Genomic DNA, 225601 nt, shown 5'->3' with positions numbered 1-225601 from the left:
AACGGCTGGAGGAGGCCAACCTGCCGCTCGCCAGGGCCCTCGCGCTCACCAGCCTCGGATTCATGCTGCGCGAACGGGGTGACACGGCCGAGGCCGTGGACGTCATCACCTCCGCGCTCAGCATCGCCCGCTCGTGCGGCGCGCGGTTCACCGAGGCGTACGCCCTGCGGGGACTCGCCGGCGCGCTGCGCGCCTGCGACCGGCCCCGGCAGGCGCAGGAGGCGGCCCGCGAGGCCGCCGCGATCTTCGAGCAGGTCGGCGACCTGATCGGCACCGCGCAGAGCCTGCGCGTGCTGGGCGAGGCACTGGCGCACGAGCCGCACCGGCTGGAGGAGGTCAAACAGGCGCTGACCGCCGCCGCCGCGCTGTTCCGCGACCAGGGACACCGCTGGGGACTGGCGCTCACCGAGCTGAGCCTGGGCGAGATCGAGGCCCGCCAGGGCAACCCCCATGCCTCCGCCCGCCTGCGCCGGTCCCTGAGGTACTGGGTCGACGAGCAGGTTCCCGCTCTCCAGGCGCGCACGCTGGTGGCGCTCGCGGACGCCGGCGAGCGGCAGGGCGATCCCGCCACGCGGGAGCTGCTCATGGAGGCGTACCAGATCTACCAGGCGCTGGAAGCGCCCGCCGCGGCCGAGCTCGCGGGCCGGCTCGGCCTCTCCGAAGGCAGCGCGCCGGCCACCTGAGCGGCCCTCGCGAGGGCCGGCGGGAGTCATCGAGCGTCAGGTCGAACGTCAGGTCGAACGTCCTGGTTCGCGTCCCGGTCCCGGGTTTCGATGAGGTCGTCCGATCCGCGCCAGGCTGCCGTCCCCCATGAAGGGGCGGATGCCGGGACCCGGGTGAGCACCGCTCCCGCCGGCCGCGGACTCCGTCGCGTTCCCGGTTCTCCTGACGGCGACGCCGGCCCCTTGGAGGAATGTCATGTTCAGAAGCACGCCCGTGAGGGCGGCCATCACCACCACACTCATCGCCGCCTTCGGCCTGGTCGCCGCGGCGACCCCGGCGATGGCCGCCCCCAACCTCCAGCTCCCCTTCCCCTGCGGCCAGCAGTGGAGGCTGGACACCTGGGCGCACGCTCCCGCGCTCGACATGGTGAAGGAACCCGACCAGCAGGGGACCAACGGCGCCCTCCTCGTCGCGCCGGCCGCCGGAACGGTGAACCAGTCCTTCTACCACAGCAACGCCGGGAACGTGATCCAGATCAACCACGGCGGCGGCTACTACACCACGTACCTCCACCTGCAGTCCCGCAGCGTCTCGGTCGGCGCGAAGGTGCGGATGGGATCGTCGATCGGCAAGGTCGGCGCGACCGGCCCGACCAGCAACGGTCATCCCCACCTGCACTTCGAGCTCGGCTACGACGCCGACGGCAGCGGGTCGGCGACCTGGGGGTACGCGGGCTCCGAGCGGGTCAGGCCGACCTTCAACGGCGTCACCTACGGCTCGGCCAACGGCCAGACCTGGCGCAACGTCAGAAGCAACAACTGCGGCCAAGGGTCCTCGGCGACCGACTTCAGCGGTGACGGCAACGCGGACGTGATCGTCCGTAACGCCGCGACGAAGGACCTTCACCTCTACCTCGGGAACGGGAGCGGGGGCTTCAAGGCGGGGACCGGTGACCAGATCGGCACGAACTGGGGTGCCTTCGATGTCATCTTCTCGCCGGGCGACTTCAGCGGCGACGGGAACGCGGACGTGATCGCCCGTAACGCCTCGACGAAGGACCTCCACCTGTATCTGGGGAACGGCAGCGGCGGCTTCAAGGCCGGGACGGGTGACGCGATCGGCAACAACTGGGGTGCGTTCGACAAGATCTTTTCGCCCGGTGACTTCAACGGTGACGGCAATTCGGATGTGATCGTCCGTAACTCCTCGACGAAGGACCTCCACCTCTACCTCGGCAACGGCAGCGGCGGGTTCAAGGCGGGGACCGGTGACGCGATCGGCAACAACTGGGGTGCGTTCGACACGATCTTCTCGCCGGGCGACTTCAACGGTGACGGTGACGCGGATGTGATCGTCCGTAACGCCTCGACGAAGGACCTCCACCTGTATCTGGGGAACGGCAGCGGGGGCTTCAAGGCGGGGACGGGTGACGCGATCGGCAACAACTGGGGTGCGTTCGACACGATCTTCTCGCCGGGCGACTTCAACGGTGACGGTGACGCGGATGTGATCGTCCGTAACGCCTCGACGAAGGACCTGCACCTCTACCTCGGCAACGGCAGCGGGGGCTTCAAGGCGGGGACCGGTGACCAGATCGGCAACAACTGGGGCGCGTTCGACGTGATCTTCTGACCGGCCTCGCCCGAACCTCTCTTCGACCAGGGGCCGGCGCGCGTCGCCGGCCCCTTTGGAGGACTCCCATGCGCAAGACTCTCGCTTCCCCTCTCGGCCTGACGGCCGCGGCCGTCATCACCGCTCTCGGACTGACGGCGTACCCCGCGACGGCGGCCGAACCGGAGCCGGAGCCCACGCCGGCCGTGAACATCAACGCCGCCTACCAGCTCGCCCCCTGCGACTCCAACGGAACGACCTCGACCGACGCGGCGCTGGCCACCCAGCTCAACAGCACGCTCAAGGCCAAGATGCGCGGCTACATGTCCGCCTACCGGGTCTCCTGCGCCCGGATGGTCATCAAGGCCGTGCGTGACCGCGGCCTGGCCCCCAGGGCCGCGGTGATCGCCATCGCCACGATCATCGTGGAGACCAGCATCCAGAACATCAGCGAGATGGTCGACCACGACAGCCTCGGCCTGTTCCAGCAGCGCGCCTCCTGGGGAACGAGCACGCAGCGCCTCAACCCGACGTGGGCCACCAACGCCTTCCTCGACAAGATGATCAGGCTCTATCCCAACAACAGCTGGGCGACGGCGCCCATCGGCCAGGTGTGCCAGGCGGTCCAGGTGTCCGACTACCCGGATCGCTACCAGGGCCAGGCCGGCGACGCCCAGATCATCGTGGACACCATCTCCGCCGCGCTGTCGAAGCCCGACTTCAGCGGCGACGGGAAGGCGGACGTGATCGTCCGCAACGCCTCGACGAAGAACCTGCACCTGTATCAGGGGAACGGGAGCGGCGGGTTCAAGGCGGGGACCGGTGACCAGATCGGCACGAACTGGGGTGCCTTCGACGTCATCTTCTCGCCCGGTGACTTCAACGGTGACGGCAAGGCCGACGTCATCGCCCGCAACTCCTCGACCAAGGACCTTCACCTCTACCTCGGCAACGGGAGTGGCGGGTTCAAGGCGGGTACCGGTGACCAGATCGGCACGAACTGGGGTGCGTTCGACGTCATCTTCTCGCCGGGCGACTTCAACGGTGACGGTGACGCGGACGTGATCGTGCGTAACGCCTCGACGAAGGACCTTCACCTGTATCTGGGGAACGGCAGTGGCGGGTTCAAGGCGGGGACGGGTGACGCGATCGGTAACAACTGGGGTGCGTTCGACACGATCTTTTCGCCGGGTGACTTCAGTGGCGATGGGAAGGCGGATGTGGTCGTGCGTAACGCCTCGACGAAGGATCTGCACCTGTATCAGGGGAACGGCAGCGGTGGGTTCAAGGCGGGGACGGGTGACGCGATCGGCAACAACTGGGGGGCGTTCGACACGATCTTCTCGCCGGGTGACTTCAGTGGTGACGGGAAGGCGGATGTGGTCGTGCGTAACGCCTCGACGAAGGATCTGCACCTGTATCAGGGAAACGGGAGCGGTGGGTTCAAGGCGGGGACGGGTGACGCGATCGGCAACAACTGGGGTGCCTTCGACACCATCTTCTGAGCCCGTTTGCCGAGGTCGGACGGGGTAGCACCCCATCACATGAGCAGGATCGAGCAGGTGACCGCCGCGGCCTACCGGGTGCCGACCGACCTTCCCGAAGGGGACGGCACACTCGCCTGGGAGGCCACGACGCTGGTCGTCGCCCTGGTCCGCGCCGAGGGCATGACGGGGACGGGCTGGACGTACGCGCCCGCCGCCGCGGCCGGGTTCATCGGCGACGTCCTGGCGGAGGTGGTCACGGGCAGGGACGCCCTCGCGATCCCGGCGATCTGGTCGGACATGGTCCGCCAGGTGCGCAACGCCGGGCGTCCCGGCCTCGCCGGTTACGCCGTCTCCGCCGTGGACGTCGCCCTGTGGGACCTCAAGGCGCGGCTGCTGGGGACGTCACTGGCCGGGCTGTTCGGCCTGGCTCACGAACGGGTGCCGCTGTACGGGTCGGGCGGCTTCACCACCTATGACGACGACGCGACCGCCGCGCAGCTCACCCACTGGGTCCACGACCTGGGCATCGGCCGCGTCAAGATCAAGATCGGTGAGTCGTCCGGCGCGAGGCCCGCACGGGACCTGCGCCGGGTGGCGCTGGCCCGGCGGGTCATCGGCGACGACGCCGAGCTGTACGTGGACGCCAACGGCGGCTACACCGCCAAGCAGGCCGTCCGGCAGGCCGAGAGGATGCGCGAGCACGACGTGCGCTGGTTCGAGGAGCCGGTCTCCTCCGACGACCTGGCCGGCCTGCGGCTGGTCCGGGGGCGGATCGGCGCCGACGTGGCCGCCGGCGAGTACGGGAGCGACCCGGCGTACTTCGCCCGGATGTGCCAGGCGGAGGCGGTGGACTGCCTCCAGGCGGACGCCACCCGCTGCGGCGGCTACACGGGCTGGTTCGCCGCCTGCGCGATCGCGGCCGGGCACAACCTCCAGGTCTCCGCGCACTGCGCGCCCAACCTGCACCTTCCGGCCGCCGCCGCCACGCCGAACCTGCGGCACATCGAGTGGTTCCACGACCACCAGCGCATCGAGGCCGAGCTGTTCGACGGGGCCGCCGACCCGAGCGGCGGGCTGGCCGCCCCCGCCACCGGGGAGCCGGGTCACGGCCTGACATTGCGCGCCGCCGCCGCCGAGCCGTACCGCACCGCCTGAGACCGCCTGAGACCTGGAGGTGACCGGGGATGCGGAGGATCGAGGACTACGCCCTCATCGGGGACATGCAGACCGCCGCGCTGGTCGGCCGCGACGGCTCCGTGGACTGGCTGTGCCTGCCGCGCTTCGACTCTCCCGCCTGCTTCGCGGCCCTGCTCGCCGAGCCGGGCGCGGGCCGGTGGCTGCTGGGCCCGGCGGGGAGCGGCCCCTGCTCCTCCCGCCGCTACCTGGACGGCACGATGATCCTGGAGAGCACGTGGGAGTCCGCCGGCGGCGCGGTGCGGATCCTGGACTTCATGCCGCCGCGCGGGCAGGCGCCCGACGTGGTCCGCATCGTGGAGGGCGTGCGCGGCCGGGTCGAGATGCGCATGGAGCTGATGCTCCGCTTCGACTACGGGCACGACGAGCCCTGGCTGCGCTACGAGCACGGCCTCCTGGCCGCCGTGGCGGGGCCGGACGCCGCCTGGCTGCGCGCCCCCGTCCCGCTGCGCGAGGACGCGGACGGCCGGCGCACCACGGCGGAGTTCACGGTGGGGCCGGGCGACCGGGTGCCGTTCGTGCTGACCTGGCAGCACTCGTGGCTGCCGCGCCCGCACGCCGTGGACGCGCGGGAGGCCCTGGAGGCGACCGAGCGGATGTGGCGCGACTGGATCGGCCGCTGCGACCACCCGGGCGGCGACGGCTCCGCCGTACGCGACAGCCTGCTGGTGCTCAAGGCCCTCACGTACGAGCCGACCGGCGGGATCGTCGCCGCGCCGACCACGTCCCTGCCCGAGCAGCTCGGCGGTTCCCGCAACTGGGACTACCGCTACTGCTGGCTGCGCGACGCCACGTTCACCCTCCAGGCGCTCATGTCGGCCGGTTACGACGCCGAGGCCCGCGCCTGGCGGGACTGGCTGCTGCGCGCCGTCGCCGGTCACCCCGCCGACATGCAGATCATGTACACGGTCGAGGGCGGCCGGCGCATCCCCGAGTGGCCCGTGGACTGGCTGCCCGGCTTCGACGGCTCGTCCCCGGTCATCGTCGGCAACGCCGCCTCCGGCCAGTTCCAGCTCGACGTCTACGGCGAGACCCTCGAATGCCTGCATCTCGCCAGGCGGTCGGGGCTCGCGGTGGAGGAGGAGGCGTGGGACCTGCAGCGCAGGATCATGGACTATCTCGAAGGCGCCTGGCGGCGGCCCGACAACGGGTTGTGGGAGATGCGCGGCCCGCGCCGGCAGTTCACCCACTCCAAGATCCTCACGTGGGTGGCCGCCGACCGGATGGTCCAGGCGGTGGAGACGTCCGGGCTGGACGGGCCGGTGGACCGGTGGCGGGCGCTGCGCGCGGAGATCCACGACGAGGTGTGCGCGCGCGGCTACGACGCCGACCGCAACACCTTCACCCAGTACTACGGCTCGACCGGGCTGGACGCCGCGCTGCTGCTCATCCCGCGCGTCGGGTTCCTGCCGGCCGGCGACCCGCGCGTGGCGGGCACCGTGGACGCGATCAGGCGCGAGCTGATGGAGGACGGCTTCGTGCTGCGCTACCGGCCCGAGCACGAGGGCGTGGACGGGCTGCCCGGCCGTGAGGGCACCTTCCTGGCCTGCTCGTTCTGGCTGGCCGACGCGCTGGCGATGCTGGGCCGCCACCGTCAGGCGCGCGAGCTGTTCGACCGGCTGCTCGGCCTGCGCAACGACGTCGGGCTGCTGTCGGAGGAGTACGACACCGCCCGCCACCGGCAGGCCGGCAACTTCCCGCAGGCCTACAGCCACGTCTCCGTGATCAACACCGCCGCGGCGCTGGCCGGCCCCGCCGCCCAGGGCTGAACCCCTGGGAAGTCTTTCCCCATTCGTCAGCGTTCCGCTCCGACGGCCAGGGCAGGACCGCAGTCATGACCCGTATCGTCGCAGAGACGCTCATCGAACGGCTGGTCGCCTGGGGTGTGGACACCGTGTTCGGCCTGCCGGGCGACGGGATCAACGGCATCATGGAGGGCCTTCGCCGCCACCGTGACGCGGTCCGTTTCCTGCTGGTGCACCACGAGGAGGCGGCGGCGTTCATGGCCACCGCGCACGCCAAGGCCACGGGCCGGCTCGGGGTGTGCCTGGCCACCTCGGGGCCGGGCGGCATCCACCTGCTCAACGGCCTGTACGACGCCAAGCTGGACCACCAGCCGGTGCTGGCGATCACTGGCATGCAGGAGACGAGCGTGCTCGGCACCGGCTACCAGCAGGAGGTCCACCTGGACCGGCTGTACGAGGACGTCACGGAGTACAACCTGCTCGTCGACAACCCCGCGCAGTTGCCCGGCGTCGTCGACATCGCGATCAGGGCCGCCTACGCCCGGCGCGGGGTGGCCCACCTGACGATCCCCAACGACGTCCAGGTCGCCCCCGCCGACGCCGACCCCTATCCCGGGGTCGCGCCGGCCCGCCCGCCGGCGACCGCGCCGATCTATCTCCGTCCTCCCGGCGTTCCCCGTCAGGAGGACCTGGAGTCGGCCGCGAGGGTGCTGAACGCCGGCGCGCGGCCGGCGATCCTGGCCGGCGCGGGCGCGCTGCACGCCAGGGACGAGGTGCTGGCGGTGGCCGACGTGCTCGGCGCGCCGGTGATCAAGACGCTGCCCGGCAAGGCCGTCATCCCGGACGACTCGCCCTTCGCCGTGGGCGGCATCGGCCTGCTCGGCACCCGGCCGGCCGAGGAGCTCATCGAGGACTGCGACACGCTGTTCATGATCGGCACGAACTTCCCGTACACGAAGCACCTGCCGGAGCCTGGCCAGGCCCGCGTGGTGCAGCTGGAGGCGGACCCGATCCGGGCGGGCGTGCGCATGCCGACCGAGGTGCCGATGATCGGCGACGCCAAGGAGGGCCTGGCCGCGCTCCTGCCGCTGCTGGAGCCCGCCGCCGACCGCCGGCACCTGGCCAGGTACGCCAGGGCGATGGAGGGCTGGCGCGCCGACATGGCCGCCCTGCAGGCGCCCGACCGCCGTCCGATCGCCCCCCAGTACCTGATGGCCTGCGTGGACGAGGCCGCCTCCGACGGGGCGATCCTGACCTGCGACTCGGGCACCATCGCCACCTGGGCGGCACGCCACTGGACCATCCGCGGCGAACGCGGCTTCTACCTGTCGGGGAACCTGGCCACGATGGCGCCCGGCCTGCCGTACGCGGTCGCCATGCAGCACGCCTTCCCCGGCCGGCAGGTGATCGCGTTCGTCGGGGACGGCGGCTTCGCGATGCTGATGGCGGAGTTCCTCACCGCGGCCCAGCACGGCCTGCCGATCAAGGTGATCGTCAACAACAACAACGCGCTGGGCCAGATCCTCTGGGAGCAGATGGTGCTCGGCTATCCCGAGCACGGCGTGCGCTTCGCCGAGCCCGCCGCCGACTTCTCCGCCTGGGCCCGCTCCTGCGGCGGCTACGGCCGCAAGGTGAGCGACCCCGGGGACCTCGCCGAGGCCGTCGGGGAGGCGCTCGCGCACGACGGGCCGGCGCTGGTCGACGCCGACGTCAACCCCGACGAGCCGCCGATGCCGGGCAAGGTGACGTACGAGCAGGCCAGGAAGTTCGCCGAGGCGTTCCTGAAGGGCCAGCCGCACCGGGCGTCGATCGCGACCACCCTGTTCAAGGACAAGATCTCTCAGATGGGCCGGTGAAGGTGATGACCCGTCCTGCCACGCTTCCCACGCCCGCCCTGCGGCGCGCCCAGCCCTACGTGCGGGTACGCGACCTGGAGCGGGACCTCGCCGCCAAGGTCGACGGGGAGGTCCGCTTCGACCCCGGCAGCCGGGGCGCCTACTCCACCGACGCCTCCAACTACCGGCAGGTGCCCATCGGCGTCGTCGTGCCGCGCACGGTGGAGGCCGCGGCCGTCGCGGTGGCGGTCTGCCGCGAGCACGGGGCGCCGATCACCTCGCGCGGCGGCGGGACCAGCCTGGCCGGGCAGACCTGCAACACCGCCGTCATCATCGACTGGTCGAAGTACTGCCACCGGCTGGTCTCCGTGGACGAGCGGGCCCGTACGTGCGTGGTGGAGCCCGGCATCGTGCTGGACGACCTCAACCGGCGGCTCGCGCCGACCGGCCTGATGTTCGGCCCCCGCCCGTCCACGCACTCCCACTGCACGCTCGGCGGCATGATCGGCAACAACTCGTGCGGGTCCACCGCCCAGCTCTACGGCAAGACCGCCGACAACGTCGTCCGGCTGGAGATCCTCACCTACGACGGGACGCGCATGTGGGCAGGCCCCACGAGCGACGAGGAGTACGACCGGATCGTCGCCGGAGGGGGCCGCCCGGCCGAGATCCTGCGGAGGCTGCGCGAGATCGCAGGCGAGCACGCCGACGAGATCCGCCGCCGCTACCCCGACATCCCGCGCCGGGTCTCCGGCTACAACCTCGACCAGTTGCTGCCCGGCGGCCCGTTCGACGTGGCGCGCGCCCTGGTCGGCTCGGAGGGCACCCTGGTCACCGTGCTCCGCGCCGAGCTGGCGCTGGTGCCCGTGCCGGCCGCGCGGAGCCTCGTCGTGCTCGGCTACCACGACATCGCGGCGGCCGGCGACGCCGTGCTGCCGATCGCGGCCCGCCGGCCGCTGCAGCTGGAGGGCATCGACGACAAGCTCGTCGGCTACGAGGCGCGCAAGCACATGCACGGCAAGGCCGTGGCCCGGCTGCCGGAGGGCGGCGCCTGGCTGATGGTGTCGTTCACCGGTGACAGCCAGGAGGACGCCGACCAGCGGTCCCGGGCCCTCGTGGCGGAGATCGGCCGCGACGGGCACGCCCCGGACGTGGCGTTCTTCGACGACCCCGAGTCCGAGCTGCAGCTCTGGGAGCTGCGCGAGGCGGGGCTCGGCGCGACCGCGCGCGGGCCCGGCATGGCCGACACCTGGCCCGGCTGGGAGGACTCGGCCGTCCCCCCGGAACGCCTCGGCGACTACCTGCGGGACCTGCGCCGCCTGCTGGACGAGTTCGGCTACGGCGACGCCGCCCTGTACGGCCACTTCGGCCAGGCGTGCGTGCACACCCGCATCCCGTTCGACCTGCTCACCGCCGACGGCGTGGCGACCTTCCGCGCCTTCCTCGACCGGGCCGCTGACCTGGCCGTCTCCTACGGCGGCTCCCTGTCGGGCGAGCACGGCGACGGCCAGGCGCGGGCCGAGCTGCTGCCCAAGATGTTCGGCGACGCGATCGTGGACGCCTTCCAGCAGGTGAAGGCGGTGTTCGACCCCGACGACCGGATGAACCCCGGCAAGATCGTCTCCCCGTACGGGATCACCTCGGACCTGCGGCTGGGCAGCGCCTGGACGCCCACCGACCCCGAGACGGAGTTCGGCTACCCCGACGACCAGGGCAGCTTCCAGCGGGCCGTGATGCGCTGCGTCGGCGTCGGCCAGTGCCGCAGCCACGAGGGCGGCGTCATGTGCCCTTCCTACCGGGCCACCGGCGAGGAGGAGCACTCCACGCGGGGCCGCGCCCGGCTGCTGTTCGAGATGCTGAACGGCCACCGCGACTCCGCCGTGGCCGACGGCTGGCGCTCCACGGCCGTCCACGACGCCCTCGACCTCTGCCTGGCCTGCAAGGGCTGCAAGCACGACTGCCCGGTGGAGGTGGACATGGCGACGTACAAGGCCGAGTTCCTCTCCCACCACTACGCGGGGCGGCTCCGGCCGGCCGCCCACTACAGCATGGGCTGGCTGCCGGTGTGGGCGCGGCTGGCCTCGTTCGCGCCCGGCCTGGCCAACGCCGTGACCCACGCGCCCGCCCTGGCCCGGGTGGTCAAGCGGCTCGGCGGGCTGGAGCCGGCCCGGCCGCTGCCGTCGTTCGCGGGGATCCGCTTCAGCGACGCCTACCGCCGCCGGGGGCCGCGCGGCACCGGCGAACGCGGCGACGTGCTGCTGTGGCCGGACACCTTCACCGACAACCTGGCCCCGCGCATCGCGGCCGCGGCCGTCACCGTCCTCGAAGCCGCCGGGTACCGGGTGCTCGTCCCGCCGCGCACCCTGTGCTGCGGGCTGACCTGGATCTCCACCGGGCAGCTCGGCGTCGCCCGCCGCGTGCTGCGCCGGACCCTGGACACGCTCGCGCCCCTGCTCCGGCGCGGCATCCCGATCGTCGGCCTCGAACCGAGCTGCACCGCCGTCTTCCGTGACGACGCCGCGAACCTGCTGCCCGGCGACCGCGACGTCACCCGGATGGCCGAGCAGACGAGGACCCTCGCCGAGCTCCTCACCCGCACCGACGGCTGGCGTCCGCCGCGCATCGACCGCGCCGCCGTCGCCCAGCCGCACTGCCACCAGTACGCCGTCCTCGGCTACGAGGCCGACCAGCAGCTGCTCCAGCAGGCCGGAGTCCAGCTACGGACCGTCGGCGGCTGCTGCGGCCTGGCCGGCGACTTCGGCTTCACCGCCGGGCACCTGCGCACCTCGCTCGCCTGCGCCGAGCACGAGCTGCTGCCCGCCGTCCGGGAGAGCGGCCCCGGCACGCTCGTCCTGGCCGACGGCTTCAGCTGCCGCACCCAGCTCGAACACACCGGGACCGCGCGCCGCCCGCTCCACCTGGCCGAACTCCTCGCCAGGGCGGGCGCCCACGACGGCGGGCGCGGGCCCACGTCATGAGGCTCGCGGACGCCCACGTGCTGGTCACCGGGGCCTCCTCGGGGATCGGAGCCGCCCTCGCGCACGCGCTGGCGGGCGAGGGCGCCAGGTTGACGCTGACGGGGCGCGACCGCGAGCGCCTGGCCGCCGTCGCCGCGGCGACGGGCGCGAGCACGGTGGTGTGCGACCTCGCCACGCAGGCCGGCGAGCTGGCCGCGCGGGCCGGCCACGTGGACGTCCTGGTGAACAACGCCGGGGTCGGGTGGGCCGGGCCGTTCGTGGAGATGCCGGCCGGCAGCGCCGAGCGGTTGCTCGCCGTCAACCTCGCCGCGCCGATCGCGCTGACGCGGCTGCTGCTGCCCGGGATGCTGGCGGCGGGCCGCGGGCACGTCGTGTTCGTGGCCTCCATCGCGGGAGCGGTGGGCGTGGCGCGGGAGGCGGTCTACTCGGCCACGAAGGCGGGGCTGACGGTCTTCGCGGAGGGCCTGCGTCACGAGCTGCACGGCACGCCGGGCGTCGGCGTGTCCGTCCTGCTGCCCGGCGTGGTGGACACGCCCTTCTTCGTCCGGCGCGGCGCCCCGTACCCGCGCCGCCGGCCGGCGCCGATCCCGCCGGAGCGGGTGGCGCGGGCCGTCGTCGCGGCGATCAGGCACGGCAGGCCCGAGTCGTACGTGCCGGGCTGGCTCAGGCTGCCGGCCCGGCTGCGCGGCGCGGCGCCCGGCCCGTTCCGGCTGCTCGCCCGGCGCTTCGGCTGACGCCGCTCACCCGCTCCTGATGGCGCGCAGCGACTCCTTCAGCGAGCCGAGCGTGGCGAGGACGGCGGTGGGCTCGTACCCGCAGTGCGCCATGCAGTTGTCGCAGCGCGGGTCGCGGCCCCGGCCGTACGCCGACCAGTCGGTGTCCTCGATCAGCTCGCGGTAGGTCTGCGCGTAGCCGTCCGCCATCAGGTAGCACGGCCGCTGCCAGCCGAACAGCGAGTACGACGGGATCGCCCACGCCGTGCACGGCAGCTCCGTCCGGCCCTCCAGGAAGTCGAGGAACAGCGGCGAGTGGTTGAACCGCCAGCGCCGCCGCCGCCCGCCGGTGAACGCCTCGCGGAACAGCGCGCGCGTCTCCCGCACGCCCATGAACCGGTCCTGGACGGGCGCCTTCTCGTAGGCGTACGCGGGCGAGATCATCATCTGGTCCACGGCGAGGTCGTCGTTGAGGTAGTCGAGCACCTCGATGACGGTCTGCGGGCTGTCGGAGGAGAAGAACGTCGTGTTCGTCGTGACCCGGAAGCCGCGCCGCTGGCATTCGCGCACGGCGGCGACGGCCGCGTCGAAGACGCCCTCCTTGCACACCGCCGCGTCGTGGCGTTCGCGCACGCCGTCGATGTGCACCGTCCAGGCGAAGTACCGGGAGGGCTCGAACTCGTCGATCTTCTTCGGGATCAGCAGGGCGTTCGTGCAGAGGAAGACGTACTTCTTCATGCCGACGAGACGGCGGACCAGCTCGCCGATCTGCGGGTGCATGAGCGGCTCCCCGCCGGCGATCGAGACCATGGGCGCGCCGCACTCCTCGATGGCGGCGACGGCCTGCTCCACCGGCATGCGCCGTTTCAGCACGTCGGCGGGGTGCTGGATCTTGCCGCAGCCGCCGCACTTGAGGTTGCACGCGAACAACGGCTCCAGCTCGACCAGCAGCGGGAACTTGGTCCGTCCCCTGAGCCGCTGGCCGAGGATGTAGCCGCCGATGCGCAGGCTTTGCCGGAGCGGGATCGTCATGGCAGCGGTTCCTTCGGTAGCGAGAAGGGCACGGGTTCGCGGGGGGTGGTGTGGCGCGGGCCGGCGGACGCCGCCCAGCGCACCAGGACGGGGCCGACGGCGCCGAGCGTGCGGCGCGCGGCGAGGCCGCGGGCCAGCGTCGCCGGGCGCAGCAGCGGCGCCCGCGGCGTGTCGACGATGACGCGCACGGCGGCCAGTGGCCGGTCCGTGGCGGCGCGGGCCAGCGGCCCGCTCTCCATGTCCACGGCTTGCGCGCCCTGTCCGGCGAGGCGCCGGCGTTCGGCCCCCCTGACGAGGTGGTCGACGGTGAGCAGCGGCCCGACCTCGACGGGCAGGCCGGCGCGGGCCAGCTCCTCGGCGAGCAGGGCGGCCCACGGGCAGGGATGGACCCGTCCCCTGAACCGGACCTCGTCCGCCACGAGGACGTCACCCGGCCGCAGGCGCGCGTCGAGCGCGCCGCCGAAGCCCACGACGGCGACGGGCGTCACCGGCTCCCCGGCGAGGCGGGCCGCCGCGCGGGCGGCCCGGCGCGGGCCGATCCCGGTGGCGACCACCCTGACGTCCGGGAGGTGGGCCGGCAGGCCGCGCCTGATCGCGTGGGCCTCGACGCCGAGCGCGGCGCAGATGAGCAGGCCGCTCATCGGGCGTCCTGCGGGGTGTCGCGGCGCAGGTAGCGCCCGAGGGCGCTGATCGGGAAGACGAGCCGGTACAGGTGGTAGTTGATGAAGAAGTCGCCGGGGAAGCCGGTGCCCGTGAAGTGCGGCTCGTCCCAGTTGCCGTCCGGCCGCTGGTGCTCGACGAGCCAGCGCACCCCGTTCTCCACGGCGGGGGAGCGTTCGCCGGCGGCCAGCAGGGCCAGCAGCGCCCAGGCGGTCTGCGACGGCGTCGAGGCGCCGCGGCCGATCCAGGCGGCGTCACGGTAGGAGCGCAGGTCCTCGCCCCAGCCGCCGTCGTCGTTCTGGTGCCGTTCCAGCCAGGCGACGGCGCTGCGGACGGAGGCGTGTCCCGGGCGGACCCCGGCGGCGACGAGCGCAGGCACCGCGGCCCCGGTGCCGTAGACGTGGTTGGCGCCCCAGCGGCCGAACCACGAGCCGTCCCGCTCCTGCGCCCTGAGCAGCCAGACCACGGCCCTGCGCAGCGCGGGGGAGTGGGGCCGCTCCTTGGCCAGGGCCTCGACGACGTGCGCGGTGACGTCGGCGGACGGCGGGTCGATCACCGCGCCGAAGTCGCAGAAGGGCAGCTTGGTGCAGAGCGCGCGGTCGTTGTCGGCGTCGAACGCGGCGAAGCCGCCGTCCGAGCTCGCCATGCCGGTCATCCACTGGACCCCGCGCTCGATCGCCGGCCGCACGCCGGGGACGTCCAGCCGGCGCAGCGCCAGGATCACCTCGGCGGTGTCGTCGATGTCGGGATAGCCGTCGTTGTCGAACTCGAACGCCCACCCGCCGGGGGACAGGCCGGGCCTGCGTACGGCCCAGTCGCCTTTCGTGGTGATCTCCTCGCGCAGCAGCCAGGCGGCGGCCCCGGTGACGGCCGGATGGCCGGCGGGCGTGCCCGCGTCGAGCAGCGCGTTGATCGCCAGCGCGGTGTCCCAGACGGGGGACTGGCACGCCTCCAGGCGGCGTCCGCTCCCGTCGCGGATGGTGAACCGGTCGAGTCCCTTGATCGCCCTGCTCATCACCGGATGGTCGAGGGGATGGCCGGTGAGGTGGAGCGCGATCACCGAGTAGACCCACGGAGGCTGGATGCCGCCCCAGGACCCGTCGGCCTCCTGGCGCGCGGTGATCCAGTCGACGGCGCGGCGCAGCGCGGCCCGCCGCAGGGCCGGTGAGGGGCGCCGCTCGTACTGGTGCAGCGCCCTGTCCAGGACGCCGAAGGCCGCCTCCCAGCCGCCGCCGGCGGCGCGGTGCGGCTCCCGCCCGGTCCGCAGCTCGGCCAGGTCGAACGGGAGCCGGCGCACCGGCCGGTACGCGGTCACGACGGTCAGCGGCACGATCGTCTGCCTGGCCCAGCAGGCCCAGTCGTAGATGTTGAGCGGGAACCACGACGGGAGGAACATCAGCTCGGGCGGCATGACCGGCAGCCGCCGCCACGGCCACTCCCCGAACAGCGCCAGCCAGATGCGCGTGAACACCCGGGTCGCCTCGACGCCGCCCATGTCCAGGATCTGCCGGCGCGCGGCGCTCATGTGCCCCGCGCCGGGCGGGTCGCCGGCGAGCCGCAGCGCCGCGTACGCCTCGACGGTGGTGGACAGGTCGGCGGGTCCTTCGTGGAAGGTGGCCCAGGTGCCGTCGGCCCGCTGCTGGGAGCGGATCCACCGGGCGGCCTCCGCCGTCTCCCGCTCGGTGCGGATGCCGAGGAACTGCCGGAGCAGCAGGTCCTCGGCGTCCATCGTCACGTTGGTCTGCAACTCGCCCTTCCACCAGCCCTCCGGCGACCGCAGGCCCAGCAGGTGGTCGCAGGCGCTCTGGAGGGCCTGCTCGGCTCCGGTGAGCAGGCTCCGGGTCTCAAGAGTCGTCATGTCAGTGGTCCCTGGTTGCGATGAATCGGGCGAGGTGCAGGAATTCCGCTCGTACGTCCGCGGGCAGGTCGGCCTCGTCGAGGTGCCGCGTCGCGGCGTCGAGCCGCCGTCCGGTCTCGGCCTCGGCCCACGCCCTGCCGCCCGCCTCCTCGACCAGGCGGGCGGCGTCGTGCAGGTCGGACTCCGCGAGCGGTTCCGGCCGGGCCAGCAGCTCGGCGAGGCGGCGGCCGGCCGCCGTCGGCCCGGTGAGCGCGGCGACCACGGGCAGGCTCTTCTTCCGGGTCCGCAGGTCGGCGAGCACCGGCTTGCCCGTCGCCTCGGTGCTGCCCCAGATGCCGAGAAGGTCGTCGGCCAGCTGGAAGGCCAGGCCCGCCTCGGCGCCGAACGCGGCCAGGGAGCCGGCCAGGGACGCGGGACCGCCGGCCGCCGTGACGCCGATCGAGCAGGCGCAGGCGAGCAGCGAGGCGGTCTTGCACCGCGACATCCGCAGGCACTCCTCCCTCGTCACGTCGTCGCGGCCCTGGAACTCCAGATCGAGGGCCTGGCCCGCCATGAGCGAGAGCGCGGCCTCGTTGAGCGCGCGGGCCGCCGCCGCGCAGCCCGGGGTCTCCTGCTCCAGCAGGAGCTCCCCGGCCAGGGTGAGCAGGGCGTTGCCGCAGAGGAGCGCGTGGGAGCGGCCGAAGACCGTCCAGGCGGCCGGCCGGTGCCGGCGTACCGGGTCGTCGTCCATGACGTCGTCGTGCAGGAGCGAGAAGGCGTGCACGAGCTCCACCGCGGCGGCGGCGGGCAGGCACCGCTCGACGTCCGCACCCGCCGCCCGGCCCGACAGCACCGCGAGCGTCGGCCGCAGCGCCTTGCCGCCGCCGGCGCACGGCCGGTCGTCGCTGTCGGCCCAGCCGAAGTGGTAGCGGGCCACCCGCGCGGTGAGCGGGTCGAGCCGGGCGACGGCCTCCCGCAGCACCGGCTCCACGAGCTCGCGGGCGGCCTCGGCGGCCGGTAGGGCCAGGGTCATGGCGCCGTCTCCTGACGTCGTCGCAGGTGCCGCCTGACCAGGCCGGCCGCGTGCAGTCCACTGCGTACGGCCCCTTCCATGGTGTCGGGCCAGCCGGTGTCGGTCCAGGCGCCGGCGAGGTAGAGGCCGGGCCAGCGGGTGGCGCTGCGCGGGCGGAGCGCTCCGCTGCCGGGCGCCTGGCGGAACGTCGCACGCCGTTCCCTCGTGACGAAGAAGTCGGTCAGCCTGGCCTGCCGCGCGGCGGGCAGGACCGATCGCAGCGCGGAGACGAACACCTCGCGCAGGTCCGCGGTCGGCCGGTCGATCCAGGTGTCGGCGACCGACACCGACACCGCGAGGTACTGGCCGCGGCGCAGGCCCGCGACGCGGGTCTTGTCGAACACCCACTGCACGGGCGAGTCCGTGACCGCGACGAACGGCGCCGGCATGACCGGCCGGTCGTAGACGGCGTGGATGTTGACGATCGGGCTCGCGTCCAGGCCGGCCCAGGTGTCCCGGCCAGGAGCCGCGTCCGCGGGCACCAGCTTCGCGGCCTGCTCGTGGCGCGTGGCCACGATGACCGCCGACGCCCTGACCCTGGCGCCGTCCACGACGACGGCCGGCCCCGGCTCGACGGCGCTGACCTTCGCGCCCACGCGTACGTCGCCGCCGCGTCCGACGATGGCCGCCCTGGCGGCGGTGTCGTGCAGCTCGCCGAGCGGGACCAGGGGGATGCCCAGGTCCGCGGCGTCCGGCCGGCCGAGCAGCGCGGTCTTGAACACCTTCACCGCAGGGCCGAGCGCGGCCTCCTCGACCCCCGTGTTGAGCGCCGCCACCGCGAGCAGGTCCCAGAGCGCCTGGCGGGCCGGGGCGCGCTGGCCGTGCGCCGCCAGCCAGCTCCCGAACGTCACCTCGTCGAGACCGGGGTCCGCCGGATCGAGCCTGCTCAGCGCGAGGGAGCCGCGCAGGGCGCGGACCCGGTCGCCGGGAGCGAGCAGGCGGTAGCCAGCGAGCGCGGGCACGAAGTGCAGCGGGCCGGGCAGCGCGGCCCTGCGCAGCCGGCCCGACCGGCCCGCCGCGCTCAGCACCCGCACGTCGAACCGGCTCTGCAGGTCCACCAGCGCGGTGCCGCCGATCCGGTCCAGGAGCCCCCGGTAGGCGGTGCAGCAGCGGAGGAAGACGTGCTGGCCGTTGTCCACCGTCAGCCCGTCGCGCTGGAAGGAGCAGGCGGCGCCGCCCAGCCTCGGGCGGGCCTCGTACAGCGTCACGGGGCAGCCGGCCTCGGCGAGGGCGATGGCCGCGGAGATGCCGGCCAGGCCGCCGCCGATCACCGCCACCGGCGCGGGGTCGTGCTCCGGCCTCATCGGAGTCGTCCCACGGGAACGCCGGACGTCATCGCCGCCACCTCACGCGGACGAAAGGCGTTGGAGCGCCGCATCGGGCGATCTCGTGGTCATGAGGACACGCGCCCACGCCGCGACCAGGCGCGGCCGGCGCGGGCGCACGGCCCGGCCCAGAACGTCGTAGCCGCCGCCCGCCAGCGCGGCCAGGGTCGCGTGGCCTCCCGCGACGTAGCCCGCCACCGCCGTACGGGCGAAGCCGGACAGCGAGGCGACGATCGCCTCGCCCTCGCCGAGCAGCTTCGCGGCCCGCGCGGCCTGCACGGCGACCACCGCGCGCAACGGCGGCGAGGTGGTCGCCGCCGCGAGATGGCCGGGCGGGCAGCCGGCCCGCCGCAGGTCCTCCTCGGGCAGGTAGACGCGCCCCCGGCGGTGGTCCTCGCCCACGTCCTGGCAGAGCTCGATGACCTGCAGCGCCGAGCACACGCGGTCCGACAGGGCCAGGCGGAGGCCGCTCACCTCCCCGAACACGTGCAGCACGAGCCGGCCGACCGGGTTCGCCGCGTACGAGCAGTAGCCGAGCAGGTCGTCGAACGTCTCGTAGCGGGTGACCGACTGGTCGCGCCGGTTGGCCTCGATGAGATGGTGGAACGGCTCGGCCGGGATCGAGCACTCCCTGACGGTGCGGGCCAGCGCGCGGACCGGCCGCAGCAGGGGCTCCCGCCCGTCGTAGAGCCGGACCAGGTCGGCCTCGTACGCGTCCAGCAGGCGCGGGCGGTCGTCGGGGTGGGCCTCGTCACCCACGTCGTCCACGGAGCGGGCGAAGCCGTACACGGCCATGAGATGGTCGCGGTGCCGGCGCGGCAGCAGCCGCGAGGCCACCGGGAAATTCTCCCGGCGCGCCTTTTCCGCCAGCTCCTGTGAATAGCCCCTCCGAGACAGCACGACAGGAAATTATCCGCCGCCGGGCAGCGCAAACCTGACGGCAATTCGTTTTCCTTTGATTGCCCCGGCATTTACTCTGCGGCGTCGGTGAATCGGCGTTTGAATGCATTGGGAAAGGGGACTGGCCTGATGCGGAAGCGCGGCGCCGGCGTTCGGCGGCGGCCCGCCGCCACGCCGTGGTCGCGCAGCGGCCCCACACTCAGGCCCATGAGCCGGCAGCGCTCCACGAGCGCGGGGAGGGCGTCGAGCGCCGCCCGCCAGGAACCCGGAACGGAGGCGTGGTCGGAGTCATGGAGCAGGACGGTCGCCCCGCCGCGCAGCCCGCCCGCCATGGTGGCCAGCACCGAGCCCGGCGTGGCCGCCGCCTCCCAGTCCCGGCCCCAGACGGTCCACAGCACGGGACGCAACCCCCGCGCGCGGGCGGAGACCAGCGCCTCCAGGCTGAGCGCCCCGTAGGGCGGGCGGTACCAGACAGGCCGGACCCCGCCGACCGCCCGCACCAGGTCGGCGGCGCGGCCGATCTCGGCCGTCAGCCGTCCGGGCGGGGCGATCAGGGCGTTGCCGTGCCGCCAGCCGTGCACGGCCAGCTCGTGGCCCTCGGCCGCGATGCGGCGGCCCAGGCGCGGGTGGCGTTCGAGCAGCTCGCCGAGGACGAAGAAGGTCGCGTGACAGCCGAGGCGTCCCAGCTCGTCCAGGAAGCGCGGGGTCGAGCCGGGGTGGGGGCCGTCGTCGAAGGTGAGCGCCACGTGGCCGGGGTCCCCGGCGCCGGCGAGGGCGGGCATCCGCCGCCTGACCTGTGGCAGCCAGGTGGCGGCCGGAGCCGCGTGCAGCAGGGACAGGCCGGCCAGCCCGAGCGGCAGGGCGATCCTGCTCATCGTCCCGCCCGTTCGTCCGGGAGCGACGGGAGGCGGCGGCGGGTGCTCATCCTCAGCGCGTCGATGGGCGGCGGCCACGACGGCGTCGCCGCCGAGCTGGCCGCGCGGCTCGCGGCGGAGAATGCCGACACGGAGATCATCGATGTCCTCCCGCTCTTCCCGCTCCGGCTGGGACGGGGGCTGCGCCGCGGGTACCGATGGATGATCCTGCGCGTTCCCTGGCTCTACGAGCTCATCTACCAGGTCTTCTTCGTCGGCAAACGGGCGCCGGGGACGTCTCCGCTCACGGTTCTCGCGGCGGCCCGCCTGCGCCGGCTCGTCGCCGCCCGCCGGCCCGACGAGGTCGTCTCGACGTTCCATCTGGCCGCGCAGATCACGGGACGGCTGCGCGAGCGCGGCGGGTTGCCCTGCCCGAGCACGGTGCTGGTCACGGACTTCGCGGTGCACCGGTTGTGGCTGCACCCTGGCAACGACCGGTACCTGTGCCCGAATCCCGACGTCATTGGATATATCGCCGCACGCACCCGGCGGCCGGCGCTGCGCTGCGCGCCGGTCGTCCGCCCCGTGTTCGGGCAGGCGGCGGCCGATCCCGGACGGGTGGCCCGCAGCGTCGGCGTGGACCCCGGCGACCGGCTCGTCCTGGTGTCGGGAGGGTCATGGGGGGCCGGGGAGATCGTCGCGACCGCGCGCACCCTCGCCGGGTCGGGGCGGTACACGCCGCTCGTGCTGTGCGGGGACAACGACGGGCTGCGCCGCCGCCTGCGCGCGGCCGGGCTCGGCCCCACGCTCGGCTGGCGCGACGACGTCCCCGAGCTCATGGCGGCCGCGTACGCGCTGGTCGACAACGGCACCGGCCTGACCTGCGAGGAGGCGTTCGCCGCCGGGCTGCCGGTCGTCGTCCACCGGCCCATCAGCGGCCACGGGCGCGACGGCGCGCGGGCGATGGCCGCGGCCGGGGTGAGCGCGCACACCGGCGACGCGGCCGCGCTGCTGGAGGCCCTGGACCTGCTCGGCGACGCGCGGGCGCGCGAGCGGCTGACGGGCCGGGCCTCCGCCCTGTTCTCCTCGATGCCGGCCGAGGCGGGTCTCGTCTCCTCACCGAGGGGGCGCGTTCTGGGCCTGGATGAGCGGCGAGCGGGCCAGCCGGATGACGCCGTAGGCCATGCTCCCGATGCCGATCGCCTCCAGCACGATCCATGAGCCGGAGCGGATGGGCTCCCCGAACAACAGGCCGCCGAACAGGATGCCGGCGATCGGGTCGCTGATCGTCAGCGCGGGCTGCGCGACGACCAGAGGGCCGCTGTGCAGCGTGTGCTGCAGGAGGACCAGGCTGCACAGGCCGGCCGCCACCATCGCGTACAGCTGCCAGGACCGCGGCAGCGCGCCCATGTCCTCCTGCGCGATGGCCGTGCACGTCTTGATGAGCGTGGCGGTGAAGGCGAAGCCGATGCCCGTGGCCACGCCCAGCACCGCGGGCCGGACGGCCCCCTTCGCCAGGACCCCCACCGCGACCAGCGTGGCCATGACGGCCGCGGTCACGACGGTGGCGGCGATCCACCCGATCGCGTCGGGGACCCACCGTCCCACGTCGGGATCCGCCGCGACGAGGAAGATCGCGAGCCCGGCCGACAGCGCGCCGATCGCCAGCCAGGTGCTCCTGTCCAGGACGATGCCGAACGCCATCGACAGAATGATCATGGTGAACGGCAGCTCGACCACCAGGACCGGCTGGACCAGGGCGATGGCTCCCTGCGACAGCGCGGCGGCCTGGAAGAGGAAGCCCCCGATGAGAGCCGCGATGCCCCACAGCCACACCGGCTTCCTCACCAGCGCCAGGATCAGGCCCATCCGCGCCGGCGGATCCTGTGGCACCGTCAGCGCCGCGCGTCGCTGCAGGACGGACGAGGCCGCGTTGCACAGCCCCGCGAGCACCGCCAGCAGCGCGGCTGTGATCAACGGAACCCGGCACGATCGGCCGGCCGGCCCCTCCCGCGCCCGGCCCTGGCGAGGGCGCGCACCGCGACCACGGACTTCTCCTTCGTCGTCAGGGAGAGCCGGCCCGCCACCGCGCGGTGGGGATCGGCCGTGATGCGGTCGAGCAGACACCGGTAGATGCCGGCCATGGTGGCCGTGCAGGCGGCGCTGCGCGCGTCCAGCCTGGGCAGCAGGCGCATCCCGGTGGCGAACCAGTCGCGTGCCCGGTCGGCCTCGAACCGGACCAGCCCGGCCAGGCGCTCCGGCGGGTCGAGGAACCGGCCGGAGGCGTCGACGTCCAGGGTGCAGCCGAACCGCGCGAGGTCCTCCGCGGGCAGGTAGATCCGCCCGGACCCGCGGTCCTCCCGCAGGTCGCGCAGGATGTTGGTGATCTGCAGGGCGACGCCGAGCGCGTCCGCGAGCGGCGTGGCCTCCTCGACGTCGTCCGCGCCGAACACGCCCAGCGAGAGCCGCCCGATCGAGCCGGCGACGCACCTGCAGTAGCCGACCAGGTCCTCGAACGTCTCGTACGTCCTCCCGCGCACGTCGGCGACGCAGCCGTCGACGAGATCGGCGAACGCGCCGAGCGGAAGCGGATAACGGCGCGCGGCCTCGGACAGCGCCACCAGCACGAGGTCGTGCGCCTCGGGGGCGGCCGCGTCGAGCGTCGCGCGAACCGCGGACAGCCCGGCCAGCCGTTCCCCGGCCGGGGCGTCCCCGTCGGCGATGTCGTCGATCCTGCGGGCGAGCGCGTAGACGGCGCTCAACGCACGCCGCTTGGGGACGGGAAGCAGCCGCAGACCGTACGAGAAATTACGGGCCTGACTGCGCATGATCTGCTCGCAGTGCCGGTACGCCTTCTCGACGGCGTCCTTTTCCCCGCGTTCGGCCGTCATGGCAGCGACGGCCGTTCGCGTATTTTCCCCCATGGCATGAATGATGGCTGTCCGTTCGGTCACGGCGATAAACGCGAACCCTGGGGCCGGGGAAACTGTTTACGCGGGGATGAACAATTCCGCCGTCCATCTGTCTCGCGCCGGACCGCGCCCGAAAAGATCTTGAAAAGATCTTGGGGCCGGGTGTCGAAGCCGGCCCTCCTCGTTCGCTGTGTATCCAGAAGGCCCGGATGCGCCGGTCCCGCCGACCTGAGGGAGACGACCATGACCCAGCAGCTTGTCCACGCCCGCCCGATCTCCACCCAGCGCCTGCTCCTCGGCTGCGGGGTCGTCGCCGGGCCGTCGTACGTGATCGTCGCCCTGGCCCAGGCGCTCACCCGGGAGGGCTTCGACCTGGCCCGTCACCCGTGGAGCTTCCTGGCCAACGGAGAGCTCGGCTGGATCCAGACCGCCAACTTCGTCCTCACCGCCCTCGCCACCATCGCCGCCGCCGCCGGCCTGCGCCGCGCCCTGACGCCCGGACGGGGAGCCCGCTGGGCCCCGATCCTGGTCGGGGCGTTCGGCGCCAGTATGATCGGCGCCGCGATCTTCCCCGCAGACCCCGCGATGGGCTTCCCCGCAGGAACCCCGGAAGGTCCGGGCACCGTCACCCTGTCGGGAACCCTGCACATGGCCGTCGGCGGCGTCGGGTTCATGTGCATGGCGGCGGCCTGCTACGTCATCGCCTCCCGCCAGGCCCGCGAGAGCCGCGGCGGCTGGGCTCTGTACTCCCGCGTCACCGGCACGCTGTTCCTCGGCTCGTTCGTCGGCATCGCCTCCGGCGCCGGCGCCGCATGGACCAACCTCATGTTCGTCGCCGGCATCGTGGCGGTCTGGAGCTGGTTGTCGCTGATGTCGCTGAACCTGTTCCGCCACGCCGCCTAGACCACCTGTACCAACTCCTCACGAAAAGGAAATCGCCATGCGTTATCTGGTCACGTTCAAGGCCACCGCCGTGCCCGCCGGGCCGCCGCCGGCCGACCTCATGGAGGCCATCTTCAAGCTCGGCCAGGAGGCCACCGAGGCCGGGGTCATGCTCGACAACAGCGGCCTGGCCCCCAGCTCCGAGGGGGCGCGGATCGAGGTGAGCGGGGGCAGGCTGACCGTCAGCGACGGGCCGTTCGCCGAGGCCAAGGAGCTGATCAGCTACGCGCTGTACGAGGTCAGGAGCAAGGAGGAGGTCGTGGAATGGACCACCCGCTTCGTGAAGCTGCACCGTGACCTGTGGCCGGGATGGGAGGGCGAGTCGGACGTGCTGCGGCTGTTCGGGCCCGAGGACTTCGCCCCGCCGGCCTGATCGGCCACTCCACCAGGCCGGGGACGCGCGTCCCCGGCCTGATGATATTCAGGACACATGACGGTAGCTGCTGCGCATCGGGCGGTGGAGGCGGTGTGGCGGATCGAGTCCCCCCGCGTCATCGCGACCCTGGCCCGCATGGTCAACGACATCGGGCTGGCCGAGGAGCTGGCGCAGGACGCGCTCGTGGCCGCGCTCGAGGAATGGCCGCACAAGGGCGTGCCGGACAATCCGGGCGCGTGGCTGACGCTCACGGCCAAGCACCGCGCCATCGACCAGTTCCGCCGCCGCGACACCTACCAGCGCAAGCTGCAGGAGATCGGGCTGGATATGGAGCTCCGCCAGGAGTCGGCGCAGGCCGACCTCGACGACGCCCTCGACGACCACATCGGCGACGACCTGCTCCGCCTGATCTTCACCGCCTGCCATCCCGAGCTCCCCGTCGAGGGCCGGCTCGCACTCACCCTCCGCCTGCTCGGCGGCCTGTCCACCGCCGAGATCGCCCGCGCCTTCCTGGTGCCCGAGCCCACCGTCGGGCAGCGCATCTCACGCGCCAAACGCACCCTCGCCGACAAGAGGATCCCGATCGAGCTGCCACCGCCCGCCGAGCTGCCGGCGCGGCTGGCCTCCCTCCTGGAGGTCATCTACCTGATCTTCAACGAGGGGTACGCGGCGACCGCGGGCGACGACTGGACGCGCCCGTCGCTGTGCCAGGAGGCCATGCGCCTCGGCCGCGTGCTGGCCGGGCTCATGCCCGGCGAACCCGAGGTCCACGGCCTGCTCGCGCTCATGGAGATCCAGGCCTCGCGTCTCCCCGCCAGGACCGCCCCCGACGGCACCCCCGTCCTCCTGCTCGACCAGGACCGCAGCCGCTGGGACCGGCTCCTGGTCCGCCGCGGCCTGGCGGCGCTGCGCCGCGCCGAGGAGCTGGGCACGCTCGGGCCGTACGGGCTGCAGGCCGCCATCGCCGCGTGCCACGCCCGCGCGCTCACCGCGGAGGCCACCGACTGGGAGCGCATGGCCGCCCTCTACCGGCTGCTGGCCCACCTCACGCCCTCGCCGGTCGTCGAGCTGAACCGGGCGGTCGCGGTCGGCATGGCGTACGGGCCGGAACGCGGGCTGGAGATCGCCGACGGCCTCCGGGACGAGCGGGCCCTGCGCGGGTACGCGCACCTGCCCGCCGTCCGCGGGGACCTGCTGGCCAAGCTCGGGCGGACCGAGGAGGCGAGCGCCGAGTTCCGCCGCGCGGCCGAGCTGACCAGGAACGCCCGCGAGCGGGACCTGTTCCTGGAGCGCGCCGCCGCTCTCGGCACCCGCGCGGTCTGAACTCGTGTGACTATTGTTCTCCCCATTCCTCGGCGTGCCCGCTCGGTGAGCGTCTCAGGCCGGGTCACCATGACTCGCGTTGACCTGCTGCCACCTGATCCGAGGTGCTTTCCGTGCCGTTCCACCGGCGAACGACATCCGTACTGTCCGCGCTTGCCCTGGGCGCGAGCGCGCTGTGTCCCGCGGCGGCGGCCACGTCCCCGCCGCTGCAACGACTACCCGCACGCCTTCGACCTGCGGCTGCCGTACCGGGCGCGGGTGCGGCAGTTCGAGCGCCGGCTGGCGGCCTTGCCGAGCCGGCAGTTCGACCCGTTCAGCCCTCGGGGAGCAGTGGTGGGGTACAGCGAGCCGGAGTGGTGCCTGCTCTGGCCCGAATTCACGGGGCGCACCCAGTCCACCGCGCGGCCCGCGACCTCCGCCCCGGTCCTGGTGCTGAGCGGCGACCTGGACACCTACACCGCCGGCGCGTTCGGCCGGGCCACCGCCCGGCAGTACGCGAACGGCCGGTGGGTCGAAGCGCCCAACACCGGCCACACTCCCGATGACGAGCCGACCGGCTGTGTCCGGGGGATCGTCCGCACCTTCCTCCGTGACCAGCGCACCGGCGACACCGACTGCCTGTCGCGTATCCCGCCGGTGCGGGTCCTCGGCCCCGTGGAGCCGGTCCGGTGACGCGGTCCGGGCGATCCCGCTGATCTCACCCCGGCGCCGGAGGCGGACGGTTCTCGCCGCACCGCGTCACCGCCTGCTCAGCCGCGGCGCGTCCCCCGAGGCGCCGCGGCCGGCGGCAGCAGGTGCGAGGCCGTGACCTGGTGCAGGTGGATCAGGTTGTCGTACGCCTGCCGCAGCGCGAGCACGTCGTCCTCCTGCGGGTAGGCCCCGCCGATGTTGCGGACCGGCCGCTCCTCGTCCAGCCAGTCGCGGGCCGGCTGTGCGATGGTGCGCATGTCGAAGTAGAAGTCGCGGTAGCGCACCCGGTCGAGCACGGTCTCGCTGTTGATCCGCGGCGGCGGGCCGACGGTGAACTCCTGCAGCGGTCCCTGGAGGGTCGAGTCCGCCGGCCAGGCGTTGAACGAGCCCTGGTAGAAGGTGAGCCCGAAGTTCGTGTAGCCGTCGCCGAGCATGTCGCGCAGCCGGGCGCCCTGCCGGTAGATGTCGTGCTGGCCGGCAAAGCCGACATAGCCGATGTGGGCGTTGTGCGCCGACAGCAGCGACTTGCTGTGCATGTTCCGGTACCACCAGGCGGTGTTCTCGGCCATGCCCTGATCGCGGAAGTTGGAGATGGCCTGGGGGTCGTCGGTGGAGGACAGCCTGGCGATCCGTACGACGACCGCCGCCTGCTGCTCGGCCCAGACGGCGTCCCTGTCCTGGGGTCCGCGCCGCAGAGTCCGCAGCAGCGTCAGGGCCCGCTCGGCCTGGCGGAGCAGCCTCTGGCGCACGGCCAGCGGCTGCGCGTCGTAGCGACGCTGCCACTCCTTCACGTCCCCGACCGGGATCAGCCCCCGGTACAGCGCCCGGAACCGGGGCAGCAGGCCGGGCCGGCGCTCATGGACGTAGGAGAATATCTCCTGGAAGATCCGCCTGTGGGAGTAGACGACGTCGTCGCCCACGTACTGGAGCTTGTCGTGGTGGGTGGCGTTGTAGGCGCGCATCCACCGCAGGAGGTTGTAGTACTCCTCGTTGTTCCAGAGGGCGTACTCGTTGATGAACTCCTCCCGCATGATCTGCCGCAGGTCGCCGGTGCCGTGCAGGACGTAGTCGTTGAGCCGCAGCCCGCTGCCCCAGCCCACCTCCTGGATGAAGCTGGAGAAGCCCTTGCTCTCCACCAGGAAGCGGAAGATGCGGTGCTTGTTGGTGAAGAACTCGTGCGAGCCGTGCGTGGCCTCGCCCACCCCGACCACTCCGGCGTCCCCGACCATCCGGCCGAGCGGCCGTAGGTCGTGCAGGTCGGTCCTGGGGTCTGTGGACCGCAGCGGGTACGCGCTCCGGTCGAGGACGTGGACCACCGCCGCGTCCTGGGACGGGACGGCCTGGGCCGGTGCGGGGGCCAGGAGAAGTGCGCCATTGGCCACGAAAGCGGCGAAAAGCGCCAGCGATTTCCGGCCTTTGTCAGGAAGCAATGGCATGTGTCGAGATCTCTCGTCGCAGTCGAACGGGAACCGTCCACGCGGCCGACGCGGCGATGCCGCCGCGCAATGCCGTCCGGGTGTGCCGTGGACTCGTGATTTCTTCCCGCTCACCGTGGCGGATCAGTGTCGTGGAAAGGCAAAGATCCGCCCTCACGCCGACCGCCAGAAAAATACCCTGATCATGGCTTATGTCCGATATTGCATACAAGACATCGCATGTCGAGAAACTCATTGTACGGCATTCTTGTCGCTTTTATCGGATCAATCTTTGCTGTCCTCTTAGGCGGCCGGAGATTGCGAGTCCGGAGATGGCGGGAATGTAGCAGCCGATCACTACATGCGGGTACGTGACCGTCCATATCGGTACGCGGAAGGGAATTTCGCGTCGAGGACCATGACGTCGTCGATTCGCTGGTGATCAGTTCTCATTCGTTCGCCATCCAGGATCGACAGGAAAACCATGCGGGACAACCGACGGGGCGCCATGCTGGCCGCCGCGATATGCACGATGTTGGGCGTCATGGGCGGCGCGGGCGGCCTGGCCGCCCGCGCCGAGAGCGCCGTCCAGCCCGAGATCCGGCTGGTCCAGCAGCCGGACGTCCAACCGACGCCGACGCCGGCCCCGGGCAAGGACAAGCCGGTCAAGCAGCCCGCCGTGCGCCCGCCCGGCAAGGTCTGCGGGCCCCCGTACATCACCGGCGACCCCGACCTCGGGCCGACCGTCCTGCCGAGAGCCGGCTATCTCGGCGCGATCCTGCACGGCTACGTGCCGCTGGGCGGCCTCTCCCCGCAGCACTTCCTCGCGCGCTACTGGGACTACGCCACGAACAACTACCGTTTCCCGCCCGACTCCGGCTTCGGCCGTTCCGGGAACTTCCCGAACGGCCGGCTGCTGCTCAAGACGACCATCCTGCAGCCCGGCATGATGCTCGACCGGTTCGGCAGCAACGCGGGCTCGTTCCTGGCGCCGATGGGTGACCTGTTCATCAGGCGGGGGCTGCCGCCGCGGAACCTCAACACCAACGCCGCGGACCCCCTGAGCCTGTGCAACTACCACGCGTTCCAGGTGCTCAAGCCGTTCGGCGTCGAGGTGGGCCCGGCCGCTCCCGCGTTCCAGATGCCGGGCGGCGGCACCCAGTACCACGTGATCAGCAGGCTCGTCCCCGGGTTCCCGCAGACGAACGACGAGGTGCCGGTGAGCGTGCTGCTGGACCAGAAGTTCCTGCGGGAAGTCACGGTGGTCCCGTCCGCCGACGTCGTGACCCCCGGCAAGTGAACCGGCCGGCGTGGAGGCAGACGTCTGGAGGAGGCGGGTACGCCGATGTTCGTTGATCGTCACGATGCGGGTGTGCGCCTGGCCGCACGCCTGGCCGGGCTCTTCGCCGAGGAGGACGTGGTCGTCCTCGGGCTGCCCAGAGGTGGCGTGCCCGTGGCCTTCGAGGTGGCCAGGGCGCTGGACGTGATCGTGGTCCGCAAGCTGGGCGTGCCGTTCCAGCCGGAGCTCGGTTTCGGCGCCGTCGGAGAGGGCGGCGTACAGGTGATCAATCCAGAGGTCGTCAGGATGGCGGGCGTGACCCCCGCCGAGATGGCCACGGTGGAGAGCACCGAGCGGGGCGAGGTGCTGCGCCGGGCGCGCCGCTTCCGCGGCGACCGTGAGCCGGCCGACCTCGCCGGCCGTACGGTCATCGTCGTGGACGACGGGATCGCGACCGGCGGCACGGCCCGCGCCGCCTGCCAGGTGGCGCGGGCGCGCGGCGCGGCGCGCGTGGTCCTGGCGGTCCCGGTCGGCGCGCCGGAAACCGTCGCGAGCCTGCGCGAGGACGCCGATGAGGTGATCTGCCTGGAGACGCCCGCCGCGCTCTGGGCCATCGGCGTCTGGTACGACGACTTCACCCAGACCACCGACGAGCAGGTGATCGACCTGCTGCGGCGGGCCGCCGCACCCGGCGGCGACAGCCCGGCGCACGGGACGGGCGGCGGCGCCGGGGGATCAGGCCGGCGGGATCGCGTCGACGAGGTGATGGTGAACGTCGGCCCCGTCCGTCTGCCGGGACAGCTCGTCGTCCCCGAGGAGGCAGACGGGGTGGTGGTCTTCGTGCACGGCAGCGGCAGCAGCCGGCACAGTCCACGCAACCGGTACGTGGCCGCGGTGCTCAACCAGGCGGGCCTCGCGACCCTGCTGTTCGACCTGCTGACCGCCGACGAGGAGTACGACCGGGACAACGTGTTCGACATCGACCTGCTCGCCGGACGGCTCGGGCAGGTGACGACCTGGCTCGGCGACCAGCCCCAGGTCGCCGGACTGCCGGTCGGCTACTTCGGAGCCAGCACCGGGGCGGCGGCCGCGTTGCGGGCGGCGGCGGAGCCGGGCAACCGGGTGACCGCCGTCGTCTCCAGGGGCGGGCGACCTGATCTGGCCGGGCCACGCCTGCCCGACGTACGCGCGGCGACGCTGCTGATCGTGGGCGGCCAGGACGAACTGGTGCTCGACCTCAACCTGGCGGCGCAGGAGCGGCTGCTCTGCGAGAACCACCTGGAGATCGTCCCTGACGCCACTCACCTGTTCGAAGAGCCGGGAGCGCTGGAAACCGTGGCCGGGCTGGCACGCGACTGGTTCACCGACCACATGCGGACCAACGCGGGCTGAGCGTCCCAGCGCAGCCGGCGCCTCCTCGTCGTGCCTGACAGGAGGCCTGATAGGAGGCAGGGCCGAAGGGTAGGGGCCCGGGGAGAGGCCAGAAAGAGGGCACCCGAGAGGGGGCAACCATGACGACGGCACGGGACATCATGCACCCGGGCGTCGAGTGCATCGGTGAGCACCAGAGTCTCGCCTCCGCCGCGCAGCGCATGCGCGAGCTCGACGTCGGGGCGTTGCCGGTCTGCGGCGACGACGACCGGCTCCACGGCATCATCACCGACCGGGACATCGTGCTCAAGTGCGTCGCCGCAGGAGGCGACCCGAACACCGTCACGGCGGGCGAACTGGCTCAGGGCAAGCCCGTCTCCGTCGAGGCGGAGGCGGACGTCGAACAGGTGCTCCAGACCATGGAGGAGCACCGGATCCGCCGCCTGCCGGTGATCGACCAGCACCGGCTCGTCGGACTGATCAGCGAGGCCGACCTGGCCCGGCACCTGCCGGAAGAGACGGTGGGCCACTTCGTGGAGGTGATCTGCGCAAGTCCGTGACCCGGGCGGTCGCGCCCCGCGACGAGCGAGCGGAGGTGGACACCGATGACGCTGCGGATCGTGGCGGGAAGCGCCAACCGCGCGCTGGCCGGCTCGGTCGCCGACCTGCTCGGCGCCGCGCCGGCCGCGGCGGCGGTGGAACGGTTTCCCGACGGTGAGCTCAGGCCCGTCGTGGACGGGCTGAGCGGCGCGGACGTCTACCTGGTCCAGCCCACGAGCCCACCGGTCAACGAGCACGTGATGGAGTTGCTGCTGCTCGTGGACGCCTGCCGGCGAGCGGGCGCGGCGCGGATCACCGCGGTCATGCCGTACTTCGGGTACGCCCGCCAGGACCGCCGTGGCCGGCCGGGACAGGCGATCGGGGTCCGCGTCGTCGCCGACGCGCTCGCTTCCGCGGGGACGCGGCGGCTGATCGTGGTCGATCCGCACACGACCGCGCTGGAGGCCATCTGCGCCGGCGCGGTGGAGATGCTGACGGCCGTGCCGTCGCTCGCGCGGGCGCTCGGCGACCAGGTGCCGGAGGAGGCTGTGCTGGTGGCGCCCGATCTCGGCGCGGTCAAACTGGCCGAGCACTACGGCGCTCTGCTGTCCAGGCCCGTGGCGGTGGTGCGGAAGACCCGGCTGAGCGGGACACGGGTGGTGGCCGAGGAACTCGTCGGGGACGTACGGGACCGTCCGGTGGTCGTCGTCGACGACATGATCAGTACCGGCGGCACGATCGAGGCCGCCGCGGAGGTGGTGGCCCACCACGGCGCGGTTCCTGAGGTCGTCGTGGCGGCGACGCACGGCCTGTTCGTGGGCCCGGCGGCCGAACGCCTCAGCAGCGCGCGGATCAGGAGGATCCTGGTCACCGACACCGTCGCCCAGCCGGCCGCCTCGGGGATGCCGATCGCCGTGTGTTCGGTGGCTCCGCCGCTGGCCGACGCCATAGGGCGGCTGCACCGTGACGAGCCGCTGGACGACCTGCTGGCACGGACGTGACGCTCCCGCACGGACCGGCGCGCGAGGTGTCCTGGCGCAGGAGCCCAGGGGAAGGGAAACCGCATGTCCGAACCGATCATCGTCGGCGTGGACGGCTCACGGTCGGCGCTGGCCGCGGTGCTGTGGGCGGCCGACGACGCGGCCAGGCACACCCGCGACCTGCGGATCGTCCACGTGGCGGCGCCGCTCGTCCACGGGGGGCGGCCGTACGAGCGCGCGCTCGACGACGCCGTCCGTGAGGAGGGCGAGCGGATGCTGGCCGAGGCCGCCGCGCTGGCCGCCGCGTCGCGCAAGACCGTCCAGGTGAGCACCGAACTGCTCTACGGCGACACCACCGAGGTCCTGCGCGCGCAGGCCGCGGACGCGGCGGCCGTCGTGGTCGGCAGCCGCGGCGTGGACGGATTCGCCGGGCTCCTGCTGGGCTCGGTGGGGCTGGGCCTCGCCGGGCACGTGGCGGGTCCTGTGGTGGTGGTCCACGGCGCGCCCACCATTGTCCAGGGCGAGGTCGTGGCCGGGTTCAATCCCGACGACGCCGTGCACCCTGCCCTCGACTACGCCTTCGAGGAGGCGGGGTCACGCGGGGCGCGGGTGCGGGTCGTGCACGCCTGGGACGCGCCGGCCACCAGGCTGGGCCAGGAGACCATCGCCGAGGTCGTGCGGGAACGGGTGCGCGACCTGCTGGAGCCCTGGACGACGCGGCACCCGGGGGTGAAGGTGATCGTCTCGGTCGCCCGGGGGAATCCCATAGCGGCGTTGTGCGAGGCGTCCGCGCGGGCCGACCTGGTCGTCGTGGGCTCCCGGGGCCGGGGAGTGATCCGCTCGGCGGTGCTCGGCTCGGTCAGCCACGGCGTCCTGCACTACGCCTCCTGCCCGGTGGCCGTCGTCCGCCCACCGCTGCGGGCCGGCTGAGGCGGCAGCTTCCTGTCCGCCGGCCTGAAATGCCAGGACAGTGCCGTGAGCGCCAGCAGGAAGATCGCCGGAAGCAGCTGAATCCAGGGGTCGCCCGCGGCGACATGCGAGAACATCCCTCCCGTGAGCAGGAAGAAGAGGCCCGCGTACGCCCATTCCTTGAGCAGCGGATATCTGGGGAGAAGAATCGCCACCGCGCCCAGAATCTTCCACACGCCGAGCAACGTCAGAACATAGACGGGATATCCCAGCTGCACGATTCCCCAGGCATAGGGCGGCGCCATCGCCCCTTCCCCTTCTATCCTCAACAATTGCTGGACCCCGGAACCGACCAGCCCCGATGCGAGCACGAGGGTGGAAAGCCAGTACGTGATTCTGCGCCCGTTCGCCATGTCGCATCGACTCCTTGCCGACGTGGTCTCGTCCTTGATGCGGTGCACTCGTCAAGCTATGGCGGGCTCGTTCGTCGGCGCTTCTCCATTCCTGACCGATCCGGCCACGCCGCACCGCGGCGCTCATCCGTGAGGCAGCATGAAAGGGTGAAGTTACGCGCACATCCGATGATGCGCCTGATGATGACCCTCATCGGACTGGCGTGGATCTGCTGCGTCCCGTACCTGCTGGCCACCGAGCTCGTGCTGGCCGCCGTCATGGCCCTGCCGCTGACCGTGTTCGGCGTCGCGTTCGCGGTGCGGGCGCCGATCTGGGGCGTGACGTGCGATGAAGAAGTCATCAAAGTGCACCGGTTCTTCTCGACCCGCCGGGTCCCGGTGGGCAGGGCGACGGGGATCCGCCGCACCTGGTCGGGCGGAGCCGAAATTCTCTGGAGAGACGAGCGCAGATGGCCGAAGTGGGCTCGGATCACCGCGTTCTCCACCGGCCTTACCACTTCGCGTGCCATGGCAGGATTCCTCAGGGAGCACAACGAAGCGAGCCTTGACGCCCTGAAGCTCTGGATGGAGCGGCACGCGACCGCCCCCCGCCCAAGGTAGCCGTCTCATAGGGCTGGTCGGCAAGGTCATCCGCGCCGCCGACGACGCGGTCGACGGCGTCAGCCTCACCGTGGCCGAGATCGTCCGGGACCGCCTCTCGGTGGCGCTGATCCCGTCCACGCTCGCCGGCACGACCCTGGCCTCGCTGTCCGCGGGCGACCGGGTCAACTGCCGCTCGTCGACATCGACGATCTGCGTACCTGGCTGTGACGTCGCGAGGCAAGGTGGTGGGCAAATCCTGTTGGGGTGGAGCGGGCTTTCGTCGCGGAAGCCCCGGTTCCCGCTCGGATGGATCACCAAGAACCGCTAAGTGAGGACGTCACCTAGGGGAGCGATCCACCTACTTGTCCCGAGACGGCGTGGCTATACACGAAGAGTCACGTACGACCAGGGACAGGAAGGGGCCATCCGCCGTGGACGCGAACGGCATCGACGCCGCGCCCGGGTTCCGGGCGGCGCTGGCGGTGGCGGACGCCGTCCTGTACGAGGGCTACCTGCTGTACCCCTATCGCCGTTCCTCGCCGAAGAACCAGGTCAGATGGCAGTTCGGCGTGCTGCTGCCGGAGCCGTGGGCGAGGGCGCACGGGCTGGAGGGCGGCGGGGTGGCGGGCTCCGCCGAGTCGTGGTGGCAGCAGACCGAGTGCCTGCTCGTCGCGCCCGCCGACGCCGTCGTGCGGGGCCGGCTCCGTTTCCTGCAACTGCGCCGCCGTACGTCCGAGGAGCGGCTGCCGGACGGCGGCCACCGGGAGGCGGACCGGGTCGGCGAGGCGCTGAGCTTCGACGAGGCGGTGCCGCGCGAGCTGGACGTCCTGGCGTCCGTGGCGGAGCTGCTGGCCGGTGAGAAGCGGCTCGACCTGCGGGTTCCGGGCTCCGAGACGGTCACCCCGCTGCCCGGCTCGGCCGGGCGGACCCGGTGGCGCGAGTGGCCGTTGAGCGCGCGGGTGACGCTGTCGCTGACACCGTGCGAGACAGCGGCGACGACGGCGGCGGCGCCGCTGCCTGCGGGGGAGACGCTGTTCAGGCTCCGCGTACGGACCGAGAACGCCGGCCTGGAGCCGGCGCCGGAGACGCCCAGGGAAGAGGCGCTGCAGTACGCCCTGATCGCCTGTCACACCCTGCTCACCGTGCCCGGCGGCCGGTTCGTGTCGCTGCTCGAACCCCCGGACTGGGCGCGGGACGCGGCCGGCGCCTGCGTCAACGCGCACACGTACCCGGTGCTGAGCGGCGACCAGGTGGTCCTGTCGTCGCCGATCCTGCTCTACGACAACCCGCGGGTCGCGCCGGAGAGCCCCGGCGACCTGCACGACGCGGCGGAGATCGACGAGATCCTGTCGCTGCGCACGCTGACGCTCACCGACGCCGAGAAGCGCGAGGCACGCGCCACCGACCCGCGCGCCGCCGCGATCCTCGACCGGGTCGAGGCGATGACGCCGGAGGACCTGGCCCGCCTGCACGGCACCACCCGGGACCTGCGGCCGGCCGGTCCGGTGCCCTGGTGGCATCCCGAGGCGGACGCCTCCGTGTCGCCGGACACGGACGCCGTCGAGGTGGCCGGGACGCTGGTGCGCAAGGGCAGCCGGGTGCGGCTGCGGCCCCGGCTGCGCGGCTCGGACCCGCAGGACATGTTCCTCGACGGCAGGACGGCCCTGGTGGAGGCGGTGCTGCTGGACGTGGACGGCGCCCGCCACCTCGCCGTGACGGTGGAGGACGACCCGGCGGCCGAGCTGAACCAGTGGTACGGCCGGTACCGGTACTTCGCGCCCGAGGAGACCGAGCCGCTGGACGGGCCGCTGGACGGGCCGCTGGACGGGCCGCTGGAGGGGGAGCCCGCATGAACCGGGTGCTGGTGGCCGGGATCGGCAACGTGTTCCTGGGCGACGACGGGTTCGGCGTCGAGGTGGTCAGGCGGATGGATCCCTCGGCCCTGCCCGGGTCGGTGGTGGTGGCCGACTACGGCATCCGCGGCGTCCACCTGGCCTACGAACTGCTCGGCGGCGCGTACGACACGCTGATCATGGTGGACGCCGTCGAGATCGACGGCCCGCCGGGCACCGTGGCCGTGCTGGAGATCGACGACGAGCCCGCGCCGGACGCCCTGCCGCCCGTGAACGGGCACGGCATGCATCCCCAGGCCGTCCTCGACCTGCTCAGGAAGCTGGGCGGCGGGGTGGCCAGGGTGCTGCTGGTGGGCTGCCGGCCTCAGACGATCGACGAGGTCATGGGCCTTTCCGAGCCGGTCGCCGCCGCCGTCGAGGGCGCGGTCGCCGCAGTGACGGCGCTGGCCCGTGACGAGACGTACCGACAATCCGACAGGGAGCGCGCCGATGCATGAGACGGGAATGTGCGACGAGATCGTCGAGGCGGTCCTGCGCCGGGCGGAGGGACGGCAGGTGGCCGCGGTACGCGTCCGTGCCGCCTTCGCCGGGCACCGGCCCGATCCGGCGGTCGTCGAGCAGGGCTTCCGCGTGGCCGCGGCCGGGACCCCGGCCGAGCACGCGCGGGTCGAGCTGGTCACCGAGCCGCCCGCCGTGAGCTGCCGCGACTGCGGCGCGAGGACGCCCGCGGCCGACGCGCTCGCGCTCGTCGCCTGCCCGCGCTGCGGCGGCGTCGACGTCGAGATCGCGGGCGACACCGGTGTCGTCGTCGAGTCGATCACCTACCAGCCGGACGTTGTCACCACCGAGGCCAGCGAGGTGCGCACATGACACAGACGCAGCAGCAGGGCGGCCCGACCGCCGGCTACGACGAGATGCACATCCTGTGGATATCCGAGGGCATGAGCTGTGACGGCGACACCGTCTCGGTCACCGCGGCGACCCAGCCCGCGATCGAGGACGTGGTCAACGGCACCATTCCCGGTCTGCCGAAGGTCCACCTGCACAACAAGGTGCTGTCGCCCAGCCTCGGCGGCGAGGACTACCTGGCTCCGTTCCGTGCCGCCGCCCGCGGTGAGCTGGAGCAGCCGTTCATCCTCGTCATCGAGGGTTCGGTGCCCAACGAGAACATCAACGGCGACGGCTACTGGACGTCGTTCGGCAACGACCCGGAGACCGGCCAGCCGCTGACCCTGAACACCTGGATCGACCGGCTCGCCCCGCGCGCGTGGGCGGTCGTCGCCATCGGCACGTGCGCCACCTACGGCGGCATCCACGCGATGGCGGGCAACCCGACCGGCTGCATGGGCCTGGCCGACTACCTCGGCTGGGACTTCCGGTCGGCCGGCGGGCTGCCGATCGTGAACGTTCCCGGTTGCCCGGTCCAGCCGGACAACTTCATGGAGACCCTGACCTGGGTGCTCTACCACGCCGCCGGGAGCGCGCCGCCGCCTCCGCTGGACGAGATGCTGCGGCCCCAGTGGCTGTTCGGCAAGACGGTCCACGAGGGCTGCGACCGGGCCGCGTACTACGAGCAGGCCGACTTCGCCCACGACTACAACTCCCCGAAATGCCAGGTGAAGGTGGGCTGCTGGGGCCCGGTGGTGAACTGCAACGTGCCGAAGCGCGGGTGGATGAGCGGGATCGGCGGCTGCCCGAACGTGGGCGGCATCTGCATCGCCTGCACCATGCCGGGGTTCCCGGACAAGTTCATGCCCTTCATGGACATGCCGCCCGGCGGCAACCTGTCCTCGACGCTGATCAAACCGTACGGCGCGTTCATCCGCCGCATGCGCGGCATCACCAACCACACCGCCAACAAGGAGCCCCGGTGGCGGCACAACCGTGAGGCGCTGACCAGCGGCTACGACCCGCGCTGGCGCCCGTAGAGCCGTCGGCGCGCACGAGAGAGGGGAGCACGGCCGATGGCCATCGAACAGCAGGAGAGAGCCACGCCCAAGCCGGGGCAGCTCGTCGAGATGTCCTGGGACCCGATCACCAGGATCATCGGCAACCTCGGCATCTACACCAAGATCGACTTCGAGAACCAGCGCGTGGCGGAGTGCCACAGCACGTCCTCGCTGTTCCGCGGCTACTCGGTGTTCATGAAGGGCAAGGACCCGCGCGACGCCGGGTTCATCACCAGCCGCATCTGCGGCATCTGCGGAGACAACCACACGACGTGCTCGGTCTACGCGCAGAACATGGCGTACGGGATCAAGACCCCGAAGCTCGCTGAGTGGATCATGAACCTCGGCGAGGCCGCCGAGTACATGTTCGACCACACGCTCTTCCAGGACAACATGGTGTTCGTCGACTTCTGTGAGGCGATGGTCAAGAGCACCAACCCGAGCGTCCTGCGCCGGGCCACGACCACCGAGGCGCCGAACGCCCGCATCCACGGCAAGCGCACGATCGCCGACATCATGCAGGCGTTCAACCCGTTCGAGGGCGACGTCTACAAGGAGGCGCTGACCGTCAGCCGCGTCACCCGGGAGATGTTCTGCCTGATGGAGGGCAGGCACGTGCACCCGTCGACGGTCTATCCCGGCGGCGTCGGCACGATGCCGTCACCGACGATCTTCACCGACTACCTGTCGCGGCTGATCAACATCATCGACTTCGTCAAGAAGGCCGTCGCGCTCAACGACGACGTCTTCGACTTCTTCTACCAGGCGCTGCCCGGCTACGAGGAGGTCGGCCGGCGCAGGGTGCTGCTGGGCTGCTGGGGTGCGTTCCAGGACCCCGAGGTGGTCGACTACCGCTACGAGACGATGAACGAGTGGGGCAAGGCGATGTACGTCACCCCCGGTATCGTCGTGGACGGCGAGCTCATCACCACCGACCTGGTGGACATCAACCTCGGCATGCGCATCCTGCTGGGCAGCTCCTACTACGAGGACTGGGTGAACGAGAAGCCGTTCGTCACCCACGACCCGCTCGGCAACCCGGTGGACATGCGCCACCCGTGGAACCAGACCACGCTGCCCGCCCCGCAGAAGCGGGACTTCGACGGCAACTACAGCTGGGTGATGAGCCCGCGCTGGCTCGACCAGCGCACCGGCGACCACCTGGCGCTGGACACCGGCGGCGGCGCGTTCGCGCGCCTCTACACCACCGCGCTGGCCGGCCTCGTGGACACGCCGTACGTGAAGTCGACCGGTTCGAGCGTGCAGATCAACCTGCCCAAGGGCCCCGGCCTGCCGGAGATGACGCTGGAGTGGCGGATCCCCCAGTGGTCCAACGCCATCGAGCGCAACCGGGCCAGGGTGTACTTCGTGGCCTACGCCGCCGCCATGGCGGTGTGGTTCGTCGAGCGGGCGCTGGAGCGCGTGCGCGGCGGCGACACCAAGGTGTTCCAGGACTTCGACGTGCCGGACCAGGCCATCGGCGTCGGCTTCCACGAGGCGGTGCGCGGCGTGCTGTCGCACCATCTGGTGATCGAGAAAGGCAAGATCGCCAACTACCACCCGTACCCGCCCACCCCGTGGAACGGCAGCCCGCGCGACCGCTACGGCACCCCGGGGCCGTACGAGGACGCCGTGCAGGACATGCCGATCTTCGAGGAGAACGGACCGGAGAACTTCAAGGGCGTCGACATCATGCGCACGGTCCGCAGCTTCGACCCGTGCCTGCCCTGCGGCGTCCACATGTACCTCGGCAAGGGCCGCACGCTGCGCAAGCTGCACTCGCCCATGTTCGGCGGCGGCCATGACTGACCCGCCGAGGCTGGACGAGCGCACCGTCGCCGGGCACCTGGAGCTGCTGGAGGAGCTGCTGAGCGGGCTGGAGGCGACCCCGGGGCCCACGGCGGAGCAGGCGCTCGACGCGATCGCCACGCTCGCCGGGGTGTACGGGGAGGCGCTCGCCCGCGTCATGGAGCGCGCCACCGCCGCCTCTCCGGAGTTCGGCGCGGCGCTGGCGGACGACGTCCTGCTGGCGCACCTGTTCGTGCTGCACGGGGTGTCCACCGGCAAGGCTCCGGCGGCTGAGCCGGGAGCGGCGTTCATCCCGCTCGACACGCTCTCCCGGCGGTCCGCCACCGCCAGGGCGGCGCCATGACCGACACCGTGCCCGACACCGTGACCGACACCGTGACCGCTGTGGCCGCGGGCGCGCTCGGCCGGGTGATCAGACGGCCGGTCGCCCGGCAGCGGCGGGCCGCCGAGCCGTGCGAGCTGTGCGGCGAGCCGCTGCCGGGCGAGCACGCCCACCTGCTGGAGGAACGCCGGGACCTGGTGCTGTGCGCCTGCCGCGCCTGCGCGCTGCTGTTCGAGCGGGGGGAGACCTGGGCGGGCCGGTTCCGGCTGGTGCCTCACCGGCGGCTCCGCCTCACCGGACCGCCGCCGTCCGAGCTGGGCGTGCCGGTGGGCCTGGTGTTCTTCGTCCGCCGCTCCGACGGCGCGGTCGTGGCCCACTACCCGAGCCCGGTGGGCGCCACCCGCTGGGAGGTGGACGCCGCCACGTGGGACCGGCTCGTCGGCCGGTACGAGGAGCTGGAGTCGATGCGGCCGGCGGTGGAGGCCTTCCTGGTCGCGATCGTGCGCGGCATGGACGAGCGCTGGCTCGTACCCATCGACGACTGTCACCGGCTCGTCGCCCTGGTACGCCAGGAGTGGACGGGCATGTCCGGCGGCCCGCGGCTCTGGGACCGGATCGCGGCCTTCTTCGCCGAGCTCGACAGATGAGGAGGACGACATGGCAGGAATCCGCGTAGGCAAGCCCGACGTGCGGCCCGACACGCCCTCGCACGTCAAAGGCGTGCGGCAGGGCAACGCGAAGGGCGCGTACCGCCATCAGGCAGGCCACCACAAGGACGACACCGCCGACGCGCGGCGGTCCACGGGCGTGTGCCCCGGCAAGGAGAACCCGATCCTGCCGATCATGCCGAACCTCTCGCCCAGCTAGACCGAGAGGAGGTGGAGGTCGACATGCGGCAGCCAGGCAAGTTGCTGGCCCTGTTCGCCGGGGTCGTGGTCATCGCGATGATCTGGCGGGAACTGCCCGCCATGAAGCGCTACATCACCATGCGAAGAATGTGAGAGGAGCGAGGCAGCCGATGTGCCTGGGCATTCCCGGCGAGATCGTCGAACTCATCCCCGGACAGCCCGAACTCGCCAAGGTCGAGGTCGCGGGCGTCCGGCGGGCCATCAACGTCGGGCTGGTCAGCCAGGACGGCATCCGTCCCGGCGACTGGGTGCTCGTGCACGTCGGCTTCGCCATGTCCAAGATCGACGAGCGGGAGGCGGCGGCCACGCTCGAACTCCTGCGCGGTCTGGGACAGGTGTACGCCGACGAGCTCGACGCGCTCGCGGAATCCGACATCACCTGAGAGGCGGGACAGTGCGGTTCGTCGATGAGTACCGCGACGCGGGCGAGGCCAGGAAGCTGGCGGCGCGGATCCGGGACCTGTGCGAGCCCGGCCGGCGCTACACCTTCATGGAGGTGTGCGGCGGCCACACGCACACGATCTACAAGCACGGGCTGGAGGACTACCTGCCCGAGTCGGTGTCGCTGGTCCACGGCCCCGGCTGCCCGGTCTGCGTCATCCCGATGGGGCGGGTGGACGACGCCGTCGCCATCGCCCGCGAGCCGGGCGTGATCATGACGTCCTTCGGCGACATGATGCGGGTCCCGGGCGGCCAGGGCTCGTTCTTCGACGCCAAGGCCGCGGGCGCGGACATCCGCATGGTGTACTCGCCGCTGGACGCGCTCAAGATCGCCCGGCAGAACCCGGAGCGCACGGTCGTCTTCATGGCCATCGGGTTCGAGACCACCGCCCCGTCCACGGCGATGACCGTGCTGCGCGCGGCCGCCGAGGGCATCGGGAACTTCGCGGTCTTCTGCAACCACGTGACGATCATCCCGGCGATCAAGGCCATCCTGGACTCGCCCGACCAGCGGCTGGACGGCTTCATCGGGCCCGGCCACGTCTCCACCGTCATCGGCTGCCGGCCGTACTCCTTCATCGCCCGCGACTACGGCAAGCCGCTGGTGTGCGCGGGGTTCGAGCCGCTGGACGTCCTGCAGTCGGTGTACATGCTGCTGCGCCAGCTCGCCGAGGGCCGGTCAGAGGTGGAGAACCAGTACACGCGGGTGGTGCCGTGGGACGGCAACCCCCGGGCGCTGTCGGCGATCTCTCAGGTGATGGAGCTCCGGCCGCACTTCGAGTGGCGCGGGCTGGGCTTCATCGCGCACTCCGCGCTGCGGATGCGGGCGGAGTACGCGGCCTACGACGCCGAGACGCGCTTCCCCGTTCCGGGGGTGCGGGTGGCCGACCCGAAGGCGTGCCAGTGCGGCGAGGTGCTGAAAGGCGTGCTGAAGCCGTGGGAGTGCAAGGTCTTCGGCACCGCCTGCACGCCCGAGACGCCCATCGGCACCTGCATGGTGTCCTCGGAGGGCGCCTGCGCCGCCTACTACAACTTCGGCCGCTTCACCCGGCGCCGCGAGGTCGCGCCGCTGCCTGGACTGAGGAGCGGCGGGAGCGCAGCGACCAGAGCGACGAGGGAGGGCGGCGGGCTTGAGCGACCGAGCAGCCTCACGAAGTGAGGCCATGAGCACAGCGTTTCGCGAGGAGCAGGTGCTGGAGCGGATCGAACGCGTCCGCCGCCGCAAGCCGAAGATCACCGAGGAGCGGGTGACGCTGGCGCACGGCGCGGGCGGCAAGGCGTCGCGGACGCTGATCGAGGCCGTCTTCGTGGACGCCTTCCGCAACCCGGTGCTCCAGTCGCTCGACGACGGCGCCACGCTCGACCTCGGCACCGGCCGGCTGGTCTTCACGACCGACTCCTACGTGGTCTCGCCGCTGTTCTTCCCCGGCGGCGACATCGGCGACCTCGCCGTCAACGGGACCGTCAACGACCTGGCGGTCTGCGGGGCCAGGCCGATGTACCTGTCGGCGGCGTTCGTCCTGGAGGAGGGCTTCCCGATCGCCGACCTGCGCAGGATCGCCGCCTCGATGGCGGCCGCGGCCGAGCGGGCCGGCGTGCGGGTGGTGACCGGCGACACCAAGGTGGTCCAGCGCGGCAAGGCCGACGGCTGCTACGTGACCACGGCCGGCGTCGGGGCCCTGGAACGGCCGGTCACGCTGGGCGAGTCGCAGGTCAGGCCCGGGGACGCGGTGATCGTGTCGGGGCCGATCGGCGAGCACGGCATCACCGTCATGATCGCCCGGGGTGATCTGGACATCGAGGCGGACCTGACCTCCGACACCGCGCCCGTGCACGACGCCGTCGCCGCGCTCCTCGACGCCGTCCCGGTGCGGATGATGCGCGACGCCACCAGGGGCGGGGTCGCGACCGTGCTGAACGAGGTGGCCCGCGGCGCCGGGGTGGCCGTGACGGTGAACGAGCGCGCGGTCCCGGTGCGCCCGATCGTGACCGGCGCCTGCGAACTGCTCGGCCTGGACCCGCTGTACGTGGCGTGCGAGGGCAGGTTCGTGGCCGTGGTCGACGGCGACCACGCGGAGGCCGCGGTGGCGGCGCTGCGCCGGCATCCGGTGGGGGAGGGCGCGGCGGTGGTCGGCTCGATCGTGCCGGGGCCTCCGGGGATGGTGCTGCTCAACACCGCCTTCGGCGGCACCAGGATCGTGGACCTGCTGGTCGGTGACCCGCTGCCGCGCATCTGCTGACCCGTAGGGTCGGGCTAACGGCGGTCGTTCGCCGCGGCGACGACCGCCTGCCCGAGCGCGATGCCGCCGTCGCCCGGCGGGACCCGGGAATGGACCAGCACCAGGAACCGCTCCCGCTCCAGACCGGACACCACGGCCTCCAGCAGGACGGTGTTCTGGAAGACGCCGCCGGACAGCGCCACCGTCCGCAGGCCGGTCCCTTCGGCCAGCACCCGGACCGCGCGGACCACCGCCGCGGCCAGGCCCCGGTGGAACCGCGCGGCGATCCGTCCCGCGTCCACCCCGGCCGCGACGTCCTCGGCCGCGGCCCCGACCAGGTCGCCCGCGGCGATGACCAGGGGCTCGCCCTCGATCAGCCGGGCCGGGTACGCGCCCCGCTCGCCGGGATCCACCCGGGCCTCCAGCTCGGCCGCCGCCTGCCCCTCGTACCCGATCACGTCGCGGACGCCCGCGACCGCCGCGACCGCGTCGAACAGCCGCCCGGCGCTGGACGTGAGCGGGGAGTTCAGCCCGGTCCGCGCCATCCGGACGACCACCGGCCACTGCTCCCGATGCCGCTCGGCCACCGGCAGGCCGGGCGGCGCGGCACCGTGGATCCGGTCCAGCCAGGCCGCCGCCATCCGCCACGGCTGCCGCACCGCCGCCGCGCCGCCCGGCATCGGCACCGCCTCCAGGTGCCCCGCCCGCCTGAAGGAGACCAGGTCGGCGACGAGCAGCTCCCCGCCCCACAGCGTGCCGTCCTCGCCCAGGCCGAGCCCGTCGAACGCCACCCCGATGACGGGCCCGCCGTGACCGTGCTCGGCCAGGCAGGAGGCGATGTGCGCGTGATGGTGCTGGACCCCGACCAGGTCCACGCCCTCGCGGTCGCGCGCGTACGCGGTCGACAGGTACTCCGGGTGCAGGTCGTGGGCGACCACGGCCGGGCGGACGCCGAAGATCCGGCAGAAGTGCTCGACGCCCTCGGCGAAGGAGCGCAGGGTCTCGTAGTTCTCCAGGTCGCCGATGTGCTGCGACAGGAACGCCTGGTTCCCCCTGGCCACGCAGAAGGTGTTCTTGAGCTGGGCGCCGCAGGCGAGCACCGGCCGGGGGAACGGCCACGGCACGCCGACGGGGGCCGGCGCGTACCCCCTCGATCGGCGGACGACCAGCTCCCGGCCGCGGAAGACCCGCACCAGCGAGTCGTCGGCGGGCGCCTCGATCCGCCGGTCGTGCACGAGGAACCCGTCGGCCACGCCCGCCAGCCGCCGCAGCGCCTCCTCGTCGCGGTGGGCGATGGGCTCGTCGGTGAGGTTGCCGCTGGTCAGCACGTACGGCGCGGCCAGCCGGTCGGCGAGCAGGTGGTGCAGCGGCGTGTACGGCAGCATCACCCCGAGGTCGCGCGCCCCGGGCGCCACGGCGTCGGCCACCGGCGCGTCGCGGCGGCGCGGGGCCAGCACGATCGGACGGCCCGTCCCGGTGAGCAGCCGTTCGGCCGCCGGGTCGAGCTGGACCAGCGTCCCGGCCGCCGCCAGATCCGGCGCCAGCACGGCGAACGGCCGGCTCTCGCGGCGCTTGCGGGCCCGGAGCGTGGCCACGGCGGCCGCGTCGGCGGCCAGGACGGCGAGGTGGTAGCCGCCCAGCCCCTTGATCGCCACGACCCGGCCCGCCTCCAGCCACCGCGCCGCCACCTCGACCGGATCCCCGGCCACGGGCCGGCCGTCCGCGCCGAGGGCGCGCAGCGCCGGCCCGCACGCCGGGCAGCACACCGGCTGGGCGTGAAAGCGCCGGTCACCGGGGTCGCCGTACTCCCGCGCGCAGGCGGCGCACATCGCGAAGTCCGCCATCGTCGTGGCGCACCGGTCGTACGGCACGCCGGTGACGATGGTGAACCGCGGCCCGCAGTCGGTGCAGTTGGCGAACGGGTACCGGTGCCTGCGGTCGCCCGGGTCACGCAGTTCCCGCAGGCAGGCGGCACACGTCCCCGCGTCCGGCGACACCAGCGCGCCGTCCGGGAACTCGCCGCGCCGGCTGGGCACGATGCGGAAACCGGACCCGCCCACGGGCTCCGCCGGCTCCACCGAGACGCGCTCGACCAGGGCGAGCGGCGGCGCCTGACCGGTCAGGCCGGCCGTGAACGCGTCCAGCGTGGACGGCTCGCCCTCCGCCTCGATGAACACCCCACCGGGGTCGTTGCCGACGAACCCCGACACCCCGTACGCCCCGGCCAGCCCGCACACGAACGGCCGGAACCCCACCCCCTGCACCAGCCCCTCGACCCGCACCCGGATCCGGCGCGCCCCCGTACCGGACATGCCCGTCACGTCTCGCCGGTCAGCACCCGCTGGGTCAGCTCCCACAGCACGTGGCAGAGGGTGATCTGCGCCTCCTGGATGCGGTGCACCGACGCCGACGGCACCACGAACAGGTACGCGACCCGATCCTCCTGCGCCATCGGCCCGCCGTCGTAGCCGACCAGCCCGACGGTGAGCATGCCGCGCCTGGACGCCTCCGCCATGGCGTTGAGCACGTTGGCCGAGCCCCCGCTGGTGGACAGCCCCACCGCCACGTCGCCGCGGCGGCCGAGCGCGGCCAGTTGCCTGGCGAACACCAGCTCGTACCCGACGTCGTTCGACAGCGCCGTGAGCAGCGCGACGTCCTGGGCGAGCGGCACCGCCGCGACCGCGCGCGCCGGCTCCGGCGGGGCGGCGAACACCTGCGCGACGGCCTGCGCGTCCGTGCTGCTCCCCCCGTTGCCGAAGGCGAACAGCCGGCCCCCCGCCTCGAACGCCGCCGCCATCGCCCGGGCGCACGCCACCAGGCGCTCGGCGTGCAGGGCGACCAGCGAACGGCGCAGCGCGACGATCTCGTCGGCCTTCCTCCTGGTGGACGCGCACAGGTCGGTGACGACGGCTTCCCGGTCGACCGGCGCCGGCGCGAGGAACGGGTAGAGCGCCTCGATCCCGCCGGGCTCACCGACCGTGCTCACGGCTCTCCCCTCCGTACGTGCCGATCGCGATGGCCTCCTTGGCGTGCACCAGGACGACGTCGCCCACCTGCGCGTCCACCAGCGCCACGCTGACCTCCTCCGGCCCCGACTCCGTCTCCACCAGGGCCAGCCCGTCCTCCAGCAGCCGCAGGACGCGCATCGGCACCGCCGCGTCGGAGCACGTGACGCAGACCTCGTCGTGGCACGGCTCCGTCATCGGACCGCCTCCAGCTCGTGGAAGACGTGCACGAGCTCCCACAGCACGTGGTAGATCGTCACGTGCACCTCCTTGACGATCAGCGGGTCGTCGGAGCGGACGGCCAGCACGTGGTCCGCCTCGGGCGCCGCCCGCCCGCCGGTGAGCGCCACCGTCAGCAGCCCCAGCGCGCGCGCCGCCGCGAGACCGTTGCGCACGCCGGCGCAGTCGCCGTCGGCCGACAGCCCGAGCGCGATGTCGCGCGGCGCGGCCAGCAGCCGCAGCTGGGCGGCGAAGATCCCGTCCAGGCCCTGGGTGCGGGCGATGCCCGTGGCCACGGCCATGTCCGTGGTGAGCGAGACGGCCGGGAGCGCCGGCTTGCCCATGATGACCGGATGCGCGAACTCGACGGCGACGTGCTGCGCGTCGGCCACCGACCCGCCGGTGCCGAACACCAGCAGCTTGCCGCCCTCGCGGAACCGCTCCGCCATGGCCTGGCAGGCGCGGACGATCCGCTCGGCGTCCTCCCCGACGGCGGTCGCCGGTCCCGTGCGCCGCTCGAACGCGGCGGCCACTGCGGCCACCGCGGACACTGGGGACACCGCGGACACGTCCGTCATCGCCGGGTCCTCACCCATGTCGCCTCCTCCCACCCGGTCGCCGGGCCCTCCTGCACGGCCGGGACCGGCTCACACGAGGCCAGGGACTCCTCACCCGGCCCGGCCGGCCCGCGCCTGGCCGGGAGCCCGCGCCCGCCCTCATCCTGACCGCCCGCTTCCTGAGTGATCCGCGTCCATCTGGCCAGGCAGGTCTCAAGGAGCTGGCGGACCTCGGTCAACCGGCGCATCCACGCCTGCAGCTCCGCCATGCCGCCGGTGGTCAGCTCGTAGCGCCTGCGTGCCGGCCCCGCCTCGGAGGCCACCCAGGCGGAGGCCAGGTGGCCCGCGCGTTCGAGCGAGCGGAGGGCGCGGTAGACCTGGCCGGGCTCCGCGTCGGACGCCCCCATCCGCGCCAGCCGCTCGATCAGGTCGTACCCGTGACCGGGCCGCTCGCAGATGAGCAGCAGCAGGAAGGGAGGAAGCAGGCCGCGCACGTCACTGCCCGACATGGGTCCCCTCCTCCCGTGCGGTCATGGCCGGTCGTCAGGACAGTAGACCGCCGCCCGGCACGGAGCCGGGCGGCGCGTCAGCCTCTTGCACGAGTCATCGCCGTAGCCACGCCAAGAATCTCCCGAGGGGCCGGTCAGGCGCAGGTGTAGCCGGACGGCACGGCCGTGTCGCCGCTGGGCCTGCTCGCCTGGAAGCCGAAGCTGGTGGTGCCGGCTCCCGGCGCGAGCGTGCCGTTGTGGCCGACGCTCCTGGCCGTGACGGTCTGGCCGCTGGTGGTGACGGTGGCGTTCCACGAGCCGGTCAGGGTGTGCCCGGCCGGCAGGGTGAACGTGACGGTCCAGCTGGTGATCGTCGAGGTGCTGGTGTTGGTGACGGTCAGCGGCTGGATCACGTACCCGTTCCCCCACTGGGACTGCACGGTCGGGGTGGCCGAGCAGGCGCCTCCCGTGCCGCCCTGAGTGGTGATCTGGACGGTGCCGGAGACCGGCGAGACGTTGCCGGCGGCGTCGCGGGCCCGGACCTGGTAGCGGTAGGTGGTGCCCGCGGACAGGCCCGTGTCGGTGAACGAGGTTGTGGTTGAGGTGCCGACCTGGGCGAACGTCCCGCCTGTCGCGCCGGGGGCGCGCAGGATGTCATAACCGGTCACGCCGGTGTCGTCGGTGGAGGCCGTCCAGGTCAGGCTGGTGCCGGTTGTGGTGGTGCCCGAGGCGGTGAGCCCGGTCGGGGCGGTCGGCGGCGTGGTGTCGCCTCCGCCGGCGGTCGTGGTGAAGGTGACCAGCCCGGAGTTGCCCGACAGGTTGCCCGCGCCGTCACGCGCCCGTACGTACACCTGGTACTGGGTGCCGGCGCTCAGCCCGGTCAGGGTGATCGAGGCGGTGGTGGACTGGCCGAGCTGCGGGTCGGTGGCGCCCTGCTCCCGGTACACGTTGTAGCCGGCCAGGCCGGAGCCGCCCTGGTCGGTGGACGCCGTCCAGGTCAGCGTGGCAGTCGTGGCGGTCACGCCGGACGCGACCGGCGTGCCCGGCGTCGTCGGCGGCGTGGTGTCGGTCTGGCTGCCGGTCAGGCCGAAGAACTCGACGGCATAGCGGGCCATGCCGCTCTGCGGAAGGACATGCCCGGCCCCCTGGATGCTGTACGCCTCGACCTGAACGGTGCCGGACGCATTGGCGTACCGGCTGCGGTTCCAGCCTGCCTGCGGGGTGTCGGTGCTGGTCGGGGTCTGGCTCAGCCCGAACACGTTGGTCCACTGCTCGATCGACTCGCGCAGCAGCGAGTAGGGCACGAGGGTGTCGCCGGTGCCGTGCCACAACTGCACGCGCGGGCGGGGTCCGGAGTATCCCGGGTACGCCTGGCGGACCGCGTCGCCCCACTGCTGGGGTGTCCGGTCCATGCTCCCGCCGGTGCACCTGCTGCTTCCTGGCGGGTAGTCGGAGGCGCCGGCGAAGCAGTTGAAGGGCACCCCCATGAAGGAGGCCCCGGCCTTGAACACGTCCGGGTGGACGGCGAGCATGTGCTGGGTCATCATGCCGCCGGACGAGCTTCCGGTGGCGTAGACCCGGTCCGGGTCTCCCTGGTAGGTCCGCTCGGCATAGTCGATCATCGAGAGGATCGAGACCGGGTCGCTGCCGCCGCCGCGCTGCTTGGCCGCGTCCGACCAGGTGTCGAAGCAGTTGCCGAACCCCGCCGACTGGGTGGCGGTCGGGTAGATGACGATGAAGCCGTACCGGTCCGCCAGCGAGGCGAACTCGCTGCCCTGGTAGAAGCCGGGACCGGAGCCGCCGCAGCCGTGCATCGCGACCACGATCGCCGGCGAGGCCGGGCGCGAGTCAGGCACGTAGACGTGCATCCGCATGTTGCCCGGGTTGTTGCCGAAGCTGGTCACCTCCACCAGGCTGGCGGCGACGGCTGGCGATCCGAGTGCCACGGTCATGACGGCAAAGAGCGCCGCGGCGCAGGCACCGGCCAGCACTGTGGTCAAGCGTCTCATGCGCGCCCCTCCTCTCCATGTCCGCGGCGCGCCGCCGATCGGTCCGCCGCGTATTGACGTCGGTCGCTGGAAAATAGAAGGGCCACGGTTCACCGTCAACGCACGCCTGGTGGGCGTGCCCGCCGGTTCACCTGGCAGAGCGCCGTTTCCGCTGGTTATCAAGCAACTTGTTATCAAGCTCCTTGATAAGAGGGTGGGAAACTTTCATCGGAGCCCGTTCCCGCGGGGGCGCGATATCGTCTCCTGGTGACCGATCCGGGTGCCCCCGCGGCCGCTGCGCCGGACGCCCCGCCGCCCCGTGTGAGCTACCTGGTGTTCCGGCTGGAACGCCGCATCCGCGCCTGCCTGGACGAAGCGCTCGCCCGGCACGGCATGACGACCACCGGATACATGGCGCTCAGCGAGCTGCGCCTGCGCGACGCCCCGTCCTCGGCCGACCTGGCCCGCATCGCCTTCGTCACCCCGCAGGCGATGAACCTGGTCATCCGCGACCTCGAACAACGCGGCCTGATCCGCCGCGACCCGCACCCGAACGGCGGCCGCGCCCTCCGCACCCGCCTCACCCCGAAAGGTCTGCGCACCCTCCGGCGATGCGACCGCTCTCTCGACAGCATCGAAGCCGTCATGCTCGCCGAGATCGACGACCCGGACCGCACGACCCTCGCGGAAGCACTCATACGCTGCGCCCGAGCCCTCCACCCGGACACACGGCCCTGACCCGGCCCCCGTTCGGATACGCTCGGGGGTACCTGGTCCACGGTGGGCGAGACAAGCGGAGGCAGGAATGCGGGGGAAGCGGCAGGGCGCCATCGGCGCTCCTCTCGCGCTGCTGACCCTGCTGGCCGCGCTGTTCTGCGTCACCGGCGCCTCCCTGGCACCGTCAGCGATGGCGGGCTCCGCGACCGCGGTCACCGCGGCCCACGCTGACGGGGGAGAAGCTCATGAGTCGCTGGGAGCTACCGACGAGACGGCGCCCGCCGTCCCGGCGGGCACCCGGTGCCTGAAGAAGGCGCAGCCCGAGCAGCAGCACCCGCGCATCGGCGCCCTGCCCGCCCGCGCGCTGCCGGTGGAGAACGACGCCCTGGCGCCGGCCCGGGCGCCCACGCGCACCGGCGCCCCGCGCCGCAATCCGACCGAGTCTCCGCCCGACCTCACCGAACTCTCCGTACGACGCGTGTAGGAACGCGCGGTGTCCGCGTGTTCCTGTCACTTCCCCGTACGAGTGGAGAGTTTCCCGTGTCCTCTTCCCGTTCCCCACGGGCGGCCTGGGCCGCCCTGAGCCGCTGGCCCCGCCGGCGCCGGCTCGCCGTGGCGGCGGCCACGCCGCTGGCGGCCGTCGTCCTGGGCGTGCCCACAGCCCTCATCCCGACCCCGCTGTTCTCCCGCTCGGTGCCGCCGGTGTGGTGGAACTACCCCGTGCTGGGCCTCGCCGCCGTGCTGACGGCCGTGGTGCTCGCCACCTACGTGCGGACCAGGACGGTCGCGGACCGGGACGACGCGACCGGGCGTTCGCTCGGGTCGGCGGGTGCGGTGCTGTCCTTCCTCGCCGTCGGTTGCCCCGTCTGCAACAAGGCGGTCCTGCTCCTGCTGGGCACCTCGGGGGCGTTGAGCTACTGGGCGCCCCTGCAACCCGCGGTCGCGGTGCTCTCCCTCGCCCTGCTGGCCGAGGCCGCCCTGCGGCGCCTGGCCACCGAGGCGGCCTGCCCCGTGCCGTCCGCCGCCTGAACCCACCCTTCTTCCTCCTCCGCACTCATCACCTGGAGGTGCCATGCCTTCCTCTCTTCGTACCCGCCGTCGCCGCCTGACCTGGATCGTCGTCAGCGGCGGTGTGACGGCCGCCCTCGCCGCGGGGCTCGCCCTCGGCGGCGTCAGCGGCGGCTCCGCGTCCCCGGCCCGGCCCGTCCCCGCCGCCTCCTCGCCCACCGTCCAGGCCACTTCCGACGAACAGCAGAAGTCGCTGCTCGCCCTCGCCCGGAGGATGGAGGGCGACCCGATGGCCCTGGGCCGAGCCGACGCACCCGTCGTACTGATCGCCTACGAGGACTTCCAGTGCCCCTTCTGCGGCAAGTTCGCGAGGGAGACCAAGCCGGAGCTCCTCCGCAAGTACGTCGACAAGGGAGTGCTGCGCATCGAGTGGCGCAACTTCCCCATCTTCGGCGCCGAATCGGAGCAGGCGGCCCGCGCCGCCTGGGCCGCCGGACAGCAGGGCCGGTTCTGGCAGTTCCACGACGTCGCCTACGCCAAGGAGCGCGCGCGTAACCAGGGCGAATTCTCCTCCGCCCGGCTGCGCGAGATGGCGCGTGAGGCGGGCGTCCCCGACCTCGACCGCTTCGAGGCCGACAAGAAGTCGAAGGCGGCCGGCGCCGCCGTGGGCAAGGACCAGGAGGAGGGATACGTGCTGGGGGTGTCCAGCACCCCCGCCTTCCTGGTCAACACCACGCCGATCCTGGGCGCGCAGCCGCTGAGCGCCTTCGGCGCCGTCATCGAGCAGGCCGCGAAGGAAGCCGGGTGATGAGCGGCGTCACCGTCTCGACGGCCTTCTTCGGCGGGCTGCTGGCGCTGCTCAGCCCGTGCAGCGCCCTGCTGCTGCCGGCGTTCTTCGCGTACTCCTTCACCAGCCGCACCCGCCTGTTGTCGCGCACCGCCGTCTTCTACGCGGGACTGTGCACGACGCTGGTGCCGCTCGGGGTGGCCGGCTCCTTCGCCGGCCGCCTGTTCTACGGGAACCGCGACCTGCTGGTCACGATCGGCGGCTGGACGATGATCGTGCTGGGCCTGGTTCAGGTCCTGGGGATCGGATTCGGATCCCGTCGTCTGCAGCAGGCGGCGGGCACGCGCAGGACGGGGTCCGCCGTCTCGGTGTACGCCCTGGGCGCCGTCTACGGTCTGGCGGGCTTCTGCGCCGGCCCCATCCTCGGCGGCATCCTCACCGTCGCGGCTCTCGACGGCAGCCCGGTGCACGGCGGTCTCCTGCTGGCCGTCTACGCGCTGGGGATGGCCGTGCCGATGTTCGTGCTGGCACTGCTGTGGGACCGCTACGACCTCGGGCGCCGGCGCTGGCTGAGGGGGCGTGTCGTGCGGCTGGGCCCGCTGACCGCGCACAGTACGTCCCTGGTCGGAGGGGCCCTCTTCGTGGTGCTGGGGATCATGTTCCTGCTCTTCGACGGCACCTCGGCGCTGCCCTCCGTCCTCGACATCGACGCCGAGGCCGCGTGGCAGGCCACCGCCGCACGGCTCGGTGACGCGGTCCCCGACCGGGCCCTGCTGCTGGGACTGGCCCTGGCCGCCGCCGGCACGGCGGCGGTGGCCGCCTTCCGGCTTCGCCGGTAGTGGTGGCCGATGCCCGGACATGAGGACGTGACCGCGTTACGGCTCGGCCTGAGCGCCCGGATGCTCGCGGGCGAAGAGCGCGCCGAGAGCTGCGGCGAGGAGGGGAAGACCGATCACGATGGCTGTGATCGCCGGCCAGGGCGTCTCGAACGGCACCCGCGCCGGCTCCTCCCACGTGGTACGCATCGTCAGAGGCCACAGCAGGAGCATCCCGGCGGGACACCCGATGACGGCGCCGAGAACTGTTCCGCACAGAGAGCTCATGCCGGCGCGGCAGGCGCAGAACCACCGGAAGGCCGAGCCCGATCCGCTACCGGCCCGTCTCATGACCCGTGCCTGGCGCGAGTTCGTGGCCTGGCCGAAGCCGGACGTCAGCGCGCACACGAGAGCGGCGAGGAACGCTGCCACAGCGACGGGCAGCCACCCGAGTGAAGCCTCGAAACCCCGTTCGACGTGGGTCTCCGCGACCGCGTCGTCCAGCCGATCGTCGAGGCGCTGCTGTTCCTGGGCGGTGACCCGATAAAGGGTGGGGTCGACGATCAGCTCGCTCGGCTGGAGCTGGTAGCCGAGATCCCGGACGATCTTCGAGGGGACGAAGATCGTCTCCATGTGAGGGTCGGAGGTCCTGGCGACGATCGCTCGGACGGTCTTGCTCGCCGTGGTCTCATCGTCCTTGTCGGTCTCGTAGGCGAGGCTCACCGAGTCGACTTTCACGTCGGCAGATGTGACCACCACGGCCGTGCCCTCGTCGTACGGCGTCGACTGATCGCCCGTGAGGTAGCGCAGCAGCTTCTCGTCACCGATGGCCTGGTCCCAGTAGACGGCCTCCTCCGGTATCTCGACGCCGTCCGCCTCAGCGCGGAAGTACCACAATGAGTCCGCGACGGTCTCGCTCTGGGCGATCGGCACGCCGGGCAGTTCCCGCTCCATCGTCGCCCGTACGGCGGCCGCGTCCGCGGCGGAGAAAGACCTTATGAACATAGAGCTTGACTGGACCAATAAGCTGCCCGGCCTCCCGCGAGGAAGGTACTCGGCCCTGCTCTGCGCCGTTTCGCCGACCGCGATGACCGTCAGCGCGAGGCCGAAGGCCGTTGCCATCATCGCCAGCGTGATCGCGAGCACCGCACGGGCCTGGCGGCGGGCCAGATCACGGACGGCCAGGCGAAGAGGTGGTGGCAGTCGCTCCGCGAACGGACCGAGGATCTCCAGCAGCCATGAGGGCAGCGGGCCGAATCCGGCGGCGAGCAGGCCCGTGCCGACGAGGGTGATCAGCAGAAATCCGAAAAATTCGATGGCGCCATAGCGTAGATCTTCACGCGCCAGCCATGCTCCGAGGCCCATCAACCAGGCGCCCGCGAACGATGTGAAGAGTCCCAGGACGACGACTCTTCGGTTCGTGAACTCGTGGCGGTTGGGCGGGGCGGAGAGCAATGCGGCAGGAATGGCCCCCATCGCGGTCATGAGGGGAAGGCCCACGAGCACGGCGACGATCAGGAACCCGATGGCGTAGAAACCAAGATCGAAAGACATGGCGGAATAGTAGTGATCCGCTACGGTGGCGTACATGCGCTCGTCACGCGGGTGCGGGTCTTGCGACGGGCCTGGGTTCCCGCGCACGTGGCCCGCCCGGGCGCCGGCAGACAATGGCAATTCCCGCTGACCAAAATCCCCCACAGGCGATTCCGTTCATGGCGGGCGGTGCAGTGGCTGATGCGGACGCGTAGGCCGTTATGGGGAGCCTCGATCATGCGATCGAGTCCAGGACGAGGCCACGTATCCCGGACGGCTCCAGTCGCCCGGCGCGCGCGGTCCTGTTCGAGGGAGCGCAGCACGGGTGCGAGGTGCGGGTGCGCGGCCTCGATCGCGGGGAACAGCTTCCTGTCCTCGCCCCGGTGATGCCCGTCGAGCGCGACGCGGCTCCAGGCGATCAGCCTGGTCGTCCGACCCGGCCGCCGGAGGTGAGGAGGAGGGCCTCGAGGTCGCGCCAGGCGGTGCCGTCGCGCATCGCCTTGCGGCACTGCACCAGGGCTCGGGGCCAGTTGACGACCACGGCGCCGCGGAGCCGGTCGCCCTCGTCCGCGTACAGGGCCGCGAACCGCTGATCGGCCATCGGATCACCCAGCACGGTCGCGGCCACCGACCGGGACGCGTCGCCGATCACCTGGATCTTCCAGGCGTGCTGGTCGCTCCAGACGAAGTGGACGGGCTGGTGCGCGCGCGGTGAGCTCGGGTCGAGGATGTTGCGCGCCACGCAGGCGGCCTGCTCGACCGCGTTGGTCCAGTGCTCGGCGCGGACGTGACGCCCTCGCGCGGGGTCGAACCAGCGCGCGACGTCGCCGACCGCGTAGACATCGGTGGCGCCCACGGCTCGGCCCTGTTCGTCGCAGACCACGCCGTCGTCCACCTCCAGGCCGGACGTGGCGAGCCAGGCGTCGTTGGCGGCGGCGCCGACTCCGGCGACCACGGTGGCGGCCTCGAGTTCGGCGCCGTCGTCCAGGGTCACCGTCAGCCGCCCCCGGCTTCCGGAGACGCCGGACACTCCGACGCCCATCAGGCACCGGATGCCCGCGCCCTCGTGCAGGGCCAGCACCGCTTTCGCGACGTCCGGGCTCAAGGACCTGCTCATCGGGACCGGCTGGGAATCGACCAACGTCACCTCGAGACCGAGCAGGCGTCCTGTGGAGGCGATCTCGGCGCCGACGAACCCGGCGCCGATCACCACCAGAGGGCCGCCGGCGACGAGGTCGCGCCGCAGGGCGATCGCGTCGGCCAGCGTGCGTACGACGTGCACCCCGTCCGTCGTCGCCCAGGGCGGGCGGTGGGCCACGCCGCCGGTGGCGACCACGACGTGGTCGTAGCCGGAGGAGCTTCCGTCGTCGAACGACACCACGCGGGCCCGCGGGTCGAGTCCGACGGCGCGCCGGCCGAGACGCAGGTCGATCCGGGCGGCGTCGGCCTGCTTCGGTGTCAGCAGGCGGATGCCGTCCGGGGTGGCCGACCCGGTCAGCAGAGCCTTGCTGAGCGGCGGCTTGTCGTACGGCGCCTCCGTTTCCCTGTCGACGAGGACGATCTCGCCGTCGTATCCGCTCGTCCGCAGCGCCTGCGCCGTGCGGACGCCTCCGACGGAGGCTCCGACGATCAGCGTGCGGGTCATGCGCCGGTCACCCTGAGCGCGGAGACGGGGCAACTGCGCACCGCCTCTTCGACGCGCCGGCGGTCTTCGTCCGCCACCTCGGTCCTGAGCAGCACGACGACTCCGTCGTCGTCGATGTCGAAGTAGCGGTCGGCGCCGACGACGCAGTTGGCGTAGCCCTGGCACGCTCCCAGGTCGGCTTCTACGGCTGCCACGTGTATCACTCCTCTGTGAAGGTCGGGGTTGCGAGGTCCGTCACCTGACGCGGATGCCGCCGTCGGAATGGGCGACGTCCCCGGTGACGCCCCGCACGCGCCGGGAGGCGAGGTAGACGTAGCTCCAGGCATGGTCCATCCCCGACATGGCGATGCCCAGGGGGACTCTTCCGGCGAGCTCGGCCTCGCGTCCGGGGGTGTCGTTCAGCCGCTTGTCCCGCAGGCCGAGCGCGGTGGGGCCGCGCAGGTCGGTGTTCATGGTTCCGCCCGGCGCGACCGCGTTGACCCGGATGTCGGGCGCCAGCTCGTGAGCCAGCGCGGTGACGAGGCCGCGTACGGCATGTTTGGAGCTGACGTACAGGACGCCGCCGCGTCCCGGGTAGTAGGCCGAGGTCGACTCCGTCAGGATCACCGAGCCGCGCGTCTTGCGGAGCTCGGGCAGCGCGGCCTTCACCGCGTGGAGGTTGCTCTTGACGTTGACGGCGAAGATCTCGTCGAAGGCGTCGTCGATCTCGTCGTCGTCCAGGTCCGCGAGGCCCCGGTAGAAGTCGAAGATCCCGACGCAACTGACCAGGACGTCGAGGCCGCCGAAATGGCGGACCGCGCCGCGCACCGCGGCGCGGTTGTCGGCGGGGATGGTCGCATCCCCGACGACGACCGGCACCCCGGGCAGTTCCGCGGCGAGCAGGTCCGCCTTGGCGTTGTCGCGTTCGAGAACGGCGACCTGGGCGCCTTCCGACAGGAACGCGGCGACGACGGCGCGTCCGATCCCGGATCCGCCGCCGACGACGAGCGCGCGCTGGCCGTCCATCCAGCCGGTCATACGAGGACACTCCTAGCGTCGAAAGGGGCGGCGGGAGCCAGGCCCGATCTGAGCAGCCGGCACGGGCGGTCCAACCGTGGGCCCGGCACGCGGGTCACGGCGTGTCCGTCAGCAGCGGCCTGAACGGATGCCCCACCATGGCGGACAGCGTCGCCGTGTTCTGCCAGGTCAGGGCCTCGAGTTCGAGCGGGTCGACGGTGATCCACTGCCCGGTCTTCGGGGAGTCGATCAGCAGGCGCGTGCCGTTCCGGGTCCGCACGCACACGACGCGGATCTCGGCGAACTCGTTGGCGATGACGATGGGGTCGCCGACCGCGTTGTCGAGGAGGTGCCGTCGCCGCGCGGCGGCGAGCTCCGCGGCGCGGCGGTCCGCCGCCTCGCCCTCCCAGGTCAGGCTCATAGGAAGATCGCCAAGTTCTGCATGCGGATCACCGACTCGTCCGCGGCGATCAGGCGGCGCGCCAGTTTCCACTCGCCCTCGCAGTGCCGTAGGAGGTCTTCGCGGCCCGCGGAGACCAGCGCGGACTCCCCGACGTCGCCGCGGCTGCGGAACAGGAGCACGGCGGACTCGACGATGAGTTCGTCGTCCCGGTCCGTGGCGAAGGTGCGCACGTTGGTGACGAAGTGCCGGAGCCGTGACGGCGGGTCCTCGGTCCACGCGTGCTCGGTCGCGAACCTGGCCACTCTCTGGCGCAGGGAGTATCTGTTCTCGTCGAAGTGGGCCATGCCGGGGGCGGTGTCGTACCCGGCGCCCAGCGCCGTGGTCACCTTCACCGGCATGTAGTAGTGGATGTCCTCGGTCAGCAGCTCCAGCCAGGCCGGGTAGTCCTGCTCGTCGAGGAGGTAGGCCTCGTCGACCAGCCAGCGGTGGGCGGTGAGGTGGCGGGCGTCGTCGAAGGCGAGAGCGCGTCCGACGCGGCTCGTGGTGGAGGCGTGCGCGCCGAGGGGTGACCGGCGGGAGTCGACGCGGATGTGGTGCGGGTTCACCGGCCGGCCTCCGGAAGGTCGTCGCCGTCGGCGAGGCGTGGTGAGGCGGGCGTCCCGACCTCGACCGGGGTGCGGCGGACGGCGGGGCGTTCCAGATGGTCGGCCCAGTCACTGAGCAGGGACCTCTGGTTGTACTCGCCGTAGCCGACCCTGGCCACGCCGGGGCCGGCGAACTCGCCGGGCGTCAGGGGAGGGACGACCGGGCTGTCGTCGGAGTGCAGCCCCATCCTGTTGTTGAGCAGCAGCCGTCGTGCCATCGACCCGGCCGCCGTGGTGGTGAGCGAGACCCAGTTCTCCACGTCGTCCTGCTCGAACATGCCGGTGCTGCCGAAGCACATGAGGTAGGCCTTGTAGGAGAGGGCCTTGAACTCCTCCGGCGCCTCCTTGTCGACGGCGAACCACGACAGCACCTCGGTCTCGTCCTCGCTGATCGGCTGCCACTGGCGGATCGAGATGAACGGGAGCACGTCCTCGGAGTCCTCGATCTTCGGCCAGTTGTGCACGAAGCTGAGGTTGGGGAACACCGATGCCGCGGAGATCATGAAGCCGTTGTCGCCGATCACCGCCAGCTGCTCCGCTGACCAGGTCGTCTTCATCCGCTCGATCATGGCGTCCGGGTAGCCGACGTACCGGAGCCGCTCGTCGAGGGTGCCCGGGGGCAGCTTGTACGTCGTGCCGCCGCCGCGTCCGGCCCAGTAGGTGCAGCCGTCCTTGCGCTTCTCCGCCTTGGGCTCACGGAACAGGCCGATCTCCACCACGCTGGCGTGGGTCTGCGGCGTGTGGTACATGTCCCCGGCGAAGTTCTCGGCGCCGATCTTCCAGTTGGCCTTGACCCGCCAGCGCTGCGGCCCCCGCAGCTCGATGCCGCTCGCCGACTGCTTGGTGTAGTAGTCGAGGTAGAACGTGAAATCCCCGAGATAGTCCCTGAGGGGCGGCGCGTCGGGGTCCAGGCTGATGAAGATCAGCCCGTTGTAGGTGTCGAGCGAGGGCGCCGGCAACAGGGCCTGCCCCCTGCGGCGGAAGCCCGCCTCGCCACCGTACGCCTCCTGGTGGAAGGGCAGGCCGACGATCCGGCCGTCGTTGCGGTAGGACCATCCGTGGTACGGGCATCGGAAGTGTGTGGCGTTGCCCATCTCCGCCCGGCACACCTGCATGCCCCGGTGCAGGCACATGTTGAACATGACCCTGACGTCGCCGTCGTTCCCGCGCGCGACGATGAAGGAGTCCTCCAGCACCCGGCGCACGACGTAGTCGCCCGGCTCGGGCACCTCCGACTCGTGTCCCACGAACATCCACGCCCGGCTGAACAGCCGCTCTCTCTCCAGGTCGAAGATCTCGCGGTCGTTGTAGATGTGGGCGGGAGTCATCCCGCGCCTGACGTCGTCGAGGACGGTTCCATGATCACGCATGGTGGATGAGCCTCAGTTTCCTAGTTCTGTCTATCAGAGGCATTCTCTACATATAAGAGTAGAACGGCAAGCGGTGCCGCGAACTTCGGCCGCGGCCCGGCGCGGCGCCGCCCGCCCCCGGAGAGCCGGCGGTGATCTGTGATCGCAGGGAAGCGAGGCGCCGGTGCCTGTTTCAGAGATATCCTCTGCACATAAGAAGCCGTCGGCGCGGGCGCTCCGGCTCGGGCGCGGACCGGCCGCGCCCCGGACATCCGTGAGGTGACGCGGTTGCCGGCCTGATGTCCGTGGTGAGGGGCGGCTGCTTTTCGTATCGGGGATGCTGCAAGAACGTGCACTGACCAGCCGTGTGCGGGAAAACCGCAGACACGTGAAAGGAGGGCGGGGGAAACGGCTCGCCAGAGCACCGCGCCCCCGGACCAGGAATGGCGGACAAGCAGCAGCCGAAGCGGCCCAGAGGAGCCCCGCAATATCCCATCGAGTCCGTGGACAACGCGTTGCGGCTTCTCCTCTGGTTCCGTGACCATCGCCAGATCCGGCTGACCGACGCGAGCACGCATCTCGGGGTGGCGTCGTCGACCGCGCACCGGCTGCTGGCGATGCTGCAGTATCGCGGGTTCGTGCGGCAGAACCCCGCGACCCGCGCCTACGAGCCGGGGCCCGCGTTGAGCTCGGTGGCCTCCGCGATCGTGCGACACGTCGACGTGCGCACGCGGGTGCGCCCGGTGCTGGAGCGGCTGAACAAGGAGTTCGGCGAGACGGTGCATCTCGCCCGGCTCGAAGGACGCAGCGTCAACTTCCTCGACGCCGTGGAGAGCACGCGCGCGGTGCGCGTCAGCTCGCGGACGGGCACGGTGGTCCCGGCCCACGCGACCTCCAGCGGAAAGGCCATGCTGAGCCGCCTGCCGATCGAGGAGCTGCGCGAGCTCTACCCGGAGGAGAACCTGGAGCCGGTCACCAAGAAGACCATCACGACGAGAGACGAGCTGGAGCTGGCGGTCGAGCAGGCCCGGCGGCGGGGCTACGCGACCAGCCAGGAAGAGAGCGAGGAGGGCGTCGCCTCCGTCGCGGTCGCGATCGAGAGTCCGAGCGGCACCCTTTTCTGTCTCAATGTGTCGGTGCCGACGTACCGCATGACCGCGCCGCTGAAGAAGGAGATCGCCCAGTCGCTGCGGAACGCCGCCGAAGAACTGGGCGCCGAGCTCGTCTGACCGCGTCCAGGAGATCGCGTGTGCCTTTCCGGCTCCTTGAACGGGTGTTCCCTCATGCCATAAGCTAGCGCTCGCTAAATTCGGGAGGGCTTCCCAGCCCACCCCGGCGGGAGGCGCCGCTGGTCTTCGCGCCCTTTCAGGAAGGAGCGTCCTGTGACCGGTCGCCCGACCGCTCTGGTAACCGGCGGCTCGCGGGGCATCGGCTTCGCCATCGCCCGCCGCCTCGCGGAAGCCGGCCACGACCTGATCGTGTGCGCCCGCCGGGCCGAGACCATGGCCGACGCCGAGCGGAGTCTGTCGGCGACCGGCGTGTGGGTGCACGCCGTGCAGGCCGACCTGGCCGTGGAGGAGGACGTGCGGCGGCTGATCCAGGTGTGTCAGGACAGGTGCGACCGGCTGGACGTGCTCGTACTCGGCGCCGGGATCGGCGCGGCGGGCCCCGTCGAGGAGCTGCCGCTGCGACGCTTCGACAAGCTGTTCGCGGTCAACGTCCGCGCCCCGTACGCGCTCGTGCAGGCCCTGCTGCCCCTGCTGCGCAAGGGAGCCGCGGAGAACCCGCGGCACGGCGCGAAGATCGTCGCGCTGGCCTCGATCACCGGGGTCTATCCCGAACCCGGCCTGGCGGCCTACGGCGCCAGCAAGGCCGCGCTGGGGGCGCTCTGCCGATCCGTCAACGCGGAGGCCTCGGCGGCGGGGGTGTCGGCCACGGTGATCAGCCCCGGCTACGTCGACACCGACATGACCCAGGGGGTCCACGACGAGGTCGAGCCGGCCGCGATGATCAGCACGGCCGACGTCGCCGAGCTCGCGATGAGCGTCACCCGGTTGTCGGTCAACGCGGTCGTGCCGGAAATCGTCGTCACCAGGCCCGGCGGGCAGCTGCATCGGGCGTGACGGCGGCACGGTGCGCGGCGATCCCGCGGTTTGCCAGACGGGGCGGTCGATGAGAAGGTCTGTCTCCCGGCCTTCCCGGGGCGTGATCTCGGTTCGACGGAACGTGTCCGCATGGCGCTTGCTGATCGTAGGTACGTGATGGCGAAGAAGAACAATGAGGCGACTCCGGAGGGAGCGCCGGCGCGCGGAGACTGGCGCCACTACGAGCCGATCCAGCTGTCGCCCATCCTGACGCACGCGCTGGAGGCGTTCTACGAGCACGGTTTCCACGGCACCACCGTCCGCGACATCGCGCGACGGGTCGGCGTGACCGTGCCGGCGCTCTACTACCACCACGAGAACAAGGAAGCCGTTCTCGTGGCCCTGCTGGAGACCGCGACCAACGACGTGATCTGGCGCGCGAGCGCGGCGGCCGAGGAGGGCGGCGACGGACCCCGGACGCGCCTGGCCAACGTCATCGAGGCGGTCGTGCTGCACATGACCCATCGCGTCCGGCTGGCCGCGCTGGACTCCGAGCTGCGCTATCTCCAGCCGGACAACCGCAGGCACTACGCGGCGACGCGCAAGAAGCTGGAGAAGCTGCTCGACGAGATCATCGAGGACGGGGTGCGCCGCGGGGTGTTCGCCGTGACCCTGCCCGCCGAGACGGCCAGGGCCCTGCTGGGCATGTGTCAGGCGATCGCCACGTGGTATCACGACGGCGGCCCGCTGCGGCCGGAGGAGATCGCCGAGCGCTACGTCGACATAGCTCTGACGACCGTGGGTGCCCGGGGCCTGCCGGCGCGCAGCGACCTCGAACACCCTGGCGGCGCTTCCTCGATCGGCTAGTCGCTCAGACGCCGATCGATCCTCAGGAGGACGGTGTTCACCACGGCCGCGACGATGACCGTCACCAGGACGATGGCGAACAGCCGCGCCGGTTCGAGCGCCGCGTACGCCGCGCTGAGCTCCACGCCGAGGCCGCCGGTCGAACCGAAGTACTCCGAGATGACGACCGAGACGAAGCCGATGCCGAAGCCCAGGCGCATGCCGACGAGGAGCAGCGGCAGTGACCAGCGCAGCCTGATCTTCACGGCCATCGCCCAGGGCGTCAGCTCCACGCTGCGCCCGAGCCTGACGAGCGCCTTCGGCGTGGTCCGCACGCCCGCGATCACGTTGACGAGGATCGGGAAGACCGCGGCCAGGAACCCCATCGACATCTTGGCCGTTCCGCTCGCGCCGAACAGGGTCAGCAGGATCGGCAGGAAGACGATCCGCGGGATGCTCCCGTACGCCTGCACGAGCGGGTCGAACACGCGGTAGGCGAAGTCGTTGACCGCGATGGCGTAACCGACCGGCACACCCACCACGAGGGCGGCGCCGAACCCGGTCGCGACGTGCAGCAGAGTGTCGGCGGTGGCCTCGACGAGCCAGCCGTCCGAGATCCCCCGCCACAGCGCCTCGACCGTGGCCACGGGCGCTCCGAGGTGACTCGACAGGAGCGCAAGGAGCTGCCAGACAGCGACGATCAGGGTCAGCCCGGCGAGGTGGAGAAGGGCGGCCGGCGGGCGGCCGGTGCCGGACGCGGCCGGGCGCCCGCCGCGGACCCGCGTTTGCTGCTTCGATGCCACGGTCATGTCGTCACGTCCCGGCGGAGAGATCGTTCGATGCGCGTGAGAACCAGGTTCACCAGGATCGCGAGGGCGCACACCACGACGATGTTGGCGTACATGCGGTCCACCGCGAACGTGTGGTAGCTCTGCCCCACCCGGTAGCCGAGCCCGGCGCTCGCCACGATGAACTCCATGCCGATCGTGGTCACCAGGGCCGCGAGGAAGCCGACGCGCAGCCCCGGGAAGATCAGCGGAATCGCCGCGGGAAGGAACACCTTCCGGTACGCCGCGGTCCGGCTGAGCAGCAAGGAGGTGGCGAGCCGCTGAAGCCCCCGCGGAATCGCGCCCAGTCCGGCCGTGGTGTTGAGCGCGACGGGAACCATCGTCACGGCCGCCACGACGATGATCGTCGGCCCCCGGTTGAGGCCGAAGATCGTGAGCAGGACGGGGTAGAAGACGAGCAGCGGGACGGACTGGAGCGCGACGAGATAGGTGCTGACGACCGCCTGGACGCGCCGGAGCCGGGCGACGGCCACGCCGATGCCGATGCCGGCGGTCGCCCCGATCAGGAACCCCGCGGCGAGGGTCGTCAGGGTGGCCGCGAGGTCGTGGACGGTCTCCGGAGTGCCGATCAGGTCGACGACCTGCGTCGCGATGACGGAGGGCTGTGACCACGTCAGCGGGTCGAGCAGTCCCGCCGCGGCCCCGGCCTCCCAGAGCGCGAAGAAGCCGACGACGAGGGCGGCCTGGGTGGCCGGCACCTGCCAGTCGGCGCGTGGCCGGCCGCCTCGCCGCGCGCGGAGCATGGCGCTCAATCCGTGCCCCCCACGAGCTGCCGGTTGGCCTCGTCGCGCAGGAGTTTCCAGATGACGCCGTTGAGTTCCTGGAACCGGGGGTCGAGCGGAAGGTCGGTGCCGCGCGGGCGCGGAATGTCGATCACCACGCGCTCCTTGATGCGCGCCGGGCGTTGCGACATCACCCAGACCTCGTCGGACAGCGCGATCGCCTCGGGGATGTCGTGCGTCACGAACAGGACGCTGCAGCGGATCCGTTCCCAGATCTTGGTGAGCTCGGTCCCCATCATCATGCGCGTCTGCTGGTCGAGGGCGCCGAACGGTTCGTCCATGAGCAGGATCTCCGGATCCACCGCGAGCGCGCGGGCGATCGCGACCCGTTGCCGCATCCCGCCGGACAGGTCTCCCGGGTGCTTGTCCGCGAACCCGTCGAGCCCGACCAGGTTGATCAGCGCGTCCGCGCGCTCCCGTCGCTGCTTCTTCGGGACGCCCGCGGCCTCCAGGCCGAAGGCGACGTTGTCCCGTACCGTGCGCCACGGCAGAAGAGCGGCTTCCTGGAAGACCATGGCGGTCGTCCGGCGCGGTCCGCGGATCTCCTCGCCGTTCAGCCGGGCCGAGCCCGACGTGGGGGCCAGCAGCCCGCCGGCGATGTCCAGCAGGGTGCTCTTCCCGCACCCGCTGGGGCCGATGACGGAGACGAAGCAGCCTTTCGGCACGGCGGCGGTGACGCCCACGAGCGCCTCGATGGTTCCGCTGGCGGTCCGGTACGTGAGAGCCGTGTCCTCGAACTCGAGCACCGCCTCGCCCGAGGTGGTCACAGGCGCTCCAGAAGACTCGTGTCGAGCAGCCCGGACACGTCCGCCTGCTTCGTCAGGCCGAGGCTCATCGCGGCCTCCGCCGCCGACCGGACGCCCTCCTCGTTGATCTCGACCTTCCAGGCCTCCTTGGGAACGGAGCCGAGGGCCTCCTGCGCGACGGTGGCGTCGAGTTTCAGCGCGGGTCCCCAGATCGACGCGGCGCGCTGGACGTCGTCGGTGATCAGTGTGAGGGCCGAGCGTACGGCCTCCATCCACCGGAGCAGGCCGTCGCTGTTCGTCTTGAGCGCCTTCTCGGTGACGCAGACGCAGACGTCGGCCCATCCCGGATGGAGTTCGGCCGCGGTGATCGCGACCTTGCCCGCGCCGGTCGTGACGAGCTTGCTGGACGTCGGGGGAACGAGGGCGCCCAGGTCGACGATGCCCTGTTCGACGGACGGCCAGACCGAGGCGTAGTCGCCCACGCTCACGACCTGGACGTCGACGCCCGGCTTGAACCCGCCCTTGGTGACGGCGAGGTTGGCGAAGAACTCCACCGGACTGCCGGTCCCGGCGATCCCGATCTTCTTGCCTTTGAGGTCCTTCGGGGAGGTGATCGTGGTGTCGGGGCGGCCGACGAAGACGACGGAGGCGGCGTTGAACCCCCCACCGATGATCCTCAGGTCCTTGGCGCCGCCCTGGTAGGCGAGAACGGTGGAGATCGTCGCGGCCGACCCGAAGCCCGAACCACCGCGGATCGCTCGGATCGTTTCGGTCCCGCCGGCGAGGTGGACATTGGAGATGGACAGCTGGTGCTGGGCGTAGAACTCGTGTGCGGCGATCACATAAGGCGCCGCCGAGACGATCGAGTCCAGTCCGGAGATCGCGGCCTGGCCACCGAGCTTCCCGCTCTCGGCACTCTTGGTCGACGCGTCGTTCGATGAGGTGCACGCGGACAGCAGGGCGACACCGCCGATCGCTGCTCCGACGCGGAGGACTTCGCGCCTGCTGAGGCGGGAAATGCGCAGAGCGTCACCTCGAAGATTCGCCATTTGGGTCCTTCTCCTGTCTCAGGAAAGCCGAAGGTGCGCGGTTCGCCTGGTTGATCCGGTTGCGGGAGGCTAACAGAATGGAATTCTGCTGTCCAGAGTGGATTTCTTGCGTCATGGGCTGGTGCGGGGTGTCGTCGCCCAGCGCATCGCATGGGTACGGGCTGGGAGTTCTCGGGGTGGTCCACGCGGCTCGGCGGGGCCGGGTCCGCGGGAGTCTCCGGGAAGGGGGAAGTGGCTTCGGGCCGGGCACCCCCGGCTCGGGAGGCTCGGCCGCGGAGAGGCGACCTACTTATCGTTCGCTCAGAAGGTAGGGGGGAGGCGATCGGCGGGTCAATCCCCCGGCGGGCACATTGACCGGATGACGCGCGCAGTGCAGAATCATTTTCTGCTGAACAGAAGTCTGTCCGCCCGACGACTACGCTTCCCCGTCAACCGGTGCCGCATGACTGGAACGTCCAGCAGGCGGGCACCCGCCACCCAAGGAGAACCCGAGGTGTTCGAACCGGCCCCCGACCCGGACCCGGCCGGCCTCGGCCCGCTGCGCCAGGAGATCGCCGAAGGCTGCCGGGTCCTCGCCGCGCGGCGGCTGGCCCCCGGCGTTCTCGGCCACATCAGCGTGCGCGTCGACGCCGCACGCCTGCTGATCCGGTGCCGCGGCCCGCATGAGCGAGGTCTGGCGTACACGACCGCCGAGGACGTCAGACTCGTCGACCCGGCCGGCCGGCCGGGCGCCGAGGGCGAACTGGCCGGCGGGCACACGGCGCCGTACGAACTGCCCCTGCACGCCCGGATCCTGGAACGCCGGCCGGACGTCGCGTGCGTCGTGCACGCGCACCCCCGCGACGTCGTCGTCGCCGACCTCGCGGGGCTGCCGATCCTGCCCGTCGTCGGCGCCTACGACATCCCCGGCGCCGCCCTGGCGGCCGCCGGCGTTCCCGTATACCCGCGTGCCGCGCTCATCCACACGCCCGGTCTCGCGGACGAGGTCGCCGACGCGCTCGGCCGGCGCAACGCGGTGGTCATGCGCGGCCACGGCCTGACCACCGTCGGCGCCTCGGTGGCCGAGGCCGTGCTGCGGGCCGCCTCCGTCCAGGCCATCGCGTCGATCTCGCTCGCCGTCGCCGCCGCCGGCGGCACCCCGCGGGCCATCCCCGACGAGGACCTGGCCGAGCTGCCGAACCTCGGCTCCGGCCTCAACCTCGGGGCGGCCTGGCGCCACGAACTCGCCCGACTCCACGAGGGAGAACTGCCGTGAACCGACCACCGACCAGCCCGTCGAGCAACATCGGCGACGGCGACCTGACCGTCACCAACATCCTGCGCCACGGCTCGACCTGGCACGCCGGGCGGTCGGTCAGGACGGTCCGCGACGACGCGTCCGAGCTGAGCTACGGCGACCTGGCCGGGCAGGTCGCGGCCCTCGCGCACGGCCTGCGCTCCCTGGGCGTCCGGGACGGCTCCGTCGTCGGCTCGCTGATGTGGAACACCCGCGAGCACCTCGAGGCGTACTTCGCGGTCCCGGCCATGGGCGCCCTGCTGCACACGATCAATCCGAGACTGTCGGTGGAACAGCTGATCTTCACGATCAACCACGCCGCCGACGAGGTGATCGTCGCCGACGCGTCGCTCCTCGGCCAGCTGGCCGAGATCGCCGACCGCCTGCCCACGGTGCGCACGGTCATCGTGGCCGGGACGTACCAGGAAGGCGCACTGGACGCCTGGCCGGGGCAGGCGCTGCGGTACGACGAGGTCGTCGCCGGGCAGCCGACCACCTACGCGTGGCCGGAGATCCACGAGAAAACCGCCGCGACGCTCTGCTTCACCACCGGAACCACCGGCGACCCCAAGGGAATCGCCTACAGCCACCGGTCGATCTGGATCCACGCGATGTCGCTGTGCACGGCCAACGCCCTCGCGCTGAGCTCGCGGGACCACGGCTACATCATCACGCCGATGTTCCACGCCAACGCGTGGGGCTACCCGTACGCGACCTTCTGGGCCGGCGGCGACCTGCTCCTGTGCAATCGCTGGGTCGACCCGGCGACGGTGGTCGAGGCGGTCCAGCGCCACCGGCCGACGTTCTCCAACGGCGTGCCCACCGTGTGGAACGAGATCCTGGACTACGTCGATGCCGACCCGGCGCGTGACCTGGGGACGCTCGACCGCGTCGCGCTCGGTGGTGCGCCCATCCCGAGGAAGCTGCGTACCGGGCTCAAGGAGCGCTACGGCGTGGAGGCGCTGCAGGGCTGGGGCATGACCGAGACCTCGCCGCTGGTCACCCTCAACCGCCCGCCGCGAGCCGAGGAGGACACCGATCCGGATCGCCGCGCCGACAACCAGGGGAGGGTCCTGGCCGGCGTCGACATCCGCCTCGTCCAGCCCGACACCGGCGAGACCCTGGCCGCCGACGGACGCGCTGTCGGCGAGTTCGAGCTGCGCGGACCCTGGGTCGCCGACTCGTACCACCACGCCGATGCCGGAGAGAAGTTCCGCGACGGCTGGCTGCGTACCGGAGACGTCGGCACGCTCGACCCGCTCGGGTACGTGACCCTCACCGACCGGGCCAAGGACGTCATCAAGTCCGGCGGCGAATGGATCTCCTCGACGGAGCTGGAACTCGCGGTCGCCCAGCATCCCGACGTCCGTCAGGCGGCGGTGATCGGCGTGCCCGACGAGCGCTGGGACGAGCGCCCCTGCGTCCTCGTCGTGATGCGGGACGGCGCGCGGACGACCCTCGCGGACCTGCGCGACGCGCTGCTCGGCACGGTGCCCAAATGGTGGGTCCCGGAGCGCTGGGTGCTGGCCGACGAGCTGCCGATGACCAGCGTCGGCAAGTTCGACAAGAAGCGCATGCGGGCGATCTACGCGGAGGGGAAGCTGGACGTCCGGCGTCTTTGACCGAACCGCGGGAGGGGGCCCGTCCGGTTGCGGACGGGCCCCCTCCGGGCGTCAGGCCCCGGAGACGGGCAGCCGCTCGCCGATCCACCGCGCGATGACGTCGGCGACCCTCTCGCGGGCCCCCGGCGGGTTCTCGAAGTAGTGGTCGCCGGGCAGGTCGAGCCGTTGCTTGTCGTCGCTGGCGATGGCGGCGTACAGCCCGTCGGCGTCGCTCGGGTACACGCCCGCGTCCGCGTCCGGGTTGATGACGATCGCGGGCACCTTCACCTTGGCGAGATGCTCCTCGGCCCGGCACTGCGACTCGGTCAGGCTCCACATGCCCAGCCAGTTGCGCAGCGACGTCTCGTGGCCCAGTCCCCGGCCCGAGCGGTTCGCCACGGCCGGCTCGCCCCGGTAGCAGGCGTTGTCCGGGCGGTTGGACGGGTCCAGGGACGAGTCGACCATGCGCGGGTCGGCCCACACCCGCTGCACGCTGAACGGGCGGTCCTGGAAGCCCAGCCCCTGGATCCTGGCCAGCTCGGCCTTGGCCCACGCGGTGATGCGGTGGTTGCGCTCGACCTGCGCGGCGCGGTAGCGGGCCAGGAACTCCGCCGAGTACGGGGGGCCGTTGTCCGGGTTGAACAGGTCGAGCTCCGGGTCGGTCAGCGTCGGGTCGTGCTCGTCGACGACCGCCGCGTCCATCCATGCGGTGATCACCTCAGGCCGGCCGAGGTGCGCGGCGAGCGACACGTACGCGTCGCCGGGGATCAGCTCGTCCACGCCGGGCGCCGGCGGCATGCCGATTCCCGGGCGCACACACGGCTCGACGGCCTGCGCGTGGTAGGCCGCCATGAGGGACCCGCCCCCGGAGTTGCCGAGCAGGACCACGTGCTCGACCCCGGCGTCCTTGAGCCAGCGCACGCCGACGCCGATGTCCACCAGGGCCCGGTCGAGGACGAACTCCGACTCGTAGCCCCGGTAGCGCGTGTTCCAGCCCAGGAATCCGATGCCGCGCGCGGCCATGTACTCGGCGAGGTAGTGCTCGGAGAAGTCGATCTGGTAGTGGGTGGCGATCATCGCGACGCGCGGGCGTGCGCCTTCGGGCGCGTAGTAGACGCCCTGGCACGGCATGCCGCCCGCGCCGGCCCGCCGAGCGCCGGGAGATTCGCTGCTGACGAAGGTCTTGCTGATCATCGGGGAGAGACCGCCTTATGGTTCAGTCGTGCATACCTGGTGGGGGTGCGATACAGCAGCCCGGCCCGGCGAGGGCGTCCGGATGCGGTGCCGCGTTCGGGGTCGGTCATGAGCGTCCAGCCTCCTGCGGCGGTGAGGTGCTGAGACGCTAATCCGGACCGGTCCGTCCGTCAAGAGTGAGCGCTCGCTAAGTTGACCGCTCCACGACTGGACACCCGGCACGACGTCCCTCCACGCTCGACCCGGCGAACGCCAAGTGCTGCCGCCAGGAAGTCCCTCGGGGATTCACGGACCAAGACTGACCGTGCTTCAGCATCAGGTGTCGTCGATGCTGGTCCAGTAGGTGGCCGAACCCCCATGGCGCAGCCGCGTCAGGGGCAGCCGGCCGCCGTCGGCGAGCTGTCCTCCGGCAGGTGCTCTCGGAGATGCCCGCAGGCTTGGCGGACTGCATCGTCACCAGCCCACCCCATTGGGGGCTGCGGCACTGTTGCGAGGGCCAGTACAGCCAGGAGCCCACGATCGAGGCGTACGTGGAGACGCTGCGTTCGACCCTCGCCAAGGTCCGCCGGGTCCTGGCCGACGACGGCACCCGCTGGCTCAACCTGCGCGTTCGACCTGGACCCGATCCGCGAGCCGTACACCGGAGACCGCCCGATCAGCAGGAGGTCCCGCGCGGGCGGCAACAAGCCGAACAGCATCACGGCCGGCCGGCCGCCGCCCGGCAAGCACGGCATGACCGGCAAGGACGCGGCAGGCCCTCGCCACGGCGCGGCAACGCGGCCCACGGGCGAGCGGCACGCCGCCTGCCACTCCGACGGTCGCAACCCCGGGGTCGTCTGGTCGATCCTCACCCGCCCGCTGCGGGCGTGCTCGGTGAGCTGCGGAACCCGAACCGCGGGTTCGACGCCCTCGTGGTCGGCGAGCCTCAGTTCGCGTTCTGCGGTACAGCCGACACCGCTCCGGTATCGCATGGTCCACATCCGCGGTTCGAGCGATCCTTCTCAACCCGCGCTACACGGGTCGTCAGGTCTGGAACAAGCAGCACAAGCAGGAAGAACTTCTGGACGTCAACGACATCACCCAGGGGCACGTCACCAAGCTTCGGAGGCGGTCGTCCATGAGCCGCTCATCGATACTGAGACGTTCAAGAAGGCGCAGGCGCTGCTGTCGGCCAGCGGGCGGCCGGCGAACCGGCGCAAGCCCCGCAGCATGCCGCGCTCCTACGTCCTGCGCCACCTGCTCCACACAAGATGGATGCTACTAAAGGAGTACGGAAAGCAGTGGGAGAAAGCTACTCTAGGACAGGTGATGGCGGAACTTATGAACCCGTCAAGGGCTATACATCTTGCTGCCGCCTACCAAATTCGTGAACTGGCTGGAACTAGGGGCCCCGACAATAAAGACGGACGGACATAAAGCTTATGAGCGAAAGCTGGGGTTGGATTACTATTTGAAGCCAGGTGGCATCGCTGAAGAATACTGGGACTGCACGAGGTAAGGAGGGGGGCAAATGCCCCTGGAGAGGTGCTCGCGGCGACCGGGAAGCGTAATGCTTCTTCTTGTTGAGGCGCATCGGAGTCTCTGCTTAGTCATGGCGATCTGCATCCTTGTGGTTTCAGTGACCAGTGGATGCGCTGGCTGGTTCAATCGCAGCAGACACGTCGATCCCGTCATTCTGGAGCAAGTGCGCGGAATTGGTGCGGTAAGAGGCGAGAGGGTGCTTTCAAGTGACATCGACGGTACGATGGAGATAACGAACGTCTTCGTCATCGATGTCGAGGGCGAAAGCCCTTCCGGCGCACTCGATAAAGCCATCGATGCTCTGACTGCAAGAAAATGGTCCATCATGATCGAAAAGAGGCCGATACGTGTCCAGATGAAATCTCTGAATCGGGATACCGTGCATCTCACGGTAGCCCCATTCGATAAAATCTACCTCGAGACTGCACCGGAGCTTCGAGGTATGATAGACGGCAGCGATCCAGGGGCAAAGAATTTCGTTATAGTTGATGTATATGATACCGCGTGATTCACGGCGAAGCCTGGGTCGAGAACTGATGTCCGAGCTAGTACGACAGCCGCCATTTGCTGTGTGAGATGACATAGCCTCGGAGAGCAGACCCAGTTGCCGCTCCCGTGCCTTCTGAACCGGGGCCTATGGGGCACTGCGGGCGCGATGAGCACGTCAGCCGCCTCGCCGTCGCCCGGCTCGATGCCACCGCCCGGCTGGGCAACCTGAGCGTCGGCGTGCTGGACGATTGCCGGCCAGGAGAAGGGCACGGCCACGGCAGGCGTCGAACCACGACCTGCGCGACATCTGCAACGCCATCGCGGTGGTGATCGGGGAGCCGCAGCGGGCGTTCTACGGCAACCAGTACAGCCTGACGTTCCCGTTGTTCGAGCACTTCGGGGTGCCGCTGTGGGTGCCCGAGGTCGGCGGGCCGATCGATCCGGCGAACGAGGCCCACGACATGATCATGGGTGTCTTCGGCGGGTTGTCGAAGGGCGAGCGGAACCGGATCAAGATCCTGGTACGGGCGGCGATGGCGGCAATCACGGTCACAGAGGGCAGGTTCTTGGGCGGGCGTCCGCCGTACGGGTACACGCTCCAGGACGCCGGTCCGCACCCGAACCCCGGCAAGGCCGCTGACGGCCGGAGACTGCGGCGGCTGGCGGCTGATCCGGTCACCTCGCGGGTGGTGCGGTGGATCTACAGCGAGTTCCTCAAGGGGCGCGGCTATCTGGACATCGCCGAGGACCTGACGCTGCAGGGCGTCTTGTCGCCGTCGGCCAGCGACCCGGACAGGAACAAGCACAGGGACCAGCGGGCCTGGTCGAAGTACGCCGTCCGGGTGATCCTCACCAACCCGCGCTACACCGGCCACCAGGTGTGGAACAAGCAGCGCAAGGACGAAGTCCTGTTGGACGTCGAGAACGTCGCTCTGGGGACGACGACCAAGCAGCGCTGGAACGCCAAGGATCAGTGGATCTGGTCGGAGCACCCCGTGCATGACGCGATCGTGAGTGTCGAGGTGTACCAGCGCGTCCAGGAGATCCTTGCCAAGCGGGCGCGCGGCCAGTTCAGCCACCGTCCGCATCCGACTCTTCGCCCGTACGCGTTCCGCGGAGTGCTTTTCTGCGGGTACTGCGAGCGTCGGATGCAGGGCAGCTGGAACAACCGGCAGGCGTACTATCGGTGCCGCTTCCCAGCTCAGTACGCCATCACCAACCAGCTGGACCATCCGAAGGTCGTATACCTGCGGGAGGCGGAGATCCTGGATGAGGTGGATGGCTGGCTGGGGACCGCGTTCGGGCCGGACAGGCTGGAACACGTGATCGCGGCGATGGCCGAGCAGGCGATTGATCCGAACGAGGCCGCGTTGATCGATCTGCGTAAACGCCTGGCGAAGTGTGACCGAAAGCTCAACCAGTACCGTTCCGCGCTCGACGCGGGAGGTGACCCGATCGAGATCTCCTCGTGGATCAACGAGACCAAGAGCGAGCGTGCTCGACTGGAGGGGGAGCTGAAGGCGGTTCCTGCCGCGCAGCGCATCACCGTCGCCGAGATCAGATCGATGATCGAGGAGGTCGGCGACCTGGTGCGGCTCGTCGGGGAGGCCGACGCAGACGACAAGGCCAGCCTCTACACGCAGCTCGGCCTGAAGCTCACGTACTACCCGGAAAAGCAGTATGTGGAGGCCCGGATTGCTCCGGAACCCCCACATGTGCGATCGGTGTGTGTCCGAGGGGGGACTTGAACCCCCATGCCCATCACTGGGCACTAGCACCTCAAGCTAGCGCGTCTGCCTATTCCGCCACCCGGACTTGGTGCCTGCACGTGGGACCGTCATCCCGCGTCGGCTCCGTAAGGTTAGCAAACTCTGAGGAGTGCGTCATACCAAGTATCGGGCCAGTCTTCCGGGACCCCTCGGACGAGGCCCGGGATGGGGTGGGCTGGAACTCCTGATGGGGGTCTCGTGACGCAGGGGTGGCGGGGTTGGGGGGATTGGTAGGAGTACGTCCGTTCAGGGGTTTGGGGGATTCCTGGGTTCCCGTTGAAAAGTGCTTGCGGCGACTTTGCGTGCTGCTACGGTTACGGATCGTTGAGGGGTGAGTCCACGGCCGGCCTCACGATTCAAGTGGGGCCGGTTCTGGAGTTCGGGAGGTCTTGTGGCAGGCACGGCGGCACGGCGGTCGGGGGAGATGTCCCTCGCTGCGTGCCGTGCGCGCGTGTCCGCTTCCCCGGGACAGAACGCGAACGTCGGCCGGAGTCACCGGATGGCGCGGTTCGCGGCCGGTGCCCGTCGGCTCGTCGTGCGAGCGGCCTCGATCGGCGTCCTGGTGGCCGCCGGCTGGCTGCTCGCTGTTCTGTTCGGCATGCTCACCGCCGCTCCGGCGGCCGCGGACTCCACCGCGGCGACAGGGGCGAAGGCGGCGGCAGGGACCTCCGCCCCGGCGGAGGCCGAGACCGGCTCCACCCAGCTTCCCGCCCTCGTGGGCTCCGGCGGCTTCTCGGCGTCCGACGACGCCGAGGCCATGGCCGGGCGCACCGTGGCGGGGCTCAACAGCCAGCAGGATCCTGGCCTGCCCTCACCGTCCACCGCCGGTTCGATCCTCGACGGCACCAACGGCTTGGTGCCCAACGGCGGTGGCAGCGGCCCCTACGGGCCCGTCGCCGGGGATGTCGCGCGGTCGTCTCTCGACCCGCGGCTGCAGGCGCGGCGCGTTCCCATCGCGTACGTGCTGCCCCCCGTCGTCCGCACAGCGGCGGACGACCCTTCCTTCTCTCCTGACTGATCCCCGCCCGGACCCCGGCCGGCGGATTCAGCGGCGCGATCGCGCCCCGGCCGGGCCTCTCCGGCACCGATGACCGGTACGTCATGGCGGAGCGTGGCCTGATCCCCTCCGCCTGCGGGTGACACGTCAGTTCTCCCGATTCGCGAATCCCGAGGTCCCGCTGTGCGTGGCCTTCGTCACCACGGCCTCGGGACGCCCGCGATCCGTTCAGGTATCCCCCCAAACCACCTAGGAGCATTCATCATGCGTACGTGGGCCAAGGCAACGACCCCTGCCGCCCTGCTGGCCGTGGCGGTCATGTCGTTCGCCGGCAGCGGCACCGCGGTCGCCGACACCTCCGGCGACGCCTCCGTTCTCGGCGGCAACCAGGTCGACCTGCCCATCTCCCTGCCGATCGACATCAGCGGCAACTCGGTCGCCGCGATCGGCGCCGCCCAGGCCGCCTCGCAAGGCGGCGCGACCGCCGTCGAGGGCCGCGGGAACGGCATCCCCAACCGCACCTCCGGCAACGCCTCGGTGGGCGGCGGCAACCAGATCAACGTGCCCATCACCGCCCCCGTCAACGCCTGCGGCAACGCGGTCTCGCTGATCGGCGTGTCCGACGCGGGCTGCAAGGGCGGCGCGACCGCCCGCACCCAGGGCCGTGGCGGCGCGGGCGGCAACCGCACCTCGGGCAACGCGTCCGTGCTCGGCGGCAACCAGGTCACCGCGCCCATCACCGCCCCGATCAACGTCTGCGGCAACGCGATCGCGATCTTCGGCGCCGCCACGGCGGGCTGCAAGGGCGGGGCCGAGGTGCACAACACCGGCAGGGGCGCGGGCGGCAACCGCACCTCGGGCAACGCCTCGGTGCTCGGCGGCAACCAGGTCGTCGCGCCGATCTCCGTGCCGATCAACGTCTGCGGCAACGCGGTCGCCGCGGTCGGCCGGGCGTTCGCCGCCTGCCGGGGCGGCTCGTCGGTGCACAACGGCGGCGGGGGCGGCGGCGCCTACCAGACTTCGCGTCACGTTCCCGCGCCCCGTTCGTCCGGCAACGACACCGACGGCCGGTTCGGCGTCGGCAGCGGCAACCAGGTGATCGCGCCGATCGCCGCCCCGGTCGACGCCTGCGGCAACGCCGTCGGCAACGCGGTCGCGGGCTGCGTCGGCGGGGCGACGGTCCACCGGAGCGGTGGCGGCGTGGGCGGCAACCGTACGTCCGGGCGGGCCGGCGTGCTGAGCGGCAACCAGGTCGTCGCTCCGGTCGCGGCCCCGGTCAACGTCTGCGGCAACGCGGCGGCGGTGATCGGGCACGCGTTCGCCGGCTGCAAGGGCGGGGCGACGGTCCACCAGGGCGGTCGTGGCGCGGGTGGCAACCGTACGTCCGGGCAGGCGGGCGTCGGGTCGGGCAACCAGGTGGTCGCGCCGATCGCGGCCCCGATCGACGTGTGCGGCAACGCGGCCGCGCTGCTCGGCGCCGCGGCGGCCCAGTGCAGGGGCGGCGCGAGCGTCGTGCCGCAGCACGGCGCGGGCGGCAACCGCACCTCCGGACGGGCCGGCGTTCTGGCCGGCAACCAGGTCGTGGCGCCGATCGCCGCGCCGGTCAACGTCTGCGGCAACGCCGTCGCCGTGCTGGGCGACGCCGCGGCCGGCTGCCTCGGCGGCGCCCAGGTCGGCCGCGGAGCGAACCGGATGGCCGGGGGCTTCGACCGGTTCGCCGGGGCCACCGGCAAGTTCAAGGCGGCCAACGGCGCGCTGCCGGCGGTCCAGGGGGCTCCGGCTCCGGGTGGCGCGGGCGGTGTGCAGGGGCTGCCGGTGCTGGGCGGGCTCCAGGGCGTTCCCGCGCTGAGCGGGCTGGGCGGGCTGCAGGGCATCCCGGCTCTGGGCGCGCTCCAGGGAGCCACCGGCGCTGCGGGCGCGCAGGCCGGTCCGGCCCCGCAGTCCGCCCCGGGTGCCCACAAGGCGCAGGGCGCCGAAGGGCCGAGCGTCGCACGGCCGGTGCGCGAGCTCGCCTCCGGTCAGGGGCTCGCCAAGCCGGTGGAGGGCCTGGCCTCGGGCCAGAGCGTCACCAAGCCGGTGCAGGACCTCGCGACCGGCGGCGGCGCCGCCGCACTCACCGGCGAGGTGCAGAGGGGCGCCGACGTCGCCACCTCGCTCCCGGTGGTCGAGGACGCCTCCCGTACGTTCGGCCTGCCGCAGCTCCCCGAGCTGCCCGGCCTGCCCGCCGAGGCGCAGGCCCCGGCCGCGCCGGTCGCGATCACCCCGGCCAAGCCCGGCAAGGCGGCCAGGTCCGTGATGTCGGGCAACGGTGACCGCCGTGGCCGTGGCGCCGGTGTTCCCGGCAACGGCCGTGTCGCGACCAGCCCGGCCCGCCCGTCCTCGCCGCTCCGCCCCGCGACCGACCTGGTCGGCTCCACCCCGATCGGCGGCGCTGTGGGCTCGGTCACCCGTGGCCTGCCGGTCGGCGACATCGGCCTGATGAGCGCCGCGCAGCCCGCCGGCGTGACGGGGATGAACTCCAGCTCGCTGCTGGCCCTGGCGCTCGGCGCCATGTTCGCCGCCTCGGCGACGATGTTCGCCACGGCTCGTCGGTTCCGGTTCGGCCGCAAGTAAGGAATCGAGTCAGGCCGTAAATAACGCATTCGCAGGGATCTTCGGCAGGATGGCCGCCGCTCACGATCCGTGAGCGAACGGCAGAAGACGCTTTGCCCGTTCCGGGGGCGTGGCCCGGGGCGGGCAAAGCCATGTCCGCGGGCGGGTGGGTGTGGTCAGAGCGTGCTGCGTACTCGGATGATCTTGCGGCGGAGCCGTACGTGGCGGCTGCCGTCGGGATGGACACGGACGCGCGCGAGCTCCCACTGGCCGTACTCTGCGTGTTCGGTCAGCAGCTGACGTGCTGCTTCGCGAGTGAGGTCGCGCGGAATGAAGATATCCATGTAGGAGTAGTCGAGCACAACGATTAGTCTCCAGGGTGAGTCAGGGCGCCATGCCGCTCGATGGGCCTTATTCTGCGTGCTTGCGGGTGGACCCGGAAGCTAGTGGGTAGCCCGGGGGAAGGAAATTTCCGCGAGTCGGGTTACCTTTCAGTCTGTGCCGACTCCCGGCAGGGGGATTTGCAAGCGAACAGTGAGGTAGGAAGCAGCGTGCCAGCCAACAACGGCAGCACCGGCGGAACACGCCTGGTGATCGTCGAGTCGCCCGCCAAGGCGAAGACGATCAAGGATTACCTCGGTGCTGGCTACATGGTCGAGTCCAGCATCGGACACATCCGCGATCTGCCGGAGAAGGCCGAGGACATCCCCGAGAAGTTCAAGGGCGCGCCGTGGGCGCGGCTGGGGGTCAATGTCGAGCACGACTTCGAGCCTCTCTACGTCGTCAACCCTGACAAGAGGGCGCAGGTCAACAAGCTGCGCCAGCTCCTCAAGGACGCCGACGAGCTCTACCTCGCCACTGACGAGGACCGCGAGGGCGAGGCCATCGCCTGGCACCTGCGCGAGGTGCTGAAGCCCAAGGTCCCCGTGCACCGCATGGTCTTCCACGAGATCACCCCGCAGGCCATCCGCGACGCCGTCGCCAACCCCCGCGATCTCAACCTGCGCCTGGTCGACGCCCAGGAGACCCGCCGCATCCTCGACCGGCTCTACGGCTACGAGGTCAGCCCCGTGCTGTGGAAGAAGGTCAAGCCGCGGCTGTCCGCCGGCCGGGTGCAGTCGGTCGCGACGCGGCTGGTGGTCGAGCGCGAGCGCGAGCGCATGGCGTTCACCTCCGCCCACTACTGGGACCTGCAGGCGCTGTTCGACACCGGCAGGGCCGAGGAGCGGCCGCGTGACTTCACCGCCACGCTGACCGGCGTCGACGGCCGGCGGGTGGCGCAGGGCCGCGACTTCGCCAGCACCGGGCAGCTCAAGACGGCCGACGTGCTGCACCTGTCGGAGCAGGCCGCGGGCGAGCTGGCGGGGCGGCTGCGCGGGTCGTCGTTCGCGGTCAGGTCCGTCGAGCGCAAGCCGTACACCCGCAAGCCGTACGCGCCGTTCCGGACCACCACGCTGCAGCAGGAGGCCAGCAGGAAGCTGGGCTTCTCGGCCAAGTACACGATGCAGGTGGCGCAGCGGCTCTACGAGAACGGCTTCATCACCTACATGCGTACCGACAGCATCACGCTGTCGGAGACGGCGGTCGCGGCGGCGCGGGCGCAGGCGATCCGCCTGTACGGCGCCCAGTACGTCCCGGACAAGCCGCGCGTCTACAGCAGCAAGGTCAAGAACGCGCAGGAGGCCCACGAGGCCATCCGCCCGTCGGGCGAGGAGTTCCGCACGCCCGGCGAGACCGGGCTGAGCGGCGACATGTTCCGCCTGTACGAGCTGATCTGGCAGCGTACGGTCTCGTCCCAGATGAAGGACGCGGTCGGCGAGTCGATCAGCGTCAAGGTGGGCGGCACCTCGGCGGCCGGCGAGGACGTCGAGTTCAGCGCCTCCGGCCGGACGATCACCTTCTACGGCTTCCTCAAGGCGTACGTCGAGGGCCACGACGACCCGTCGAGCGACCGCGACGACGCCGAGAAGCGCCTGCCCACCCTGGCCGAGGGCGACGCGCTCAGCGTGAGCAGGCTCGACGTGGCCGGTCACTCGACCAAGCCGCCGGCCCGCTACACCGAGGCGTCGCTGGTCAAGGAGCTGGAGGACCGCGAGATCGGGCGGCCCTCGACGTACGCCTCGATCATCGGCACCATCCTCGACCGCGGCTACGTGTTCAAGAAGGGGACGGCGCTGGTGCCGTCGTTCCTGGCGTTCGCCGTGGTCAACCTGCTGGAGCAGCATTTCGGCAACCTCGTCGACTACGACTTCACCGCCGAGATGGAGAAGGTGCTCGACGACATCGCCAACGACCGGGCCGAGCGGGTGCCGGAGCTGCAGCGCTTCTACTACGGCACCGACGGCGACGAGGGGCTGAAGGAGATGGTCTCCGACCTCGGCGACATCGACGCCAAGGAGATCAGCTCGTTCCCGGTCAAGGGCACGGACATCGTGCTGCGGGTCGGCCGCTACGGCCCCTATCTCGACCGGGACGGCGCCCGGGTCAACGTGCCTGAGGACATGACGCCCGACGAGCTGACCGCCGAGAAGGCCGAGGAGCTGTTCTCGCGGCCCACGGGCGACCGCGAGCTGGGGCGCGACCCGGTGACCGGGCACGTCGTCGTGGCCAAGGACGGGCGCTACGGGCCTTATGTCACCGAGATCCTGCCCGAGCCGGCCGAGGACGAGGCGCCGAAGAGGCGTACGAAGAAGGCCGACGCCCCGAAGCCGCGGACGAGCTCGCTGTTCAAGAGCATGTCGCTGGACACCATCACGCTCGACGACGCGCTCAGGCTCCTGTCCATCCCCCGGGTGGTCGGCGAGCTGGAGGGCGAGGAGGTCGTGGCGCACAACGGCAAGTTCGGCCCCTACCTGAAGAAGGGCACCGACTCGCGTTCGCTGGCGACCGAGGAGGACCTCCTCACGGTCACGATCGAGCAGGCCAAGGAGCTGTTCGCGCAGCCCAAGCAGCGCGGGCGGCGGGCCGCGGCGGCGGCGCTGCGCGAGCTGGGCGACGACCCCGTCTCGAAGAAGCCGGTGGTGGTCAAGGAGGGGCGGTTCGGGCCGTACGTGACCGACGGCGAGACCAACGCCTCCCTGCGCAAGGGCGACACGGTCGAGGACATCACGATCGAACGGGCCGCCGAGCTGCTGGCCGAGCGGCGTGAGCGGGCGCCCGCGCCGAAGAAGACCACGCGGAAGGCGCCGGCGAAGTCCGCCACGGCGAAGAAGACCACGACGGCGAAGACCACGACGGCCAAGGCCACCACGGCGAAGTCCACGGCGGCGAAGTCCGCCACCGCGAAGTCCGCGGCGGCGAAGAAGGCGCCGGCGGCGGCGAAGAAGTCCGCCGCGAAATCGTAAGTAGCATCACTTATGTGATTGTCCTGATCTTCGTCGGCCTCATCCTGCTGGCGCACTATTACCTGTGGTATCGGCTGGTGCGCTCGACGACGGTCCCCGGGCGGCTGCGTAAGGCGCTGACCTGGGGTGTCGTGGGGTTGATGCTGCTGGTCGTGGCGACGTTCGTCGGGACGCGGTCGGACTTCGGGACGTGGCTGGCCTGGCCGGGCTATCTGTGGCTGGCTCTGCTGTTCTACCTGTTCGTGTTCCTCGCGGTGCTGGAGATCCCGCGGGCGGTGGCGGCGGTGTGGCTGCGCCGGGCCGGGCGGCGGCGCGCGCCGGCGCCCGAGCCCGTGGCGGTGCTCGCGAGCACGCCGGTGCCGGACGACGTGGCGGCTGGCCTCCCCGACGTGGCCCCTGACCCTGGGGAGGCGTCGCCCGCCGCCTTGAGCAGGCGCCTGTTCCTCGGGCGCGCAACCGCGGCCGTCGCCGGGGCAGGCGCGGCGGCGACGGTGGGGTACGGCGTGTCGAGCGCGCTCGGCGACCCCGTCATCGAGCCGGTGCGGGTCACGCTGCCGAAGCTGGACCCGCGGCTGAGCGGGCTGCGGTTCGCCGTGGTGAGCGACATCCACCTCGGGCCGCTCACCGGCCGGTCGCACACCGAGCGCATCGTCCGCATGATCAACGGGCTGGAGGCCGACGTCGTCGCCATCGTCGGCGACCTGGTGGACGGCTCGGTCGCCCGGCTCGGCCCGCTGGCCCGGCCGCTGAAGGACCTGGAGTCGCGGTACGGGGCCTATTTCGTGACCGGCAACCACGAGTATTTCTCCCCCGGCGGCTTCGCCGAGTGGCTGGACGAGCTGGGTGAGCTGGGCGTGCGCCCGCTGCGCAACGAGCGGGTGGAGATCGCCCACCAGGGGGCGGTGCTCGACCTCGCGGGGGTCAACGACCTCGGCGGCGCCACGCAGGGCGACGGCCCGGACTTCGCGAAGGCCCTCGGCGGGCGGACCCCCGGCAGGTCCACCGTGCTGCTGGCCCACCAGCCCGTGCAGGTGACGGAAGCCGCCCGGCACGGTGTGGACCTGCAGCTCTCCGGGCACACGCACGGCGGGCAGATCGTGCCCTTCAACCTCGTGGTGGGCCTGCAGCAGCCGGTCGTGTCGGGCCTGGCCACCGTGGACGGGGTGCAGGTCTACACGACCAGGGGCGCGGGCTTCTGGGGGCCGCCGGTGCGGGTCGGCGCGCCGCCGGAGATCACGATGGTGGAGCTGCGAGCCTGACGTAAGGTAATCGGGTGGTCACGAGAGGCCATCATGCCGTAGTATCCGTACGGATACAAGAAGAGGGGTGAGCATGGTGTCCTCGGCGATGGAGGCGGCGCTTGCCGCCGACGTCGCGGCCTGGGCCGAGCGCGGCGGGCTGCTGTTCCGGCAGGCCAGGCAGGCGGCGAGCATGAACCAGTCGGCGCTGGCCGGGCTGAGCGGCACGTCCAGGACGACGCTGTCGGCCTACGAGCACGGCAGGAAGTCGCCGACGCTGGAGACCGCGGGCCGCATCCTCGACGCGGCGGGGTTCCGGCTGGTGCTGGAGCCGAAGGTGGAGTTCGCCGCGCGGGAGACCGGCGACGGGCGCAGCTTCCACGTGCCCAGCAGGCTGGGGCGGCTGCCGGTGGCGGTGGCGCTCGGCGTGGCCAGGCTGCGCGGGCGCGACTACGACTTGGCCGACCGGGGGGAGCGGCGGGCGGCGTACGCGCTGTTGCTGCGCGAGGGCACGGCGCAGGAGGTGCGCGATCACGTCGACGGCGTGCTGCTGGCCGACCTGTGGAACGAATTGGATCTACCACCCGATATCCACGCGGAGTGGTTGCCAGTGGTGGAAGAAGCTCGATATGGGGCCGGAGTTGTCCATTGACGTCGTTCTCGCAGACCCGTTCGCGATGGGTGGCCTGCGCCCCGGTGCCCGGGCGTAATACTCTCGGCGAGCCGCCGGGCCCATCCCGCCGGTCGCCAGTCCATCCGCCCCTGGCCCACACCTGGATACGCTGAGAAGATGACTGCACCTGGCCGACGCCCCCGCGCTCACGTGCTGGCCAACGCGCCGTTCCGACGGCTCTGGACGGCCATGTCGGTGTGCAGTCTGGGCGACTGGCTCAACCTCCTCGCGCTGACCGCCCTGGCCGCCCACCTCACCAGCGGCGACGACTACCGCGTGCAGTCGCTGGCCGTCGGCGGTGTCTTCATCGCCAAGATGCTGCCCGCCGTGCTGCTCGGGCCGCTGGCGGGCGTGTTCGCAGACCGGTTCGACCGGCGGCTGACCATGGTCGCGGCCGACCTCGCCCGCTTCGCCGTGGTGCTGTCGATCCCGCTGGTCGGCAGCTACCAGTGGATCATCATCGCGACCGTCCTCGTCGAGTGCGTCAACCTCTTCTGGGTGCCGGCCAAGGACGCCACCGTGCCCAACCTGGTGCCGAAGGCGGAGCTGGAGGCGGCCAACCGGCTCAACCTGCTGGTCACCTACGGCACCGCGCCGGTCGCGGCCATGTTGTTCGCGGCGCTGTCGGTGGCGGGCGACCTGGTCGCAGGGGTCGCGCCGGCCCTGAGCGGGCCCGACCTCGCGCTGATCGTCAACGCCTGCGCCTACCTGGTGTCGGCGTTCCTGATCTTCACGTTGCGCGACATCCCCAAGCGTGACGGCGGGGTCTCCACGCCCTCCATGCTCAAGCAGATCGTGGAGGGCTGGCGCTTCGTCGGCCGCGACCGGCTGGTCCGCGGGCTGATCATCGGCATGCTGGGGGCGTTCGCCGCGGGCGGGGCCGTGGTGGGCGTGGCCAAGATCTACGTCGGCACGCTCGGCGGCGGCGACGCGGCCTACGGCGTGGTGTTCGGGGCGGTCTTCGTCGGCATGGCGCTCGGCATCTTCTTCGGGCTGCGGCTGCTGCGCGAGCTGTCGCGGCGGCGGCTGTTCGGGCTCTCCATCACGGTCGCCGGGCTGGTGCTGGTGGCGATCGCGCTGGTGCACAACCTCGTCATCGTGGTCATGCTGACCGTGCTGCTCGGCGGGTGCGCGGGCATCGCCTGGATCATCGGCTACACGCTCATCGGGCTGGAGGTCGAGGACGGGCTGCGCGGCCGGACGTTCGCGTTCCTGCAGTCCACGGCGCGGGTGACGCTGCTGCTCGTGGTGGCCGCGGCGAGCCCGCTCGCGGCGCTGTTCGGCGAGCACGAGCTGGCGCTCGGCGCGGTCGGCTACCGCTTCGACGGCACGAGCCTCGTGATGGTGATCGGCGGTGTGCTCGCCATGACCGTCGGCCTGCTCGCGCTGCGCCACATGGACGACCGCAAGGGCGTGCCGCTGGCGGCCGACCTCATCGCCGCCGTGCGGGGCGACCGGTTCCCCGCCGAGGGGTCCGAGCAGGTGCCGGGGCTGTTCGTGGCCTTCGAGGGCGGCGAGGGATCGGGCAAGACCACCCAGTCCCGTACGATCGGGATCTGGCTGCGCGACCAGGGCTACGACGTCGTGCAGACGCGCGAGCCCGGCTCCACCAAGGTCGGCATGCGGCTGCGCGCCATCCTGCTCGACGCGGCCGAGAAGGGGCTGTCGGCGCGGGCGGAGGCGCTGCTCTACGCCGCCGACCGGGCCGAGCATGTGGAGAAGGTGATCCGCCCCGCGCTCCACCGGGGCTCGCTGGTGATCACCGACCGCTACGTCGACTCGTCGCTGGCCTACCAGGGGGCCGGGCGGGCCCTCGCGCCCGACGACGTCTCCAAGATCAACGCCTGGGCGACCGGCGGCCTCGTGCCGCACCTGACCGTGCTCATCGACACCCCGCCCGAGGTGGGCCTGACCCGGCTCGGCGGCGCGGTCGACCGCATCGAGGCCGAGCCGCTGGAGTTCCACGAGCGGGTGCGCAAGGAGTTCCGCAAGCTCGCCGCCGCCGCGCCCGAGCGCTACCTCGTCGTCGACGGCACCCAGCCGATGGACGAGATCACCCGCCAGATCCAGGACCGCATCCACGAGCTCCTGCCCGACCCGGTGCCCCGGGAGTCCGAGGACATCACCGGCACGATGCCCGCCATCCGCGACTAACCTTGCCTCGTGACCGTCTTCGATGACCTCGTGGGCCAGGACCAGGCCGTCGCGGTGCTGTCGCGGGCCGCGACGGCGGCCGGGGAGGTCGTCGCGGGCGGGCGCGGCGCGGGCATGACGCACGCCTGGCTGTTCACCGGCCCTCCCGGCGCCGGCCGCGAGGACGCCGCCCGCGCCTTCGCCGCCGCGCTGCTCTGCCCCGACGCCGGCTGCGGCCACTGCGACCAGTGCCACCAGGTGCTCATCGGCTCCCACCCCGACCTGGAGGCCGTACGTCCCGAGGGGCTGTCCTACAGCGTCAAGCAGACCCGCGAGCTCATCCTGCGCGCGGCCGGGGCGCCGACGCAGGGCCGGTGGCGGGTCATCCTGTTCGAGGACGCCGACCGGGCCACCGAGTCGGCCGCGAACGCGCTGCTCAAGGCCATCGAGGAGCCGCCGCCCCGTACGGTGTGGCTGCTCTGCTCGCCCGCCCCCGACGACCTGATGATCACCATCCGGTCCCGCTGCCGCCTCGTGACGCTCACGACGCCCGGCACGGAGGCGGTCGCCCGGGTGCTCTCCACCCGTGACGGGGTGCCGTGGGAGACGGCCGCGTTCGCCGCCCGCGCCGCTCAGGGGCACATCAGCCGGGCGCGGGCGCTCGCCCTGGACGACGCTGCCCGGCAGCGGCGCGAGGCCGTGCTGGGCATCCCACGCTCGCTCACCGGGGTGGGGGAGTGCGTCTCGGCCGCCGAGCGCCTGGTGAAGACCGCCGAGGAGGAGGCCGCCGCCGCGACGGCCGCGCTCAACGACAACGAGACCGCCGAGCTGCGCAGGATCTACGGCGAGGGCTCCACGGGCAAGGGGCTCAACCGCGGCCTCGTACGGGGCGGCGCCGGCGCGCTGAAGGAGCTGGAGGACCGGCAGAAGTCGCGGGCGACCCGGATCAAGCGCGACTCGCTGGACGCCGCGCTGCTGGAGCTGGTGTCGTTCTACCGCGACGTGCTCGCCGTGCAGTTCGGCGCGGGCGTCGAGCTGGCCAACGACGACCTGCGCTTCGATCTCGACCAGCTCGCGAAGAAGTCCACGCCCGAGGAGACATTGCGCAGGATCGATGCGATCATGCAATGTCGTGAGCGGCTGGCGGCGAACGTCAACCCGCAGATCGCGGTCGAGGCGATGATGCTGGCGCTGCGCTGATCGCGTCACATCCTTTTCTGGAGGGCTGGGCTCATGCGTGCGGTGTTGCGAGGGTTGCTGGGTGTCGCTCTGGTGGCGTCGGCGGTTGTCGCGGTGAGCTCCCCGGCCGCCGCCGCTGCCGGCGACGCCGAGTGGGAGATCCGCGTCTTCATGTGCTCCTCCCCGTCCTTGCTCGACTGCAGGAAGCGCACGGCCACGGGCGCGGAGAAGCGGGCGGTTCGCACGCTGCTGGAGGGCATGCCGGAGGTGGAGGAGGTGCGGTTCGTCGATCGGGCCGGCATGTATGCGAGCTTCCGGCGCGACTTCGCCGCGAACAAGCCCCTGCTGCGGCAGGTCACGGCGAAGGACCTGTCCGAGACGTTCGTCCTCCGGGTGAAGGAGGGCGTCGACCGGGACAGCGTGACGCGGGCCGTCCGTGGGCGACCGGGCGTGTCCTCGGTCGTGGACGCGGCCGACTGGCAGCGGGATGCGCTGTCCCGGTTGACGCCCGACTGGGACGGGAACATCGTCCTGTGCGCCGCCGGCTCGCCCATGGTTTCGTGCGCCAAGGGCAGGGGCAAGGCGAACCAGAAGGCGGCGACGGCCCGGGAGCGGGCCGCCATGGCGACGGCGCTCGCGAAGGATCCCGCGGTCCTGTCGTACGTGTTCGAGGATCAGCGCACCGCGTACGAGAACTTCAAGGACGACTTGGCCGGCAACGACGCCATGCTCTCCGCCATCAGGATGACGGACATGCCGGAGTCGTACCTACTGACTTGCGGCCCGATGCCGACTGGAACACCGTGACCAACCGGATGGCGCGGATGCCGGGAGTCAGCTGGGCGTCCAACACCAGGTGCTCCGAGACGGTCGGCAAGCTGGCGAGGGAGTACGGCCTCCTGGACTACAGCGCTCTCGCCGTGGACGGTTCTCCCGACGCCTGCACGCCCGGAACCGGCTGACCTCCCGAGCAGCAGACGGGCCCGCCGGGCGTCTCTGATACGTGGAAGTCGAACTACTCACCCAACAAGAGGCCCTGGCGCGGCAGCGGGTCGACGTGGCGTCGATCTTCGCCGAGCACCACGTGGGCCTCGTCCGGCTGGCCCTCATCATGGTGGGCGACCGGGCGACCGCCGAGGACGTCGTCCAGGAGGCGTTCACCCGCACCCACGCCGGCCGGGGGCGGCTGCGTGACGCCGACAAGGCGCTGGCGTACGTCCGGTCGGCGGTGCGCGAGCTCCCCCGCAGGCAGCGCGAGGCGCTGACCCTGCGCTACTACTTCGACCTCGCCGACCAGGAGATCGCCGACACCATGGGGGTGGGCGCGAGCACGGTGAGGTCCACGATCGCGCGAGGGCTGGCCGCCCTCGCCAGGGCACTCGGGGAGGACGCATGAACAGCTCCTTGACCACGAGAGCGCTGGTCGAGCACATGATGACGGTCATGTCGGCCTTGGCGGCCGAGCGCAAGCCTGACGGGTCCGTGATCGTCAAGGAGGGAAAGGCGGCGACGAGTGCCCAGAAGGTCGCCATCGGGGAGCTGATCGGGGGCATGCCCGAGGTGCAGTCGTACACGTTCGAGGATCAGCGGGCGGCGTACGACGACTTCAGCCGCGAGTTCGCCTCGAACCAGACCTTGCTGAAGGCCACCAAGGTGTCGGACATGCCGGAATCGTTCAGAGTGCTCCTGAAGCAGGGGAACGACTGGGCGACGCCGGTCGCGACGCTGAGACGTCAGCCCGGCGTGGCCGGCGTCTTCTACGTCCCCTGCCAGAAGGACACGCTGCTCGCCCTCAGCCGTTACGGGGTGCGCCCGCCGGAGGACAAGGTGTGCTCGCCCGGCAGCTGATCACTACCGCCCCCTGACTTTCCGCTTACCTGCCCACGTAATGTGGGCAGGAAGGCCGGAAAGACCTAGGCGTCAGGAGGCGAGCGCGAGCCCATGGGAATGATCATGGCCGTGAGCTTCACCCGCTACGGGAGGCTCTACTACCTCGACCCCGGCGGGCACAGCCCGAAGGTGGGTGACAAGGTGCTCGTACCGACCGATTCGGGCCCCGAGGTGGCGGAGTGCGTCTGGGCGCCCCAATACACCAGCGAGGACATCGACGGCCTGCCGGTCTGCGCCGGCCTGGCCGGCGAGGAACACCTGACCCGCGACGAGACCAACAAGCGCCGCAGGGCCGAGGCGAGAAGCGTGTCGAAACGCCTGATCAAGCGGCACAGCCTACCCATGAAGGTGGTCGGCATCGACTACCTCGACCAGGACAACGTCTACACCGTCTACTTCTCGGCCCCGCACCGCGTCGACTTCCGCGCGCTGGTCCGCGACCTGGCCCGCAACCTGCGCGCCCGGGTCGAGCTCCGCCAGATCGGCCCCAGGGACGAGGCCCGCCTCCAGGGCGGCATCGGCCCCTGCGGCCGCGACCTGTGCTGCGCCACCTTCCTCAAGGACTTCGAACCGGTCTCCGTCCGCATGGCCAAGGACCAGGATCTCCCGGTCAACCCGCTCCGCATCGCCGGCGCCTGCGGCCGCCTGATGTGCTGCCTCAAGTACGAGCACCCGCTCTACCAGGAGTTCCGCGCCTCAGCGCCGCGCGTCGGCACGAGCGTGGAAACCCCGGAGGGCGCCGGCACGGTGGTGGGCCACAATGTGCCGTCGGACTCGGTGGTGGTCCGGCTGGCGGACGGGGGGCGGCGCTGCTCCTGCTCGAAGGCCAGCGTGTGCTCGCCCCGCAAGCAGCACGACGCGATGTACGGCGACGGGCCCGCGCCCTCGTAGGGGGCGCACGTTCTGTCCGGAGGCGCGCGGTTGTGGGGGGAGCGAGGAGTGTCCGGGCTCCTGTAGACTTTTCACGCTGCACACGGCACCCGCCGCCTTAGCTCAGTCGGCCAGAGCACTTCACTCGTAATGAAGGGGTCTGGGGTTCGAATCCCCAAGGCGGCTCCCAGCTCAAAGGCCCTCCCGGTTCCTCCGAGAGGGCCTTTTGCGTGGGCGTACAGCAGCTCCGTACAGCAACCGCCTCTGTCATGGACAGGTCAGACCAGTTCAGTGGCGGGATCAACTGGACATGCCCGATGCCGGCGGGAGGGCGAGGGCTGGCGTCCTTGCTGGCCGAAAACCGGCTGGCATGCACCGATCGTGACGCTCCCCGCTGGGGCGTGCCGTCCTACAGGGCGCGAACCGTCGTATCTCACAGGAGAGAATGTCCGGCATGGATCTACGCTTGGACTTGCTTCCCCCGGCTGTGCCCAAGGAACTCGTGGAGCAAATCGGCGTTGAGATCGACCGGATCGCGCGACTCATGGAGGAAGGCAGGATGCCGGAGGCGCGCCAGGCTGTGGCCACGTTCAACGAGCAGACCGGCCACAGCTACGAGCCGCGACATTTCGCCGCGTACTGGGAGTCAGAAGATCTGGAGGACGTCGCCAGGAACGCCGCCCGCCCGACCCCGGCGAAGGTACCGGATATCACCCGGGCAGAACTGACAGAAATCGTTCGCCGGATCGTGGCAGCCGACCCGGAGAGCGACTACTACATGGCGCTGCTCGAGGCCAACGTGCCGCACCCGGAGGTCAGCAACCTGATCTTCTGGCCTCCGCAAGAACTGCGAGACGCCACCCCGGAGGAGATCGTCGAAGCCGCTCTTCGTTACCGCCCGATCCCCTTATGAAACCGATCGACCAAGACGGACAGCGGCCAGCTAGATCATGCCAGTTAGCGGGCTGATGGAATGCCCGCCTTGGCCGCGAACTCTGCGGTGAAGATGACCATGACGTCATCGGTACCGAGATGGTAGACCTCGCCTGGCGGCCAATCCGCCGGTCGCCCGACGGCGATCCAGACTGCCTTCTCCCGCGCGCACAATCGGATCGCGTGTGGCACCCGGATGCTGTGCTCAAGGTCTTCGCACCAGGAATGTCGGCGCAGGTCAGCTTGCTGCGGGCCAGAACTGCAGTCGGTAGGTCTCCAACCCTTTGGGAGGTCGTCCCCTGGAGTAACGGGCACCGGGGCCAGGGCGGGCGCTTGCGCGAACGAGCCAGCTGCGAGCTTGATCACACAAGTCAATGATCTTGCCGGAGGAGTGCCCGTGAACTCCGACGATCTTCAGCTTGCCCGAGCTGGAGTAGAACTCTGCCGTCTCGCTTCTGCTCCACTGGTCGCTGTCGTCGGGTGGTGGGCCGTCCCAGCGCTCAACTGTAATGCCGACCCTGTGCCAGGCATCGGCCTGGCTGCTGATGATGGCGGCATTCGCGGTGGCCAGGAACCAGTTGGTCATGCTCGACCGGTTCGCGATGTCCCAAAGATCCTCGGCCCCCTCGGGCTGTCCGTTGGCTCCGTCAAGGTCCATGACCATGAACTGGCCTGAATAGATCGTGACCGTGTCCGACAAACGTTTGATCAGACGGGACATCGACGTCCTTGAGCGGCGAGGAGAGGAGGGGAGATAGATGCTATCTCGAAGTGATCATCTGGTGTTGCGTTTCGTGAGCACCCTGGAAGAACCCCAGGCAGCCGAGGAACAGCGATCGAAGCACGACTAGTAGCCCCCGGGGTGGGAGACGCCCCGATTTTTTGTCTCTTCGGGGAGAGGAAATAGTGCCAGGCCGACAACTATGCGAACACTCCGCTGGTTCGTACGGTGCGTTGAGCGGCACGTTCCCGGACTTCTGGCGAGGGGTTTCTATGGGGCTGAAGGCGCTGGTCATTCGGTGGGTCGAGGAGTGGGCGGAGCGCGAGCTCGATGCCAAGGTAGAAGCGAGGCTCCAGGCGTGGGCAGGAGCAGAGCTTAAGGAACAAACCGGCGCGCACTTCGACGCCAAATTCCGGAAGCAGTACGACGCCTTGCCTAAGGCGGACCTTAAGGAGCTTCTCGACGCGTACTTCGACGCAAGAGCCGACGACTTCATCGAGAACAAGTTCGACAATCGGTTCTTCACCTGGGCGGACCTGTGGGCAGACAAGCACCTCACGCCGCGGCTCGACACTCACTTCGACGGCCGGCTCAACGGGCAGCTCGACCATCTCGTGCAGGCGCGTGTTGCCAACCGGATCGACGACCGCATCGACCGGCGGATCCAGCAGTGGCTCAATGCGACCCGAACGCAGACGCCTGAAGTAGTGCTGCCCACGGCGCCCGACCTGCCAGCAGCGGAACACGCGAAAGATACCGCCCCGTCTCCCGGGCCGGCAGAGACGCCTTTGGCGGACACCCTGGTTACGGCTGCCGAGTTGGCGGAGCTCCTGCGCGCGGCCGGGCTCAAGGCACGCCGCGTGCGCGCGCTCCTGAAGGGACACGAGGCCGTCAAGGGGCGCACCTACAGGTACCGGCTCGGTGATGCGGCGGCGCGGATCCTGCTGCGGCAGCGCAGGAAGGGGCGGGGGGGTGGGAGCGGGCGTCGGAAGCCAATGCGGTGAGGTCGTGAGGTGGCGCGGGACAGCCGCTGATCGTCGTCGGAGGACCCACGTGCGATCACGGAAATGTGCTGCGAGTGCGCCGCAGCCGATGTGGGCCCGCTGACACGGGAGCGCAGTCGAGATCAACAGACGTCATCCTCGCGGCACCTGACGGCACCGGATGGCATTCGATGAGCGGGAGCGGTACGTCCCACCCGGGATGCCATCGAAGGGGACAGTTGGCCGAGATTCGGAGTGGGCTTCCAATACGGGGTTAATGTCGGCGTGGCTCGGTGTCTGGATAAGGGTTGGCGTGCTGGACGCGCAGATTGGCAAACTGGGCGTCGTTGGTCTTGAGCTACGCAATTACCCGGCACTGCGCGGGCCGCAGGATGGACCGTACGCGTGTCCATGCTGCCGGTACGTGACCCTGGGCGAGCGTGGCGGCTTCGAGATCTGCCCGGTGTGCCTCTGGGAGGACGACGGCGCCAGGACGATCCGGATGCCGATGTTGTGCTGGGCGGCCCGAACGGTCGCTTGAGCCTGACTCAGGCGCGTCGCAACTTCCTCGTATTCGGAGCATGCGAGGAAAGCATGCGCCGTCACGTCCGGCCGCCTTCTCCTAAGGAGCGTCCGCCGAACTGACGGCCGTGTGTTGGTCCGTAGAAAGAATGCTGTACAGCAACCAGTACAGCAACGCCAACTTACACCGCCTGATCGTCCCGTACGGCGTCACACGGGTTGAGCACTGGCGTCGGCCCTCGGCCACAGACCTCCGCTTCACTCGTAATTAAGGGGGCTGGGGTTCGAATCCCCAAGCGGGCTCCCAGTTTAAAGGCCGTCCTGGATGATCCAGGAGAGCCTTTTGCTGACGCCCTTGCTAACAGGAGCCGTCTGGCGTCGACCGAGATCAACCTGTTCACGAGAGGCTCCGAGCTGCTGTTCTACCGTTCTGCGTTCATTGTCATCTCGAACGGTGTCTACCCGCCCCACAGGGGACCCGTTCACCATGGCGGCGTCTCCACCGAGGCCAACAGGCACCCTTCGTGCTCGTCACTGCGTGAGAACGAAACGCTCTCCGGGGCTCTGGCCTCAGCGTGGTCACCGGCTGGGCGCTACATCCGCAGGGCCACCGCCCTGCTCGCGCGTCTACGAGAACGGGTCCATGTAGGGGTGGTCTTTCACCCTGTCATGGATGCGGCGCAACCGCGGCTGCCGAACCGGCGCCAGCCGCTCCAGCGTTCTGAGGAACACTCGTCCATCGGGACGGAAAAGACCGTGCGGCAGCAGCGGGGCGGATCATCACGGCGAACGACGGCACGCATCCCGGCGCCGCTGACACGAGCCGTCGATCATCGGCGTGGTCATTCGCGTCCGTGATCCGTCTGTTGGTCCCTTCGACGGGGTTCCGGGAGATGGCGATGATGGCGCGGAGGTCGTTCTGCGTGATCGGCATTGGCGGAGGTGGCGTGGGCGGGACGGGTGCGGGAGACTGCCACGATGGCTGCCGAGTACATCCAGAGTGACCAGTTCCGTGGTGCCCGCATCCATCTGTGCGACCTTGCCGGTCTCGAGATCCGTGATTGCGAGGTCAACGGTCTGAAGATCGTCGACTGCTATGGGAGCGACGTCTACCTCGGTGGCGACTTCAAGCGTGTCGTCGTCAACGACGTCGACGTGACCGCCTACGTCGAGGCCGAGCTCGACCGGCAACACCCCACGCGGGTGCTGGCGCGGGACGCCGCGTCCCCCGACGACTATCGGCCTGCTTGGGATGCCATCGAGACGCTGTGGGCGGCGACACTCGACCGCGCAAGGCTGTTGCCCGAGGTCAAGCTGCACGAGCAGGTCAACGGCGAGTGGTCGTTGGTCGAGACGCAACGGCACCTGCTGTTCGCCGGCGATGCCTGGCTCGGCAATGCCGTGTTGGAGGAGGAAGCGCCCTACCACCCGTTGGGCCTCCCCAGCAGCGGGATGTCGTCCGACGCGGCGGCGAAGCTCGGTCTCACCCTCGAAGCCACCCCGACGCTCGACGAAGTGCTCGCGCCGCGGCTCGCCCGCATGGCCACGATGAGGCGTGTCGTCGATGGGCTCACCGAGGCCGAGCTCGATCGGGTATGTGGTCGCAAGCCGGCGGACCCGTATCCCGACCAGGAGTACGTCATGCGCCGCTGCCTCAAGGTGGTGCTGAAGGAAGAGGCCGAGCATCATCGTTATGCGGTGCGTGACCTCGCCGTGCTCGAGGCCGGTGCCTGAACTGGCGCCGACCGGCCGGGCATGACCTCCAGCCGCATTGCGTGCTGCCAGGACGGTCATTCACGTGGAGGTGCCTGCCCTGCTCTCCGTGATGAAGGGGGCCGTGGTTCGAATCCCCAAGGCGGCACGGTGTCACCGCCCGGCTTTCCTGTTCGGTTACTGGGCCTGGCCGGCCAGGATCTGTGTCCACAGGTCTTGGGCGGTGCGGGCCGACAGCCAAGGACTCTCGGTGGTGACCGTCGGGTTGCCTCCGGTGAAACGCCGGACGAACCAGCGTCCGCCTGCTGTGCACAGTTCGAAGTAGGGCGACGTGCAGGAGCAGGTGTGGGCGCGGACTCGCACCTGGTTCACGCGGGAATGGCTCGGCTGCCAATCGATCGCCCTCGCCGCCGGGGTCGGCGGGGCCGCGTGCTGGTTGTCGCATGGTTCCGAGTCAGGCGTTCGCGCGGCCACGACTCCACCCCCTCAGGTGTTGCGCGTGCAACAGCGCCACGAAGGTGGCCTCGTCGTCGGCGCTCACAGTCTGCTGGAGGCCCGCGTCGAGAGCTATCGTGCTGGAAGTTGGTAAGAGAGCACGTAGGCGTCACTCGACATCACCGTGTCGCAGACCTCCACGGCCGTGCCGTCCTCGGCGTACGCGGTGCGAACGAGATGGAAGACGGGCGTGCCGGGTGCCAGCTTCAGGGCCTTGGCCTCGTCGCGCATCGGCATCCGGGACCTGACCTCCTCGTCGAAGTGGTCAAGTGGGTATCCCATCTCCTCCAGTCGTTCGTAGATGCCGCCGGGTCCCGTGTCCGGTTCGGCGATCCGTGTCCCGCTGGCGATCGAGGCGGGGAGGTAGGAGGTCGCTGTCTCGACCGGGTGTCCGTTGATCAGGTAGCGGCGTGAGCGGACGAGCACCTTGTCCCGCTCGCCCAGGCCCAGTCGCTGCGCCACATCGGCCGGCGGCTCCGTCTCGCTGATCTGGATGGAATCGACTGACGGCCTGCCTCCGACGCCCTCTGTCTCCGCGATGAATGCGGCCTTGCCCTGCTCGCGGTGCCGTCGCGCGAACCGGTCGGACGCGAGGCGACGCACCTGGGGCCTGGAACGGACGAACACGCCCCGCCCGTGCTCTGCTACGGTCAGCCCTTCTGCCTGGAGGACTTGGAGCGCGTTCCTGATCGTCATGCGGGCAACGCCGTAGTGTGCCATGAGCTTGGCCTCGGACGGTACCTTCGCTCCGGGCTCCAGCTTGCGCTGTTCGATGGCGTCGCGAAGGTGGTCGGCGATCTGCTTGAACACGGGGCGGTCGGTGACGGGGTCCAGGCCGGGCAACGCCAAGGTCATCCAGGCTCACTCCTCTACTCGTACATACCTGTACTAGCTTGGGAGTGTAGCTAGTTCGGCAGTGAGGATTTCGATGGATCAGGACTCACGCCACTCGGTCAGTGTCGCGGGCGTCGTAGTGGACGATCAGCAGCGGGCACTGCTCGTTCAGCGGCGGGACAACGGTCATTGGGAAGCGCCGGGCGGCGTTCTCGAACTGGAGGAGGACGTGGTCAGCGGGCTCAGGCGGGAGGTCAGGGAGGAAACTGGCCTCGAAGTCGAGCCGGAGGTGCTCACCGGCGTCTACAAGAACATGAAGCGCGGGATCATCGCGCTCGTGTTCAGGTGCCGAGCTGTGGGCGGGACGTTGAGGGAGACGGACGAGACGTGCGCTTTTCGGTGGGTTGCGGCAGAGGAGGTCGAAGGGCTCGCCGTCGAAGCCTTTGCCGTCCGGGTCTTGGACGCGCTGCGAGGCGGGGGGAGGCCGGTCGTTCGGCAGCATGATGGAGTGCAGGTCCTGGGTTCCGGTTTGTAAGGGGCGCGAGGTTCGGGAGGGCCTTTTGCTTGGGTGGAGCGTCGGTGCGCGTGGTCCGGGGTGCGTTGCTATTGGGGCTGGGCGCGTAGGTGCAGGTCGAGGAAGGCTGCGACGTACGTGCGGGTGATGTCCAGTGAGCGGGTTCCCTTCAGGTCGCCGCCGAGGTTCACGCCGAGTTGCTGGAGCAGCATGTCGTCTTCGTGGTGGGCTGACGGTGTTGTGCGGCATGGGGTTGATCTTGCGGGTCGGGGGTGGCGCGGGCATTGACCGAAGGGGCTGTTGCCGGTGTTGTCCCGCCGTACTTTTGACTGAGTTCGGGCTGGGCGGGAGAGGGCAGGCGACGCTTGTGATCACGGAGGCTCGGGGGTGGACATGGCGGCGAGGTTGCGGGCTAGGCGGGCGGCGGCCTCACGGAGGCCAGGGGGGCCGAGGATCTGGGTCTCGAAGCCGAGGGCGGCGATGTGCACGGCGAGCCAGTCCAGGTCGTCGCCCCCGGCTGTGAGCAGGCACCAGCCGTCCTCGGCGTCGGCCTCGACGCGGCCCACCTGCGGGGGGATCCGGTCGCGGACCTGGTCGGGGTGGGCGCGCAGGCGTACGCGGGCGTGGTGGCGGTAGGGGGACTCGGTCACGGAGCGTTGGACGTAGGCGGCCGGGTCGGGATGGTCGCGGGGGCGGAAGCGCCAGGTCGTGGCGGTCACGTCGCGCATGCGGTCGAGGCGGAAGGTGCGCCAGTCGTCGCGGTCGACGTCCCAGGCCATGAGGTACCAGCGGCGGGCGGTGGCGACCAGGCGGACCGGCTCGACCGTGCGTTCGCGTGCCTCGCTACCGCGCGCCCCGTCCTCGCGTGCCTCGCTGTCGCGGGCCGGGTAGCGGGCGGTGTAGTGGAAGCGGACGCGGACCGCGTCGCGGCAGGCGCGGGCGAGCGTCACCAGCAGCTCGGGGTCGATCTCGATCCCGGGGCCGACGAGGGTGTCCATGGCGCCGTGCACGGTCCGGACCTTGGCGCGCAGCCGGGGCGGCATCACCTGGTCGAGCTTGGCGAGGGCGCGCAGGGCCGCCTCGCCCGCGCCGGCGACGGTGCCCCCGGACGCCAGCCGCAGGGACACCGCCGTCGCGATGGCCTCCTCGTCGTCGAGGAGCAGTGGCGGCAGCCGGGTGCCCGCGCCGAGCTGGTAGCCGCCGCCGACGCCTGCCGTGGCGTGAACGGGGTAGCCGAGGGCGCGCAGGCGCTCGACGTCGCGGCGGATCGACCGGTCGGTGACGCGCAGCTCGGCGGCCAGCTCGGTGGCGGTCCAGGACGGGCGGCTCTGGAGCAGCGCCAGCAGGCGGAGCACGCGTTCGGTGGTTCCCTCGACGGTCACGTACGTCAGGGTTTCACGGATCGCGGACCGTATCTGTCCGGGATGGGAGAGAGAGTGAGGGCTGTGACGGAAGAAATCATCTGGAACCCGCTGCTGCGGGATCAGATCGCGTGGCACTGGACCGAGCAGCTACGGCCGCGGCTCGACGGCCTCAGCGACGAGGAGTACTTCTGGGAGCCGGCTCCCGGGTCCTGGAACGTGCGGCCCCGGGGCACCGGGACCGCGCCGATCCAGGGCGGGGCGGGGGCGATGACGATCGACTTCGCGTTCCCGCCGCCCGAGCCGCCGCCGTTCACCACGATCGCCTGGCGGCTCGGGCACGTGATCGTCGGTGTGCTCGCGGTACGCAACGCCGCCCACTTCGGCCGCGCGGCCACCGACTACCACTCGTACGAGTACGCCGCCACCGCCGCCGAGGCGCTGGCGCAGCTCGACGAGGAGTACGCGCGGTGGACGGCCGGCGTCGAGGCGCTCGGCGAGGACGGCCTCGCCCGTCCCTGCGGTGAGGCGGAGGGCGAGTGGGCCGCCCACCCCATGGCGGAGCTGGTGCTGCACATCAACAGGGAGCTGATCCACCACCTCGCCGAGGTGTGCCTGCTCCGCGACCTCTACCTGCACACGACCGGACAGAAGGAAACGAGCTGACCATGGCGCTTGAGGTACAGATCACGTTCGACTGCGCGGACCCGGCGAAGCTGTCGGCGTTCTGGGCCGAGGTTCTCGGCTACCGGCGGCAGGACCCGCCGCCCGGCTTCGCGTCCTGGGAGGAGGCGCTGAAGGCGCTGGGCGTGCCGCCGGAGCGGCACAACGACGCCTCCGCGCTCATCGATCCGGAGGGGGCGGGGCCGCGGCTGTTCTTCCAGCGGGTGCCGGAGGGCAAGCAGGTCAAGAACCGGCTGCACCTCGACGTACGGGCCGCGCCTGGCCTTGAGGGCGAGGCGCGCATGGCGGCGCTGGAGGCGGAGGCCGAGCGGCTGATCGGGCATGGCGCGACGCGGCTGGAGCGGCACGAGCCCGCCCCGCCGATGGCCGGCGGGCACATCATCATGGCCGACCCGGAGGGGAACGAGTTCTGCCTCGACTGAGTCTCGGTTCGAGCGCTGCTGGTGCTCGCCGGAGCAGGAGTGCCATGCTGAAGTGCTGAAGTGCTGAAGTGCTGGTGGCCGAGAACCGCGAGAGGGCGGGGGCGAGGCGGATGGCGGCGCGGGTGCTGGTGGTCGGGCTCGATCCCGCCACGTTGAAGGACTGGGATCCCGAGCCGGTGCAGGCGGCCATCGCCCGCGGCCGGGCCCGGTTCGCCGAGCGCGGCGTCGAGGCCGACTATTGTCTGGTCGACCTCGCCGCGGACCCCGAGGGGGCGCTGGTGGAGGCGTTGAATCGGGGCGGCCATGAGTGCGTGGTGATCGGCGGCGGCATCCGCGGGCATGAGCCGGCACTGCGAATCTTCGAGCGCATGATCAATCTGGTGCGGAAGCACGCGCCGGACGCCGCCATCGCCTTCAACACCAGCCCGGAGGACTGCCTCGACGCGGCCCTTCGCTGGCTGCGGCCGTAGCTTCGATCAGCGGAGCAGCAGGGCGCGGGCCTCGGCCAGGAGGTCCACCTGGGCGCGCCAGTCGTCGCCCGCCACGCCGACGACCGCGTGGCTCGCCCCGGCCTCCCGGTACGCGGCCAGCCGCTCCGCCGCCTGCTCCGGGCTGCCGGTGAGCGGGATGTCCATGACGTCGGCCACGGGCCGGTCGTAGGCGGAGGCGATGCCCGCGGCCAGTTCGGCCCGGGAGGGCGCGCCGGGACCGAGGGCCGCGCTGCAGCCGATGGCGATGACGGGCGCGGGGCGGCCGTGTTCGCCGGCCAGGTCGTTCAGCAGCGCTCGCCCGTCGGCCACCTCGCGCGGGGAGATCAGGGACGGGAACCAGCCGTCGCCGAGGCGGGCGGCCCGGCGCAGGGCGGCTCGGGAGGCGTTCCCCACCCACACCGGAGGCATCGGCACGGACAGGGACAGTTCGGCCGCCGAGCCGTCGGGCAGCGGCGTCCGCTCGCCGGACAGGAGGCCCGGGAGCAGCGTGAGGGCCGTGTCGGTACGCAGACCGCGCTCGGCGTACGGGACTCCGGCGGCGGCCCACTGCGCCGGCCCGCCGCCGGAGCCTACGCCGAGGACGAGCCGGCCGCCGGAGACGTGCTGGAGGGTCGCGATCTGCTTGGCGGCCCAGGCGAGGGGGCGGAGGGCGGGGACGAGCACGCTGGTGCCGATGGTGACGCGGCTGGTGACGGCCGCGGCGGTGGCGAGGGCGACGGGCGCGTCGAGGGTGGGGGCGCCGACGGCGAGGTGGTCGCCGTGCCAGACGCCGTCGAGGCCGGCGTGCTCGGCGTGCCGGGCGGCGGCGGGGAGGTCGAGGCCGTCGCGGCGCTGCACCGGGATGCCGGGCAGGATGACGCCGATCGTGAAACGTTCCATGGCGAACCACCTTGCAAGCTCAAGTCCGGTTGATGTCAACACGGTGCTTGTGTCGCCGGGGAAAATCGTCAACTCTTAGGAAAGTTTCCTGATTAAAAGAGGTGACGGGTGTGCGCGGTGTTCCGGTCGTCGTCCTCGGGATCGTCCTGGCCCTCGCCGGCTGCGGAGCCCCGCCCCCCGAGCCGCCGCTGAACGCCGGCGACGTGATGTTCGTCCAGATGATGGTCCAGCATCACCGCCAGGGCATCGAGATCGCGCGGCTGGGCGCCGAGCGCGCCGGCTCGCCCGAGGTCAGGACGCTCACCGCCGCCATCGAGGCGACCCAGCAGGACGAGGTCGAGATGATGCTGCGCTGGCTGCACGACTGGGAGCAGCCGCTGCGGGCCGGCGAGGGGGCGCACGACCACCACGGCGGCATGCCGGAGACCGACGTGAGGCGGATCCGGGCGCTGAGGAAGTCGAAGGACTTCGAGCGGGACCTGCTCGTCCTGCTGATCGCGCACCAGGGCGACGCGGTCAGGATGGCGCAGGCGGAGGTCGCGGGCGGCGTCAACCCGGCGGCCAGGGCGTGGGCCGGGCAGGTGGAGAGCTCGCGGCGCGGCCAGGTGGAGCTGATGACCCAGCTGGCGACGAAGCTGGTCAAAGGTTGAAAAACCGGGAAACCCCCGTCTCCTCATAGACGCCGACCTCGAGAAGTGATTAGATCACTTGATATGTCCGAGGTGACGCGGCCGACACTGTCCGACGCTCTGACCGAGCGCATGCTGGAGCTCATCCGCACGGGTGGGCACCGGCCGGGCGACCGGCTGCCGTCCACGAGGGAGCTGTCGCAGCGCTTCGCCGTCACCACGCCGACGCTGCGCGAGGCGCTCCGCAGGCTGGAGGCGACCGGCGCGATCGAGCTGCGCCACGGCTCCGGCATCTACGTCGGCGCCGACATCGAGCGCCTGGTCCTGCCCAACCCCAACATGCGCGAGATCCGCGCCGCCCGGCTGCTTGAGCTGCTGGAGGCCCGCCTCGTCATCGAGCCGCCGCTGGCAGCCCTGGCCGCCGAGCGGGCCGGCGACGAGGAACTGGCCGCGTTCCGGCAGGTGCTCGACGAGGCGGGGCGGCACCTGCGCGGCGAGGACGCCGAGCTGCACGACGCCAACATGGCCTTCCACCGGGCCACCGCCAGGACGGCGGGCAACGGCGTCCTGCACGAGGTGGTCGACTCGCTGCTCACCGTCCACGGCCCCGAGCAGCGCGAGATCCTGCAGATCTTCGACGACCGGCGGCGCGACTACGACGAGCACCTGGCGATCCTCGCGGCCATCGAAGCGCGTGACGCGGCGGCGGCCGAGGCCCGCATGCGGTCGCATCTGGCCGACGTGAAGGCGGTCGTCGAGCGTCGCCTCCAGTCTCCCCAGGGAGACGCATCCCCCCGATAGAAACACCGAAGAACCAAGGAGGCCGGCCCATGTTCCGGTCACGTGTGGCCACGCTGGGCGTGGCGGCGCTCGTCCTCGCCGCGTGCGGCGGCAACGGCACCGCCACGCAGGAGAAGAAGACCGAGCTGACGCTCTACAACGACAAGGGCGCGTGGACGAAGTACTTCGACGAGATGGGCGCCCTGTCGAAGCAGCGGATCGGCCTGGGCATGAAGCCGACGGGATACACGGACTCGGCGCAGTACCAGGCGTTCATCAAGGCGTCGTTCCGCACGAACGTCAAGCCCGACCTGTTCACCTGGCAGACCGGGGGGATGCTGGAGGAGATCGTCAAGCAGAAGCAGGTGGCCGACACCACGGCCGTCTGGCAGGAGGCGATCAAGGCGGGCGACCTGTCGCAGGACCTCGCGCCCTACTACACGATCGGCGGCAAGCAGTACTGCGTGCCGATGAACGTCGCCTACTGGGGGATGTTCTACAACAAGAAGCTCTTCGACCAGCACGACCTGACCCCGCCGCAGACCTGGGACGAGCTGATCAAGGTCGCCGACACCCTCAAGCGGAACGGCGTCAAGGCGTTCTACCACACGAGCGTGCTGTTCTCGTTCGTCTGGTTCGAGCAGCTCATGGCCGGCACCGACCCCGACCTGTACGACCGCCTGTCCACCGGCAAGGCGAAGTACACCGACCCCGGCGTGGTCCAGGTGATGGAGCGCTGGAAGTCGATGATCGACGCCGGCTACTTCATCAACCCGGGCGACAAGACCGACCCCGGTGACGTGCTGAAGAACGGCAAGGCGGCGATGGTGTCGTTCGGCACCTGGTTCAACACGAGCATGACCCAGCGGGACATGAAGGCCGGCACCGACTACGGCTTCTTCGTCATCCCCAACGTCAACGCGGCACTCCCCAAGACGTCGATGATCTTCGAGAGCGGGCCGCTCTGCTCGCTGACCAAGGCCGCCGACCCCGAGGCGAGCATGAAGTACCTCAAGTGGTGGACCAGCGCCGAGGCGCAGGAGAAGTGGGCCACCAGCCGCGGCGACGTGAGCGCCAACCCCAAGGTCGCCATCCAGGACGAGGCGCTGGGCGCGGTCACCAAGGACGCGGGCAGCGGCACGTACCGCCTGGTCAACCGCTACTTCGAGGCGACGCCGCCGCCGGTGCTGACGGCCGCGCTCGACGGGTTCGGCAAGTTCGTCACCGAGCCCGGCAGCTACAAGGAGGTCCTGGAGACCATCCAGAAGGCCGCCGACGAGTACTGGAGCACGCATCAGTGACCCGTTCACCGGTGCTCGGCAGGTTCCGGCACGGGTACGTGGCGCCCGCGGCCATCCTGGTCGCGGTGCTGCTCTACGCGCCGTTCGTGTGGACCGCCTACCTGAGCCTCACCCGGTACGACGGGCTGGAGCCCCCCGCATGGGTCGGCCTGGACAACTTCGTCAAGCTGCTGGGCGACCCGGCCCTGCTCACCTCGGTCCGCAACACGCTGATCTGGGTGGCCGGCACGATGGTGCTGCCGGTCGGGCTCGGCCTGCTGGTCGCGGTCCTGTCGTACGACCTCAGGGGCGGCGTCTGGTACCGGGTGCCGTTCATGCTGCCGTACGCGCTGAGCGGCGCGGGCCTCGCCATGGTGTGGAGCCCGGTCCTGTCCCATGACGGGATCGCGAACCTGCTGCTCGGCGTGGACACCGCGTTCCTCCAGGAGGCGCCGCAGAACACCCTCGCCATGCTGCTGGTCTGGACCTGGCAGCAGCTCGGCGTGAACACGCTGCTGTTCGTCGTCGGCCTGCAGTCCATCCCGAAGGAGCCGATCGAGGCGGCCCGGCTGGACGGCGCGTCGGGGTGGCGGCTGTTCCGGCACGTGATCTGGCCGCTGATGCGCCCGCTCACGGCGGTCGTGGTGGGTCTCGCGCTGGTGGCGAGCCTGAAGACGTTCGACATCGTGTGGGTGTTGACGCAGGGCGGCCCTGGGCGCAACTCCGAGACGCTGGCGGTGACGATGTACAAGGAGACGTTCGTGGCCAGCGAGTACGGCTACGGCTCGGCCGTGGCGGTGCTGCTCACGGTGGTGACCGGCCTCGCGTCCTACCTCTACCTGAAGAGGCAGGTGCGATGATCCGCAGGGCCGTGCTCATCGTGCTCGGGCTGGTCTGGCTCGGGCCCACCTACCTGTTACTGGTCAACGCCGCGCGGCCGGCCGACTCGTACGACCCGTCGCGGGCGTGGGCGCCCTCCGGCGACTTCGCGCTGCTCGACAACGTGGCGCGGGCCGTCGAGGGCGCCGATCTCGGCGGCAGCCTGGCCAGCACCGCGCTCTACGCCGTGGTCTCGCCGCTGCTGGGCGTGCTGATCGGGGCGCTGGCCGGGTACACGATCGTGGTGCTGCGGCTGCGGCACGGCTTCTGGTGGTTCCTGCTGATCTTCGGTGGCACCGTGTTCCCGTCGCAGATGCTGCTGGTGCCGCTGTTCGTCAGCTACAGCGATGCCGGGCTCTACGACACCCGCCTCGGTCTCGTCCTCGTCTACACCGCGATCAACGTGCCGCTCGGCGCGTTCGTGCTGCGCAACTTCTACCAGGGCGTCGCCTTCTCCATCTTCGAGGCGGCCCGCATGGACGGCGCGTCCACGTGGCGCGTCTTCTGGCGGATCTACCTGCCGATGTCGGCCAGCGCGCTGACCGCCGTGTTCATCCTGGAGTTCACCTTCATCTGGAACGACCTCGTCTTCGGCCTGACCCTCAGCCAGACCGCGGACGTACGGCCGGTCATGACGGCCATCGCCGGGCTCATGACCGACGTCTACGCCGGCACCCCGGTGCCGGTCGGCCTCGCGGCGGGGCTCGTGGTCTCGCTGCCGACGGTCGTGCTGTTCCTCGCCACCCAGCGCCTCTTCGCCCGAGGCCTTTCCCTAGGGAGTGTGCAATGACCAGCCGGTTGCTCCAGCGGAGCCTCGGGAGCCCCGACTACGACGGGATCAGGCGGGCGCTGCGGGACGACACCTCGACGCCCGTGATCAGCGAGCGCGGGCTGGAGGTCCGGGTGGCGGTGGTGCCGCTGTTCACCCACGACGGGCGTCAGGCCGTCAGGGTGTCGAGCACCGTGCCGCTGACGCACGTGCTGGTGGACGTGGACAGCGCGACGGGCACGGACGTGACGCTGCTGGTGCCCGAGGTGGACGCGCCGCGCGCGCTGACGCTGGAGTGCCGCGACGAGAGCGGCGTGGTCGGCACGGCCCGGGTGACGGTGACGCCGCAGCGCAAGTGGAGCGTGTTCGTCGTGCACCACTCGCACCTCGACATCGGCTACACCGACCCGCAGGGCACGGTGCTCCGCCACCACCTCGACTACCTCGACGCGGCGGTGCGGCTGGCGGAGGAGACCGCGTCCTGGCCGGACGACGCGAAGTTCCGCTGGACGGTCGAGTCGTCGTGGCCGGCGCAGAAGTGGCTGGCGGCGCGCCCCGCCGAGGCGGTGGAGTCCTTCCGCCGCCTCGCGCGGGAGGGCGTGATCGAGGTGACGGCGCTGCCGTTCCAGCTCCACACCGAGGCGTGCTCGACGGAGGAACTGCACCGGCAGCTCCGCTTCGCCCGCGAGTCGGGGCTGCCGGTCACCTCCGCCATGCACACCGACGTGCCCGGCGCGGTCGTCGGGCTGGTGGACGCGCTCAGCGCGGCCGGGGTCCGCTACCTCGCGGCGGCGCACAACTGGGCCGGGCGGTCGGTGCCCTACCTGCACGGCGGCGACAAGCTCACCCGGCCGTTCCGGTGGCGGGCGCCCAGCGGGAACGAGATCCTCGTGTGGTTCACGGACACGCCGCACGGGATGGCGTACATGGAGGGCAACACGGTCGGGCTGACCGACTCGTACGAGCTGGCCGACGACCTGCTGCCGCGCTACCTGGCGGCGCTGGCCACGCGCGGTTACCCGTACGGGCCGGGGACGTTCGGCTGGCAGGGGCCGGACGCGCCTCGGGAGCCGTACGAGCTGGACGTGCTGCATCTGCGGGTGCAGGGCGCGCACGCCGACAACGCGGGCCCGTCGATCGTGCCCGCCTCGATCGCCCGCCGCTGGAACGAGCAGTGGGCCTGGCCGCGGCTGCGTTCGGCGGTCAACAGCGACTTCTTCGCGCACGTCGAGGAGCGCCACCTGGACCGGCTGGCGGTGCACGAGGGCGACTGGACCGACTGGTGGGCCGACGGGCTCGGCTCGGGCGCGCGCCCGCTCGGCTACGTCCGCCGGGCGCAGTCGGCGCTGCGGGTGGCCGAGACGCTGCACACGCTGGCCGGCGTGGACGTCACCGCGCAGGTGGACGCCGCCTACGACGGGGTCGCCCTGTTCAACGAGCACACGTGGGGCGCGGCCAACCCGTGGGAGGACGCCGAGGAGGCCGGCGACTCCGGCGGCCTGCAGTGGACGCGCAAGTCCTCCGGCGCCTACCAGGCCCAGGACGACGCGGCGGACCTGCTGCACGCGGCCGTGCGCCGCTTCGCCGCCGCGCTGGCCGAGGGGGAGGGGCGGCCCGCGTTCGCGGTGTTCAACCCGGCCACCCGCGCGCGGACCGACGTGGTGCGGGCGTTCCTGCCGCGTGACGTGGTGCCGGTGGACGTGCCGATCGCGCTGGTGGACGCGCGGACGGGGGAGACGGTGCCGCACCACGAGGAGTTCGTGGATCCCGACGACTGGCCGACCCGGCCGATCGGGCGGCACGTCCACGCGGTCGTGCGTGACGTGCCGGGCTTCGGGCACGTCCGGCTCGACGTGGTCCGCGCGCAGGCGCAGCCCCCCGAGCCGGTCGAGCCGCCCGGCGACGCGGTCATCGAGAACGAGTTCTACCGGGTGGCCTACGACGTGCGCGAGGGCCACATCAGCTCGGTCTTCGACAAGCGGGCCGGGCGGGAGCTGGTCAACGGCGAGGCCGCGGCCGGCTTCGGCCAGTACGTCTACGACCAGTACGCCACCGCCCCCCACTTCAACCACCTGTCCGGCCACGTCGGCGCGCACGACCGCACGCTGCTCGGCGACCGGGCGATCGGCCGGCACGCGACGGTCACCGAGTGCCGGCGCACGGCGGTCGGCGAGCGGCTGGTGGTCGAGCTGCGCGGCAAGGGCGTCGACTGGATCCGCACCACGATCGAGCTGTACTACGGCGTGCCCCGGCTGGACCTGACCTACCGGCTCGCCAAGCAGGGCACCCCGGCCAAGGAGGCGGTGTTCCTGGCCTTCCCGTTCGCGGCGGGGCCGCCCTCGGCGTGGGAGCTGACCGGCGGCGTCGGCGGGCCTGACGTGCCGCGGGTGCCGGGGTCGGCGGCGTACATGCTGCCGATCCGGCACTGGCTCGCCTTCGAGGACCCCGAGCTGACCGTCGCCTGGGCCACGCTGGAGGCGCCGCTGGTGCAGCTCGGCACCATCCACATGCCGTACGCGCCGTTCCCGCCGACGCTCGACCAGGAGGACGGCACGGTCTACTCCTGGGCGCTCAACAACATCTGGGACACCAATTTCCCGGCGCAGCAGCAGGGCGAGACCACGTTCAGGTACGCGGTCGCCTCCGAGGCGGGCGCCCCCGCCCGGCGGCTGGGCGCGGCGGCGGCGGCCGGGCTCACCGAGCCGTTCGTCGGCGCGCTGGTCACCGACGCCGCGCCGGCCGTCACGACGTACGCCTCGGTGGACCATCCCGACGTGCTCATCACCTCGATCGGGCAGAACGGGGTCAGGCTCCAGTCGCTGGCCGCCGAGCCGGTCGAGGCGACGGTCGTCCTGGGGAACGAGACCACAACGGTACGGCTGCCCGCCTGCGGGGTCGCCGTCGCGGAGGGAACGCGCCTGTGAAGATCGTCGACGTCCGGGCCACCACGGTGGCCGTGCCGCTGGAAGCGCCGCTGCGGCACAGCAACGGCGCGCACTGGGGGCGCTTCGTCCGTACGATCGTCGAGGTCGAGGCCGACAACGGGCTCGTCGGCCTGGGCGAGATGGGCGGCGGCGGGGAGAGCGCGGAGTCGGCCTTCCGCGCGCTGCTGCCGTACCTGAAGGGCCACGACCCCTTCCAGCTCGAAGCCCTCCGGTTCAAGATCGCCAATCCGACGGCCTCGCTCTACAACAACCGCACCCAGCTCCTCGCGGCGGTCGAGTTCGCCTGCCTCGACCTCATCGGGCGGCAGCTCGGGGTGGCGGTGTGCGACCTGCTCGGCGGGCGGCTGCGGGAGGAGGTGCCGTTCGCGTCGTACCTGTTCTTCCGCTACGCGGGCGACGGGCACGCCGAGGTCCGCACCCCCGACCAGCTCGTGGAGCACACCCGGCGGCTGAAGGAGGCGCACGGCTTCACCGTCCACAAGCTGAAGGGCGGCGTCTTCCCGCCGGACCACGAGCTGGAGTGCTACCGGGCGCTCGCCGAGGCGTTCCCCGGCGACCGGCTCAGGTACGACCCCAACGCCGTGCTGTCGGTCGCCGAGGGGCTGCGTTTCGGCAAGGCCATCGAGGGGCTGAACAACGACTACCTGGAGGACCCGGTCTGGGGTCTGGAGGGGCTGCGCGCGGTGCGCGAGCGGGTGCGGGTGCCGCTCGCGACCAACACCGTCGTCGTCAACTTCGAGCAGCTCGCCTCCAACGTGCTGCGCAGGGCCGCCGACGTCGTGCTGCTCGACACCACGTTCTGGGGCGGGGTGCGGCCGTGCGTGAAGGCGGCGGGGGTGTGCGAGACGTTCCAGCTCGGCGTGGCCGTGCACTCGTCGGGGGAGCTGGGCATTCAGCTCGCGACCATGCTGCACCTCGGCGCGGTGCTGCCCAACCTCACCTACGCCGCCGACGCCCACTACCACCAGCTCCGCGACGACGTCATCGCGGGCGGCAAGCTCGCCTACTCGGGCGGGGCCATCGCGGTGCCGTCCGGGCCGGGGCTCGGGGTGGACCTGGACCGCGAGCGGGTGGAGCGCTACGCGGAGCTGTACCGGGAGCTCGGCGGCTATCCGTACGACCGCGATCCCGGCCGGCCCGGCTGGTACGCCACTGTCCCGAACGAACGTTTCGCCGACCCCGACGTCGCCACTCCATAATGGGGCGCTATGTCGGAAACATCACAGCCTGCCCCTCCCGCTGACAACCTGGTGACCACCTCCCACTCCCTCCCCTCCGGCCAGACCTACACCGCCGTCACCGGCACGATGGTGCTGCGCGAGGAGGTGTTCACCGAAGGCAGGTTCGACGGGCTGCGGCCCAAGGCCGAGGTCTTCGTGACGGCGTACACGCTGGACGGCGCCGACCCCGGGAGCCGTCCCGTCACCTTCGCCTTCAACGGCGGGCCCGGCTCGTCCAGCGTGTGGCTGCACCTCGGCGTGCTGGGGCCGCGCCGGGTGGTGATGGGCGACGCGGGAGCGCTGCTGCCGCCGCCGTACGGGCTGGCGGACAACGAGGAGACCCTGCTCACGGTGAGCGACCTCGTCTTCATCGACCCGGTCTCCACCGGCTACTCGCGGGCCGCCGAGGGGGAGAAGGCGGAGCCGTACCACGGCTTCACCGGCGACCTGGAGTCCGTCGGCGAGATCATCCGGCTCTGGACCACCAGGAACGGGCGCTGGATGTCGCCGAAGTACCTGGCCGGCGAGTCGTACGGGACGATCAGGGCGGCCGGCCTCGCCGACCACCTGCAGTCGCGCTACGGCATGTACCTCAACGGCGTCATGCTGATCTCCTCGGTGCTCGACTTCATCACCGGCGACTTCAACCAGGGCAACGACCTCGCCTACGCCCTCTACCTGCCGACCTACGCCGCCATCGCCCACTACCACGGGCTGCACGGCGACCGGCCGCTCGCCGACGTGCTGCGCGAGGCCGAGGAGTACGCCGCCCGCGACTACCCGTGGGCGCTGGCCCGCGGCGCCCGCCTCACCCCAGAGGAGCGCGCCGACGCCGTCGCCAGGATCGCCGCGCTGACCGGGCTGAGCGAGGACTACGTCGACCGGGTGGACCTGCGCGTCGAGCACATCAGGTTCTTCACCGAGCTGCTGCGCTCGCGCCGCCAGGTCGTCGGGCGGCTCGACGGCCGCTTCACCGGCTGGGACCCCGACGCCGGGCGCGAGCACTTCACGGCCGACCCCAGCATGAACGCGATCGTGGGCCCGTACAGCGCCGCGCTCAACCACTACCTGCGGACCGAGCTGGACTACGCGAACGACCTGCCGTACGAGCTGCTCACCTCGCGGGTGCATCCGTGGTCGTTCAAGGAGTTCGAGGGCGCGCACGTGCAGGTCGTCGACAAGCTGGCGGCGGCCATGCGGGCCAACCCGCACCTGCGCGTGCACGTGGCCTGCGGCTACCACGACGGCGCGACGCCGTACTTCGCCGCCGAGCACACCTTCGCGCACCTGCCGGTGCCGCCCGAGCTGGCCGCCAACATCGAGTTCGCCTACTACGAGGCCGGGCACATGATGTACGTCCACGAGCCCAGCAGGCTGCGCCAGTCAGCCGACCTGGCCGCCTTCGTCCGCGGCGAGAACGGCTGACGCCCGCCGCAGCCGGTGCGCGAGGTCGGCGCGGAGCGCGGCGAAGCGGGCGGCGTGGTCGCGGACGAGCGCCCGCTGCAGTTCCACGTCGGCCGCGTGCCAGGCGGCGACCAGGCCCGAGGACCACTTGCAGCGCGTGTCGGCGACCGCGGTCCGCTTCTCGTCCTCGGTGACGGTCCGCTCGTCGAGGTCCCAGCGGCGATCGCCGATGGCCGCCTCGGGGGACGGGTAGCCGTGGCCGGAGCGGCTCATGCACGCCCGCCAGCGGCCGGCCGCCGCGACCACCCCGGGGGTCCTGGCCGACCGCTCCAGCGTGAGCGCGTCCTGGCGGGAGAACCACGGCCAGTCCGCCTTCGGCGCGCCGCGCGCGAGGACGCGCGAGGCCCGGTCCAGGCAGCCGCCTCGCCCGCCGTCGCCGTACAGGTGGTCGCGGGTGGCGGCGGGCAGCGCGGCCGCCCAGGCGGCGGTCGTGTCGGGGGACGGCGGGCGGGCCAGGTGGTAGCCGTGGCGGCCGGCCGCCACGGTGTCGACGACGCCGTAGCGGCGGGAGTTGCCGGGATCGAGCGCGGCGATGAGCGCCGGGTCCTCGGCGGGCGGCTCGACGGCGACGCCCCGCGCGCGCATGCACCGCCTCACCAGGAGGTTGTGCGCGTCGCCCAGCGTGGCCCGCTGCCCGGGGGTGGTCCTGTAGGCGTCGAAGGGCAGCACCAGCCGCGTCGCGGCCTCCGGGCGGGCCGGCGTCTCCGTCCCGCAGGCGGTCACGGCCAGCAGCGACGTGCCCGCGAGAAGAGCGCGGCAGCCGGTTCCCCGCGGCCAGGTCAGGAAACCGGCGCCCCCGTTCGTGGTCAGCGGCACCAGATGTCGAGCGAGCTGACGCGGTCGCTGCCGACGGCGTTGTTCGCGAGGAACCCGTCGTTGGAATTGTGGGTGAATGTGCTGTGCGCTCCGGTGTAACCCGGGTGCTGCCAGAGAGTGGCGCTGCAGCCGATGCGATTGCGCACCGAACTGGTGTCGTTGTCCATGCTCTGCCAGGAATTACTGAAGTCCCAGTTCAGCCAGTTGTTGTCGGCGAAGTTCGCATCGTCCGCGACGAAGTCGCGCCAATGGTCGACCTGCCCGCGGTTGTAGTCGAAGCCCGCGTACAGGCAGACACGGCCGCCGTAGCAGGTCGAGCGGGGGCCGGCCACCGCCGTGGCGGCCGGGGCGACCACGGTGAACAGGGCGGCCGCCGCGACGAGGCCGGCGGCCTTTCCGGTGAGCCTCACAGGTCTCTCCTCTGTCGGGTGGGTCTTTTCGAGCACGTAACCTAGCGTGCGGAATCGATTACCCGGCCTGTGAGTTCTCGTCAGTTGACGCAATTCTTGCCGTTCGGGAATGGAAAAACGCCTAATCGGGGAGCGCCGCCGGGTTCTGCGCCAGCAGGCCGCCGTCCACGCGGTGCTCGGCCCCCGTGATGAACGACGAGCGCGGCCCGGCGAGGAAGGCGACCAGCTCCGCCACCTCCTCCGGCCGCGCCACCCGGCCCAGCGGATGCGCCCGCCCCCACTGCCTGACCTGCTCCTCCTGCGACAGCTCCCCCCGCCACAGGTCGGCCGCCCAGCGCAGCATCGGCGTGTCCACCGACCCCGGGCACACGACGTTGACCCGGATGCCGTCGGCCGCGTGGTCGAGCGCCATGGCCCTGGTCAGGCCGTTGATCGCGGCCTTGCTCGCGGTGTAGGCCGCCACCTGGGCCTGCGAGGAGAACGCCTGCACCGACGACATGAGCACGATCGAGCCGCCGCCGCGCTCCCTGAGCCGGGGGACGGCGGCCTTGCAGGTGAGGTAGACGCCCTTGAGGTTGATGTCCAGCACCTCGTCCCAGACCTCCTCGGGGGTGTCCTCGACGGTGCCGTAGCGTTGCACGCCCGCGCAGGTCACCACGACGTCGAGCCCGCCGAACCGGGAGACCGCCAGCTCCACCAGGTCGCGCATCTGGCCGGCGCGGCGCACGTCGGCCGTGCGGCCGAGCACCCGCTCGCCGTCGAGCTCGGCGCCCGGGTCCACGCCGCAGAACACCACCGACGCCCCTCCGGCGGCCAGCCGGTCCACCACCGCCCGCCCGATCCCCGTCGAGCCGCCCGTGACCAGCGCCACCTTGCCGTCGAACTCGCTCATGCCAGCACCTCCGCGCGCATCCGCAACCTCTTCGTCTCGTGGGGGCCGAGGGCGAGGGCCGTCCCGTTGGCCACCGCGGCGGCGAGGCCGTCGGTCGGCAGGCTGGAGAACGGTTCGAGCCCCACCGTGTACGCCCGTCCCCACCAGGGGTAGCCGGTGGACGCGCCGAGTTCCTGCCACATCCACAGGTAGGGGAGGAGCGTGGCGTCCCACGCCACCCTCATGCCGATATCTCCTGAGATCTCGTACCAGCCCGTGTCGCCGAAGCCCGTCAGGTACACGATGTCGCTCGGCGACCCCGGCTCCTGCACCACGCTCAGATCCGTCACGCCGCCCGCGTCGGCGGGGACCAGCGGCCACTCCCACGGCCCGCCCGCGCGCACCCGCCGCCCGCCGGGGCCGATCGCGCTCGCGTGCGGGATCACCCGCACGCCCTCCGGCAGCCTGATCCTGGCCCCCGCGCGCAGGAACGGCCGGCCGTACACGATGTGCTGTCCCCACATCGCGTGCAGCGGGACGGGGGAGTCGTTCGTGGCCGCCCCCTCGACCTCCAGCGCGGCCACGCCCGACCGCAGCCGCAGCACCCTCTCCACCCGGTACGGCAGCCGCCGCGTCCGCACCGCGAGCCGGACGGCGACCTCGTCCTCGCGGTCGGTGACGACCTCGTACGACCACGGCAGCCCGGCGACTTCCCCGTGCTGGGCCAGCCGCGCGCCCCGGTACTCGCTGGGCGCGCCGCCGTTCGGGAACACCTCCTGCCAGCCGCCCTCGTAGTGGTCCACGAACGGGGCGACGTCGTCGGCCGCGCCCTGGAGATGGTCGCGCGGGTTGCGCAGGCCCTGCGGCGCGAGCCAGACGAAGTCGGTGTCGGTCGGCTTGTACAGGAACTCCACCACGTCCCCGCCCTTGTCGGCCACGACGGTCACCCGCAGCGACTCGTTCTCCATCACGACCGCCCGCATCCCGTCGACGGTGACGTGCCGCAGCCGCGCCCCCCAGTTGCGCGTCACCTGAAGGTCACGTCCAGGAAGCGGGGGCGGTAGATGGTGACGTCGCGGTAGTGGTCGGTGTTGACGAAGCTGTTGACGTTGTACGAGACCACGAGCCCGTCCCCGGCCACGTCGGGGTGGGCGTGGGCGTTGTAGGTGAAGATGTTGCCGCCGGTCTCGGGCGTCGTGTAGACGTGCTGCCTGCCGGTGAACGGCCCGGACGGGGAGCACGAGGTGTAGGCCACGATGTTGGGGCTCAGCGCCTCGGTCGTGTCATGCGTGATCAGGACATATGAGGATCCGACCTTGGTGACGCTGTACTCGTTCGCCACCCCGCTCATGATGCGTGCCGAGTCGGTCTCGTCCGGTGACCAGGTGCCGTCCGCCGTCAGGAACTCCCACGTCCCGAGCAGGCTCTGCCCCCGCACCCGCGCGAGGTGCATGTACTTCGGCGAGCCGAAGTCCTCCACCCCGTACACGTAGGTGTAGCCGCCGTCCTCGATCGTGGCCGAGGCCCAGGCGACGCCGTGCCCCGAGGGCAGGTCGTGCACGCTGATCGGCCGCTCCAGCCGCCCCGGCGCGAACCTGGCGACCACGTTGCGGTGCCAGCGCCAGTCCCACGCGCCGGTGCCGAAGCGCTCGTACTCCTGGTAGGTGACCTCGACGACGCCGCCCGCGAGGGTCGCGTCGCCGGCCCAGTACCAGTGGTCGCCGTCACGCGGCGGCATCACGGCCGTCGGCTTCGCGGCGGTGCCGTCGTGGATGGTGGACAGGCGGCCGTCGCGCTCGACGGCGAAGGAGTTGTTGAGGAAGACCGTCGTGCCGCCCTCCTCGACGACCGGCGGGCGCGAGCCGTCGGGGTTCACCTGGCCGAGGAAGGTGTCGGAGAAGATCCACAGCTCCTTGCCGCTCGGCAGACGGAGCGAGTAGGTGCCGTCGGCGCCCGTCCAGTCGTCGAGGCGGCTGTTGTCGTTGCCGTACGCGGTGAACAGGCCGGTCAGCCGGGCGTCCGTGGTGGCGCCGGCGACGGCGGCGGGGGTGCAGGCGGCGGGGGTCGTGGCGGCGGCGGCCGGCAGGGGCGCCGCCGGGAACCCGAGCAACGCGATGGCCAGGGATGCGAGGGCGGGACGGAATCGCGTCATGGTGGTTCCTAGGGGGGGGTGAGGTTCCCTACAGTTCTAGTCATTAGATCACTTGCTGTCCAGGGTCCCCTGGCGTCTGCGCGAGTAGCTGCTAGGTTTGTGCGCTTTGATCGAACAAGATGGCGAGGTTGCCCCAATGCGGCGTTTGATGTGGTTGGCCGGATGCTTGGCGCTGGCGGGATGCTCGGCCCTGCCGGGGATCGCGCCGGAGGAGCGCGCGCCGACCGCGTCGCCCACCGCCACCCCGGCGACCTCACCCGCGCCCGGCACGCCCGAAGGGATCACCGCGTTCCTCGCCGGCTACGTCAAGCGCAACAACGCCGCCAACAAGGCCATGAGCGCCAGACTGCTGGCAGGCTACGAGGGCGGCTCCAGCCTCGCCATCGACAAGGCGGCCTACGTCTCCCAGCGCAAGCTCGGCGACCGCAGCCACCAGCCCTTCGGCTACGCCCGGCCCACGGTGTGGCCCGTCAAGGGAGCGGACTGGTTCGTCACCACGGCCTACTGGAAGGGCGAGAGCGAGACCGCCAAGGAGCCGACGTACCTGCTGTTCGCCCGCGACGGAGAGTCCTGGCGGCAGATGTACGCCCCCGACGTCTTCAGCGACACTCCCGCCGGCGAACTCCCCGAGATCGCGAAGGACGCCTCGGGAGCGGCCGCGGAGGTGGCCCAGGCCGACGCCGCCGGGCTGCTGATCTCGCCCGCCGCGTTCGCCAGGAGCTACGCCGCCCACCTGGTCGGCAAGGGCGGCAAGGCGTCCAGGAGCCGCTTCGCCGCCGACCGGCTCACCACCGGCGCCGCGGCGACCCGCGTCAAGATGGACCCGTACGCCGAGCTCAGGGAGAGCGCCCGACCGGCCGCCGCGTACCCCTCCTACGCCCTGCGCACGGCCGACGGCGGGGCGCTCGCCTTCACGACCGTCGAACGGACCCGGCGCTACGACGTGCGCCAGGGGCCGCAGCGCACCTACGTCCAGCAGAAGAACAGCGGGTTCCTGCCCGGCAAGTACTACACCTTCATGAAGTTCACCGAGCTGATCCAGGTCGTCGCCCACATCCCGCCGAGGACCGCAGGCCCCGGCCAGGTCAAGGTGATCGGCTCCTACAGCGGCATCACCTCGGGCAGCGGCCGCTGACGCGCGGCGGAAATCCGGATGCCCGCCGGCGAATCCGGCGAGTACGCTGCGCGAGGACCTTTTGGAGAGGAATCGTCGTGGGGCACGTTGAGGTTGGCCATCTGACATACGTGCTGCCCGACGGGCGGCCCCTGCTCAACGACGTCTCCTTCCGCATCGGCGACGGCGTCAAGGCGGCGCTCGTCGGGCCCAACGGCGCGGGCAAGACGACGCTGCTGCGCCTGATCGCCGGCGACCTGCAGCCGGTGGACGGCTCGGTCGCGAGCTCCGGCGGCCTCGGCGTCATGCGCCAGTTCATCGGCAGCGTGCGCGACGGCAGCGGGGTGCGCGAGCTGCTGCTCGGCGTCGCGCCGCCGGCCGTGCGGCAGGCCGCCGAGCGGCTCGACGCGGCCGAGCTGGCGATGATGGAGCGCGACGACGAGAAGACGCAGATGCGCTACGCGCAAGCCATCGCCGACTACACCGACGCGGGCGGCTACGAGATCGAGGTGCTGTGGGACACCTGCACGGTGGCGGCGCTCGGGGTGCCGTACGAGCGGGTGAAGTACCGGGACGTGGCGACGCTGTCCGGCGGCGAGCAGAAGCGGCTCGTGCTGGAGGCGCTGCTGCGCGGCCCCGACCAGACCCTGCTGCTCGACGAGCCCGACAACTATCTCGACGTGCCCGGCAAGGAGTGGCTGGAGCAGCAGCTCAAGGAGACGCCGAAGACGGTGCTGCTGGTCAGCCATGACCGCCAGCTCCTCGCCAACGCCGCCGACCGGATCGTCACGGTCGAGTCCGGCGGGGTGTGGATCCACGGCGGCGGCTTCGCGACCTACGCCGAGGCGCGCAAGGCCCGCAACGAGCGCCTCGACGAGCTGCGCCGGCGCTGGGACGAGGAGCACGCCAAGCTCAAGGCCCTGGTCAACATGTTGAAGAACAAGGCCAGGTACAACGACGGCATGGCCCCCGCCTACCACGCCGCCCAGACCCGGCTCCGCAAGTTCGAGGAGGCGGGCCCGCCCGAGGTGGCCCCCGCCGAGCAGAACATCCGGATGCGGCTGCGCGGCGGCCGCACCGGCAAGCGCGCGGTGATCTGCGAGCGGCTGGAGCTGAGCGGGCTCATGCGCCCGTTCGATTTGGAGGTCTGGTACGGCGAGCGGGTCGCGGTGCTCGGCTCCAACGGCTCGGGCAAGTCCCACTTCCTGCGCCTGGTGGCGGGCGAGCCGGTCGCGCACGAGGGCGTGGCCCGGCTGGGGGCCCGCGTGGTGCCCGGCCACTTCGCCCAGACGCACGCCCGGCCCGACCTGAGGGGCCGCACCCCGGTCGAGATCGTCATGACCGAGCACGCCCGGCTCAAGAACGAGGCCATGAAGGCTCTCGCCCGCTACGAGCTGGCCGGCCGGGTCGCCGAGCAGCGCTTCGAGACCCTGTCGGGCGGCCAGCAGGCGCGGCTGCAGATCCTGCTGCTCGAACTGTCCGGGGCGACGCTGCTGCTGCTCGACGAGCCGACCGACAACCTCGACCTGGCGAGCGCGGAGGCGCTGCAGGCGGGGCTCGACGCCTTCGACGGCACGGTGCTGGCGGTCACCCACGACCGCTGGTTCGCCGCCGACTTCGACCGCTACCTCGTCTTCGGCTCCGACGGCGTGGTCTACGAGTCGCCGCAGCCGGTCTGGGACGAGACCCGGGTGGCCCGCCCGCGTTAAAGACTTGGTACGGCTGGCGCGTGTCACCGCCGGCCGTGCCCATGCTCGGGTTATCACGGCAAAGTGATCCCACGCAGCCGAACCGTCAGCCTTCTCGCACTCGGGGCGATCTGCCTCGCGGGGTGCTCCAGCGAGAAGCAGCCCGCGCAGGAGCTCAAGCCTCTGGCGCTCAAGGAACAGGTCTCCACCATCGTCAAGTCGGCGGACGGGTACGCCGTCAACTGGGCGGGGGTGCTCAGCAACGCCAACCCGTGGCACTTCGGCGAGCACGTGGTGGCCACGATCGTCGGCCAGGACGCCAAGGGCACGGAGGTCGTCCGGCTGGACCAGCCGCTCGACGCCGTGCCGCCGGGCGGGACGCTGGAGTTCACCGGCCAGGCCACCGCCGCCGAGCGACCGGCCAAGGTGTCGATCCAGTACCGGCCGGCGCAGTGGCGGCAGGCGGCGCGGGTGCCGTCCGCGTTCCAGAGCTTTCCCATCACGCGGGCGCAGACAATGCGCCAGAAAGACGGCTCTTACCTTATTACGGGATATGTGGGGAATCCGTACCAGATGGTGGCCGGAAGTCTGGTCGTGAACGCGCTGCTGCGCGATAAGACGGGCAAATTGCTCGGCGGCGGCAGCACGTTCGTGGACGACGTGAAAGCCGGCAGCCCGCCCCGGTTCATCCTGACCGTCTCGGGGCTGCCGCGCGGCACGGCCGTGGCCAGGACCGACATCACGGCGCGTACGTGGGGCTCCACAGGGCGGCCCTTCGAGGACCTGGCGCTCGCCGGGGCGGTGCCGGTGCACACGGTCAAGCCGACGACCGAGCCGTTCGCCGAGGACCGGAGCACACGAATTGTGGCCGATACCCAGCAATAGATACTGAAAAATCAGGATGTAACTCCTGGCGGCAGCGCGACAAGCGATGCCATCGGCGTGGAATCGGTAGAACTATGAGTTACCGATCCATTACCTTCAGTCATATGAACGACCGCAACCTGGTGGAAGCCCTTCGCGCCCGCGATCCCGGCGCCCCCGCCGTGCTCTACGACGCGTACGCGGAGGGCGTCTACCGCTACTGCCGGTCCCTCCTTCGCGACGCGGACGCCGCCCAGGTGGCGCTCCGCGACGCGCTCATCGCCGCCGAGGCGCACGCTGGCGCCCTGGCCGATCCCACCCGGCTGCGGTCCTGGCTGTACGCCCTGGCCCGCGCCGAATGCCTCCGCCGCCGCACCCCGGGCCCCCGCCCGCCGGCCCCGGACTCGCCCGCCGCCGGCCCGCCCGACCAGGGCTCACCCGCCGCCGGTTCGCCCACCTCCGGCCCATCCCCTGCTGATCCGCCGGACGGCGAGAGGGCGTGGGACGAGCCGCCCGACGGGCCGGGGGACGCGCGGCTGCGGATGGTGGCGTGGCACGCCGTGCACAGCCTGCCGCCCGCCGACCGCGAGCTGCTGGACCTGGCGATCCGGCACGAACTGCCGGCGGCCGAGCTGGGCCTGGTGCTCGGCCTCCCGGCCCGGCAGGTGGCGGCCGCGCGGGAGGCCGCGCTCGGCCGCCTGCGCGACGCCATCACCGTCGAGCTCCTGGCCACGCAGGAGCCGTCCGACTGCCCGCGCCGGGCGGCCATGCTCAAGGGCTTCTCCGGCCGGCTCACCCCCGAGACGCGCGAGCGGCTGGTGCGCCACCTGTCGGAGTGCGCGATCTGCGCCCCGCGCCGCAACCGGCCGGTCTCGGCGGCCAAGGTCTTCGAGCTGCTGCCGGCGCCGGACCTGCCCGACGCGCTGCGGCTGCGGGTGCTGAGCTGCTTCGCCGACCCCGAGCTCGCGCCCTACCGGCGTTACGTCGCCCGCCGCACCTCCGGCCTGGGCGCCGCCGGGTTTCCCGTCCCCCAGAAGAAGGCGGTTCGGCGGTGGCCGAGGGCGGTGGCGTGCCTCCTGGCGGCGGTCGGGGCCGTGGTGGCGATAGCGGTCGTCTTCCAGTGGTTCGGCCGCGACGGCGTCGTGTCTGACGTGGCGACGGCCGCGTTCCCCCCGACGGGCGAGCCGCCCGCCGTGCGGCTCCCCTGGCAGGAGCGCCCCCGTGACGTGCCCATGACCGTGGAGCCCGTCGCGAACACCGTGGACGTCCGCCGCGGCCTCCCGGCCCCGGCCTACCCCGCCACCGGCGTCCCGAGCCTCGCGCCGACCGGCGGTCCTCCTGTCGGCGGCGACCCCGCCGGACCGTCCACCGGGCCCGCGGGCCCGTCGGAACCCCCGCCCGGCGGCCCCTCCGCCCAGCCCTCCGGCCCGCTGGACCCCGTCGATCCGGCCGCCCCGCCCGGTCCCGGCGCCCCGTCCCCGAGCCCGGGAAGCACGGCAAGCCCAGGAAGTCCGGGAGGCACAGGAAGCCCGGAAACGCCCACCCACCATCACGGCCCGCGCCCCGGGCACCCGTGCCCTGGGCGCTTCCGCCCGCACTGCCATCCCCCGAGACCGGCCCCGACGGCCACCGCGACTCCTGCTCCGACACAGGAGCCACCCACCCCGCCGACCCAGACGCCCGTCCCCACCCCCACCGAGGAGCCGCCGGCCCCCACCCCGTGACCCGGAGGGCTTCGTCACGTTACGTGAGCGAAACCGGTGGGAATCGTGTGCATAGAGTGACCATCCGTTTCTGGGGGGACCTATGCGCACGATTCAGGCAGCGCTGCTGGCGAGCTGCCTTCTGGTCGCCCTGTGCCCGCCCGCCCACCCCGAGCCGCGCCCCAGCACGCACGACGTCCGCAAGGCCCGCCAGGCCGTACGCGAACGCTCCCGCGCCCTCGCGACCACCAGCGCCAGGCTGGCCACGGCCCAGTCCAGGCTCGCCACCCTGGCCGCCGACGTCGAGCGCCTGGTCGAGGCGTACAACGGCCAACTGGTACGCCTGCGCGCCGCCGAGGAGAAGGCCCGCCAGACCGAGGCGCGCCTGACCGCCGCCGACGCCGAGGTCGAGCGGGCCAGGCAGCCGGTCGCGCTGCTCGCCGCCGAGGCGTACGGCGGCCTCGGCCCGATGGGGCCGATCCTGGGCCTGCTCACCGACCACGGCGACGACGAGGGCGCGCTGCACCGCGCGGGCCTGCTCGGCCGGCTCAGCGACGAACGGGCGGCGATGCTCGCCCGGCTGCGCGACGCCCAGCAGGTGGCCGCGATCCTGCGTACGCAGGCGGCCGAGGCGCGGGCGGAGCAGCAGGCCATGACCGAGCGCGTCCGCGAGGCGAAGGAGGCCGCCGGTGCGGCGGTGGCGAGCCAGCGCCGCGAGACGAGGGCGCTGCGGGTGCGCGAGCACCGCCTGCAACGCCGGGTCGACGCCGCCCGCACCAGGGCCGACCTGCTGGCCAGGCGGCGGGCCTGGGCCGCCTCCGCCGCCGGGCTGATCACCGGGGGCTCGGCGATGGGCGACGTGGCGGCCGACTGGGCGCTCACCCAGCTCGGCAAGCCGTACGTGTGGGCGGCCGACGGCCCGGCGACCTTCGACTGCTCGGGCCTGACCATGCGCGCGTGGGAGCGGGCCGGCGTCGCGCTCGACCACTGGACGGGCACCCAGTGGACGGCCGGCCCGCACGTCCCGCTCGACCAGCTACGCCGCGGTGACCTGCTGTTCTTCGCGCACGTCACGAGCGACCCCGGCACGATCCACCATGTCGGGATCTATGTGGGCCGCGGCCTGATGGTGCACGCACCGCAGACCGGCGACGTGGTGCGGGTGGCGTCCATCTGGCGAGGGGACCTGGTGGGCGCCACCAGGCCCCTGTGAGCGCGCCCTGTGGATGCTCAGTGATGCCCGCCGGACTCCTTGAGCCGCTGGAAGGAGCGCTCGATCTCGGCCTCGGCCTCGGCGCGGCCGACCCAGTTGGCGCCCTCGACGGACTTGCCGGGCTCCAGGTCCTTGTAGACCTCGAAGAAGTGCTGGATCTCCAGCCGGTCGAACTCCGAGACGTGGTGGATGTCCTGAATGTGGTGCATCCGCGGGTCGGTGGCGGGCACGCACAGGACCTTGTCGTCGCCGCCCTTCTCGTCGGTCATGCGGAACATGCCGACGGCCCGGCAGGTGATGTAGCAGCCGGGGAACGTCGGCTCCTGGAGCAGGACCAGGGCGTCCAGCGGGTCGCCGTCCTCGCCGAGGGTGTTCTCGATGAAGCCGTAGTCGGCGGGGTACTGCGTGGAGGTGAACAGCAGCCGGTCGAGCCTGATCTTCCCGGTTTCGTGGTCCACTTCGTACTTGTTCCGTTGCCCCTTGGGAATCTCAACGACAACGTCGAACTCCACCGCGGTTCCTCCGCTCAACCCCCCGGGCACCCCCGGGCGGGCGTTAATGTCTCTAGGCGAACACAGGAGAGAGGGCAGGCGACGTGGCGCGGCACGACCGGTTGGTGATGCTGGCCACTCTCGCCGTGCTCCAGGTGCTGACGGTCGTCACCGGCGTGTACGCGATGACCACCGGCTTCAGCCTGGGCGCGCTGACGAGGCAGACGGCACCGGCCGAGCCGAAGCCGGAAGGGTCTCCTCCTCCCGCCCCCGTGGTCACCTCGGGGCCGGTGCTGGCCCAGCTTTCGGTGAAGTCAGGAGGCGGACCTCTCCCGACCAAGGGTACTTTGACGCGACAGCTCACCGACGCGCTGGGTGACGAAGCGCTCGGCAAACGGGTGGGCGCGGTCGTCCTCGACGCGGCGACCGGCGAGCGGATCTTCGCGGCGAACGCCGACACCCCGGTCACGCCCGCCTCCACCACGAAGATCGTGACCTGCGCCGCGGCGCTGGCCTCCCTCGGTCCCGACGCCCGGCTGTCCACCCGCGTGGTGCAGGGCGCGCGGCCCGACGCGGTCGTGCTCGTCGGCGGCGGCGACCCGCTGCTGGCCGGCCCTTCCGCCCGGCCGGGCTACCCGAAGCAGGCGAGCCTCGCCACCCTGGCCGCCCGTACGGCCGCCGCGCTCAAGACCAGGAACGTGAAGAAGGTCACCCTCACCTACGACACGTCCCTGTTCACCGGCCCCGCCACGGCCCCCGGCTGGAAGCCCGGCTACATCCCCGAGGGAAACGTGGCCCCCGTCCACGCGCTCGCCATCGACGAGGGCCGCCAGAACCCGCGCTCCAACACCCCCCGCGTCTCGAACCCGCCCGCCCACGCCGCCGCGGCCTTCGCCCGGCTGCTCGGCGGACAAGGGATCGCGGTGGCGAGGACGGTCCGGCCGGGCAAGGCCCCCGCCGGGGCCGCCGAGCTGGGCCGGGTCGACTCCGCGCCCGTCTACGCGCTGGTCGAGCACACCCTGACGCACAGCGACAACGACTTGGCCGAGGCCCTCGCCCGGCACGTGGCGATCAAGGAGGGGCAGCCGGCGTCGTTCGAGGGCGGGGCGAAGGCGACCATCGCGGTGCTCCAGCGGCTCGGCGCCGCCCAGGGCGTCGCGCTGTCCGACGCCAGCGGCCTGTCCACCCGCAACCGCATCAGCGCCGCCGCCCTCGCCAAGCTGGTGGCCATGGCGGGCTCGCCGGCCTCGCCCGACCTGCACGCGGTCGCCTCCGGCATGCCGATCGCGGGCTTCTCCGGCACCCTCGGCAACGGCCGCCGCTTCACCGGCCGCGACAGCCGCGGCCAGGTGGGCCTCGTACGCGCCAAGACCGGCACGCTCAACAACGTCAACACCCTGGCCGGGCTGGCCACCACGAAGGACGGCCGGCTGGTCACCTTCGCCTTCCTGGCCGACCAGGTGCCGATCAACGCCGAGCCCGTGCTCGACCGGCTCGCGGCCATCGTCGCGCGGTCTTGACCGGAAGCACGTACGGTGGACGGTATGCAGGTGATCGACTGGGATCTGGCCGTCACGACCGGCACGCGCCTCGTGCGCCCCGGTCCTCAAGTGAGCCGGGAGGAGGCCAGGCAGGCCGTCACCGAGCTCCGCACCCTGTCCCGTGAGGCCGAGGGGCACGTACGCGAGTTCACCAAGATTCACACCGAGACCGCGCCGCAGCCGGCCACCATCGTGGACCGGCCCGGCTGGATCAGGGCCAACGTCGAGGGCTTCCGCGTGGTGCTCGAACCGTTGACCGATCGCGTGAGCAACAGCGCCAACCCGCCGCCCGCCATCGTCACCGCCGTGGGCTCGCGCATCACCGGCGTCGAGGTCGGCGCGGTGCTGGCCTTCCTCGCCTCGCGCGTGCTGGGCCAGTACGAGCTGTTCCTGCCGCCCGACCCGACCGGCCAGGAGCCGGCGGGGCGGCTGACGCTCGTCGCGCCCAACATCGTCCACGCCGAGCGCGAGATGGGCGTCGACCCGCACGACTTCCGGCTGTGGGTGTGCCTGCACGAGGAGACCCACCGCGTGCAGTTCACCGGCGTGCCCTGGCTGCGCGAGTACGTCCGCTCGCAGATGACCGAGTTCCTGCTCGCCTCCGACCTCGATCTTCCCACGCTGCTCGAACGCCTGCGCGGCGCCGCCGACACCGTGGCCGACGTGGTGCGGGGCGGCGAGGGCAACCTCATCGACGTCATCCAGTCGCCCGCCCAGAAGGCCATCCTCGACCGGCTCACGGCCGTGATGACCCTCGTGGAGGGGCACGGCGACTACGTGATGGACGCCGTCGGCCCGTCCGTGGTGCCGTCGGTGGCCGAGATCCGCGGCAAGTTCGCGCATCGCCGCGAGGGCGGCTCCCGCCTCGACCGCACCGTGCGCCGGCTGCTCGGCATCGAGGTCAAGATGAAGCAGTACGCCGAGGGCTCGGCCTTCGTCCACACGGTCGTCGGCCGCGTGGGCATGGACGGCTTCAACAAGATCTGGACCAGCTCCGACACCCTGCCGACCACCCAGGAGATCGCCGACCCCGGCTCGTGGATCGACCGCGTGATCGGCACCCCGGCCCTGCCCGCCTGACCCGCCACGGGTCCTGGCCCGCGACAATGGAGATCGTGGGTCCCCATCCAGCCGTAGCCGACGTCCGCAGGGCCGTGCGGGAGGCGATCGCCGATCTGCCGCGCGGGTCCCTGGTGCTGGCGGCGTGCAGCGGCGGGGCCGACTCGACCGCGCTGGCCGCGGCGCTGGCGTTCACCGCCGGGCGCGCCGGGCTGCGCGGCGGGCTGCTCACCGTCGACCACCGGCTCCAGGAGGGCTCGGGAGAGCGGGCGCGGGCGGTCGCCGCCCAGGGGGAGCGGCTGGGGCTGGCCCCGGCCGAGGTCCTCACCGTCACGGTGGGCACGGCGGGCGGTCCCGAGGCGGCGGCCAGGGAGGCCCGTTACGCCGCGCTCGCCGCCGCCGCCGACCGGCACGGCGCCGCGGCCGTGCTGCTCGGTCACACCAGGGACGACCAGGCCGAGACCGTGCTGCTCGGGCTGGCCAGGGGGAGCGGGCCGCGTTCGCTGTCCGGGATGGCGGCACGGGCCGGTCGTTACCGCCGCCCCTTTCTCGACCTGCCGAGGGCCACCACGGTGGCGGCCTGCAAGGCGCTCCGCCTCGACCCATGGGACGACCCCCACAACGAGGACCCCCGCTACACCCGGGTCCGCGTCCGCCGCCGGGTGCTGCCCGTGCTGGAGGAGGAGCTCGGGCCGGGGGTGGCGGACGCGCTCGCGCGGACCGCCAGGCTGGCCCGCGAGGACGCCGACGCGCTCGACGAATGGGCCGGCTCGGCCTACCAGGATTGCGCTCTAAGCGATATCGACGGGTTCGTGACCCTCTCCGTGGCGGAGCTGGAGCGGCTGCCGGACGCCGTAAGGCGGCGGGTGCTGCGCCGGGCGGCCATCGCCGCGGGAGCGCCCTCGGGGGCGCTCTCGGCGACGCACGTGATGGCCGTGGACCGGCTGGTCACACGGTGGCACGGGCAGAAGCCGGCCGACCTGCCCGGGGGTCTGAGCGCCGCGCGGCGGTATGGCACCCTGGTTCTCGCCAAGAGTCCCCACACCTAAGGAACCACAGGTGGACGCTGCCGACATGGGCAATGACCTGGAGAAAGTGCTCATCTCCGAGGACGATCTCCAGGCCAGGATCAAAGAGCTGGCCGGGCGCATCGACGACGACTACGCGGGCAAGGACATCCTGCTCGTGGGCGTGCTCAAGGGCGCCGTCATGGTGATGGCCGACCTGGCCAGGGCCTTGCACGTGCCGGTGCAGATGGACTGGATGGCGGTGTCGTCCTACGGCGCGGGCACCAGGTCATCCGGGGTCGTCCGCGTGCTGAAAGACCTGGACACCGACATCCTCGACCGCCATGTGCTGATCGTCGAGGACATCATCGACTCGGGGCTGACGCTGCACTGGCTGCTGGAGAACCTGAAGTCGCGCAATCCCGCCTCGCTGGAGATCTGCACCGCGCTGCGCAAACCCGACGCCGTGAAGGTGCCCATCGACGTCAAATACGTGGGCTTCGACATTCCCAGCGAGTTCGTCATCGGTTATGGGCTGGACTACGCCGAGCGTTACCGCAACCTGCCGTTCATCGGCACTCTCGCGCCCCACGTTTACCGATAGAACCTTAAGTGTTCCCTCTTGCCATGGCCGGGAACATCGCGCAACGTGACGTACGTTGATAGGGCAAGGCCGGTGCAGCGGGCGGTCCCTCCGCCTGCTCTGCCGGTGTACCTTCAGACTCCGGAAGGGTGACCTTGCGTCCCCTTCGGGTAGTCAGAAGTCGCGGTGCCGGATGCCGCGGCCCCGGGCGTGCCCGGGGTTCCAGGCCATGGTCAGGAAGGGACGGGCCCGCAAGGGGTTCCGCATCGGATGGATCTCAAGCGATTTACACGTGGGCCACTGCTGTGGATCCTGGGCATCGTCGTGCTGCTCCTGCTCGTCACCCAACTGTGGAGTGGCGGCGGAAACTTCAAGCAGGCCGACACGTCCCTGGTGCTCCAGCAGATTCGCGCCGGCAATGTCAGCAACGCCAAGGTCGTCGACAAGGACAACCGCATCGAGGTGACGCTGAAGAACCCCGTCACGGTGCGGAAGGGCGACCAACCCACCAAGCTGGTCCAGGCCTACTGGGTCACGGGTTACGGCAGCAAGCTGACCGACGAGCTCCAGGCGCAGGTCGACGCCAAGCGCACCGACAGTTTCACCACCGAGGTGCCCCAGGAGAACCTCCTGGTGAGCATCCTGGTGAGCTTCCTGCCGATCGTCATCATCGTGCTGATCTTCCTGTTCATCATGAACCAGATGCAGGGTGGCGGCTCGCGGGTGATGAACTTCGGCAAGTCGAAGGCCAAGCTCATCACCAAGGACACCCCCAAGACCACCTTCGCCGACGTCGCGGGGGCCGACGAGGCCATCGAGGAGCTCCAGGAGATCAAGGAGTTCCTGCAGGCCCCGGCCAAGTTCCAGGCGATCGGCGCCAAGATCCCCAAGGGCGTGCTGCTCTACGGCCCGCCCGGCACCGGCAAGACCCTGCTGGCCCGCGCGGTCGCGGGCGAGGCGGGCGTGCCGTTCTACTCGATCTCCGGCTCCGACTTCGTCGAGATGTTCGTCGGCGTCGGCGCCTCCCGCGTGCGTGACCTGTTCGAGCAGGCGAAGGCCAACGCCCCGGCGATCATCTTCATTGACGAGATCGACGCGGTCGGCCGTCACCGCGGCGCCGGCCTCGGCGGCGGTCACGACGAGCGCGAGCAGACGCTCAACCAGCTCCTCGTCGAGATGGACGGCTTCGACGTCAAGGGCGGCGTGATCCTCATCGCCGCGACCAACCGGCCCGACATCCTCGACCCGGCGCTGCTGCGTCCCGGTCGTTTCGACCGGCAGGTCACCGTCGACCGTCCCGACCTGGAGGGCCGCAAGGGCATCCTCAAGGTCCACGGCCGGGGCAAGCCGTTCGCTCCCGACGTCGACCTCGACACCATCGCCCGCCGCACCCCCGGGTTCACCGGCGCCGACCTGGCCAACGTGATCAACGAGGCCGCCCTGCTCACCGCGCGGGCCGACCAGAAGCTGATCACGATGGAGCTCCTCGAGGAGTCGATCGACCGTGTCATGGCAGGGCCCGAGCGCAAGTCGCGGGTCATGTCCGACAAGGAGAAGAAGATGATCGCCTACCACGAGGGCGGTCACGCGCTGGTGGCGCACGCGCTGCCCAACTCGGACCCGGTGCACAAGATCACGATCCTGTCCCGCGGCCGCGCGCTCGGCTACACGATGACGCTGCCGATGGAGGACAAGTTCCTCGCCACCAGGTCCGAGATGATGGACCAGCTCGCGATGCTGCTCGGCGGCCGCGCGGCGGAGGAGCTCGTCTTCCACGAGCCCACCACCGGCGCCTCCAACGACATCGAGAAGGCCACGGCGGTCGCCCGCCGCATGGTGACCGAATACGGCATGAGCGAGCAGCTCGGCGCCCGCAAGTTCGGCACCGGCCAGGCCGAGGTGTTCCTCGGCCGCGAGATGGGCCACGAGCGCGACTACTCCGAGAAGATCGCCTCCACGATCGACGAGGAGGTCCGCCGGATGATCGAGACGGCGCACGACCAGGCGTGGGACATCCTGGTCGAATACCGCGACGTGCTCGACAACCTGGTCCTTGAGCTGATGGAGAAGGAGACGCTCTCCCGCCAGCAGGTCCTGGAGATCTTCGCGCCGGTGGTCGTCAGGGAGCACCGTCCGTCCTACGCGGGATACGGCAAGCGCCTGCCCTCCGACCGGCCGCCCATCCTGACGCCGAAGGAGAAGCAGTCGGCCAACGGCTCGCTGACCGGCGGCCACCAGGACGCGCTGCCGGCCGGCGGCGACGGCGTCTGAAGCAAGCACCACCGGAGCACTTTGTGACACAGCACGACGTCGACCTCGCCCGCATCGAGAAGGCCGTCCGCGAGATCCTCGCCGCCATCGGCGAGGACCCCGACCGCGACGGCCTGGTCGAGACCCCCGCCCGCGTGGCCAGGGCGATGGCCGAGCAGTTCTCCGGCCTCGGCCAGACGCCTGAGGACGTGCTCAACAAGGTGTTCGACGTCGATCACGACGAGATGGTGCTCGTCAGGGACATCGAGGTCTACTCGACCTGCGAGCACCACCTGGTCCCGTTCCACGGCCTGGCCCACGTCGGCTACATCCCCAACCAGCGGGGCCAGGTGACGGGCCTGTCCAAGCTGGCCAGGCTGGTGGACGTCTTCGCCCGCCGGCCGCAGGTGCAGGAGCGCATGACGTCCCAGATCGCCGACGCGCTGATGCGGGTGCTGGAGCCGCGCGGCGTGATCGTGGTCGTCGAGTGCGAGCACCTGTGCATGACCATGCGCGGAGTGCGCAAGCCGGGCGCCAAGACCGTGACCTCGGCGGTCCGCGGCGACTTCCGCACGAGCGACAAGACCCGGTCCGAGGCGATGGCGCTCATCCTCGGCAGGTGAGTCATCCTTATCCACAACTGGGGACCCGCGATGTCAGCAGGTGTGGTGGAACGCCTAGGCTTGGCCCATGACTAGCATGCCCATCAGCGTGCCGGGAGGGGCGGAGCGGTGTCTCGTCATGGGCGTGGTCAACGTGACCCCCGACTCCTTCTCCGACGGCGGCCTCTGGTTCGACGAGGCGGCCGCGATCAGGCACGGCTTCGAGCTGGTCGATGAGGGGGCCGACCTCGTCGACGTGGGCGGCGAGTCCACCCGTCCCGGCGCGGCCAGGGTGTCGCTGGAGGAGGAGCTGGCGCGGGTCGTCCCGGTGATCAGGGCGCTGGCCGCCGAGGGCGTGGCCGTCAGCGTCGACACCATGCGCGCCGAGGTGGCGCGGGCCGCGGTCGACGCCGGCGCGCGGCTGGTCAACGACGTCAGCGGCGGGCTGGCCGATCCGGAGATGCCGCGCGTGGTGGCGGCGACCGGCGTCTCCTACGTCGTGATGCACTGGCGCGGCCACAGTCACGACATGCACACCCGGGCCGTCTACCGCGACGTGGTCGGCGAGGTGCGCGAGGAGCTGAGCAAACGGGTGAGCCTGGTGCTGGCCGAGGGCGTGTCGGAGGAGCAGATCGTGCTCGACCCCGGCCTCGGCTTCGCCAAGAACGCCGAGCACAACTGGGCGTTGCTGGCCGGCATCCCCCAGCTGGCCGAGCTGGGCTATCCGCTGCTCATCGGGGCGTCGCGCAAGAGGTTCCTGGGGCGGCTGCTGGCCGACCCCGACGGCACACCCCGGCCGTTCAGCCGGAGCGACGACGCCACCCTGGCCGTGACCGCCCTGGCGGCTCAGGCGGGCGCTTGGTGCGTACGCGTGCACGAGGTCGGCCCCAACGCCGACGCGGTGCGCGTGGCCGCCGCATGGACACGAGCGGGAGCAGGCACATGAGCGTCGACACGGCCGCCATCGAGACGGTCAACCAGGAGTTCTACACCGCCATCGAAGGCGGTGACCTCGACAAGATGACCGAGATCTGGGCCGAGGACACCGCCGACGACCAGGTGAGCTGCGTGCACCCCGGATGGGCGCTGCTGACCGGGCGGTCCGAGGTGCTGCGTTCGTGGGCCTTGATCATGGCCAACACGACCTACATCCAGTTCGTGCTGACCGACGTCAACACGACCGTGCTGGGCGACGTGGCCGTGCTCACCTGCGTCGAGAACATCCTCACCGCCGGCGACGAGGGAGAGGCGAGCTTCGCCGCCGGCAAGGTGGTCGCCAGCAACGTCTACCTCCGCACCTCCCAGGGCTGGCGGCTGTGGATGCACCACGGCTCGCCGGTGCTCCAGGGCGACGACGACGAGGAGGAGGACGGCGAGCTTGAGCCTTGACCGCATCGCGCTCAAGGGCCTGCGGGTCCACGGGCGGCACGGCGTGCTCGCGGCCGAGCGGGAGCTGGGCCAGGAGTTCGTCATCGATGCCACGCTGTTCCTCGACACCGCGCCGGCCGCGGCCGGCGACGACCTCACGGCGACCGTCCACTACGGCGAGCTGGCCGAGGAGCTGGCCCAGGTGGTGGCGGGCGAGCCCGTGCGCCTCATCGAGACGCTGGCGCAGCGCCTGGCCGAGGTGTGCCTGGCGCGCGAGCCCGTGCGCAAGGTCGAGGTGAGCGTGCACAAGCCGGCGGCGCCCATCCCGCTGCCCTTCGACGACGTGATCGTGACGATCGAGCGGAGCCGCCCATGAAGACCGTCATCGCACTCGGCAGCAACCTGGGCAATCGCTTCCAGATCCTTCAGGGAGCGGTCGACGCCCTGTTCGACGCGCCGGGCCTGAAATTCGTCAAGGCGTCCCCGGTCTACGAGACCGATCCGGTGGGCGGCCCCGAGGGGCAGGACCCCTACCTCAACGCGGTCGTTGTCGCCGAGACCAGGCTGGAGCCGCGCACCCTGCTGGAGCGGGCGCTCAGCGTCGAGAACGCCTTCGGGCGGGTGCGGGCCGAGCGCTGGGGGCCGCGCACGCTCGACGTCGATCTCATCGTCGTGGGCGAGACCGTCTGCGACGACCCCGACCTGACGCTGCCGCACCCGCGGGCGCACGAGCGGGCGTTCGTGCTGGTGCCGTGGCTGGAGGCCGACCCCACGGCCGTCGTGCCCGGCCGCGGCCGGGTGGTCGACCTGCTGGCCGGGCTCGACCGGCAGGGTGTGCGGCCGCGGCCCGACCTGACGTTGCAGAGGCCCGATTGAGTCCCACCCGTCCCGCCCACCTGGTCGGCATCCTCGTCGCCGTCGCGCTGGTCACCTGGGCCTTCCTGCACCGCTTCTACGGCGACATCGCGTGGCTCCTGCCGTGGACGGCGATCCCGACGGTGCTGCTGCTGGCGCTCGGCGAGGCCCACAGCGCGCGGGCCACCAAGGCCAGGATCGCCCGCAAGCCGGGCACCAAGCCGGTGGAGCCGCTGGCCGTGGCCCGGCTGGCGGCGCTCGCCAAGGCGTCGGCGTACGCGGGGGCCGCCTTCGGCGGCGGGTTCGCCGGCTTCGCGCTCCACACGGTGGGCATCCTCGACCGCCAGACGCCGCGCTCGGAGTTCTTCGTGGCGACGGGGTCGTTCGCGGCGTGCGTGGTGCTGGTGGTCGCGGCGCTCTACCTGGAGCACGCCTGCCGGGTGCCGAAGGACCCCGAGGATCAGCAGCCGCAATAGCGCGGGCCGCCGTCCTGCCTGAGCTCTACTTGTCGATGTCCCCGACGACGAAGAACATCGAGCCGAGGATGGCGACCATGTCGGCCACCAGGTGGCCGGGCAGCATCTCGCGCAGCACCTGGACGTTGCTGTAGGAGGCCGAGCGCAGCTTGAGCCGCCACGGCGTCTTGTCGCCCTTGGAGACCAGGTAGTAGCCGTTGATGCCGAGCGGGTTCTCGGTCCAGGCGTACGTGTGCCCCTCCGGCACCTTGAGCACCTTCGGCAGCCGCTGGTTGATCGGCCCCGGAGGCAGCGAGCGCAGCCGTTCGACGCACGCGTCGGCCAGCTCCAGCGAGACCTTGACCTGCTCGAACAGCACCTCGAAGCGGGCCTGGCAGTCGCCGGCGTCGCGGGTGACGACCTTGACCGGCAGCTCGGGGTAGGCGAGGTAGGGGTCGTCGCGGCGCAGGTCGAGGTCCACGCCGGAGGCGCGGGCGATGGGGCCGCTGACGCCGTACTGCATGATCTGCTCGCGGGTCAGCACGCCGACGCCCTTGGTGCGGGCGGCGAAGATCTCGTTGTGCAGGATGAGGTCCTCGATGACCGGCATCCGGCGGCGGGTCTCGGCGACGGCCTCCGACACCCGGTCCAGCCAGCCCAGCGGCAGGTCCTCCTTGAGTCCGCCGACCCGGTTGAACATGTAGTGCATGCGCCCGCCGGAGATCTCCTCCATGACGGCCTGGATGCGCTCGCGCTCGTTGAAGGAGTAGAAGATCGGCGTCATCGCGCCCAGCTCCAGCGGGTACGAGCCGAGGAACATGAGGTGGCTCAGCACCCGGTTGAGCTCGGCCAGCAGCGTGCGCGCCCACACGGCCCGGACCGGCGGCTCCATGCCGAGCAGGCGTTCGGCGGCGAGCACCACGCCCAGCTCGTTGGCGAACCCGGCGAGCCAGTCGTGCCGGTTGGCCAGCATGATGATCTGGCGGTAGTCGCGGACCTCGAACAGTTTCTCCGCGCCCCGGTGCATGTAGCCGATGATCGGCTCGGCGGTGGCGATGCGCTCGCCGTCGAGCGTGAGCCGGAGGCGGAGCACGCCGTGCGTCGACGGATGCTGGGGGCCGATGTTGAGGATCATGTCCTCGGTGGCCAGCTCCTTCGCGCCCGCACCCATCCCGACCACACGTTCCGTCATACGGCCATGCTCCCACCGTCCATGAGGGCGATCCAGCGCGGGGGATGGTCAAGGATCGGTGCGAATTTGCCTGGCTCGTGGGACTAGGTGACGGACGTGGGGAGGAGATGGGGAACGGGGGGAGAAGCACCATGAAGAGAGTTGTGTTCGATATTGCGGCCCTGATCGCCAGGGTGGTCACCGGCGTGATCTTCGTGGCGCACGGCTGGCAGAAGTGGCAGGGCGGCCTCGGCGCGACGACGGCGGCGTTCAGGGACATGGGGGTCCCGATGCCCGGCGCCGCCGCCGGCTACGCCAGCGTGGTCGAGACCGTCGGCGGCATCTTCCTCATCCTCGGGCTGCTGGTGCGGCCGGTGGCGCTGCTGCTGCTGATCAACATGCTGGGCGCGATCATCTTCGTGCACGGGAACAAGGGCGTCTTCGTGGGCGAGGGCGGATGGGAACTGGCGGCCGCGCTCGGCTCGCTCAGCCTGCTGTTCCTGGCGCTCGGCGGCGGGCGGATCGGGCTGGACGGGCTGTTCCGCGCGATCTTCCGGCGCCGTGCGAGGCACCAGGTCGCCGAGGACGAGCTGGTCGAGCGCCGGCCCGGCGCCGGCATGGGTCCCGGCCCGTCCAACGTCAGGACCACCGGCGTCAGACCCGGAAGCGCGGAGGGCGCCTACGCGGCCGGCGCCGGCATGCGGGGCGGCCAGGAAGCGGGCGCCGGCATGCAGGGCGGCTCCGAGGCCGGCGTCGGCACCGGCCGCCGGGCCGAGGAGCCGGTGACGCCCGCGGAGCCGGGGACGCCTGCCGAGCGGCCGGAGATCCCCCGGCAGCCGTCCGCGCCGCGCACCCACGCGGGCGGGCTCGACGACGAGGACATGCGCGACATCGACGCCCTGGTCTCCGAGGACCAGCCGGAGCACCGCAAGCCGCCGAACCGCTGACCCGCGCTGACCCGCGCTGACCCGCGGGGCTCGGCCGCCCCGGTCAGCGGCCGACGATGACGCGCAGGGCCTCGACCAGCCGGTCCACGTGCTCCTCGGTGGTCCCGATGCCGATGGAGGCCCGTACGGCCGAGGCCGTGCCGTCCTCGCACCCGCCGTCGGCCGTGCCCAGCAGGTGCCGGACGAACGGGTGCGCGCAGAACTTGCCGTCACGCACGCCGATGCCGTACTCGCCGGAGAGCGCCTCGGCCACCTCCCGCGCCGCGTGCCCGTCCACGGTGAACGAGACGATGCCGACGCGCGGGTGGTCCTTCCCCCACAGCGTCAGCTCGCGTACCCCTTCGATGGCGGCCAGCCCGGCGCGGAGCCGCGCGAGCAGCCGCTCCTCCTCGCGCACCAGCGGCGTCCAGCCGGTGGCGGTGAGCGCGTCGCAGGCCGCGGCCAGCGCGATCGCGCCGAGCACGTTGGGGGTGCCCGCCTCGTGGCGCGGCTCGGGGTCCTCGTGCCACTCGGGGGCCCGCTCGGGGGCCTCGCCGACCGCGCGCACCGCGCCCCCGCCCTTCAGGTACGGCTCACCGCCCGCCAGCCAGTCCCCGCGCCCCACGAGCGCCCCGGCGCCGAACGGCGCGTACAGCTTGTGCCCGGAGAAGGCCACGTAGTCGAGGTCCAGCGCGGTCAGGTTGAGCTGCCGGTGCGGCACGAGCTGCGCGGCGTCCACCAGGATGCGCGCCCCGTGGCGGTGCGCGATGTGCGCCAGCGCGGCGATCGGCCACAGCTCGCCGGTGACGTTGGAGGCGGCGGTGACGACGAGCAGCTTGGGCCCGTCGATCGCGGCCAGCGCCTCGTCGGCGGCGCGTACGGCCTCGCCGGGGAAGGCGGGCGGGGCCAGCCGGACGGCGTCGCGCCAGGGCAGGAGCGCGGCGTGGTGCTCGGTGTCGAAGACGACGACGGTGGTGCCGGCGGGCAGGCAGCGGGCCAGCAGGTTGGTGGCGTCGGTGGTGTTGCGGGTGAAGATCACCGCGTCGGAGGGGCGGGCGCCCACGAAGGCCCGTACGGTGTGGCGGGCCTGCTCGTATCTGGCGGTGGTGAGCTGGGAGGCGTAGCCGGCGCCGCGGTGGACGCTGGAGTAGGCCGGGAGCGCGGCGGTGACGGCGGCGCTGACCGGCTCCAGACAGGGCGCGCTGGCGGCGTAGTCGAGGTTGGCGTACCGGACGAGCCGGCCGCCCTTGACCGGCACCTCCAGGTCGGCCCCGAGCACGGCGGGGACGGGCCGGGCGGTCTCCGTCGCGGCGGCGGGGGCCTCGGCGGGGGCGGCGGCGTCGCTGAAGATCGTCAGAGTGGGCACAGCAATGCTCCTCGGGTCATCGGACCCCAGGAGGCGACCTTGGAGCCCGCGCTTGCCCGCCACACCTCGTGACGGACCAGGTCTTCACCCGGGGCACCCCGCCGCGGACGCGAGGGTTGCCGGCCAGCTAGCCGGGGCTTGTCGCTGGCGCTCATGACCTACGCCCGCACTATAACCGACACCTGGCGGCAAAACGCAAGTGCGTGAACTTCTGTGGTGGTTGGCGCGTTGTGCCCGGAAAGTTCGTTGGCCCGCGCTTGACGGAGGTGTTCGGATGTTGGACTGGGTGGCCGACCCCCAGATGTGGATCGGCTTCTTCACCCTTGTCGCCCTGGAGATCGTCCTGGGGATCGACAACATCATCTTCATCTCCATCCTGGCGGGGAAGCTGCCGCCCGAGCAGCGCGACAGGGCCCGGGTGCTCGGCCTGGCCGCGGCCCTGGTCAGCCGGCTGCTCCTGCTGCTCGGTCTGTCGTGGGTGGTGCAGCTCACCGAGCCGCTGTTCACGGTGCTCGGACAGGAGATCTCGGGACGGGACCTCATCCTGCTGCTCGGCGGGCTCTTCCTGCTGGGCAAGAGCGTCACCGAGATCGGCCACACCATGGACGGCCCGGTGGGCAAGGACGGCAAGAAGGCCGCCGTCACCTCGTTCACGTCGGTGATCCTGCAGATCATGATCCTTGACGTGGTGTTCTCGCTGGACTCGGTCATCACCGCGGTCGGCATGGTGGACGAGCTCGGCGTGATGGTCGCGGCGGTGGTGGTGGCGGTCGTGGTGATGCTGTTCGCCTCGGGGCCGATCAGCCGCTTCGTGGACCAGCACCCGAGCGTCAAGATGCTGGCGCTGGCGTTCCTGGTGCTGATCGGCGTGGTGCTCGTCGCCGAGGGCCTGGACCAGCACATCCCGAAGGGCTACATCTACTTCGCGATGGCGTTCTCGGTCGTCGTGGAGTTGCTGAACATCCGGGTGCGGAGCAAGAACGCCAGGCAGCGGCAGGTGGAGGCTGTCGAGCACGAGGCGGAGGCTCCTAAGATGCAATAGTGCGCTTTGACCCCTGGAATCCGGATTTCGTAGCCCATCCCTATCCGGTCTACGACGAGCTGCGGCGCGAGCGGCCCGTCAGCTACTACGAGCCCACCGACCAGTGGCTCGTCTCCCGTCACGCCGACGTCAACGCCCTGCTCAGGGACCGTCGCCTGGGCAGGTCGTACCTGCACGTGGCCACGCACGAGGAGTTCGGCAGGCAGCCGGAGCCGGAGTTCCAGGAGCCGTTCTGGCGGGTGATCAGGGCGGGCATGCTGGACGTCGAGCCGCCGGTGCACACGCGGCTGCGGCGGCTGGTGTCGAAGGCGTTCACGCCGCGCATGGTCGAGTCCCTGCGGCCGCGCGTGCGGGCCATCGCGGGCGGGCTCGCGGACACGTTCGTGGAGAAGGGCGGGGGTGACCTGCTCGCCGAGGTCGCCGAGCCGCTGCCGGTCACCGTGATCGCCGAGATGCTCGGCATCCCCGAGGCCGACCGCCACCTGCTCCGCCCCTGGTCGGCCGACATCTGCGGCATGTACGAGCTCAACCCGGGCATCGAGGCGCAGCACACCGCCGTCCGCGCGGCCTCGGAGTTCGCCGGCTACCTCAGGGACCTGGCCCGCGTCCGCCGCGCCGCCCCCGGCGACGACCTGGTCAGCGCGCTCGCCCAGATCCCCGAGCTGACCGAGGACGAGCTGATCGGCACCTGCGTGCTGCTGCTCAACGCCGGGCACGAGGCCACCGTGAACGTCACAGGCAACGGCTGGTGGTCGCTGTTCAGGAACCCGGAGGAGCTGGCCAGGCTGCGCGCCGACCGCTCGCTGCTGCCCACCGCCGTCGAGGAGCTGCTGCGCTGGGACACGCCGCTGCAGCTGTTCGAGCGGTGGGTGCTGGAGGACATCGAGGTCCACGGGGTGGAGATCCCGCGCGGGGCCGAGGTGGCGCTGCTGTTCGGCTCGGCCAACCGGGACCCCGAGGCGTTCGAGGACCCGGACCGGCTGGACGTGGGGCGGGCCGACAACCCGCACATCTCCTTCGGCGCCGGCATCCACTTCTGCCTGGGGGCGCCGCTGGCCCGCATCGAGCTGATGGAGTCGTTCGGGGCGCTGCTGGACCGTACGGTGAGCCTGGAGCTGCGCGAGGAGCCCTCGTGGAAGCCCGGCTACATCATCCGCGGCCTGGAGGCTCTGCACCTCACCGCCACCCCCGCCTGACGGAGCGGCGCCGTCAGCGGCGCTGGTCGAGCCAGCCGAAGCCGCCGAGCCCGGCCGGATCGATGAGCTCGCCCTCCTCCGACGCCCTGGCCAGCGCCCGCAGGTAGCCGCGCGGATCCCGGTGGGCCAGCTCGACCGGCGGCCGGGCGCCGGTCAGGCCCAGGGCGCGCAGCGCGGCGCGCTGTGTGGACAAGGTTGTGGATATCGCGCCGGCCCGGCGGCCCGCCTCCGCGCAGGCGTCGAGCGCCACGTGCGCGGTGATGTCGCAGGTGCCGTCGGGTATGGGGCTGACGACCGCCCCGTCACGGTAGCCGGTCAGCGTGCCGCAGAGGGGGCGGTTGTCCACAGGATGTGCATAATCGACGGCGATCGCCCGGCCCCTGGTGAGGCGGGTGACGACCGCCGCCCACGCCTCGTCGCGGGGCCGTCCGATCTCGGCCCGCGCCCCGACCCGGGGGAGTGGCCACCACCGTTCGAGCCACTCCCGGTCGGCGGGCCGCAGGGCCCCGCCGACGCGCTCCTCGCCCGTGTGGACGTCGACCATGACCAGCCGCGGCCCGCCGGAGGTCTGCTCGACGACGTCCACCGGCACGTTGTCGAGCCACTCGTTGGCGATGGCGAGGCCCTGGATGGCGTCGGGCAGCCCGCCGCGCCACTCGACCCGCTCGGGCAGGCCCTCCGGCCGGGGCGACAGGTCGACCGCCGTGACCCGCAGCCGCTCGCTCAGGCCGGGCTCGGCCGCGGCGAGCACGCGGGTGACCAGGGTGCCCTCGCCGGCGCCGATGTCGACCAGGTCGAGCCTGTCGGGCTTGCCGAGCTCGGCGTCCACCTCGCGGAGCAGGGCCAGCACCGCCTCGGCGAACGCCGCCGAGGCGCTGACGGACGTGCGGAAGTGGCCCGAGGGGCGCTCGCGGAGATAGAAGCCCGCCTCGCCGTACAGCGCTCGCTGGGTCGCGGCGCGCCAGGTCAGCCACATGTCATGGACTATCTCACGACTCGTCGATGGCACGCACCGTCATCTCGTGACTACTCATTGTCGTTCGCTTGCGGTACTGTTTACGTTCTGTCGCCGGTCGGCTGCGTTGCGCCAACCCCCAGGTGGCGACTGCGGCGGCCGTTCCCGGCGCAAGCCAACGTCCGCGGCCCTCGTGCCGCGCAATCGAAAAGGAGCTCACATGCTGAAGAAGACCCTGGTCCTGGTCGGTGCCGCCGCGGCTCTCGCGCTGTCCGCGCCCGTCGCCCACGCCGACATCACCAGCGGCAACGGCAGCATCCTGGGTGGCAACCAGGTCAACGTCCCGATCAGCGTGCCCGTCAACGTCTGCGGCAACGCCGTCGCGGTCATCGGCGTCAGCGTGGCCGGCTGCAAGGGTGGGGCGACCTCCCACCTGAAGAACCGCTGACGAAGCGGGGAGCCCGGACCGGTGCGGTCCGGTCCGGGCTCGGACTCCCGGCCGGGCAGTCGGCGGAGCACCGGCCAGGCGCACCTCCAAGAGGTCACCATGCGGGCGTCGGGTCCGAGGGCTCGGCGCCCGCTCCAATGCGGTGAACCCCTCTCCTCATCTCTTCCGACAGGGGGTGCACCTTTTGTATGCCCTTGTCCCTTTTGCCGATAACTCAACCTCCGGCAAAGCACCAGTCACAATCCCTGGACGGAGAGGCCGTTACGCTGGGCGGCAGTGCCATCCGGTCGACAGGGGTGAGACGTCATGGAGGCAGGGGATCGCCCGGCCCGGCTGAGCGTGGGCGTGCTCGGGGCGGGCAAGGTGGGCTCGGCCCTCGGTGCCGCGTTGCAGCAGGCCGGCCATCGCATCGTCGCCGCGAGCGGCGTGTCCGACAACTCCCAGCGCTGGGCGGCTGAGCGCCTCGGCGTGACGCCGTCCCGGCCCGACGAGGTGGTGACGGCGGCCCAGCTCATCCTGCTGACCGTGCCCGACGACGCGCTGCCCGACCTCGTCGGCGGCCTCGCCGCCACCGGCGCCGATCTGCAGGGCAAGCTGCTGGTGCACACCAGCGGCGCGTACGGGCTGTCGGTGCTCGACCCGGCCGCCAGGCGCGGCGCGCTGCCGCTCGCGCTGCATCCCGTGATGACGTTCACCGGCCGCGACGACGACCTCAACAAGCTCACCGGCATCTCCTACGGCGTCACCGCCCCCGACGCGCTGCGCCCGATCGCCGAGGCCCTGGTCATCGAGATGGGCGGCGAGCCGGTCTGGATCGCCGACTCCGACCGCGCGCTCTACCACGCGGCCCTGGCCGGAGCCGCCAACCACATGGTCACCCTCATCGCCGAGTCCTCCGACCTGCTCGGGCGCATCGGCGTCGAGCATCCGGGGCGGATGCTGGGCCCGCTGCTCGGCGCCGCGCTCGACAACGTCCTGCGGCTCGGCATCGCCGGTCTCACCGGCCCGGTCGTGCGCGGCGACGCCGGCACCGTGCGCAAGCACGTCGACGCGCTGATCCTGGCCGCCCCGGAGGCGGCCGACGCCTACATCGCGCTGGCCAGGCTCACCGCCGACCGCGCGCTCGCCGCCGGACTGCTCAAACCGGAGGAGGCGGAGCGGCTGCTCGACGCGCTGGGCGGCAATATATGGACCTGACCGTGCGAGGAAGCGCCGCCGCGAAGCGGAGGCCATGAACGCGAGGGGCCGCCCCATGGATCTGATCGTCGCCAGGAACAGGGAAGACCTGGTCAAGGCGCGTGGCGGTGGTGAGGTGGCGCTGGTGCCGACGATGGGCGCGCTGCACGAGGGCCACCGCTCGCTCATGCGGCTCGCCCGGTCGCGGGCCGACCAGGTCGTGGTCAGCGTTTTCGTCAACCCGCTGCAGTTCGGGCCGAGCGAGGACTTCTCCCGCTATCCCCGTACGTTCGAGTCGGATCTGGAGGTGTGCCGGGCCGAGGGCGTGGACGTGGTCTTCCACCCGTCCGCCGAGGACATGTACCACCCCGACCGCCAGGTGAGCCTCCTGGCCGGCCGGATGGGCGAGATCGTGGAGGGGGAGTCCCGCCCCGGGCACTTCGACGGGGTGCTGACGGTGGTGCTCAAGCTGTTCAACCTCGTCCAGCCGAGGGTGGCGGTCTTCGGGCAGAAGGACGCCCAGCAGCTCGCCCTGATCCGCCGCATGGTGGCCGACCTGGACGTGCCGGTCGAGATCGTCGGCGCGCCCACCGTCCGCGAGCCCGACGGCCTGGCCCTGTCGAGCCGCAACCGCTACCTGTCCGAGGACGACCGGCAGGTGGCGCTGGCGCTCTCCCGCGCCCTGCGCGCGGGCGAGGCCGAGCGGCGGCCCGGCGCGATCCGCGAGGCCGCCCGCGAGGTGCTGGCCGCCGCCGGGCCCCGGCTCGACCTGGACTACGTGGTGCTGGTCGATCCGGCGACGTTCACCGAGGTGGGGGAGGAGCACGCGGGCGAGGCCGTGCTCGCCGTGGCCGCCAGGGTCGGCGCCACCCGGCTGATCGACAACGTCGTCCTGAACGTGAATCCCGCCTGAGGCGGATCCCGGGGCATGCACACCCTCGCGGAAGCGTTATCGTCATGTTGACGAAATCGCCCGAGTGGAGGAGAGCCCAATGAGCGCACCGGCGATTCCCCTGCGGCTGACCGCCCCCGCCCCCGGCTGGACCGCCGAGGCCGACCTGGTCGTCGTGGGCTCCGGCATCGCGGGCCTGACCGTGGCCCTGCGCTACACGGAGCTGGAGCCCGACGCCAAGGTCCTCGTCGTCACCAAGGACGTGCTGTCGTCGGGCTCGACGCGCTGGGCCCAGGGCGGCATCGCCGCCGTCCTCGACCCCCGCGACACCCCCGAGGAGCACCTGAACGACACGCTCATCGCCGGCGTCGGCCTGTGCGACGTACGGGCGGTGCGGACGCTGGTCACCGAGGGCCCCGGCGCGCTGCGCCGGCTCATCGAGCGGGGCGCCCGCTTCGACCGCACCCCGGACGGCCGGCTCCAGCTCACCCGCGAGGGCGGCCATCGCCGCAGCCGCATCGTGCACGCCGGCGGCGACGCGACCGGCGCGGAGGTGCAGCGGGCCCTCATCGAGGCGGTACGCGCCCGCCCCGCCATCGAGGTGATCGAGCACGCCCTGGTGCTCGACCTGCTCAAGGACGCCCGCGGCCGGGCCAGGGGCGTCACCCTCCACGTGATGGGCGAGGGCGCCCGCGACGGCGTCGGCGCGGTGCTCGCGCGGGCCGTCGTGCTCGCCACCGGCGGCATGGGCCAGGTGTACGCGGCCACCACCAACCCCGTGGTCTCCACCGGTGACGGCGTCGCGCTGGCGCTGCGGGCCGGGGCGGTGGTGCGCGACCTGGAGTTCGTCCAGTTCCACCCCACGGTGCTGTGGCTCGGCGCGGACTCGACCGGGCAGCAGCCGCTGATCTCGGAGGCGGTACGGGGCGAGGGCGCGTACCTCACCGACCACGAGGGCAACCGCTTCATGGCCGACGCGCACGAGCTGGCCGACCTGGCGCCGCGCGACGTCGTCGCCAAGGGGATCATGCGCACGATGCGCGCCACCGGCCGCGACCACGTCTACCTGGACGGCCGCCACTTCGGCCGGCGCAAGTGGGAGACCCGCTTCCCCACCATCTACGCGGTCTGCCGTGAGCACGGCATCGACCCCGTGACCGAGCCGATCCCCGTGGCCCCGGCCGCCCACTACGCCAGCGGCGGCGTACGGACCGATCTGCGCGGCCGTACCTCGATCGACGGCCTCTACGCCTGCGGCGAGGTCGCCTGCACGGGCGTGCACGGCGCCAACCGGCTGGCCTCCAACTCGCTGCTGGAGGGCTTGGTCTTCGCCGAGCGCATCGCCGAGGACGTGCACGCGGCCCGCCCGGCCCCCGGCGACCCGGTGCCGTCCGAGGCTGCGTCCGGGTTGGTGGACCCGCGCATCCGGCCCAGGATCCAAGCCCACATGAGCAGGGGCGCGAGCGTGCTGCGCAGCCGCGAGTCGCTGCGCGCCACCGCGAAGGCGCTGCTCGACGCCCGCTGGACGCCGGTCGAGGTGCCGCCTCGCACCGAGTCCTGGGAGGCGGCCAACCTGCTCACCGTCGCCACCGTGCTGACCGGCGCGGCGGCGGCCCGGCTGGAGACCCGTGGCTCACACTGGCGCGAGGATCACGGGACGCGCGACGACAACGAATGGCTGGGCCACCTGGATGTGACCCTGACGGAGGAGGGCCTTCGCATGACGTACACGCCGCACGGGGACACGATGCCGGTGCGCCTGGCGCAGGAGCTGTCGGCCGCCGGGCTCGACCCGGCCGAGGTGGACGCGGTCATCGGCCGCGCGCTGGAGGAGGACCTGTGGGAGGCCGGCGACGTGACGAGCATCGCCACCATCCCCGCCGGGCAGCGCTCGTCGGGTGACGTGGTGGCGCGCAGGGACGGCGTCGTGGCGGGGCTGGCGGTGGCGGAGGCGGTGTTCGTCCGGCTGGGGGCGGACCGGACCGAGCGCCGGGCCAAGGACGGCGAGCGGGTCAGGGCGGGCGACGTGCTGCTCACCGTCGAGGGGCCCGCGCGCGCCCTGCTGACCGCCGAGCGCACCGCGCTCAACCTGCTCACGCACCTGTCCGGGGTGGCGACGCTCACCGGCAGGTGGGTCGAGGCGATCGAGGGCACCGGGGCCCGCGTCCGCGACAGCCGCAAGACGCTGCCGGGCCTGCGCGCGCTGGAGAAGTACGCCGTGCGCTGCGGCGGCGGCGTCAACCACCGCATGTCGCTGTCGGACGCCGCGCTGATCAAGGACAACCACGTGGTGGCGGCGGGCGGCGTGGCCGAGGCGTTCCGCGCGGTCCGCGAGCGGTTCCCCGACCTGCCGATCGAGGTGGAGATCGACCGGCTCGACCAGCTTCAGGCGGTGCTCGACGAGGGCGCGCAGGAGGTGCTGCTGGACAACTTCACCGTGGAGGACACCGCACGTGCCGTACAAATCGTGAAAAAGCAGGCGAAAAACAGGGTTGCTCTTGAGGCGAGTGGGGGATTGACCTTGGAATCGGCCCGTGCTGTGGCCGAAACTGGCGTTGACTACCTGGCGGTAGGCGCGCTGACGCACTCGGCGCCGGCCCTGGACCTCGCACTGGATCTACGGGGGTAATTGATGCTGCTCACGATCGACGTCGGCAACACGCACACGGTGCTGGGACTCTTCGAGGGCGAGGACGTCATCGAGCACTGGCGGCTGGCCACCGACGCCCGCCGCACCGCCGACGAGATCGCGGTCGTCCTGCAAGGGCTGCTGGCGCAGTCGCCGCTGCTCAAGGGCACCGACGTGGACGGCATCGCCATCTGCTCGACGGTCCCGAGCGTGCTCAACGAGATGCGGGAGATGTGCCGCCGCTACTACGGCGACGTCACGGCGGTCATCGTGGAGCCGGGCATCCGCACCGGCGTGCCGGTCCGCATGGACAACCCCAAGGAGGTCGGCAGCGACCGCATCGTCAACGCCCTCGCCGCCATCGACCAGTACGGCGGCCCCTGCGTGATCGTCGACTTCGGCACCGCCACGTCCTTCGACGCGGTCTCCGCCAAGGGCGAGTACATCGGGGCGGTCACCGCGCCCGGCATCGAGATCTCGGTCGACGCCCTCGCCGCCGCCGGCGCGCAACTGCACAAGGTGGAGCTGGTCCGGCCCCGCTCGGTGATCGCCAAGAACACCGTCGAGGCCCTGCAGGCCGGCATCATCTACGGCTTCGCCGGCCAGGTGGACGGCATCGTCGAGCGCATGGCGGCCGAGCTGGCCGACGACCCCGACGAGGTCACGGTCGTCGCCACCGGCGGGCACGCCGGGCTGGTGGTCGGCGAGTCACGCTCCATCGACGTGCACGAGCCGTGGCTCACGCTCATCGGCCTCCGCCTGATCTACCACCGCAACGCGGGCTGACACAGGAAGCGGGCGGCCCCCCGCTCGGGTGAGGGGGCCGCCCGCGGTTCTTGGTGTCCGGGCGCGAGCTCCGGTGTCACTACTCGCTCTCGGCGGTGTAGATGTAGTCCCAGCGGCCGCACTTGGTCGGGTACTTGCTGTACGGGCCGATCTGGCAGACCTGCACCCGCAGGGTCTGGACGTCGTTCTCCTCGAAGTGGAAGCGCTGGAAGCTGGGGTAGCCGCAGTACTTCTTCCAGTAGACCGGCGACCAGTCGCCGTCGAAGTCCTCGGACTGGAACCGCACGTACGCGCACTTGCCGCCCTCGTTGTAGCTGCGGTTGTCGCGGTCCCAGAGCTTGCCGCGCACGTGGACCTCGTTCGACTCGCCGTCGTGGTCCCAGTTGACGTCGACGCGGCCCTCGGCCTTGGCCTGGTAGTTCTTGGCGTACACCGGGCCCCAGTGCGAGGAGTAGTCGTCGGCGTGGGGCGAGGAGGCGAAGGCGGCGGCGGGCATCGACAGGGCGACGGCGGTGGTGGCGGCGGCGGCGAGGGTGCCGATCGCGAGCTTCTTGAACATTTCTCTCTCCTGGAGCTCCCCTGGGCCGGCTCCCTGCCGGCTCCCCCCTGAGCTCGTGAGTCATTGATAAAAGAGCCCTCTTGCAGGCACCCTGCAACGGACCGACGAGCTCTTGCAGTTCGCCATATCCCCTACGCTTTAGTGCTGTGAGCGAAGAACTTCCCGAGCAGATGCGGATCCGGAGGGAGAAGCTCGACCGCCTTCGCAGCGAGGGCGTCGATCCTTACCCGGTCAATTTCCCCCGTACGGCGACCAACGCCGAGGTCAGGGAGAAATACCAGGGCCTGGAGCCCGACACCGCCACCGGCGAGAGCGTCTCGGTGGCCGGCCGCGTCATGCTGAGCCGCGTCGGCGGGAAGCTCTGCTTCGCCACCCTGCGCGACGGCGAGGCCGACCTGCAGGTGATGATCTCCCTCGACCGGGTCGGCGAGGAGTCGCTGGCCCGCTGGAAGCGTGACGTCGACCTCGGCGACCACGTCGGCATCACCGGCGAGGTCATCACCTCGCGGCGGGGCGAGCTGTCCGTGCTCGCCGACGACTGGCAGATCACCTCCAAATGCCTGCGGCCGCTGCCGGAGAAGCACGTCGGCCTGACCGACCCCGAGGCCCGCGTCCGCCAGCGCTACGTCGACCTCATCGTCAACGACGAGGCCAGGAAGATGGCCCGGGTGCGCAGCGCCACCGTGCGCGCGGTCCGCGACTTCTGGCACGAGGAGGGCTACCTCGAGGTCGAGACGCCGATGCTGCAGCCGATCCACGGCGGCGCGGCGGCCCGGCCCTTCCGCACCCACATCAACGCCTACGACATGGAGCTCTATCTGCGCATCGCGATCGAGCTCTATCTCAAGCGGCTCGTGGTCGGGGGCGTCGAGAAGGTCTTCGAGATCAACCGCAACTTCCGCAACGAGGGCGCCGACTCGACGCACAACCCCGAGTTCACCATGATCGAGGCGTACGGCACCTACCTCGACTACCACGACATGGCGGACCTGACGCAGCGGATGTACCAGAAGGCCGTCGTGGCCGCCCTGGACACCACGGTCGTCGTGCACGACGGCGTCGAGATCGACCTCGGCCTGGCCGAGTGGCCCCGGGCGACGCTCTACGGCCTGGTCTCCGAGGCCGTCGGCGAGGAGATCACCACCTCCACCACGCTGGAGGAGCTGCGCAAGATCGCCGACCGGCGCGAGGTCCACTGGGACCCGAAGTGGGGGTCGGGCAAGCTCGTCCAGGAGCTGTTCGAGGAGCTGGTGGAGCACACGCTGGTGCAGCCGACGTTCGTCATGGACTATCCGCTGGAGACCTCGCCGCTGGCCCGCCTCCACCGCGACAACCCGCTGCTCACCGAGAAGTGGGACCTCATCGGCTTCGGCACCGAGCTGGGCACGGCCTACTCCGAGCTCATCGACCCGATCGACCAGCGGCACCGGCTGGTGGAGCAGTCGCTGCTGGCCGCCGGGGGCGACCCCGAGGCGATGCAGCTCGACGAGGACTTCCTGACCGCCCTCGAGTACGGCATGCCGCCGACGGGGGGCATGGGCGCGGGCATCGACCGGATGATCATGGCGTTCACCGGCAGGAACATCCGCGAGACCATCCTGTTCCCGCTGGTCAAGCCCACCCACTGACGACCGGGCCCTGGCCGGGCCCGGTCCTTCAGCGGTTGAGCCGCACAGGGAGCTTCGCGAGCCCCCGCAGCACCAGGTTCGGCCTGTACGGCGGCGCCGGATCCAGCAGCTCCATCCTGGGCGCCGCGGCGGCCAGCGCGGCGAGCGCGATCTCGCCCTCCATCCTGGCCAGGGTCGCCCCGAGACAGAAGTGGATGCCGAGCCCGAAGGCGAGATGCCGCCCCGGCTCGCGCGCCACGTCGAACCGGCCGGGGTCGAACCGGCCGGGGTCGAACCGGCCCGGATCGAACCGGCCAGGGTCTGGACGATGGGGATCGAAACGATCGAGGTCGAAGCGGTCGGGGTCGGGGAAGGCCGCGGGGTCGCGGTTGGCCGCGCCGATCAGCGCGACCACGGCCGTGCCCGCGGGCACCGGCGTCCCGCCGAGCTCGGCGTCGCGCAGCGCCACCCGCCCGGTGAGCTGGACCGGCGGGTCGTAGCGCAGCACCTCCTCGACGACCGGCCGGGGCCGCTCGGCGGCGTGCCTGAGCAGGTCGTGACGGACCAGGGCGAGCACTCCGTTGGCGATGAGGTTGACGGTCGTCTCGTGGCCGGCCACGAGCAGCAGCACGCAGGTGGCCAGCAGCTCGCCCTCGGTCAGCTCCTCCACCCGGACGAGGGCGCTCAGCAGATCGTCGCCGGGCCGCCGGCGCCGGAGCTCCAGGAGGTCACGGAAATAGTCGCGAAACTCCCTTCCGGACCGGCCGCTTTCCGCTATCAGATCCTCTGTAAGCATCGGGTCAAGGCTGCGGGCGGCCGTCTCGCTCCAGCCCTGGAAGCGCTCGTGATCTTCCGGCGGGACGCCCAGCATCTCGCAGATCACCCTGACCGGCAGCGGGTACGCGAAGCCGGAAACCAGGTCGCCCTCCTCCGGCAGCGCGGCGATCAGCCCGGCGGTGACGGCCTCGACGCGCGGGCGCAGCCGCTCGACCATGCGGGGCGTGAACGCCCTGCTGACCAGACCGCGTAACCGGGTGTGATCGGGCGGATCCATACGCAGAAATGACTCGACGGGCTGACCTGGATTGACGCGATTGACAGGATTCGGGCCGTGCCCGAAGCGGGGGTCGCGGAGCATGGCGCCGCACAGTTCGTGACCGGTCAGGACGAACAGCCCGGCGGGCGTACGGAAGATCGGCCCGCGCTCGCGCAGTGCGTGGTAACGCGCATAGGGATCATCCAGAAAACCGGGATCCGCGGGATCAAAACCCAGAACGTCCGCCGGACCCGAGGGGGAGGGAGGGCCGCCCCCGGGCTGATCAACGACATCGGTCATCGCGCGTCCAGCATCCGGTCGGCATATGGCGAGTACGTCACATATGGGCGATCATGTCAATAGCGCTCGTCAAGGGCGGGGTTTATCACGCTTGACGACCTTTCGGAGATGCGTTTACCTTCTGCGAGACGAGCGGCTTTGGCGCGTTGTGAGGTCCACATTCTGCTGTTGGGGGGGAGGGCTCCCGATGGAAGTGCTCACTGAAGGCGTTGAGCTGAGCCACGCGGATCTGGCTTTACTCGGCGAGCTGGCCAAGGGCGTCACGGTGGACCGGGTGGGGAGACGTCTGGACATCAGCGGGCGCACCGTACGCCGGAGACTGCGCGGCATCTGTGATCGCATCGGCGTCGCGACGGCCATCGAGGCCGTCGCCTGGGCGGCGCGCCGCCAGCTCATCTGATCTGACGACACGCCTGTGCCCGGCGGGGTGGCCGGTCGGCTCAGCCGGCTCAGTCGGCTCAGTCAGCTCAGCCGGCTCAGTCGGCGATGCGCACCGCGCCCGCGAAGGGCCGGTTGCCGAGCGCGGCCACCCGTACGACGTCGCCGGTGCGCGGGGCGTGCACCATCATGCCGCCGCCGATGTAGATGCCGACGTGATGCAGGTCGCTGTAGAAGAAGACCAGGTCGCCGGGGCGCATCTCCTCGCGTGAGATGTGCCGGCCCGCGGTCCACTGGTCGCCGGTGTAGTGCGGCAGGGAGATGCCGACGCGCTGGAAGGCGGCCATGACCAGGCCGGAGCAGTCGTAGGAGTTGGGGCCTTCCGCGCCCCACACGTACGGCTTGAGCTGCTGCGTGAGCGCCCACCTGGCGGCCGCCGCGGCCTTGCCGGTGCCGGGGATCGGCAGGTTGACCCGTACAGCGCGGGTGCCGGGCCGCCCGGCCTCGCCGAGGGCGCGGCGGAAGAGGCTGCTCTCGGTCCTCGTGATCAGTGAGGTGATCTTGTCGCGCTTGGCGTCGAGGTCGGCGACGATCTCGCGCAGCTCCTCCATGCGGGCCTTGGCGCCGGCCTCGGCGCGGGTGGCCGCGTCCATGGCCTTGAGGAGCTGGTTGACCTCCTCGCTCTGCTGCGTCTCCAGCGCGTGCGTGGTCGCCGCCCGGTCGAGGAACTCCTCCGGGTCGTCGGACTGCATGAAAGCGAGGGAACGGTTGAGCCCGCCGGTGATGTAGGCGTTCTGGGCGAGCATGACGGCCTTGGCGCGCTTGGCGGCGAGATCGGCCTGGCTGTCGGCCAGGGTCCTCTGCGCGGCGTCCGAAGCCTTCTTGGCGGTTTTGTACTTCTCCCGCTGGCCGTTGTACTGCTCCGTGAGCGTCTCGATCTCGACGTGCAGCTTCTCGACCTTGTCCGACAGCTCCTTGAGCGACGGCTTGGGCTCAGCGGACGCCGGGGCGATGGGGGCCACCAGTAACGCGCCGGCCAGCAGGGCCGCCGCTCCGAGGCGGAACGGCCGCCGGAACCGTTCTCGATGGCGGGCGTCCCCGCCCGCCGTCCTCTCGTCCCCACGCGTGCGCGTGCGCTTCACCAACCAGCTCCCTTCCTCGACGCCTACCGGGTTAGCTGACGGGTTCGGGCCGGAGGAGCCCTACCGAACGATTCGGATTCACCCCAGTGATGGCGTGCGGCGGGCGCCATCGGCGGGTCCCCGGCTTCCCTTGCGGGAATTGGGCGTGGCTCCCGCGCGACACGCGGGGAACGTCGTCGCTGGACACTAATGCACTCCCGGTTCCTGCTCAACCAGAACTGCTTGATCTGTTGAGGTTTCACAACTGAAGGGTCACAAGGTGATCTCGTGATCAAGCGTACAGAAGAGACTTTATGTCCTCTTTGCCCTTGGTTCTGCCTGGCGTCGGCGGACGCCGGACCTGGGCCTGGAGACGACCGCGGCGGGCCCCGCAGCGGGGCCGCTTGAGGGAGTTAGGTCCGAGCCGTAATGACATCTGTACTCTGGAGAGCCATGGAGCAGGTGGCCGAGTTGACAGTGCCCGAGACCGCGGTGGTGGTCCGGCGTGCCCGCACGCCCGACGTCCGCGGGATCAGGCGCCTGGTCGACACCTACGCGGGCGCGGGTCCCCGGCTCCTGGAGAAGACCACGGTGACGCTGTACGAGGACGTACAGGAGTTCTGGGTGGCCGACCTCGGCGGCCGGGTCGCCGGATGCGGCGCCCTGCACGTCCTGTGGGAGGATCTCGCCGAGGTCCGCACGGTCGCCGTCGATCCGGAGTGCCGGGGCATGGGAATCGGCCACCGGATCGTGGAGGCGCTCATCCAGCAGGCCAAGGATCTGGGTCTGCGGCGGGTATTCTGTCTCACTTTTGAGATCGAATTCTTCGCCAGGCACGGGTTCCGGCCCATCCAGGGGACACCGGTCTCACCCGAGGTCTACGCCGAACTCCTGGCCTCGTACGACGAGGGTGTGGCCGAGTTTCTCGACCTGGAGCACGTCAAGCCGAACACCCTGGGCAACACCCGCATGCTGCTCCATCTGACATCGGGTGACGCGGACCTTGACCAATTGGAAAGGTGATTGTTGATACCTATGTCGATACGTTGGGCAGCACAGGCATGTGCCCTGACACGTGCCACATGCGCACGCGAAGCGAGGTGACACGGTGAGCACCGGACAGCCGCCGTATCCACAGGACGAATCCGGCGAGAACTCCGCGCCCGGCAATCCCCCCTACGGCCAGCAGCACCAGGGCCGCCACCCCGGCGAGCCCGACCCCGACGCCACCGTGGTCGGCTACCGCGCGGACGACGCCTTCGGCCAGCCCCCCTACAACCAGCAGCAGCAGGGCTACGGCCAGCAGCAGCCCCAGTACGGTCAGCAGCAGCAGTCCCAGCCCGACTACGGCCAGCAGGGCTACGGCCAGCAGCCCCAGTACGGCCAGCAGCAGCAGGGCTACGGCCAGCAGCCGCAGTACGGCCAGCAGCAGGGCTACGGCCAGCAGCCTCAATACGGTCAGCAGCCGCAGTCCCAGCCGGACTACGGCCAGGGCTACGGCCAGCAGGCCCAGTCCCAGCCCGGCTACGGTCAGCAGCCTCAATACGGCCAGCAGCCACAGTCCCAGCCCGGCTACGGCCAGCAGCCCTCCTCGGGCCAGTACGGCACCCAGCCCGGCTACGGCCAGCAGCCGCAGTACGGTCAGCAGCCGCAGTCCCAGCCCGACTACGGTCAGGGCTACGGTCAGCAGCCGCAGTCCCAGCCGGACTACGGCCAGCAGGGCTACGGCCAGCAGCCCCAGTACGGCCAGCAGCCGCAGTCCCAGCCCGACTACGGCCAGCAGGGCTACGGCCAGCAGGCCCAGTCCCAGCCGGGCTACGGCCAGCAGCCCCAATACGGTCAGCAGTACGGCGACCAGCAGTACGGCCAGCAGGGTTACGGCCAGCAAGGCTATGGCCAGCAGGGTTACGGCCAGCAGGGCTATGGTCAGCCGGGCTACGGCCAGCCGGTCGGCGTCCAGCCGCCCGGTGCGCCCGCCCCGCTCGCCGAGTGGTGGCAGCGCCTGGTGGCCAGGCTGATCGACGGCGTCATCCTGTTCGTCATCAACCTCGTCGTGGGCCTGATCCTCGGCATCTTCTTCGTGGCGACCTACAGCTCGCAGAGCGGCACCACCACCGGCTTCGCCTCGTCGTTCCTCGTCGGCATCCTGTCGTCGATCATCGCGGCGGCCCTCTGGGTGGCCTACGACTTCTTCCTGTTGAAGATGAGCGGCCAGACCGTCGGCAAGATGGTGATGGGCATCAAGGTCGTCCTCGTCGGGCAGCCCATGCCCCCCAAGGGCCTGCCGAACGACGCCGCGCTCAAGCGGGCCGGCGGCACGTGGGGCTGGTGGGTGCTCAACGCCATCCCGCTGCTCGGCTGGGTCTTCGCCTACGCGGGCGTGGGCCTGAACGGCGCCTCCCAGCTCTGGGACAAGCCGTTGCAGCAGACGTTCGCCGACAAGTTCGCGCGCACGGTGGTCGTGAAGATCAAGTAGTCCGCGCGGGCGTGAACACAGGGGCCGGCTTACCGCCGGCCCCTATGTTTTGCCCGCCGGGCCGTACCAAAATGGTGACACCCGCACCCATTCGGGGCCGCCGACGACGCGAGGTGGAGGTTATGGCCGGGACGGCGCCGCGAGCGGACACGCGGCCGGCGGAATGGTGGGAACGCCTCGGCGCCCGGCTGATTGAAGCGCTCGTCCTCGGGGTCTTCTATTACATTCTGTTCATCGCCCTCTGGGGTGTCTTCCGGACTGTCGGGGTGCTGGAGCTGTTCGGCGGCCGGTTGCCCGGTGTCGGGGCCGCGCTGGTCGCCGGAGCCGGTTATACCGCCTACGACTGGTGGGCCCATTCCCACGGCGGCCGCACGTTCGGCAAGGCGATCATGCGCATTCGCCTGTCCCCTGAGGTCCTGACGTCGGGCGCGGCGCTGAAACGGGCCCTCGTCTATCCCGGCCCGCTCATGCTGATCGGCATTCCGGTGGTCAATCTCCTGGCCGGAATGCTGCTGTTCGCGGTGGGGCTGCTGATCCTCATGGACAAGCCGCTGGAGCGCGGCCCGCACGACCGCCTGGCGGGAACGCGGGTGGTAAAAGATCTTCGCTGAAGCCTTCCGCACCTGGGCGGATGCCTTTCGCAAAATTTTCGCCAGATCCGGTAAGGAGTCTGGAGAGACTGCCATTAGGCTATGGGGCGTCCGGGTTGCCGGATGTCGGCGCCCCTGAGACTCGCAGGGCATGTGTGTGCCGCTATGGTCAGTTGCGGGCGGTTGTCGCCGTACGCTGCACTGGGGTCACGCTCCTCCGGGCAGCGGCCCTGGGCGCATATAGCGCCCCCCAAACCCCGTCAGCCGTGGAGGCGAGGACGAATGGAAGCCGTAACAGACGTATTGTCAGCGCTCATCCCCCCGGTCGTGGTCGCCGGAGCCTTCATCTTTGGCGTGGTGAAGTTGGTCCGCCACGAGGGGCCGGGGCGGCGGTCTAAGCCTCAGCAGCCGGCCGAGAAGCAGAACTGATCGGCCAGTCAGCGAATCCCCGCTGTGCTGAATTGTCTCCGCGCCTTTTCGGGTATATGTTTGGGCAGGCGAATGAAACAATGCCCGCGAAAGGATTGCGTAGATGGCCAAGCAGATCCAGGAGATTCTCATCGATGACCTCGATGGGGGCGAGGCCAATGAGACGGTCAGCTTCGCTATTGACGGCTCCTCCTATGAGATTGACCTCAGCGACCTTAACGCCAAGAAGCTGAGGGACGCGCTCTCGCCTTTCGTGCAGCACGCGCGCCGGGCGGGCGCCACCTCCACGCGCCGTCGCACCCGCGGCGGCAACCGTGCGATGACCCGGGAGAAGAGCTCGGAGATCCGGCAGTGGGCCAAGGCCCACGGTCTGCCGGTCAGCGAACGCGGCCGTATCGCCTCCACCGTCGTCGAGCAGTACGACGCGGCTCACTGAAAGAGTCGTCGCTCGACCGTGCGCTTATGCCGTTCGCCTTGGACCCCGGCGGCCGCCATAAGCGCATGATCGTATTCAGGGGCGTCTCGAATGGTGGAACGCCCCGGAGGACGATCTGCTGATGCGCTCACATATGCGGGCGTTTTGGCGGGAGCTCGCGGCCGGTCCCGGCCGCTGATTCCCCCGCCGTGCCCGCATATGTGAAGCGCCGTCGCCAGCACGCGGGCTCCCTCGGCGCGTTCCCGTCCGATGTTCCCGTCCGATGTTCCGCCCGTGTTCCTGAGTAAAAGCTGGGAAGCGTCTGCGAGAGGCGGGGCAAAACCGGCTTGGCGGGGCGGGTGCGCACAATGCCCGGCCCACATGGCGTCGCGGCGAGGGCCGGTAACCCGGCTGACCGGATGGGCATTACGCGATGTGCGCGGTAGGTACCGAGTCATGCTCAGGGCGTAGTGACCGCGCTTGGCCATCCACGCCACACGACATAGGATGATTACGCACGAGAAACGGACGCGGCATCATCGGCGATGCGGCGGGCGCGGCCCTTCACCGGGCGGCACGCCCGGGCGTCCGGCGGCCGATCCGTGTTGATCTGCGTACGCCGCGGCGGCATTTCGACGCCGTCTCCCCGTAGCGGCCTAAACATCGTTCGCTTGCGGCGTATCGGGAACACGCCACCCCCGAACAGTAGTTGGATAGAGGGTGAACGCCCTGCTCTCGGGGAACGTCTCTGCTATAGAGCGTGTCAGAGGCGAGTGGGCACGGTTCGCCGAGCCAGGGCTAGCATGCGGGAGGACGGGACCGGATTTACCGGCCTGACTGACCGCTCTGTGAGGAGCGACGAGATGTTCGAGAGGTTCACCGACCGAGCGAGGCGTGTTGTCGTCTTGGCCCAGGAAGAGGCCAGGATGCTCAACCACAACTACATCGGCACTGAGCACATTCTTCTTGGTTTGATCCACGAAGGTGAGGGCGTTGCCGCCAAGGCTCTGGAGAGCCTGGGCATCAGCCTTGAGGGTGTGCGCCAGCAGGTCGAGGAGATCATCGGCCAGGGCCAGTCGGCTCCGTCGGGGCACATTCCCTTCACCCCGCGGGCCAAGAAGGTCCTCGAGCTGTCGCTCCGTGAGGCTCTGCAGCTGGGCCACAACTACATCGGCACCGAGCACATCCTGCTCGGGCTCATCCGTGAGGGTGAGGGTGTGGCGGCCCAGGTGCTGGTCAAGCTTGGAGCTGATCTCAACCGTGTCCGGCAGCAGGTGATCCAGTTGCTGCACGGTTACCAGGGCAAGGAGCCGGCGGCCGCGGGCGGCCCCCAGGAGTCGGCCCCGTCCACCTCCCTGGTGCTCGACCAGTTCGGCCGCAACCTGACCCAGGCGGCCCGTGAGGGCAAGCTGGATCCGGTCATCGGCCGGGAGAAGGAGATCGAGCGGGTCATGCAGGTCCTCTCCCGGAGGACCAAGAACAACCCCGTTCTCATCGGCGAGCCCGGCGTCGGCAAGACCGCCGTCGTCGAGGGCCTGTCGCAGAAGATCGTCAGGGGCGAGGTGCCCGAGACGCTGAAGGACAAGCAGCTCTACACGCTTGACCTCGGCGCCCTGGTCGCCGGCTCCCGTTACCGCGGCGACTTCGAGGAGCGCCTGAAGAAGGTCCTCAAGGAGATCCGCACGCGCGGCGACATCATCCTGTTCATCGACGAGCTGCACACGCTCGTGGGTGCGGGCGCCGCGGAGGGCGCGATCGACGCCGCCAGCATCCTCAAGCCGATGCTGGCCCGCGGCGAGCTGCAGACGATCGGCGCGACCACGCTCGACGAATACCGCAAGTACCTTGAGAAGGATGCCGCGCTGGAGCGCCGCTTCCAGCCGATCCAGGTGGCCGAGCCCTCGCTCAGCCACACGATCGAGATCCTCAAGGGCCTGCGTGACCGTTACGAGGCGCACCACCGCGTGTCCATCACGGACGACGCGCTGGTGGCCGCGGCGCAGCTGGCCGACCGCTACATCAGCGACCGCTACCTGCCCGACAAGGCGATCGACCTCATCGACGAGGCCGGCTCCCGGATGCGCATCCGCAGGATGACCGCTCCGCCGGACCTGCGCGAATACGACGAGAAGATCGCCAACGTGCGCCGCGACAAGGAGTCCGCGATCGACGCGCAGGACTTCGAGAAGGCGGCCGCGCTCCGCGACCAGGAGAAGCAGCTCCAGCTCAAGCGCGAGCGCCGGGAGAAGGAGTGGAAGGCCGGCGACATGGACGTCGTGGCCGAGGTCACCCAGGAGCTCATCGCCGAGGTCCTGGCGACCGCCACCGGCATCCCGGTCTTCAAGCTGACCGAGGAGGAGTCGCAGCGCCTGCTCCGCATGGAGGACGAGCTCCACAAGCGGATCATCGGCCAGGACGACGCCATCAAGGGCCTGTCGCGGTCCATCCGGCGCACCCGCGCCGGGCTGAAGGACCCGCGCCGTCCCGGCGGCTCGTTCATCTTCGCCGGCCCCTCCGGCGTCGGCAAGACCGAGCTGTCCAAGGCTCTGGCGGAGTTCCTCTTCGGTGACGAGGACGCGCTGATCAGCCTGGACATGTCGGAGTTCATGGAGAAGCACACCGTCTCCCGGCTGTTCGGCTCGCCTCCCGGCTACGTCGGCTACGAGGAGGGCGGCCAGCTCACCGAGAAGGTGCGGCGCAAGCCGTTCTCCGTGGTCCTGTTCGACGAGATCGAGAAGGCCCACCCCGACATCTTCAACTCGCTGCTGCAGATCCTGGAGGACGGTCGCCTGACCGACGCCCAGGGCCGCGTGGTCGACTTCAAGAACACGGTCATCATCATGACCACCAACCTCGGCACCCGTGACATCTCCAAGGGCATCGGGGTCGGGTTCGCGAAGTCCAACGACACCGAGTCCAACTACGAGCGGATGAAGGCGAAGGTCCAGGAGGAGCTGAAGCAGCACTTCCGGCCCGAGTTCCTCAACCGTGTCGACGACATCGTGGTCTTCCACCAGCTCACGCCGGTCGAGATCATCCAGATCGTGGATCTGATGCTCGCCCAGGTCGACTCGAGGCTGAAGGACCGCGACATGGGGCTCGAGGTCTCGCAGGAGGCCAAGCAGCTGCTGGCCGACCGCGGCTACGACCCGGTGATGGGCGCCCGGCCGCTGCGCCGGACCATCCAGCGCGAGCTGGAGGACTCCCTGTCGGAGAAGATCCTCTACGGCGAGCTCCGTCCGGGGCAGGTCGTGAAGGTGACGATCGAGGGCGAGGGCGACGAGGCGAAGTTCATCTTCCGGGGCGAGACGTCCTCGAAGGTGCCCGACTCGGCTGCGGCCATCGCGGCTCCGATCCAGCACTGACGCCCGGCGCTCCGGCGCCGGCGTGGTCGAAGAGCTCCCGTGTGCTTCGTCACACGGGAGCTTTTCGCGTCTCCGGGGTGTGGCGCTCTGTGGCATCGTGTGGCGTCACAGGTCGCGGGCGTGAGGAAGTCCCGGCGCCACCCGGGCGGGGAGCGCTCTCCGTGGCTTCTGGAGCCGGGCAGCGCACATCCTGAGCGGGTGCCCGTGCGTGACGGACCGGTGGTCACCGCGTCGTTGCGTAATTGTTGGACGGGCGGGTATCGCGCCACCAGAGGTAGTACTACACTGCGTAGAGTATTGCCCAGTCTCATCCAAGTGAGCCGCAAGAGCGCGTCCCTAACGTGGGGGCCTGCTCCCCGGGGAGTAGTCAGGAATCAACTCTGGGCGGACGCCGGCGGGACCCGCGAGCGGGCATGCTCGACGAGGTCCAGCACGTCCGAGCGGGCGACGGACACACATAAGCAAGCCGTGGAGGAAACCGATGCGCCTGCGTCACGATGACGGAACGCTCGTTCACCTCGCCTACAACGCAGGCGTCCATCCCGCTGAAGACCTGGAGAACCTGATCGCCCATCTCACCCGCTACGCCGTGCCGGTGCGCAAGCGGCTCGGCGTGGAGCGGATGGGCATCGGCCTGTGGCTGTCGCCGAGCGTCGCCGACCACCTCACCGCCGACCGCATCGAGCTCGTCCGGCTGCGCCGCTCCTTGGAGGAGCGCGGGCTGGAGGTCGTGAGCCTCAACGGCACCGGCGGCCGCAACCAGGAGGTTCCCGGCCCCGACTGGGCCAAGCCCGAGCGATACCGCTACACGATGGCGCTGGCCCGCATCCTCGCGTTCCTGCTGCCCGAGGACGTACGTTTCGGCAGCATCTCCACCATACCGATCGGCTGGCGGCGCGACTGGCCGGCCGACCTGCACGCCATCGCCACCCGCCGCCTGGAGCGGCTGGCCCGCGAGCTGCGCGGCATCCACAGCGTCACCGGCAAGACGATCCGCGTCGGCTTCGAGCCGTGGCCCGGCTGTGTGCTGGAGACCACCGAGCAGGCGCTGGAGCGGGTCGGCGACATCGACTCCGAGCACCTCGGCGTGTGCCTGGACGCCTGCCACCTCGCCAGCGGGGACGAGGAGCCGGGCGCGGCGCTCAAGAACCTGGCCGCGGCCGGGGCGCCCGTCGTCAAGCTCGGCCACGTGCACAGCCACACCGGCCAGACCTCCAGCACCGGCGCCGTGCTGCACGACACGCTGGCGGCCATGCTGTCGGGCGCGGTCAGCGGCAGCGCGCACATCGAGGTCGAGACGCACAACCTGGCCGTGCCCGGCCGCGCCAAGGGGCCGGGGGCGCTGGTGTCGCTGCTGGCGGAGGAGCTGGACTGGGCCCGCAGCAACCTGACCGGCCTGGGTCTCCAGCTGGCCGCCTGACCCCCCTCAGAGGGAGGTGAACCAGGCGGGTGTGTCGAGGCGCCACGGGTTGGCCGGCGTGACCTTGCGCAGGTCGGCCTCCAGCGCCCGCAGCCGCTCCACGCCCAGCTCGGCGGCCCAGCGGGCGCGCAGGTCGTCGAAGATGCGGGCCGAGCGGTGCAGCGCGTCCATCCCGTACGGCGTCAGCCGTACGATCTTGCGCCGGCTGTCGGCCGGATCGGTGGCGCGCTCCACGTAGCCGACCCGCTCCAGCGACTCGACGGTCTTGCCGGCCGCCTGCTTGGAGACGCCCAGCGCGCGGCCCAGCTCGACGGCCGTGGTGCCTTCCGGGCCGATGGCCTGCATGACGAATCCGTGCATGGGTCTGATGTGGGGATGTCCCTGCCGGGACAGCTCGGCGTGCAGCTCGTCGATGAGCGCACGGAACGCCAGCAGCAGGCGCAGCGGCAGCTCGAATCCAGGGGCGTCGCTTGACACAATAGACAACCTGATTGACTATGTTGATGGACAACGTGGTTGCCTATCTTAGGGGGTTCTCCCGCATGACCGTCATCCGTGCCGCCGACGCGCGGCGTTCCGAGACACCTGGCGGGGTCATGACGACCTTCGCCTCGCCCACCCAGGGAGCGGCCGGCCGGTCGCTCTGGCGCGTGGAGGCCAAGCCCGGCGTGGCCGGGCCGCTGCACGACTTCGACGTCGAGCAGGTGTGGAGCTGGCTCGACGGGGCGGCGACCGTCGAGCTCGGCGGGGAGAGCTTCGCCGTGGCGGCGGGCGACACCGTCGTCATGCCGGCGCGCACGCCGCGCCGGGTCACCGCCGGCCCGGACGCCGGCTACACCGCCGTCGTGACCGCCGCGGCCGGGGCCCGGGCCATGTCCGCCGACGGGACCGACCTCGGCACGCCGCCGTGGATCGCGTGAAGGGGAGAACGAGCGTGCCTGTCGTGACCGGCGCCGAGTGCCGGCGTACCGAGACGCCCAACGGCGTGATGACCACGCTCGCCTCCCCGGCGCAGGGGCGGGCGGAGCAGGCCGTGTGGCGGGTGGACGCCCGCCCCGGCATGGAGGGGCCGGTGCACGCCTTCGACGCCGAGGTGCTGTGGACGTGGCTCGGCGGAGCCGCCGTGGTGGAGCTGGGCGAGGAGCGCCACGAGGTGGCGGCGGGGGACACGATGGTGCTGCCCGCGGACGTGAGCCGGCGGATGCTCGCCGATCCGGTGCGCGGGTTCGTGTCGATCGTGACCGCCCCGGCCGGGACGAAGGTGTACAACCCGGACGGCGCGTCCGCTCCGGACGCCTGCGACCTGACCCCCAAGGGATCGGAACGCCTGGTCCCGCCCTGGGTGCGCTGACCCGGCCGGCCGGGCCCTGAACGTGGGGTCAGGCGTGAGGGAGGCGGTAGGTGTCGTCGTCGAGGGCTTCGGCCAGGCCGTCGGCGATGAGGCCGTCCAAGGCGCGTTCGCGCTGGACCGCGTCGTCCCACACCACGTCCAGCGCCGCCTTCGGCACCGGGCCGTGGGCCGCCCGCAGCACCGCCAGCAGGCGGCCCCGGCACTGGCGGTCGGTGCCGGCGTAGGTCTGGCCCCTGCGGGCGGGGCCGGCGTGCGGCGGCTTGCCCGCCAGCCGCCAGGCGCACACGTCGGCGATGGGGCAGTCGGCGCAGCGGGGCGCGCGGGCCGTGCACACCAGGGCGCCCAGCTCCATCACCGCCACGCCCCAGCGGGCCGCGCCCAGCTCGGGCAGCAGGGCCTCGGCCAGCCGCCGCTCCGCCGCCGAGGTCGCCGTCGGCGGGTACTCCTCGGCGCGTACGGCCCTCGCGAACACCCTCCTGACGTTGGTGTCCAGCACGGCGTGCCGCCCGCCGTAGGCGAAGCTGGCGACCGCGGCGGCGGTGTACTCGCCGATGCCCGGCAGGGCCAGCAGCGTCGCGTGGTCGGACGGCACCTCACCGCCGTGCTCATCGGTGATCGCGCGGGCGCAGGCGTGCAGCCGCAGCGCCCGCCTCGGGTAGCCGAGCCTTCCCCAGTGCCGGACCGCCTCGCCCGGCTGCTCGGCCGCGAGGTCCTTCGGGGCCGGCCAGCGTTCCATCCACTCGTGCCAGACGGGCAGGACGCGCACGACCGGGGTCTGCTGCAGCATGATCTCGCTGACGAGGACGCCCCAGGGCGTGGCGCCGGCGGCCCGCCAAGGGAGGTCTCTCGCGTTGTCTTCGTACCAACTGAGGACAGCGTTGTGCAGCAGATGAGGCTCAACCACGCCGACAAGGGTATGCCCACGGGAATGACCTCGGCGTGTCGTCACCGTGAGTGCCCTTCTGGTTACCATGCTGGGCACCATGGATCCGGAGACGATGCGTGGCGACGGCGGTGACGTTTACTGGCGGCGCCGGATGAGCGTGCTGGTGGCGGTGCTCGTCGTGGTGGCCGTGGTGGCATGGGCGTGCTCCAGCGGGGGCAGGAGCGGGCCGGAGCAGGGCTCCTCCGAGACCAAGGTCTCGCCCAGCGTCTCGCCGGCGGTCGATCCGCTGCTGGCGGGGCTGCGTACGCTCGCCATGGGCACCGCCAGCCCCTCGCCCACGCCCAGCGCCCGGCGGCCGAGCCCGTCGCCCAGCCGGACCAGGCGGGCGGGCGCGCCCTGCGCCGACGAGGACCTCGTGCTGAGCCTGCAGGGCGGCAAGGACCAGATCTACGCGAGCGGATCCCGGCCGACCTTCATCGTCACGCTCGTCAACACGGGGCCCGTGATGTGCAGGGCCGACGTCGGGCCGCGGGCCATGGAGATCCGCATCACCTCCGGCCAGGACCGCATCTGGTCGACGGCCGACTGCGTGAGCGGGGCGGGCGAGGACGTCGCCGAGCTGCAGCGCGGGGTGCCGTACGTGCGGTCGCTGAACTGGGACCGGCGGCGCTCCAGCGCCGACTGCCGCACCACGCCGCCGGTCGCGCTGCCCGGCACGTACGTCGCCACGGCCCGCTTCGGCAAGCTCCGCAGCACCAAGGGCGTCTTCCATCTCCGCTGACTCCGTCGCCTTCGGGCGATACCGTTTCACGACGGAGGTGGCGGGTGCGAGCCGGTACGGAACTGGCCGGCCGCTACCGGCTGGAGCGGCTGCTCGGCCGGGGCGGGATGGGCGAGGTGTGGCGGGGCGTCGACCGGACGCTGGACCGGCCGGTGGCCATCAAGCTGCTGCGGGCCAACCTGCTGGGCGACGACCGTCCGCACGACCAGGCTCTGGCGCGGTTCAGGCGCGAGGGCAGGGCGGCCGCGCGCCTGAGCCATCGCAACATCACCGCCGTCCACGACTTCGGCGAGCACCGGGAGATCCGCGACGGCGTCGAGCTGACCTACCCGTTCCTGGTGCTGGAGTTCGTCCGCGGCCGCGATCTGAGATCCGTTCTCGACGATCATCCCGGCGGCCTGCCGGTCGAGCGCGTCCTGGACTACGGCGCGCAGGCCGCCGACGCCCTGGCCGCCGCGCACGCGGCCGGGGTCGTGCACCGTGACGTCAAGCCCGCGAACCTCATGCTGCTGGACGACGGCACCGTCAAGATCTGCGACTTCGGCATCGCCCGCCTGCACGGCGCGACCGCCGGTCTGTCGGCGACCGGGACGGTGCTCGGCACCCTGCTCTACATGCCGCCCGAGCAGCTTGAGGGCCGGCCCGTCGATCACCGCGCCGACCTGTACGCCTTCGGCGCCACGCTCTACCACCTGCTCACCGGCCGGCCCGTCTTCTCCGCCGCGGACCTGCGGGTCCTGGCGTACCTGCACGCCACCAGGACTCCCGACCCGCCCAGCGCGCTGCGCCCCGGCATCGGCCCCGGCGCGGAGGGCTTACGGGCCACGCCGTCCGTGGTCGCCTTCGCCGGGAACGGCGAGGTCCTGGTCGGCGAGGCCGTCAGGCGGCAGCCGGTCACGGACGCCGAGCGGACGATCCGTTCCGTCGCGCGCCACCTGGGCGCGGGAAGGACGGTCGAGATCGACGGCAGGACGTTCACCCCGCCGCAGCTCGCCGCCTTCGTCCTGCGGAAGCTGGCGCGGGACGCCGAGGCGTACCTCGGCGAACGGGTCACCGACGCCGTGATCAGCGTGCCGGCCTGCTTCGACGAGACCCAGCGGCAGGCGCTCAGGGAGGCGGCCGCCCTCGCGGGCCTCACCGTGCCGCGGGTCATCGCCGCGCCCGACGCCGCCGCGCTGGCCCACGGCCTGGACCGGGACGAGGAGACCGTTCTCGTGCTCGACCTGGGCGGCGGCACCCTCGACGTGTCGCTGCTCGACGTCGGCGACGGCGTGATCGAGGTGAGGGCCACGGCCGGAGACCCCCGCCTGGGCGGCGACGACTGGGACCGGTGCCTGGCCGACGAACTGGTCAGGCGTTTCATGGACGCGCACGGCGTCGACCTGTCCGCCGACAAGGCGGCGATGGAGCGGCTGCGGGAGGCGGCGGAGAGGGCCAAGATCGAGCTGTCCGCCCGGGAGGAGACCGTCATCAGCGTGCCGTACGTCGCCGGCTCCGCCGGAGGCCCGCTGCACGTGGCCGAGAGGCTGACCAGGGCCGCGTTCCAGCGACTGACCGCCGGCCTGCTGGAGCGCTGCCGGATCCCGCTCCAGCAGGTGTTCGAGGACGCCGAGGCCCAGCCGGCCGACCTCGACCGGGTGGTGCTCCTCGGCGGTTCGGCCCGCATGCCCGCCGTCGCCGACCTGGTCAAGGAGCTCACCGGCAAGGAGCCCTACCGGGGCGTGGACCCCGACGCGGCCGTGGCCGCCGGCGCCGCCCTCCAGGCCGGCGTGCTCAGGGGCGAGGTCAAGGACGTCCTGCTGCTGGAGGTGACCCCGCTGTCGCTGGGCGTCGAGACCAAGGGCGGCATCTTCACCAAGATCATCCAGCGCAACACGACGATCCCGGCCAAACGCTCGGAGGTCTTCACCACGGCCGAGGACGATCAGCCGTCGGTGCAGATCCACGTCCATCAGGGCGAGCGCGAGATCGCCGCCCGCAACAAGAAGCTCGCCACCCTTGAGCTGTCCGGCCTGCCGTCCGTGCCGCGCGGCGTGCCCCGGATCGAGGTCGCCTTCGACATCGACGCCAACGGCACCGTCACCGTCTCCGCCCGAGACCTCGGCACCGGCGAGCGCCGGTCGGTGACGCTGTCGTCCCGCTCCTCCTCGTCCCCTACGGCCGAAGCCCTGCTTCCCGTCCTGACCGTGGAGCAGCGCGGTCAGACGTAGCGTTCGAGGATGGAGGACTCGGCGAGGCGGGACAGGCCCTCGCGGACGCTGCGCGCCCGGGACTCGCCGACCCCGCCCACGGCCTGGAGGTCGTCGATGCTGGCCGCGAGCAGCTTCTGCAGCCCGCCGAAGTGGTTGACCAGCCGGTCGACGACGGTGGCGGGCAGGCGGGGGACCTTGGCGAGCAGCCGGAAGCCGCGCGGGCTGACCGGGCTGTCGAGCTTGTCGGCCCCGTGGTGCCCCAGGACGTGGGCGACCGCCGACAGGTCGAGCAGGTCGGTCCCGGAGAGCTGGTCGAGGTCGTGCATGGCCTCGGGCAGCCGCTTGTGACGCCGGCCTGAGGGCGCGGGAAGGTAGTCGCGCACGACCAGCTCCCGCTCGGAGTCGACCCCGGCCACCAGCTCGTCGAGCTGCAGGGACAGCAGCCGCCCGTCGGTGCCGAGCTCGACGACGTAGCCCTTGATCTCGTCGGAGATGCGCCGCACCATCTCCAGCCGCTGCGCGACGGCGGCGACGTCGCGGACGGTGACGAGGTCCTCGATCTCCAGGGCCGACAGCGTGCCGGAGACCTCGTCGAGGCGGTGCTTGTAGCGTTCGAGCGTGGCGAGAGCCTGGTTGGCCTTGGACAGGATGGCTGCCGACTCCTCCAGGACGTAGCGGATGCCGTCGAGGTAGAGGGCGATGATGCGCATCGACTTGCTGATCGCGATGATGGGCAGGCCGGTCTGCCGGGCGACGCGCTGGGCGGTGCGGTGCCGGGTGCCCGACTCGTCGGTGGGGATGGACGGGTCGGGCACGAGGTGCACGGCGGCGCGTACGATCTTGTCGTCGTCGCTGATCACGATGGCGCCGTCCATCTTGGCGAGCTCGCGCAGCCGGGTCGCCGAGAATTCGACGTCGAGGGTGAAGCCGCCGCTGCAGACCGCTTCGACGCCGGCGTTGTAGCCGAGGACGATCAGCCCGCCGGTCGATCCGCGCAGGATGCGCTCCAAGCCGTCGCGCAGGGGCGTGCCCGGCGCCACCGCCGCCAGAGCTTCGCGCCGGCGGTCGTCCAGACTCCTATCCACCTGACCCCCGTGTCGATCGGTCACGCCCAGCTTAGCGGCGCTATGTGACGTGCGTGAGTGCGTCCCAGACGTTCTCCGCCTGGACGACCTCGAACCCGGGGGCGAACGCCACGGGCCCGACCGGCACGAGCGCCCGCTGGCCCTTGTGCCTGCGGGCGCCGTCCTCCAGGGAGCCTGCGGGGACGAGCGCCCGCTTGAAGCCGAGCCGCGCGGCCTCCGTGAGCCGCCTGCGGACGTCCGCGACCGGCCGCAGCTCGCCGGCCAGGCCCACCTCGCCGAGCGCCACCAGCCCGGCGGGCAGCGGCTTGTCACCGGCGGCGCTCGCCACCGCGAGCATGACCGACAGGTCGACCGCGGGATCGGCCAGTTTGATGCCGCCGACGGTGGCGGTGAAGACGTCGCAGCCGCCGAGACGGGCGTTGAGCCGCCGCTCCAGGACGGCGAGGATCATCTGCACGCGGTAGGTGTCGAGGCCGGATGAGGTGCGCCGGGGCTGCTGCGCCTCGGTGCGCGCCACCAGGGCCTGCACCTCGGCGGGCAGCGGCCGGGTGCCCTCGACGGTGACGGTGACGCAGGTGCCCGCCACCGGCTCGCTGCGCCGGGAGACGAACAGGCCGCTGGGGTCGGTGATGCCCTCGATGCCGCGCTCGTGCAGGTCGAAGCAGCCGACCTCGTCGGTGGGGCCGAACCTGTTCTTGATCGCGCGGACCATGCGGAGCCGGGAGTAGCGGTCGCCCTCGAAGTTGAGCACGACGTCGACCAGGTGCTCCAGGGTGCGGGGGCCGGCGATGGAGCCCTCCTTGGTGACGTGGCCGACCAGGACGGTGGCCATGTTGCGCTCCTTGGCCAGGCGTACGAGGTTGGCCGCGACCTCGCGGACCTGGGTGACGCCGCCGGGCACGCCGGTCGCCTGCGCGGAGCCGATCGTCTGCACAGAGTCGACGACGAGCAGCGTGGGCTGGACCTTCTCGACGTGCGTCACGAGCGCCGACAGCTCGGTCTCGGCGGCGAGGTAGAGCTGGGGCTGGATGGCGCCGATGCGGTCGGCGCGCAGCCGCACCTGGGCGGCGGACTCCTCGCCGGTGACGTAGAGGACGGTCTCGCGCTCGGCGATGCGGGCTGCGGCCTCCAGCAGCAGCGTGGACTTGCCGATGCCGGGCTCGCCGGCCAGCAGCACGACCGCGCCGGCCACCAGGCCGCCGCCGAGCACCCGGTCGAGCTCGCTCACCCCGGTGGTGCGGGCCGCGGCGATCTCGGCCTTGACCTGGCCGATCGGCAGGGCGGGCGCGGTGGTGGCGCCGCCCTGGACGATGGTGACGCCGGCCCGGCCGCCCTCCGCGTCGACCGTGCCCCACGCCTGGCACTCGCCGCACCGGCCGACCCATTTGGTGGTGCGCCATCCGCACTCGGCGCAGCGGTAACCGGGCTTCGGGGCAGACGTCTTCGCCATGCCGAGCAGGCTAGCGCCGCGCCCCGACAATCCGCGCCCTGACAATCGCCCCGGCGATCCGCGCCCTGACAATCGCCCCGGCGATCCGCGCTAGATCAGGCCGAGGTCCGACTCCAGCAGGCGCTTGGGCTTGGCGCCGACGACCCGCTTGACCGGCTCGCCGTTCTCGAACAGCAGCAGCGTCGGGATGCCCATCACGCCGTACCTGGCCATGATCTCGGGGTTCTCGTCGGTGTTGAGCTTGCCGATGGTCAGGCCGCGCTCGGCCTCGATCTGCTCCAGCACGGGCGCCACCATCCGGCACGGGCCGCACCATTCGGCCCAGAAGTCGACCAGCACAGGGCGGTCGCTCTTGAGCACCTGCTCCTCGAAGTTCTCCGTGGTCAAAGTGATCATGTCTTCATCCCCTCACGAAACATCCTGGGCACGACTGGGCGAGCTGGGCGGCGACCTCGGCGCGGCGGCCGAGCAGGACCCGGATCTCGGCGTCGATCTCGTCGAGCTTGCGCTGGTAGACCTCGACGGATTCGGCGCACGAGCCGCCGGTGCTGTGCCCCCTGCGCAGGCAGTCGACGAACGGCCGGGTGTCCTCCAGGCTGAACCCGACCGCGAGCAGGGCGCGGATCTCGGTGACGAGCCGCACGTCCTCCTCGGTGTACTGCCGGTAGCCGTTGGGGCCGCGCCGGGCCTGGAGCAGCCCGTGCTGCTCGTAGTACCGGAGGGAGCGGGTGCTCGCCCCGGTGCGTTCCGCCAGCTCTCCGATGCGCATGTCTCCACGGTAAACGTTGACACCGACGTCAAGGAAAGAGGGCGGGAGAAGACCTGTAGCCGCCCATAGCTTTAAATAGCCCCATGCCATAAATGACCCGCTTTTGCTTTCATGCCCGATAAGTCATGCGTGTAAGGCTGATCACCCCGGGAATGACGTTCCACGCTCATCACTGGGTATTTCACCATCAGCACGATTCGGGGGAACAACTAAATGCGTGCAAACAGGATCCACCGGGTTGCCGGGGGCGCCGTTCTCTCGGCCGCCGCATTCATGACAGGAATGCCGGCGGCAGGCGCGTGGGCGACCGTCCCATGCTCGGGAAGCGCGCTGGTCAACGCGATCAACAACGCGGCGTCCGGCGCCACGCTCAACCTGACGCCCGGCTGCACCTACGTCCTGAACAACGCCACCGGCCCGCTCCCGACCATCATCAGGCCCCTCACCATCCACGGTCGCAACAGCGCGATCCAGCGGAGCCAGGCGGCGAACCCGTTCCGCCTGTTCACGGTCAACGCCAACTTCAACCTCGACCGCGTCAGGCTCAGAGGGGGCGACGCGACGACCTCCCCGGGCGGGTTCGGCGGGGCCGTCGCGGTCAACAGCGGCACCACGAACCTCAACGGAGTGCTCATCCAGGACAACAGGGCCACCTTCTCCGGTGGCCTCGGCGGCCTGGCGGCGGCCACCGTCAACGTCTCCAACAGCATCATTCAGGGCAACTCCGCGACCAGGAACGGCGGCGGCGCGGCAAATGACGGAAGAATGACGTTCACCAACACCGTCATCAACAACAACCGCGCCGGCGAGAAAGGCGGCGGAATAGCGAACGACGGAACTCTCGTGGTGAACCGGAGCGTCATCACCGACAACACGGCCGGAAATGTCGGAGGGGGCATCGCGAATCTCGCTCCCGGCACCGCGACCATCACCCGCAGCGTGATCAACAACAACAGGTCGACCAACGCTCCGGGCGGCATCGACAACGAGGCCGGCGCCGGCGCCGTGACGCTGACGGCCGCGATCGTGCGGGGCAACACCCCGACGAACTGCTCGCCCACGCCCGTCGCCGGGTGCTTCAACTAGGCCCGTCACCGCGAGGAGCCTGTCGCGTGTGGAGCCTCCGGGGGGACGACCCGCCCGCCGGAGGCTCCGCCTCGTTCAGTAGTGCCGCCAGCGGAGCACGTTCGGGTAGTCGAGCTCCAGACCGGGGGTCTCGGCGATGGCCTGCTCGGCCACCCGGGGCGCGAACTCGATGCGCAGCACCGCCTCCAGGTCGGCCCGGCGCTCGAAGGCCATGCGCAGGTCGAGCGGGCGGCGCTGCCAGCCGTGGCGGTCCCAGAACGCCTCGACCTCCCGGGCCGAGTACGCCGGCACCGTACGCGAGAACCACCGCCCGAACGCGCCGCGCGAGGCGTCCAGGTCGATGACGAACGCGGTGCCGCCGCGCCGCAGCACCCGGGACAGCTCGCGCAGCCCCGGCTCGCAGCCCGGCCCGAAGAAGTACGCCCACCGCGCCATCGCCACGTCGACGCTCGCGTCCGGCAGCGGCAGGTCCTGGGCCGCGGCGGCGTGCACCTCCACGTCGGGGAGCGCGGCGCAGCGGCGGCGGGCCAGCGCGGCGAGGTCGCCGTGCGGCTCCACGCCGATCACCCGGGCGGCGGCCTCGGCCAGGCCGGGCAGGTGGTAGCCGGTGCCGCAGCCGATGTCGAGCACGGTCGCGCCGTCCCAGGGGCGCACCGCGCGCATCGCCGCGTCGGCGGCCCGCTCGGGATCGACGGCGCGGTTCTCCAACTCGTAGACCTGCGGGGTGTTCCAGATGTTCGGGCTGGGAATCGCCCCCTTCGCGATGCGTGGCATGTCCACAACGCTAGGGCGTCGCGCGCCTTATCGTCTTCTCCGGCTTAGGCTGGCAACGTGGCTGATGTCATCCGCGTGCCCAATGCGAAGATCGCATTGTCCACCGCCTCGGTATATCCGGAACGCACTCCTGACGCGTTCGAGCTGGCCGCGCGCCTGGGCTACGACGGCGTGGAGATCATGGTCGGGGCCGACCCCGTGAGCCAGGACATCGACGTGATCGAGCGGCTCTCCGAGCACTATCAGGTGCCCGTGCTGGCGATCCACGCCCCCTGTCTGCTGGTCACGCAGCGGGTGTGGGGGCGCGACCCGTGGGCCAAGCTGCTCAAGGCCCAGAAGGCGGCCGAGCGGCTCGGCGCCTCCGCGGTCGTGGTCCACCCGCCGTTCCGCTGGCAGCGCGACTACGCCCGCGAGTTCGAGACCGGGCTCGCGAGGATGCGCGACGAGACGAATGTCACGTTCGCGGTCGAGAACATGTTCCCGTTGCGGGCCAGGGGCAGCGACGTGGTGCCGTACGCGCCCGACTGGAACCCGATCGACTACGACTTCCCGCAGGTCACCCTCGACCTGTCGCACACGGCCGTGTCGGGCTCCGACGCCATGGAGATGACGACCAAGCTCGGCGACCGGCTCGCCCACCTGCACCTCGCCGACGGCCTCGGCGTGACCAACAAGGACGAGCACCTGGTGCCCGGCCGGGGCAACCAGCCGTGCGCCCAGGTGCTGGAGCGCCTGGCCAACACCGGCTACTCCGGCCTGGTCGTGCTGGAGATCAACACCCGCAAGGCGGCCAGCCGCACCGAGCGCATCGACGACCTGGCGGAGGGGCTGGCCTTCGCCCGGCTCCATCTGGCGGCCACCACATGAACATCGGTCCGATGCGGGAGCTGGGCGGGGTCTTCGACCGCGTGGCCGACGCCTACGAGGCCGGGCGGCCCGGCTATCCCGACGAGATGTTCCGCGCGGTGTGCGAGCTGACGGGCGTCGACCTCGACGGCGCGACGACGATCGACGTCGGGGCGGGCACCGGCATCCTCACGCGGGCGCTGCGGGCGCGCGGCTCCCAGGTGGTCGCCGTGGACCCGGCCGCGGCGATGCTGTCCCGGCTGCGGGCGCGCTCCGACGGCGGGCCGCCGCCGGTCGCCGCCGTGCAGGGCGACGGCAACGCGCTGCCGGTGGCCGACGGGGTGGCCGACCTGGTGATGTACGGCCAGTCGTGGCACTGGCTCGACCCGGCGGCCTCCGTCGCCGAGGCGCGGCGAGTGCTGCGGCCCCAGGGGGCGATCGTGGGCTGCTGGAACCTGCACCACGCGGCCCAGGCCGCCTGGCTGGCCGCGTACGAGGCCCGCCTGGCCGCCGAGGTGCCCGCGTACTGGGGTCCGGCGGTGGAGGAGTGGGCGGTGCCGCCGATCGCCGCGGCCTTCGAGGTGATCGCCGAGCGGTGGCTTCCCTGGACCCGCCTGGTCGGCATCGAGGACTTCCTGCTGGACCTGCGTTCCCACTCGTACATGGCGGCGCTGCCGCCGGGGACGGCCGACGCGGTGGTGGAGCGGCGGCGGGCGGAGCTGCGCGCTGAGTTCCCCGAGGGCGTGCTGTCGGTGCCGATGCGGGTCTACCTGGCGGTGGGCCGGTGACCCGCGGAGCGAGGCCATGAGCACGACCAGGAGGGGGCCGGGGCGCCGGCCAGGCTCGGCGGACACGCGCGGCGAGATCCTGACGGCGGCGCGGCGGGTGTTCGCGGAGAAGGGGTTCGACAAGGCCACCGTGCGCGGCATCGCCAGGGAGGCGGGCGTCGATCCGGCGCTCGTTCATCACTATTTCGCCACAAAAGAGGGCATCTTCGCGGCGGCCATGCGGTTGCCGCTGAGCCCGGAGGTGGTCCTGCCCGAACTGCTGGAGGGGCCGCGCGAGGAGGTGGGGGAGCGGCTGGTGCGCCTGCTGCTCCGGGTGACCGGCGCGCCCGAGACCCGTGAGCCGCTGGTGGCGCTGCTGCGCTCGGCGATGACGAACGAGGGCGCGCAGGCGATGTTCCGCGAGTTCATGACCAACGCGCTGCTGTTCAGGGTGGCCGACCGGCTCGGGGTGCCGCACCTGCGGATCGAGGCCGCCTTCGCGCAGATGTTCGGCGTGGTGATGGCCAGGCACGTGCTCAAGCTGGAGCCGATGGCGAGCGCCGATCCTGAGGAGCTCGTGGCGCTGCTCGCCCCGACGATCCAGAGGTACTTCACAGGCTAGAGCATTGTTCTGGATGGGCCTGTCACCTTAGGGTATGTCGCGTACCCCGGATATGTTACCCGCCGGTAGGATCCGGGGTGAGGTCTGTATAAAGGCTGCACGTACGCTGACAGCCAACGACAGCCAACGTCGTCTGTGGGAGGACCCCGTGCTCTGGGTAGCCATCATCGGGCTCGTCATGACCGTCCTGGCGGTGGCCCTCGCCGGCCGCCGGGTTCAGTTCCTGTACAAGCTCGCCACCGTGGGGCCACCCGCGCCCGAACGCGTCGAGTACGCCAGGGCGAACGCGGGCGAGGAGCTCAAGGCGCAGCTGGTCGAGGTGTTCGGCCAGAAGAAGCTGCTCAAGTGGACGCCGTCCGGCGTGGCCCACTTCTTCGTCATGTGGGCGTTCTTCATCCTGCTGACCGTCTACATCGAGGCGTACGGCGCGATCATCCAGGGGGCGATCACCGGCCGCCCGGACTTCCACATCCCGATCATCGGGCAGTGGGCGGTCCTCGGCTTCCTCCAGGACTTCATAGCGGTCGCCTGTCTCCTCGGCCTGGTCGCCTTCGCGGTCATCCGGCTGAAGAACTCGCCGAAGACGCTGGGCCGCAGGTCGCGCTTCTCCGGCTCGCACCTGGGTGGCGCCTGGCTCGTCCTGTTCATGATCTTCAACATCATCTGGACGCTGTTCCTGGCCCGCGGCGCCGCCGCCGCCAACGGCAACCTTCCCTACTCCTCCGGCGCGTTCGCGTCGCTGGCGCTCGGCGAGGTGCTGCCGGCGAGCGGGCTGCTGGAGGAGATCGCGCTGCTCCTGCACATCGGCTTCATGCTGGTGTTCCTGGTCATCGTGGTGAACTCCAAGCACCTGCACATCTTCACCGCGCCGCTCAACGTGCTCTTCTCCCGCCGGCCCGACGGGCTCGGCGCCGCGACGGAGATGCGGGTGGACGGCAAGCCGGTCGACTTCGAGGACGAGGACCTCGACCCCGAGCGGCTCGGCCGGGGCAAGATCGCCGACACCACGTGGAAGGGCTTCCTCGACTTCTACTCCTGCACCGAGTGCGGCCGCTGCCAGTCGCAGTGCCCGGCCTGGAACACCGACAAGCCGCTGTCGCCCAAGATGCTCATCCTCGACCAGCGTGACCACGCCTTCCAGGTGGCCCCCTACCTGCTGGCCGCCGCGAACGGCGTCGAGCACAAGGACACCGACGTGCTGGCGCTGCTGGAGAAGCCGCTGGTCGGCGAGGACGGCGTGATCCACCCCGACGTGCTGTGGTCGTGCACCAACTGCGGCGCCTGCGTCGAGCAGTGCCCGGTGGACATCGAGCACATCGACCACATCCTCGACATGCGCCGCTACCAGGTGATGGTGGAGTCGTCGTTCCCGTCGGAGGCGGGAGTGATGGTCAAGAACCTGGAGAACAAGGGCAACCCGTGGGGGATGTCCGAGATGAAGCGGGCCGACTGGATCGAGGAGCTCGACTTCGAGGTCGAGATCGTCGAGGACAAGATGCCCGAGGGCACCGAGTACCTGTTCTGGGTCGGCTGCGCGGGCGCGCTGGAGGACCGTGCCAAGCGGACCACCAAGGCGGTCGCGGAGCTGCTGCACATCGCCGGCGTGAAGTTTGCGGTGCTCGGCCCGATGGAGGCGTGCTCCGGCGACCCGGCCCGCCGCCTGGGCATGGAATACCTGTTCAACATGCTCGCCCAGCAGAACATCGAGACGCTCAACGAGGCGGGCGTCAAGAAGATCGTGGCGACCTGCCCCCACTGCTTCAACACGCTCGCCAACGAGTACCCGCAGCTCGGCGGCACCTACGAGGTGGTGCACCACACCCAGCTCCTGGCCAAGCTGGTGGACGAGGGCCTGCTCACCCCGGTCACGCCGATCGAGGAGAAGATCACCTACCACGACCCGTGCTTCCTGGGCCGCCACAACAAGGTCTACTCCCAGCCCCGCGACATCATGGCCAAGGTGCCCGGCGTGCAGGCGCAGGAGATGCACCGGCACAAGGACCGCGGCTTCTGCTGCGGCGCGGGCGGCGCGCGCATGTGGATGGAGGAGCGCATCGGCAAGCGCATCAACACCGAGCGGGTGGACGAGGCGCTGACCACCAACCCCGACACCGTCTCCACCGCGTGCCCGTTCTGCATGGTGATGCTCGGTGACGCGATCAACGAGAAGAAGAACAGCGGCGAGGCGAAGGAGTCGCTGGAAGTCGTGGACGTCGCCCAGCTCCTGATCAAATCGGTCAAGGGCGCGTCCTAGAAGACGCAAAACGGAGCTCCTCCACACCTTGTGTGGAGGAGTTTCGTGTGTCGACAAGGGTGGCTACGAGAAATCTGCCATCCACATAACGGGAAAATCACGGTAACCTCAACGTCGCATGGGTCTATTCGACGGGGAGGGGGCTCGCGATGGGCGTCGTCGTCACCGACGCCGAGGTGACCCTGGCCGACGTGCTCTCCCTGCGACTGGCCATCGACGAGCCACTGCGCGAAGGCACCGAGCTCGTCCTGCGGCACCGCACCACGGGGGTGGAGCGCGAGGTGCGTCTCGGCACGCCGGGAGCGCGGGCTCGGGAGGCCACGCTGGCGGTCTCGCTGGCGCCGCTCGACCTCACCGCCGGCCGCTGGGACGCCTACCTGCGCCACGACGGCCGGCGCAACCGGCTCCAGAGCGTCGATCCCGGCTTCTCGCTCGACCATCTCGACACGTACGCCCTGTGCAGGCGCACCCTCGCCTACCGCTCCTACCGCACCCGCAACGGCTACCTGGCGCTGAAGATCACCGACGCCGAGCCGGGGGCCGAGGTGCGGAGGGTGTGGTTCAGGGAGGGCCGCTTCGAGGTCATGGGCCTGCTCACCTACACCGGGCTGGAGGACGACGACTCCCGCCACGAGGCCACGCTCACCCTCGACCGGCGGCAGGCCGGCGCCCGGGTGTCGGCCACGGCGTACGTGCAGGGCGTGCGCTTCCACGCGGCCGTCTCGCTCGTGGACGTGCTCGCCGCCGACCCCGACGGCGCGGGCACGTGGGAGCCCGCGCTCCAGGTCGCGGGCGTGCCCGCGCCGCTGCGGCTCGGCTCGCGCCTCGACGACGTGGACGGCAAGCGCCGCCGGCTCCACTATCCCGCCGCCGAGGTCGACGGCGTGCCCGTCCGGCCCTGTTACACCGCCGACGACGAGTTGCGCATCGAGGTGGGCGCATGAGGATCGCCCTGCTCCTGCCGTCCGCCTACGGCATGCGGGGTGATGTGCGCGCCACGCTCAACCTGGCCAACGCCCTGGCCGAGCGGCACGAGGTCGAGGTGATCAGCGTGCGGCGGCAGAAGGAGAAGCCGTTCTTCCCCGTCGGCCCCCGCGTCGTCATGCGCAGCGTCGTGGACGCGAGGCCCGGGGTGCGGCACCTGCTGCCGCGCGGCCAGGTGCGCACCGAGGTCGCGCTCTGGCGGGTGCTGCGTGGGCTCAGGTGCGACGTGCTCGTCACGACCAGGCCGGGGCTCGGCGTCCAGGCCGCCAGGCACGCGCCGCGCGAGGTGCTGAAGCTCGCCAGGGAGTGGGCCAGGCCGGCCGTGCCGGCGCCCGTCAGGCGGTTCTACCCGCGCCTCGACGCCGTCGTGGCGGCCACGGAGGCGGGCCAGGAGGAGTGGGGCAGGCTCCTCGACGGCGGGCCCGCCGTGCACTTCGTCCAGGACGCGCTGCCGGCCGGCCCCTGGCCGCGCTCGCGCATGGACAACAGGATCGTCGCGGCCGGGGGCCGCTGGGTGGCCGTCAAGGGCTACGACCGGCTGGTCAGGGCGTTCGCGGTGGTGGCCGACAAACGCCCCGACTGGCAGCTCCGCCTGTACGGCGGCGGCCCCGAGGAGCGCCGGCTGCGCGCCCTGGCGCAGGAGCTCGACCTGCACAACCACGTCTACTTCATGGGCACCACTCCCGACCTCGCGGGCGAGTTCGCCAAGGCGTCGATCGTGGCCCACCCCTCGCGCGGCGACGACCAGGCGATGACCGTGCTGGAGGCCATGGGCTGCGGGGTGCCGGTGGTGGCGTACGAGGGGGCGCGGGCCCCGGCCGAGTTCGTGGCCACGGGCTACAACGGGGTGCTGGTGCCGGAGTCCGGCGCCGACGAGGAACTGTTCGCGGCGGCGCTGCTGGCCCTGATCGACGACGAGCGCAGGCGGCGCTCGCTCGCGGCCGGCGCCCTGGACACCGCGGCCCGGCACGCGGCGGCCGAGGTCGCCGGTCAGTGGGAGAAGCTGATCGCGGATCTCCGCTGACCCCCGCCGCCTATACGGGTTACGGGTACCGTAGAACCATGCATGGGTACAGCGGAGACAAGCAGGCATATCTGACGCGGCTCCGGCGAATCGAGGGCCAGGTCAGGGGCCTGCAGCGCATGGTCGAGGACGACGCCTACTGCATCGACATCCTCACTCAGGTCTCCGCCGCCACGCGGGCGCTCCAGGCGGTGGCGCTGGGCCTGCTGGAGGAGCACATCTCGCACTGCGTGGCCGACGCGATCAACACCGGCGGCCCGGAGGCCGAGGCGAAGGTGAAGGAGGCGTCCGCGGCCATCGCGCGCCTTGTCCGGTCCTGAGGTCCTGAGAGTGCGGGCATCCTCCTTTCGTAGGAGGCGGCCCGCGCAAGTGACTAGTTATGCGAAACCCCGGGAACTAGGTCCCCGGGGCTCGGTAATCGTCGTGATGCTTCTTCAGCGGCTCGCCGAAGTCCGCAATCCGAGCGCGTCGTCGAGTTCGTCCAAGGTCAGCCGCCGCTCGCTGACAGCCACGGCCGTGAGCACCTCGGCGTAGAGCGCAATCTCGTCCAACGCGACACGGTCGTGGACCCGAGAGTCCAGGTCGTCGTGCCCCACCGCGTCGTCCTTTCCTTCCGCAGCCCACACCCTCTTCGAGGTTACGGGGGGACCCCCTTCGGGCGACATGGCCCATCGGAGTCATTCCTTTCGGCGCCCCGGGGCCCCAGTGGGGTCATATCCCGAATCGGAGATCACAATTCAGCGAAATTACTGAGACTTCGAGTGTTAGAACGATATAGGCGAGGTAAGGGGGAAATAGCGGGATTAGTGGTTAGATGTGACCAGTGTCGTGCACATGATGATCATCGCGTTCGTGCACCAGCTTGCTCAGGAGCGCCGACTGCCCGGCGAGCCCCCGCTCCGGCACCCTGGCCCCCGACAGACGTTCCCACGCCCGCCCCATCGCGTACGCGGCCCCCAGCACCCCGGCCGCGCTCGTCCGGTCGGGCGGCGCCACCTCCAGTACCGGCGACGGCACGGTCGACACCCCGCCTCGCGGGCCGGCGGGGAAACCCTCGGGCGCGGTCGTCTCGGCGACCGAGGTCTCGGTCATCCCCGCCCGCTCCAGCTCCTCGTACGCCGCCCTCAGCCGATGGTCCAGCAACGGGGGCAGCCGCCGCCGCGAGTCGGCGAGGTCGGCCAGGAACCCCGCCGTGGCCCGCGCCGGGTCGGGCGTGAAGGCCAGCGCCTCGGCCAGGTCGTAGACGGCGTGCCGGAAGTGCGCCGCGACGTCCGTCTCCGGCAGCAGCGCCCGGCCCAGCCGCGCCGGGGTACGGGCCAGCCACGCCCGGCGCACCTCCTCCGCGCCCCCCAGGCCGTCGTCCAGGCCGGGGTGACGCAGCGCGGGCTCGACCATGGTGAGCAGCGCGAGCGCCCGCGGCCTGAACCGGGTGTCGGACATCAGGATCTGCGCCGTGTCGGCCATCACGGCGGCCAGGCGGCGCGACTCCCTGACGCGCCCCGCCTGCGCCCGCTCCACGACCGGCGTGACGAGATCGAGCAGCGGCGGCGCGGGCAGCCAGCGCACCCACTCGTCGCCGGGCAGCGGCCTGCGGAGATATTCGCCGAACACGGTGAGCAGCCGCTCGTTGCCGTCGAAGGCCGGCGCGTACGCGCACCACATGATCGTGCCCCACACGGCCGCGACCGTGCTCGGCACGTCCCTCGCGAAGATGTCGTCGAAGGCCGTCAGCGGGTAGTCGAGCTCCGACTTGCGCCCGCAGGCCCGTACGAGCACGCGCAGCCGCTCGGTGAGGCCGGCGGAGACGTCGGGGCCGATGAAGGCCATCGTGGAGCCGGGCTCGGCGTGGAAGTCGGGGCCGGACGGCACCACGTCGGGCGGCAGGTCGGCGGCGGCGTGCCGCACCTCGCGGGCCCGCTCCCCCCGGGGCGGGGGCGCGAGGTGCCAGCGGCCCGCGGCCGGGTCGTGCAGGTGCCAGCGGGCGTGCGCGCCGAACAGCCACCGGTCGCCGTCGCGCGTGACGAGCACTCTGGCGGCCAGCACGTGCGCGCGATCGGGCATCGGGAGCTCCGGCCAGCGCGGGTCGGCGACCATCGCGCGGACCGCCGCCTCGGTGGCGGTGAACGCATCCCAGGGTGGCACGGGCGTCATCGTACTTGGCGGTCGTGGATCATCCGTCAGCGGAACACGGCAGAATGAGCGCTATGAGGGCGAAGGTAGCAGGGACGTTGGCGGTCGCGAGCGTGCTCGCCGGATGCGGCACGGCGACCTCGGCCGAGCCCACGCTCAGCGGGCCCGGCATGCTCACTCTCGACCGGGCCACCCCTCCCGAGCCCGGCGGGGAGGTGGGCGGGGCCTCGACCGAGTTCGCGAAGGCGACCGACCTCGCCATGTGGACGAAGCTGAGCGACACCGAGAAGGACGTCGACCGGATCGCCAGGCTCGACGCGAACAAGACCGCGAAGGGCATGCTCTACCTGGAGCCCAGGACGTCGGCCTGGTTCGACGGCTTCCGCGGCCCCTTCCTCTACCAGGACCTCGCCGGCGACATCGTCATGCACGCGCGGGTCAAGGTCGAGGGCAAGGCGGGCGGGAGGCCGAAGCGGAAGTTCTCGCTCGGCGGCCTCATGGCCCGCCAGCCCGGCTCGTACGCCACTCCCAACTGGGTCTCCATCACCACCGGCACCGGCGAGAAGAGCGGCCAGATCGAGGTCAAGTGGACCGAGAACGGCAGCTCCAAGCCGAAGGAGATCCCCGTCAAGGCCGGCTGGGTGGACCTCGTCCTGGCCCGCGCGGGGCGCGCCTTCGCGGCGCTCTACAAGGAGGAGGGCGGCACGTGGAAGGTGGCGCAGCGCTGGGCCTCCACCTTCCCCGACGCCCTCCAGTGGGGCGTCACCGCCTACACCGACTGGGAGAGCTACGCGGCCGTCAAGCAGGACCCGGCGAAGGCCAACGCCCGGCAGGTCAAGGGCCTGCCCGACCTCAAGCTGACGGTCGACTTCGTCCGGTTCCTACGGCCCGAGCTGCCGGACTACGCCGACCCGCTGAACGACAAGTCGGTGCCGGACGACGTGCTCGTCAAAGTGCTGACGCCTGCCGGTGCCTGAGCGCCTTGGCGACGTAGTTGTCCGGGGTGCGGGCGAAGGAGGCGCGGTCGTCGTCGGTGAGCTCGCGCACGATCCGGCCGGGCACCCCGGCGACCAGCACGCCCGACGGGATCTTCTTGCCGGGCCCCACCAGCGCTCCCGCGGCCACCAGCGTGCCCGCGCCGACGCGGGCGCCGCCGAGCACGATCGCGCCGATGCCGATCAGCGCGCCCGACTCGACGTAAGCGCCGTGGACCATGGCCTTGTGGCCGAGGCTCACCCGGTCCTCCAGGACGGCAGGCTCACCGGGGTCGGAGTGGAGGCAGCACAGGTCCTGTACGTTGCACTCCTCGCCGATCTCGATCCGCTCGTCGTCGCCCCGTAGAACGGAGCCGTACCAGATGCTCGACGCCCGGCCGACGCTGACCCGGCCGACCACGGTCGCGCCGGGGGCGACGAACGCCTCGGGATGGATGTCGGGGACGGCTCCCGCATCCAATGCTGCTATGTACATTCGACACATCGTAATTCCCGGCCCGGGTATGGCGTTCCGGTTGCGGACGTGGGCAGATGGCAGGAAAGTCGTTTCCTGACGTCTTGCTGTCAGACCCTCACAACCCGCAGTTCTCCCCCGCCTCACGCAATCCACCCTTAGGTAACCCCCATGATGAACCAGCACGACAGCTTCCCCGACCTGATGCAAGAGGACACCTTCGAGGTCGTCATGCGCGGCTACAACCGCCGCCAGGTCCACGACTACATGCTCCGCACCCGCAACCAGATCCGTGATCTGGAGGAGCGGCTGGCGCGGGCCATCGACCAGGCCGAGCAGGGCCGCATCGAGCTGGCGGAGGCCCGGCGGCGCATGGTCGAGACGCCGCAGAGCTACGAGGACCTGAGCCCGAGGCTCGCCCAGATCCTCAAGCTCGGCGAGGAGGAGGCCACGGCCAAGAGGGCGGAGGCGGAGGCCGCGGCCACCCATCTGCGTGAGACGGCGCACGCCGAGGCCGAGCGGCTGCTGACGACCTCCCGCGAGACCGCCGACAAGATCCTCACCTCCGCGCAGGCCGAGGCGGAGCGCCGGGTGAACGAGGCCACGCAGGCCGCCGAGCGCATGCTGTCCCAGGCGGGCGCCGACGCCGACGAGCAGCTCACCTCGGCCCGCGCCGAGGCGGAGGAGACCGTGCGCGGGGCGCGGAGCGAGGCGGAGCGCCTGCTGACGACGGCCCAGGCCGAGTCCGAGCAGCTGATGCAGGACGCCGCCGCCCAGGCGGAGCAGATCGTCACGGGCGCGCGGGGCGAGGCCGAGGCGATGCTGGCCGAGGCGCGCCGGCGTACGGCGGCGCTGGACGAGCAGGCGGGCCGGCGGGTGGACTACCTCACCAACACGCACACCGAGGTGGTGCGGCGGCTCAACGAGATCGGCTCGGTGCTCGGCGACCTCATGCGCACCGAGGCGGGCGCGGGCCCGCTGGTGCCCGAGGCCATCGCGCCGCCGAGGCAGCAGCCCCAGCTCCCGGCCCACTCCGAGTCCCCGTCGGAGCTCCCGCCGGAGGCCGAGCCCCAGCCCCAGCCCCAGCCCCAGCCCCAGTCACAGGAGCGGCCGCAGCCCCATCCGCAGGACGACGTGCGGATGATCGTCGAGGACGACGACGAGGAGGTGCCGTCGCGGGAGGCCGGCTCCGAGGCGCGGCCGGCCCCCGACGACACGGAGGTCACCGTCATCCGGATGCCTCCGAGGTAGGCGGCGTCAGGAGCGGAAGCCTCCGCCCCCGATCGGGTCGGAGGCTTCCGCGCTCGTGGCCCCGCCGTTCTGGTGGCCCGGTGCCGGGGCCGCCGAGACGCTGGACCCGGCACCGGGCTGCTCGTGTGCGCCCGCCGCGGGCTGCTCCCGCCGCGGACGCCGGGGTGGACGTCGGGGTGGTGCGGGGCCGGCTCCCCAGTCCTGCGGCTCGCCGGCCCGTCGTTCCTGGTCCCGGAGGTGGTCCCGCAGGCCCTCCGAGTCGTCCGCGTCGATGGTCATCGCGCATCCGGCCTCGCGCTGTTCGGCGCTCAGCGGATGGTGTCTCGTGGCCCACCAGCGGCCCGCGTCGCTCCGCCAGATGGTCCACTGGGGATATTCCCGGGCGATCTCGGCGAGGTGCCGATCAAAGGACATCGCTGTCCGCCTTCCGGGGTCCCCAGGTGAGGTTGCCATCTCCTTAGACGATGAATGACTTCTCTAGAGAATTCAAGGGCAGGTCAACCTAACGCTTGACACATCGGGTTGAACTAGGCGTCGAAGTCGTACTGGAGTACGTATGCCGCCGAGTCCAGGACCATCTCGTTGACCTCGACGGGAAGCCCGCCCGACGTGTACGCCGTGCGCGCGATGACGATGACGGGGGTGCCGCCGGGCAGGTCGAGCAGCGCGCTCTCGCGCGGTTGCGGCATGCGGGCGCGTACCTCCTCGGTGAAGTGGGCGGGGGCGGCGCCGAGGTCGCCCAGCCGGGCGTAGACGCCGCCGGGGCCGGTGTCGGGAAGGGTGATCGCGCTGTCCTGGACCAGGTGCGCGGGGAAGTAGGACGCCGCGAGCTGCACGGGCCTGGTGTCGACCGAGTAGCGGCGGCGGCGTACCCACACCTCGGGGCTGTCGAGGAGGCCCGCCACGTCCTCGGCCGCGCGCTCCAGAGCCACCTCCAGGTGATCGACGGTGAACGGCCGGCCATGGGTGTCGGCGTCCCAGATGGCCCGGCCCTGACCCCACTGCTCGCGTGACAGCCGGCGTGAGCCGTGCCGCCGGATGGGTTTGAACAGCCGCACGTAAACCCCCGAACCTCGTCTGGGCACCGCCAGCCCTTCGTTGATGAGTACGGCAAGCGCCTGCCTGGCGGTGGCTCGCGCGATTGCGTAGTCGGCCATCAGTGCGTTCTCGCCCGGTAGTCGGTCCCCGTCACGCAGCTCGCCGGCCAGGATCCGGGCGCGGAGACCGTCGGCGATGCGGCGATAGATAGGGGGCTCGTGGGGTACCGGGGATTCAGACAACTTTGATCACCCTCTGTCACCAACCAGGTTGTGGCGTCTCCAGAGAACTTGCCCCGTCTTGCCCACGATCGCACAGATACAGAGGTTGGTCGCGTGCTGTTTTTGAGCTGATCGTGCCCGTGTGGTGAACTACGCGGCGTTTAAGCGGACCGTTACCGGGCCACCGACCCGGCCGGTATTCGCCCGGCCCACCAGCGGCGAGTAACCAACGCGAAGATCACCGCGCCCGCCGTGTTGAGCAGGACGTCGTCCACGGACGAGAAACGTCCCAGTCGCAGCGCGAGTTGCAGCACCTCGACGAGGACCGAAAAGGCCGCCGCGACCGCCGCAACCCGGCCGGGCGAGGCCATCGCCGCGGTGCGCAGCGGCGCCGGGCGGCCTGCGCGGGCGCGGCGGCGGAAGAGCAGCACGACCGCGAACGGGGTCAGGAACAGCGCAAACGTACCAGCAATAATGACGGATCCCCACAATTCCCACGTCTGCGCCATCCGCTCATGATGGACAGCGATCAAGGGGTACCGGAAGATGTCCATTCGGACAGGTCCTTCCCGCGTCCTCTCCTGCCTGGTCGGGGGAGACGATGGCGATCGAGGGGCCCGTCGCCCCCGGATGTCGTCCCCGGAAGGAGGAGACCGCAGTGCTGACCCACTTCATCGGCGGCGAGCCGGTGACCGCGGGCACGGCCTTCCCGGTCCACGACCCGATGACCGGCGCGGTGATCAGACAGGTCGGCGAGGCCGACCCCGAGGTGGTCGACCGGGCGGTGCGCGCCGCGCGGGAGGCCGCCCGCGACTGGGCCGCGCTGCCGGTGGCCGAACGCGCGGGCTGGCTGCGACGCCTCGCCGAGGGCATCGAGGAACGCTTCGACGACCTCGTGGCGGCCGAGATCGCCGACACCGGCAAGCCGCTCGACCAGACCCGCACCCTCGACATCCCGCGCGGCATCGCCAACTTCCGCGCCTTCGCCGAGATCGCCGCCCACCGCCCCGACGAGGCGTTCCACCTGTCGGGCGTGCTCTCCTACACCGTGCGCCGGCCGCTCGGCGTGGTCGCGGTGATCGTCCCGTGGAACCTGCCGTTCCTGCTCATGACGTGGAAGCTGGCCCCCGCCCTGGTGGCCGGCAACACCGTCGTGGTCAAGCCGTCGGAGCACACGCCGGGCTCGGCCGCAGTGTTCGCCGAGATCTGCGCCGCCGCCGGGCTGCCGCCGGGCGTGGTCAACATCATCTACGGCCACGGCTCCGCCGGGCAGCTCCTGGTCGAGCACCCCTGGGTGGACGCCGTGACGTTCACCGGCTCCACCAGGACCGGCTCGGCGATCATGAGGGCCGTGGCCGACCGGGTCAAGCCGGTCTCGTTCGAGCTGGGCGGCAAGAACGCCGCCCTGGTCTTCGAGGACTGCGACCTGGAACGCGCGGTCGAGGGCTGCGTCAGGTCCGTCTTCACCAACGGCGGCCAGGTCTGCCTGTGCACCGAACGCCTCTACGTCCAGCGCCCGATCTTCGAGGAGTTCGGCGAGCGGCTGGCGGCCCGCGCCCAGGAGGTCGTCCCGCAGCCGATGATCTCCGCCGAGCACCGCGAGAAGGTCCTGTCCTACTACGCCTTGGCCCGCTCGGAGGGAGCCAAGGTGCTCGCGGGAGGCGGCACGCCGTCCTTCGGCGACCAGCGCGACTCGGGCTATTTCGTGGACCCCACCGTGGTGACAGGCTTGTCCGAGTGGTCCCGCTTCAACAGGGAGGAGATCTTCGGCCCGGTGTGTCACGTGACCCCCTTCGACACCGAGTCCGAGGCGATCGACCTGGCCAACAACAGCGATTACGGCCTCGCCGCCGCGATCTGGACCGGCGGCCTCGACCGCGCCCACCGGGTGGCGCAGCGTCTGGAGGCGGGGCTGGTCTGGGTCAACACCTGGTATCTGCGCGACCTGCGCACGCCCTTCGGCGGGCTGCGCCTGTCGGGCATCGGAAGGGAGGGCGGCACGCAGTCGCTCGACTTCTACTCCGAACCCACCACGATCACCATCAAGATGGAGCAACCCGATGCATGACGAATGGTCGCAGGCCGTGGACGCGCGCGCCCAGGCCGCCGACCGGCTGGCCGAGGCGGCGCGCACCGGCAAACCGTGCGCGCCCGTCCGTGACCTGATCGGCACCGCCGCCGACGCCTACGCCGTCCAGGAGCTCGCCACGGCGCGGGCGCTGGCCGAGGGGCGGCGGCCGGCCGGCAGGAAGGTCGGCGTCACCAACCCGGACGTCCAGCGGCAGCTCGGCATCGACCATCCGACCTGCGCCCCGCTCTTCGCCGACGCGGCCTACCTCGACGGGCTGCCCATCCCGTACGAGCGGCTGCTGCAGCCGCGTGCCGAGGCCGAGGTCGCGCTGGTGCTCGGCGCGGACCTCGCGGGCGGCCCGTTCACGGCCGCCGAGGTGCTGCGGGCGGTGGACTTCGCGCTGGTCGCCATCGAGGTCGCCGACTCCCGCGTGGCCGGCTGGGACATCGGCCTGGTCGACACCGTGGCCGACAACGCCTCCTCCGGCGTGTACGTCCTCGGCAACACCCCGGTCCCGCTGCGCGGCCTCGACCTGCGCGCCGCCGCCATGACGATGACCAGGGACGGCGAGCAGGTGTCCGCGGGCTCCGGCGCGGCCTGCCTCGGCCACCCGGTCAACGCCGCCGTCTGGCTGGCCAACCGGCTCGGCCGCACCGAGCGGCCGCTGCGCGCGGGCGAGGTCGTGCTGACCGGCACCCTCGGCCCCGTCGTGCCGGTGCGGCCCGGCGACACGCTGGAGGCGCACGTCGAGGGGCTCGGGTCGGTGCGGGCGGTGTTCACCCCGTGAGGACGACCCCGTGATGGCCAAGGGCATCCGCGTGCCCGGCAAGGCCACGCCGCGCGGCCGGTTCCCGCACGTCAAGCGGGCCGGCGACTTCCTGTACGTCTCGGGCACGAGCTGCCGCCGCCACGACGACACGTTCGTGGGCGTGGAGGTGGACAAGTACGGGGCCACGAACCTGGACATCCGCGCCCAGACCAGGGCGGTCATCGAGAACATCGGCGACATACTCAAGGCCGCCGGCGGCTCGCTCGCCGACCTCGTGCAGATCACCACCTACCTGGTGAACATGAACGACTTCAAGGGATACAACGAGGTCTACGCCGAGTTCTTCGACGAGGAGGGCCCGACCCGGACCACGGTGGCGGTGCACCAGCTTCCGCACCCGCACCTGCTCATCGAGATGCAAGCCGTCGCCTACCACCCCCAGGAGCGATCATGATTCCCCCCGTTGACTTCACCAAGTGGATCGACGAGCACGCCCACCTGCTCAAGCCCCCCGTGGCCAACAAGCTGGTCTTCGAGGAGGCCGGGGACTTCATCGTGATGGTGGTCGGCGGGCCCAACGCGCGCACCGACTTCCACGTGGACCCGTACGAGGAGCTGTTCTACCAGGTACGGGGCAACATGCACGTCAACGTGATCACCGAGGACGGCCCCGAGACCGTGCACGTCCGCGAGGGCCAGATGTGGCTGCTGCCCGGCGGGATGCCGCACTCGCCGCAGCGGCCGGAGGAGGGCTCGGTCGGGCTGGTGATCGAGCGCATCAGGCCGGAGGGCACGCTGGAGCGCTTCCAGTGGTACTGCGCCGAGTGCGGCGGCCTGGTGCACGACGTCGAGCTGCAGGTACGCGACATCGTCAAGGACCTGCCGCCGGTCTTCGAGGCGTTCTACGCCGACGAGAAGGCCCGCACCTGCGGCCGATGCGGCGCCCTGCACCCGGGCAAGGGCTGAATGGTCACCGGATCGGTCACCGACGTCCACACGCACCACGTGCCCAAGGGCTGGCCCGACCTGGGCCGGCCCGGGGCGCCCCGGCTGCGGGTCGAGTCCGAGCGCGAGGCGACCATCCTCGTGGGGGAGCGCGAGTTCCGCCGGATCCAGGACGACTGCTGGGACCCGGAGGTCCGGCTGGCCAGGATGGACGCCGACGGCGTGGACCGCCAGGTCGTCTCACCCACCCCGGTCTTCTTCGGCTACGACCTGCCGGCCGAGGAGGGCGTGCGCATCGCGAAGATCTTCAACGACCTGGCGCTGGAGATCTGCGCCCACGAGCGGCTGATCCCGTTCTGCCAGGTGCCGTTGCAGGATCCGGAGCTGGCCTGCGCCGAGCTCGACCGCTGCCTGGCCAACGGCCACCGTGGCGTCGAGATCGGTAACCACGTCGGCGACCGCGATCTCGACGACCCCGGCGTGGTCGCGTTCCTGCGGCACTGCGCCGAGCGAGGGGCGCCCGTCTTCGTGCACCCGTGGGACCTGCCGGCCGGGCCGCGCGTCGAGCGGTGGATGGCCCAGTGGCTCGTCGGCATGCCCGCCGAGACCCACCTGTCGATCCTCGCCATGATCCTCGGCGGCGTGTTCGACCAGGTCCCCGAGAGCCTGCGGATCTGCTTCGCGCACGGCGGCGGCTCCTTCGCCTTCTGGCTCGGCCGCTTCGAGAACGCCTGGCATCGCCGGCCCGGCGTGGTCGGCGTCTCCGAACGGCCGCCGTCGCACTACCTCGGCAGGTTCGCCGTCGACTCCGCGGTCTTCGACGAGCGGGCGCTGCGCCTGCTCGTCGACACCTTCGGCGAGGACCACGTGCTGCTCGGCAGCGACTTCCCGTACCCGCTCGGGGAGTCGCCGGCGGGCGGCCTGATCCGGCGGGCCGGGTTCCTGTCCGAGACCGCGCGGGCCAAGCTGCTCGGCGGCAACGCCGAGGCGTTCCTGGGCGCCTGACCGGTCACACCGGACGTTTGCCGCCCGTGTCGCCGTCGGCCAGCACCAGCGTCTGCGGGGTACGGACGATGGAGGCGGCGGTGCCCGCGCACCCGTCGTCCGCCCCGGCGGGCGCGGCGGGGACGGTGCTCAGCGCGAGTGCCGCGGCGCAGGCGGCGGCACAGCGGGCCCAGGTGCGGATGGTCATGGACGCTCCCAACGAGCTCTCAGCGGAGGGAATCAGGGGTGCCGATCCCCAGCATCGGTGTCGCGGGCCCGTCTGTCCAGGCGTCTCGGCCGCGGAACTCCGCCAGCTTGGCCTCGATGCGGTCCTTGATCCGTTCGCGGGCGGTCATGCGCGGCACCCCGGACATCAGCAGCTCGTCGTAGTCGGTGTCCAGGTGGCGGATGGACGCGATCACGGCCAGGGTGATGGCGTTCTCGTCGAGCGCCCTGGCCGCCGCCGTGCGGCCGACCCGGCCGCTGCCGCGCTGGCCGGCGTGCTCGGCGATGTCCCGCGCCCGCCGCTCGGGGCAGCCGGGGAACAGCCGGGCGATCTCGGCCGCCATCCTGGCCTGGAACTCCACGTCCTGCTCGGCCCGGCGGACCCGGTCGCGCTCGCGGCGGCGTTCGCGGGCGTCCTCGTCGGCCAGGCACCGCTCCTCGGCCGCCTCCAGCGCGGCCTGCTCGACCAGCAGGCCGGCCCGCTGGTAGACCTTGCGCCGCCGGTTGTAGCGCACGACCACGGCGGCGAGGCGGCTCTCCTGCTTGGCCCGGCGGCTCAGCGCCGCGTTCCCCGACGGCAGGAACACGAGGTGGTCGAGGTCCGCGCAGGTCAGGCAGTGGGGACGGTCGTCCTCCATGATCAGGTAGGGGCCGGTGTCGCCGCAGGACGCGCACGTCCAGGACTCCAGCGGCGCCACGGCCACCAGGTCGGGCGCCTTGCTCTGCCGCTCGGTGAGCCGGCGCACCCGCGCCTCGCTCAGCTCGGGCGAGATCCAGTGGACGCGGAACGGCTCCTGCGGGTGGCCGGCGGTGAAACGCAGCTCGCGGCGGTCGCGGCTGCCCGCCACGTAAGGGGTGTCGACCGGCTTGAGTCCCTTGGCCAGCGCCCAGTCCTTCAGCAGCGCGGCCGTGGTCACCAGGCGGTCCTCGTCCACCGCCGCGAGGCCGGCCAGCGTGGGCGCCCGGCCCTGCCGCCACAGGTCGACGTGCCGCGTGTGCAGCCAGCGGAGTCCGGTGACCACGTCGATGAACGTGACGTACTTGCGGGTGGTCAGCGCGATCTCGGCCGCGTCCGCGACCCTCCGCGCCAGGCTCTGCCTACTCACGGACACCAGTGTCCCGCGCCTTTGTCGGGAGATGGACGAAGCGCAGGCTTTCCTTGTGCGCCCTGCGGCAAATAACCTCTCGGATTTTTTCGTGTCCTGGAGGAAGACCGTGCGCCTGTTCTGGCCCGCCATGCTGATGCTCGCCACCTCGTGCGGCTCCTCCTCGTACCAGGGGGCGGAGGAGGGCGCGCAACCCGTCGTCAGCGGCGGCTTCGGCAGCAAGCCGGTCGTCTCCATCCCCGCGGGCAAGCCCGGCCGTACGCCCCGCATCACCGTGCTGTCGGAGGGCAGCGGGCGGCGTACGCTGCCGGGCGACGTCGTGCTCGCCGACGTCGACATCCGCCGGTGGGCCGGCAACCAGCCGTACATGAGCACCTTCGACGCCAACCAGCCCACCTCGGTCGTCTTCGACGGCCGGCGGGTGCCGGAGGTCTGGCAGCGTTCGCTCATCGGCCATCCGGCGGGCAGCCGAATCATGCTGGTCGGACCGGCCGCCGACGCGCTCGGGCCCGACCTGCCCCGGGCCGGGGTGTCGCCCAGGGACACGCTCGTCGTCGTCTTCGACATCCTGGGCGGCTATCCGCCGGACGCGCGGCTGGTGGGGCGCACCCTGCCGGTCGTGCCGGCCGACCTGACGCCCGCCGACCCGCCCCGCGTCCTCATCGACGGCTCGGGCAGGGAGATCCGGGCGGGGGCGAAGGTGATCGTCCAGTACGTCGCCGCCGCCTGGCCGTCGCGGGTGGTCACGGACTCGTCGTACCGGCGGGGCGGGCCGAGCGCCTTCACCCTGAAGCCGGGCGCGGCGCCCCCGGCCTGGCTGGACGCGCTGCCGGGCCGGCGCGTCGGCTGCCGGCTCGCGGTCCCGGCGGCGGGGGACGACCCCGGCATCTACGTCATCGACGTGCTGGACACCATCACCCCGCAGACCTGACCGCCCCGGCGCGGGGTCAGGGACGGAGGACCAGGCGGCGGACCAGGCGGCCGAGGCGGGAGCCCTGGGGCGGCGGCGCGGCGGTCAGCGCCTGGAGGGCGTCGGCCGCGGACGGCCGCCTCGCGGGCGAGTGGTCGAGCATGCGGCGCACGACCTCGGGCACGCCGGGGCCGTCGGCGCCGGTCGGCAGCTCGCCGGTGAGGAGCTGGTGGGCGATCACCCCGGCCGAGTAGACGTCGGAGGCCGTGGTCATCCGGTCGGGCCGCTCCTGGCACTCGGGGGAGACGTAGGCGGCGTCGAGCACGTTGCCCAGCTCGTGGGCGACGGTGTAGTTGCGCGGGCCGAGCTTGGCGTAGTCGAAGCCGGTGAGCACGGCGTGGCCGTCGTCGGTGACGAGCACGCTGGCCGGGGTGAGCGCGCGGTGCACGACGCCGTTGGCGTGGGCGTGGGCGAGGCCGCTCAGCAGGTCCTGGACCACGCTCATGCGCGCGCCCCGGGGCGGCGACAGGTGCAGCGACTGACCGTGCACGTCGTCGAGCACCAGCACGAACCTGCTCTCGTCGTCGATCGCGAAGAAATCGCGCGAGCGCACCACGCACGGGTGCGGCGGGATGCGGGCCAGGCTCTGGTAGGCGTTGGCGATGCGCTGCCGCTCGGCGGCCCGCGACTCGTGGTCGGCGAGCGGGTCGGCCTGGTAGACCCGCAGCAGCACGGTCTCGCTGCCCGGCAGCGTGGCGTTGAAGGCGCGGTATTCGGTGACCTTGGCGTCGCCGCCGAGCTGCTCCTCGACCTCCCAGTTGCCGAAGCGGGGCGGCGCGGTGCTGCGGCGTACGGTCTGGTTGAGCGCGTCGAGCACGGCCGTCATGTAGGGCCGCACGTGCGGGCTGCACCCGCGCCGCACCCGCGAGACGTCGCTCAGCGTGGCGACCAGCTCGGGCACGGTGGTGACGTTGACGGCGTCGCGCCCGGCCGGGTCGACCAGCTCGGCGTCGGGGGAGCTGAGCACGACCAGGCTGTCGACGTAGACCCGTTCGAGCTGGGTGGACCTGGACACCAGCAGGCCCTTGAGCGCCTTGGCGGTGCCCCGCAGCTTGGCCACCGGCGAGCCGAACGCCTCCCGCCGGGGCGGGAACCAGCGCGTGCCCGACACCTCGATGCGTCCCCGGGTGCCCTTGACGTCGACGACCACGAGCGAGTGGCCGGTCAGCACGAGCAGGTCGACCTCGAAGACGTCGTTGCCGCGCGGGACCTCGATGTTGTGCAGCAGCAGCCAGTCGGCGGGCGCGTGGTCGCGCAGATATGCGATGACGCGCCGTTCGGCGTCGTTGACCGGACGTCCACCGCCGACGATCTCTGCCATGGCCCCTATCCTCGCACGGCTGGAGATTGACACCATGCTGCCCAAATGCCAGTGGGACGGCGCCCGCGAGACGGGGATGACCAGGCAGCGGCCGTACGCCGCCGGTCCGCCGCCCTCGACCGGCTCGGCGACGAAGATCGATGAAAGCTCTCCTGGGCCTGGAAGGCGGACAGTCGGGACGCTAGGTTGAAGATCCCGCGGATCCGACATCACTGGAGCAGCTCCATGACCGGAGAACCGTACGCCGCCGGAGAGGCCCTGTCGCCTCGCATCGACACCAGCGTCCCGCACGCCGCCCGCATGTGGAACTACTGGCTCGGCGGCAAGGATCACTACGACGCGGACCGGGAGGCCGGCGACCAGTTCAGCGCGGCCTTCCCCGACATCGTGGAGATCGCGCGCCTGTCCCGGCACCTGCTCGCCCGCATCGTGCGGCACCTGGTCGAGGAGGCGGGCGTGCGCCAGTTCCTCGATGTCGGCACCGGCCTGCCGACCGTGGACAACACGCACGAGGTCGCCCAGCGCGCCCACCCGGCCTGCCGGGTGGTGTACGTCGACAACGATCCCCTGGTGCTCGCCCACGCCCGCGCCCTCCTGGTCGGCACCCCCGAGGGCGCGACCGACTACGTGGACGCCGACCTGCGCGAACCCGACAAGATCATCGCCGCCGCGGCGGGCACCCTCGACCTCACGCGGCCGGTCGCGCTCATGCTCATGGGCATCGCGGGCTACGTGAGCGAGGAGGACGGGGCCTACGCGATCGTCGGGCGGCTGATGGAGGCCCTGCCGTCCGGCAGCTACCTCGCCATGTGGGACGGCGCCAACGTCGTCACCGGCGAGGCGCTCGACCGGGCCCAGGAGGAGCACAACGAGGGGCCGGGGGCGCCTTACCACCTGCGGAGCCGCGAGGAGTTCGCCCGCTTCTTCGACGGGCTGGAGCTGGTCGAGCCGGGCGTGGTGTCGATCACGCGCTGGCGGCCCGACCCCGACCCGATGGCCTCGCTCGCCGAGGTGGACGCGCTGTGCGGGGTCGCCCGCAAGCCCTGACCCGCGTCAGAGGCGCTCGATCATCCCGTGGAGGATCGACGGGGTCTCGGACGGGGGCGGGGCGTGCACGCCCAGCTCGTTGAGCAGGTGGCGGTAGTGGCGCACCTCGTTCTCCTTGTTGAGGTATTGGGCGCCGGTGAGGTGTTCGAGGTAGACCACGTCGGGCAGCTCGTCCTGGGCGAAGCGCAGGAGGGTGACCGGGCCGACCCCGCCGAGCGCGGAGCCGCTGGCGAAGGGGAACACCTGCAGCGTGACGTTGGGCCGCTCGGCCATGCGGGCGAGGTGTTCGAGCTGGGCCCGCATGACGTCCTCGTCGCCCACCCGGCGGCGCAGCGCGCCTTCGTCGAGCACCGCCCAGAGCTTGCGCGGGGCGGGCGGGCCGAGGGCGCGGCGGCGGCGCAGGCGCACCGCGAGCAGCCGCGCGATCCGCGCCGAGGGCTCGCCCTCGTGGTTGCGGGCGATGATCTCGCGGGCGTAGTCCTCGGTCTGCAGCAGGGCGGGGACGTGCTGGACGCCGTAGGTGCGGATGAGCGCGGCGTCCTGCTCCAGGCCGAGGTAGGGCTCGAACCAGTCGGGGACGACGTCGCGGTATTCGTGCCACCAGCTCGGCGCGTTGGCCTGCGCGACCAGGGCGAGCAGGCTGTCGCGCTCGGCCCGGTCGCGTACGCCGTAGAGGGCGAGCAGGTCGGTCACGTCACGCGGCTTGAAGCTGGTGCGGCCGGCCTCCATGCGGCTGATCTTCGACTGGGAGCCGCGGATCGCGTACGCGGCGGCCTCGCGGGTGACGTCGGCCGCCTCGCGCAGGCGGCGCAGGTGAGCGCCGATGAGCAGGCGCAGCGCGCTCGGTCCTGATTGCAGGGAATCACGATCCGGTATTTCGGTCATGTCGCCCATATTGTGAGCACCCCGCATCTATGCTCCTCAATCGGCAGTTCGCCATGGTTCCGGTCCGTGGCCAATCCTGCCACGGCCTCCGCCCTGTGTACTGTATTTCCCGGCAAACGAAAAGCGTCGGCTATTTGTGCATTTACTGCGGATTTGCCTAATTTCTGGCCGCCGCGAGGACGACGCCCAGGGCCGCGAAGCCCGCGTCCCAGGTCGCGCCGGGCGCCGGCCCCACCTGCTTGCCGGCCGCCGCGCCGGCGAAGATCGGCTCGAACGTGCCGAGCCCGGGCAGGAGCTCCAGCCCGTACGGAGGTTCCACGAAGCCCGGCCAGTCACCGGACGCGGCCGGCGCGGCCCGCTCCGGATCCGGCTCGACGCTCGTCACCGTCACGTCCCGCCGGGCGAGAGCCCGCTCACCGGCCAGGCGGCGCCCACGCCGGTGCCCGTGCCGAGCTCCAGCGCCGCCGGCCCGGACTCGGCCAGGGGCCCCAGGGTTGCTTCTGGCCGCGCGCCGGAATCCCAACTTTCGGGTGATCGTCCCCCACGCCGAGGTAAAAGGCGACCGCGCATTTCCCGGCCAAAGCTAAAACACCCGCCTTTGGGCGGCCCGGCCGAGCGAGATATATGTAGTACCTCGCCGAAGCGGAACAAAACCTAATGCCAAGAAACCGAGGATTCCGCTTGACCCTCGGAATGGCAATCCGGGTTGCGGAACCAGCGGCCTGCCGCGATTGTTATTCCCGGCACCTCACAGCCCTGCACAAACGACTATGGCGTCGGAAATTCCGCGCCGATCCATGGAGGAAACAATCATGATCCGTCGTATCCTCGCCGGTGCAGCGATCGCGGCCGTCGCTTTCGGCTTCTCGGCCTCTGCTGCCTCCGCCAACGACGGCCCCCGCCCGAACAACAGCGGCCAGGCCGTCCTCAGCCAGTGGCAGATCATCGACGACGTCCTGAACGACGTGGCCAACAACTCGCTCAACAACCTCGACGTGAACATCATCCAGCTCGCCGACGAGATCGACCTCGACGTGCTGAACAACAACCAGCCCGAGGTCGGCGACGGCAACCGGAACGTCGGCATCCGCAACAACGACACCGACATCAGCTGAGAACGGTGTAGGCAGGAAGGCTGATCGCGGCTCCCGTCCGTGGAGCCGCCTGGCCAGTCGCCTTCCTGGTGCCCAGGCGAGCGACCGGGGCTCGGCGTGGTGAGTCGCGAGACCACGTGGACCCCGGTCGGCCGCCGCATCCGTACGGGCGCTGTGCGGTCCCGGGCCGGCCCTTTCGCGAGGGGCCGGCCAGGGGCCGCATTTCTTGTTTTCCCAGGTCAGACGGCTGAGCGGCCGACCCCCGGCCGTACCGCCCCCAGGAAGTCGGACCGGTCGAGCCGGTCCGTCCGCACGAACGCCCCCGTGTAGGGCGCGTGCACCATCGTCGTCGCGTCCACCGCGATCCCCACGTGCTCCGGCCCGGGACTGGTGCGGTCGTTGTCGAAGAAGACCAGGTCGCCGGGCTCGATCAGCTCCTTCGGCAGCCGGATCCCCGAGCGCCACTGCTCCTGCGAGGTGGTCCCGATGGCCGCGCCCGCCCGCGCGTAGGCGTACTCGGTGAGCCCCGAGCAGTCGAAGCCCTTCGTGCCCGCGCCCTTCCCGATGCCGAAGCCGGGCCCGCGCACCCCGCCGCCGCCCCACGAGTAGGGGACCCCGATCATCTCCATCGCCGCGCGCAGCGCGATGCTTCCGGCGGCCGAGCGCGCGCTCCACGCGGCCGGCGCCGCCTGCGCATGAAGAACGTACGCCAGCACGCACGCCAGCGCGTACGTGAGCACCCGCGCCGGCGATCCTCTCCCGGTCATGTGTCGTCACCATCCCCGCATGGCCCGTTTGTGAGCGTTGTCTGCTGTGCGGCTTACTTACCGCCGAAATTCGCGGCAAGTCTTCCGGCAAATAAGGACGAGTCACGAAATTTCGGGGCCTGGAAGATCCACGGCAAAACGGGCAGATAGGGCATCCAGCGTCGGCCACGACGGCATTGCCGGGCCACCGATCACGCACGGAAAGCCCCCCGGGAGCACCCCTTCAGGATTCCGCGCTAATTCGGTCATATTCTCGCGAAGATTACATAGTGAAACATACTTCGTGTAACCTTGGTTCTGGCCGATGGCGCTCACCGCGTGTACGGCCACCAAACCCCCGGGGAGCGTGCGTGAAGGGGGGTGTGAGGAGCGTGAACCGTCTCGAAGATCGGCTGCTCTATCAGGACGAGCAGCTCAAGGTCACGGTGCGCGCGGCGGCCGACGGGCCCGCCGTCACGCTGGTCGGCCAGGTCGACGCCTCCAACAGCTACGCCCTGGCCGTCGCCCTGACGGGCTGCCGCCGGGGCGAGCAGATCGTCGTCGACACCGGCGGCCTGACCTTCATCGACGTCTCGGGGCTGCGCGTGCTGGCCCTGCCGGCGCTGCCGCCGGAGCAGCGCTGGATCAGGCTGCGCAACCTCACCGCGTATCAGGTCCGGCTGTTGCGGCTGATGGGCTGGTACCAGGAGTCCCGAGCCCATCAGCTGCCCATCTGAGAAGCGTTCTCACCTGCCGGACAACACGGGGAAGGCGACCGCCGCCGAGGTGCCGAGGCCGGTGGGGCCGCCGAGCGTGACGCGCGGCGGCCGGTGGTGCCGGCGCAGGCTCTCCTCGTCGTAGCGGAAGCAGCCCCGGTGCCAGTTGAGTATGGCGGCGAGCCAGTCGCGCAGCTCCGCCACGAAGCCGTCGAGGGTGCCGCGCGCCTCGGCGTCGAGGCCGAAGTCGTCGCAGACGATCGGCAGCTCGTTCGCCACGATGTGCTCGAACTGCCTGACCCGCGCGGCCAGCAGGTCGGTGACGATGCGCAGCGCGGCCGGGTAGTCGCAGTCGAAGAAGCTCCGCACGACGAGGACGCAGTTGTGCACCTCGCCCCCGAACTCGATCTCCTTCTGGTAGGAGAAGATGTCGTTGAGCAGGCAGCCCGCGTCCATCATGGCGTTCTCCAGCGCCCGCATCGGGCCGCTGGCGTAGACGTCGTCAGGGACGCCCCGGTCGTGGCGCAGCCGGCAGAGGCTCATGGTCAGGTCGGAGCCGAAGGTCAGCCGGCGCATCTCCAGATAGTCGACCGGGTCGGGCACGTGCTGCGCGACCTCGCCCGCCAGCTCCCACAGCCACCCCTGGCACATCTTCTCCACCGACTCGCGCAGCTTGCGGCGGTGACCGGCCGGCATGGGCCCTGCCGTACGGGCCCAGACGTCGGCGAGGCTCCGCTCCAGCGCGTTCGCGGGCGGCGGCGCCGGCGAGCCGTCCAGCGGCATGCACGCCGAGAACCGGTCGACCGCGATCTTGGCGGCGGCCAGGTTGCCGGTGCGGCCGAAGACGGCCGGGAAGTAGTCGTCGCCGTACGTCCCCCACGCCAGCCAGAACGCGGCCAGGTCCAGCTCCTCGGGAGTGGCGTCGGGATGCAGCCCGGCGGCGCACAGCGCCAGGTCGTAGTCGACCAGCTTCCGCTCGTCCCACACCGCCGAGCCCGCCACCCCCGGCTGGGCCTCCAGGATGCCCATCGCCGCGCACCACTCCACGATGCTCCGCCGGGCGTTGTCCAGGTGCGGCGAGAGCCGCAGCGGGAACGGCACGTAGAGGTCGTCGGGGATCACGCTCGGCCCCACCCGCTCGTACGGGACGTGCGTGAAGCTCCTGACCCGCTTGGCGCCCAGCAGGTCGACCAGCGACGACATGCCGAGCGGCCGGCTCGCCCCGGCCCGCTGGTTCATGTAGCGGCTGGAGCGCAGGTGCCACTCGTGGCCGCCCGACTGCCAGTCCTGGAGCCCCTTGACGTAGGCCAGCACCCCGGCCGCCGAGACCGGGTCGATGCCGTGCTCGGCGAACAGCGGCCCGAGCTCCGTCACCGCCGTGTGCTCGAACTGCTGCAGCCGCGAGGTCAGCAGGTCGTTGACCGCGTTCGCGGCCTCCTGCGTGGTGCAGCCGAGGAACGTCTCCAGCACCAGCACGCCGTTGCTCAGCTCGCCCTCGTCACCGACCTCCCGCTCGTAGGAGAACAGGTCGTTGCGCAGGTGGACGGCGTCGGAGAAGGTGTCCTTGAGCACCCGCAGCGGCCGGGTCGCGGCCAGCCTGGCCGGCACCTCGGCCCCCACGGCGTGCTCCACCAGCCCCGCCGACCAGGGCGCGCCGCCCACCTTGCGGCGCATCTCGATGTACTCGACCGGGTTGGAGATCCGGCCCTTGTTGATGTTGGCCAGCTCCCACAGCGACTCGTTCAGCAGGTTGCGGGTGCTCTCGGCGAAACGTTCGCGCCAGTCCTTCGACATGCCGGGCACCGTGCGCACCCACAGGTCGGCCAGCCCCGCCTCGACCGGGTTGGCCGGCTCAGGCATGGACAGGTCGTCGCCCATCGGCATGAACGCGCCCAGCCGGGCCAGGTAGCCCCGGCTGCCCTCCAGGTCGCCGGAGCGTTTGAACACCTCCAGGAAGTGGTCGTCGAAGAAGAACACCCACACGTACCAGTCGGTGATCAGGCACAGCTCGTCGGCGTCGCAGTCGGGATGGGTGTAGGCGCACATCAACGGGTAGTCGTGGGCGTCGAGATCGGACTCCTCCCACACCCCCGAGCCCTCCAGCATCCCCATGGCCCGCGCCCACCGCTTGGAGTGGGCGTTGGCCACCTCCAGATGGGGGTTGAGCCGGGCCGGGTACGGCACGTAGAAGTCCGGCAGTTCGAACGGTTGGCTCATCAAAGCTCCTTCGGCGGGAGAACGTTCAGCCGGCCACCTTGACATGCTCCAGCGCGCCGAGCGCGTCCGGCACCAGGACGGCGCCCGAGTAGTAGGCGCTGACCAGGTAGGAGGCGATGCCCCGCGCGTCGATGCCGGTGAAGCGGACGCTCAGCCCCGGCTCGCGCTGGCCGGGGACGGCGGTGGGACGCAGCCCGACCACGCCCTGGTCGTCCTCGCCGGTGCGCAGGACGAGGATCGTGCTGGTGCCCTGCCGGGTGACCGGGATCTTGTCGCAGGGCAGGACGGGCACGCCCCGCCAGGCGGTCAGCCGCGCCCCGTGCAGCTCGACGCTGTCGGGGTAGACGCCGCGGGCGCTGCACTCCCGGTGGAAGGCGGCGATCGCCCGCGGATGGGCCAGGAAGAAGCGGGACTTCTTCCTGCGGCACAGCAGCTCGTCGAGGTCGTCGGGACCCGGCGGCCCCGTGCGGGTGTAGAGCCGCTGCCGGGGATCGACGTTGTGCAGCAGCCCGAACTCGCGGTTGTTGAGCAGCTCGTGCTCCTGCGACTCGCGCAGCGCCTCGACCGTCAGCCGGAGCTGCTGCTCTGTCTGGTCCATCGGCTCGTTGTAGAGGTCGGCGACCCGGGTGTGGACGCGCACCACCGTCTGCGACAGGCTCATCGGGTATTCGCGCGGCCCCGGGTCGTAGTCGACGAACGTGCCGGGCAGCGGGTGCTCGCCCCTGTGCCCGGCGGCGATCGCCACGGCCGCCTCGCCGTGCTTGTTCCGCGGCCGGGCCAGCCGGTCGTGGTGGCGTTCGATCTGGGCGCGCAGTGCCGGGGAGCGGGCGGCCAGGGCGTCCAGCTCCTCGCGCGGCAGGGCCAGCACCGTGCACGGGGTGCTGGTCTCCAGCGTGAAGTCCCAGGTCGCGCCCGGCAGGCCGCCGCCGGCGTGGTCGCCGTCGGCGAGGGCGCCGCGCACCAGCCGGCCGCCGTAGCCGGCGGCCTGGAACTGGGTGACCTTGCCGTGCGCGATCAGCAGGATCTCGTCCGCCGGACGGCCGGCGCGGGCGATCGTGTCGCCCGCGCCGTATTCCCGCTGCCGGAACGACCGGGCGAGCAGCTCCAGCTCCTCGCCGGCGGCCATCCCGTGCAGCAGGGGCAGCTCCGTCAGGCTCGGTGGGATCACCTGGAGCCGGGCCCCGGTGTGGTAGAAGCTCACCCGGCCGCCCCCGACCGGGTAGGTGAGCCGCCGGTTCACCCGGTAGGTGCCGGCCGCCACGTCGACCCACGGCAACATCCGCAGCAGCCAGCGCGGGGTGATCTCCCGCGCCTGCGGAGGCGTCTTGGTCGTCGTGGCGAGCCTGCGCGCCGCCTGGGTGTCGAGGCTGAGCCTCTGCTCCGACTCCGTCACGTGTGATACACCACCAATCCCCCGGCGGATCAGGTCCGGGCTAGTCGTTCCTGCCGAGCTCGACGTCCTCCAGGACGCCCAGCGCGTCGGGCACCAGCACGGCGCACGAGTAGTAGGCGCTGACCAGGTAGGACACCACCGCCTTCTCGTTGATGTTCATGAAGCGCACCGACAGGCTCGGCTGGTACTCGTCAGGAATGCCGGTCTGGTGCAGGCCCACCACGCCCTGGTTCTCCTGGCCCGTCCGCATGAGCAGGAACGACGTCGTACGGCTGGACGAGACCGGGATCTTGTTGCAGGGGAAGATCGGCACACCTCGCCAGGCCGGCACCCGGTGCCCGTTGACCTCGCTCGCCTGCGGGTAGACGCCGCGCTTGCTGCACTCCCTGCCGAAGGCGGCGATGGCCTGCGGATGGGCCAGGAAGAACGCCGGCTCCTTCCACACGGTGGCGAGCAGGTCGTCGAGGTCGTCGGGGGTGGGCGGCCCCGAGCGGGTGCGGATGCGCTGGCTGAAGTCGGCGTTGTGGAGCAGGCCGAACTCCCTGTTGTTGATCAGCTCGTGCTCCTGGCGCTCGCGCAGCGCCTCGATCGTGAGGCGGAGCTGCTGGTCGAGCTGGCTCATCGGCTGGTTGTACAGGTCGGAGACGCGGCTGTGGACGCGCAGGATGGTCTGGGCGACGCTGAGTTCGTACTCGCGGGGGCTCAGCTCGTAGTCGACGAACGTGCCGGGCAGCGTGGCCTCGCCGGTGTGGCCCGAGGACATCTCGATGGCGGCCTCGCCGTAGTCGTTCTGGGCGTGGGCGCCGCTGCTGAGCCGGCTCTCCAGGTGGGCGCGCAGCGCGGGCGACTGCTCGGCGATCTGCTCGAAGTCCTGCCGCGACAGCGTCAGCACCGTGGTGGCGGTCTTGGCCCGCGCGCTGAACGCGAACGCGGCCCCGTCGGTGAGCGCCTGCTCGCCGAAGTGGTCGCCGTCGGCCAGGACGCCGAGGTCCTGCTCGTCGCCGTAGGCGCCGCGGGCCACCTTGCCCACCCGGCCGTGCGCGATGAGGACGAGCCGGTCGCCGTCCTCGCCCTCGGTGACGATCTGCTCGCCGGCCTCCACCTCCCGCTGGGTGAAGCGGCCGGCCAGCGCCTCCAGCACCTCCATGTCGTCGAAACCGCGCAGCACGGGCAGCTCGGTCAGCTCCGCCGGGATGACGCGCACCTCGGATCCCGTGGTGCTGAAGGTGATGCGGCCGTCCCCGAGGGTGTAGGTCAGCCGCCGGTTCACCCGGAAAACGCCGCCCGAGCACTGCACCCACGGCAGCAGCCGCAGCAGCCACCGCGAGGTGATCTCCTGCATCTGCGGCGGCGTCTTGGTGGTGGTCGAGAGCTGCCTGGCGGCCTCGGTGCTCAGGCTGAGCTGGCCGTTGCCGTTCTCGGGGGCGGCGGACTGGGTGGTTTCTGTCATCTCTTACCTGCCTGTTCCGTGCTGGACTAGCCGGGGTTGCGGGTCGGTCGTAGTTCGGGGGGAAGAGAGAAGGTCAGGGTCTCCTCGGTGAGGGTCACCTGAGTGACGTCGGCGAAGCCGCGGGCCGCGAGCCAGTCGAGCAGGCCGTGGACCAGCCGCTCCGGCACCGAGGCGCCGGAGGTGACGCCGACGGTGCGTACGCCGCGCAGCCAGCGTTCGTCGGCCTCGCCGGCCTGGTCGACCAGGTGGGCCGCGCGCGCCCCCGCCTCCAGGGCGACCTCCACCAGGCGCTGGGAGTTGGAGGAGTTGGCCGAGCCGACGACGAGGACCAGGCCGCACTCGGGCGCGATCCTGGTCACCGCCTCCTGGCGGTTCTGGCTGGCGTAGCAGATGTCGTCGCTGGGCGGGTCGGCGAGCTGCGGGAAGCGTTCGCGCAGCGCGGTGACCGCGCGCATGGTCTCGTCCACCGACAGGGTGGTCTGCGACAGCCAGCTCACCGGGCCGTCGCCGGTGACGCCTGCCTCCTCGGGGCGGGCCGGGTCGACGACGTGGATGTGGCCGGGGGCCTCGCCGAGGGTGCCCTCGACCTCCTCGTGCTCGGCGTGGCCGATGAGCACGATCTCGTGGCCGTCGGCGGCGAGCCTGACGGCCTCCTTGTGGACCTTGGTGACCAGCGGGCAGGTGGCGTCGATCGTGCGCAGCCCGCGCCGCTCCGCCTCGGCCTTCACCGCCGGCGCCACCCCGTGGGCGCTGAAGATCACCAGCGCGCCGTCGGGCACCTCGTCGAGCTCGTCGACGAAGACCGCGCCGCGCCTGGTCAGGTCGTCGACCACGAAGGTGTTGTGGACGATCTGTTTGCGGACATAGACGGGCGGGCCGAAGCGCTCCAGCGCCTGCTCCACCGTCACGATCGCGCGATCGACGCCCGCGCAGTAGCCACGCGGGGCCGCGAGAAGTACGCGTCCCATCGGAGAAACCCTTCTACCTGGTGCGATGTGCGAGCCGGTCGGCGAGCACGGTGAGCGCGGCGGACGCGTCCGGCTTGATCTCGGCCTCGGCCAGCGCCGCGACCGCCTCCCGCACCCGGCCGGCGATCATGTCCTCGACCTCCGCGACCGCTCCGGTGTCGCGCAGGATCTGGCGCAGCTCGGTGGCGCGCTCCTCGCTCAGCTCGGGATCGCCGTGCCAGCGCCGCAGGTGCTCGCGCTGGGCGGCCGAGGCGCGGCGCAGGGCGTGCGCGATGAGCACGGTGTGCTTGCCCTCGCGCAGGTCGTCGAGCGCCGACTTGCCGGTCTCCGCGGCCGAGCCGAAGGTGCCGAGCAGGTCGTCGCGGAGCTGGAACGCCTCGCCCAGCGGCACTCCGAACCGTGAGTAGGACTCCAGCAGCCCCGCGTCGGCCCCGGCGAGCGCGCCGCCGATCTGCAGCGGCCGCTCCACGGTGTATTTGGCCGTCTTGTAGCGGATGACCGTGAGCGCCTGGTCCACGCTCGCCCCGGCCCGCAGTTGCGCGAGCATGTCGAGGTACTGGCCGCTGATCACCTCGGTGCGCATGGCGTCGAAGAGGCGGTGCGCGGCGCGCAGCCGGGCCGGCTGGATCCCGCAGGACGACAGCATGGCGTCGGACCAGGCGAGGCTCAGCGTGCCGAGCAGGATGCCGCCCGCCTGGCCGAAGACCTGCGCGCCCGGCCCCGGGTGCAGCCGCTCCAGGCTCTTGTGCACGGTGGCGCGGCCCCGGCGCAGCTCGCTGCCGTCCATGATGTCGTCGTGGATGAGCAGGCCCGCGTGGCACAGCTCCAGCGCGGCGGCGGCCGTGATGATCTCGTCGCAGTCGTCGCCGCCCGCGCCGCGCCACCCCCAGTAGCACAGTTGCGGCCTGATGCGCTTGCCGCCGCCCAGCACGAACGCGTGCAGCACGTCGTAGGCGACCGCGACGTCCGGGTCGGACAGCGGCGTCCGCCAGGTCTCCAGGAACGCGCTCAGAGATCGGTCGATGCGCGAGCCGAGTGAAGGCTCAGAGAAGCCCAATGGCATACGCGCGCTCCTTCGGTGGGTCGGGCATCACCAATAGTTACTCACCCAACACTGAGTGTGTAAAGAGTCTTGGGTGGCCCCTGACGTCTTCTGTCTCACCAGTCACAAGATCCGGCCGTCCGTTTAGTGGCTTTTATGGGGGTATGCGCTGTGCATGAGAGCAGTCACCTGGCACGGCAAGCGCGACGTGCGCGTCGAGGACGTCCCCGACCCGGTCATCAAGGAGCCCAACGACGCGGTCATCAGGGTGACCAGCACCGGCATCTGCGGCTCCGACCTCCACCTGTACGAGGTGCTCGGCCCGTTCATGGCCGAGGGCGACATCCTCGGCCACGAGGCCATGGGCGTCGTCGAGGAGGTCGGCCCGGACGTCACCCACGTCAAACCCGGCGACCGCGTCGTCATCCCCTTCACCATCTCCTGCGGCCACTGCCACATGTGCGGCATGGAGCTGTACGCCCAGTGCGAGACCACCCAGGTGCGCGAACAGGGCACCGGCGCCGCCCTGTTCGGCTACACCCGCCTCTACGGCCAGGTCCCCGGCGGCCAGGCCGAGTACCTGCGCGTGCCCGAGGCCCAGTTCGGCCCCATCCGGGTGCCGGAGGGCCCGCCCGACGAGCGGTTCGTCTACCTGTCCGACGTGCTGCCCACGGCGTGGCAGGCGGTCGCGTTCGCGGAGATCCCCGACGGCGGCAGCGTGACCGTGCTCGGGCTCGGCCCCATCGGCCAGATGTGCGCCCGCATCGCCCGGCACCTCGGCCACCGCGTGATCGGCGTCGACGGCGTCATGGCCCGGCTGGAGCTGGCCGCCCGCCACGGGATCGAGGTCGTCGACGCGAGCGAGACGCCCGCCGTGGCCGACGAGATCCGCGACCGCACGGCCGGTCGCGGCACCGACTCGGTGATCGACGCCGTCGGCATGGAGGCCCACGGCTCGCCCGCCGCCAAGATCGCGCAGACCCTCACCGGCCTGCTGCCCGACGCGCTCGCGGCCCCGCTCATGGCCCACGCGGGCGTGGACCGCCTGGCCGCGTTCCACCAGGCCGTGGAGAGCGTGCGCCGGGGCGGCGTGATCTCCGTCATCGGCGTGTACGGCGGCATGACCGACCCGCTGCCCATGCTCCGCATGTTCGACAAGGGCGTCACCGTGCGCATGGGGCAGGCGCACGTGCGGCGCTGGATCAGCCCGCTGATGCCGCTGGTGACCGACGACGCCGACCCGCTCGGCGTCATGGACTTCACCACCCACCGGATGCCGCTGGAAGAAGCGGCAAAGGCGTACGAAATGTTCCAGAAGAAGGCCGACGGAGCCATCAAGGTGCTCCTGCGGCCCTGATGGGCGTTTCACCGGACGGAGAGCGGGCAGCGGAGCCTCCATGAGAGTCGTCGTGGTGGGAGCAACCGGGAACGTCGGCACCAGCCTGGTGCGCGCGCTGAGCGTCGACGAGCGGGTGACCTCGATCGTCGGGGTCGCGCGGCGGCTTCCCGGCTGGCGCGTCGACCGCACCGAATGGCGGCAGGCCGACGTGGCCTCCGCCGACCTGGCCCGGATCTTCGACGGGGCGGACGCCGTGGTCCACCTGGCGTGGCTGTTCCAGCCGACCAGGGACCCGGCGACGACCTGGCGGGCCAACGTGCTCGGCAGCATGCGGGTCTTCCGCGCCGCCGCCGAGGCCGGGGTGCAGGCGCTGGTGCACGCCTCGTCCGTGGGCGCGTACTCGCCGGGGCCCAAGGACCGGCGGGTGGACGAGAGCTGGCCCACCCACGGGTGGCCCGGCGCCGCCTACGGGCGGGAGAAGGCGTACGTCGAGCGGGTGCTCGACGTCTTCGAGCACGACCACCCCGGCATCCGCGTGGTGCGGATGCGGCCCGGCTTCATCTTCCAGCGGGCGGCGGCGTCCGAGCAGCGCAGGCTGTTCGCCGGACCGCTGGTGCCGCGGCGGCTGATCGGCGCGGGGCACGTCCCGTTCGTGCCGGACATCCCCGGGCTGCGCCTCCAGGTGCTGCACGCCGAGGACGCGGCCGAGGCCTACCGCCTCGCGGTCGTGCGCGAGGTCAGGGGGGCGTTCAACATCGCCGCCGAACCCGTGCTCACGCCCGGCGACCTCGCCGAGCTGCTCGGCACCCGTACCGTGCCGGTGCCGCGGGGGCTCGCCAAGGCGGCCGTCGCGGTGGCCTGGCGGCTCAGGCTGGTGCCCGCCTCGCCGGGGCTGCTCGACCTGGCCATGCGGCTGCCGGTCATGAGCACCGACCGCGCCCGCGAGGTGCTGGGCTGGCGGCCGCGGCACTCGTCGCTGGACGCCATGCGCGAGCTGTTCGAAGGACTGCACGACGGCGCCGGCATGGACACCGCGCCGCTCGCCCCCGACGGCGGCCCGGCCGGCCGTATGAAGGAGTTCGCCTCCGGCATGGGCGCCCGCCCGTGACGCGGATCCGTGGAGAACGCGGAGTGTGATCCCCGTCCTCATGGGAAGAGGACGGGGGAACGCGAGGTCCTGAGGCGCGGCCCCGGGTGTCACTACTGACACGGAGGAACGCCATGGACCCTTTTCCCCGGACCGGTTTCCGCCAGGTCCTCCACGTCGATCGTCCCGATCTGAGCCAGTCCGGCCGAGGCGGCGCGCCTCCGCCGGACGCCGCCGCGCGCCGGCGGGCGCAGGCCAGGTCGGAGGAGCCTGCCATGCGCACCCTTCTGACCCAGCCCTTCACGCTCAAGGACGTGACCAGGCTCCGCCGTAAGGTGGCCGAGGAGGCCGAGCGGTGCGGGCTGAGCGGGCCGCGCCTGGACGACTTCGTCCTCGCCGTGCACGAGAGCGTGGTCAACGCCGTCGAGCACGCGGGCGGGCACGGGCACATCAAGCTGTGGACCGTGGACGGCGTGCTCCGCTGCGAGACCACCGACCGGGGGGAGGGCATCCCCGAGGGGTACGTGGCCGGCGATCACCGGCCCTCCGACATGAGCTACGACGGGCGCGGGATCTACCTCATCCGCCGCCTGTGCGACATGGTGGACTTCAGGACCGGGCCGTTCGGCACGACGGTCCGCATCACCATGCGGCTGCCGAAGGTCCCGGGGCACGGCGCGCGCGGGCACATGCGACGCATCAGGGTCGCCGGTGACAGCCGCCCGCCGGGCCGCTTCACCGCCTGAGCCCGCGTGCGTGGAGCCCGCCTGAGCCCGCCTGAGCCCGTCCTGAGTCCGCCTGAGCCCGTCCTGAGTCCGCGCCGCCGGGCAGGCCCCCGCCGCCCGGCGGCCCCCGCGTAGCGGCAGGTAGGGTCGAAGGGTGAGCCGCGAGCAGACTTCCCCCGCGATCATCGCCCCGGTCCGGCGCATCGGCCGGCGGGAGTTCGACTTCGCGCGCCAGGTCGCCGTGATGGCGATCGTCAACCGCACCCCCAACTCCTTCCACGACCAGGGCCGCACCTACGCCCTGGACAGCGCCGTCGCGGCGGCCAGGCGGGCGGTCGACGAGGGCGCCGACTGGGTCGACATCGGCGGCTTCGCCTTCAGCGCCGCGCAGGCCGGCATCGGCGCCGCGGAGGAGATCGACCGGGTGGCCCCCGTCATCGCCGAGGTCCGGGCCGTCACCGACGCGGTCATCTCGGTCGACACCCACCGCCCCGAGGTCGCGCGGGCGGCCATCGAGGCGGGCGCCGACGTCATCAACGACACCAACGGGCTGCGCGAGCCGGGCCTCGCCGAGGTGGCCGCCGCCACCGGGGCCGGCGTCGTGGTCACCCACAGCCTGGGCGGCCCCGGCCGGCGCGTCTTCCGGCCCAGCTACGACGACGTCGTGGCGGAGGTCGCGGGCTTCCTGCGGGAGCGGGTGGCGTACGCGCTGGAGGCCGGCATCGCCCCCGACAAGATCATCATCGACCCCGGCCACGACCTCAACAAGAACACCTTCCACTCGCTGGAGCTGACCCGCCGCCTGGAGGAGATCACCGCGATCGGCTACCCGACGCTGGTCGCGCTGTCCAACAAGGACTTCATCGGCGAGACGCTCGACCGGCCGCAGGGACAGCGGGCCGAGGGCACCATCGCCGCCAACGTCGTCGCCGTCCTCAAGGGGGCGCGGATCCTGCGGGTGCACGACGTGCCCGCGACCGTCGCCTCCGTACGCATGACCGAAGCCGTCCTCGGCTGGCGTGCCCCCCTCGCGCCCAGCCACAACCTGGCGTGAAGGAGCGCGCGTGAGCGACCGCAAGCCGATCGGGATGCCCTTCGAGAGCTGGATCGACCGGCAGATCCGCGAGGCGGAGGAGCGCGGGGAGTTCGACGACCTGCCGGGCGCGGGCAAGCCGCTGCCGGGGCTGGACAAACCGCAGGACGACATGTGGTGGATCAAGCAGAAGGTGGAGAGCGAAGGGCTCGCCATGCCGCTGCCGCCCACGCTGGCGCTGCGCAGGGACGCGGAGGAGGCGCTGCGGGAGGCGCGCGGGGCGCGGACCGAGGCCGAGGTGCGGCGCGTCCTGGAGGCGATCAACGAGCGGATCCGGGAGGCGATCAGGACGGGGTTGCCGGGGCCGCCGCTCAACCTCATGCCTTACGACGTGGACGAGGAGATCTCGGAGTGGCGGCGGGCCCAGGGCTGATCCCCGGGCTCCGCGTGGGAACGGGGCCCGGGCGCGAAGGCCCGGACCCCGTTCCGGTGGGCCGAGGGGCCCGGGTCAGGCGGGTCCCTCTGGCCGGCCGGAGCCCCGGGTCAGGCGGGGTCCCGGCCGGCCGGGTTCAGGTGACGGCGTCCGCCGAAGGCGACGGCGTCCTCAGTTGACCGGCGGGTAGGCGTTCGCCAGCAGCTCGCGGAACTGCGCGGAGAACCACTGGCCGGAGAGCGGGGCGCCCGCCTTGGCGCCGGACATGTTGTTGCCGTTGAGGCTGTTGCCGGTGTACGTCGGGTCGCACATCCGGTCGAACCTCTTGCCCTCGTCGTTCGGGATGTCCTCGCTGGCGCCGTCGGACTCGCCCGGAGGCTTGATCCAGACGTAGGCGTCGAGACCGGCGACGGGGGCGGCGGTCGGGCGGGCGCCCAGGCCGGCGCCGCTCTGGTTGCACCAGTTGCCGGCGTGGATGCGGCGGTCGACGCGCGAGCCGTTCACGAACTCGTCCACGTTGGTCGAGGTGCTCGGCCCGGACGGGCGGGCGGTGCCGCCCCAGCCGTTGCGCGAGGTGTCGATCAGCATGCCGAGCCCGGAGCGGAAGCCCTTGGAGATCAGGGCGGTGCGCAGGGCGAGGGCGAAGGACTGCTCGTCCACGTACCAGTTCCAGTCCACCCACTTGGACTGGCGGACCGAGGTGCTGCCCAGCATGGTGTCGATGGTGAAGTGCGGCTCGGTCGTGGCCGAGTAGTTGGCGGTGTTGACGATGAAGCCGTCCACGCTGTCCACGCCGGCGGCGGTGCCGGCGACGGTCTCGTAGAAGAGGTTGACGGCGGGCCCGAAGTTCGAGTCCCAGCCGAGCCAGGCGTGGTGGGCGGCGTCGATGTAGGTGTAGACGTTGGTGATGGCGTGGAGCTTGTCGAGCGCGTACCGGACGCCGTCACGGTAGCCGCCGGGGCCGTTGGCCTCGCGGCAGTCCGCGAAGTTGTTGAGGTTGGTGACGAGGTTCGGCAGCGAGTCGGGCTCGATGATGGTGACGATGCGCAGGTTCGCGTAGGCGGAGTCGCGGAGGATGGCCGCGATCGGGTCGATGTACTCCGTCTTGTAGCGGTTGAAGCCGTCCTGCGAGATGCGCAGCTCGCCGTTGGAGGCCAGCGCCGAGCAGTCGCGGTTGGGCAGGTCGTAGATGACGACCTGGATGGTCAGCGGCGTGGAGCCGTTGGCGGCGTCCTGCCGGACGGCCTCGTCGAGGTGGGCGCGCAGGCCCATGACGCTGCTGGAGCCGGCGATGGCGGCGATGCGGTCCATCCACACGGCGGTGGAGGTGTTGGCGACCGCCGAGCCGCCGGGCTCGGCCGCGGCCTTGGCGCTCCAGTTGGGGTTCACGTAGCCGGTGGCGCCGGCGTACGGGTTCTCCACGTGGACGGGGGTGGGGCCGCCGTCGTCGTCGGCCTCGGTGGCGGTGACCGTACGCGAGGTCAGGCCGGTGGCGGCGACGGTGAACGTGCGGCTGCCGTTGGTCGTGTCGGAGTCCTGCGCGGCGGCCAGGGTGACCGTCTGCGGGGTGTTCCAGTTCGACGTGGTGAAGCTGAGCGAGGCGCCCGAGCTGACGGTGAGGTCGGTGTCGCCGCTGCCGGCCGTCGTGGTGACGGTCACGCCGGAGGAGGGCTGGGCGGCCAGGCGCGCGGTGAACGTGCCGGTCGAGCCCTCGGGCACGGTCACCGAGGTCGGCGTCACGATGATCGACTGCTCGACCGTGGCGTCGTCGTCCACCTCGGTCGCGGTGAGCGTGGCGCCTGTGACGCCGCTGCCGCCGACGCTGAAGCTCGCGGTGCCCGCGGTGGTGTCGGCGTCCTGGGCCGCGGCCAGGGTGACCGTCTGCGCGGTGTTCCAGTTGCTCGGGGTGAAGGTGAGCGAGGCGCCCGAGCTGACGGTCAGGTCGGTGTCACCGCTGGTACGGGCGGTGGTGACGGTGACGTTCGAGCTGGGCGCGGAGGAGAGGCGCGCGGTGAACGTGGCGGTCGAGCCCTCGTTGACGGCGACCGAGCTGGCCGACAGCACCACGGAGGGCGTGGTCGGGCCGGTGCCGCCGCAGGTCACGCCGTTGACGCTGAACGACGTGGGGTTGGGGTTGGTGCCGGTCCAGGTGCCGTTGAAGCCGATGCTGGTGGAGGCTCCGGTCGCGAGGCTGCCGTTGTAGGGCATGTTGGTGCCGGTGACGCGGGTGCCGCTCTGGCTCCAGTTGGCGCCCCAGCCGCTGGGCGTGTACTTCTGCCCGGTGGTCGGGTAGTCGAAGGCCAGGGACCACGACGTGATCGGGTCGCCGGTGTTCTTCAACGTGATGTTCGCGGTGAAACCGCCCTGACCAGGGCTGCTCGTCCACGAGTTGGCAGTGTAGGTCACGTCGCAGGCGACCGCGGCGTTCGCGGCCGTGCTCTGCCCGACGACGAGCCCCAGGGCCGCGACACTCGCGGCGGTCACGGTCACGGCCCATTTGCGGAGGCCGCGTTGGAGTCTCACGAGCGATCATCTCCAGTGCTGCTAGGTGGCTGGGAGCGCTCCCATCGTGAGCCGCCGTCGGGACGGTGTACAGAGCGACGTCCGCGCGCCGCCGTCCGGGGCCCCGCATGCTCCGTGAATGCCCTTCAACGTTGATGAAACTTTCATCTAGGGCAGCCAGGTGAGAGGAAACAGAGGGGTTACCGCGCGGGCATTTCGTTGACATACGCCGGAGCACACCCACAATCCCGATTGGGAGCGCTCCCACACCCCCTACTCCCTGGAGACCCCGTGAAATTCAGATCCCCGCCCCTTCTGACGCGATTGTCGAGGCGGCTCGCCGTGGCCACGACCCTCGTCCTCGTGGCCGGCGCGACCACGGCCGTGGCGGCCGCTCCCGCCCAGGCCGCGGTGGCGTGCGACGTGACCTACGCTGCCAACCAGTGGACCAGCGGCCCGAACCAGGGCGGCTTCACCGCCAACATCACGCTGAAGAACACCGGCGACCCCATCACCTCCTGGACGCTCGCCTTCGACTACCCGACCACCGGGCAGAAGTACACGCCCAGCGGCTGGGGCGCCAACTGGAGCCAGAGCGGCACCCGCGTCACCGGCACCAACATGCCGTGGAACGGCAGCCTCGGCACCGGAGCCTCCACCAGCATCGGCTTCAACGGCACCTGGACCGGCAGCAACCCCAACCCGACCTCGTTCACCGTGAACGGCGTCACCTGCGGCGGCGTCGGCAACAACACCCCGCCCACGATCTCGCTGACCTCGCCCACCGCCGGGCAGACCTTCACCGCCCCCGCCACCGTGCCGATCGCGGCCACCGCCGCCGACGCCGACGGCACGGTCGCCAAGGTCGACTTCTACCAGGGCAGCACCCTGCTCGGCACCGACACCACCTCCCCGTACAGCTACAACTGGACGAACGTGGCGGCCGGCAGCTACTCGATCACCGCCCGCGCCACCGACAACAGCGGCGCGGCCACGACGTCCTCGCCGGTCGGCATCACCGTCTCGCAGAACACCGGCCCGGCCCTGGTCGTCAGCCCGACCACGCTGTCGGTGGCCGAGGGCGGCAGCGCGTCCTTCGGCGTCAAGCTGTCGCAGGCGCCCTCCGCCAACGTGACGGTGAGCGTCGCCCGCGCCAGCGGCGACGCCGACATCACGGTCTCCGCCGGCGCGAGCCTCACCTTCACGCCGTCGAACTGGAACACCGCGCAGAACGTCACCCTGGCCGCCGCGCAGGACTCCGACACGACCAGCGGCACGGCCGTGATCCGGGTCAGCGCCAGCGGCTACACGCCGGTCGACGTGACCGTCAGCGAGGCCGACGACGACATCGGCGGCGGCAACGCCTACGTACAGCGCTTCGTCGAGCTCTACAACGAGCTGCACGACCCGGCCAACGGCTACTTCTCGCCGGAGGGCGTGCCGTACCACTCGGTCGAGACGTTCATGGTCGAGGCGCCGGACCACGGGCACGAGACCACGTCCGAGGCATACAGCTACTACCTGTGGCTGGAGGCGACCTACGGCCAGGTCACCGGCGACTGGTCGAAGTTCAACGCCGCCTGGGCGTCGATGGAGAAGTACATCATCCCCGCCACCGCCGACCAGCCGACGAACTCCTTCTACAACCCGTCCAAGCCGGCGACGTACGCGGCCGAGTACAACTCGATCAGCAGCTACCCGTCGCAGATCGACTCCGGCGTGTCCGTCGGCACCGACCCGCTGGCCAGTGAGCTGCAGAGCGCGTACGGCACCCGCGACATCTACGGCATGCACTGGCTGCTCGACGTCGACAACACCTACGGCTTCGGCCGGTGCGGTGACGGCACCACCAAGCCCGCCTACATCAACACCTACCAGCGCGGGCCCGAGGAGTCGGTCTTCGAGACGATCCCGCAGCCGTCCTGCGACACCTTCGAGCACGGCGGCCCCAACGGCTACCTGGACCTGTTCATCAAGGACTCCTCCTACGCCAAGCAGTGGAAGTACACCAACGCCCCCGACGCCGACGCCCGCGCCGTCCAGGTCGCCTACTGGGCGCTGACCTGGGCCAAGGCGCAGGGCAAGACCGCCGACGTCTCGGCCAGCGTGGCCAAGGCCGCCAAGATGGGCGACTACCTGCGCTACGCGATGTACGACAAGTACTTCAAGAAGCCGGGCTGCACGAGCACGTCGTGCGCGGCGGGGACCGGCAAGGACGCCTCGGCGTACCTGCTGTCCTGGTACTACGCCTGGGGCGGCGCGACCGACTCCAACGCCGGGTGGGCCTGGCGCATCGGCTCCAGCCACAACCACTCCGGCTACCAGAACCCGTTCGCGGCCTGGGCGCTCGCCAACGTGGCCGAGCTCAAGCCCAAGAGCTCGACCGGCGCCGCTGACTGGAGCACCAGCCTGACCCGGCAGCTCCAGTTCTACAAGTGGCTCCAGTCGGACGAGGGCGGCATCGCCGGCGGCGCGACCAACAGCTGGGAGGGCCACTACGCCAGCCCGCCGAGCGGCCTGCCGAAGTTCTTCGGCATGACCTACGACTGGCAGCCCGTCTACCACGACCCGCCGTCGAACCAGTGGTTCGGCTTCCAGGCGTGGACGATGGAGCGGGTGGCCGCGCTCTACAACCAGACCGGCAACGCCGACGCCAAGACCATCCTCGACAAGTGGGTGACCTGGGCGCTGGACAACACCACGATCAACGCCGACGGCACCTACGAGATCCCGTCGACGCTGCGCTGGACCGGTCAGCCGGCCGGCGACTTCAGCTCGCCGAACGACACGCCCCCGCCCAACCCCGACCTGCACGTGACCGTCGTGGACCACACGCAGGACGTCGGCGTGGCCGGCTCCTACGCCAAGGCCCTGATGTACTACGCGGCGCGGGCCAACCACACCGAGGCCAAGAACACCGCCAAGGCCCTGCTCGACGGCGTCTGGAAGAACCGGGACGCCAAGGGCGTGTCGGTGCCGGAGACCAAGACGGACTACAACCGCGTCGACGACCCGGTGTACGTCCCGTCCGGCTGGAGCGGCACGATGCCGAACGGCGACACCATCAACTCCAGCTCGACCTTCATCTCCATCCGCTCGTTCTACAAGAACGACCCGGACTGGCCGAAGGTGGACGCCTTCCTCAAGGGCACCGGCCCCGCGCCGGTGTTCAACTACCACCGGTTCTGGGCGCAGGTGGACGTCGCCGTCGCCCTCGCCGAGTACGGGCGGCTCTTCCCGTGAGATCAGCAAGCAAAGCAGCACTGATCGCTGCGGCGTCGCTGGTCCTGCCCCTGGTCACAGGGGCAGGGCCGGCGGCCCCCGCCGCCCACGCCGCGCCCGCCTACAACTACGGCGAGGCCCTGCAGAAGTCCCTGTGGTTCTACGAGGCCCAGCAGTCGGGTGACCTGCCCGCGTGGAACCGCGTCTCCTGGCGCGGCGACTCGGGACTCAACGACGGCAAGGACGCCGGCCTGGACCTGACGGGCGGCTGGTACGACGCCGGCGACCACGTGAAGTTCGGGCTCCCGATGGCGTACAGCGCCACCATGCTGGCCTGGGGCGCGGTCGAGTACCGCGACGCCTACAGCTCCTCCGGCCAGCTCACCCACCTGCTGAACAACCTGAAGTTCGTCAACGACTACTTCATCAAGGCCCACCCGTCGGCGAACGTGCTGTACGGGCAGGTCGGCAACGGCGGCGCGGACCACGCCTGGTGGGGTCCGGCCGAGGCGATGCAGATGGCGCGGCCCGCGTATAAGATCGACGCCTCGTGCGGCGGGTCGGACCTGGCCGGCGAGACGGCGGCGGCGATGGCGGCCTCCTCGATCGTCTTCAGGCCGACGAACGCGGCCTACGCCGACACGCTCCTGACGCACGCCAAGCAGCTCTACGCCTTCGCCGACACGGTGAGGAAGAAGTACAGCGACTGCATCACCGACGCCCAGGGCTACTACAACTCCTGGAGCGGCTACAACGACGAGCTGGTGTGGGGCGCGATCTGGCTCTACCGGGCCACGAACGACGCCTCCTACCTGGCCAAGGCCGAGGCCGGCTACGACAACCTGTCCAACGAGCCGCAGAGCACCACGAAGTCGTACAAGTGGACGCTGGCTTGGGACGACAAGTCGTACGGCGCGTACGTGCTGCTCGGCAAGCTCACCGGCAAGCAGCGCTACCTGGACGACGCCAACCGCTGGCTCGACTGGTGGACGGTCGGGGTCAACGGGTCGAAGGTGGCGTACTCGCCGGGCGGGCAGGCCGTGCTCGACCGGTGGGGCTCGCTGCGGTACGCGGCCAACACCGCGTTCGCGGCGCTGGTGCACAGCGACTCGATCAGCGACGCCACGCGCAAGGCCCGCTACCACGACTTCGCGGTCCGGCAGATCAACTACGCGCTCGGCGACAACCCGCGCAACTCGTCGTACATGATCGGGTTCGGCGCCAACCCGCCGAAGAACCCGCACCACCGCACGGCGCACGGCTCGTGGACCGACCAGATCACCAACCCCGAGCAGACCCGCCACACCTTGTACGGCGCGCTCGTCGGCGGCCCGCCCGACCCGAACGACGCCTACACCGACAAACGCGACGACTACGTCATGAACGAGGTCGCCACCGACTACAACGCCGCCTTCACCGGCGCGCTGGCCCGGCTCCACAAGGAGTACGGGGGCACGCCCGCGGCGGACTTCCCGCCGGCGGAGACCCCGGACGGCCCCGAGATCTTCGTCGAGGCGGGCGTGAACGCCTCGGGCACGAACTTCACGGAGATCAAGGCCATCGTCCGCAACCAGTCGGCCTGGCCCGCCCGGGTCCTGTCCGACGGCTCGTTCCGCTACTACTTCACGCTCGACGGCTCGACGACGCTCTCGCAGATCAGCGTGTCGTCGGCCTACACGCAGTGCAAGGCGCCCACCCTCGGCTCGCTGGGCGGCGGCGTGCACTACGTGACCATCGACTGCTCCGGGCAGGTCATCGCCCCGGCCGGGCAGTCGCAGCACCGCAGGGAGGTGCAGTTCAGGATCAGCAGCACGGGCACGTGGGACCCGGCCAACGACTGGTCGTACCGGAACATCCCCACCACGCCCGGCGCGACGCCGGTCCGCACCCCGAACATCACCCTCTACAGCGGCGCCACCAAGATCTGGGGTGAGCCCCCGGGTCCGGAGGAAGAGGACGACACCCCGCCCAGCAAGCCGGGCAGGCCCGCGGCATCCGGGATCACGGGCTCCACCGCCAGGCTGACCTGGACGGCCTCCACGGACAACGTGGGCGTGTCGGGTTACGACGTCTACCTGGGGTCCGCCAAGGCAGGCACGTCCCCGACCGCCTCCTTCGACCTGACGGGGCTCACCCCTTCCACGTCCTACTCGGTCACCGTGGTGGCCAGGGACGCGGCCGGCAACACCTCGCCGCCGTCGGACGCGGCGACGTTCACCACCACGGACGCGCCGCCGCCGCCCCCGGGCGGCTGCCAGGCGACGTTCAAGGTGACGAACTCGTGGGGCGGCGGCTTCCAGGGCGAGGTCACCGTGAAGAACACGAGCACCGCGGCCATCACCGGCTGGACGGCCTCCTGGACCTCCCAGAACGCCATCACCCAGATCTGGGGCGGCCGGCTCACCCAGTCGGGCTCCACGGTGACGGTGCGGAACGAGAGCTACAACGGCGCGCTCGCCGCCGGCGCGAGCACCACGTTCGGCTTCCTCGCGAACGGCGCCGCGAGCGTCCCCGACCCGGTGACCTGCACCCCTGGCACCGGCTGAACACTCAGGCCGTCCGCTGCGTATGAGGAGGTGAGGCCACAATTTCATAATCCTGCCCGATGAACCATCCCCGCCCGGATGGGACGGACGCGGTCGATTCCTCCAGTCGGCCGCGTCCGTTTGTCGTTGTCCGGTGTCGTTGTCCGGTGTCGTCGTCACCCCTGGCGGCGGCCGGCCTGCTGCGCGAAGCGCTCGCGGGCGAGGTCGATGAACGACTCGTCGGCGAACTCCTCCTTGAGCGCCTGCGCGTGGTAGCGCTCGGGGATCAGCCGGAGGACGCGGTCCCGGTAGCCGGGTCCCGGCTCGGGCACACGCACCTGGGGCGGGATGCTGATCTTGACGGCGATCGGGCCTGAGGCGCGTACGGACCGCGCCCAGTCCGTGCCCTCGCCGGTGACCGCGCACAGGTGGCGGGCGTAGACCCAGGTGACCTCGACCAGCGACTTCGCGCCGGCCGGTTCGACGCCGAACGGCTCCACGGCGCAGATGACGCGCGTGTCGATGGTGCCGTGGCCGTGGGCGTGGTGCTCGTCCGGCGAGGACTCCTCAAGGATCTTGGTGACCTGCGCGGAGAGCTCTCGATCGAGCTGCGACGACGGCTGCCTGGCGGCGAAGAACATCACCCCGGCCAGGGTCAGGCCGGCCAGGGTGATGATCGCCGCGACGAGCCCGCGACGGGTTTTGATCACGGGCTGGTGCAACTCAGGGTGGGGGCGGGGTTCGGGATCGAGCCGGTGGCGTTGAACCCGAACGTGGTGGTGGCGTTGGGGCTGAGCTGGCCGTTGTAACTGGCGTTCTTGACCTGCACGTTCGGCGGCTGACTACTCAGCACGCCGTTCCACGGCGAGCCGTCGAAGCCCTGCCCGCCGCTGTAGGTCCAGGAGACCGTCCAGCCGTTCAGGCTGGAGGTGCTGGTGTTCTTCACCGTCACCTCGCCCTGGAAGTGGCCGGCCCAGCCGGTGTCGGTGGCCTTCCACGTCGCCGTGCAGGCGCCCGGCGTGGGCGTGGACGTCACCGTCGGCGTGATGGAGGGGCCGGGCGAGCTGCCGCCCGGGCCGACGCCGGTGACCTCGCCGTTGCCGCCGTCGAAGACGACGTCGGAGCAGCTGTAGAAGTTCTCGTTGCTGTCCGAGCGGACCCAGTGCGTGTAGATGATGTGCCGGCCGGTCTTGCCGGACGGGAGCTGGCTGTTCCAGTAGTAGTAGTTGAGCGCGCCGGCCGGGCCGGTGTCCGGCGGGTTGGTGACGCTGCCGAACGGCTCCAGGTCCGACCACTTCAGCGGCGCGTTCGGGTTCCAGCCGTTCTTGGTGATGTAGTAGTTGAACGAGCCGGGGTGCTTGGCCCAGTTGCTGTGCCGCATCTGGATGGTCGCGCCCGAGGTCAGGTGGGTCACCGGCCAGTCGGAGCGGACCGCGTTGTAGGCCGAGAAGTCGTAGGGCCCGCCGGTGCCGCCGCTGCAGAGCTGGCCGTCGGGGATGAATCCGCTGGTGCGGCCGGCGCCGTCGGAGCGCAGCACCGCGAACCAGTTGTAGAGGGGTGTGGTGCCGTTCTGGGCGACGGCGGCCGAGCAGGCGGGGTTGTAGGGAATGATCTGGCCGTTCTCGCGCAGGCCGTCCTGCCAGCACAGGAAGGTGCGGCCGCCCGGCATCATCATGACGCCGTGCGCCTGCGCGGGGGTGGGCGCGATCAGGATCGTGGTGATCAGAACCAGGACGGCGGCGATCGCCGTCCGCTTCGCTACTTTCATGTGGGCTTTCCCTTGCGCTGACGACAGAGGAAACTGCCCCACGACCCAGCCCGCCCGGCCAGCGCCAGTGAACCACGCGCCGGGCCGTTCCGACAACGCGCCGTGAAACTTTCAACCGATCATGGTCACGGTTTCCCCTGGTGGCCGCCCCGCCGCAGGTGGTCGTTACATGCGGGCCCTTGCCGTACGGGGGAACGCCGGGAAGCCTCCTGTGTGGGAGCGCTCCCATATACCCTGTTCTCCGAGAAGCGGGAGCCACATGCCATGAGGTACGCGCACACCCAACTGCTCATCGGGGCGTTACTGGCGCTGCTCGCCGGTTGCCTGTTCGCCGCGCCCGCCCAGGCCGCCCCGGTGCTGTGCGACAAGTACGCCTCCACCACCGTCCAGAACGGCCGCTACGTCGTCATCAACAACGTCTGGGGCGCCGACACCGCGCAGTGCATCGACGTCAACCAGAACGGCGGCTTCACCGTCACCCAGGCCGCCCACAACAAGGCCACGAACGGCGCCCCGGCCTCCTACCCGGCCATCTACGCGGGCTGCCACTATGCGACCTGCAGCACCGGCAGCAACCTGCCCATGCAGGCGAGCTCGTCGGCGTTCGGCTCGCTGCGCACCGCCGTGAGCATGACCTACCCGGGCAGCGGCGTCTGGGACGCCGCCTACGACATCTGGTTCGACCCCACGCCGCGCACCGACGGCCAGAACACCGGCGCCGAGATCATGGTCTGGCTCAACCACACGGGCTCGATCCAGCCCGTCGGCTCCCAGATCGGCACCGTCAGCCTGGCCGGCGGCACCTGGCAGGTCTGGTACGGCAACATCGGCTGGAACGTCATCTCGTACGTGCGCACCTCGCCGACATCCTCGATCGACTTCACGATCAACACCTTCCTGAGCGACGCCATCAGCCGCGGCTACGCCCAGCGCTCGTGGTACCTCACCAGCGTCCAGGCCGGCTTCGAGCCCTGGGTCGGCGGCGCGGGCCTGGCCGTCAACTCCTTCTCCTTCGGCTCCGGCGGCGGCACGACCGACACCACCCCGCCGAGCACGCCCGGCACGCCGAACGCGGCGAACACCACCTCCACCGGCACCACCCTCACCTGGGGCGCCTCCAGCGACAACGTCGGCGTGACCGGCTACGACGTGCTGCGCGCCACCGGCAGCTCCGCCTTCTCGGTCGTCGGCGCCACCGCCTCGACCTCCTACACCGACAGCGGCCTGACCCCGTCCACGACCTACCGCTACCGGGTGCGGGCCAGGGACGCCGCCGGCAACCTCTCGCCGGAGTCCGCCGCCGTCACCGTGACCACCCTGTCGGGCGGCGGGGGAGGCGGCTGCACGGCCGTCGCCACCACCCAGACCCAGTGGCAGAACGGCTACGTCATCCAGCCGGTCACGGTGACCAACACCGGCTCGGCGACGAAGAACGGCTGGACGGTGACGTTCACGCTGCCCGCCGGCCACACGATCACCGGCTCGTGGAACGCGACCCTCAGCGTCAGCGGCTCCACGGTCACGGCCAGGAACACGGGCAGCAACGGCACCCTCGGCCCGAACGCCTCGACCAGCTTCGGCTTCCAGGCCACCAGGCCGGACGGGAACTCGCAGGTGCCGAGCGGTTACACCTGCGCGTGAGACCCGCGCGGGCGCGCTTGTGCGAGGGGCGCGGGCCGCGTGGAGGAGGGGTACGGCTGGTGCTGCCGTACCCCTCCGTCAACGCTCGTCAGTCCCTCTTGAGCGCCTGCTCGATGTCGTCGAGCCTGGCCTGCAGCTCGCTCAGGCAGGCCGGCGCGAGCCGGCCCTCCCGCAGCCGGTCGGAGAGCTTCTGCCGGAGGTTCTGCGTGGTGGTGCCGTACGGCCCCGGCGGCGTCACCGTGCTCCGGAGCACCTGCTTGAGGTCGAGGACGACGTCGGCGTCGGTCGCGCCGCACGGCGTGCGGGCCTCGAGCACGCTCTGGAACCGCGTCACCGCCTGCTCCACGGTGACGGCCGTGGCGGGCGTGCTCTCCAGGTAGCGGGCGGTGGCGCTCACCGAGGGCTCGGCGACCACCCGCTCCTGCTGCTGCTGCGGCCCGGTGGACGGCTGCTGGACGACGCCTCGCTGGATCCCGTTCTGCTGGAACCACAGCAGCGCCGAGAGCGCGACCGCGGCCGATCCCACCACGGTCACGCCCCGGCGTACGTGCCGGCCCAGGGAGGCCGAGCCCAGCGCGGAGTTGAGCCCCGCGACGATCTCCGCCGCCGTGGGCCGCTCCTCCGGCCGGTGCGCGAGGCAGCGCTGGCAGAGCGAGGCCACGGCGTGCGGCACCCCCGGGACCCGCGGCGGGGGAGCGGTGCGGCGGGCCGCCTCGATCTCCTCCCACGTGGTCTCCGGGTACGGCGTCCGCCCCGTGAGCATGGCGTGCAGCAGCACGCCCAGGGCGTAGACGTCCACGGCGGGGTGGGTGGGGGCGCCGAGCAGGCGTTCGGGGGCGACGTAGGGCGGGGTGCCGCGGTCGTCCTCGGGGTCGCCCGCCCACGCCGCGATGCCGAAGTCGAGCAGCTTCGGCCCGTCGCCGGTGAGCAGCACGTTCTCGGCCGTGACGTCCCGGTGGACCAGGCCGCGCGCGTGCCCGGCCATGAGGACGCGGGCCAGGCGGAGGGCGATGGCCGCCGCCTCGGCCCACGGCAGCGGCCCGCGCTCGATGCGTTCGGCCAGCGGCGTGCCGTCGAGCAGCGGCATCACCACGTAGGCCGCCAGGGAGCCGTGCGGGGTGACGGTCTCCCCGTAGTCGTAGATCTCGATCGTGTCGGGATGGAGGAACCTGGCGGCGGCACGGGCCTCGCTGCGCACGCTCACCCGCTCACCCTGGTCGGTGTGCAGGGAGGCGGTGAGCACCTTGACCGCGATCATCCGGTGCAGTGACTGGTCGAAGGCACGCCAGATGATCGACATGCCGCCTCTGGCCAGCGGATCCAGCAGCAGGTACCGCCGGGCCAGAACGTCCCCTGGCTCAAGCCGACTCACGGACGACCAGTTCCGTGGGCAGGACGGGGTCCACCCCCGCCGCCCCCGTGAGGAGCAGCCGGGTGGCCACCGTGGCCAGTTCCTCGACGGGCTGGCGGATGGTGGTCAGCGCGGGGACGGTGTGCTTGGCCACCGGCGCGTCGTCGAACCCGATGACCGCGACGTCGGCGGGCACCTTGCGCCCGGCCCTGCGCAGCGCCTGGATCGCGCCCGCGGCCATGAGGTCGGAGGCGACGAAGACGGCGTCCAGCCCTGGGGCGTGACGTAACAACCACTGCATGGCGTGGGTGCCGGAGGCCGCGGTGAAGTCGCCGTAGGCCACGGGCACGTCGGGCGCGCCGGCCGCCTGGAGGGTGCGGACCAGCCCTTCGAGCCGGTCGCGGGCGGCGGGCAGCGATGGAGGGCCGCCGATCGCGGCGACGTTGCGGCGGCCGGTGAGGAGGAAGTGCTCGGCCGCCTGCCGTCCGCCGTCGAGGTTGTCGACGTCGGCGTACGGCAGTTTGAGGTCGTGGGGCGGCCGGCCGATGTTACGGACCGGAATGCCCGAGGTGGACAGTTTGATCGCCAGGGGGTGGCGCTCGCGCGCGCCGATGATGAGCACCGCGCCGGACAGCGCGGGAAGGGTCGAGGAGGTGGGGGTGACGGTGGTCACCATGAGGTGGGTGCCGTGCTCGGCGATCACCGCGCCGGCCGCGGACAGGAGCCTGGCGTAGTAGGGCTCGGAGAACAGTCGGGGAAGGTGGTCACAGATCACGGCGGTGACGCCGTCGGCGGTGGTTTTCGCGGCCGCGCCCCTGGGCGCCCGATGGCGGACGTAACCCATCCGGGAGACGGCGTCGTAGACTTGGCGGCGGGTCGAGGTACTGACCCGCACCGAGCCCGTGAGGACTCTTGATGCGGTCGCGGGGGAAACCCCGGCAGCGGCCGCCACCTGTGCCAGTGTGGGCTGCTCGGTCATGGAGCACCTCGCGGAAAGATCCTGGGAGCGCTCCCACGTTACCAATGTTTCGCCGCTGTTAATAGGGCCTTTGCTGAGAGTGCGTGCCCTTGTGCGGACGCATCCGGAATTTGCGGAGCTAGAAGCGGTGTCAACCCTCGGAGTTTTTGTTCCGAGGGTTGATCACCGGCATATTTCCATGTCCGTTTTGTCGTTATCCGACCCTTTGAAAAAGGGGTCCTTTTCGATCAGTCGTCCCCGCCGCCGAAGTGGACGTCGAAACCGTCGCCGTCGTCGCCCTGCTCGGGCTCGACCGGCTGCCGCGGCTGGCAGCTCGACCCGCACCCGCCGAACCTGGAGTTGTTGACCGGGGTGAAGTCCGTCGCGGGGACGCCCTTCAACGCCGCGATCATGGTGTCCTTCCAGATCGGGCCGGGAATGGAGGCCCCGAAGACCGAGCCGTAGTAACGGCCGCCGATCGTGATGTTGTTGAGCTTGTGGTTGATCGCGCCGCGCGGGTCACCGATGCTGACCGCGCCCGCGAGGTCCGGGGTGAAGCCGGCGAACCAGGCGGTCGCCTGCGAGTCGGTGGTGCCCGTCTTGCCCGCCGCCGGGCGGCCGATGCCGCCGACGCCGCGCATCGTGCCCTTGGTGAAGACGCCCGACAGGATGTTCGCCGCCGCGTCGGCCACCTCGGGGTCGATCGCCTGCTTGCACTTCGGCTTGTACGTCGTGACCTTGCCGTTGCGGTCCTTGATCGAGCTGATCGCCATGGGCGCGCAGTACTTGCCGCGCGCGCCGATCGCCGCGTAGGCGTTGGCCACGGTCACCGGGTCCATCTCGTTGATGCCGAGCGTGAACGTGGAGTACTCCTGCAGGGCCAGGCCGTCGGAGCGCTTGATGCCGAGGCTCTTGGCGGTCTTCACGACGTTGCAGAGCCCCACCTTCTGCTCCAGCATCATGAAGAAGGTGTTGACCGAGCCCCAGGTGCCGGTGGCCAGCGACTTGAAGCCGCCGCCGCCCTCGTCGTTGGTGACGGTGTGGCTCGGGTCGGCGATGTTCTCGCCCTTGCAGTTCTTGAACGTCGAGTAGTAGGGGGCGCGGTAGCCGCTGCCGACCGTGAACCCGTCGTTGATCTTCATACCCTGGTCGAGCGCCGTCAGCAGCGTGAAGGTCTTGAACGTCGAGCCGGCCTGGAAGCCGACGCCGCCGCCGTGCACCGCGTCGGCGACGACGTTGTAGGACATCTCCTTCTTGCGCTTGTTCGTGCCGTAGTCGCGGCTGGCCGCCATCGCCTTGATCGCGCCCGTGCCCGGCTGGACCAGCGCCTCGGAGGCCACCGGGTTGTCGCTGGCGAAGACGTGCTTCTTGATGGCCGTGTCGGCGGCCTTCTGCATCTTCGGGTCGATCGTGGTCTTGATCGTCAGGCCGCCGCGGTTGAGGAACTGCTCACGGGCCTTGGCCGTCTTGCCGAAGTCGGAGTTGCTGAGGATCTCGTTGCGCACGTACATGCAGAAGTACGGGTATTTGCTGGTGGCGCAGCCGCCCGGGATCGGCGTGCCCTTGTAGCCGAGCTTCTTGGCCTTGGCCGCGTCGGCCTCCTCCTGCGTGATCTTCTTCAGCTCCGCCATCCGGTTGAGCACCACGTCGCGGCGGTCGAGCAGCTTCGCGCGCTGCTTCTTGCCCAGGTTGGGGTCGGTGGCGTTGGGGTCCTGCACCGCGCCGGCGAGGGTGGCGGCCTGCGACAGGGTGAGCTTGGCGGCGCTGACGCCGAAGAAGCGCTGGGCCGCCGCCTCCACGCCGTACGCGCCGGCGCCGAAGTAGGCGATGTTGAGGTACTTCTCCAGGATCTCGTCCTTGGTGTACTTCTCCTCGACGGCCATCGCGTAGCGCAGCTCCTTGAGCTTGCGGGCGTAGCTGGCCTCCAGCGCGGCGTTCTTCTCCTTCTCGGTGGTCGCCGAGTTGAGCAGCACCTGCTTGACGTACTGCTGGGTGATCGACGAGCCGCCCTGGGCGATGCCGCCGGAGGCGAGGTTCTTGGCGAGGGCGCGCATGGTGCCCTCGATGTCGATGGCGCCGTGCTCGTAGAAGCGGTAGTCCTCGATGGAGATGATGGCGGCCTTCATCACCTCGGAGACCTGGTCGAGCGAGACCGTCTTGCGGTACTGCTCGTAGAACCAGGCGATCTCGTTGCCCTCGGCGTCGAGCACGGTGGTCTGCTCGGCCAGCGGAGGCTCCTTGAGCTCCTCGGGTTTGATGCCGAGATCCTCCGAGGCGCCCACGAACATGGCTCCCGTGCCCCCTACCGCGGGCAGTGCGATGGCCGCGGCCACCACGCCGGCCGCCACCGCCGCCGCGGTGAGTCGCGCGATACTTGACATGCGGGAACCCATGCGGAAATTCCTCCCCTTCGTGGCAATAGGGTGCATCCTAAACCCGGGCATGACGTGCTCCATGTAAAAGCTTGACCCCGGCGAGAGCCGGTTGGTTCACTTCCAGCTCCCGTGACTTCCGGCACATCGGTGCGGCATGGCACGGTTCCTTCTGGTTCCCGTCAGGCGTCGGCAAAACGTCGTCGCGGCGCAGGGGCGGACTTAGGGCGCTCTGGCAGCCTCTTCCAGGGCATATCTACCTGGCCCGTTGGAGGTCTCATGCGTCGTGTCGGAGATGGCGGGCATTTCGATCGGCTGCTCCACGCCGCCCGTGCCTACTGGAGCGACAGTCCCGGTGGCGAGCGATGCGTCGTAGCGGAAGTGTACGACCAGGACATCAGAGCCGTGGTGCGGACGCTCATGGTCGCCAAGGCCGTGTGCGGCGCCGCCGCGGCGCGCCTGGTCGTCCTCGGCGACCCGGAGTCCCGGCAGCTCGCCGAGGTGTTCGGCGCGGCGGCCGATGTCCAGCCGGAGACGCCGCCGGTCGCGCTGGTGACCGGACGGGTGGAGCCCGCCGTGCCCAGGGACATCCCGGTCGTGCACGTGCACGGCACCGGCGCGCTCCAGGCGTACGCGCTGTTCCCCGAGGACGGGCCGCGATCCTTCGAGGAGGAGCTGCCCGGCCGCGTGGCGGCCTTCTTCGAGCAGTACGTCTGGCCGCAGCGCGAGGTGATCAGGCCCAGCGCCGAGCGGGTGGCCTGGCAGGCCAAGAGCGACTACCAGGTCCGTACGGACACCGAGCGCCGCCAGCTCCGCAACTACGGCTGCGCCCGCCTGGGCCTCGACCCCGACCTGCCGACGATCGCGGTCACCGCGCACGTGCCCGGCAGGGACACCGAGCTGTTCGAGACCACCGCGCGGTTCGCCGCCTCCGACGACTCGGCCAACTGGCTGTTCGCCGACCCGATCGCGCACCCCCACGACCGCGTGAGATCCGGTCTGGCCGAGCTGTCGACGAACATCCTGTGGAGCCTCACCGACGTCGCCGTCAGCTTCGGGGACAGCGACCTGCCCGCCTTCGGCATCCCCGTCATCCAGTCCGGCTTCTCGGAGGGCGCCGGCTGCGGCGCCACCCACGTGGCGCGTACGCCGCCGGACCAGGTGCGGCTGCTGGAGGAGGCCGTCGCGAGGCACGGCAAGGGCGACACCATCCTCGGCCCCGAGCAGCGCGAGCGCGGCCGGCTGTGGCTGTGGATGCGCCGCTGCGGCGCGGACGTGCCCACACAGCTCCTGCCGCACTGGGCGCACGGCGCCGACTACCCGCGCGTGCTGGCGGTCAACCTCTGCTACGTCGAGCGCGACGGCGACCCTCTCTTCAGCGCGGTGCACCGCATGTGGGAGCGGCGTGAACCCCTGCTCACCCGCTTCGACTTCCGTTATCCGGCAGGGCTGTCCACCACCCTTACCCCCGCGAGGAGCAACCGATGAGCAGCGTTGGGTCCGCCACCGACCTCGACCAGGTCATCCTGCCCGCCATCCCGCCCGCGCACCTGCTCAGCGGCCAGATCGCCGCCCTCCAGGTGACCGACCGGCTGCACCGCGGGTCGCAGATCATCGGCCGGTTCGAGACCTCGGGACTGGCCGGCTTCAAGATCGCCGCACAGGGCCGCGCGCTGCGGGTGCGCGTGTCCCTGTCGGTGGACGAGCACTCGGTGAGCGGCTGGCACACGGGCGTCACCGAGCCGGCCGGCCCGCTGCCCCGGCTGATCCAGATCCGCTCGCAGGGCCGGCTGCGCCAGTGCGTGCTGCTGCGCGGCCGCCGCTCGCACGCCCGGGTCGCCTTCGACCTGTCCGCCGAGGAGATCCCCGACGACGGGCTGATCTGCGTCGAGGCGCTCGACATCATGGAGGGCGACGGCGTCAGCCCCGAGGTGCGCGAGCTCCTCGCCGACCGGGTGCTGCCCGACGGCGTGGCCGGGCTGCGCCTCGACAAGGTCGTCTTCGAGGAGCCGCCCAAGGCCGACTTCGACACCGACCGGCTCGACGGCTGCCGCTGCGAGCTCTACTCGCTGATCAGCGCCGGCGGGCTGGTCAACCTCAGCCGGCAGGGCCCGCGGCAGCTCCGCTCCAACCTGTTCCTGGTCAACCCGGTGCTGCCGCACACGTTCGGCTCCAGCGGCCGGCTCACCCTCCGGCTCGGCACCAAGGCGGAGCCGGCCGCCGTCATCCCCGCGACCTGGGGACGGATCGCCGGCGAGCTGCGCTGGCTGCGGCACGCCACCAGAAAGCTGGTGCGCGCCGCCGCCCCGCACGTGGAGCAGGTCCTCAGCGTCCGGGACGGCGACCTCGGCGTGCCCGAACAGCGCTCCCAGGGCAACTTCACCGAGCTGGAGGTGCCGAGCCCGGCCGGCTCGCCGCTGCTGGTGCTCCTCGCGCCCGTCCGGGGCGTGGTGCCCACACTGGAGTACGGCACCGTCAGCGACCGCCCGACCGGCTAGAGCCCGTACGCCTCCAGCAGGCGCAACCACACCTCGCTCACCGTCGGGAACGACGGCACGGCGTGCCAGAGCCGGTCGATCGGCACCTCGGCGGTGACCGCGATCGTGGCGGCGTGCAGCAGCTCGGCGACCCCGGGCCCGACGAACGTCGCCCCGAGCAGCACCTTCCTGTCCTCGTCCACGACCGCTCTGGCCCTGCCGCGGTAGCCGTCGCCCAGCAGGTAGGCCCCGGTCACCGAGCCGAGGTCGTAGTCGACCGCGCGCGCCCGGATGCCCGCCTTGGCCGCCGCCGCCTCCGTACGGCCGACCGCGCAGACCTGCGGGTCGGTGAAGACCACCTGCGGGGCGCCGTAGCGGTCGGCGAGGTCGCGCATCGCGGGCAGCTCGTCGCCGCCGGCCCGCGCCGCGATCACGTCGCCGCACACCCGGGCCTGGTACTTGCCCATGTGGGTGAGCAGCGCCCGGCCGTTGACGTCGCCCACGGCGTAGAGCCAGCCCTCGGCCACGCCGGTGGCGCGCATGCTGTCGTCCACCTCGACGTACGCGCCGTCGGCCAGGCCCACCGAGGCGAGTCCCAGGTCGCCGGTGGCGGGCTCGCGGCCGGTGGCGACCAGCAGCTCGTCGGCCTCCAGCGGCGGCCCGTCGGACAGGTGCACGGTCACCTTCCCGCCGGGCTCGGGCCGCTCCACCCGCTCCACGCCGGTGCCGGTGCGCACGTCGATGCCGGCCTCGGCGAACGACTCGGCCACCATCTCGCCCGCGAACGGCTCCATCCGGCCGAGCAGCCCGCCGCCGCGCACGAGCACCGTCGTCTGGCGGGCGCCGAGCCCGTGCATCGCCTGCGCCATCTCGCACGCCACGACGCCGCCGCCGAGCACGGCCAGCCGCTCGGGGACGGCGGTGGCCGCCGTCACCTCGTGGCTGGTCCACGGCCTGGCCTCGGCCAGGCCGGGCACCGGCGGCACCTTCGCCGTGCTGCCGGTGGCGAGCACCACGGCCTGGCGGGCGGTCAGCACCCGCTCGCCGCCGTCGGACAGCGTCACCCGGACCCGCTTCGGCCCGTCGAGCCGCCCCCGCCCCCGGACGAACTCGGCCGGCACGCCCTCGATCCACCGCACCTGCCCGCCGTCGTCGTAGCGGGAGACGGCCTCGTCGCGGCGGGCCAGCACGGCGGCCACGTCGAGCTCGCCGAGCGACAGGCCGGGCACGCGGCTCACCTCGCCCATCAGGTCCACCGGCCGCAGCAGCGCCTTGCTCGGCACGCAGGCCCAGTAGGAGCACTCGCCGCCGGCCAGCCGCTCCTCCACGATCGCGGCGGTGAGGCCGCCGCGCACCGCCCGGTCCACGACGTTCTCACCGGCGGGACCGGCGCCTATCACGATCACGTCGAACTCGTCGGGCACCCCAGCCTCCCCATGCGTTTCGTCCCTGCCTCGCACTCTTTCACGTGGGGGCCGGGAGCGGCGCGCGCAGGGGGGCGTGGCGCGTGCCGGGCGGGCGTCAGCCGCCGCCGGCGCCGAGCACGTTCATCACCATGATGAGGCCGTGCGTGTCGTCGTTCTCGGTCCGCAGGCGGGACAGCCGCACCGAGAGCGCCGCCGGCCGCCCCCCGCGGTCGACCGCGTCCAGCACCAGCCCCCCGGCCTCCCCGTCCGGCCTCGCGCTCCCGGTGAGGGCCGCCCGCAGCCGGGGGGTGAGCACGTCGAGCGGCAGGCCGACGCCGAGCGCCGCGAGGTTCTCGCCCACGGCCTCGCCGGCGCGCACCCCCCACAGCTCCTCCGCCCCGGGACTCCAGACGATCACCCTGAGCCGGCCGTCGAGGACCACCACCGCGTCGCCGAGGCTGCGCGCCACCGAGGAGACGAACCGGTTGGCCGCGTCCAGCTCGACGGTGCGGGCCGTGAGGGCGTCGTTGATCTGCTGCAGCTCGTGGTTGGCGGACTGGAGTTCCTCGTTCATCGTCTCCAGTTCCTCGTTGGTGGACTGGAGCTCCTCGTTGGTGGTCTTCAGTTCCTCGTTGGTGGACTGGAGCTCCTCGTTGGTGGTCTCCAGCTCCTCGTTGAGCGACTGGAGCTCCTCGTAGGCCTGTTCGAGCTGGAGGTTGGCCTCCTCCAGCTCGTCGCGCAGCCTGCGGTAACGGGTGACGTCGTTGAAGTGGATGCTGATCCCCACCAGGCGCGCCGAGGCCAGGAGCGGCACGACGGAGATGTCGAAGACGCTGTCCTCCCGCCGGCCCGGCCGGCGCCAGGTCACCTCCCGCAGCTCGACCGTACGCAGCTCGTCGCGGGCCTGCTCGATCACCGAGCGCAGCTCGACCGGCCGGTAGGACACCTCCAGGTCCTGGAACGGCCGGCCGACGTCGCGCGGGCCGAGGGCGAACAGCGCCTCGGCCCTGGAGTCGGCCAGCGCCAGGTTGCCCGGCGGGTCGAGCACGATCTGCGCGACCGGCCCCGAGGCGAGGGCCACCGACGCCAGCGCGGGCAGCCGCGCGGCGAGGTCGGAGGCGCCGCCGACGGCCGGCCAGGCCGCCCGGGTGCCGTGGCCGGCCGGCGTGACCTTCCTGAACAGCCGCGTCCGCAGGTCCACGGGCTCGAACCTGTCGCCGTGGCCGAGCAGCATCTCGGCCTTGCCCAGGAACAGGAAGCCGGGGTCGGCCAGCGCGAAGTGGAAGCGCCTGACGACGGTGAGCTGTGTCTCCGTGGTGAAGTACATCAGCGTGTTGCGCGCGAGCAGCAGGTCGACGCGGGAGACGGGCGCGTCGCGGGTCAGGTCGTTGCGGCCGAAGACGAGCCGGCGGCGCAGGTCGCGGCGGAAGGCGAACCCGTTCTCGACCGGCTCGAAGTAGGTCTCGCGCAGGCCGGGCGGCACCTCGCCGAGCGCCCGCTCGGCGTAGACCCCGGCGCGGGCCAGGTGCAGCGCCCTCTCGTCGAGGTCGGTGCCGTAGATCTTGACGCGCTCGCGGAAGGCGTCCGCGCCGAGCT

At 71.3% G+C, this 225601-nt stretch carries 218 protein-coding genes, 2 tRNA genes, 3 pseudogenes and 2 riboswitches (2 of these 225 running past the window's edge); of the genes and pseudogenes, 142 read left to right on the top strand and 81 right to left on the bottom strand.

What is annotated here, in order from left to right:
• From Nocox_RS41795 to Nocox_RS41760, 8 genes are all read left to right on the top strand, one after another.
• Positions 1-683, top strand: the end of a protein-coding gene (locus Nocox_RS41795) for an ATP-binding protein (protein WP_169576994.1). Its footprint begins 1843 nt before the window's first position; only the last 683 of its 2526 coding nucleotides appear in the window; the start codon falls outside the window, past its left edge; its stop codon occupies positions 681-683.
• A 235-nt stretch (positions 684-918) separates the two neighbouring features.
• Positions 919-2295, top strand: coding sequence for a VCBS repeat domain-containing M23 family metallopeptidase (locus Nocox_RS41790; protein ID WP_020540966.1), 1377 nt, complete (start codon positions 919-921; stop codon positions 2293-2295).
• A 185-nt stretch (positions 2296-2480) separates the two neighbouring features.
• Entirely contained in the window at positions 2481-3779 is a 1299-nt protein-coding gene (locus tag Nocox_RS41785) for an FG-GAP repeat domain-containing protein (protein WP_157382800.1), read from the top strand.
• Between the two features lie 39 nt (positions 3780-3818).
• Positions 3819-4916: an enolase C-terminal domain-like protein gene (locus Nocox_RS41780; protein ID WP_020540964.1), complete on the top strand. Its 1098-nt coding sequence runs from the start codon at positions 3819-3821 to the stop codon at positions 4914-4916.
• 29 nt (positions 4917-4945) lie between these two features.
• Positions 4946-6724: a glycoside hydrolase family 15 protein gene (locus tag Nocox_RS41775; RefSeq protein ID WP_020540963.1), complete on the top strand. Its 1779-nt coding sequence runs from the start codon at positions 4946-4948 to the stop codon at positions 6722-6724.
• Between the two features lie 65 nt (positions 6725-6789).
• Entirely contained in the window at positions 6790-8556 is a 1767-nt protein-coding gene (locus Nocox_RS41770) for a thiamine pyrophosphate-dependent enzyme (protein WP_020540962.1), read from the top strand.
• Between the two features lie 5 nt (positions 8557-8561).
• Entirely contained in the window at positions 8562-11513 is a 2952-nt protein-coding gene (locus tag Nocox_RS41765; RefSeq protein ID WP_033408095.1) for an FAD-binding and (Fe-S)-binding domain-containing protein, read from the top strand.
• Positions 11510-12247, top strand: a complete 738-nt coding sequence (locus Nocox_RS41760; protein WP_020540960.1) for an SDR family NAD(P)-dependent oxidoreductase — start codon at positions 11510-11512, stop codon at positions 12245-12247. The genes Nocox_RS41765 and Nocox_RS41760 overlap by 4 nt, the downstream gene beginning before the upstream one ends.
• Before the next feature lie 6 nt (positions 12248-12253).
• On the opposite strand, the gene hpnH is transcribed toward Nocox_RS41760, so the two are convergent.
• The 7 genes from hpnH to Nocox_RS41725 all read right to left on the bottom strand — a co-directional run bounded on the left by hpnH (position 12254) and on the right by Nocox_RS41725 (position 19927).
• Entirely contained in the window at positions 12254-13258 is a 1005-nt protein-coding gene (gene hpnH, locus Nocox_RS41755) for an adenosyl-hopene transferase HpnH (protein WP_020540959.1), read from the bottom strand.
• A complete protein-coding gene (locus Nocox_RS41750; protein ID WP_020540958.1) occupies positions 13255-13899 on the bottom strand; it encodes a phosphorylase family protein in 645 nt (214 codons plus the stop codon). The genes hpnH and Nocox_RS41750 overlap by 4 nt, the downstream gene beginning before the upstream one ends.
• Positions 13896-15776 carry a squalene--hopene cyclase gene (gene shc / locus Nocox_RS41745; RefSeq protein ID WP_020540957.1) on the bottom strand — a complete coding sequence of 627 codons (1881 nt, stop codon included), beginning with the start codon at positions 15774-15776 and terminating at the stop codon, positions 13896-13898. Before shc ends, Nocox_RS41750 begins: the two co-directional genes overlap by 4 nt.
• 1 nt (position 15777) lies before the next feature.
• Positions 15778-16788: a polyprenyl synthetase family protein gene (locus Nocox_RS41740; protein WP_020540956.1), complete on the bottom strand. Its 1011-nt coding sequence runs from the start codon at positions 16786-16788 to the stop codon at positions 15778-15780.
• Complete coding sequence (gene hpnE / locus Nocox_RS41735) at positions 16785-18131, bottom strand: hydroxysqualene dehydroxylase HpnE (protein ID WP_020540955.1); 1347 nt, start codon at positions 18129-18131, stop codon at positions 16785-16787. Before hpnE ends, Nocox_RS41740 begins: the two co-directional genes overlap by 4 nt.
• Positions 18132-18173: 42 nt before the next feature.
• Positions 18174-19052, bottom strand: coding sequence for a squalene synthase HpnC (gene hpnC, locus Nocox_RS41730; protein ID WP_157382799.1), 879 nt, complete (start codon positions 19050-19052; stop codon positions 18174-18176).
• A gap of 71 nt (positions 19053-19123) precedes the next feature.
• Entirely contained in the window at positions 19124-19927 is an 804-nt protein-coding gene (locus Nocox_RS41725; RefSeq protein ID WP_020540953.1) for a polysaccharide deacetylase family protein, read from the bottom strand.
• 42 nt (positions 19928-19969) lie between these two features.
• Between Nocox_RS41725 and Nocox_RS41720 the strand changes: the two genes are divergently transcribed.
• Positions 19970-21127, top strand: coding sequence for an MGDG synthase family glycosyltransferase (locus Nocox_RS41720; RefSeq protein WP_020540952.1), 1158 nt, complete (start codon positions 19970-19972; stop codon positions 21125-21127).
• Here Nocox_RS41720 and Nocox_RS41715 read toward each other — a convergent pair.
• Both Nocox_RS41715 and hpnD read right to left on the bottom strand, forming a co-directional pair.
• On the bottom strand, positions 21023-21883 hold the full coding sequence (locus Nocox_RS41715; RefSeq protein ID WP_020540951.1) for a DMT family transporter: 861 nt from the start codon (positions 21881-21883) through the stop codon (positions 21023-21025). The genes Nocox_RS41720 and Nocox_RS41715 overlap by 105 nt on opposite strands.
• A complete protein-coding gene (gene hpnD / locus Nocox_RS41710) occupies positions 21880-22797 on the bottom strand; it encodes a presqualene diphosphate synthase HpnD (protein WP_020540950.1) in 918 nt (305 codons plus the stop codon). Before hpnD ends, Nocox_RS41715 begins: the two co-directional genes overlap by 4 nt.
• A 264-nt stretch (positions 22798-23061) precedes the next feature.
• Here hpnD and Nocox_RS41705 point away from each other — a divergent pair, with 264 nt between their 5' ends.
• The 4 genes from Nocox_RS41705 (at position 23062) to Nocox_RS41690 (ending at position 26131) form a co-directional block, all read left to right on the top strand.
• Positions 23062-23721 (top strand): DUF998 domain-containing protein, encoded by a 660-nt coding sequence (locus Nocox_RS41705; protein ID WP_020540949.1) that lies wholly within the window; start codon positions 23062-23064, stop codon positions 23719-23721.
• Positions 23722-23758: 37 nt separating this feature from the next.
• Positions 23759-24133 (top strand): YciI family protein, encoded by a 375-nt coding sequence (locus Nocox_RS41700; RefSeq protein WP_020540948.1) that lies wholly within the window; start codon positions 23759-23761, stop codon positions 24131-24133.
• 57 nt (positions 24134-24190) lie between these two features.
• The gene (locus tag Nocox_RS41695; RefSeq protein ID WP_033408017.1) at positions 24191-25459 is read left to right on the top strand and encodes an RNA polymerase sigma factor; all 1269 of its coding nucleotides are present in this window, start codon (positions 24191-24193) and stop codon (positions 25457-25459) included.
• A 153-nt stretch (positions 25460-25612) separates the two neighbouring features.
• Entirely contained in the window at positions 25613-26131 is a 519-nt protein-coding gene (locus tag Nocox_RS41690; protein WP_157382798.1) for an alpha/beta hydrolase, read from the top strand.
• 77 nt (positions 26132-26208) lie between these two features.
• Here Nocox_RS41690 and Nocox_RS41685 read toward each other — a convergent pair whose 3' ends face one another.
• Positions 26209-27531 (bottom strand): erythromycin esterase family protein, encoded by a 1323-nt coding sequence (locus tag Nocox_RS41685; protein ID WP_063711596.1) that lies wholly within the window; start codon positions 27529-27531, stop codon positions 26209-26211.
• A 517-nt stretch (positions 27532-28048) separates the two neighbouring features.
• Between Nocox_RS41685 and Nocox_RS41680 the strand changes: the two genes are divergently transcribed.
• The 5 genes from Nocox_RS41680 (at position 28049) to Nocox_RS41660 (ending at position 32664) form a co-directional block, all read left to right on the top strand.
• Entirely contained in the window at positions 28049-28864 is an 816-nt protein-coding gene (locus tag Nocox_RS41680; protein ID WP_020540944.1) for a TNT domain-containing protein, read from the top strand.
• Between the two features lie 72 nt (positions 28865-28936).
• Positions 28937-30235: a phosphoribosyltransferase family protein gene (locus tag Nocox_RS41675; protein WP_020540943.1), complete on the top strand. Its 1299-nt coding sequence runs from the start codon at positions 28937-28939 to the stop codon at positions 30233-30235.
• A gap of 119 nt (positions 30236-30354) precedes the next feature.
• Positions 30355-30774 carry a CBS domain-containing protein gene (locus tag Nocox_RS41670; RefSeq protein WP_020540942.1) on the top strand — a complete coding sequence of 140 codons (420 nt, stop codon included), beginning with the start codon at positions 30355-30357 and terminating at the stop codon, positions 30772-30774.
• 45 nt (positions 30775-30819) lie between these two features.
• Positions 30820-31755: a ribose-phosphate diphosphokinase gene (locus tag Nocox_RS41665; protein ID WP_020540941.1), complete on the top strand. Its 936-nt coding sequence runs from the start codon at positions 30820-30822 to the stop codon at positions 31753-31755.
• 63 nt (positions 31756-31818) lie between these two features.
• The gene (locus Nocox_RS41660) at positions 31819-32664 is read left to right on the top strand and encodes a universal stress protein (RefSeq protein ID WP_020540940.1); all 846 of its coding nucleotides are present in this window, start codon (positions 31819-31821) and stop codon (positions 32662-32664) included.
• Here Nocox_RS41660 and Nocox_RS41655 read toward each other — a convergent pair.
• Complete coding sequence (locus Nocox_RS41655; RefSeq protein ID WP_020540939.1) at positions 32613-33056, bottom strand: DoxX family protein; 444 nt, start codon at positions 33054-33056, stop codon at positions 32613-32615. The two genes, Nocox_RS41660 and Nocox_RS41655, sit on opposite strands and share 52 nt — an antisense overlap.
• Before the next feature lie 147 nt (positions 33057-33203).
• Between Nocox_RS41655 and Nocox_RS41650 the strand changes: the two genes are divergently transcribed.
• The 14 genes from Nocox_RS41650 (at position 33204) to hypE (ending at position 43160) form a co-directional block, all read left to right on the top strand.
• Positions 33204-33656 carry a hypothetical protein gene (locus Nocox_RS41650; RefSeq protein ID WP_157382797.1) on the top strand — a complete coding sequence of 151 codons (453 nt, stop codon included), beginning with the start codon at positions 33204-33206 and terminating at the stop codon, positions 33654-33656.
• A gap of 70 nt (positions 33657-33726) precedes the next feature.
• Positions 33727-33966, top strand: a complete 240-nt coding sequence (locus tag Nocox_RS41645) for a hypothetical protein (RefSeq protein ID WP_020540937.1) — start codon at positions 33727-33729, stop codon at positions 33964-33966.
• 103 nt (positions 33967-34069) lie between these two features.
• Complete coding sequence (locus tag Nocox_RS41640) at positions 34070-35491, top strand: hypothetical protein (RefSeq protein ID WP_020540936.1); 1422 nt, start codon at positions 34070-34072, stop codon at positions 35489-35491.
• Positions 35488-35988: a hydrogenase maturation protease gene (locus tag Nocox_RS41635; protein ID WP_020540935.1), complete on the top strand. Its 501-nt coding sequence runs from the start codon at positions 35488-35490 to the stop codon at positions 35986-35988. Before Nocox_RS41640 ends, Nocox_RS41635 begins: the two co-directional genes overlap by 4 nt.
• Positions 35981-36361 carry a hydrogenase maturation nickel metallochaperone HypA gene (locus tag Nocox_RS41630; protein ID WP_157382796.1) on the top strand — a complete coding sequence of 127 codons (381 nt, stop codon included), beginning with the start codon at positions 35981-35983 and terminating at the stop codon, positions 36359-36361. The genes Nocox_RS41635 and Nocox_RS41630 overlap by 8 nt, the downstream gene beginning before the upstream one ends.
• On the top strand, positions 36358-37419 hold the full coding sequence (locus tag Nocox_RS41625) for an NADH-quinone oxidoreductase subunit B family protein (protein WP_020540933.1): 1062 nt from the start codon (positions 36358-36360) through the stop codon (positions 37417-37419). The genes Nocox_RS41630 and Nocox_RS41625 overlap by 4 nt, the downstream gene beginning before the upstream one ends.
• Positions 37420-37455: 36 nt before the next feature.
• Positions 37456-39249 (top strand): nickel-dependent hydrogenase large subunit, encoded by a 1794-nt coding sequence (locus Nocox_RS41620; RefSeq protein WP_020540932.1) that lies wholly within the window; start codon positions 37456-37458, stop codon positions 39247-39249.
• Entirely contained in the window at positions 39242-39592 is a 351-nt protein-coding gene (locus Nocox_RS41615) for a hypothetical protein (protein ID WP_020540931.1), read from the top strand. Before Nocox_RS41620 ends, Nocox_RS41615 begins: the two co-directional genes overlap by 8 nt.
• Positions 39589-40218 (top strand): DUF5947 family protein, encoded by a 630-nt coding sequence (locus tag Nocox_RS41610; RefSeq protein ID WP_051112435.1) that lies wholly within the window; start codon positions 39589-39591, stop codon positions 40216-40218. The genes Nocox_RS41615 and Nocox_RS41610 overlap by 4 nt, the downstream gene beginning before the upstream one ends.
• A 10-nt stretch (positions 40219-40228) precedes the next feature.
• Positions 40229-40438, top strand: a complete 210-nt coding sequence (locus Nocox_RS41605; protein WP_026213882.1) for a hypothetical protein — start codon at positions 40229-40231, stop codon at positions 40436-40438.
• 23 nt (positions 40439-40461) lie between these two features.
• Positions 40462-40572, top strand: a complete 111-nt coding sequence (locus tag Nocox_RS44360; RefSeq protein WP_425517746.1) for a DUF6893 family small protein — start codon at positions 40462-40464, stop codon at positions 40570-40572.
• A gap of 17 nt (positions 40573-40589) precedes the next feature.
• Complete coding sequence (locus Nocox_RS41600) at positions 40590-40862, top strand: HypC/HybG/HupF family hydrogenase formation chaperone (RefSeq protein WP_020540927.1); 273 nt, start codon at positions 40590-40592, stop codon at positions 40860-40862.
• An 11-nt stretch (positions 40863-40873) separates the two neighbouring features.
• Positions 40874-42079 carry a hydrogenase formation protein HypD gene (gene hypD / locus Nocox_RS41595; protein WP_020540926.1) on the top strand — a complete coding sequence of 402 codons (1206 nt, stop codon included), beginning with the start codon at positions 40874-40876 and terminating at the stop codon, positions 42077-42079.
• Between the two features lie 4 nt (positions 42080-42083).
• Positions 42084-43160: a hydrogenase expression/formation protein HypE gene (hypE, locus tag Nocox_RS41590; protein ID WP_026213881.1), complete on the top strand. Its 1077-nt coding sequence runs from the start codon at positions 42084-42086 to the stop codon at positions 43158-43160.
• Between the two features lie 14 nt (positions 43161-43174).
• On the opposite strand, the gene hypF is transcribed toward hypE, so the two are convergent.
• From hypF to Nocox_RS41560, 6 genes are all read right to left on the bottom strand, one after another.
• Positions 43175-45451 (bottom strand): carbamoyltransferase HypF, encoded by a 2277-nt coding sequence (hypF, locus tag Nocox_RS41585; protein WP_211212524.1) that lies wholly within the window; start codon positions 45449-45451, stop codon positions 43175-43177.
• Positions 45452-45456: 5 nt separating this feature from the next.
• Positions 45457-46125, bottom strand: a complete 669-nt coding sequence (locus Nocox_RS41580; RefSeq protein WP_020540923.1) for a D-sedoheptulose-7-phosphate isomerase — start codon at positions 46123-46125, stop codon at positions 45457-45459.
• Positions 46109-46342, bottom strand: a complete 234-nt coding sequence (locus Nocox_RS41575) for a HypC/HybG/HupF family hydrogenase formation chaperone (RefSeq protein WP_020540922.1) — start codon at positions 46340-46342, stop codon at positions 46109-46111. The genes Nocox_RS41580 and Nocox_RS41575 overlap by 17 nt, the downstream gene beginning before the upstream one ends.
• The gene (locus Nocox_RS41570) at positions 46339-46959 is read right to left on the bottom strand and encodes a D-sedoheptulose-7-phosphate isomerase (protein WP_246649695.1); all 621 of its coding nucleotides are present in this window, start codon (positions 46957-46959) and stop codon (positions 46339-46341) included. The genes Nocox_RS41575 and Nocox_RS41570 overlap by 4 nt, the downstream gene beginning before the upstream one ends.
• On the bottom strand, positions 46938-47429 hold the full coding sequence (locus Nocox_RS41565; RefSeq protein WP_020540920.1) for a PadR family transcriptional regulator: 492 nt from the start codon (positions 47427-47429) through the stop codon (positions 46938-46940). Before Nocox_RS41565 ends, Nocox_RS41570 begins: the two co-directional genes overlap by 22 nt.
• 134 nt (positions 47430-47563) lie before the next feature.
• Positions 47564-49417 carry an extracellular catalytic domain type 1 short-chain-length polyhydroxyalkanoate depolymerase gene (locus tag Nocox_RS41560; protein WP_084685270.1) on the bottom strand — a complete coding sequence of 618 codons (1854 nt, stop codon included), beginning with the start codon at positions 49415-49417 and terminating at the stop codon, positions 47564-47566.
• Positions 49418-49663: 246 nt separating this feature from the next.
• On the opposite strand from Nocox_RS41560, the gene Nocox_RS41555 reads away from it, so the two are divergent.
• The 5 genes from Nocox_RS41555 (at position 49664) to Nocox_RS41535 (ending at position 52747) form a co-directional block, all read left to right on the top strand.
• Positions 49664-50134 carry a MarR family winged helix-turn-helix transcriptional regulator gene (locus Nocox_RS41555; RefSeq protein WP_026213879.1) on the top strand — a complete coding sequence of 157 codons (471 nt, stop codon included), beginning with the start codon at positions 49664-49666 and terminating at the stop codon, positions 50132-50134.
• 67 nt (positions 50135-50201) lie between these two features.
• Positions 50202-50597 (top strand): hypothetical protein, encoded by a 396-nt coding sequence (locus Nocox_RS41550; RefSeq protein WP_020540917.1) that lies wholly within the window; start codon positions 50202-50204, stop codon positions 50595-50597.
• Positions 50598-50653: 56 nt separating this feature from the next.
• A complete protein-coding gene (locus tag Nocox_RS41545; protein WP_026213878.1) occupies positions 50654-51142 on the top strand; it encodes a hypothetical protein in 489 nt (162 codons plus the stop codon).
• Positions 51143-51185: 43 nt separating this feature from the next.
• Positions 51186-51929: a DsbA family protein gene (locus Nocox_RS41540; protein ID WP_026213877.1), complete on the top strand. Its 744-nt coding sequence runs from the start codon at positions 51186-51188 to the stop codon at positions 51927-51929.
• Entirely contained in the window at positions 51929-52747 is an 819-nt protein-coding gene (locus Nocox_RS41535) for a cytochrome c biogenesis CcdA family protein (protein ID WP_020540914.1), read from the top strand. Before Nocox_RS41540 ends, Nocox_RS41535 begins: the two co-directional genes overlap by 1 nt.
• A gap of 36 nt (positions 52748-52783) precedes the next feature.
• Here the strand turns inward: Nocox_RS41535 and Nocox_RS41530 are convergent, their stop codons facing one another.
• The 7 genes from Nocox_RS41530 to Nocox_RS41500 form a co-directional block, all read right to left on the bottom strand.
• Complete coding sequence (locus tag Nocox_RS41530) at positions 52784-54277, bottom strand: FtsX-like permease family protein (RefSeq protein WP_157382795.1); 1494 nt, start codon at positions 54275-54277, stop codon at positions 52784-52786.
• 397 nt (positions 54278-54674) lie between these two features.
• Positions 54675-55901, bottom strand: a complete 1227-nt coding sequence (locus Nocox_RS41525) for an NAD(P)/FAD-dependent oxidoreductase (protein ID WP_020540912.1) — start codon at positions 55899-55901, stop codon at positions 54675-54677.
• Complete coding sequence (locus tag Nocox_RS41520) at positions 55898-56095, bottom strand: ferredoxin (protein WP_020540911.1); 198 nt, start codon at positions 56093-56095, stop codon at positions 55898-55900. Before Nocox_RS41520 ends, Nocox_RS41525 begins: the two co-directional genes overlap by 4 nt.
• A gap of 40 nt (positions 56096-56135) precedes the next feature.
• Positions 56136-56918 (bottom strand): 3-(cis-5,6-dihydroxycyclohexa-1,3-dien-1-yl)propanoate dehydrogenase, encoded by a 783-nt coding sequence (gene hcaB / locus Nocox_RS41515; protein WP_020540910.1) that lies wholly within the window; start codon positions 56916-56918, stop codon positions 56136-56138.
• A 94-nt stretch (positions 56919-57012) separates the two neighbouring features.
• Positions 57013-57318 carry a hypothetical protein gene (locus Nocox_RS41510; RefSeq protein WP_020540909.1) on the bottom strand — a complete coding sequence of 102 codons (306 nt, stop codon included), beginning with the start codon at positions 57316-57318 and terminating at the stop codon, positions 57013-57015.
• Positions 57315-57905: a 3-phenylpropionate/cinnamic acid dioxygenase subunit beta gene (locus Nocox_RS41505; RefSeq protein WP_020540908.1), complete on the bottom strand. Its 591-nt coding sequence runs from the start codon at positions 57903-57905 to the stop codon at positions 57315-57317. Before Nocox_RS41505 ends, Nocox_RS41510 begins: the two co-directional genes overlap by 4 nt.
• Complete coding sequence (locus Nocox_RS41500) at positions 57902-59314, bottom strand: Rieske 2Fe-2S domain-containing protein (protein ID WP_051112434.1); 1413 nt, start codon at positions 59312-59314, stop codon at positions 57902-57904. Before Nocox_RS41500 ends, Nocox_RS41505 begins: the two co-directional genes overlap by 4 nt.
• 482 nt (positions 59315-59796) lie before the next feature.
• Here Nocox_RS41500 and Nocox_RS41495 point away from each other — a divergent pair, with 482 nt between their 5' ends.
• The 3 genes from Nocox_RS41495 (at position 59797) to Nocox_RS41485 (ending at position 62244) form a co-directional block, all read left to right on the top strand.
• Positions 59797-60522, top strand: coding sequence for an IclR family transcriptional regulator (locus Nocox_RS41495; protein WP_020540906.1), 726 nt, complete (start codon positions 59797-59799; stop codon positions 60520-60522).
• 153 nt (positions 60523-60675) lie between these two features.
• Positions 60676-61416: an SDR family NAD(P)-dependent oxidoreductase gene (locus tag Nocox_RS41490; protein WP_020540905.1), complete on the top strand. Its 741-nt coding sequence runs from the start codon at positions 60676-60678 to the stop codon at positions 61414-61416.
• Between the two features lie 138 nt (positions 61417-61554).
• The gene (locus Nocox_RS41485; protein ID WP_020540904.1) at positions 61555-62244 is read left to right on the top strand and encodes a TetR/AcrR family transcriptional regulator; all 690 of its coding nucleotides are present in this window, start codon (positions 61555-61557) and stop codon (positions 62242-62244) included.
• Here the strand turns inward: Nocox_RS41485 and Nocox_RS41480 are convergent.
• Genes Nocox_RS41480 through Nocox_RS41465 form a run of 4 tightly spaced genes read right to left on the bottom strand, consistent with a single transcriptional unit; the run spans position 62241 to position 65441 of the window.
• Entirely contained in the window at positions 62241-63032 is a 792-nt protein-coding gene (locus Nocox_RS41480) for an ABC transporter permease (protein ID WP_020540903.1), read from the bottom strand. The two genes, Nocox_RS41485 and Nocox_RS41480, sit on opposite strands and share 4 nt — an antisense overlap.
• On the bottom strand, positions 63029-63814 hold the full coding sequence (locus Nocox_RS41475; protein ID WP_020540902.1) for an ABC transporter permease: 786 nt from the start codon (positions 63812-63814) through the stop codon (positions 63029-63031). Before Nocox_RS41475 ends, Nocox_RS41480 begins: the two co-directional genes overlap by 4 nt.
• Before the next feature lie 5 nt (positions 63815-63819).
• The gene (locus tag Nocox_RS41470; RefSeq protein WP_020540901.1) at positions 63820-64620 is read right to left on the bottom strand and encodes an ABC transporter ATP-binding protein; all 801 of its coding nucleotides are present in this window, start codon (positions 64618-64620) and stop codon (positions 63820-63822) included.
• Positions 64617-65441, bottom strand: a complete 825-nt coding sequence (locus Nocox_RS41465; protein WP_020540900.1) for an ABC transporter substrate-binding protein — start codon at positions 65439-65441, stop codon at positions 64617-64619. Before Nocox_RS41465 ends, Nocox_RS41470 begins: the two co-directional genes overlap by 4 nt.
• A 700-nt stretch (positions 65442-66141) precedes the next feature.
• Here Nocox_RS41465 and phtC point away from each other — a divergent pair.
• Both phtC and Nocox_RS41455 read left to right on the top strand, forming a co-directional pair.
• Positions 66142-66903, top strand: a complete 762-nt coding sequence (gene phtC, locus Nocox_RS41460; protein ID WP_020540899.1) for a 3,4-dihydroxyphthalate decarboxylase — start codon at positions 66142-66144, stop codon at positions 66901-66903.
• Positions 66900-68546, top strand: coding sequence for a long-chain fatty acid--CoA ligase (locus Nocox_RS41455; protein ID WP_020540898.1), 1647 nt, complete (start codon positions 66900-66902; stop codon positions 68544-68546). The genes phtC and Nocox_RS41455 overlap by 4 nt, the downstream gene beginning before the upstream one ends.
• A gap of 51 nt (positions 68547-68597) precedes the next feature.
• Here Nocox_RS41455 and Nocox_RS41450 read toward each other — a convergent pair whose 3' ends face one another.
• The gene (locus Nocox_RS41450; RefSeq protein ID WP_020540897.1) at positions 68598-69719 is read right to left on the bottom strand and encodes an alpha/beta hydrolase; all 1122 of its coding nucleotides are present in this window, start codon (positions 69717-69719) and stop codon (positions 68598-68600) included.
• 425 nt (positions 69720-70144) lie between these two features.
• Between Nocox_RS41450 and Nocox_RS44355 the strand changes: the two are divergent.
• The 4 genes and pseudogenes from Nocox_RS44355 to Nocox_RS41435 form a co-directional block, all read left to right on the top strand.
• Positions 70145-70264 (top strand): annotated as a pseudogene (locus tag Nocox_RS44355) (site-specific DNA-methyltransferase); the annotation flags it as partial.
• A gap of 392 nt (positions 70265-70656) precedes the next feature.
• On the top strand, positions 70657-70983 hold the full coding sequence (locus tag Nocox_RS44350; RefSeq protein ID WP_084685290.1) for a recombinase family protein: 327 nt from the start codon (positions 70657-70659) through the stop codon (positions 70981-70983).
• 327 nt (positions 70984-71310) lie between these two features.
• Positions 71311-71748 (top strand): hypothetical protein, encoded by a 438-nt coding sequence (locus tag Nocox_RS41440; protein ID WP_157382794.1) that lies wholly within the window; start codon positions 71311-71313, stop codon positions 71746-71748.
• Positions 71749-71977: 229 nt separating this feature from the next.
• Positions 71978-73477, top strand: a complete 1500-nt coding sequence (locus Nocox_RS41435; RefSeq protein ID WP_157382793.1) for a recombinase family protein — start codon at positions 71978-71980, stop codon at positions 73475-73477.
• On the opposite strand, the gene Nocox_RS41430 is transcribed toward Nocox_RS41435, so the two are convergent.
• Positions 73459-73544 (bottom strand) — tRNA-Leu (locus Nocox_RS41430). The genes Nocox_RS41435 and Nocox_RS41430 overlap by 19 nt on opposite strands.
• Before the next feature lie 453 nt (positions 73545-73997).
• On the opposite strand from Nocox_RS41430, the gene Nocox_RS41425 reads away from it, so the two are divergent.
• Positions 73998-74516 carry a hypothetical protein gene (locus Nocox_RS41425; protein ID WP_020540895.1) on the top strand — a complete coding sequence of 173 codons (519 nt, stop codon included), beginning with the start codon at positions 73998-74000 and terminating at the stop codon, positions 74514-74516.
• A gap of 243 nt (positions 74517-74759) precedes the next feature.
• On the top strand, positions 74760-77108 hold the full coding sequence (locus Nocox_RS41420; protein WP_020540894.1) for a chaplin family protein: 2349 nt from the start codon (positions 74760-74762) through the stop codon (positions 77106-77108).
• A gap of 155 nt (positions 77109-77263) precedes the next feature.
• Here Nocox_RS41420 and Nocox_RS41415 read toward each other — a convergent pair whose 3' ends face one another.
• A complete protein-coding gene (locus Nocox_RS41415; RefSeq protein ID WP_020540893.1) occupies positions 77264-77449 on the bottom strand; it encodes a DUF5703 family protein in 186 nt (61 codons plus the stop codon).
• A gap of 189 nt (positions 77450-77638) precedes the next feature.
• Between Nocox_RS41415 and topA the strand changes: the two genes are divergently transcribed.
• The 12 genes from topA (at position 77639) to Nocox_RS41355 (ending at position 89327) form a co-directional block, all read left to right on the top strand.
• Positions 77639-80431 carry a type I DNA topoisomerase gene (gene topA, locus Nocox_RS41410; RefSeq protein ID WP_020540892.1) on the top strand — a complete coding sequence of 931 codons (2793 nt, stop codon included), beginning with the start codon at positions 77639-77641 and terminating at the stop codon, positions 80429-80431.
• Positions 80432-80445: 14 nt separating this feature from the next.
• Entirely contained in the window at positions 80446-81690 is a 1245-nt protein-coding gene (locus tag Nocox_RS41405) for a metallophosphoesterase (RefSeq protein WP_020540891.1), read from the top strand.
• 73 nt (positions 81691-81763) lie between these two features.
• Positions 81764-82321, top strand: coding sequence for a helix-turn-helix transcriptional regulator (locus Nocox_RS41400; protein WP_246649935.1), 558 nt, complete (start codon positions 81764-81766; stop codon positions 82319-82321).
• A gap of 138 nt (positions 82322-82459) precedes the next feature.
• Positions 82460-84496: a dTMP kinase gene (gene tmk / locus Nocox_RS41395; RefSeq protein ID WP_026213872.1), complete on the top strand. Its 2037-nt coding sequence runs from the start codon at positions 82460-82462 to the stop codon at positions 84494-84496.
• Positions 84497-84505: 9 nt separating this feature from the next.
• A complete protein-coding gene (locus Nocox_RS41390; protein WP_020540888.1) occupies positions 84506-85675 on the top strand; it encodes a DNA polymerase III subunit delta' in 1170 nt (389 codons plus the stop codon).
• 72 nt (positions 85676-85747) lie between these two features.
• The gene (locus tag Nocox_RS41385; protein ID WP_157382792.1) at positions 85748-86461 is read left to right on the top strand and encodes a permease-like cell division protein FtsX; all 714 of its coding nucleotides are present in this window, start codon (positions 85748-85750) and stop codon (positions 86459-86461) included.
• Positions 86458-86616 (top strand): hypothetical protein, encoded by a 159-nt coding sequence (locus tag Nocox_RS41380; RefSeq protein WP_020540886.1) that lies wholly within the window; start codon positions 86458-86460, stop codon positions 86614-86616. Before Nocox_RS41385 ends, Nocox_RS41380 begins: the two co-directional genes overlap by 4 nt.
• Before the next feature lie 41 nt (positions 86617-86657).
• A complete protein-coding gene (locus Nocox_RS41375; protein ID WP_026213871.1) occupies positions 86658-87050 on the top strand; it encodes a sigma factor-like helix-turn-helix DNA-binding protein in 393 nt (130 codons plus the stop codon).
• Entirely contained in the window at positions 87047-87502 is a 456-nt protein-coding gene (locus tag Nocox_RS41370) for a permease-like cell division protein FtsX (protein WP_157382791.1), read from the top strand. Before Nocox_RS41375 ends, Nocox_RS41370 begins: the two co-directional genes overlap by 4 nt.
• 93 nt (positions 87503-87595) lie before the next feature.
• On the top strand, positions 87596-88435 hold the full coding sequence (locus Nocox_RS41365) for a PSP1 domain-containing protein (RefSeq protein ID WP_211212521.1): 840 nt from the start codon (positions 87596-87598) through the stop codon (positions 88433-88435).
• A 91-nt stretch (positions 88436-88526) separates the two neighbouring features.
• Positions 88527-88600: transfer RNA gene (locus Nocox_RS41360), tRNA-Thr, on the top strand.
• Positions 88601-88868: 268 nt separating this feature from the next.
• Positions 88869-89327, top strand: coding sequence for a bacteriocin immunity protein (locus tag Nocox_RS41355; RefSeq protein WP_211212520.1), 459 nt, complete (start codon positions 88869-88871; stop codon positions 89325-89327).
• A gap of 258 nt (positions 89328-89585) precedes the next feature.
• Here the strand turns inward: Nocox_RS41355 and Nocox_RS41350 are convergent, their stop codons facing one another.
• Positions 89586-90068, bottom strand: a complete 483-nt coding sequence (locus Nocox_RS41350; protein WP_020540881.1) for a hypothetical protein — start codon at positions 90066-90068, stop codon at positions 89586-89588.
• A 272-nt stretch (positions 90069-90340) separates the two neighbouring features.
• Between Nocox_RS41350 and Nocox_RS41345 the strand changes: the two genes are divergently transcribed.
• From Nocox_RS41345 to Nocox_RS41330, 4 genes are all read left to right on the top strand, one after another.
• Positions 90341-91072 (top strand): hypothetical protein, encoded by a 732-nt coding sequence (locus Nocox_RS41345; protein WP_020540880.1) that lies wholly within the window; start codon positions 90341-90343, stop codon positions 91070-91072.
• Positions 91073-91475: 403 nt separating this feature from the next.
• A complete protein-coding gene (locus Nocox_RS43880; protein WP_020540879.1) occupies positions 91476-91592 on the top strand; it encodes a CPCC family cysteine-rich protein in 117 nt (38 codons plus the stop codon).
• Positions 91565-91696 carry a CPCC family cysteine-rich protein gene (locus Nocox_RS44345; protein ID WP_425517745.1) on the top strand — a complete coding sequence of 44 codons (132 nt, stop codon included), beginning with the start codon at positions 91565-91567 and terminating at the stop codon, positions 91694-91696. The genes Nocox_RS43880 and Nocox_RS44345 overlap by 28 nt, the downstream gene beginning before the upstream one ends.
• An 855-nt stretch (positions 91697-92551) precedes the next feature.
• Entirely contained in the window at positions 92552-93307 is a 756-nt protein-coding gene (locus Nocox_RS41330; RefSeq protein WP_026213869.1) for a DinB family protein, read from the top strand.
• Between the two features lie 156 nt (positions 93308-93463).
• Here the strand turns inward: Nocox_RS41330 and Nocox_RS41325 are convergent, their stop codons facing one another.
• On the bottom strand, positions 93464-93658 hold the full coding sequence (locus Nocox_RS41325) for a hypothetical protein (RefSeq protein ID WP_157382790.1): 195 nt from the start codon (positions 93656-93658) through the stop codon (positions 93464-93466).
• A 195-nt stretch (positions 93659-93853) separates the two neighbouring features.
• Entirely contained in the window at positions 93854-94636 is a 783-nt protein-coding gene (locus tag Nocox_RS41320; RefSeq protein ID WP_020540877.1) for a GntR family transcriptional regulator, read from the bottom strand.
• A gap of 73 nt (positions 94637-94709) precedes the next feature.
• Here Nocox_RS41320 and Nocox_RS41315 point away from each other — a divergent pair, with 73 nt between their 5' ends.
• Positions 94710-95150 carry an NUDIX hydrolase gene (locus Nocox_RS41315; protein ID WP_020540876.1) on the top strand — a complete coding sequence of 147 codons (441 nt, stop codon included), beginning with the start codon at positions 94710-94712 and terminating at the stop codon, positions 95148-95150.
• A 68-nt stretch (positions 95151-95218) separates the two neighbouring features.
• Here Nocox_RS41315 and Nocox_RS43875 read toward each other — a convergent pair whose 3' ends face one another.
• Both Nocox_RS43875 and Nocox_RS41310 read right to left on the bottom strand, forming a co-directional pair.
• Positions 95219-95341, bottom strand: coding sequence for a hypothetical protein (locus Nocox_RS43875; RefSeq protein ID WP_020540875.1), 123 nt, complete (start codon positions 95339-95341; stop codon positions 95219-95221).
• A 159-nt stretch (positions 95342-95500) separates the two neighbouring features.
• Positions 95501-96511: a helix-turn-helix transcriptional regulator gene (locus Nocox_RS41310; protein ID WP_020540874.1), complete on the bottom strand. Its 1011-nt coding sequence runs from the start codon at positions 96509-96511 to the stop codon at positions 95501-95503.
• 63 nt (positions 96512-96574) lie between these two features.
• Between Nocox_RS41310 and Nocox_RS41305 the strand changes: the two genes are divergently transcribed.
• The 3 genes from Nocox_RS41305 to Nocox_RS41295 all read left to right on the top strand — a co-directional run bounded on the left by Nocox_RS41305 (position 96575) and on the right by Nocox_RS41295 (position 98066).
• Positions 96575-97156 carry a DinB family protein gene (locus Nocox_RS41305; protein ID WP_020540873.1) on the top strand — a complete coding sequence of 194 codons (582 nt, stop codon included), beginning with the start codon at positions 96575-96577 and terminating at the stop codon, positions 97154-97156.
• Between the two features lie 2 nt (positions 97157-97158).
• Positions 97159-97596 (top strand): VOC family protein, encoded by a 438-nt coding sequence (locus Nocox_RS41300; RefSeq protein ID WP_020540872.1) that lies wholly within the window; start codon positions 97159-97161, stop codon positions 97594-97596.
• A gap of 74 nt (positions 97597-97670) precedes the next feature.
• Positions 97671-98066, top strand: a complete 396-nt coding sequence (locus Nocox_RS41295) for a hypothetical protein (protein ID WP_246649694.1) — start codon at positions 97671-97673, stop codon at positions 98064-98066.
• 6 nt (positions 98067-98072) lie between these two features.
• On the opposite strand, the gene Nocox_RS41290 is transcribed toward Nocox_RS41295, so the two are convergent.
• Entirely contained in the window at positions 98073-98966 is an 894-nt protein-coding gene (locus Nocox_RS41290; protein WP_020540870.1) for an LLM class flavin-dependent oxidoreductase, read from the bottom strand.
• 110 nt (positions 98967-99076) lie between these two features.
• Here Nocox_RS41290 and Nocox_RS41285 point away from each other — a divergent pair, with 110 nt between their 5' ends.
• The 8 genes from Nocox_RS41285 (at position 99077) to Nocox_RS41250 (ending at position 108893) form a co-directional block, all read left to right on the top strand.
• The gene (locus Nocox_RS41285) at positions 99077-99616 is read left to right on the top strand and encodes a DUF305 domain-containing protein (RefSeq protein WP_020540869.1); all 540 of its coding nucleotides are present in this window, start codon (positions 99077-99079) and stop codon (positions 99614-99616) included.
• A gap of 63 nt (positions 99617-99679) precedes the next feature.
• Positions 99680-100396, top strand: coding sequence for a FadR/GntR family transcriptional regulator (locus tag Nocox_RS41280; RefSeq protein ID WP_020540868.1), 717 nt, complete (start codon positions 99680-99682; stop codon positions 100394-100396).
• A gap of 29 nt (positions 100397-100425) precedes the next feature.
• A complete protein-coding gene (locus Nocox_RS41275) occupies positions 100426-101676 on the top strand; it encodes an ABC transporter substrate-binding protein (RefSeq protein WP_020540867.1) in 1251 nt (416 codons plus the stop codon).
• A complete protein-coding gene (locus Nocox_RS41270) occupies positions 101673-102515 on the top strand; it encodes a carbohydrate ABC transporter permease (protein ID WP_246649693.1) in 843 nt (280 codons plus the stop codon). Before Nocox_RS41275 ends, Nocox_RS41270 begins: the two co-directional genes overlap by 4 nt.
• Entirely contained in the window at positions 102512-103324 is an 813-nt protein-coding gene (locus tag Nocox_RS41265) for a carbohydrate ABC transporter permease (RefSeq protein WP_020540865.1), read from the top strand. The genes Nocox_RS41270 and Nocox_RS41265 overlap by 4 nt, the downstream gene beginning before the upstream one ends.
• Positions 103321-106227 (top strand): glycoside hydrolase family 38 N-terminal domain-containing protein, encoded by a 2907-nt coding sequence (locus tag Nocox_RS41260; protein WP_020540864.1) that lies wholly within the window; start codon positions 103321-103323, stop codon positions 106225-106227. The genes Nocox_RS41265 and Nocox_RS41260 overlap by 4 nt, the downstream gene beginning before the upstream one ends.
• On the top strand, positions 106224-107447 hold the full coding sequence (locus tag Nocox_RS41255; RefSeq protein WP_020540863.1) for an enolase C-terminal domain-like protein: 1224 nt from the start codon (positions 106224-106226) through the stop codon (positions 107445-107447). The genes Nocox_RS41260 and Nocox_RS41255 overlap by 4 nt, the downstream gene beginning before the upstream one ends.
• A gap of 9 nt (positions 107448-107456) precedes the next feature.
• A complete protein-coding gene (locus Nocox_RS41250) occupies positions 107457-108893 on the top strand; it encodes a S10 family peptidase (RefSeq protein ID WP_026213866.1) in 1437 nt (478 codons plus the stop codon).
• Here the strand turns inward: Nocox_RS41250 and Nocox_RS41245 are convergent.
• From Nocox_RS41245 to Nocox_RS41225, 5 genes are all read right to left on the bottom strand, one after another.
• Positions 108852-109748, bottom strand: a complete 897-nt coding sequence (locus Nocox_RS41245) for a hypothetical protein (protein ID WP_020540861.1) — start codon at positions 109746-109748, stop codon at positions 108852-108854. The genes Nocox_RS41250 and Nocox_RS41245 overlap by 42 nt on opposite strands.
• The gene (locus tag Nocox_RS41240; RefSeq protein ID WP_020540860.1) at positions 109739-110158 is read right to left on the bottom strand and encodes a peptidase inhibitor family I36 protein; all 420 of its coding nucleotides are present in this window, start codon (positions 110156-110158) and stop codon (positions 109739-109741) included. Before Nocox_RS41240 ends, Nocox_RS41245 begins: the two co-directional genes overlap by 10 nt.
• A 121-nt stretch (positions 110159-110279) precedes the next feature.
• Positions 110280-111050, bottom strand: a complete 771-nt coding sequence (locus tag Nocox_RS41235) for an SDR family NAD(P)-dependent oxidoreductase (RefSeq protein WP_020540859.1) — start codon at positions 111048-111050, stop codon at positions 110280-110282.
• Entirely contained in the window at positions 111047-112060 is a 1014-nt protein-coding gene (locus Nocox_RS41230) for a DUF4432 family protein (protein WP_020540858.1), read from the bottom strand. The genes Nocox_RS41235 and Nocox_RS41230 overlap by 4 nt, the downstream gene beginning before the upstream one ends.
• Entirely contained in the window at positions 112057-113181 is a 1125-nt protein-coding gene (locus tag Nocox_RS41225) for a glycoside hydrolase family 183 protein (protein ID WP_020540857.1), read from the bottom strand. The genes Nocox_RS41230 and Nocox_RS41225 overlap by 4 nt, the downstream gene beginning before the upstream one ends.
• A 166-nt stretch (positions 113182-113347) precedes the next feature.
• Here Nocox_RS41225 and Nocox_RS41220 point away from each other — a divergent pair, with 166 nt between their 5' ends.
• The 5 genes from Nocox_RS41220 (at position 113348) to Nocox_RS43870 (ending at position 119763) form a co-directional block, all read left to right on the top strand.
• Positions 113348-114316 carry a DUF8094 domain-containing protein gene (locus tag Nocox_RS41220; RefSeq protein ID WP_020540856.1) on the top strand — a complete coding sequence of 323 codons (969 nt, stop codon included), beginning with the start codon at positions 113348-113350 and terminating at the stop codon, positions 114314-114316.
• Between the two features lie 77 nt (positions 114317-114393).
• Positions 114394-116004 (top strand): ABC-F family ATP-binding cassette domain-containing protein, encoded by a 1611-nt coding sequence (locus tag Nocox_RS41215; RefSeq protein ID WP_026213865.1) that lies wholly within the window; start codon positions 114394-114396, stop codon positions 116002-116004.
• A gap of 63 nt (positions 116005-116067) precedes the next feature.
• Entirely contained in the window at positions 116068-116868 is an 801-nt protein-coding gene (locus Nocox_RS41210) for a hypothetical protein (protein ID WP_020540854.1), read from the top strand.
• Positions 116869-116972: 104 nt separating this feature from the next.
• The gene (locus Nocox_RS41205; RefSeq protein WP_020540853.1) at positions 116973-118571 is read left to right on the top strand and encodes an RNA polymerase sigma factor; all 1599 of its coding nucleotides are present in this window, start codon (positions 116973-116975) and stop codon (positions 118569-118571) included.
• Between the two features lie 82 nt (positions 118572-118653).
• The gene (locus tag Nocox_RS43870) at positions 118654-119763 is read left to right on the top strand and encodes a C40 family peptidase (RefSeq protein WP_020540852.1); all 1110 of its coding nucleotides are present in this window, start codon (positions 118654-118656) and stop codon (positions 119761-119763) included.
• A 17-nt stretch (positions 119764-119780) separates the two neighbouring features.
• Here the strand turns inward: Nocox_RS43870 and Nocox_RS41195 are convergent, their stop codons facing one another.
• Positions 119781-120275 carry an inorganic diphosphatase gene (locus Nocox_RS41195; protein WP_020540851.1) on the bottom strand — a complete coding sequence of 165 codons (495 nt, stop codon included), beginning with the start codon at positions 120273-120275 and terminating at the stop codon, positions 119781-119783.
• Positions 120276-120358: 83 nt separating this feature from the next.
• Between Nocox_RS41195 and dacB the strand changes: the two genes are divergently transcribed.
• From dacB to Nocox_RS41140, 11 genes are all read left to right on the top strand, one after another.
• Positions 120359-121774, top strand: coding sequence for a D-alanyl-D-alanine carboxypeptidase/D-alanyl-D-alanine endopeptidase (gene dacB, locus Nocox_RS41190; protein ID WP_020540850.1), 1416 nt, complete (start codon positions 120359-120361; stop codon positions 121772-121774).
• Positions 121775-121798: 24 nt separating this feature from the next.
• Positions 121799-122875: a zinc-dependent metalloprotease gene (locus Nocox_RS41185; RefSeq protein ID WP_020540849.1), complete on the top strand. Its 1077-nt coding sequence runs from the start codon at positions 121799-121801 to the stop codon at positions 122873-122875.
• Positions 122876-122907: 32 nt separating this feature from the next.
• Entirely contained in the window at positions 122908-123903 is a 996-nt protein-coding gene (gene tilS, locus Nocox_RS41180) for a tRNA lysidine(34) synthetase TilS (RefSeq protein ID WP_026213863.1), read from the top strand.
• A gap of 10 nt (positions 123904-123913) precedes the next feature.
• Positions 123914-124465: a hypoxanthine phosphoribosyltransferase gene (gene hpt, locus Nocox_RS41175; RefSeq protein ID WP_020540847.1), complete on the top strand. Its 552-nt coding sequence runs from the start codon at positions 123914-123916 to the stop codon at positions 124463-124465.
• Positions 124466-124714: 249 nt separating this feature from the next.
• Positions 124715-126715 (top strand): ATP-dependent zinc metalloprotease FtsH, encoded by a 2001-nt coding sequence (ftsH, locus tag Nocox_RS41170; protein ID WP_033408001.1) that lies wholly within the window; start codon positions 124715-124717, stop codon positions 126713-126715.
• The gene (folE, locus tag Nocox_RS41165) at positions 126712-127317 is read left to right on the top strand and encodes a GTP cyclohydrolase I FolE (protein WP_051112430.1); all 606 of its coding nucleotides are present in this window, start codon (positions 126712-126714) and stop codon (positions 127315-127317) included. Before ftsH ends, folE begins: the two co-directional genes overlap by 4 nt.
• Before the next feature lie 67 nt (positions 127318-127384).
• Positions 127385-128242, top strand: a complete 858-nt coding sequence (folP, locus tag Nocox_RS41160) for a dihydropteroate synthase (protein ID WP_033408000.1) — start codon at positions 127385-127387, stop codon at positions 128240-128242.
• Positions 128239-128685 (top strand): nuclear transport factor 2 family protein, encoded by a 447-nt coding sequence (locus Nocox_RS41155; RefSeq protein ID WP_020540842.1) that lies wholly within the window; start codon positions 128239-128241, stop codon positions 128683-128685. Before folP (Nocox_RS41160) ends, Nocox_RS41155 begins: the two co-directional genes overlap by 4 nt.
• On the top strand, positions 128675-129040 hold the full coding sequence (folB, locus tag Nocox_RS41150; RefSeq protein ID WP_020540841.1) for a dihydroneopterin aldolase: 366 nt from the start codon (positions 128675-128677) through the stop codon (positions 129038-129040). Before Nocox_RS41155 ends, folB begins: the two co-directional genes overlap by 11 nt.
• Positions 129037-129540: a 2-amino-4-hydroxy-6-hydroxymethyldihydropteridine diphosphokinase gene (gene folK, locus Nocox_RS41145; RefSeq protein ID WP_020540840.1), complete on the top strand. Its 504-nt coding sequence runs from the start codon at positions 129037-129039 to the stop codon at positions 129538-129540. Before folB ends, folK begins: the two co-directional genes overlap by 4 nt.
• Positions 129537-129995 (top strand): DUF3180 domain-containing protein, encoded by a 459-nt coding sequence (locus Nocox_RS41140; RefSeq protein WP_020540839.1) that lies wholly within the window; start codon positions 129537-129539, stop codon positions 129993-129995. The genes folK and Nocox_RS41140 overlap by 4 nt, the downstream gene beginning before the upstream one ends.
• Before the next feature lie 25 nt (positions 129996-130020).
• Here Nocox_RS41140 and Nocox_RS41135 read toward each other — a convergent pair whose 3' ends face one another.
• Complete coding sequence (locus Nocox_RS41135; RefSeq protein ID WP_020540838.1) at positions 130021-131166, bottom strand: NADH-quinone oxidoreductase subunit D; 1146 nt, start codon at positions 131164-131166, stop codon at positions 130021-130023.
• Between the two features lie 131 nt (positions 131167-131297).
• On the opposite strand from Nocox_RS41135, the gene Nocox_RS41130 reads away from it, so the two are divergent.
• A complete protein-coding gene (locus Nocox_RS41130) occupies positions 131298-132092 on the top strand; it encodes a DoxX family protein (RefSeq protein ID WP_085995980.1) in 795 nt (264 codons plus the stop codon).
• A gap of 43 nt (positions 132093-132135) precedes the next feature.
• Here Nocox_RS41130 and Nocox_RS41125 read toward each other — a convergent pair whose 3' ends face one another.
• Positions 132136-133437, bottom strand: coding sequence for an aminotransferase class V-fold PLP-dependent enzyme (locus tag Nocox_RS41125; RefSeq protein WP_020540836.1), 1302 nt, complete (start codon positions 133435-133437; stop codon positions 132136-132138).
• A 43-nt stretch (positions 133438-133480) separates the two neighbouring features.
• Positions 133481-133596, bottom strand: a riboswitch (SAM riboswitch).
• 115 nt (positions 133597-133711) lie between these two features.
• Between Nocox_RS41125 and Nocox_RS41120 the strand changes: the two genes are divergently transcribed.
• Both Nocox_RS41120 and Nocox_RS41115 read left to right on the top strand, forming a co-directional pair.
• Entirely contained in the window at positions 133712-134479 is a 768-nt protein-coding gene (locus tag Nocox_RS41120) for a TerC family protein (RefSeq protein WP_020540835.1), read from the top strand.
• On the top strand, positions 134479-135675 hold the full coding sequence (locus Nocox_RS41115) for a cytochrome P450 (protein ID WP_020540834.1): 1197 nt from the start codon (positions 134479-134481) through the stop codon (positions 135673-135675). The genes Nocox_RS41120 and Nocox_RS41115 overlap by 1 nt, the downstream gene beginning before the upstream one ends.
• Positions 135676-135688: 13 nt before the next feature.
• Here Nocox_RS41115 and Nocox_RS41110 read toward each other — a convergent pair whose 3' ends face one another.
• Positions 135689-136651: an SAM-dependent methyltransferase gene (locus Nocox_RS41110; RefSeq protein WP_020540833.1), complete on the bottom strand. Its 963-nt coding sequence runs from the start codon at positions 136649-136651 to the stop codon at positions 135689-135691.
• Positions 136652-136850: 199 nt separating this feature from the next.
• Here Nocox_RS41110 and Nocox_RS41105 point away from each other — a divergent pair, with 199 nt between their 5' ends.
• From Nocox_RS41105 to Nocox_RS41085, 5 genes are all read left to right on the top strand, one after another.
• Complete coding sequence (locus Nocox_RS41105) at positions 136851-137078, top strand: chaplin (protein ID WP_020540832.1); 228 nt, start codon at positions 136851-136853, stop codon at positions 137076-137078.
• Between the two features lie 306 nt (positions 137079-137384).
• The gene (locus Nocox_RS41100) at positions 137385-138275 is read left to right on the top strand and encodes a Rossmann-like and DUF2520 domain-containing protein (protein WP_026213861.1); all 891 of its coding nucleotides are present in this window, start codon (positions 137385-137387) and stop codon (positions 138273-138275) included.
• A 55-nt stretch (positions 138276-138330) separates the two neighbouring features.
• Entirely contained in the window at positions 138331-139167 is an 837-nt protein-coding gene (gene panC, locus Nocox_RS41095) for a pantoate--beta-alanine ligase (RefSeq protein ID WP_020540830.1), read from the top strand.
• Positions 139168-139246: 79 nt separating this feature from the next.
• Positions 139247-141775: an L-aspartate oxidase gene (locus tag Nocox_RS41090; RefSeq protein WP_020540829.1), complete on the top strand. Its 2529-nt coding sequence runs from the start codon at positions 139247-139249 to the stop codon at positions 141773-141775.
• A 3-nt stretch (positions 141776-141778) separates the two neighbouring features.
• Complete coding sequence (locus Nocox_RS41085) at positions 141779-142561, top strand: type III pantothenate kinase (protein WP_026213860.1); 783 nt, start codon at positions 141779-141781, stop codon at positions 142559-142561.
• Between the two features lie 79 nt (positions 142562-142640).
• Here the strand turns inward: Nocox_RS41085 and Nocox_RS41080 are convergent, their stop codons facing one another.
• Complete coding sequence (locus tag Nocox_RS41080) at positions 142641-143120, bottom strand: hypothetical protein (RefSeq protein WP_020540827.1); 480 nt, start codon at positions 143118-143120, stop codon at positions 142641-142643.
• Positions 143121-143290: 170 nt separating this feature from the next.
• On the opposite strand from Nocox_RS41080, the gene lysX reads away from it, so the two are divergent.
• On the top strand, positions 143291-144748 hold the full coding sequence (gene lysX / locus Nocox_RS41075) for a bifunctional lysylphosphatidylglycerol synthetase/lysine--tRNA ligase LysX (protein ID WP_020540826.1): 1458 nt from the start codon (positions 143291-143293) through the stop codon (positions 144746-144748).
• A 28-nt stretch (positions 144749-144776) separates the two neighbouring features.
• On the opposite strand, the gene Nocox_RS41070 is transcribed toward lysX, so the two are convergent.
• Positions 144777-145781: a cytochrome P450 gene (locus Nocox_RS41070; protein WP_020540825.1), complete on the bottom strand. Its 1005-nt coding sequence runs from the start codon at positions 145779-145781 to the stop codon at positions 144777-144779.
• A gap of 469 nt (positions 145782-146250) precedes the next feature.
• Between Nocox_RS41070 and Nocox_RS41065 the strand changes: the two genes are divergently transcribed.
• The gene (locus Nocox_RS41065; RefSeq protein ID WP_020540824.1) at positions 146251-146463 is read left to right on the top strand and encodes a LuxR C-terminal-related transcriptional regulator; all 213 of its coding nucleotides are present in this window, start codon (positions 146251-146253) and stop codon (positions 146461-146463) included.
• A 76-nt stretch (positions 146464-146539) separates the two neighbouring features.
• Here Nocox_RS41065 and Nocox_RS43865 read toward each other — a convergent pair whose 3' ends face one another.
• The gene (locus tag Nocox_RS43865) at positions 146540-147583 is read right to left on the bottom strand and encodes a C40 family peptidase (RefSeq protein WP_020540823.1); all 1044 of its coding nucleotides are present in this window, start codon (positions 147581-147583) and stop codon (positions 146540-146542) included.
• A gap of 5 nt (positions 147584-147588) precedes the next feature.
• Positions 147589-147739: riboswitch (cyclic di-AMP (ydaO/yuaA leader) on the bottom strand.
• A gap of 276 nt (positions 147740-148015) precedes the next feature.
• On the opposite strand from Nocox_RS43865, the gene Nocox_RS41055 reads away from it, so the two are divergent.
• The 6 genes from Nocox_RS41055 to Nocox_RS41030 all read left to right on the top strand — a co-directional run bounded on the left by Nocox_RS41055 (position 148016) and on the right by Nocox_RS41030 (position 156257).
• Complete coding sequence (locus Nocox_RS41055) at positions 148016-148585, top strand: amino-acid N-acetyltransferase (protein ID WP_020540822.1); 570 nt, start codon at positions 148016-148018, stop codon at positions 148583-148585.
• 85 nt (positions 148586-148670) lie between these two features.
• A complete protein-coding gene (locus Nocox_RS41050; protein ID WP_020540821.1) occupies positions 148671-150038 on the top strand; it encodes an RDD family protein in 1368 nt (455 codons plus the stop codon).
• A gap of 122 nt (positions 150039-150160) precedes the next feature.
• Positions 150161-150649 (top strand): RDD family protein, encoded by a 489-nt coding sequence (locus Nocox_RS41045; RefSeq protein WP_157382788.1) that lies wholly within the window; start codon positions 150161-150163, stop codon positions 150647-150649.
• Between the two features lie 511 nt (positions 150650-151160).
• Positions 151161-151493, top strand: coding sequence for a histone-like nucleoid-structuring protein Lsr2 (locus Nocox_RS41040; protein ID WP_020540818.1), 333 nt, complete (start codon positions 151161-151163; stop codon positions 151491-151493).
• A gap of 842 nt (positions 151494-152335) precedes the next feature.
• On the top strand, positions 152336-154837 hold the full coding sequence (locus tag Nocox_RS41035) for an ATP-dependent Clp protease ATP-binding subunit (protein WP_026213858.1): 2502 nt from the start codon (positions 152336-152338) through the stop codon (positions 154835-154837).
• A gap of 481 nt (positions 154838-155318) precedes the next feature.
• Complete coding sequence (locus Nocox_RS41030; protein ID WP_020540816.1) at positions 155319-156257, top strand: sugar phosphate isomerase/epimerase family protein; 939 nt, start codon at positions 155319-155321, stop codon at positions 156255-156257.
• Between the two features lie 6 nt (positions 156258-156263).
• Here the strand turns inward: Nocox_RS41030 and Nocox_RS41025 are convergent, their stop codons facing one another.
• Positions 156264-156734 carry a MarR family winged helix-turn-helix transcriptional regulator gene (locus Nocox_RS41025; RefSeq protein ID WP_020540815.1) on the bottom strand — a complete coding sequence of 157 codons (471 nt, stop codon included), beginning with the start codon at positions 156732-156734 and terminating at the stop codon, positions 156264-156266.
• Between the two features lie 65 nt (positions 156735-156799).
• On the opposite strand from Nocox_RS41025, the gene Nocox_RS41020 reads away from it, so the two are divergent.
• Positions 156800-157177 carry a cupin domain-containing protein gene (locus tag Nocox_RS41020; RefSeq protein WP_020540814.1) on the top strand — a complete coding sequence of 126 codons (378 nt, stop codon included), beginning with the start codon at positions 156800-156802 and terminating at the stop codon, positions 157175-157177.
• A 14-nt stretch (positions 157178-157191) separates the two neighbouring features.
• Complete coding sequence (locus Nocox_RS41015) at positions 157192-157608, top strand: cupin domain-containing protein (RefSeq protein WP_033407993.1); 417 nt, start codon at positions 157192-157194, stop codon at positions 157606-157608.
• Positions 157609-157636: 28 nt separating this feature from the next.
• On the opposite strand, the gene Nocox_RS41010 is transcribed toward Nocox_RS41015, so the two are convergent.
• Positions 157637-158395: an HhH-GPD family protein gene (locus tag Nocox_RS41010; protein WP_020540812.1), complete on the bottom strand. Its 759-nt coding sequence runs from the start codon at positions 158393-158395 to the stop codon at positions 157637-157639.
• A gap of 196 nt (positions 158396-158591) precedes the next feature.
• Here Nocox_RS41010 and Nocox_RS41005 point away from each other — a divergent pair, with 196 nt between their 5' ends.
• The 3 genes and pseudogenes from Nocox_RS41005 to Nocox_RS40995 form a co-directional block, all read left to right on the top strand.
• Positions 158592-159275 (top strand): hypothetical protein, encoded by a 684-nt coding sequence (locus Nocox_RS41005; protein ID WP_157382787.1) that lies wholly within the window; start codon positions 158592-158594, stop codon positions 159273-159275.
• Positions 159276-159382: 107 nt separating this feature from the next.
• Positions 159383-159988: pseudogene (locus tag Nocox_RS41000) on the top strand (serine/threonine-protein kinase); the annotation flags it as partial.
• Between the two features lie 75 nt (positions 159989-160063).
• A pseudogene (locus tag Nocox_RS40995) lies at positions 160064-161428 on the top strand (Hsp70 family protein); the annotation flags it as partial.
• Between the two features lie 47 nt (positions 161429-161475).
• Here the strand turns inward: Nocox_RS40995 and disA are convergent.
• From disA to Nocox_RS40975, 4 genes are all read right to left on the bottom strand, one after another.
• The gene (gene disA, locus Nocox_RS40990; RefSeq protein ID WP_033407991.1) at positions 161476-162552 is read right to left on the bottom strand and encodes a DNA integrity scanning diadenylate cyclase DisA; all 1077 of its coding nucleotides are present in this window, start codon (positions 162550-162552) and stop codon (positions 161476-161478) included.
• A gap of 40 nt (positions 162553-162592) precedes the next feature.
• Positions 162593-164002, bottom strand: coding sequence for a DNA repair protein RadA (gene radA, locus Nocox_RS40985; RefSeq protein WP_020540808.1), 1410 nt, complete (start codon positions 164000-164002; stop codon positions 162593-162595).
• Between the two features lie 90 nt (positions 164003-164092).
• Entirely contained in the window at positions 164093-164398 is a 306-nt protein-coding gene (gene trxA, locus Nocox_RS40980; protein ID WP_020540807.1) for a thioredoxin, read from the bottom strand.
• 4 nt (positions 164399-164402) lie between these two features.
• Complete coding sequence (locus tag Nocox_RS40975; protein WP_020540806.1) at positions 164403-164771, bottom strand: MerR family transcriptional regulator; 369 nt, start codon at positions 164769-164771, stop codon at positions 164403-164405.
• Positions 164772-165053: 282 nt separating this feature from the next.
• On the opposite strand from Nocox_RS40975, the gene Nocox_RS40970 reads away from it, so the two are divergent.
• Positions 165054-165857 carry a right-handed parallel beta-helix repeat-containing protein gene (locus Nocox_RS40970; protein ID WP_020540805.1) on the top strand — a complete coding sequence of 268 codons (804 nt, stop codon included), beginning with the start codon at positions 165054-165056 and terminating at the stop codon, positions 165855-165857.
• Between the two features lie 75 nt (positions 165858-165932).
• On the opposite strand, the gene Nocox_RS40965 is transcribed toward Nocox_RS40970, so the two are convergent.
• Positions 165933-166631 (bottom strand): class I SAM-dependent methyltransferase, encoded by a 699-nt coding sequence (locus Nocox_RS40965; RefSeq protein WP_026213855.1) that lies wholly within the window; start codon positions 166629-166631, stop codon positions 165933-165935.
• 57 nt (positions 166632-166688) lie between these two features.
• On the opposite strand from Nocox_RS40965, the gene Nocox_RS40960 reads away from it, so the two are divergent.
• The 7 genes from Nocox_RS40960 (at position 166689) to Nocox_RS40930 (ending at position 173448) form a co-directional block, all read left to right on the top strand.
• Complete coding sequence (locus tag Nocox_RS40960) at positions 166689-167498, top strand: sugar phosphate isomerase/epimerase family protein (protein WP_026213854.1); 810 nt, start codon at positions 166689-166691, stop codon at positions 167496-167498.
• Positions 167495-168265, top strand: coding sequence for a class I SAM-dependent methyltransferase (locus Nocox_RS40955; RefSeq protein WP_026213853.1), 771 nt, complete (start codon positions 167495-167497; stop codon positions 168263-168265). The genes Nocox_RS40960 and Nocox_RS40955 overlap by 4 nt, the downstream gene beginning before the upstream one ends.
• 16 nt (positions 168266-168281) lie before the next feature.
• Positions 168282-168866: a TetR/AcrR family transcriptional regulator gene (locus Nocox_RS40950; protein ID WP_020540801.1), complete on the top strand. Its 585-nt coding sequence runs from the start codon at positions 168282-168284 to the stop codon at positions 168864-168866.
• A 148-nt stretch (positions 168867-169014) separates the two neighbouring features.
• Positions 169015-171120: a (Fe-S)-binding protein gene (locus Nocox_RS40945; protein WP_020540800.1), complete on the top strand. Its 2106-nt coding sequence runs from the start codon at positions 169015-169017 to the stop codon at positions 171118-171120.
• Positions 171121-171269: 149 nt separating this feature from the next.
• The gene (locus Nocox_RS40940) at positions 171270-172064 is read left to right on the top strand and encodes a hypothetical protein (RefSeq protein ID WP_020540799.1); all 795 of its coding nucleotides are present in this window, start codon (positions 171270-171272) and stop codon (positions 172062-172064) included.
• The gene (locus tag Nocox_RS40935) at positions 172061-173128 is read left to right on the top strand and encodes a glycosyltransferase (RefSeq protein WP_020540798.1); all 1068 of its coding nucleotides are present in this window, start codon (positions 172061-172063) and stop codon (positions 173126-173128) included. The genes Nocox_RS40940 and Nocox_RS40935 overlap by 4 nt, the downstream gene beginning before the upstream one ends.
• A 38-nt stretch (positions 173129-173166) precedes the next feature.
• Entirely contained in the window at positions 173167-173448 is a 282-nt protein-coding gene (locus Nocox_RS40930) for a metal-sensitive transcriptional regulator (protein ID WP_026213852.1), read from the top strand.
• A gap of 114 nt (positions 173449-173562) precedes the next feature.
• Here the strand turns inward: Nocox_RS40930 and Nocox_RS40925 are convergent, their stop codons facing one another.
• The gene (locus Nocox_RS40925) at positions 173563-173724 is read right to left on the bottom strand and encodes a hypothetical protein (RefSeq protein WP_020540796.1); all 162 of its coding nucleotides are present in this window, start codon (positions 173722-173724) and stop codon (positions 173563-173565) included.
• A 214-nt stretch (positions 173725-173938) separates the two neighbouring features.
• The gene (locus Nocox_RS40920) at positions 173939-175279 is read right to left on the bottom strand and encodes a hypothetical protein (RefSeq protein WP_020540795.1); all 1341 of its coding nucleotides are present in this window, start codon (positions 175277-175279) and stop codon (positions 173939-173941) included.
• Positions 175280-175332: 53 nt separating this feature from the next.
• On the opposite strand from Nocox_RS40920, the gene Nocox_RS40915 reads away from it, so the two are divergent.
• On the top strand, positions 175333-176235 hold the full coding sequence (locus tag Nocox_RS40915) for a DUF1349 domain-containing protein (protein WP_157382786.1): 903 nt from the start codon (positions 175333-175335) through the stop codon (positions 176233-176235).
• On the opposite strand, the gene Nocox_RS40910 is transcribed toward Nocox_RS40915, so the two are convergent.
• A complete protein-coding gene (locus tag Nocox_RS40910) occupies positions 176207-176728 on the bottom strand; it encodes a gamma carbonic anhydrase family protein (RefSeq protein ID WP_026213851.1) in 522 nt (173 codons plus the stop codon). The genes Nocox_RS40915 and Nocox_RS40910 overlap by 29 nt on opposite strands.
• A 150-nt stretch (positions 176729-176878) precedes the next feature.
• Between Nocox_RS40910 and Nocox_RS40905 the strand changes: the two genes are divergently transcribed.
• On the top strand, positions 176879-177958 hold the full coding sequence (locus Nocox_RS40905) for a hypothetical protein (RefSeq protein ID WP_020540792.1): 1080 nt from the start codon (positions 176879-176881) through the stop codon (positions 177956-177958).
• Positions 177959-177964: 6 nt separating this feature from the next.
• Here the strand turns inward: Nocox_RS40905 and Nocox_RS43550 are convergent, their stop codons facing one another.
• The 3 genes from Nocox_RS43550 to Nocox_RS40890 form a co-directional block, all read right to left on the bottom strand.
• On the bottom strand, positions 177965-178372 hold the full coding sequence (locus tag Nocox_RS43550) for a hypothetical protein (protein WP_020540791.1): 408 nt from the start codon (positions 178370-178372) through the stop codon (positions 177965-177967).
• A gap of 113 nt (positions 178373-178485) precedes the next feature.
• The gene (locus tag Nocox_RS40895) at positions 178486-179238 is read right to left on the bottom strand and encodes a GntR family transcriptional regulator (RefSeq protein WP_026213850.1); all 753 of its coding nucleotides are present in this window, start codon (positions 179236-179238) and stop codon (positions 178486-178488) included.
• Positions 179239-179390: 152 nt separating this feature from the next.
• Positions 179391-179771, bottom strand: a complete 381-nt coding sequence (locus Nocox_RS40890) for a VanZ family protein (RefSeq protein WP_020540789.1) — start codon at positions 179769-179771, stop codon at positions 179391-179393.
• Between the two features lie 104 nt (positions 179772-179875).
• Between Nocox_RS40890 and Nocox_RS40885 the strand changes: the two genes are divergently transcribed.
• Genes Nocox_RS40885 through Nocox_RS40865 form a run of 5 tightly spaced genes read left to right on the top strand, consistent with a single transcriptional unit; the run spans position 179876 to position 184007 of the window.
• Positions 179876-181285, top strand: coding sequence for an aldehyde dehydrogenase family protein (locus Nocox_RS40885; protein WP_020540788.1), 1410 nt, complete (start codon positions 179876-179878; stop codon positions 181283-181285).
• On the top strand, positions 181278-182075 hold the full coding sequence (locus Nocox_RS40880; RefSeq protein ID WP_020540787.1) for a 2-keto-4-pentenoate hydratase: 798 nt from the start codon (positions 181278-181280) through the stop codon (positions 182073-182075). Before Nocox_RS40885 ends, Nocox_RS40880 begins: the two co-directional genes overlap by 8 nt.
• Positions 182076-182088: 13 nt before the next feature.
• On the top strand, positions 182089-182511 hold the full coding sequence (locus Nocox_RS40875; RefSeq protein WP_020540786.1) for a RidA family protein: 423 nt from the start codon (positions 182089-182091) through the stop codon (positions 182509-182511).
• A complete protein-coding gene (locus tag Nocox_RS40870; protein WP_020540785.1) occupies positions 182508-183023 on the top strand; it encodes a 3-hydroxyanthranilate 3,4-dioxygenase in 516 nt (171 codons plus the stop codon). The genes Nocox_RS40875 and Nocox_RS40870 overlap by 4 nt, the downstream gene beginning before the upstream one ends.
• The gene (locus Nocox_RS40865; RefSeq protein ID WP_020540784.1) at positions 183024-184007 is read left to right on the top strand and encodes an amidohydrolase family protein; all 984 of its coding nucleotides are present in this window, start codon (positions 183024-183026) and stop codon (positions 184005-184007) included.
• 4 nt (positions 184008-184011) lie between these two features.
• On the opposite strand, the gene Nocox_RS40860 is transcribed toward Nocox_RS40865, so the two are convergent.
• Positions 184012-184194 carry a hypothetical protein gene (locus Nocox_RS40860; protein ID WP_020540783.1) on the bottom strand — a complete coding sequence of 61 codons (183 nt, stop codon included), beginning with the start codon at positions 184192-184194 and terminating at the stop codon, positions 184012-184014.
• A gap of 19 nt (positions 184195-184213) precedes the next feature.
• Positions 184214-185317: a DUF2293 domain-containing protein gene (locus Nocox_RS40855; protein ID WP_246649692.1), complete on the bottom strand. Its 1104-nt coding sequence runs from the start codon at positions 185315-185317 to the stop codon at positions 184214-184216.
• Between the two features lie 91 nt (positions 185318-185408).
• Here Nocox_RS40855 and Nocox_RS40850 point away from each other — a divergent pair, with 91 nt between their 5' ends.
• Entirely contained in the window at positions 185409-186248 is an 840-nt protein-coding gene (locus tag Nocox_RS40850; protein ID WP_169576993.1) for an FKBP-type peptidyl-prolyl cis-trans isomerase, read from the top strand.
• A gap of 16 nt (positions 186249-186264) precedes the next feature.
• Here Nocox_RS40850 and mads6 read toward each other — a convergent pair whose 3' ends face one another.
• Entirely contained in the window at positions 186265-187608 is a 1344-nt protein-coding gene (gene mads6, locus Nocox_RS40845) for a methylation-associated defense system protein kinase MAD6 (RefSeq protein ID WP_020540780.1), read from the bottom strand.
• A 225-nt stretch (positions 187609-187833) separates the two neighbouring features.
• On the opposite strand from mads6, the gene Nocox_RS40840 reads away from it, so the two are divergent.
• On the top strand, positions 187834-188655 hold the full coding sequence (locus tag Nocox_RS40840; protein WP_020540779.1) for an SAM-dependent methyltransferase: 822 nt from the start codon (positions 187834-187836) through the stop codon (positions 188653-188655).
• 6 nt (positions 188656-188661) lie between these two features.
• Here the strand turns inward: Nocox_RS40840 and Nocox_RS40835 are convergent, their stop codons facing one another.
• Both Nocox_RS40835 and Nocox_RS40830 read right to left on the bottom strand, forming a co-directional pair.
• The gene (locus Nocox_RS40835; protein ID WP_051112436.1) at positions 188662-189540 is read right to left on the bottom strand and encodes a helix-turn-helix domain-containing protein; all 879 of its coding nucleotides are present in this window, start codon (positions 189538-189540) and stop codon (positions 188662-188664) included.
• Between the two features lie 157 nt (positions 189541-189697).
• On the bottom strand, positions 189698-189925 hold the full coding sequence (locus tag Nocox_RS40830; RefSeq protein WP_157382785.1) for a hypothetical protein: 228 nt from the start codon (positions 189923-189925) through the stop codon (positions 189698-189700).
• A gap of 427 nt (positions 189926-190352) precedes the next feature.
• Here Nocox_RS40830 and Nocox_RS40825 point away from each other — a divergent pair, with 427 nt between their 5' ends.
• Positions 190353-190655: a hypothetical protein gene (locus Nocox_RS40825; protein WP_020540776.1), complete on the top strand. Its 303-nt coding sequence runs from the start codon at positions 190353-190355 to the stop codon at positions 190653-190655.
• A gap of 218 nt (positions 190656-190873) precedes the next feature.
• On the opposite strand, the gene Nocox_RS40820 is transcribed toward Nocox_RS40825, so the two are convergent.
• A complete protein-coding gene (locus Nocox_RS40820; RefSeq protein WP_084685246.1) occupies positions 190874-191401 on the bottom strand; it encodes a C40 family peptidase in 528 nt (175 codons plus the stop codon).
• 371 nt (positions 191402-191772) lie between these two features.
• On the opposite strand from Nocox_RS40820, the gene Nocox_RS40815 reads away from it, so the two are divergent.
• Positions 191773-192117 (top strand): STAS domain-containing protein, encoded by a 345-nt coding sequence (locus Nocox_RS40815; protein WP_020540774.1) that lies wholly within the window; start codon positions 191773-191775, stop codon positions 192115-192117.
• Between the two features lie 9 nt (positions 192118-192126).
• Here the strand turns inward: Nocox_RS40815 and Nocox_RS40810 are convergent, their stop codons facing one another.
• From Nocox_RS40810 to Nocox_RS40790, 5 genes are read right to left on the bottom strand one after another with little or no spacing between them, the layout of a single operon-like run.
• Complete coding sequence (locus tag Nocox_RS40810) at positions 192127-194313, bottom strand: terpene synthase family protein (RefSeq protein ID WP_020540773.1); 2187 nt, start codon at positions 194311-194313, stop codon at positions 192127-192129.
• A gap of 25 nt (positions 194314-194338) precedes the next feature.
• Entirely contained in the window at positions 194339-195706 is a 1368-nt protein-coding gene (locus Nocox_RS40805) for a family 2B encapsulin nanocompartment shell protein (RefSeq protein ID WP_020540772.1), read from the bottom strand.
• Positions 195707-195746: 40 nt separating this feature from the next.
• Positions 195747-197156, bottom strand: coding sequence for a family 2B encapsulin nanocompartment shell protein (locus Nocox_RS40800; RefSeq protein WP_020540771.1), 1410 nt, complete (start codon positions 197154-197156; stop codon positions 195747-195749).
• A 26-nt stretch (positions 197157-197182) separates the two neighbouring features.
• On the bottom strand, positions 197183-198124 hold the full coding sequence (locus Nocox_RS40795; protein ID WP_020540770.1) for a 4-hydroxy-3-methylbut-2-enyl diphosphate reductase: 942 nt from the start codon (positions 198122-198124) through the stop codon (positions 197183-197185).
• A 13-nt stretch (positions 198125-198137) separates the two neighbouring features.
• Positions 198138-199187, bottom strand: a complete 1050-nt coding sequence (locus Nocox_RS40790) for a polyprenyl synthetase family protein (protein WP_051112424.1) — start codon at positions 199185-199187, stop codon at positions 198138-198140.
• Positions 199188-199341: 154 nt separating this feature from the next.
• On the opposite strand from Nocox_RS40790, the gene Nocox_RS40785 reads away from it, so the two are divergent.
• From Nocox_RS40785 to Nocox_RS40765, 5 genes are all read left to right on the top strand, one after another.
• Complete coding sequence (locus tag Nocox_RS40785; RefSeq protein ID WP_026213846.1) at positions 199342-200523, top strand: zinc-dependent alcohol dehydrogenase; 1182 nt, start codon at positions 199342-199344, stop codon at positions 200521-200523.
• A 40-nt stretch (positions 200524-200563) separates the two neighbouring features.
• Positions 200564-201613, top strand: coding sequence for an NAD-dependent epimerase/dehydratase family protein (locus tag Nocox_RS40780; RefSeq protein ID WP_026213845.1), 1050 nt, complete (start codon positions 200564-200566; stop codon positions 201611-201613).
• A 254-nt stretch (positions 201614-201867) separates the two neighbouring features.
• On the top strand, positions 201868-202338 hold the full coding sequence (locus Nocox_RS40775) for an ATP-binding protein (RefSeq protein WP_020540766.1): 471 nt from the start codon (positions 201868-201870) through the stop codon (positions 202336-202338).
• Between the two features lie 133 nt (positions 202339-202471).
• The gene (gene folP, locus Nocox_RS40770; RefSeq protein WP_020540765.1) at positions 202472-203371 is read left to right on the top strand and encodes a dihydropteroate synthase; all 900 of its coding nucleotides are present in this window, start codon (positions 202472-202474) and stop codon (positions 203369-203371) included.
• Positions 203372-203381: 10 nt separating this feature from the next.
• Positions 203382-203783 (top strand): DnaJ family domain-containing protein, encoded by a 402-nt coding sequence (locus Nocox_RS40765; RefSeq protein ID WP_020540764.1) that lies wholly within the window; start codon positions 203382-203384, stop codon positions 203781-203783.
• Between the two features lie 171 nt (positions 203784-203954).
• Here the strand turns inward: Nocox_RS40765 and Nocox_RS44055 are convergent, their stop codons facing one another.
• Positions 203955-206306 (bottom strand): glycoside hydrolase family 6 protein, encoded by a 2352-nt coding sequence (locus Nocox_RS44055; protein ID WP_219495553.1) that lies wholly within the window; start codon positions 206304-206306, stop codon positions 203955-203957.
• A 321-nt stretch (positions 206307-206627) separates the two neighbouring features.
• Here Nocox_RS44055 and Nocox_RS40755 point away from each other — a divergent pair, with 321 nt between their 5' ends.
• Together Nocox_RS40755 and Nocox_RS40750 are read left to right on the top strand one after the other, a co-directional pair.
• Positions 206628-209528 (top strand): glycoside hydrolase family 48 protein, encoded by a 2901-nt coding sequence (locus Nocox_RS40755; RefSeq protein WP_246649691.1) that lies wholly within the window; start codon positions 206628-206630, stop codon positions 209526-209528.
• Positions 209471-212053: a glycoside hydrolase family 9 protein gene (locus Nocox_RS40750; RefSeq protein ID WP_026214358.1), complete on the top strand. Its 2583-nt coding sequence runs from the start codon at positions 209471-209473 to the stop codon at positions 212051-212053. The genes Nocox_RS40755 and Nocox_RS40750 overlap by 58 nt, the downstream gene beginning before the upstream one ends.
• Positions 212054-212208: 155 nt before the next feature.
• Here the strand turns inward: Nocox_RS40750 and Nocox_RS40745 are convergent, their stop codons facing one another.
• Both Nocox_RS40745 and Nocox_RS40740 read right to left on the bottom strand, forming a co-directional pair.
• On the bottom strand, positions 212209-212742 hold the full coding sequence (locus Nocox_RS40745) for a hypothetical protein (RefSeq protein WP_020543320.1): 534 nt from the start codon (positions 212740-212742) through the stop codon (positions 212209-212211).
• Positions 212739-213800: a lytic polysaccharide monooxygenase auxiliary activity family 9 protein gene (locus tag Nocox_RS40740; RefSeq protein ID WP_020543319.1), complete on the bottom strand. Its 1062-nt coding sequence runs from the start codon at positions 213798-213800 to the stop codon at positions 212739-212741. Before Nocox_RS40740 ends, Nocox_RS40745 begins: the two co-directional genes overlap by 4 nt.
• Positions 213801-214064: 264 nt before the next feature.
• On the opposite strand from Nocox_RS40740, the gene Nocox_RS40735 reads away from it, so the two are divergent.
• Positions 214065-215441 carry a glycoside hydrolase family 12 protein gene (locus Nocox_RS40735; protein WP_020543318.1) on the top strand — a complete coding sequence of 459 codons (1377 nt, stop codon included), beginning with the start codon at positions 214065-214067 and terminating at the stop codon, positions 215439-215441.
• A gap of 88 nt (positions 215442-215529) precedes the next feature.
• On the opposite strand, the gene Nocox_RS40730 is transcribed toward Nocox_RS40735, so the two are convergent.
• The 3 genes from Nocox_RS40730 to Nocox_RS40720 all read right to left on the bottom strand — a co-directional run bounded on the left by Nocox_RS40730 (position 215530) and on the right by Nocox_RS40720 (position 220131).
• Positions 215530-216813, bottom strand: coding sequence for a serine/threonine-protein kinase (locus tag Nocox_RS40730; protein WP_157383058.1), 1284 nt, complete (start codon positions 216811-216813; stop codon positions 215530-215532).
• On the bottom strand, positions 216800-217771 hold the full coding sequence (locus Nocox_RS40725) for a LacI family DNA-binding transcriptional regulator (protein ID WP_026214357.1): 972 nt from the start codon (positions 217769-217771) through the stop codon (positions 216800-216802). Before Nocox_RS40725 ends, Nocox_RS40730 begins: the two co-directional genes overlap by 14 nt.
• A gap of 227 nt (positions 217772-217998) precedes the next feature.
• A complete protein-coding gene (locus Nocox_RS40720) occupies positions 217999-220131 on the bottom strand; it encodes a transglycosylase domain-containing protein (RefSeq protein WP_157383057.1) in 2133 nt (710 codons plus the stop codon).
• A 372-nt stretch (positions 220132-220503) separates the two neighbouring features.
• On the opposite strand from Nocox_RS40720, the gene Nocox_RS40715 reads away from it, so the two are divergent.
• Complete coding sequence (locus Nocox_RS40715; RefSeq protein WP_020543314.1) at positions 220504-221610, top strand: hypothetical protein; 1107 nt, start codon at positions 220504-220506, stop codon at positions 221608-221610.
• Positions 221607-222620, top strand: coding sequence for a hypothetical protein (locus tag Nocox_RS40710; protein WP_020543313.1), 1014 nt, complete (start codon positions 221607-221609; stop codon positions 222618-222620). Before Nocox_RS40715 ends, Nocox_RS40710 begins: the two co-directional genes overlap by 4 nt.
• On the opposite strand, the gene Nocox_RS40705 is transcribed toward Nocox_RS40710, so the two are convergent.
• Complete coding sequence (locus Nocox_RS40705) at positions 222617-224023, bottom strand: dihydrolipoyl dehydrogenase family protein (protein WP_020543312.1); 1407 nt, start codon at positions 224021-224023, stop codon at positions 222617-222619. The genes Nocox_RS40710 and Nocox_RS40705 overlap by 4 nt on opposite strands.
• 97 nt (positions 224024-224120) lie before the next feature.
• Positions 224121-225601: the 3' portion of a CheR family methyltransferase gene (locus Nocox_RS40700; protein WP_020543311.1), read on the bottom strand. It continues 379 nt past the right edge of the window; the window shows 1481 of its 1860 coding nt (coding positions 380-1860); the start codon falls outside the window, past its right edge; its stop codon occupies positions 224121-224123.

Origin of the sequence: Nonomuraea coxensis DSM 45129 (assembly GCF_019397265.1) — a bacterium.
Taxonomy (GTDB): Bacteria; Actinomycetota; Actinomycetes; order Streptosporangiales; family Streptosporangiaceae; genus Nonomuraea; species Nonomuraea coxensis.
Note: the sequence above shows the minus strand (reverse complement) of the source record. Positions and strands in the feature narration are given on the sequence as shown.

What these genes read in the sequence shown, in the direction of transcription:
- Nocox_RS41790 (WP_020540966.1), top strand. Translation starts at nt 919, where the DNA reads ATGTTCAGAAGCACGCCCGTGAGGGCGGCCATCACCACCACACTCATC.
- Nocox_RS41780 (WP_020540964.1), top strand. Translation starts at nt 3,819, where the DNA reads ATGAGCAGGATCGAGCAGGTGACCGCCGCGGCCTACCGGGTGCCGACC.
- Nocox_RS41775 (WP_020540963.1), top strand. Translation starts at nt 4,946, where the DNA reads ATGCGGAGGATCGAGGACTACGCCCTCATCGGGGACATGCAGACCGCC.
- Nocox_RS41770 (WP_020540962.1), top strand. Translation starts at nt 6,790, where the DNA reads ATGACCCGTATCGTCGCAGAGACGCTCATCGAACGGCTGGTCGCCTGG.
- Nocox_RS41765 (WP_033408095.1), top strand. Translation starts at nt 8,562, where the DNA reads ATGACCCGTCCTGCCACGCTTCCCACGCCCGCCCTGCGGCGCGCCCAG.
- Nocox_RS41760 (WP_020540960.1), top strand. Translation starts at nt 11,510, where the DNA reads ATGAGGCTCGCGGACGCCCACGTGCTGGTCACCGGGGCCTCCTCGGGG.
- hpnH (WP_020540959.1), bottom strand. Translation starts at nt 13,258, where the DNA reads ATGACGATCCCGCTCCGGCAAAGCCTGCGCATCGGCGGCTACATCCTC.
- Nocox_RS41750 (WP_020540958.1), bottom strand. Translation starts at nt 13,899, where the DNA reads ATGAGCGGCCTGCTCATCTGCGCCGCGCTCGGCGTCGAGGCCCACGCG.
- shc (WP_020540957.1), bottom strand. Translation starts at nt 15,776, where the DNA reads ATGACGACTCTTGAGACCCGGAGCCTGCTCACCGGAGCCGAGCAGGCC.
- Nocox_RS41740 (WP_020540956.1), bottom strand. Translation starts at nt 16,788, where the DNA reads ATGACCCTGGCCCTACCGGCCGCCGAGGCCGCCCGCGAGCTCGTGGAG.
- hpnE (WP_020540955.1), bottom strand. Translation starts at nt 18,131, where the DNA reads ATGAGGCCGGAGCACGACCCCGCGCCGGTGGCGGTGATCGGCGGCGGC.
- Nocox_RS41725 (WP_020540953.1), bottom strand. Translation starts at nt 19,927, where the DNA reads ATGAGCAGGATCGCCCTGCCGCTCGGGCTGGCCGGCCTGTCCCTGCTG.
- hpnD (WP_020540950.1), bottom strand. Translation starts at nt 22,797, where the DNA reads ATGACGGCCGAACGCGGGGAAAAGGACGCCGTCGAGAAGGCGTACCGG.
- Nocox_RS41705 (WP_020540949.1), top strand. Translation starts at nt 23,062, where the DNA reads ATGACCCAGCAGCTTGTCCACGCCCGCCCGATCTCCACCCAGCGCCTG.
- Nocox_RS41700 (WP_020540948.1), top strand. Translation starts at nt 23,759, where the DNA reads ATGCGTTATCTGGTCACGTTCAAGGCCACCGCCGTGCCCGCCGGGCCG.
- Nocox_RS41695 (WP_033408017.1), top strand. Translation starts at nt 24,191, where the DNA reads ATGACGGTAGCTGCTGCGCATCGGGCGGTGGAGGCGGTGTGGCGGATC.
- Nocox_RS41680 (WP_020540944.1), top strand. Translation starts at nt 28,049, where the DNA reads ATGCGGGACAACCGACGGGGCGCCATGCTGGCCGCCGCGATATGCACG.
- Nocox_RS41670 (WP_020540942.1), top strand. Translation starts at nt 30,355, where the DNA reads ATGACGACGGCACGGGACATCATGCACCCGGGCGTCGAGTGCATCGGT.
- Nocox_RS41665 (WP_020540941.1), top strand. Translation starts at nt 30,820, where the DNA reads ATGACGCTGCGGATCGTGGCGGGAAGCGCCAACCGCGCGCTGGCCGGC.
- Nocox_RS41660 (WP_020540940.1), top strand. Translation starts at nt 31,819, where the DNA reads ATGTCCGAACCGATCATCGTCGGCGTGGACGGCTCACGGTCGGCGCTG.
- Nocox_RS41655 (WP_020540939.1), bottom strand. Translation starts at nt 33,056, where the DNA reads ATGGCGAACGGGCGCAGAATCACGTACTGGCTTTCCACCCTCGTGCTC.
- Nocox_RS41635 (WP_020540935.1), top strand. Translation starts at nt 35,488, where the DNA reads ATGAACCGGGTGCTGGTGGCCGGGATCGGCAACGTGTTCCTGGGCGAC.
- Nocox_RS41630 (WP_157382796.1), top strand. Translation starts at nt 35,981, where the DNA reads ATGCATGAGACGGGAATGTGCGACGAGATCGTCGAGGCGGTCCTGCGC.
- Nocox_RS41625 (WP_020540933.1), top strand. Translation starts at nt 36,358, where the DNA reads ATGACACAGACGCAGCAGCAGGGCGGCCCGACCGCCGGCTACGACGAG.
- Nocox_RS41620 (WP_020540932.1), top strand. Translation starts at nt 37,456, where the DNA reads ATGGCCATCGAACAGCAGGAGAGAGCCACGCCCAAGCCGGGGCAGCTC.
- Nocox_RS41615 (WP_020540931.1), top strand. Translation starts at nt 39,242, where the DNA reads ATGACTGACCCGCCGAGGCTGGACGAGCGCACCGTCGCCGGGCACCTG.
- Nocox_RS41610 (WP_051112435.1), top strand. Translation starts at nt 39,589, where the DNA reads ATGACCGACACCGTGCCCGACACCGTGACCGACACCGTGACCGCTGTG.
- Nocox_RS41605 (WP_026213882.1), top strand. Translation starts at nt 40,229, where the DNA reads ATGGCAGGAATCCGCGTAGGCAAGCCCGACGTGCGGCCCGACACGCCC.
- Nocox_RS44360 (WP_425517746.1), top strand. Translation starts at nt 40,462, where the DNA reads ATGCGGCAGCCAGGCAAGTTGCTGGCCCTGTTCGCCGGGGTCGTGGTC.
- Nocox_RS41600 (WP_020540927.1), top strand. Translation starts at nt 40,590, where the DNA reads ATGTGCCTGGGCATTCCCGGCGAGATCGTCGAACTCATCCCCGGACAG.
- hypE (WP_026213881.1), top strand. Translation starts at nt 42,084, where the DNA reads ATGAGCACAGCGTTTCGCGAGGAGCAGGTGCTGGAGCGGATCGAACGC.
- hypF (WP_211212524.1), bottom strand. Translation starts at nt 45,451, where the DNA reads ATGTCCGGTACGGGGGCGCGCCGGATCCGGGTGCGGGTCGAGGGGCTG.
- Nocox_RS41575 (WP_020540922.1), bottom strand. Translation starts at nt 46,342, where the DNA reads ATGACGGAGCCGTGCCACGACGAGGTCTGCGTCACGTGCTCCGACGCG.
- Nocox_RS41570 (WP_246649695.1), bottom strand. Translation starts at nt 46,959, where the DNA reads ATGGGTGAGGACCCGGCGATGACGGACGTGTCCGCGGTGTCCCCAGTG.
- Nocox_RS41565 (WP_020540920.1), bottom strand. Translation starts at nt 47,429, where the DNA reads ATGTCGGGCAGTGACGTGCGCGGCCTGCTTCCTCCCTTCCTGCTGCTG.
- Nocox_RS41560 (WP_084685270.1), bottom strand. Translation starts at nt 49,417, where the DNA reads ATGAGACGCTTGACCACAGTGCTGGCCGGTGCCTGCGCCGCGGCGCTC.
- Nocox_RS41550 (WP_020540917.1), top strand. Translation starts at nt 50,202, where the DNA reads ATGCGGGGGAAGCGGCAGGGCGCCATCGGCGCTCCTCTCGCGCTGCTG.
- Nocox_RS41540 (WP_026213877.1), top strand. Translation starts at nt 51,186, where the DNA reads ATGCCTTCCTCTCTTCGTACCCGCCGTCGCCGCCTGACCTGGATCGTC.
- Nocox_RS41535 (WP_020540914.1), top strand. Translation starts at nt 51,929, where the DNA reads ATGAGCGGCGTCACCGTCTCGACGGCCTTCTTCGGCGGGCTGCTGGCG.
- Nocox_RS41530 (WP_157382795.1), bottom strand. Translation starts at nt 54,277, where the DNA reads ATGTCTTTCGATCTTGGTTTCTACGCCATCGGGTTCCTGATCGTCGCC.
- Nocox_RS41525 (WP_020540912.1), bottom strand. Translation starts at nt 55,901, where the DNA reads ATGACCCGCACGCTGATCGTCGGAGCCTCCGTCGGAGGCGTCCGCACG.
- hcaB (WP_020540910.1), bottom strand. Translation starts at nt 56,918, where the DNA reads ATGACCGGCTGGATGGACGGCCAGCGCGCGCTCGTCGTCGGCGGCGGA.
- Nocox_RS41510 (WP_020540909.1), bottom strand. Translation starts at nt 57,318, where the DNA reads ATGAGCCTGACCTGGGAGGGCGAGGCGGCGGACCGCCGCGCCGCGGAG.
- Nocox_RS41500 (WP_051112434.1), bottom strand. Translation starts at nt 59,314, where the DNA reads ATGCGTGATCATGGAACCGTCCTCGACGACGTCAGGCGCGGGATGACT.
- Nocox_RS41485 (WP_020540904.1), top strand. Translation starts at nt 61,555, where the DNA reads ATGGCGAAGAAGAACAATGAGGCGACTCCGGAGGGAGCGCCGGCGCGC.
- Nocox_RS41480 (WP_020540903.1), bottom strand. Translation starts at nt 63,032, where the DNA reads ATGACCGTGGCATCGAAGCAGCAAACGCGGGTCCGCGGCGGGCGCCCG.
- Nocox_RS41475 (WP_020540902.1), bottom strand. Translation starts at nt 63,814, where the DNA reads ATGCTCCGCGCGCGGCGAGGCGGCCGGCCACGCGCCGACTGGCAGGTG.
- Nocox_RS41450 (WP_020540897.1), bottom strand. Translation starts at nt 69,719, where the DNA reads ATGATCAGCAAGACCTTCGTCAGCAGCGAATCTCCCGGCGCTCGGCGG.
- Nocox_RS41440 (WP_157382794.1), top strand. Translation starts at nt 71,311, where the DNA reads ATGGCGATCTGCATCCTTGTGGTTTCAGTGACCAGTGGATGCGCTGGC.
- Nocox_RS41425 (WP_020540895.1), top strand. Translation starts at nt 73,998, where the DNA reads ATGGCGCGGTTCGCGGCCGGTGCCCGTCGGCTCGTCGTGCGAGCGGCC.
- Nocox_RS41420 (WP_020540894.1), top strand. Translation starts at nt 74,760, where the DNA reads ATGCGTACGTGGGCCAAGGCAACGACCCCTGCCGCCCTGCTGGCCGTG.
- Nocox_RS41400 (WP_246649935.1), top strand. Translation starts at nt 81,764, where the DNA reads ATGGTGTCCTCGGCGATGGAGGCGGCGCTTGCCGCCGACGTCGCGGCC.
- tmk (WP_026213872.1), top strand. Translation starts at nt 82,460, where the DNA reads ATGACTGCACCTGGCCGACGCCCCCGCGCTCACGTGCTGGCCAACGCG.
- Nocox_RS41370 (WP_157382791.1), top strand. Translation starts at nt 87,047, where the DNA reads ATGAACAGCTCCTTGACCACGAGAGCGCTGGTCGAGCACATGATGACG.
- Nocox_RS41365 (WP_211212521.1), top strand. Translation starts at nt 87,596, where the DNA reads ATGGGAATGATCATGGCCGTGAGCTTCACCCGCTACGGGAGGCTCTAC.
- Nocox_RS41355 (WP_211212520.1), top strand. Translation starts at nt 88,869, where the DNA reads ATGGATCTACGCTTGGACTTGCTTCCCCCGGCTGTGCCCAAGGAACTC.
- Nocox_RS41350 (WP_020540881.1), bottom strand. Translation starts at nt 90,068, where the DNA reads ATGTCCCGTCTGATCAAACGTTTGTCGGACACGGTCACGATCTATTCA.
- Nocox_RS41345 (WP_020540880.1), top strand. Translation starts at nt 90,341, where the DNA reads ATGGGGCTGAAGGCGCTGGTCATTCGGTGGGTCGAGGAGTGGGCGGAG.
- Nocox_RS41330 (WP_026213869.1), top strand. Translation starts at nt 92,552, where the DNA reads ATGGCTGCCGAGTACATCCAGAGTGACCAGTTCCGTGGTGCCCGCATC.
- Nocox_RS41320 (WP_020540877.1), bottom strand. Translation starts at nt 94,636, where the DNA reads ATGACCTTGGCGTTGCCCGGCCTGGACCCCGTCACCGACCGCCCCGTG.
- Nocox_RS41315 (WP_020540876.1), top strand. Translation starts at nt 94,710, where the DNA reads ATGGATCAGGACTCACGCCACTCGGTCAGTGTCGCGGGCGTCGTAGTG.
- Nocox_RS43875 (WP_020540875.1), bottom strand. Translation starts at nt 95,341, where the DNA reads ATGCTGCTCCAGCAACTCGGCGTGAACCTCGGCGGCGACCTGAAGGGA.
- Nocox_RS41300 (WP_020540872.1), top strand. Translation starts at nt 97,159, where the DNA reads ATGGCGCTTGAGGTACAGATCACGTTCGACTGCGCGGACCCGGCGAAG.
- Nocox_RS41290 (WP_020540870.1), bottom strand. Translation starts at nt 98,966, where the DNA reads ATGGAACGTTTCACGATCGGCGTCATCCTGCCCGGCATCCCGGTGCAG.
- Nocox_RS41280 (WP_020540868.1), top strand. Translation starts at nt 99,680, where the DNA reads ATGTCCGAGGTGACGCGGCCGACACTGTCCGACGCTCTGACCGAGCGC.
- Nocox_RS41275 (WP_020540867.1), top strand. Translation starts at nt 100,426, where the DNA reads ATGTTCCGGTCACGTGTGGCCACGCTGGGCGTGGCGGCGCTCGTCCTC.
- Nocox_RS41265 (WP_020540865.1), top strand. Translation starts at nt 102,512, where the DNA reads ATGATCCGCAGGGCCGTGCTCATCGTGCTCGGGCTGGTCTGGCTCGGG.
- Nocox_RS41260 (WP_020540864.1), top strand. Translation starts at nt 103,321, where the DNA reads ATGACCAGCCGGTTGCTCCAGCGGAGCCTCGGGAGCCCCGACTACGAC.
- Nocox_RS41250 (WP_026213866.1), top strand. Translation starts at nt 107,457, where the DNA reads ATGTCGGAAACATCACAGCCTGCCCCTCCCGCTGACAACCTGGTGACC.
- Nocox_RS41235 (WP_020540859.1), bottom strand. Translation starts at nt 111,050, where the DNA reads ATGAGCGAGTTCGACGGCAAGGTGGCGCTGGTCACGGGCGGCTCGACG.
- Nocox_RS41225 (WP_020540857.1), bottom strand. Translation starts at nt 113,181, where the DNA reads ATGACGCGATTCCGTCCCGCCCTCGCATCCCTGGCCATCGCGTTGCTC.
- Nocox_RS41205 (WP_020540853.1), top strand. Translation starts at nt 116,973, where the DNA reads ATGAACGACCGCAACCTGGTGGAAGCCCTTCGCGCCCGCGATCCCGGC.
- Nocox_RS43870 (WP_020540852.1), top strand. Translation starts at nt 118,654, where the DNA reads ATGCGCACGATTCAGGCAGCGCTGCTGGCGAGCTGCCTTCTGGTCGCC.
- Nocox_RS41185 (WP_020540849.1), top strand. Translation starts at nt 121,799, where the DNA reads ATGCAGGTGATCGACTGGGATCTGGCCGTCACGACCGGCACGCGCCTC.
- ftsH (WP_033408001.1), top strand. Translation starts at nt 124,715, where the DNA reads ATGGATCTCAAGCGATTTACACGTGGGCCACTGCTGTGGATCCTGGGC.
- folP (WP_033408000.1), top strand. Translation starts at nt 127,385, where the DNA reads ATGACTAGCATGCCCATCAGCGTGCCGGGAGGGGCGGAGCGGTGTCTC.
- Nocox_RS41155 (WP_020540842.1), top strand. Translation starts at nt 128,239, where the DNA reads ATGAGCGTCGACACGGCCGCCATCGAGACGGTCAACCAGGAGTTCTAC.
- folK (WP_020540840.1), top strand. Translation starts at nt 129,037, where the DNA reads ATGAAGACCGTCATCGCACTCGGCAGCAACCTGGGCAATCGCTTCCAG.
- Nocox_RS41135 (WP_020540838.1), bottom strand. Translation starts at nt 131,166, where the DNA reads ATGACGGAACGTGTGGTCGGGATGGGTGCGGGCGCGAAGGAGCTGGCC.
- Nocox_RS41130 (WP_085995980.1), top strand. Translation starts at nt 131,298, where the DNA reads ATGAAGAGAGTTGTGTTCGATATTGCGGCCCTGATCGCCAGGGTGGTC.
- Nocox_RS41120 (WP_020540835.1), top strand. Translation starts at nt 133,712, where the DNA reads ATGTTGGACTGGGTGGCCGACCCCCAGATGTGGATCGGCTTCTTCACC.
- Nocox_RS41110 (WP_020540833.1), bottom strand. Translation starts at nt 136,651, where the DNA reads ATGTGGCTGACCTGGCGCGCCGCGACCCAGCGAGCGCTGTACGGCGAG.
- Nocox_RS41105 (WP_020540832.1), top strand. Translation starts at nt 136,851, where the DNA reads ATGCTGAAGAAGACCCTGGTCCTGGTCGGTGCCGCCGCGGCTCTCGCG.
- Nocox_RS41100 (WP_026213861.1), top strand. Translation starts at nt 137,385, where the DNA reads ATGGAGGCAGGGGATCGCCCGGCCCGGCTGAGCGTGGGCGTGCTCGGG.
- panC (WP_020540830.1), top strand. Translation starts at nt 138,331, where the DNA reads ATGGATCTGATCGTCGCCAGGAACAGGGAAGACCTGGTCAAGGCGCGT.
- Nocox_RS41090 (WP_020540829.1), top strand. Translation starts at nt 139,247, where the DNA reads ATGAGCGCACCGGCGATTCCCCTGCGGCTGACCGCCCCCGCCCCCGGC.
- Nocox_RS41085 (WP_026213860.1), top strand. Translation starts at nt 141,779, where the DNA reads ATGCTGCTCACGATCGACGTCGGCAACACGCACACGGTGCTGGGACTC.
- Nocox_RS41080 (WP_020540827.1), bottom strand. Translation starts at nt 143,120, where the DNA reads ATGTTCAAGAAGCTCGCGATCGGCACCCTCGCCGCCGCCGCCACCACC.
- lysX (WP_020540826.1), top strand. Translation starts at nt 143,291, where the DNA reads ATGCGGATCCGGAGGGAGAAGCTCGACCGCCTTCGCAGCGAGGGCGTC.
- Nocox_RS41070 (WP_020540825.1), bottom strand. Translation starts at nt 145,781, where the DNA reads ATGGATCCGCCCGATCACACCCGGTTACGCGGTCTGGTCAGCAGGGCG.
- Nocox_RS41065 (WP_020540824.1), top strand. Translation starts at nt 146,251, where the DNA reads ATGGAAGTGCTCACTGAAGGCGTTGAGCTGAGCCACGCGGATCTGGCT.
- Nocox_RS41055 (WP_020540822.1), top strand. Translation starts at nt 148,016, where the DNA reads ATGGAGCAGGTGGCCGAGTTGACAGTGCCCGAGACCGCGGTGGTGGTC.
- Nocox_RS41045 (WP_157382788.1), top strand. Translation starts at nt 150,161, where the DNA reads ATGGCCGGGACGGCGCCGCGAGCGGACACGCGGCCGGCGGAATGGTGG.
- Nocox_RS41040 (WP_020540818.1), top strand. Translation starts at nt 151,161, where the DNA reads ATGGCCAAGCAGATCCAGGAGATTCTCATCGATGACCTCGATGGGGGC.
- Nocox_RS41035 (WP_026213858.1), top strand. Translation starts at nt 152,336, where the DNA reads ATGTTCGAGAGGTTCACCGACCGAGCGAGGCGTGTTGTCGTCTTGGCC.
- Nocox_RS41030 (WP_020540816.1), top strand. Translation starts at nt 155,319, where the DNA reads ATGCGCCTGCGTCACGATGACGGAACGCTCGTTCACCTCGCCTACAAC.
- Nocox_RS41020 (WP_020540814.1), top strand. Translation starts at nt 156,800, where the DNA reads ATGACCGTCATCCGTGCCGCCGACGCGCGGCGTTCCGAGACACCTGGC.
- Nocox_RS41010 (WP_020540812.1), bottom strand. Translation starts at nt 158,395, where the DNA reads ATGCTGCAGCAGACCCCGGTCGTGCGCGTCCTGCCCGTCTGGCACGAG.
- Nocox_RS41005 (WP_157382787.1), top strand. Translation starts at nt 158,592, where the DNA reads ATGGATCCGGAGACGATGCGTGGCGACGGCGGTGACGTTTACTGGCGG.
- radA (WP_020540808.1), bottom strand. Translation starts at nt 164,002, where the DNA reads ATGGCGAAGACGTCTGCCCCGAAGCCCGGTTACCGCTGCGCCGAGTGC.
- trxA (WP_020540807.1), bottom strand. Translation starts at nt 164,398, where the DNA reads ATGATCACTTTGACCACGGAGAACTTCGAGGAGCAGGTGCTCAAGAGC.
- Nocox_RS40975 (WP_020540806.1), bottom strand. Translation starts at nt 164,771, where the DNA reads ATGCGCATCGGAGAGCTGGCGGAACGCACCGGGGCGAGCACCCGCTCC.
- Nocox_RS40970 (WP_020540805.1), top strand. Translation starts at nt 165,054, where the DNA reads ATGCCGGCGGCAGGCGCGTGGGCGACCGTCCCATGCTCGGGAAGCGCG.
- Nocox_RS40965 (WP_026213855.1), bottom strand. Translation starts at nt 166,631, where the DNA reads ATGCCACGCATCGCGAAGGGGGCGATTCCCAGCCCGAACATCTGGAAC.
- Nocox_RS40955 (WP_026213853.1), top strand. Translation starts at nt 167,495, where the DNA reads ATGAACATCGGTCCGATGCGGGAGCTGGGCGGGGTCTTCGACCGCGTG.
- Nocox_RS40950 (WP_020540801.1), top strand. Translation starts at nt 168,282, where the DNA reads ATGAGCACGACCAGGAGGGGGCCGGGGCGCCGGCCAGGCTCGGCGGAC.
- Nocox_RS40940 (WP_020540799.1), top strand. Translation starts at nt 171,270, where the DNA reads ATGGGCGTCGTCGTCACCGACGCCGAGGTGACCCTGGCCGACGTGCTC.
- Nocox_RS40935 (WP_020540798.1), top strand. Translation starts at nt 172,061, where the DNA reads ATGAGGATCGCCCTGCTCCTGCCGTCCGCCTACGGCATGCGGGGTGAT.
- Nocox_RS40930 (WP_026213852.1), top strand. Translation starts at nt 173,167, where the DNA reads ATGCATGGGTACAGCGGAGACAAGCAGGCATATCTGACGCGGCTCCGG.
- Nocox_RS40920 (WP_020540795.1), bottom strand. Translation starts at nt 175,279, where the DNA reads ATGACGCCCGTGCCACCCTGGGATGCGTTCACCGCCACCGAGGCGGCG.
- Nocox_RS40915 (WP_157382786.1), top strand. Translation starts at nt 175,333, where the DNA reads ATGAGGGCGAAGGTAGCAGGGACGTTGGCGGTCGCGAGCGTGCTCGCC.
- Nocox_RS40910 (WP_026213851.1), bottom strand. Translation starts at nt 176,728, where the DNA reads ATGTACATAGCAGCATTGGATGCGGGAGCCGTCCCCGACATCCATCCC.
- Nocox_RS40905 (WP_020540792.1), top strand. Translation starts at nt 176,879, where the DNA reads ATGATGAACCAGCACGACAGCTTCCCCGACCTGATGCAAGAGGACACC.
- Nocox_RS43550 (WP_020540791.1), bottom strand. Translation starts at nt 178,372, where the DNA reads ATGTCCTTTGATCGGCACCTCGCCGAGATCGCCCGGGAATATCCCCAG.
- Nocox_RS40890 (WP_020540789.1), bottom strand. Translation starts at nt 179,771, where the DNA reads ATGGACATCTTCCGGTACCCCTTGATCGCTGTCCATCATGAGCGGATG.
- Nocox_RS40880 (WP_020540787.1), top strand. Translation starts at nt 181,278, where the DNA reads ATGCATGACGAATGGTCGCAGGCCGTGGACGCGCGCGCCCAGGCCGCC.
- Nocox_RS40875 (WP_020540786.1), top strand. Translation starts at nt 182,089, where the DNA reads ATGGCCAAGGGCATCCGCGTGCCCGGCAAGGCCACGCCGCGCGGCCGG.
- Nocox_RS40870 (WP_020540785.1), top strand. Translation starts at nt 182,508, where the DNA reads ATGATTCCCCCCGTTGACTTCACCAAGTGGATCGACGAGCACGCCCAC.
- Nocox_RS40865 (WP_020540784.1), top strand. Translation starts at nt 183,024, where the DNA reads ATGGTCACCGGATCGGTCACCGACGTCCACACGCACCACGTGCCCAAG.
- Nocox_RS40860 (WP_020540783.1), bottom strand. Translation starts at nt 184,194, where the DNA reads ATGACCATCCGCACCTGGGCCCGCTGTGCCGCCGCCTGCGCCGCGGCA.
- mads6 (WP_020540780.1), bottom strand. Translation starts at nt 187,608, where the DNA reads ATGGCAGAGATCGTCGGCGGTGGACGTCCGGTCAACGACGCCGAACGG.
- Nocox_RS40840 (WP_020540779.1), top strand. Translation starts at nt 187,834, where the DNA reads ATGACCGGAGAACCGTACGCCGCCGGAGAGGCCCTGTCGCCTCGCATC.
- Nocox_RS40835 (WP_051112436.1), bottom strand. Translation starts at nt 189,540, where the DNA reads ATGACCGAAATACCGGATCGTGATTCCCTGCAATCAGGACCGAGCGCG.
- Nocox_RS40825 (WP_020540776.1), top strand. Translation starts at nt 190,353, where the DNA reads ATGATCCGTCGTATCCTCGCCGGTGCAGCGATCGCGGCCGTCGCTTTC.
- Nocox_RS40820 (WP_084685246.1), bottom strand. Translation starts at nt 191,401, where the DNA reads ATGACCGGGAGAGGATCGCCGGCGCGGGTGCTCACGTACGCGCTGGCG.
- Nocox_RS40810 (WP_020540773.1), bottom strand. Translation starts at nt 194,313, where the DNA reads ATGAGCCAACCGTTCGAACTGCCGGACTTCTACGTGCCGTACCCGGCC.
- Nocox_RS40800 (WP_020540771.1), bottom strand. Translation starts at nt 197,156, where the DNA reads ATGACAGAAACCACCCAGTCCGCCGCCCCCGAGAACGGCAACGGCCAG.
- Nocox_RS40795 (WP_020540770.1), bottom strand. Translation starts at nt 198,124, where the DNA reads ATGGGACGCGTACTTCTCGCGGCCCCGCGTGGCTACTGCGCGGGCGTC.
- Nocox_RS40790 (WP_051112424.1), bottom strand. Translation starts at nt 199,187, where the DNA reads ATGCCATTGGGCTTCTCTGAGCCTTCACTCGGCTCGCGCATCGACCGA.
- Nocox_RS40785 (WP_026213846.1), top strand. Translation starts at nt 199,342, where the DNA reads ATGAGAGCAGTCACCTGGCACGGCAAGCGCGACGTGCGCGTCGAGGAC.
- Nocox_RS40780 (WP_026213845.1), top strand. Translation starts at nt 200,564, where the DNA reads ATGAGAGTCGTCGTGGTGGGAGCAACCGGGAACGTCGGCACCAGCCTG.
- Nocox_RS40775 (WP_020540766.1), top strand. Translation starts at nt 201,868, where the DNA reads ATGCGCACCCTTCTGACCCAGCCCTTCACGCTCAAGGACGTGACCAGG.
- Nocox_RS40740 (WP_020543319.1), bottom strand. Translation starts at nt 213,800, where the DNA reads ATGAAAGTAGCGAAGCGGACGGCGATCGCCGCCGTCCTGGTTCTGATC.
- Nocox_RS40735 (WP_020543318.1), top strand. Translation starts at nt 214,065, where the DNA reads ATGAGGTACGCGCACACCCAACTGCTCATCGGGGCGTTACTGGCGCTG.
- Nocox_RS40725 (WP_026214357.1), bottom strand. Translation starts at nt 217,771, where the DNA reads ATGACCGAGCAGCCCACACTGGCACAGGTGGCGGCCGCTGCCGGGGTT.
- Nocox_RS40720 (WP_157383057.1), bottom strand. Translation starts at nt 220,131, where the DNA reads ATGTCAAGTATCGCGCGACTCACCGCGGCGGCGGTGGCGGCCGGCGTG.
- Nocox_RS40710 (WP_020543313.1), top strand. Translation starts at nt 221,607, where the DNA reads ATGAGCAGCGTTGGGTCCGCCACCGACCTCGACCAGGTCATCCTGCCC.